Raw genomic sequence first — 186,773 nt, 5'->3', positions numbered from 1 at the left:
TGTTGAGATCTCCAAAACCCCAACAGGATAAGCCGAAAGGCCGGAAGCGTGGCTGTCCCTCAATCATCACCTGCATCTCAGTGATCCGTTCTCTCAGCGGACGCGGTCTCTTTCATGCCACCTCCTTCGTTGAAGCATCCTTGCGGCCAAGGCGTTTGCCACCTCGTGGTGGTATTCCGGCTTGAGCGCGAGCAGCTTCCTCGTCATCAGGGATTCGGTCAGGATGCGGGGTTGGTCGCAGCCGAGCTGCGCCAGCCGCTCCGTCGCGCCGTGCTCCGCCTCGTAGGCGGCAAGCACGGTTTGAACGCGCTGCCAGAAGAGCGTTTCCGGCAGGTTGTAGCAGTGGTCGAGAAGGTGGGAGATCTCACTCAAATTGTAGACGAACAGCGTGTCCATCACCAATTCGCGCAGCGAATCCAGGTTGTCCGTCCAATAGAACTGGTCGGGCTCCGCCTCCCGGTAGATCGGCTCGAGCGACAGGAAATCCGGCGCCTTTTCCGGCGCGCGCAGAAAGCCCGGCGAAAACTCGATGCTCTCGTGAAAATCGCGCAGGATCAGCCGGGCCGGCCAGCCATCGCGATGGACGAGCAGCATGTTCTGCCCGTGCGCTTCTACCGCAAGCCCATGGTGCACCAGCAGGTGCCAGACAGGCAGGACCGCGACTTCAATCAGGCGGTTGATCCAGGGCATCAAGCCGAAGCGCTGGATCCAGTCGTCGGCGAAGGCACGCCCGTCCGCTTCGACCATCATCAGCGCGTTGAAGGGAATGACGGCCTCGCCGGAGCCAAGCGTCGCTTCCGCGTTCTCGCGCCAGATGGCTGCGACCTGTCCGGCCAAAGGGCCGTCGCTGTCGGCTATGATGCCGGCATATTCCTGCAGGACGGTGAGCGGATAGCGGTCGCGAAAGGCCGGATCTCCGGCAACCATCTCGGCGATCCAGCGCGAGATCACCGGCGCCGTGCAGACCGAATGCGGCTCAAGGGTACGGCGCGACGAGGTGTTGACGATGTTGAGCGGCAGCTTGACGCTCGCGGCCAACGGTCGGTCCCGGTTCAACAGGGATCGGACCGACTGCGTCGCCGTGTATCGGTCCCCCGCCGGGCCGAGGCAAAGGGCTTCGCCCGCGGCGATCCAGCCAGAAAGCTGTCTCTCACGGAGTTCGCGCCATTGCCAGGGATGCAGCGGTACGAGACCGAACGCATCAGGCGAAACACCGCGCTCTTGCCGCTTCGCCCGGAGTTCGGACCAGGTTTCCTCCCCCAGTTCCGCTTCCCAGAAGGCATCCTCGTCACCGGGGATCGCGCAGCGAAGATGCTTGCGCGCCACCAGAAGCCAGACGAGCTGGAACGCTCCTCCCATTTCGGGCCCATAGGCTGCATGGTCGGCGACGGAAAAGCCGGTACGCGCCTTGTAGCAGGGATGATAGGGATGGCCCTCCTCAAGCGCTCCCTCCAACTCCGCAAATGACAAAGCGCGGCGCAGCCGCGCCGGTACCTGACGCTCGTTCCAGGCGCTGAAGGCGATCGTCTGCGTGAGTTCGTTGAGCAGCTTTCCGCGCGTCGGTCCGCTGCCCGGCAGGACGGATACCAGCTGCGCCAGCGGCGGCACGACCCAGCCGTCCGCATCATCGCGCATCTCTACCGATCCGGCAGCCAGCCGGAGCCGGCCAAAGGGGCCGATGGCGCCGTGGCAGCGGAACTGCCGGCCGCCGATCGACCAGTGGAAGGTGGTGACATCCCCGTCCGTGTGCTCGCTGGCCTCAACGATACCTTCGAACAGCAGCGCGGCAACGAGCTGGCGAAGCACCCGCTCGTCCGGGCGGCCCTTGAGATCAAGAGGCAATGGCATGGTCGGTCCTCGGCGCAGTCAGAACAGCCGGCGCCCTCAGCGGGTTCGGCACGGGGCGATAAAGGGACGGCGCGTTGCTGGATTGCAGTTCGTCGACGTCGTAGAGACGCGTCGTCAGGTTGGCCTTGGAGACGATCGTCGGCAGGTCGAGCACGTGACGGGCAAAGTCACGCCCGGCGCCACTCATTCGGCTGGCATAGCGCTCGAGATGCCCGCGCAGTTCGCGCAGGAGCAGGCTCTCATCGCAGAGCCCGTCATGGCCCATGCGGCTTATCACCGAGAAGACCTGATTGACGATCAGGTAATAGGCGAAGCGATCCCGAATCTCGCTGTCGGCAAAATAGAGGGACGCGATCGTTTGCGTCTCGGGCACATGGCCGGCAATCAGGCTGCGGTACCGCTCCGAGAGATAGAAGCCCTGATTGTCCCGATAGTAGCTGACGGACGGATAGCCGGTGCCGACGTCCAGCAGGCTGTTTTGCTGGTGGGCTTCGAGCGCTATACCATAATCGTCATAGAGGCGGATCAGCGGCTCGACGGCGCAATCGAGATACCGGCGAAACCAGAGGTGCGTCGCATCGAGCAGGCTCTCGCCCGTACGGGCGGCGACCGTCCGAACCAGCCGTTCGAGGCGCGAAACCTGCCCCGGTAGCGGATCGGCCGTCAGGGCCGCGACGGTGACGACGCCCCGCCCACCGCCGTCCGCAAATGGGTTCTCCCGCAGGATGACTTCAAAGCCGCTCTCGCTGCGTCCGGGCAGCTCGAGCGTGATATAGGCGGGGTCTTGAATGATGCGGAAGTTTCGCGAGCGTTCGGCAAAACCGATCCGGTCAATCAGCTTCGCCATTGCGACACCCGCTTCGAGCTCCTGACGACGATTGAGACGCACAGAGTTGGTGATGCGCACGGGCAGGGAAAATTTAAGCATCCAGCCGGCATCGGCGCCGTAAACCGTGCGCACCGACGAGGTCGCGGTAAAGGCCGGGCCGGCGGGGCCGAGATGCCGCAGCCGCCCCTCCCCCAGCATGCCGCGGATATCGGGATCAAGCAGCAGGGCTTCAGCCTGAAGCGGATGCATCGGCAACAGATACTCGTCGTCTCCGAGCGCGATGCCGTTAGCATCCGACCCGACGAGGGACCGCACGATCTCGGGCGCTGCAACCGCGCGCGCGCAATCGTGCCTGATATCGCCGCGTTTTGCCGCGAAGTAGTGCAGTTTGAACTGGCCGCGCAGTTCCGGCGCGTAGCTCTCCTGCTGCCAATAGGTCATGCCCTGGCGGCTCTTCGGCGTCGGGTGCTGCCAATGGCCAAAGACGAGCGACTGCTCCGCTTCGATGAAATGACCGCCGTCCGCCGGCTCCGGCGCGGCCCTGTCGATATAGAGTGCCGTTTGCTGGTAACTTTCGAGCACGCGCATCAAGAGTTCGAGCTCGAAGCCGCGCAAAACGTCGGCCTTGGCCTCGTCGACCTGGCGGTAGCATTCGTGCACCAGGATATGGAGCGCCGAAATCAGTTCGATATGGCGCCAGGTGGCGTCGGACACGCCCCTGCCCCAGACCCTGCCGAAATGGTGTGGGCCGCAGAGCGACGGCGATGTCACCTCGGCGCGCAGGATCATCTGCTGCCTGGGCAGAGACCATTCCACGCAGTCGACGGCGCCGCCTGCGGCGCGATGCATGGCCCGGATGCCCGGATTGACTTCGCGCAGGTAGCAGTTTGCGAAGCTTTGAAAGGTGGCGATTTCTGCTATTTGCCTAGACGATTGCATCCTGATCCTCGGCACGCGACACGCATAGCCGCGCAATTGCGTTGGGCGCTTTCGACCAACACATTGAATTTTCTTGTCGGAACTAGCTTGCGAGCGGTTCGCTTAGCCGGCGGGCTGCCAGGCAAGCGGATCGGGCTCTTCCCGGAACGCGAAGCGCAGAAGATGGCTTTCGATCACCGATTTCGTGTCCGCAAGGTTGGCGTCATCGGGTGAGCGGGCGCGGATGCTCAAGCCTTCTGATGTGGCATGGAGGTAGCCGGTGCCGCAGGAAAACCTGAGCTCGGCGCGCGGGCCCTCCTGTTCGACGTCGACCTTGTGGGCGAAATGCTTGCAGAGCTGCGTCAGGTATTTCTGGCCGTCTTCCGTCGCAAAATGGGTGGTGGCTTCTTGCATCTGGAACTCCCGTTTCGGCTTTCGCTTGCGTGGGCGGCGCTTGGGTGGCCGCCTCCGCTTGTTGAGGCAACGGCCACCTGGAGGCGGCGGCCGTTGCGGTCGCGGACGCCCTAGAAAGTCGCCTTGGCGGTCAGGATGAAGGAACGGCCCGGCTCGTAGAGTGGCGTCACCGTTCCGAACTCCTGACCGTAGGTCGCCCGATCCGAATAGGTTTCGTCGAAAATGTTCTTCAGTTCGGCGCGCAGCGACAGGTTCGGCCGCTCCGGCGGCACGTATTCGACAAAGGCGTTGAAGACTTGGTAGCCCTCGAAGGGCTTGCTGCCGTCGGCAACGTCGTCGTAGTCGAGCGCAATTTCCGCGTCGGCCCCGAAAGTGACGCCCCAGTCCGTCAGCGTGTGGACCGCTTGCAGCGTGATGATCTGGCCGGCCGGCGCGGCCAGATAGGTGCCGAGATCAGAATCGGCAGGCTTGCCGTCGATCTCCACGTCGATATTGGCGTATTTCACCTTGAAAAAACCATCGCCCCAGCTGTAGCCGGCGCCGATCTCGAAGCCGCGCGAGCGGACGTCATGCGCTTCGATCCCGCGCGTGACCGCATAACGCGGCGTGCGCGCGTCATCGATATCGGTTTGGAAGACGCTGCCATCGACGGTGAAGTCGTTGTAGTTCGCCTCCAGGCCCAGGATATAGTTGTCCGCCGTCACCGGCTTCGGACCGCTGCCATAGTTCCAGTTGGGATTCATGATGAAGTTTTCGGCGAGCGGAATGCCTGCCCAGACGTGCGAATAGCCCGCCTTGGCGGTCAGCAGGTCCTCGATGAGGTCGTACTCGCCCGAGACGTTGCCGCTGAGGCCCGAATTGTTCCACTCTTCTCCCGTCGTCCCGGTAAACTGCTGCGTGTCGCCGCGCGCACCGAAGGAGAGGCGCGTTCTCTCCCAGGGCTCGAGCCGGGCCTGGGCATAGATGCCGACATTGCGCGCCTTCTCGGTGCTGGCATCGAACATGTCGTCGAGGTCAGCCTTGTCGTCATAAAAGTCAACGCCGGCAATGACGTTACCCATGTCGAACGAGAACTTGTTCTCGAACTTGCCGTTGAAGCTGCTCGTGGTGCCGGTGGCGGGATAGGGCGGAATGTTGAGGCGCGGCGGCAGGATGATCGGAATTTCGACCTCCGTCCTGGAGTAGGCGAGCATCAGCGTTGGATCCCACCAGCCCTCCGGCGTGCTGTCGGTATAGGTAAACACCGTGTTCTGCCGGTCGAGCATGTAGTCGCGCACGCGCGGCTCCCATGGTGGGCGTCCGTCGATAAAGCCGATATTAGCGCGAAACGGACGCGGCGCGTCGTCGCGAATGCGGTCGTGGCTGATCTCGAAACGGTCGCCGCTGTCGAACTCGTAGGCAAGCTTGCCAAGCCCGCTCAACACGTCTGTCGAGGTGCCTTCCACGTCCTGCCCATTGCCGGCGGTGAAATCGTTGCCGTTGCCGAAATTGAAGTAGCCGAGGAACTCGAGCCCGTCGCGCATGCCGTATGCGGAGATCCCGGTCGTCACCGTGTCGCTGTTGAAATTGTAGCTCGACGTGACAAAGCCGCCGAAGCCGTCGCCATCGAGCAGATCGCGCGCGTCGATCGTCTCGTAAGCGATCGCGCCGGCAAGCGCCCCGGGACCGGCATCGGCCGGCGCAACGCCGGCATCGACGTTGACGGCCTTCAGCAGGCCGGGGTCAATGAGGTTGGTGCCGTTGTGGTGGAAGACCTTGTTGTTCTGTCGGCCGCCATCCATCGTGACAGCGAGGCTGGTTTCCTCGATGCCGTGGACGTAGACCTTCTGCGACATCGGCAACGAGCTGCCGACCGAAATGCCGGGCTCGCCGGAAAACACGTCGGCAATGTTGGCGGGGTTCTTGCGCTTCAGGTCTTCCGACGAGATGACGATCTCGCCGGCGCCGAGCGGCCCGGCACCGAAGGCCGAAATCGGATCGAGGACCGTTGCTCCGTCCGCAGCGACAGCAGCGCTGCCACCCGCCGACACGGCCGAGCCGACCAGCGCGGTGCCGCCCGATATCCTGTAGGAAATGCCGGTGCCCGACAAAAGCCGGGCAAGCGCCTGGTCCGCCGTCATCGTTCCGCTGACCGTCGCCGAGCGAAGCCCCTGCGAGGTGGAAGCCGCCAGGGTCACCTGCAGGCCGGACTGCCGCCCGAAGGCGTTGAGCGCGGTGGAAAGCGGCTGCGACGGGATGTCGAAGCTGCGGGCGTTGCTGACGCGCGACGTGGTCTGCTGGGCGGAGGCCGTGGAAACGGGCATCAGCGCGAGCGAGGAAAACGCGGCGATCGCCGTCGTCGTCAGCAGGCGCCGTCTTTCACGGCGACGTCCCGTATCGAATTTCAGATGTCCCTTGCGGCATTTCGGCGAACGCATTTTACCCCCGTCTCGGCATTCCACGCGGCCTTGCGGGCGCGCGTTTCCAACCAAAGACGACCGGCCCCGGATTTTTTTTCACCGGCGCGCGATTTTTTCCTGATTTTTTTACTCCAATTAAAACCGCGTCAGGATGCGGCCATAGGGGGTCACCTCGCGTACCTTGCCGCCGAAAGGCTGCACCAGCGCCTGGAGCGCCCGATCCGGATCCTTCAGATCGTAGACGCCGGTTACACGCCGCCCTGCCAGATCCGGCTGCGGAATGGAAATCCAGGCAGAATGGTAGCGCTGCAGCCGCTCGGCGGCAGCGGCGACCGTGACATCATTGACGAACATCCTGCCGCTTCGCCAGGCGCCGATATCATCCGCCGCGATCGCGCTTCGCAAGACTGCGCCGGTCGCATGGCTCACCGTCGCCATTTCTCCCGGGGCCAGTTCGAAATTCTGCTTGTGCGCGTTTGCACTATAGGAGACGGCCACCGTGCCGTGCGCCAGCTCGACGGTCGTCTCCGTGCTCGCCAGCTGCACATCAAACGCAGTCCCCAGCACGGACACCTCGACGCCACCCGCCTCAACGACAAAGGGACGCGAGGGATCGCGGGCGACGTTGAAATAGGCTTCGCCCTTCAGCAGCCTGACATGGCGGGTGCCGGCGCTGATGTCGGTGGCGATGGCGCTGCCGCCGCCCATTTCGATGATCGTCCCGTCCGCAAGCGTAATCGTCCTGTTTTGCGCCGTCTCGGTCACGTGATCGGCCTGCCACCACACGAGAAGCGACGGCAGGGAGACGAAGAGGACGAGGCAGGCAGCAAGCGCCAGCGCCACGCCGGCGACCAAGCCGCCCGTTCCCATCCGGCGACGTTGGCGGACCGGTGGCTCGACGAAAACGGACGGCCTTGCCCCACGCCATAGATGCTCGTGCACCGGCGGCACCTCACCGAGCAGCTGCCAGGTCCGCAACGCCGTCTGCCAGGCTTGGCCATGCAATTCCGACTGGCCCAGCCAGGCGCGGAACCGGGCTTGCGTGTCGCGACAGTTCGGGCGCGCCTTCAACTCGAGGAACCAATCCATGGCCTCTTCGAGCAGCGCCTCCGATATGTGGTTGTCCTTGGTCAAAGCCCTGCCTGCCGCTTGGATGTTCGACGCCCTAGCACTTTGTTTCTGTAGCCCCCAACCCCGTCAAGCGGCGTCACCGGGAAGCGGGACGCTTCCGTGGTACTTTCGCTCTGTCATAAAGACGACCAGCACCCGATTTTTTTTCACACGGGGACCCCTGAAATTCTAGGAGGCCCCACCCGCAAGCGTTGTCGCAACCCGCATCATGGCGGCGCGCACGTGGCGGTGCGCCGTCGCGACGGAGATGTCGAGATGGGCGGCGATCTCTTCGAGGGTGTAGCCGCCGAAACGGTGCATCTCGAGCGCGACCCGCACTTCCTCGGGAAGGTCTTCGAGAATGCCGGAGATGCGTCTGATTTCGTCGCTGACGAGAATGATGTCCTCGGGCGTCGGCACCTCGATCGGCATCGACCAGAACGGCGGCTCGCTCTGCTCTTCCCGCGCTTCGATCTTGCGGCGCTTCAAGAGGTCGAGGGACAGGTTGCGGACGATCTTGTAGAGATACGCGAGCGAAAGCCCGGACGGTCCGGCAGAAGGCGGATTGCCGGTGTTTGCCGGCGCAAATCGAATGAAGGCCTCCTGCACGATATCTTCGGCCGTTTCCCGCGATCCGACGATCCGCGTGGCATAGGCGACCAGGGCAGTACGGTTGGCGAAATAGACCTGATGGCGCGTATCGATGTCGACCACTGTGTCTGATCCGATCATATAATTTCGATTTGGCGCGGCGTGCGCACCCCTGCCGAGAGGCGATCTATGGCCAAGGGACCAATCGAGCGCCGTGTCTCTTAGCACGCAGAAATAAACTTGTCTGTAATACTCATGTTAAAATTTCAAGGCTGGCGAATGCGGGGTGTGAGCGGGCGCGCGGGGGCCGCCGGAACGCAGTTCCCGGACCAGATCGATCAGGGCACGCAATTTCGCCGGTACGTGCCGGCGGCCAGGAAAATAGAGACATAGCCCATCGTAGGGCGGCGTCCACTCTTCCAGCACCGGAACCAGACGCCCGGCCTCGACGTCGTCGCGGACGTGATGATCGGAGAGATAGGCCAGTCCCACCCCGCCGAGAGCCGCCTGAAGCATGAGTTCGCTGTCGTCGAGGATGAGCGGTCCCGGCGCATCGATTTCGACGCTTTCCCCGCGCCGGGAAAACTCCCAGTGATAGATCCTGCCGCTTGCCATGCGCGCCCGGATGCAGGCGTGCTGCCTCAGATCGCCCGGCAGCAGCGGCACCGCTCTTTCGCGAAAATAGTCCGGCGAACCCACGACGATCATGCTCGACTGAGGCACGACCGGAACGGCGACCATATCCGGAGGAACCGCCTCGGCGAGACGAAACCCGGCGTCGAAACCGAGCGCTACGATATCCACCAGCGCATTGTCGGTCGCAACCTCCAGCGCCATCTCTGGATATCGCCTCAGATACTCGATCAGTAGCGGCCGCAAAACCATCTTCGCCGCTCCCGGGGAGGTGTTGAGCCGCAGCATGCCGCTCGGTCGTGCCTGAGACTCCGTCGCCCGCTCGACGGCGCCGTCGATGGCGGCAAGAGCCGGCAGGATCTCGGCAACGAAAGCCTCGCCTGCCGTCGTCAGCGCCACCGATCGCGTCGTGCGGTTGAACAGGCGCACATTGAGGCGCGCCTCCAGCGCCAGGACCGCATGGCTCAACGACGAGGACGAACCCCGAGTTCCCGGGCAGCGGCCCGAAAGCCGCCGAGCCGCGCGATTGCCGCCACCGCCTCCAGTTCGGACAGGCTCGCCTTCATTGCGCTATTTTCCTCATCAGAGTGTCTGTGATTGATGATCTTATCCTGACGATCGTTCCGATGCATATCCTTTTCATCGCAACAGGAAATCGGACGATGAAGATCATTGAGCAGATATATGTCGATGGCGCTTTCGTTGCGCCTCACGGCGACGAGCGCTTCGCGCTTTTCAATCCCGCCACGGAGGAAAAGATCGGCGAGGTCCGGCTGGGCGACAATCGGGATGCGCACGCGGCCATTGCTGCCGCGAAACGGGCCTTCCCGGCCATGCGGCAAACGACACCGGCCGAACGCATCGCCATGCTGCAAACGCTGGCGAAGGCTGTCGCCGCCAACGCCGATGCGCTTCGTGCGGCCATGACCATCGAATACGGCGCGCCGCAGTCGTTCCTCGCATTCTCCGTGCCGCACGCCGCGAACGTGTTCGACGTCGCGGCAAGGACCGTGGCCGACTACGCCTTTACCCGTCGTATCGGCAATGCGGAGGTGGTGATGGAACCCGTGGGCGTGGCCGCGGCAATCACACCCTGGAACAGCAACATCGGCTTCATCTGCACCAAACTCGCCACGGCGATCGCGGCCGGCACGACCATCGTGATCAAGCCGTCGGAGATGAGCGCTATCCAGACCCAGGTGCTGCTCGAAGTCTTGCACGAAGCGCGACTGCCCGATGGCGTCCTCAATGTCGTCAACGGCTACGGCCACGTGGTCGGCGCGGAACTCAGCCGGCATCCCGACATCGCCAAGATCACCTTCACTGGCTCCACCACGACCGGTCGGGAGATCCTGCGCAATGCAGCGGAAAGCTTCAAGCGCGTGACGCTCGAACTGGGCGGAAAAGGGCCGCAGATCCTGCTCGATGACGCGGACCTCGACCGGGCGATCCCGCATGTTCTGGCATCGGCCTTCCGCAACAGCGGGCAGGCCTGCATCGCCGGAACCCGGCTTCTTGTTCCGAAGCGAAGACATACGGAGGTGATATCGCGCCTTGCGCACGCCGTTTCCGCGCTGCGACCCGGACCTTCGAGCGATCCGGCCTCCGACATCGGCCCGATGGTGAGCGCCCGGCAGTGGGAGCGTGTCCAGGCCTATATCCGCCTGGGGCAGGAAGAGGGTGCGACGCTTCTTGTCGGCGGCGAAGGCCGGCCGGAAGGGCTGCAACGGGGATGGTTCGTCCGCCCGACCGTCTTTTCCGGTGTGACCAACGACATGCGGATTGCGCGCGAGGAAGTCTTCGGCCCCGTGCTCAGCGTTCTTTCCTACGAAACGGAAGCGGAAGCGATCGCGATTGCCAACGACACGGAATACGGATTGCAGTCCTACGTTCTTGGCACCGACGCCGAACGTATGCGCAGCATCGCCCGACAATTGGAGGCGGGGCGCGTGGTGATCAACGAAACCCCGGCCGACGCTCAAGCGCCCTTCGGCGGGTTCAAGCAATCCGGCATCGGCCGCGAATTCGGTCCCTTCGGCCTCGACGCCTTCCTCGAACCGAAGGCGATCATCGGGTGATGCCTCGCCCGGACGGCTCGACCCGACGGGTCGTCCGGGCGAGGGTCAACCCCACGCTCGGCAAGGCCAAAAAGATCGCGGCGGCCCCCTTTCGAAGGCCGCCGCGTTTCTCGTCACGGTCGGATGAGCCCGGGCGTTATGCCGGCAGTTGCTCTTCCTTGGTCTTGACCAGGCTCCAGACAACACCCGAAGCGATGATCGCGAAGGTGACACCGAGCGACAGGGCCGCGGGGAACTTCTCTAGCCCCAGGAGATCGGCGACGAAGATCTTCGAACCGATGAAGATCAGGACGACGGCCAGCGCCGGCTTCAGGTAGCGGAAGCGATGGATCATGGCAGCGAGCGCGAAGTAGAGGGCGCGCAGGCCGAGGATAGCGAAGATGTTCGAGGTGTAGACGATGAACGGGTCCGTGGTGATCGCGAAGATCGCGGGAACCGAGTCGACGGCGAAGATCACGTCGGCCACCTCGACCATGACCAGCGCCATGAAAAGGGGCGTGATGAACCAGGTCATCTTGCCGGTCTTCGGGTTGACGAGCTTCACGAAGAAGCGCTCGCCGTGATGTTCCTCGGTGACGTTGAAACGGCTGCGCATGAAGCGCACGAGCGCGTTGTCCGAAACGTTGGGCTCGGCCTCCTTCATCACCAGCATCTTGATGCCGGTAAAGACCAGGAACGCAGCGAAAATATAGAGAACCCAGGAGAATTCGGCGACGAGCGTCGCGCCGACGCCGATCATGATCGCGCGCAGCACGATAACGCCAAGGATACCCCAGAAGAGCACGCGGTGCTGGTAGATGCGCGGGACGGCGAAGAAGGAGAAGATGAGGGCGATGACGAAGACGTTGTCGAGCGCCAGGGTCTTTTCGACGACGAAGCCGGTCATATAGGCAAGGCCGGACTCGGCACCGAGATACCACCAGACGAAGCCGCCGAAGCTCAGGCCGAGGGCGATATAGAAGGCGGAAAGCTTGACGCTTTCGGCAACGTTGATCTCCTTGTTCTCCTTATGGAGAATACCAAGGTCGAACGACAGGATAGCGATCACGAGGGCGAAAAAGCTCGCCCACAGCCACAGTGGCGTTCCCAGCCACACTACAGACATGAAGGAAAAGTCCACAGACGGGTCCCCAATCGGCACATGTTGTCGGAATAAGGTCCGACATCGCAAGAGTGCCGAAGCTCTCGCCAGAGGGGCCCGGACCAGCGGGTTAGGCGGCAGATAGGAGCTCGGTTTTCCGGTATCAAGGGAGGCCCATGATTTTTTTCAAGAACTCGGCCGCGCTTGCTGGCAGCCGAGCCCTGGTGGTCAAAATCGATCCCGGCAAACTCTGAGGTTGAACCGTGACGGTAGAGAATCCGACTGAAGTACCCGCGTTCGCCTGGCGCGGCGCATTTGAAAACAAGGAACTGAATACCCTGCACGCCGAATGCTTCGAGCACGCCTTGACCGATGACGACTGGTGGAGCCAGGTCAACCGCTTCAGCCTCGGCTGGGTCACCATGCGGATCTCGGGCGCACTGACAGGCTTCGTTAATGTCGCCTGGGACGGTGGCGTGCATGCTTTCCTGCTCGATACGATGGTGACGCTACCGTTGAGGCGTAAGGGTTACGCCACGCTGCTCGTCGAAGAGGCCGTAACGCACGCCAAGGCCTCGGGCTGCGAATGGCTGCATGTAGACTTCGACCCGCATCTGCGCGAATTCTACGTCGACCGGTGCGGTTTCGTGCCGACGGATGCCGGTCTCATCCAACTTCGATAAAAAAATTCTCCAGCGTCTGGCCTTTGAGCATGGTCGTCCTCGCAGCCAAGTCGATGTGGTGGCTTGATAAACTTCCTATATAAGCGAACACGACGTTCGAGGTTTCCGCCAAGACAAGGACAGATTTGATGACCGAAAAATCCCCCGCTGACAATTTCCCCGCCGGCTATGACGTTCCCAAGGTCTGGACCTGGGACAAGGGCAATGGCGGCGCGTTTGCCAGCATTAACCGTCCGACCGCCGGCGCGACGCGCGATCAGGATCTGCCCGTCGGCAAGCATCCGTTGCAGCTTTACTCGCTGGCGACGCCGAACGGCGTGAAAGTCACGATCATGCTCGAAGAGCTGCTGGCGGCCGGCCATAAGGACGCCGAATACGATGCCTGGCCGATCCGGATCGGAGACGGCGACCAGTTCGGTTCTGGCTTCGTCGACGTCAACCCGAACTCCAAGATCCCGGCGCTGATGGACCATGCGCCCAAGGGCGGCGGCGCGCCGGTGCGCGTGTTCGAATCGGCCTCGATCCTCACCTATCTCGCCGAGAAATTCGGCGCCTTCCTGCCGAGCGAGCTTCGCGCCCGCACAGAGACCTTGAACTGGCTGTTCTGGCAGATGGGCTCGGCACCGTTCCTCGGCGGCGGCTTCGGCCATTTCTATGCCTATGCGCCGATGAAGATCAAATACGCCATCGACCGCTACGCGATGGAGGTGAAGCGCCAGCTCGACGTGCTCGATCGCCATCTCGCGGAGAACCGCTTCCTCGCCGGCTCGGAATACACCATTGCCGACATGGCCACCTGGCCCTGGTATGGCAATCTGGCGCTCGGGCAGGTATATGGCGATGCCGGTACTTTCCTCGAGGTTCAGAGCTACGAGCACGTCCAGCGCTGGACGGCCGAGATCGCCGCCCGGCCGGCCGTCAAGCGTGGCCGCATGGTCAACCGCTTGAGCGGCAACCCGTCCGAACAATTGCATGAGCGTCACGACGCTTCCGACTTCGATACGAAGACTGAGGACAAGATCGTCGAGAAGCAGACCGCCTAAGGAGAATAGAATGGCCAAGCTGGCTGATATGACGAAACACCGGGGTTTTCCCTACGCCATGCCGGGCACGGGCATCCAGTTCGTCATCCGTCGGGCCAACCCCAAGGGAGCAACGCCGATCAAGGCGTTGCCCCGCCATGCCCGGCCCGGCTCCGGGGCGCACCGCATCGATGCGGCCTTCCTCCACGCCCTCTGGCATCATTTCGGCGCGGAACCATTCGAGCGCGGCAATCTCGATGCCGCCCGGCTGAACCTCCTGTTCGGACGCGAGGTGCTGCCGGTCGACAAGGATTTCGATCCCGTGTCCTACGAAGCATTGCTCGTCATCAACGAGAAGGTTGCCCGGCAAAGCTTCCCGGAATCGTTCGTCGACGTATTCGAGGTGTGATGTCGGCGGCGGCTGGCCGCTCCAACTGTTTGAGGTGGCGCACCGCCTGCCGGTGCGCCACCTCACTTTTTTACATCACGCGCGGAGTGCGCCCGTCATCCGCAACACATCCTCAAGCGGGACAAGCCCCTTCATCGCACCGCTGCCGGTAACGGGCTCGCCATCCTCGATCGCCACTGCGAAGCGGAAGGCCGGATCGGCCTCGATGCGCTGGCGCAGCGCGTGGATGCGCGGATAGTTGCGCGCATAGTCCTTCGGATCGATCGCCTCGTGGAAATCGACCCAGCGGGCCACGCCGGCAAAGACCGCATCGGCAAGCGTCGGCCGGTCGCCGATGAGGTAATTGCTGTCGCCCATCATCGCTTCCAACTGCTTGTGACGCTTGGCGACGAACTCGCGGCCGAAGGCGCGCAAGGTTTCGCGGTATTCCTCCGTGGCGTCTTCGGATTCCAGCGCCACCCACATCGAGAAGAACGCGCCGGTGAAGCCGGTGTTGAGGAAGGCGATGAACTGGTGCATGCGGTCCGCCTCGAAAGTGCCCGGGGCGAAGCTGATGCGACGCTCCTGATCGCGCCCCTCCAGCCATAAGGCGATCGCCATGGTCTCGGTCAGCACGTCGCCCTTGTCGGTCACGAGAGCGGGCGTTTCGACCCGACCGTTGAAGCGCTCATAGGCGTCGGTGCGCATTTCCCCGAGCATGTCGACGCGGGTGAGGCGATAGGGCTGGCCGAGCCATTCGAAGGCGGTGACCAGGCCGGCGGAACTTCCGAGTGGAAAGCCTGAGGTGAAGATCGGTTCAGAGACACTGTGCATGATGTCGTTTCTCCATTGTTGATGTCATGGATATATCGACGTGGACGGCGCCTCTGTAGTCGGCCTAAATTGGACTTATCGTCTGCATATGTGGACGATCGAGATTGAAGGATCTCGGCGAACGATGCCTGATTTTCGCCGAACGCCATTGGGGCGTTCGGCAATGTGCGAGATCGGCCCCTGGCAGGGCCTTGCCGCTAGGCGGAGCGAGCCGGAGACGGATAGAGGCCGCCATCGTCGGCATCGACGGTGATCGACAAGGTTACATGCCGCGGCCGCGTCAGCGCGAACAGCACTGCCTCGGCGATGTCCCGGTTCGTCGCCGCCTCGCCCTTCCGTCGACTGCCGGCCGCCTCCCATGCGCCATCAAGCGGCGAGATGTCCTCAATGTATGGCGGGTGGGCGACGATCGAACGGGTGGGCGTACCGGCAAGCTTCTGGCGCAGGCCATCGGCCAGGGCGGCCTGTGCCCGCTTGGCAGCATAAAAGGGCACGGACACGGTCTGGAGTGCGGCATTAGGCAGGCCGCTGATCGAGCCGATCGTGACGATATCCGGGCGGGGCGAGTGAGCGAGCAAAGGCAGCAGCCCCTGGGTGAACAGGAAGGTCCCGGTAACCGCCGCGTTGACGACGCCGAGCACCGCGTCATCAGGATGATCCTCGTCACTGTCCTCGAGCCACATGGCGCCGTTGTTCACGAGGATATCGATGCGTCCGTTCTCGGACTTGATGCCCTCGACTGCCGCAGCCACGCTTTTCGCATCCGCAAGATCGAGCGCGACGGTTTGTACCCGTCGCCCGAGATTGAGGGCAATCGGTTTGGCCACGTCCTTGAGAGCGCTCTGGCTGCGCCCGCACAACACGAGATCGCACCCCGCTTCTGCCAGGGCATAGGCCAGGGACGCTCCGAGGCCGCGACCAGCGCCCGTAACCACCGCAACAGTTTCATTCAGTTGTATCATCCGCATCCCCTAAAGCGCGAAGAGAAGGCCGACGCGCGTGTCGAAGCCGCACAATTAGGTATCAGCGGTTGAATTTCCAACGGGAAAGCGCCGGATGCGACGACCCGGCGCACATGCCTTCGACGCGCGTTCCGCCGGGCAAAGGCAAGTGCGGGAAGATTTCAGGGTGGAGAAACGGGGGCGCCGACCTATCTCGCAGAGCAGGTGGTGAAGGAAACGGCCCCTCCGGCTTCAAAACGAAAGGACGCGTCATGGCCAAGAACACGATCTGCCTCTGGTACGACAAGGAGGCCGAGACCGCCGCTCGCTTCTACGCCGAGATCTTTCCCGATAGCCGGGTCAGCGCCGTGCATCGCGCGCCCGGCGACTTTCCGTCCGGCAAGGCGGGAGACGTGCTGACGGTGGAGTTTACGGTCGCCGGAATTCCCTGCCTCGGCCTCAACGGCGGGCCGATGTTCAAGCACAACGAGGCCTTTTCGTTCCAGATCGCCACCGACGACCAGGAGGAGACCGACCGCTACTGGAACGCCATTGTCGGCAATGGCGGACAGGAGAGTGCCTGCGGCTGGTGCAAGGACAAGTGGGGCATTTCCTGGCAGATCACGCCAAGGGTCCTGACCGATGCCCTGGCGGCCGGCGGTGCCGAAGCAAAGCGCGCCTTCGAGGCGATGATGACCATGGGCAAGATCGACGTCGCTGCGATCGAGGCGGCGCGGCGCGGCTGAAGCCTCCGCTCCGACGGAACTTTCCGGCCCGACACGGCTTACCCAATGGTGTGCGGGCAGTGTCAACCGGACGCGACAGGGATGGTGAACATGGCGGTTTTTCCGGTTTCCCGCCATGGCCAACGCAATGGCAGTCGAGCGCCCCACCTGTCCGGTTCGCCTCACGCTGTCGGCGACGCATCGCCGGCAGCACGATCGGGACAGACTTGCCGAACCTTTCCAAGTGCCCGGCTACGCGGGATCAGGCACTCAGGATATCGCGAAGCGCCTCGCCGACCCCAGTCGCCGACTGCGGGTTCTGGCCGGTGATCAGCCTGCCATCGACAACCACCTTCGATGTCCAGTCCGCGGCCGGATGGTGCGTCGCACCGCGCTCGACAAGCGTGCTTGCGAGCAGGAACGGGACCGTCTTGTCGAGGCCGACGGCGCGCTCTTCGGAATCGGTGAAGGCGCTGACGTTGCGGCCAGCAACCAGATAGCGGCCGTCGGAAAGCTTGACGTTTACGAGGGCTGCCGGTCCGTGGCAGACCGCCGCGACAGCACCGCCGGCCTCGAACACCGAACGCGTCACCCGGTCGACGGCGCGGCTTTGTGGCAGGTCCCACATGGCGCCATGACCGCCGGCGAAGAAAATGGCCGCGTAGCGGTCGGGATCGATATCATCGAGCCGAACCGTCGTGCGGATTGCGGCACGGAACCCTTCGTCGTTCCAGTAGCGGACATTGGTCCCGTCATTGAGGTCGAGCCCGTCGACCGGCGGCTCGCCGCCCTTGATCGAAGCAAACTCGACGGCAATGCCGGCCGCCTCGAGCACGGCAAGCGGGTGGGTGACCTCTCCAAGATAGAAGCCGGTGGGTTGGCCGCCCTCCCCCTTGATGCCATGGCTGGTGAGCACAAAGAGCACAGGCTTTTTCGGAACGGATGTCGTCTCTGGCATCATTTTCTCCTGGTTGAAGCGAGCCTGACATTGCGGCTCTCAATTGATGCTGCTTATTTATTGCTTCCATCTGCGGCGATAAATGCGCCGCGCAGGAAATGATCTGGTCTTCAGAGGCAAAAATGCGTCGCTTCGATCACCTCGCCGATGTCGAGGCTTTCATCACCGTCATGGACAAGGGGTCGATGACCGCAGGAGCCGTCGCGCTGGCCACGACGCCTTCCGTGCTGAGCCGCGCCATCACCAGGCTCGAGACGAAACTCGGCACGCAGCTGGTGCGGCGGACGACGCGGCGCATCAGCCTCACCGACGCCGGGCGGGTCTACCTCGATCAGGTGCGGGCGGCCTTCGAGACAATCGATCAGGCCGAACGCGCCATTCAAGGCGACGGCGTTGTTGCCGGACGCGTTCGGCTCAGTGCGCCCACGACCTATGGCCATTTCCAGCTGCCGGAAAAGCTGACCCGCTTCGCGACGAGGCATCCATCCGTCACCGTCGAGCTGTCGATTGCCAACCGCAATGTCGATCTGGTCGCCGAGGGCTACGACCTTGCCATACGCCTCGGCCAGCTCCCCGACAGCGGCATGATCGGCAGAAGGCTCGAAGACGCGCCGTTGAGGCTGGTCGCCTCGCCCGATTACGTCGCGCGGCGTGGCATGCCGCGTTCTGTCGACGAGCTCGCAGCACATACCTGCCTGCCCTTCATCATGCCGAGCAGCGGGCGTCCGGCCCCATGGCTGTTGCGCGTCGCCGGAGCCGACCTCGACTGGATACCCCATGGCCCGATCCAGGTGGAGGACGACGTGCTCGGCACCGTCTCGTTGACGGAGGCAGGCCTCGGGATCTGCCAAACCTATGATTTCATCGCGCGCGACCGCCTGGCGCGCGGCAGCCTGGTCGAGCTTCTGCCGGAATTCGGTGGCCGGTCGCGCCCCTTCTCCCTCATTTATCCGCCGCACAGAAACCTACCGGCTGCGACCCGAGCATTGATCGACTGCCTCGTGGAGCAGGCCTGAGGGAAGCGCTCGTCAGTTCGCGCCGTGGCCGTGGTGCCACCGCGCGCAATCAGCGGATCCGCAGTATGACAATCAGCAGCGATTTTGCGCCCTATCTGCTTCGCTGGTCGCTTATGCCCGATGGTGGGCCGATCGTAGAAGCACGTGTCGCGGCGGCCCGGCGCCTGCTCGAGCAGGGGCAGGACGCCCCCAAGCAGGTCGCCGCCCGCTGCGGCTTTGCCGATGCCGATACGCTCCGGCGCGCCTTCATGCGACATGTCGGCGTCACGCCGGCCGAATATCGCAAGCGCTTTGCCAGCCCGGCTCTGTCCGCGGATTGAGCCGGGCTGGCGCTATTCCCTACTCCGCCGCCTGCATCCTGCCCTCGGGCTTGCCCAGATAGGGCAGCACGAAAAGGTAAATGCCGGTCGGTAGCAGCACCGCCAACGGCGGCAGGGGCAGGTAGTAGACCCATTCGGGGAGCGTCATTACTGGCATGCCGGCAAAGATGGCGGCAACGGCCAGGGAGAAGAGCAGCGACGTCCAGCGATGGATTTTCCGGATCAGGGCGGTCATTCTGGCACCTTGGGTTTGAGCAACGGTCGTGAAGGCTGCGATCAGTCGAGTTTCGCGACGACGTCTTCCAGCTGGGTGAAGAAGCGTGGCCATCCGACCGTCGCGCCCTGGAAATAGGCCTTTTGGTCGGCTCTGAAGCCGCGCTGTTCCATGCGCAGGCTCGTGCCGCCCCTGGCGGGCGCGAGCGTCCAGGTGACGACACTGGTCAAGTCCTTGGTGTCCCAGCGATAGGCGAGCGAGCGGTTCGCCTCGATCGTCTGAACCTCGCAATCGACCTGGCCCCAATCGGCGGAAAGGGTAAAGCGACGGCCGACTTCGGGAATGAAATCGTTGCGCATCAGCCATTCGGCAATCAGATGCGGCTGCGTCAGCGCGCGCCAGATCTTCTCCGGCGGATGGGGAAAGTCGCGTTCGACGACGACAGAGCGGGTGGTTTCCGTTGTTTCGATCATTTGTCCATTCTCTTCAGGAGATCATCGAGATCGTCGAAGCGGTCCTGCCAGAAGCCGGCCATCTCCGTCGTCCAGTCAACCAGCGTCGCGAGCGCTTCGCGCCGGGCGCTGTAATAGGTGTAGCGGCCCTCATGCCGGTCGTGCACGAGCCCTGCAGCCTTCAGGATCTTGAGATGCTTGGACACGACCGGCTGCGAAACCCCGGCATCGGCCAACAAGCCGACGACCGTGGTATCCCCCTGGCGGCAAAGGTGTTCGAAGAGCCCACGGCGTGTGGGATCGGCGAGCGCCCGAAAAACCGCGTCCTGCAACTCAGTCATGTCTCATACCCGATTGGCTATGAGATGATATATAGCCAATCGGGTATGCGTTTGTCAAACGCTTATGTTTCGTCGGCCCCCATCCCTTTCAAGTGCCTTGCAGCCGCTGCCGTACCGCCCCTCCGGCACCGCGAAAGCTTGCGCTTGTTGGCGAAATGCAGCGCCCCTATAGAAGAGGCATGATCGGTCAATGTCCGCCAATGGCGGTGAGGTAGTCTGATGGTTTCGCATATCGTGCCGTTCCTCTCGAAAAGGCATACCGGCTGCTGAACCATGGCCCGACAGTCCTGGTTTCCGCCCGCCATGGCGGCGTTCAGGATGTGATGGCGGCAGCCTGGGCCTGCGCGCTCGATTACGATCCGCCCAAGCTGACGGTCGTGCTCGACAGCGCCACCCGTACCCGCAGCCTCGCGGAGGAAGCGGGCGTGTTCGTCATCCAGGTGCCGACCGCCGCCCAGGCGCTGCTGACCCATGCGGTGGGCACCACGAGCCTTCACGACGATCCCGACAAACTTCGCAACGCCGGCGTCAAACTGTTCGACATGCCGGACTATGATCTTCCGCTTGTTACCGGCTGCTCCGCCTGGCTCGCCTGCCGGCTGATCAGCGAGCCGTCGATCGAGAGCCGCTACGACCTGTTCATCGGCGAAGTCTTCGCGGCCTGGGCCGACGATCGCGTGTTTCGCGACGGGCATTGGATGTTCGAGGCGGCCGATCCGGCCTCGCGCAGCCTGCACTATGTGGCGGGCGGGCATTTCTACGCCATCGGCGATGCGATCGACGTGTCCTCCCGATAGGCCGAAAGCGCCCACCAACGGTGGCGCGTCCGGATGGCGACACTCGGTTCCCCCCATGGAGAAGACCCGGCCGCGCTCTTTCGCACGACCGGGCCCGCCCCGGGAGGCTACGCATCTTAAAAAAACCGGCCAAAAGCCTGGCGGTGAAGCGAAGGCCGTGACGTTGCCTCAGCTCTTTCCGGACAGGGCGATCACCCGGTCGAGTGCTGCAGCGAAGCCCTTGAGCGAGACAGCGAACGCCACGTCCTTTTGGCTGTCGCTGGCGAACGCGCCGATCTTCAATGCCGTGCCGCTACGAAGCAGCGCAACCGTCGCTTCGGTGAAGGTCAAAGGCACGATGCAGCCGAGCGGCAAGCAGGTGCGGAAGCGGGTCGGCTTACCGCCGGTCGCGTCGTCGACGCCAAGCGTCACGCCCTTGTCCAGATAAAGACCGAAGGGGAGCGCGAGGCTCCCCTCAAGCCCGGCTTCGGCCGCAGTGCGAAGCTCGATCGTCAGCACATGCTGACCGCTCTTGTGGAACTGGCGCTGCGAGAGGAGGCAATGTTTCTTTCCCTCGATCTCGGCGCAGGCGACGCTCCAGTCCTCGTAAGTCTCCGAAAGCTGGGAAGGCGCCGCGGGTTTGCCGGCGGCGTCTTCCCCATGAAGCGGCGTGATGGCGACGAAAGTCGCCATCAGCATTGTCGAGAGCCAGACGAACCTGCGCATCAGAAGCGCACATCGAGCTTGGCGTCGACCGCGTTCTGCGTCGTGCCGGAGCCGAACTGGCCGGTATAGGTGATGCCGAGGCTCGCATTGCCGGTCAGCGCGAAGTCGATGCCGGCTTCGATGATCGCCACATCCTCGGCGATCGGCGTACCGGCGACCGAGAAGGCGCTGCCCGTGCCGAACGCCATCGACGAGAACGGGGTCGTATCGCCGAAGGCATGCTGCCAGCCGAGCATGCCGCGCAGCTTCGCTTCGGTTGTGCCAAGGCTGAGCGGAGCCGAAGCGCGAAGACCGAGCGTCGTGAAGGTCGTATCCGTCGTGTTGCTCCGGGTCGACAGAGCCGCCGCACCACCGCGCTCGGTGAAGCCGTCGGTGTGCAGGCTGACATAGGCGAGGTTGGCGAACGGCTCGAGCGCGACACTCGGCAGGTCGATGCGGTAGCCGACTTCACCGAAGGCCTGGAAGGTGCCTGCGTCATAATCGGCCTTCAACTGATCGCTGAAGCCCGGGAAGGCGACATTGCGCGACGTGTTGATCGAATGCCAGGTATAGGCAAGGCCCGAGCGCAGTGCGACGTCGCCCCACCGGCTGCCGCTATAGACACCAAGGTGGTAATTGTCGCTGTTGCCACTCGCCGAGCGGCTGTCGACGTCGAAGTTGGTCCGGCTGTAGCCGGCCATGATACCGACGAGCGCATTGTCGGAGACCGCCGCGTCGAAACCGGTAACGAAACCGCCGGTCGACTGATCGAGCGCACCGGCGTTGCCGTTGCCGTCCGTGTTGGTCCAGGACCCGAACACCTGTCCCCAGCCGACCATTGCCGGCGGCGCGACGGGTACAGCGTTGACGGCGGCAACAGCACCCGTCGTGATCTTGTCCTCTGGACCGTAAGCGAGAACCGGAACGTTTGCCGCACCCACGTCGCCAAACGCATCGCGAATGCGGTTGTTGGCGGCGTTGCGCAAGAGACTGCTGTCGTTGATCAGCGCCGTCTGCGCCGAAGCGTGGACCTCGCCGGACAACAGGTCGAAGGCGCGGCGTGCTGCATCTCCATCCTGAAGGATCAGGGCGTTGTAGAGCCCGAGCGAGGGACCGCTCTGGGCGAGCGTGTTGAGGGCAAGCGCCGTCTGTCGCTGGTTGCCGGTGTTCGCCTCACCTTCAAAGACACCGGGTTCGGGCTCACCCGGCTTCGGCTCGCCGGGCTTGGGCTCTTCGCCCGGCTTGGGTTCTTCTCCCGGCTTCGTGCCGCCGTTCTTGACCTTGATCTTGAGATCGACCTGCTTTTCCTGCTGGTCGAGCGACACTTCGAGGAAGGCGGACTTGGAGATCGCCTCGGCGAACTTTCCTTCGATTGCCCGGTCGGCGGTCAGGATCGTATAGGTCTGGCCGGTCTTGTAGCTGGTGTTGGCATCGAGCGCCGTCACCTGCACATTGGTGCCGCTGCCGATCTTCGCGATACCGGTGTTGTCGTTGGTGCCGATGCTCTTGACAACGATGCGGTCGGAGCGGCCGTCACCGGCGATGTCGGCCTCGTAGATCGAACCGGTCGCCATATCCAGCCGACCCATGATCGTCAGCGTGCCAGTGGAATTGTTGCCGGGTGAAATGATCGCCTTCTTGTCGATATAGGTGTTGCCCACCGTGCCCGAGCCGCCAAGCCGGCCGAAGGCCGAACTGCTCCTCGATTCACCCCAGACGTTCACTTCACCGGTATAGAAACGGTCGCCCTCGATGCGTCCCGTCGCACCGTCGACGATCAGCGAGCCATTGGTGACCTCGAAGTTGGTCTCACTATAGTCCAAGGGGCCATTATCCGAGTCATTGTCGATCGTGTCGACGTTGCCCTTCACCACCAGCTTGCCGCCGGAAACGTTCACCTTGCCATAGAACTTCGACAGGTCACCGGTAAGGATGGTCTCGCCGGAGAAATTCGAGATCATGCCCTTGCCGACCATGACATTGCCGAACTCGTAGCCGGTGTTCGTATGGTTGAAGTTGACGTAGCCCCGGCGCGGCCCAAAATCGATCTTCGAGGACGAGTTGACCGTGCCGGCGCCCTGCGCCTGCCGTGCAACGGGTTCGGCGATATTGTTCAGATCGACGGCACCGCCGATCGTCAGATTGCCCATGCCCTCATTGTTGATACCGCCGACGCCCGAAAGCACGATGTCGCCACCAACCGAAAGCTTGGCGCCGTTGGCGACCGAAAGATTGGCGCGACCAGCCTCGCCGATCGTCAGCTTGTCGGCCACCTTGAGTTCGCTGCCGGCGCCGTCGATAACGGCCTGGATGGTGTCGGTGCTCTCGTCCTCACGCAGGATCGCGGTGTTGGTGGAAACGACAGCGCCCTTCTCGACGGTAAAGCTGTCGCCGATCGTGAATTCACCGGTGTTGACCCAGCGCGTATTGTCGCCGGTGACGAGCACCGTGCCGTTTTCGAAGTAGGTCTTGTTGGTGTTGACGAGGCCGCCGTCCTCGATCCGAACTGTAGCGGTGTTGAGCGTCAGTGCACCGTAAGCGACCCCCAGGAACTCGGTGTTTAGCATGGAACCCGCGCCGCGCACCACGAGCGTTCCGTCGCCCTCCTGCAGGGCACCGACATAGGTCTCCTTAGCCGAAACCTTGCCGCCGTTCTCGACGATCAGCGTGCCCTTGCCGCCATAGATACCGCCTTCGAAGCCGCCAACAAAGAGCATGCGGTCGCCGTTGGGATTGGCATCGACGATGTCCCAGGTCGAGCCCGGCCCGGAGACGACGACCGTGCCGACGCTGCCGCGACTGTCTGCGATGTAACCATCGGTACTCTCAACCTTGGCACCATTGTTGATCGTCAGTGTCGCGCCGCCCGGCCCGCCGCGGATAACGAGATTGCCGTTGATCGTATGGTCGCTGGACCACGTTGTGTCGTTTGGAACCAGCAAGCCGGCCGCCTTTGCCGGCGACGGCACGAGTGGCACGGCGGCCAGAGCCAGCGAGAGCAGGCCGGCGCGACCGAGCGCCGTCGAACTCAGAAGGTTGATCCTCAAAACGTCCGCCTTCGCACAGGTATTCAATGTCTGCCCCTTTTCCTTTTCATTCGTGGGCGCACAAATCCCAGGCGAACGGATTCGCCGGGAAAGCACGGGTCATGGGGCGGCTATAGCAAGCCCGCAAAAAGCGAGAATTCGGCTTTCTGCAAACGGCAGATTGCGGCGTCGAAGGGCTGTGGCTTTCTGCAAACGGCTTGTTTTCGGCGACGAACGGCGGTCGACAACCATATGGACTTGAAGGATAAAACCTCGCATGGTGCGAGGACATGAGACGGTTTTGCCTGACGAGGCTGGATATGCCGCAAGCGTTCGGCGGGCGACGCTCTTCCTCGGGCTCCTCTACCAGTTCATGCAGTTCGTCATCAGCAGTACGCTCTGGGCTTTCCTTGGATATGACCCGATTGCGATCGCGCCGATCACCCTGATCCTGATGCTGAACGGGACACTCATGTCCTATGCGATGGCAGTGGCACTCTTTCGCTTCCGGGGCAGGTCCATCCTCTTCAAGCTTCTGCTCGGCTCCGCCCTGGCGCTCGTCGCCGCAGCGATCAATGCCAGCGTCGATCTCCTCAGTCACGGCCTGATCGAGCATGGCGATCCGGGCCCAATCAACTGGACCAATGTCGGCTACACCCTCATCTATTGCATGGCGCTGTTTCACGGATGGGCGTTTCTCTACATCGCCCTTCTCGCCAATTACGAACTGCGCGAGCGGGAACGCCGGCTTGCCGTGACACGGGAGGAAGCGCTGACGGCGCAGATGCGGGCGCTGCGCTACCAGGTCAATCCGCACTTCCTGTTCAACACCTTGAACTCGATTGCCGGGCTGATCGAAGAGGGCGCATCGACGACCGCCCGCCGCATGGTGCTCTCGCTCTCCTCCTTCCTGCGCACGACACTCGAGCTGGATCCGATGCAGGACGTTTGCCTTGCCGACGAGCTGGCCTTGCAGCTCGGCTATCTCAACATCGAGGGCGAACGCTTCTCCGACCGCATGCGGGTCAAGCTCGACATTGCACCGGGCCTGGAGCAGGCGCTGGTCCCGAGCCTCATCCTTCAGCCATTGATCGAAAATGCGATCAAGCACGGCGTGGGCGGTTCGATCGGCGTGGTCGAGATCGTGATCCGGGCGGCAAGGCAAGGCGAGACGCTGGAGCTTTCCGTAGAAAACGACATGGCGAACGAGCCGCCGCGCCCGGCGAACAAACCTGCCGGGACCGGCACCGGACTGAGGAATGTCGCCGACCGCATCAAGGCCCGGTTCCCCGAGGTCGGAGCCTTCATATCCGGCCTCGTGGCACCGCACCGTTTTCGGGCAGCGATCACCATGCCGCTGCGGCTGGTCTGATCGCCGCTCTCCGGCCAACGACGGCCGGCAAAGGTCGAAAGTCCGGGCCTTTCTGCAAACCGCTCGATTTGGCCGACGAACGGCAATCGACATCGGCGGCCGGTTGAAGGATAAAAATGGCCATGAAACCTGAGGACGACGCAAGATCGGTGGACGAGAGCGCTTACATCGCCAGCGTGCGGCGCGCGACGCTCTGGCTCGGTTTTCTCTACTGGTTCGTGGAATTCCTCATCAGCAGCATTCTTTGGGCGATCCTCGGGATCGACCCGATCATGTCCGCGCCAGGCAAGCTCCTGTTGATGTCCTGCGGCATGGTCTTTTCCTATGGCATCGCCGCTGCGATGTTCGGCGTCCGCCATCAACACATCGCGCTGAAGATCGTCGTCGGCTTTACGACCGCTCTGATGGCTGCGATCGCCAATACCGGCGTCGACTTTCTTCTCTATCTTTTTATCGTGCGTCCCGACCCGATCACGCCCGATTGGACCAGCATCGGCTACACGCTGGTCTACAGCATGGCGACCTTCGTCGGCTGGTCCTTCTTCTTCGTGGCATTGCTCTACAGCTTCGAACTGCGCGAGCGCGAGCGACGCCTGGCGATCACGCGCGAGGAGGCACTCGCCGCGCAAATGCGGGCGCTGCGCTACCAGGTCAATCCGCATTTCCTGTTCAACACACTGAACTCCATCACCGGCCTGATCGAGGAGGGGCAGCCCCTTGCCGCGACGCGCATGGTGATGTCGCTGTCCAACTTTCTGCGCACGACGCTGGAGCTTGACCCGCTGCACGACGTGCGGCTTGCCGACGAACTCGCGCTCCAGGCCGGTTACCTGCATATCGAGGGCGAGCGCTATTGCGACCGCATGAGGCTCCGAATGGACATCGACACCGGTCTCGAGGAGGCCTTGGTGCCAAGCCTCATCCTGCAGCCGCTGATCTCGTCACGCCCGGTCGTTTCAGAGCTGCAATCACAATGCCGCTGAGGCTTGCATGAATGAAATCCAGACTGTTCCGCTTTCAATCCTCGTCATCGACGACGAGCCGCTGGCGCGGCGGCGCCTGCTGCGCCTGCTCGGCGCCATGCCCGCGGTCGAGGTGGTGGGAACGGCCGGCAACGTGCAGCAAGCCTGCTCCATGGTTGCCGAGCTTTCGCCGGACGCGATCCTGCTCGACATCCAGATGCCGGGCGGCACCGGCTTCGATGTCCTGGAACGGCTGGGCGACCACGCACCCGCAGTCGTTTTCGTGACCGCCTTCGACCACTATGCGCTGCGCGCCTTCGAAGCCGCCGCGGTCGACTATGTCACCAAGCCGATCGAATCCAGCCGCCTGCGCACCGCGATCGAGCGAGCCCGCCTCGCAATCGCCGCACGCACGAGCGCCGAGCGGGTGCTCGAACTCAACGAAACCGTGACGGCGCTGCGCCAGGCGCTGCGCAAGCACGAAACCCAGACCGGCGACCTTTGGATCAAGGCCCGGGGAGAATTCGTGCGGATCGCGCTCGACCGGGTCGTGCGCTTTCAGGCGGAACGCGACTATGTCCGCATTCACGTCGAGGGCCGGTCCTATCTGCACCACGAAAGCCTCGCCTCGCTCGAGCGTCGCCTCGATCCCGCAGAATTCCTCAGGCTGCATCGCAGCTCGATCGTGCGCCGGGACTGTATCGTGGGGCTGAAGCAGGCCCCCTTCGCCGCGCTCATCGCCCTTCTCTCCGACGGCAGCGAGATCCGCGTCGGCCGAACCTACGCCCGACACATCCGCCCGACGACCGGCGAACGCAGCCAGCCGGACTAGCCGCCGCCCACTATCGCAGGACCGCGCGCAGCCGCGGGGCGGCGAAGTCGACGAAGGCCCGGAGCTTCATCGGCACCAGCCCCTGCGGAAGATAGACGAGCTGGACCGGCAGCGCCGGGTGCTCAAAGTCTTCCAGCAGCGGTACGAGCAGGCCGTCCGCCACTTGGCCCGCCACCTGATAGGAAAGCACCCGCGTCAATCCAAGACCGGATATCGCCGCGTCGACGGCGGATTCCGCCGTATTGACGATAAGCCGCGACCGGATCGGCGCGGCCAGCTCGCGCCCGCCGTCGAGGAAACGCCAGACATGGGCGGCCGTAACGTTTTCGAAGGTGATGCAATCGTGATCGGCAAGTTCGCTCGGGTGCCGGAGCACGCCATGCCGCGCGACATAATCGGGGCTTGCATAGACCACCCGGCGCACCGTGCCGATCTTCGTCGCCACGAGATTGCTGTCGGGCAGGTTGCCGATCCTCAGCGCCACGTCGATGTGATCGTCGACGAGATTGGCGAACCGGTCGCCCAAGGCGAGCCGCATATCGACCTCGGGATGGGCCTTGAGGAAATCGACCACGACGGGAAGCACATGCAGGCGTCCGAAGACGATGGGCGCAGAGACCGTCAGATCGCCCTTGATCGTGCTGTATTCGCCGGCTGCCACCCGTTCCGCCTCTTCGACGCGGGCAAGGATCTCCTTGGCAGCCTCGACATAGACGCGGCCGGCCTCGGTCAGCTGGATCCTGCGGTTGGTCCTGGTGATGAGTTGCGCGCCCAGATGCGTTTCAAGCTCGGAAACCTTCCGGCTGATCGTGGCCAGCGGCACCTTGAGGTGCCGGGAGGCGGCCGACAGGCTGCCGTTTTCGATGACGGCGATCAGAACTCCCATGGCGTCGAGACGGTCCACTTTTATCCTTCCATAATTCGGAAATCAGACTATCGAAATCGCATTCTACTGCCGAAAATTGGAAAGTCATAGGTTGATCTCGAAGGCGGTTCATTCCGAACCGCCGGAGGGCCGTGACGGTTCTCAAGCTCTTCGAGGACATCTCCCATGAAACTCTACCGCCATCCGCTCTCCGGCCACTCGCACAGGGCGCAGCTTTTCCTGTCGCTGCTCGGCGTGCCGCACGAGCTGATCGACGTCGACCTCAAGGCGCGGGCACACAAGGCGCCGGAATTCCTCGCGCTCAATCCCTTCGGTCAGGTTCCGGTGCTCGACGACGAAGGCACGGTCATCGCCGACAGCAACGCCATCCTCGTTTACCTCGCCAAGAAGCTCGGCCGCATCGACTGGCTGCCGGAAGATCCGGCCGCGGCGGCGAAAGTGCAGAAATGGCTCTCGGTTGCCGCCGGTGACATCGCCTTCGGTCCGGCAGCCGCGCGTCTCGTCACGGTCTTCGGCGCCAATCTGGATGCAGAAGGGGCGATCTCCAGGGCCCACCGGGTGCTTGCACAGATCGATGCGGAGCTTGCCGGCCACGACTTCCTCGTGGGCGCAAGGCCGACCATCGCCGACGTCGCCCTCTACAGCTACGTGTCGGCAGCACCGGAAGGCAATGTCGACCTTTCCGACTACGCCCATGTTCGTGCCTGGCTTTCGCGCATCGAGCGCCTGCCCGGCTTCGTCGGCTTTGAGAAGACCGCCGTCGGCCTCGCCGCCTGATCCAAGCTCCCCGGGGCGGCAGCGCTGCCCCGGCCCCCTTCCAACCGGGACACCCGACCATGCCGGACAACGCACAGCAGAAAAAGCCGGATTCGCCGTGGCACGAAGGCGAACTCGCCATCCAGCGCAGCCTCGGCGTCGCCGAGCGCATGGATGCGACCGGGCGCAATTTCGTGCGCAGCTTCATGCCGGAGCAGCACCAGCAATTCTTCCCGATGCTGCCCTTCGCCATGTTCGGGGCCGTCGACGCGAGCGGCGATGTCTGGGCCACGATGCGCGCGGCAGCCCCCGGCTTCATGCAGGCGCCGGACGCCTGGAATCTCGATATACGGTTGCCGCGTGACAGGGATGATCCGGCCGATGCCGGCATGGAGGACGCGCACTCCATCGGCATGCTCGGCATCCAGCTCGAAACCCGGCGCAGGAACCGGTTGAACGGCGCGATCCGGCGCGATGCCGACGACGGCTTCACGCTCCGCGTCCGGCAGAGCTTCGGCAACTGCCCGCAATATATCCAGCTTCGCCAGTTCGCCTTCGTTCGCGACCCGCACCAGCCGGCCTCGGTGCGCCCGGTGCATGGTCGCGTGCTCGACGCCCGCGCCCGGGCCATCATCGCCAAGGCCGACACCTTCTTCGTCGCGTCCTACGTCGATCGCGACAGCGGCGAGCGCCAGGTCGACGTCTCGCATCGCGGCGGCAAGGCGGGTTTCGTACAGATCGGCGAGGACGGCGTGCTGACGATTCCGGACTTCTCCGGAAACCTGTTCTTCAACACGCTCGGCAATTTCATGGTCAACCCGCGCGCAGGACTGCTATTCGTCGATTTTACGACCGGCGACATGCTGCAGATGACCGGCAGCGCCGAGGTGATCCTGTCTTCTCCAGAGGTCGCGGCATTTCAGGGCGCCGAACGCCTGTGGCGCTTCCGGCCGGAGAAGGTCATTTATCGCGAGGACGGCCTGCCGCTTCGTTGGGCCTTCGAGGAGGGCGGCTGGTCTCCCAGCCTCAATTCCACCGGCGACTGGGATCAGGCGAAGGTCCGGCTTGACGCCGCGGCCCTTGCCGATGCGTGGCGCCCGTTCCGGATTGCCCGCGTTGAGGACGAGAGCACGACGATCCGCTCGCTCTACCTCGCGCCGGACGATGGCGTCGGGCTCATGGCCCACCAGGCCGGCCAGCACCTGCCGATCCGCATCAACGTCGGAGACGGCGAAAGACCGCTCGTCAGGAGCTATACGCTGTCCTCGGCACCGACGGATGGTCTCTACCGCATCAGCGTCAAGAAGGACGGCGTGGCTTCCCGGCACTTGCACGGACTGAAGCCTGGAGACCGGATCGAGGCGCGGGCGCCTGCCGGCAGCTTCACGATCGATGGAACCGAGCGGCGGCCCGCCGTGCTGATCGGCGCCGGCGTCGGCATCACGCCGATCCTTGCCATGCTCAAGCACATTGTCGCCGAAAGCCGCCGCAAGCGGCGCACGCGCCCGACCTGGGTCTTTCAGGCGGCCCGCTCGCCGGAGGAGCGCGCCTTCGATCGGGAGATCGCCGACCTGGTCGCGGAAGGCGAGGGCAATATTCGTCTGGTGCGGGCGCTGAGCCAGCCGGCAACGGCCATCGAAAACCAGGACTATGACATTGCCGGTCGCATCGACCTCACCCATCTCAAGGCCACCCTGCCCTTCGACGACTACGATTTCTATCTCTGCGGCCCGGCCGCCTTCACCCAGTCGCTCTATGACGGCTTGCGGGCGCTCAACATCGCCGATGCCCGCATCCATGCGGAGGCCTTCGGGCTGTCGTCGCTGACCCGGAGGCCGGACGGCGGTTCTGCCCCGGTGATGGTACCGGCGGCGAACGCCCCGGTTCACGTCGTCTTTGCCAAGTCGAGCAAGGAGGCGCGCTGGCAGCCGGGCGAAGGCACGCTGCTTGATCTGGCGGAGGCGCGTGGCCTGAACCCGGAATACGGCTGCCGCAACGGCAGTTGCGGCACCTGTCGAACGCCGGTGCTGGAGGGCAGGGTGACCTACCCCTCGCAGCCCTCCTTCCCGGTCGGCGAAGGCGAAGCGCTGATCTGTTGCGCCGTGCCGGCGGAGAGCGAAACGGGCAAACTGCATCTTTCGCTCTGAGCCCTGGTTCGGCTATGGATGATGCACCACATCATCAGGCAGTCGACCTCGGCCGAGCGGGATGCGCCATGAACGACCAACAGCTACGCGATATCGTGCTCTGGCTTTCAGAACAGGGCCTGAAGGGACTGGACGAGCCGGAGCTGTTTGCCGGCTTCTGCGAGCAATGTCGGGCAGCCGGTCTCGACCTTGCCCGCGCGCTCGGATTGATCGACACGTTGCATCCCGAATTCGAGGGGCGCGCGTTCCAGTGGAACGACGAAAGCGAGATCACGCCGGAGGTCATCCAATACGGCTCGACGACCACGGGCGAGGCGCTGCTGAACTGGCAGAATTCGATCTTCTACCACATGCTTTGCGACCGAACCGCGGAGCGCCGCATCCGGCTTTCCTCCGACGAGGGCACCACCTACAACATATTGGACAAGCTGAAAGCCGAAGGCCACACCGACTGCGTCAGCATGATCCACCACTTCACCGACCAGGGCCGCGTCGGCGAGATGGACTGTTTCTATTCCTATTGGACGACGCGGAACGACGGTGGCTTCAGCGAGGATGACATCGCAGCACTCCGTATCCTGCTGCCAACGCTTGCGCTAGCGGTGAAGGCAGGCTCATGCGTGCGGATCATCAGCACGCTTGCGGACGTCTATCTCGGCGCCGATGCCGGCCAGCGCGTCGTCAAGGGCAGCATTGCCCGCGGTTCGGCCGAACGCATCGAAACGGTCATGTGGTTTTCCGACCTGCGCGGCTATACGCGCATCTCCGACACCGCAGCACCCGACGAGATCATCCCGCTTCTCAACGATTATTCAGGAACCGTGATCACCGCCATTCACGACCATGGCGGCAGCGTGCTGAAGCTGATCGGCGACGGTGTTCTGGCGATCTTCAATGCCGACGATCCGGGGACCGCCTGCGCCAATGCAATCGGCGCCGAACGGCAGCTGCGCCGCATGCTTGCGGAACTCGACACCCGCCGGCAGGCCGAAGGCAAGCCGACCACCGAGGTCTATCTCGGGCTCCATATCGGCGAAGTTTTCTATGGCAATATCGGCAGCCAGACCCGCCTCGATTTCACCGTGGTCGGCCCGGCGGTCAATGAGGTGAGCCGCATTTCCTCGATGTGCCGTTCCGTCGAGAGGCACATGATCATGTCGTCTGATTTCGTCGAAGCCTGCCCGCCGGATGAACGGGTCCACGCAGTCTCGCTCGGCCGCTTTGCGCTGCGCGGCATCGCGAGGGCCAAGGAGCTGTTTACCTGGGATCCGGAATTGCCGATGGCCTGAGACGCAGCGGCTACTGGCTCATCGCGCCTGCAGAAAGACGCGAGAGGTGGCGATGCTGCAGCTCGATCTGCACCTCGTCCTGAAAAACCAGAACCTGATGGCGCACTTCGTCTTCCGAACATCCGCAGGCAAAGAGCTCATCCGCTAGAGCGCGGCAGCGGCGGCGCCAGAATTGCAGCGCTTCGGCACCGTGCAGATCTTCAAGCTCGGCGGCAGCACTGCGAATGGCATGCAATCTCCTGACCACCGGAAACGGAACAATGGTGTTGGTTTCCGTGGCTTCCACTGATTGATTGCTTGCCATCGTCTCGTTTGCCCCCTGGACTTCGTGCGTTGACGCGAACGCACAAAGACGCCCTACGCGTAGTGATATCGAGCAATGGCTCCGCTTCCGGTGTCCCCAACCGAAGGCGATTTGCTCTGCTGATTCCATTTCTACGAAGCCTATGGTTAACGTTTCCTTCCCACCGGTGCCGAAGTGAACCGATTGCGTCTCGCAGGTGCACGAGACATCGGTCGCGTCACGTGGCCGACACGCTTTCACGCTTTTCTGGGTTGGTTTCGATCCAAAAACATGACATTAAAAATCATCTTTCTATCAGCGCCCATGGCGCCCCCGCCCCCAGTGAGTGCACGTGCATGCTGAAGCGTTTCTTCGCGTTCTACCGCCCCTATCGCGGCCTGTTCATTCTCGACTTTTCCTGCGCCGTACTATCAGGCCTGCTTGAACTCGGCTTCCCGATTGCGGTGAAGCTGTTCGTCGATCAGCTCTTGCCGAGCCAGGAATGGACACTGATCCTGCTGTCCTCCGTGGGGCTGCTGATCGTCTACCTGCTCAACACCGGCCTGATGGCAACCGTCACCTATTGGGGCCACATGCTCGGCATCAATATCGAGACGGACATGCGGCGCATGGCCTTCGATCATCTGCAGAAGCTCTCTTTCTCGTTCTTCGACAACCAGAAGACCGGCCATCTCGTCGGCCGCCTCACCAAGGATCTGGAAGAAATCGGCGAGGTCGCGCATCACGGTCCGGAGGATCTGTTCATTGCCGTCATGACCTTCATCGGTGCGCTGATCCTGATGCTGATGGTGCATTGGCAGCTGGCGCTGATTACCGCCGCCGTCGTGCCACTGACCGCCTGGGTAACCAGCCGCTACGGCGGGCGCATGACCCGGAATTTTCGCAATCTCTACGGCCGGATCGGAGACTTCAACGCCCGTATCGAGGAGAATGTCGGTGGCATGCGCGTGGTCCAGGCCTTCGCCAACGAGGCCCATGAGCGCAGCCTGTTCGAGACCGACAACCAGAACTATCGCCGCACCAAGCTTGAGGCCTACCGTATCATGGCGGCCAGCACGTCGCTGAGCTACATGAGCATGCGGCTGACGCAGCTGATCGTGATGATTACCGGCTGCTACTTCGTGTTGACGGGCGAGCTGACCAATGGCGGCTTCGTCAGCTTCCTGCTTCTGGTCGGCGTCTTCTTCCGGCCGGTCGAGAAGATTAATTCGGTGATCGAGACCTATCCGAAGGGCATCGCCGGCTTCAAGCGCTTCCTCGAACTGATGGAGACCGAGCCCGATATCGAGGATCGTCCCGGTGCGACCGACGTCGCTGATCTCAAGGGCGACATCACCTACAGCAACGTCTCCTTCGGCTACAGCGCCGAAAAGCCGATCATCCAGAATATCGACCTCACGATCCGCGCCGGCGAGACGATCGCCTTCGTCGGCCCGTCGGGCGCCGGCAAGACGACGATCTGCTCGCTTCTGCCGCGCTTCTACGAAGTGATGGAAGGCGCAATCACTGTCGACGGCACAGATATCCGCGACATCACCTTGTCGTCGCTGCGCGGCCAGATCGGCATCGTGCAGCAGGATGTCTTCCTCTTTGCCGGCACCATTCGCGACAACATCGCCTATGGCCGGCTCGGAGCAAACGAAGCCGACATCCTGGAGGCGGCGCGGCGCGCCCGGCTCGACGGCATGATCGCGGCCCTGCCCGACGGCATGGACACGGTGATCGGCGAACGCGGCGTCAAGCTTTCCGGCGGACAGAAACAGCGACTGGCGATCGCCCGCATGTTCCTGAAAAACCCGGCGATCCTCATTCTCGACGAGGCCACCTCGGCGCTCGACACGGAAACCGAGAGAGCAATCCAGCAGTCTCTTACCGAGCTTTCCAAGGGGCGCACGACGCTGATCATCGCGCACCGGCTGGCAACGATCCGCGATGCCGACCGCATCGTCGTGGTCGACGGTAGCGGCATTCGCGAACAGGGACCGCATGCAACGCTGCTGGCCGCCAAGGGCGCCTACAGCCGCCTCTATCACGCCCAGGCAGGCGCCGGCTGAGGAGAGCTGTCGGCGCGGCATTGCAAGTGCCGGGAGGGGACGGTACGAACGAAGGCAGACACCGCCCTGCCCTTCGTCGGACCGATTCTTCAGCGCCATGACCACTTCCGAACTTTCCGCTCTCGAACGCGCCCTAAAAGCCCTGCCCCAACACTATCCCGGTCCCGGCGGCGTCGCCGGTGTGGTCCGGGATGGTCAGGTGATCCTCAGCCACAGCTGGGGCTATGCCGACCTGACCGCCCGCAGGCCGATGACGGCGACAACCCGCGTACCGATCTGCTCGATCACCAAGCAGATGACCTGCGCCGTGCTTCTGGACGCCGTCGGCGAACCGGCAAAGCTCGACCGCGCGCTCGACACCTACCTGCCTCTGCTCGAAGGCAAGCGCCCGACCGTGGCCCATCTCTGTCACAACCAGTCGGGGCTGCGCGACTACTGGGCGCTGACCGTGCTGCAAGGCGCCAGGCACGACGGCGTCTTCCGCCGCGAGGACGCACGGTCCCTGCTCTCCTCCGCGCGGTCGACCCATTTCGAGCCGGGCACGCGTTACTCCTATTCGAACGGTAATTTCCGCATTCTCGCCGACCTCATCGAAGCGCATACCGGGCGCTCGATGGCCGAGCTCTATCAGCGTTCCGTGTTCGGCCCGGCCGACATGCAGACCGCTGCCCTCACCGCCGATACGAGCCTGCCCCCCGACGGTATCGTCGGCTACGAGGGCAATGAGACGGCTGGCTATTTCGAGGCGGTCAACAACATCTACTGGGCGGGCGATGCCGGTGTTTCCGCTTCGCTCGACGATATGCTCGCCTGGGAATGCTTCATCGACCGGACGCGGAATGACGAAAACAGTCTCTATCGCCGCCTGTCCTTACCGCAGACCTATGCCGATGGCCGCCCGGCCCATTATGGGTTCGGCCTTGCGCATGAAAAGATCGGCGACGTCGCCATCACCGGCCATGGCGGCGCGCTGCGCGGCTTCCGCAGCCGCAGGCTCTACGCGCCCGCTGAGCGCCTTTCGGTCGTGGTGATGTTCAACCATGAAGCCGACGCCCATGCGGCGGCGACCGCATTGATGAAGGTCGCCCTTGGCCACAGCGATGCCGAGCCCGCGACAGGCACCTGGGATGCCGACGGCACCGGCAGCTATCTGGATCCGGAAACGGGCCTCGCACTCGTTACCAGGCCCGCCGGCAAATCCCGCGTCGCGCTGAACTTCGCCACGGGTGCCGAAACGCTTGCGGTCGGTCCGGATGGCAGCGCGCAGTCAGCGGCCGTTACCCTTCGCGTGGAAGGCGCCTCGCTACACATGGAGCGCCCGCGTGAGAACCTGACGGTTCACGCCGCGCGCATCTCCGGCGCCGCAAAGCCTGATATCGCCGGCCGCTACCATGCGGCAGAACTCGATGCCGATCTCGACATCGTCTCCACCAACGGCGTCTTCTATGGTGGTTTCGACGGATCGCTTGGCAGAGGCGCCATGCACGCCCTGCGGCCGCTCGCCGAAGATGTCTGGCTGCTGCGCTGCAAACGCTCGATGGACGCGCCGGCACCGGGAGACTGGACCGTAGTCGTTTCGCGTGACGCAGAAGGCAAGGTGACGGGGCTGACGATCGGCTGCTGGCTCGCCCGGCGGATCGACTATAGCAAGATCGGCTGATGTCGAGATCGCGTCGCCGGCGATGCTCGCAGGCGGGACCATGCGGCACAAGATGACCATAACCGGAAGACCAGAACGTGAAACAGAAGCGACCGACAGCCGCCCGAGATACCGGCCGCCGCCCCGCGGCCGATACGGGAAAACGCGTGACGGTCGCCCGCGCCCTTTCCAAGCTTGGTTACTGCTCGCGCACGCAGGCCGAGAAACTGGTGCTTGAAGGCCGCGTCAGCATCAACGGGCGCAAGGCAACTGACCTCACCGCATGGGTCGATGTCGACAAGGACCGTCTCGCCGTCGACGGTAAGGCCGTGATTGCCGAAAAGAAGGCCTACCTGATGCTGAACAAGCCGCGCGGGCTGGTGACGACCAGGCATGACCCGGAGGGCCGGCCGACGGTCTTCGACTGCCTGAAGAACATCGACTCCACCCATCTGTCGCCGGTCGGACGCCTCGACAAGGCGAGCGAGGGCCTTCTGCTGTTCACCAACGACACGGTGCTTGCGCAGCGGCTGCTCGATCCGGAAACCCATGTCGGCAAGGTCTATCACGTGCAACTGACCGGGCAGATCGACGACGCGCAGCTTGCGCAAATGGTCGCCGGCATCGACGAAGGCGGCGAGATGTTGCGGGCCGCCAGGGCCGAACGCCTAAGGGTGGGCGGCCGCAACATGTGGATCGAGGTGGAACTCGAAGAGGGTCGAAACCGCGAGATTCGCCGCATGCTCGATGCGCTCGGCTTCGAAGTGCTGCGGCTGCTGCGGGTTTCGATCGGGACGATCGCTCTCGGTGATTTGCCGAAGGGTGCTGCGCGTAACCTCACCGCCGACGAAATCGCCGATCTGAAGCGGCGCACCGGCCTCTAGGCCCTTCCCGCGGCGCGCAGCCAATCGCGCGATGGGTGGAAATCCACCCACGCGAGCACCGCCATGTTTCCGAATCCACCCAAAGCCGATCCAGGCTCCTGACAAATGCGTCGGATCGTGCGGACAGCCCGTTGTCTGTGCTAAGATTGCGTCCGCAAATGGGGGCATCCAGCACCGGCGTGGGAGGAAACCTTGCCGGCTGGCCATATTTCATCCGGGAGGAAGAAGATGAAAACCCTCAACGCATTGCTCGGCGCCGTTGCCGCCCTTTCCATTTTTGCCGTTTCCGCCAACGCACAGACCTACCCCGAACGTTCGATCACCATGGTCGTGCCCTTCTCCGCCGGTGGACCGACGGACACGGTTGCGCGCCTGGTTGCTGAATCCATGTCGAAGGACCTCGGCCAGCAGATCATCGTCGAGAACGTCGGCGGCGCCGGCGGTACGCTTGGCGCCGGTCGCGTCGCCCAGGCCGATCCGGACGGCTACACCGTGCTGCTCCATCACATCGGCATGGCAACCAGCGCGACGCTCTACCGCAAACTCGCCTATGACACGCTGAACGCCTTCGAATATGTCGGCCTCGTCACCGAAGTGCCGATGACCATCGTCGCGCGCAAGGACCTCGAGCCGACCGACCTCAAGGGTCTCGTCGAATATGTGAAGGCGAACAAGGACACGGTCACCGTCGCCAATGCCGGCATCGGCGCCGCCTCGCACCTCTGCGGCATGATGTTCATGAGCGCCATCGAAACGCCGCTGACCACCGTTCCCTACAAGGGCACCGGTCCGGCGATGACCGATCTCCTCGGCGGTCAGGTCGACATCATGTGCGACCAGACGACCAACACCACCAAGCAGATTCAGGGCGGCACGATCAAGGCGTACGCCGTCACCTCGCCCGAACGCCTGAAGGTCTTCCCGGACTTGCCGACGACCACCGAAGGTGGTCTGCCGAACCTGCAGGTTGGCATCTGGCACGGCGTCTACGCGCCGAAGGGTACGCCGGCTGAAGTGACCGAACGCCTGTCGAAGTCGCTGCAGGTGGCGCTCAAGGATCCGAACGTGGTTGCCCGCTTCGGCGAACTGGGCACCGAGCCGTCTTCGGACAGCGACGCCACCCCCGCCGCGCTGAAGACCAAGCTCGAAGGCGAGATCGCCCGCTGGAAGCCGGTGATCGAAGCGGCCGGCCAGTACGCCGACTAATCCACCGCTCATCGCGCCGCGCTCTCGAGTCATCTCGGGGCGCGGCGGTTCTGACATGGGCATGTTCCCGACGGTGTCCGGACAGGCGCCGTCAACAGCGGTTGACAGCTGTCAACGCGACGTTGCCCAATGTGCGAACCCGGCGCGAGCCGGCAATGCCAATGCGGGAGGCCGTCGACGCCTCGGCCCGGCTACCCCGCGAAAACAAATGGGGACACGATGAAATCACTCTCCTTCGATAGCACCAATGCGCTCTGCGGCGGGATCCTGACCGCGGTCGGCCTGTTCTTCGCCTGGCAGGCCTTCAACCTAGAGCTCGGCACGGCCTTCCGCATGGGGCCTGGCTATTTCCCCCTCGTGCTCGCGATCATCCTGACGCTCCTCGGCATCGTGATCCTCGTACAGTCCACCCGCGTCCAGGGGGAGCCGATCGGCGCGATTGCGCTGCGTGGCATGCTCTTCATTTTGCCGGCGCCGGTTTTCTTCGGCCTCACGGTCCGCGGCCTCGGCTTCGTCCCGGCACTGTTCTTCACGGCACTCATCGCCTGCTTTGCCTCCGGCCGCATGACGCCGCTCATGGCTTTGGCGCTCTCCGCAGCGCTGACGGCCTTCTCCGTCGCCGTGTTCAGCTATGGTCTCGGCCTGCCCTTCCAGCGCTTCGGCCCCTGGGTCCAATTCTAGGAGACGCGCAATGGATCTTTTCAACAATCTCGCGCTCGGCTTTGTAACCGCCGGTTCCCCCGCCAACCTGCTCTTCTGCCTCATCGGAGTGCTTCTCGGCACCCTGATCGGTGTCCTTCCGGGCATCGGCGCAACCGCGACCATCGCCATGCTGCTGCCGATCACCTTCCAGCTCGAGCCGGTCTCCTCGCTGATCATGCTCGCCGGCATCTATTACGGCGCGCAGTATGGCGGCTCGACCACGGCGATCCTGATCAACATGCCGGGCGAATCGTCGTCAGCCGTCACCGCGATCGACGGATACCAGATGGCCCGCAAGGGTCGGGCCGGCGCCGCCCTGGCGATCGCTGCCCTCGGCTCATTCTTTGCCGGCACCGTCTCGACCTTCCTCGTCGCGGTCTTCGCGCCGCCCTTGACCGAAATCGCCCTGAAGTTCGGCGCTGCCGAGTACTTCTCGTTGATGATCGTCGGCCTCGTCTCCTCGATCGCACTCGCGCACGGGTCGATCGTCAAGGCGCTGGCCATGGTCGCCCTCGGCCTCCTGCTCGGCCTCGTCGGCACGGATATCTATTCCGGCACGCCGCGCTTTACCCTCGGCATCCGGGAATATGCCGACGGCCTGAACTTCGTAGCGCTCGCCGTCGGTGTCTTCGGCATCGCCGAGATCTTGCGCAACCTTGAAAACGAACGCACCCGCGAGGTGCTGATGGCCAAAGTCACCGACCTGATGCCGACCAGGGACGACTTCAAGCGCATGTTCGCGCCGGTCGTGCGCGGCACCATCATCGGTTCGGCGCTCGGCATTCTGCCCGGTGGCGGCGCAATCCTTGCGGCCTTCGCTTCCTACACCGTGGAGAAACGAGTCTCGGACCACCCCGAAGAGTTCGGCCACGGTGCGATTGCCGGCGTCGCCGGTCCGGAAAGCGCCAACAATGCGGGCGCGCAGACCTCGTTCATTCCGCTGCTCACCCTTGGCATTCCCGCCAACCCGGTGATGGCGCTGATGATCGGCGCGATGATCATCCAGGGCATCGTGCCTGGTCCGAACGTCGCAAGCGAACAGCCCGCCCTCTTCTGGGGCATCATCGCGTCGATGTGGATCGGCAATCTGATGCTCGTGGTCCTGAATCTGCCGTTGATCGGGCTCTGGGTGAAGCTGCTCAAGATCCCCTATTACGTGCTCTTCCCGATCATCATGGCGTTCTGCTCGATCGGGGTCTACAGCGTCAACTCCAATGTCTACGACCTCTATGCCGTCGCCTTCTTCGGCCTCGTCGGCTACCTGCTGTTGAAGCTGCGCTGCGAACCCGCTCCGCTGCTGCTCGGCTTCGTGCTCGGACCGCTGCTCGAAGAAAACCTCCGCCGCGCCATGATCCTGTCGCGCGGAGACCCGACGACATTCGTCACTCGACCGATCAGCGCCATCCTGCTTCTGATCGCAGCCCTGGTGCTCGTCGTCGTGTTCCTGCCGAGTGTGAAGGCCAAGCGCCACGAGGTTTTTGTCGAGGAGGATTGATCCCTGCCCGCCAATTTCGCAACAATAACAATATAATTCAATAGGTTAATCGCCGCGCCCCAATCGGAGGCGCGGCGTTCTTCTGGCTGCGGCATTCTGCCCCTGCGCGGTTTGCCACATTGAGCTTTATCAAGCCGGTCGCCAATCTCTGCCCCATCGAAACAGGAACGAGCCGGGGCGATGACACGTCGCGAGAAGATCAGATGGAACAATGCCGTGCGCATGCTTTGCGCCGCGGCGCTGTTCCTGCTTGGTTTTGCCCATCTCGGCCCTGCCCTGGCCACTCGCCTGCCGGCGGCCGAACTGGCGCTCTATGCCCTGCCCGACGGGTCCCTGCCCGATTTTTGCCAGACCGGTTTGGGTGAAGACGGCAAAGACCAGCCCGGCCATAAACATGTTTGCAGCGCCTGTCGGTTCTTCTGGGCGCTGCTGACGCCGCCGGACGGTTCTCTCAGCGAGCGCCTGGAGGCAAACCGCACACCTGCGATCCGGGTTGCGGCAGTTCGACCGGTGCCACAAGTTCACGCACCCAATGCCCGTCCGCGAGGCCCGCCACAGGTCGTCATCCGGCTTTGACCTCCGTTGACAGCTGTCAACATCCTCCTTCGACGCCCGTCGGCATCGGGGCATCACGCCTCCTTGCGTCGGTCATGCGGACGTTTTTCATGCCAGAAACCCTGATCACCACTGCCGCGCCAGCGGCTCCCCCTCGCGCGTCCTCGATAAGGCCGCCTCGCCCGGCCTCGCGTAGTCGTGTCGTCGGCGAAAACCTGACCCTGCTCTATGAGGGCGGACGCAACCGCGCGCTCTACCGTGTCGTTGACGGCTGCGTCGTGCTTTCGCAACTTCTCAACGACGGTCGCCGCCAGATCACCGACGTGCTCGGACCGGGCCGGCTCTTCGGCTTCACTATCGACGGCCGCAACATCGCCACCGCCGAAACGCTGAGTATCGCGCGCATCGAGCCTCTGGGTGACGCGGATCTCAACGCCACCAATCCGGCCGTCGCCAGCGAGTTGAAGACGACGCTTCACCGCATGCAGATCCATGCCACGCTGCTTGGTCGCAAGACCGCCAGCGAGAAAGTCGCCAGTGCGCTGGTGGAACTATCGCGCCTGTTCAATCGGACCGGCCGTAACGGCGCCCCTGCCCGGTTGAGCTTTCATCTCCATCTCACCCGCGCCGACCTTGCGGATTGGCTTGGCCTTACCGTCGAAACGGTCAGCCGCCGTCTCAACCGTTTCAAGCGCGAGGGCCTGATCGACTTCAGCCACCCGAAGACAATGCGTGTCCTCGATCCCGAACGCCTCGAAACGACCGCCGGCTTCACCCGACAACAGACCGGCGAGACGACACGCCCTTGAATAAAACCCGCGCCGCCTGTCCCCCCAATGCGGCCACCCACGCAAAGGAAAAACCATGATTGCGAGACTTGTCTACCACGTGCCGGTGTTCGGCTGGATGCTCAAGGAGGCCGTGCAAGGTTCACAGACGGCCAAGGTGCTGTTTCTGATCAACTGCGCGCTGCTCTGGCTGCTCGCCATCGTCGCCTTCGGCTACCCGGCGATCATCATTCCGGCATTGACGCTGGTGCCGGTGATCTTCGTTCTGTTGATCGTGATCACGATGGGCTGACGCCTATACGGTCCGGCGGCAAGCTTTCCGCGCTGCCGCCGGTTCAAAGCACGCCCCAGCCGCGGTAACGCCCGCGGCCGGTCATCTCGCGGATGCCAAGCTCTCGAACGAGGTTCAGCGCGCCGCGCGGCGTCACCCCGACATGCTTGGCGACCAAAGCTGCCGATACGATCGGCCGCGACAGAACCAGGTCGATCAAGGCCGGCAGACTGCTGTTGGAACGACGATCGCGAATGCGCATGTCCATCTGGGTCTTCGCAAGCGACAGACGGTCGAGTTCCTTGAGACCGAGATCCGCCGTCACCGTCATCGCCTCCAGAAAGGCGCTCCAACGGGTCAGTGCGTCCTGGGACCTCCGTCGCTCATAGCGGATGGTCTTTAGCCCGGTGTTGAACGACAGCAGGTGCGAGGTGACCTTGCCTCTGGAGCGCAGGTAAGCGCCGACCAACAATGACCCCAGCCAATGCTGACGGCGCAGAGGCTCCCTCCGCTCCCAGGCATCGAAGAGCAAGGCGGCTCCAAGACAGGGCGGCAGCTGATCAGCCGCTGCCACCATCTGGCGCCATTCGTCAAGACGCACTTCCTCATCCCACTCTTCGTCGAAGAGCAGGCCGAGCTGTCCCATCGGCTCGCGGGCTGTCGCTAACGCCGTCCGTTCTGCGACTTCCAGCGTGTCCTGGTCATGCGCATCGAGCAGGCGCTGCGAGCGAGCGATGGCGGCGTCGATGGCCGCGAATTCGGCCGCCATCGGATTGCTGTCGCCGTCGTCCTCCGGCTCGCCCCGCTCCGGCTCACGATCGACACCCGCCGCCTGCCGTGTTTCGGCCGGCGCAAGTGAAGGGATATCGAGCTCCGGGGCTGGGCTCTGTTCGCCGCTGAGTGTTGCAAGCCCCTGGGCAGAAAGGGCCCAACCAGGCTCGCCGAGCCAGATGCGGCGGCGGACTTTCAGGACCGAATGGGCGATGGTCAACTCGTGGGTCGGCGCTCGGGCGTCCATGTGCGCATCGTGCAGCACAAGATCCTCGACATGAACGAGTTGGCCCGCCACCCAAAGTGCTGCCGTCGCATCGAAGAAATGCCCGCGCTCGCGGTACCCGTCTTCGACGACATGACGGTTCGTGCGCTCATCGAGCCGCGCCAAGGCGTCTTCCGCCGAAATCATCAGCGGGATCAGCGTTGGATGGTAGGGATCGGGAGACTGGTATCGCATTTTGAAAATAGACGGTTCCTGCGGATGTGGAACGTAACATGAGAATCACTTCCCCCACAGGCAGGAGACGCTTTCTCCACCGCTTGAAGACCAGCAAGCTGCGCCGCCTGATTTCGCAAACGACGACGGGGCGAATATTTCTATTCAAACAGGACTTGCATGTGTCTCGGCGCACGCCAATGTGTTGACAGCTGTCAACCGTGTTGATGTCTCGTCTATCAACGCCAAACCCGGTCAGTGAGTTGAGTACCATACTCGCTGTTTCCCCCAGCCATACCGTGTTCGCAATCACGCGGCAGTGAGATCCAACTATGCTTGGTGCTTTGTCGCTTTAGTTTACCCTTTCGCGACCCAGCTTTTTGGGGGGAGGGCGCTCGGCTTTAAACCAGCAACCTGTTGACAGCTGGCAACAGCCCGCGAGTTCGCCACCTGAACGGATTCTGCCGCTAGAACGGGCTCTAACAAGGGAGGACGCTCAATCATTCGGCTCGAGATCGAGAAATTCGAAGTCTTGTACGCTGAGTCCGCGCAACGGAACTGAACCGCCCCTTCCTTTCCAAAAGAAGGAGAAACAGCAATGTTTTCTGATGGGTGGCGAGGGTCTGAAAACAATCTCAGACGTAAGAATAACGTAGAGATGTCAACGAATCCCTGCACTTACAGTGTCCCGCATTTCAACGTCACAGACAAGCCAAAGCGTATCCGCGAGAGGCGACGCTCATGCCCCCTGTCGCTGTTCATCCGCTCATGGCAACCACTCCAGCCTGGGCTCGCAAGCGCGCCGACAGCATCGCCGACACGGTGAATGTCTGGTTTCTCGCGCGGCGCGTCAGGTCCCGCAGATAGCCCCCGGCCGAATGAATGTGGTCGGATCGTTCAAGAAGGCAGGCAAGTACCGTTGCCGTCGTTTCGGGACCAAGCACCGTGCACGCCTCGTCGTAGGCCTCCGGGCTGACGCCGAGCATCTTCCTGACAACGGTTGCGGCTATGAACATGTCCCGCCAGTTACCAATTCGCCCCGCTGGTCCATAGTCACGGATCTGCGGGCAGGCTTTCAGCACCACCGGCAGCGCGCCGATATGATCGTGAAGGCGAGAAAGGCCGGGCGACTTTGCACTGCCTGCAACGGTATCATCATCCGCAGTGCATGACGTCTTGGTGCCAGCCAGATCCGAAAATGCCGCTTCAGGTCTTTCACAAGCGTTTTCAGATTCAGATTGATAATCGGATTCTGAACTCTGTATGTGCCGCTCATACTGGCGTTCATTGGCAGCCGTATTCTGCGTTTTCAGCAAGTTTTCCAGGTAATTAGTCAGATTGTCGCGGAGTGCCGACAAAACGGCGAGGGCGCGCTCCACTTCGGTGATCAGCGGCTTGCGCGACAGTGCCGTGTAGACCGCCTGGCACTGCGTTTCCGCTTCTTCCGCTTGGAGGACATCGGACTGGCGCAGGAGCTCGACGAGCTTGACGACGTCGCGCCGGCAAAGGCTCAGACGTTCGCGCATCACCTGCAGGTAGCGACGATCCGCTTCCAGCCGTGCCGCTTCCGCTGCGAACTCGGACGCCCGTGCAAGCATCGGTGCGAGATCGAAGCCAAAGGCCTGGCCGATCGCGCCCTTGCGGTCACGTCGGGCGTAACGCTTGCCATTGGGACTGTCGCGCCTGAGGATGAGCCCAGCCTCGACAAGCGCCGTCAGATGCCGCCTCAGCGTCGTCTCGGCCATGCCGTGCGTACGGAGCGAAAGCTGCGCATTCGACGGAAACACGACGAGGCCGGCGGCCGGGTCGAGTTCGCTCTTTGGGTAAAAGGACAGCAGTGCGTTCAGCACCGCAAGCGAACGGTCGGAAACCCCAAGGCTTGTCTTGGCGGCACACACCGTTCGAAACAATTTCCACTTGTCGACGCTCCCGTCGTCGACGGCCGGAGCGCTGGAAAGTTGGTATGCCAACATCCCAAGCGTCATCGACCGCCGCCCGAAGGGCGTCGTGACAATCCCACGATCCATTCTTCTTCACCTTTTCCAAGGCAAAAGAAATCCGTTCGCCGAAACGACGTTGAAAACTCTTGACACCGATTCGCGGAAATGGGATTCTCTAGTTGCTACACGAGAGAAGGGTTTCCGCAGCGCTAGTCGTTCGGAAGCCTTTTTCTTTTGCTCAGTTAGTCTCCTGTTTCCTCTTGATATTCGAGGTACAGAGATTTGAGCCTCTGCCTCACGAAATCTGCAAAGCCTGGTGCCGTCTTGCTGTTGAAGGCAAGCGTCGTCTCGACGTCCGTTTCACGGATACGCACCGGGGTTGTGTTGTCTGGCGCCAGCCATGGGATAGGCCGGGCACGCGCCCTGGAGGCGCTTAAGAAAGTGCACAAGGCGTCGAAACGCTGATCGCTGCCGGCCTTCTGGAATTCTCGGCTTTGCGTGAAGGCGGCTGCGGCCTCCGGCTTGCCATCTTGTGCGAGAAGCTCAGCGAGTTCAAACCAACGGCGCCGTCCGATCGATGGTGCCGGTCCGATGGCCTCGACCAGCGCAATCGGTAGCCGGCGAACAACAGAAATCATCTTCGACAGGGCGGCTTTGTCGACACCCAGCGCCGACATGATGATCTCACGCGAAAACCCGCGATCCTCAAGGCGGCTGCCAAAGAGCGAGCGCTCGATGAAGGAGAGGTCGGAACGGGTGTTGTTTTCCTGTCCCTGCGAGACGACCAATTGCTCGTCATTGAGATTGCGAACGACCGCACGAACACTGCTACCGATGTCGCGGGCAGCAGCCAGGCGGCGATGGCCGTAGGCGACCTGGTATCGCCCCTCGATGGTTGGATGCGGCCGGACCAGGATGGGCACCTGTTGTCCGTGCTCTCGCATCTGTTCAGCGAGGCTCAGTTGCGCGTCGGCCGCAATCCCGAGGCGATCGACGATGAAGGATGCGTCGATGAGCGCCGGATCGAGTTCGACGACCGCTTGCCCTTCGGCAAGTTGCCGCTCGAGCTCCTGGGCGCGTTCGACCTTCTGCGTGATGTTCGACAGCGACCGGGTGATGCCACCGACAGCAGTCGGGGGGCGGGCACCGGCCATCAGCCCGGCGATCGGGCGGTCGTTGCCCGGTGCGCCGTTGGCATCGTCGACGCGTTCCTCCGATATCCCGATCAGGTTCTTACGGGCCATGGATTACTTCCTCCCCCAGACCTTGCGGACCAGGTCCTCGATCTCGCCATTGACGAGGTTGAGAGAGTCCATTGCGCGGTCGTAGGTGCCGCGGACAAACTGCGAGCGCTCGACTTCATAAAGCGTTTGCTTCGTTACGCCGGCGTCGGAGATAGCTGTCGACTTCACCATGGCGTTCTGCAGCATGCGATTGCCGAAAATGGCGCGCATGAAACCGGTCATCTGGCTTTGAGGGCCGTCGTTCGGCTCAAACCGTGTTCCGAGATAGCGCATCCAGTCATAGCTGGTGCGGCCACCGGCTTTTTCGACGACGCTCATCAACTCACTCGTCATCGACAGGAACTGCGACATCGACATGACGTCGAGCATCTGCGGATGCACGGTGATCAGGACGGACGTTGCGGCACAGAGCGCCGACATGGTGAGGAAGCCGAGCTGCGGGGGGCAATCGATGACGACGATGTCGTAGAAGCTCTCGATATCGGCGAGCACATCGCCGATGCGGGCGAAGAAAAGGGTTTCTGCAGCCCCGCCCGTCATCATCGCCTTCGGCGTTTCGTGCTCGAATTCCATGAGTTCGAGATTGCCGGGAATGAGATGCAGATTGGCGGTGTAGGTCGACCGCACGATATCGGCGATCGACCGCGGGGCGTCATAGCGGATCGCGCCGTAAAGCGTCTCGCCTTCTCCGACATCCAACTCCGGTTGATGGCCGAAGAGGGCGGAAAGCGAAGCCTGCGGATCGAGATCGATCGCGAGCGTGCGGTAGCCGCGAAGTGCCAGATATTGGGCGAGGTGGGCTGAGGTCGTCGTCTTAGCCGACCCGCCCTTGAAGTTCATCACAGACAGGACCTGCAGCTTTTCATCGCCGCGCCGGTGCGGGACATATTTGCCCGACTTGCCGCCATCGTCGAGAACGCGGCGAATGCGTTCGATGTCGGAAACGGCATACATGCGCCGACCGTTTGACAAGGGCGCTGGGCCGTGGCCCTCTGAGGCCACCTGCCTCAGATAGCCTTCGCCGATTCCGATGAAGGCTGCCGCTTCGGCAGGGCTGAAGAGACGCATCTGCTTTTGCGCTTGCGGGGGAAAGATTTTCTTTTGGTGCTGCTGCAGCTGATGGGCAAGTTCCAAAGCGTCGGCAGCCAGAAGCGTCGGCAGATGCTCCTGTGCGTCCTGGCTTTGAATTTTTTGCTGCAACATTGATATCCCCGAAAACTGCGCAAAAATCGTCATATCCGGACAATATGCGCAGATGCACTATGCTCCGATTCGGCGCGGTTTTACAAATGCATAGCGTTTTGGCGGAGGTGCTGCCCTTGCGGTGGAAAGCGAGCTTGTGAAGCGGTCGAGTTGTCCGCGGACAACTTCCCTTCGGGCACGTTCGCGCATCTCCAATTAGATCATAGATTTAATAGACTATTGACAGCAGGTCTGATTGTGTCAGGATTGTGTTAAGTTGGCGATTGGATGCATGGAGCTTCCTGATGTTCTATCTCGGTGGAATGACCCTTGGCTATCTTGAGCCGCCCCCGCCTTTGCCGAAGGCGATGAAGGCAAAGCGGCAGGCGGAAGTGGATGTCGCCTCGACGACGCTCGACAAGGCGGCGTGCGAAGAGTCCGATCGTAATCAGGAATGGGCGCGCGCGTTCCTGACGCCGTGGCACCTCCTTTACTGAGGAGTGAGGCGTGGCGCCGAACTGCGCCGCCCAAGCGTTGACAGCTGTCAACGGCGAGAGCCGTTTCAGCCGCCGTGGAAAAGCGCAAATCGGCGAGGGAAGGGCTGTTTCGCGGCGGCGAATTGATTAAGTTCGCTGTCATGGACACCAAGCAAGATCGATCCGTTTCAAGTGACCCGCCTGGCGATGCGGCCGACAATCAGGGGCAGGTGCTATCGCTGCACCAGCGCATCCTCGGTGACGTCGAAGGGCGCATTCTTTCCGGGGAGTGGCCACCCGGACACCGCATCCCGTTCGAGCACGAACTGACCGAGCAATACGACTGCTCGCGCATGACGGTGAACAAGGCCCTGACCGAACTCGTCAAACGCGGGCTGATCGAGCGGCGGCGCAAGTCGGGAAGCTACGTTACCTTTCCGCAGGTCCAGTCCGCCGTCATGGAGATCCACGACGTTAAACTCGAAGTCCAGTCGCTGGGGCTCGATTACAGCTTCCGCGTGGATGAGCGAAAAGTGCGCAAGGTCGAAGGCTGGGATCGTGAACGCCTGGATCTCCCGAGCTCGGGCAAGCTGCTGGATGTAACGTGCCGGCATTTTGCCGGCTCGCGTCCCTTTTGCTTCGAGGAGCGGTTGATCAGCCTTTCTGCGGTTCCGGAGGCCGAAGAGGAAACATTCGAGACCGCGGCGCCCGGTTCGTGGCTGCTCGGCAAGGTACCGTGGAGCACGGCCGAACACCGCATTCGTGCCGTGGCGGCCAGCAAATCGGCAGCGCAGGCGCTCGATATCGCCACCGGCACAGCCTGCCTCGTCATCGAGCGGCGGACCTGGAGCGGACGGGCGCCGGTCACGCATGTGCGGCTCACCTATCCCGGCGACCGCCACGAACTCGTTGCGCAGTTCGCGCCCAGCCCCATCGGCTAGTCGAAGGATCGGTTGTCCGCGGGCAACCGATGAAGCAGGCCCTCGATCGGCGGTTCCGCGCCGATTATCCTGCGGCGAGGCGCAGCTTCGGTGCCGGTTCGTTGCCGGAAAAAGCGAAGACCTCGATGGGTTCACCGATGCCCCTGACCGGGTAGGCGCCGAGATGCTCCATGCTCGAGGCGCAGCCGGCCAGCTCGACGAAGGCGCGCGACAACAGCACCGGGCGTTTGGTTTCCTTGGTCAGGCTCTCAAGCCTTGAGGCGATGTTGACGGCGGGGCCGATGACGGTGAAGTCGAGCCGGCGGCGCGAGCCGATATTGCCATACATCACGTCGCCGACATGCACGCCGATGCCGTAGCCGAGCGGCTCGCGACCTTTCGAGAGGTTGTCCTGGTTCAGGACGGCGATGGCTGCCTCCGCCTCCCGGATCGCCTGGAGCAGATTCTCCGCGGCGTCGGGGTTGCTTAGCGGAAAGATTGCCAGCAGCCCGTCACCCATGAATTTGAGGATCTCGCCGCCATGGCGCTCGATCGGTTCCGACATGGCGTCGAAATAGGCGTTCAGCAGTTCGATCACGTCGTCGCGCGGCCAGAGATCGGAAAGCTTTGTGAAATTGCGCAGGTCGCAGATCAGGATGGCGGCACCGACGGTGACGCCGCTGCCCCGTGTGGTGGCGCCGGCAAGGATCTGTTCGCTCGCGTGCGGGCCGACATAGGTTTCGAGCAGCGTTCGGACGAAACGGTTCTTCAGCCTGATTTCACTAACCAGCGCCAGCGCCGGCACGATCTTCGCGAGAAAGGCCAGATGTTCGTCTTCGAAGCCGCCCTTCCGGTCGCTGGCAAAGGTGACGATGTGGCGTTTGCCGAGCGTGTGCTCAAGCGGCCAGGCGATGTATTCGGTCAGGCCCTCGGCCCTGAGGTCAACATAGAGCGAGCTCTGTTCCTGCTCTTCCGTCAAGTCCTCGAGGTTGGTTCGAACCTCGGTGCCACCGTTATTGATCACGTAGAGCGGGCTGTTGAGGTAGAGAGCGGTGTTCTGGGTGCCATAGTCGTAGAGATCGATTTCGCCCTCGGCCAGCCCCTTGCGCCACAGGATGCGAGCGCCGAGCCATTGCGGATGGTTGATGCGGAAGTGCAACGTGGCGCGCGCAACCGGAATACCGGCGCCCTGCAGCCGTTCGCCCAACTCGACAAGGATATTGTCGATGAAGCGCTCGTTGCGCGTTTCGATGATCAGCCAGTCGAGCACGCCTTGGCGTCGAGCCGGAAAGCTGCCATCCTCGGGTGAAGGCGAGGGGGCCTCAGATGGGGTCTGCATTGCTGTTCTCCATGGCGCTCAAGCGGGTGAAGCCGCGTAAGCCGAACGATGTATCGCAGCAAATGTGGAGCATCGGCACCGCCTTGATAAGGGGCAACCTGAAAAGCTTTTGAGAAATCTGGGGCGGCATGCCGCCGCTTCTGTCAGACGATCGGGCGTGCCGGCGCGGCCGCAGGCCGGCTTCCGTCGATCAGCGGCAAGTGCAGGCGCACCCGCGTGCCACGCCATGGACCGGTGAGAATGTCGATACGGCCGCCGTGGAGCCGGGCGATCTCACGCGCGAGATTGAGCCCCAGCCCGGCGCCGGTGGAGCGCGGACGCAAGCGATAGAAAGGTTCGAAGACGCGATCGCGCTCCTCTACCGGAATGCCGGGGCCTTCGTCGTGGATTTCGAGCCCGCCGGCGGCATCGACCAGAACGGTGATCGTGCCGGCACCGCCGCCATGTTCGATGGCGTTGCGCAGAAGGTTGGCGACAGCCTGCTCGATCTGCCGCGGCCGCGCGCTGACCAGGGCGCCCGGCGCTTCGGCTTCGAATGCCAGCTCGTAGCCGGCTTCGAACGCAAGCGGTGCGAAGTCCGCTGCCATGACCCTCCCGAGAGAAACGAGGTCGACCACCTCGAGCGGGCCGCCGGCATGTTCGAGGACTTGCCGGTCGAGAAGCTGCTGGGCGAGATGCGACAGGCGCTCGATATCGAGCCTCAGGCGGGTGGTTTCGGGGTCTTCCTGCAGAAGCTCGGCGCGGGTCCGCAGGATCGCGATCGGGGTGCGCAATTCATGGGCCGCATCGGTCAGGAAGCGGTTGCGCTGGTCGTATCCCTCTCCCAGTCGCGCCAGGGCCCGGTTGAAGGCCCGCACCAAAGGGGCGATTTCGGTCGGCACTTCCTCGGTTTCGAGCTGCACGGCGCGGTTGTCGATGTCGATGCGCCCTGCCTGGTCGGCGGTCGAGACGAGGCTCGCGAGCGAACGGCGCACGACGGCCGGCGTCGTCAGCAGAGTGGAGACGCCCATGACCAAGACGATCGGCAAAAGGAAGCAGAGCACAACAAGCACGAGCGTCGGCATGACCTCCATCCAGGCCGTCCTGCCGTCGAGGTCGCGCGCCATATCGACATTGATGCTGATCTGCACGTCCAACGGCTCATTGTCGCGGCGGGAGGAAACGGTCGCGGCGAGGATCTGGACCCGGCCGGCTTCGGTCTCGACATTGTGGAGGACAGCGTCCGGAAGCGTGCCGCCTTCTTCGAAAAGCAATTTCGCCCCCTCCACCCGTTGCAGCAGGTCGCCGCCGGCTTCTTCATAGGGGGCAGGGACGTTTCCGTAGCGCACGACCTGGCCGGCGGCGTCGCGGACGATGTACCAGAGATTGGGATAGGACTGGCGAAGCTCGCGCAGGTCCTCGGTCTCGTGCACGGCCAGCACGCCGTTCGCGTCGCGACCGACGGCGCGGTCGAGCACATCCAAGGCGGCTTCGTTGTCGACGAGCAACCGTGGCTGGGCGATGAACACGCCCAGGAAAAGCAGGCCGATGAAGACGAACAACGTGGCCGCCTGCAGGAGGATCAGCCGACGGACGAGGACCCATTGCAGCGAGCGCGGACGAACCTTGATCATGTCGTCGCGCGCAGGAGATAGCCGAGATTGCGGATCGCCCGGATTTCGACGCCGGCGCCGACGTCGTCTAGCTTGCGGCGCAGGCGCGAAAGATGGGAGTCGAGCGCGTTGGATTCGATCTCGTCTTCCATGGCGTAGACCGATTCTTCCAGCGTCGCCCTGAGCACGGTTCGGCCGGGCCGCCGCATCAGCGCTTCGAGCGCAAGCCGTTCCCGGCGCAGGAGGTCGAGAGGCTTGTCGTCGACGGCGGCCTCCCGGTGGCGGAAGTCGTAGATGAGCCGCCCGACCTTGGTCTGCTCCGATTTGAGCGTGACCGGACGGCGCGCAAGCGCGCGCAGCCGCGCCATCAGTTCCTCGACGGCAAAAGGCTTGGAAAGATAATCGTCGGCACCGGCATCGAGCCCGCTGACCCGGTCGTTGATCGATCCCAATGCCGTCAGCATCAGGATCGGCGCCTCGACGCCAAGGCTTCTGAGCTTCGGGATAAGATCCAGCCCCTCGCCATCCGGCACCCGGCGGTCAAGCACGACCACGTCATAGGGCCAGAGTTCGGCAACGGCCTCGGCGTCGGCGAGCGTCGAGACATGATCGACGATCACCTGGCGCCGCGCCAGGGCAGCCTTGAGGGCCGAGGCCATCTCCGGCTCGTCTTCCAGCAGCAAGATGCGCATGCCACTTTCCCTTCTGTGCCCGCATCTATGCGGGTCGCTGATCCGTCACGTCGACTGCCCGAGGCGTCACTCGCATTCCAGCTTCGGCTGGCGGAAGTTGGTGATGTACCAGCGGCCGTGCTGCATCCGGGCGTAGAAGCTATAGAAGCACTCCTGTTCCTCGACATAGCCCGGCGTCGAATACTCCTCGTAGCGCATTCCGCGCCGGGTGTCCCTGATTTCGCCGCTGGATGTGCCGGAGACGACATTCGTTGAGATCTTGCGCCATTGATAGGCGCGCTCGTTCCAGCCGAGATCGAGAACATTGGTGGGCGGACCATAGTCGATGATGACGGATTCGACCGGCTGGCCGATATAGGTCTTCATCGTATCGGATGCACAGCCGGCCAGCAGGGCGGCGGTGGCGGCGAAGCAGGCGAGGGTGCAAAACCCCTTAATGGAGAGCATGACGGATCCCGGTTTTCCTGCAGCGCCAGTCGTCCACGGGACGCGCGAAGCCAGCAGTTGTCGTTGACGTGCCGCCCGTCCGGAACGACTGCGATCCGGAGCGATGCGACGGCTGACCGGGAGCTAAAGGGCCAAGATTACAGGGGCATTGCAGGGCCGGCGCAAAGCTGGCGAAAGCTGCGCCGACGAAGCCGGTGGCGGGGGCAACGGATGTCGTTACTGCCGAAGAAGCGCTGCATACTTCCTAGGCAGCGCGGTCTGTGTCACGTGTTTGCGCTACCTTGGGATCAGCCGCGTAAACCAGGCCCGGCTTGACGATCCACTCGCCCGTGCGAAGTGCCAGTACATCAAAGCCGCCGCTCACCAGGCGCGGTGCCACGCCGACGAAACGATAGACAAGGCCCTCTCCGTCGCGCACGGATTCCCGTATCGGACAACTGCCCAGAGAGCCGATAACGTCGCCCTCGAACGCGACATCCACCAGCATGAAATATTCCGTCGGCAGACGGCGGCTGGCTCTGGAGGAGAGTTTGAACCCGTTTGTGAATTTCATAGTCTTGCTCGTCTGTGACGCCTTCGGAACCGGACATGCCGGTACTGGCAAGCGTCTGCGCTGTTCTGTTGCTTTCGCGTCCGAAGCCGGGTGGGTTGCCGCCAACGCAAATCCGGCCGATCACAGGAAAGGTGAATGCTGCGGCACCGGGTGTTGCGGCGCGGCACGTCTCAAGCCATCCAAAAGCGGCACCAGCATGGCAGCATGCCTGAGGCAAAACGACCTACAGGCACATTGCCGCCCGCTGCTTCTATCGCGCGGATCGGCATAGGATTTCGCCTGGGAAGATGGGATGGGAAGATCAGAAAAGCATAAGGGGAGGGAGTGCAGTGCGCTTGGATGATTGCGCGCGACGCTAGCAGAGCATCGCGGTTTGAGCTGGACGCAACTCGCCGCCAAACAGCGGGCTGAGGGTCGGTTCGGAGAGCAGGAACCCTTGCACGTGCGTTGCCCCGGCGCCTTGCGCGGCCTCAAATTGTGCATAAGTTTCAACACCTTCGACCACAACGACGGGAGCGACGCAGGACGCCAGACCCACCATGTGCAGAAGGAACCGCTCCGCGTCGGGACGTCCGAGCCGCAGGAAGAAGCCGTCGATCTTCACGATGTCGACGGGCAGGGACAAAAGTGCCTCCGGCGTCGAAAATCCCGTTCCGAAGTCATCGACGGCGACCCGATATCCAAGCTCTCGTACGCTTCGAACGAAACACCCGGCCGTCGGGAGCGCTGAGATCGGCAGGCTTTCGGCGAGTTCGAGCACGAGGCGCGATGCCAGCCCCCGATGGGTCGACAGCAGATCCAGGAGCAGCGTCCGGTTACGTTCATCGCAGATGCTTTCGACCGAGATGTTGCAGCCGAGGTCGCCGGTTGGATGATGCGCCAACCAGTCGAAGGCGAGCGTGAGCATGTGCCTGTCCAGCGCAGCAATGCGGCCGGCCGCCTCCAGATAGCGTATGAACTCGCTGGCGGTCATGACCTCGCCGTCGGGTCGGATGATCCTTCCCAGACACTCCGAATAGAGCACGGTGCCGACATCGGCGACGGCATTGACGTGTTGAAGTGAAAACCCGACGCGCCCTTCTTTTGCTGCGTGGTCGAAGATTTCCACAACACGGTCAAACATTTAAACTCCATTGGCTTGGACGCGGGTCCGGATGCAGCCACCGGCTCACCAAGTGAGCCGGTGGCCAGTTCCTCGTTATTGGGCGGTCTCCGGCTCCGGTTCGACAACAACCACCGTCTGCGGCGGCAGCGTGCCGCGGATTTCGTCGATCTTGCCAACGGCGGGGCCGACCCCGAGAATCCCCTTGGCTTCGTCGACCATGTCGTCGGTTACCACGCCATCCTTGGTGAAGCCCGCTAGCGCCTGGCGCAGCGCTTCGTCGCTCAGCGCAGGATCGGCTGGGATGGCGTCGACGCCATTTTCCGCCTCGAACTGCGCATAGGCGATTGCGTAAGCGGAAACGGCCGCCATCTTCGGATCGTTTGAATTGAGATAGGCGTGGTAGTTGCGGTTGAGCGAGTTGAACCCTCGCTTAGACCCGGGCGCCACAACGGGATCGACTACCGGATCGACCACCGGGTCCGATGCAACCACGACCGATTTGGCGGGTTTCTCGGCTTTTGCCGATTTGGCTGCCTTGGTCGCCTTGGTCTTGCTGCCGGAGGTCCCGGATTTGTGCTGCGATTTTCCACTGGACTTGCCAGTGCTCGTTTCCTTGCTTCCGCGGGAAGTGTCGGATTTGCTGTGGCCGGAACCGCCACCGTGGCTCCCGCCATTGCCACCACCGTTGCCCCCGCCGTTACCGCCGCCGCCACCATTGCCACCACCGCCGCCATTGCCGCCTTTGGCGTAGGCGGAATCGATCAGGCTCAGGGAACCGGCAGCCATTGGCGCGACTGCCAGCGTCAGCGCCATGATGCTCCGGGCGATCAGCTTCGTCACAGGCATAGAAATCTCCTCATTTCCAACTGGTCGTTCTCATTTGCTTACGGATCGAGACACGACGTTCGATGTGAAGACGATATCTGCGCCTCTGAGACGGCGCCATCGGCCCCCGACCATTGCCTTTTCGCCTAGGACCTAGGTCCTATTCCGCAGCATCAAAGGTCCGAACAGTTCGGTCGCGATGGCTGCGCCATTGACCCTGTCATGAGAGTGGTTAGGTTGGCGCGGCCTTGCTACAATCGTCGCGCCGCACGAGCCGGCGGCCCGATCCGAGAGACCTGGTGCGCGTCCAACAGCTTATCACCCGCTGGAATTCTCAATCTCTAGCCACCCAGTTCCTGCTGATCGGAGGAGCGGTCGCCGCTTGTGCGATGGTTCTGGTCGGCGCCTTCGTATCGAACAGGATCGAAGACGCAGTCACCCGGAATTCCGCCGCAACGACGGCGCTTTACGTCGACAGCGTGATCGCGCCGTTGCTGCCCGATATGCAGACGAATGAAGTGCTCGACGAAACGGTTGCCCGTGCGCTGGACGAGACCCTTGGCCAGGGCGCGCTCGGCGAACGCCTCCTCTCGTTCCGCCTTTGGCGTGCCGATGGCACGCTTCTCTATTCGAGTGACCAGGCGGCCGTCGGCACCAAGGTGGAGCCAAGCGAGGAACTTCAGACGGCATTTTCAGGCAAAATGGTCGCCCGCTTCGACCAGGCCGGGGATGGGACGGCGGACAGGGCTACGGCCGAGCCGGCGCTTGCCATCTACAATCCGGTGCTCCAACCCTGGTCCGGCCAGGTGGTGGCCGTGTCGGAATTTCACGAGGTGGCCAATGATTTCGAACAAAGCCTCAATCAGGCGCGTGCACACACCTGGTTGGCGGTCGCAGCCTTCACGCTTGCCTTCTTCGTCGTGCTGTCGGCGATCGTGCTTCGGGGCAGCAAGACGATCGAGAGCCAGCGGCATGCGCTCGCCCAGCGCGTCGACGAGCTTTCGGCATCGCTGGCGCAGAACGAAACGTTGCGCGGCCGGCTGCAGCGCGCGTCGCAGCGCGCCACCGCATTGAACGAAAGCTATCTGAGGCGCATCGGCGCGGACCTGCATGATGGCCCCGCCCAACTCGTCGCCTATGCTTCGCTAAGACTGGGCAGCGAGACCTTGAAGCGCGACGCGACGCCGGCGGCCACCCGTGCGCGCGAGATCGGCGCGATCAAGGCGAGCCTCGACGAGGCGATGCAGGAGATCCGCACAATCTGCGGCGGCCTGGTCCTGCCGCAGATCGAGACGGCCGGACTGGCAGAGATCCTGCAGCGTTGCGTGAAGGCCCATCAGCAGCGCACAGGGGCGGCGGTCGAGCTCGCCCTGGCCGATCCGCCGGACCGTCTGTCGCAGGCGGCAAAGATCTGCATCTACCGCTTCGTGCAGGAAACCCTCAACAACGGCTACCGGCATGCCGGCGGCGTGAGGCAGCAGGTATCGCAACGAACAGTCGGCGACCGTGTCACCATCGAGGTCGCCGACGGCGGACCCGGATTTGATCCGGACAAAGTTCCGCCCACAAGTCTTGGTCTTGCCGGCCTGCGCGAACGGATCGAAAGTCTCGGCGGAACGTTTGAGCTCATCATCGAGCCGACCGGCACCACCGTTCGCATGACGACAAGCGTCAAGGAGATCTGACAATCATGACGTCAAGGATACGCGTTGCCGTGGTCGACGACCACCCTCTGTTTCGCGAAGGCGTGACCCGGAGCCTGTCGGAGATCGAGGGGTTTGAGATCGTCGCCGAGGGCAGTTCGAAGGACGACGCGACCGGGATCGCGCAAAGCCTCGGACCGGATGTGATGCTCATGGATATCTCCATGCCGGGCGGCGGGCTGGAGGCGATACCGGCGATCCTGGAGGTCGCTCCGTCGCAGAAGATCATCATGCTCACGGTTTCCGAAGACGGAGATGACGTGACCACGGCGCTCGACCGGGGTGCCACCGGCTATGTGCTGAAGGGCGTCGGCGCCTCGGCGCTCGCCGAGGTCATTCGCACTGTCGCTTCGGGCGAGCGTTACGTGGCGCCGACCCTGTCGGCCAAGCTTTTGTCGACGAAGGGCCCGGCTCAGCCTGGAAAATCCGGTCTGGTCGCAACCCTGACGCCCCGCGAGAAAGAGGTTCTGCACCTGGTAGCGGCCGGCATGAGCAACAAGCATGTTGCCATCGAGCTGGACCTGCAGGAAAAGACCGTGAAGCATCACATGACGCAGATCATGACGAAGCTCGGGGTCGCCAACCGCACCGAAGCGGCAATGGTTCTGCGCGACGCGCGCGAGCTTTAGTCTCTGAGACCGACCGATACCGTCGCACCGCCGACGCTGATCGGCGGCGCGTGCTAATGCGCCAGGGTCTCCATGCGCTGCTTGTCGGCTGATGTCGCGCGCCGGTTGATGATCGTCCGTCCGCGGGCATCCTTCATGATGTAGCGCCCCTTCCTGACTTGCTCGGTTATGCCGCCCTTGTGACGGATACCGGTTTCGCCATCGTCGGTGGCGTCTTCATTTGCACGGGAGGCCTTGGAGTTTCCGCCGGAACGGTTTTCGTTGGAATTCCCGTTTCCATTGCCGTTGCCACCGCCATTGCCGTTATTGCCGCCGCCGTTCCCGTTCCCTCCGCCATTACCACCACTATTTCCACCGCCGTTGCCGCCGCCACTATTGCCGTTCTTGGCGAGGGCGACCGTCTCGGTCATCGACAGGCCTGCACGGGTCAGATCGAGCTTGTAGGGAAGGGTCGTCACCAACAGGACCGCGGGCCAGAAGAATGCAGCAAGAAAAATCCGGCGATTGGGCATTTCAGTCCTCTGGCGATGTCGCGGCACAGGGTGGGCACGCTCCGGCGGATACCGGCAAGCTCGACTTTGCTCATGGCCGGCATGGCCAGTCAACGCGCGTCTGCGCTGGTTACGCTTTCCCAGACCTTTCCCCGGCGACGGCCGGACAATCGTCGGATTCCCTTAGGACCAAAGTCGGGTTCCATGCGTCGTCGTTTGGCGGCTGTGGCCTGCGCTCTTGCCGAGCAGCGACCGTGGCGTGACGGGTAGTCAGGCGATGGCGCGATTGAAATTGTCATGCACGCCGTTGCATCGTTTCATTTGGCCATATTCTCGACACCGAGATCGTTGACGTCTCCGGCAGGCTGGGACCACCCGGCGCTCATCGAGCGCCCGCTCCTGCGCCTCTTCGGAGGCCCGGGGGCGGGCGTTTTGCGCCTTTTGAAAGATCAACACTTGTCACACGACAAATCGACCGGGCACGTCAAGAAACGCATCGTGCTGCATTTTCCGGGCTTCGAGCCGCTGGATGCCGTCAAGCATCAGGCGCGCTACAAGCGATCGGCGGTCAAGACGGCGAGACTTCAGGATTTCGATGTTCAGGTTGGGCAGGTGGAGAGCGAGGGACCCGGCCGCTATTTCGACGTGGATAGCCAGGGCGCCTACTGGCAGACGGCCAGCCGCGTCTACATCTTCGATCACGACGAGATCGTCCGACGCCTGAATGGCCGGGGCACGCTGCATCGAATGGTCGCGGGCTACCTGAGCGCCCTGCGCGTCGTCTGGGAAGGCGGCGCATTCGGCTACTTCCGGCATGCCTGGCGGTTCGGCCTGTTCTTTCTCTTTCCGTTCCTGCTGGTGGCAATTGGCGTCGCGGGGAGCGTGTTGATCGGCACCGCCCCCTACTGGCTTGCGCTTGAATCATCGCTTCTCGTCCTGAGCGCGATCGTCGCCTACCTGGTCTTTTTCAAGCTGTTTCTCCCCTGGTCGGAGCGGTGGCATACCCTGCATCTCTTTTCCGACTGGGAGCTGGCGGTTGCCGTTGCACGTCTGGAAAAACCATATTTAAAGCAATGGGTTGAAGACAGCCTGGCATCCGTGCGGGCCGCGCTCAACGAACCGGCCGACGAGTACGTCATCAGCTCTCACAGCATGGGCTCCAGCATCGCCACCCAGGTGATCGGCGCCCTGGTGGAGCGGGAGCCAGGCCTCTTTGCCGGAAAACGCATCGTCTTCGTCACGCTCGGCGGCGCGATCCTGCAATGTGCGCTGCTGCGCTCAGCCGAAGTGTTGCGCGCGCGCGTCGGCGCCATCGCCCGGGTGAAGGATATCTTCTGGTTCGACGTCCAGTGCCTGACCGACGCGATCAATTTCTACAGATGCCAGGTGGTGGCGCTTGCCGGACACGGCGATGCGCCTCAGCCGCCCATCGTTTACATCCGGCTCAAGCATATGCTGTCACCGGAGCGCTATGGCCGGATCAAGCGCGACTTCCTGCGTGTGCACCGCCAATACGTGCTCGATGCCGACGTTCGCGCGCCCTTCGATTTTACGATGATGACGGCCGGGCCGCTCCCGGCCGCCTCATTCGCCAACGCGGCCTGAAGGCAAACAGTCCTGTCGGGGCAGGGCTGTTGCTTGCCGCTCACGTACTCAGCACCGAGAGACCGCTCTCCCGGTCGAACAGGTGCAAGCCGTTTGGCTCGATTGTGAAGGATACCGCTTCCCCCGGCCTGGGGCAGCCGCTGGCCTTGACCAGTGCGCCAATTTCCTTGCCGGCAAACAGAAAGGTCACGAGCGCGTCGTTACCATGAAACTCGACCAGGTCGGCGATGCCCTCGACACGATTGAGCCCGCTTTCCGCCGGCGCCAGGTCGGCGGGACGTATGCCCAGCACCAGCGTCTGGCCATGGCGAAGCGTGAACCTGTCGTCCGAGATCGCGAAGCTGCCGCCCGCACTGCGCAACAGCCAGCTGCCTTCGGTCTTTTCGGCCGTCACGTCGATGAAATTCATGTTGGGTGTGCCGATAAAGCCGGCGACGAAGAGCGTGCGCGGGCGTTCGTATATCTCGGCGGGCGTTCCGACCTGCTCGATCGCGCCACCCTTCATCAGGACGATCCGGTCGGCAAGTGTCATCGCCTCCAACTGGTCGTGGGTCACATAGATCGTCGTGGTCTTCAGCTTCTGGTGCAGCCGGGCGATCTCGACCCGCATGTGATTGCGCAGCTTCGCGTCGAGATTGGAGAGCGGCTCGTCAAAGAGGAAGACCCGCGGCGTCTTGATCATCGCGCGGGCGATAGCGACGCGCTGCTGCTGCCCGCCGGACAGCTCGGTCGGCTTGCGGGCGAGATAGGGCTCGAGGCCGAGCGTTCCCGAAACAGCGCGAATCCGCGTATCGATCTCCGCCTTCGGCACCTTCATGCGCTTCAGTCCGAAAGCGATGTTGTCGTAGATCGTCATGTGTGGGTAGAGCGCATAGTTCTGGAAGACCATGGCGACGCCGCGGTCGCGAGGCGGCAGGTCGTTGACCGCCCGCCCGCCGATCGAGACGATGCCGCCGGAGATATCCTCGAGGCCGGCAATCATGCGCAGCAGCGTGGACTTGCCGCAGCCGGATGGGCCGAGAAACACGATGAATTCATGATCGGCGACATCGAGGTTGAAATCCTTGATGACATCAACGGCGCCGTATTGCTTGTCGACGTTGGAGCAGACGATGTTCGCCATGGCTCAATCCTTCCCACTGTCCATGCGGATCTGAAGTTTGATATCAGTCGGTCGGGCGGATGCGGCCCGCTCGAATGCCCTGATGCTGTCTTTGAAGCGGAAGGTTTCAGTGATCAGCGGCTTCAGATCGACCTTGCCGGACGCGATCAATTGCAGGGCGCGGTCGAAGATGTTGGCGTAACGAAACACCGTTTCGATCCGGACTTCCTTGGAGATGGCACCCGGAACGTCGAACTGTACCGGTTCGACCGGCAGGCCCACCAGAACCACGGCACCGCCCGGGCGGACCAGATCGAAAATCCCGGAAAAGGCCTTGGCGCTGCCGCTCGCCTCGAAGACGAGATCGGCGCCCCAGCCGCCGGATTCCGCGGCGATGACATCGGCAAAAGGCCGCTCGGCGATGTTGACCGGGATGATGCCCGGATATTGCGCCGCGATCGCCAGCTTCTCCGCGCTGAAATCGGAGATGAAGACACGGCTGCAGCCACCGGCAAGGGCTGCGAGCGCCACCATGATGCCGATCGGCCCGCAGCCGATCACCGCGGCGACATCGCCCGGTGCAATCCGCGCGCGGGCGGCTGCCTGCATGCCGATGGCGAACGGTTCGACCATCGCGCCTTCGGCAAAGGAGATGTTGTCGGGAAGCTTGTAGGTGAAGGCGGCGGGATGGACTGCGAAGGGAGCGAGCACGCCATGAACCGGCGGCGTTGCCCAGAACCGCACCTTGGGATCGACATTGTAGATGCCGAGCTTGGAAGCCCGGGAGGTCAGTTCTGGAACACCCGGCTCCATGCAGACCCGGTCGCCGACGTCGAGCGTTTCGACATTGCTTCCGACCGCGACGACGGTGCCGGCCGCCTCATGACCGAGCACCATCGGTTCGCGCACCACATAGGGGCCGATGGCGCCGTGGGTGTAGTAGTGCACGTCGCTGCCGCAGACGCCGACCGTGTCGATGGCGATCTTGACATCATCGGGACCAAGTTCCAGCGGGAGATCGATCTCCCGGATTGCGAGCTTGCCTTTTTGCTCGAGGACCAACGCTTGCATGAAGGATTTCCTTGTTTTTCCAGTCTTGGGATTCATTGGGTCTTGCGCTTGAAGGCGCTGTTGAGCATGCCACTTAGAACCCCGATGAAGAGCAGCGGCGGGATGGAGAGCAGCACGACGGAGGCGTTGAGGATGCCCCAGGGCACGTCGCGACCGAGTTGCGTCAGCTCCGAGGCGACGATCGGCAACGTCTTGGCGTCGGACGTCGTCAGCATCAGCGCAATCAGGAATTCGTTCCAGACGAGCACGAAGGCAAAGGCGACAGCTCCGATCAGCGACCGAAGGGCAATCGGCAGCGCGATAAGGAAGAAGATCGCATAAGGACCGTAGCCATCGACGCGGGCAGCCTCCTCGACTTCCTTCGGCACCCGCGCAAAGGCCGGGACGCTCAGCCAGATGATGGTCGCGAGCGTCAGCAGCGAATAGGTGACGATCATCGACAGGCGGGTGTCATAGAGGCCGAAATCGAGCCAGATCACCATCAGCGGAATGGCGATTGCGACCGGCGGCAGGAAGCGCAGCGACAGAACGAAGAACTGAATGTCGCGGGACCAGCGGTTGGGATAGCGCGCGATCGCATAGGCGGCGGGCAGGCCGAGGGTGGCACCGATCAGCACCGCAGCGCCCGATATCAGCAGCGAATTGACCAGGCCGGCAAAGACGCTTTCGCGGCCGAGCACATAGGCGAAGTTGTCGAGCGTCGGCTCGAAGAAGAAGAGCGGGGTCGGTGTCACGATGTCGACCCGGTTCTTGAAGGCATTGAGCGTGGTCCAGAACATTGGAAACACGGCAGAGAAGGCGGCGGCGACAAGGATGAGCCGGCCAATGAAGCGGCCAAGGGCGTGGGCGGTCATCACTGAACCCTCTTCCAGATGAAGGTGAAGGCGATCGAGGTGGCGATCATCATCAGAACCGCCATGCTGGAGGCGTAGGAAATCCGGCCGGACTCGATGAAGCCTTGCGAGAAGGCGTACATGTCGAGCGTTTCGGTCGCGATGCCGGGGCCGCCGCGGGTCATCACGTAGATCAGGTCGAAGGCGCGCAGCGACTCGATCATCTTGACGAAGGCAAGCGAGATCAGCGGCGCCTTCAGCATCGGCAGCGCGATGAAGGCATAGATCTCCCATGTGCGGGCATGGTCCAGCCGTGCCGCTTCGAATGGCTGGGGCGGCAGCGTTTCCAGGAGCTTCAAGACGATGACGGCGAAGAACAGGCCCCATTGCCAGACATCGACCAATGCGACTGTCGCAAGTGCAGTCGCCGGATTGGACAGGAGATCGAGTGGCTGACCGGTGATTGCCTTGTAGGGATAGGTGGCGATGCCATAGAGCGGATGGAAGGCGAACTTCCAGACGAAGGCGGCCGAAACGCGTGGCAGGATCACCGGTACCAGAAACAGGAGCGCCAGCAGGTTGCGCGTGCGCGGCGAGACGCATTCGAACAGCAGGATGCCAAGGCCGACGGCGATGGCGAGCGTTATACCGACGGTCACGGCTTCCCAGGTCAGGGAGACGCCGATCGCATTGATGAAGCGGCGGTCCGAGAAAAGGTCGATATAGTTGGCGAAACCGACGAAGCTGCCGTCCGGACGGCTGAGTTCCCGGTTTTGGAACGATATGTAGATCGCATAGGCCGTCGGCACGAGGGCGAGAACGGCAAGGATGCCCATGGCCGGGGTGAGGAACACCGCCGGCAGGCTGTTTTTCTGCTTCATGTGATCAGTCCTACGGCTGGGCTTTGAACGCCCCCGATGGTGCGGGCCACCGGCGGCTTTGCCGGCCGATGGCCCTTGGGAGGAACCGGCTTACTGGCTGCGGGCAACCAGGTCTTTGGCGAAGCCGTCGAGTTCGTCGAGGCCTTCCTTGATGTCGGTGCGCGTTCCGGTGATCAGCTCCTCGAGGATGATGCCCCAGCGGTCGCCAAGATCAGGCCATTGCGGGTTCTGCCAGAAGTTGACGGCGGTGACCTTGCCGGTATCAGCAAGCGCCTGGCCGAGATCGGGGCCGTAGAGCTCGGCGAATTTCGGGCTGGTCATGATGCTGGTGCGATTGAGTTCGCTGAACTGTCCGGCTTCGAGCCGCCGGGCCTCGTTTTCCTTCGAGGTCGCCCAAGCTACGAACAGACCGGCGCAGGCCTTGGAGGCCTCATCCTTGTTGGCCTTCATGCCGATTGCCAGACCATGGCCGTAGCCGCCGCCCGTCAACGGTGCCGGAGGCGGCAGGTAGCCGACCTTGCCGGCCACCTTCGAGGACTTCGGATCGATCGCCATGCCGACGAGCGGGGTGGATTCGATCAGCATCGCCACCTGGCCGGAGGTAAAAGCACCAACCGCCTCGTCCCAGCCGCCGGTCTGGCTGCCCGGTGCCGAGTACTTGAAGAGTTCGAGATAGGTCTCGGTCGCCTTGACCGCCTGTTCGCCGTCAAAGACCGGCGTCTTGCCGTCGAACCAGTTGCCGCCGAAGCCCTTGAAGAAGGGCATCCAGCGCCAGACATTGGCGCCCGAGCCGCGCTGGCCGCGAAGGGCTGTGCCGTAGATACCCTGGTCGGGCTGATTGAGCTTCTTCACTGCGGCAACATATTCGTCGAGCGTCTTCGGCGGCGTAATGCCGGCCGCCTCGAGCAAGTCCTTGCGGTAGACCATGAGGTCCCCGCCGCCAGTGACCGGCGCAAACCAGACCTTGCCGTCATAGGTCGCGACCTTCTGGCGGCCCGGATCGAAATCGGCGTAGTCGTAGTCATCAGGATAATAGTCCATCAGCGGCGCGACCCAGCCGGCCGACGCAAATAGCGCCACATTTGCCTCGTCGATGTAATAGACGTTGTACTTGCCGATGGTCGAGGCGTCCGCCTTGGTCTTGGCGCGGCGGTCGTTTTCGTTGAGATAGTCGATCTCGAAGGATGCGCCGCCCGAGAGCTTCTCGAATTCGGACTTGTAGTCTTCGAGCAGCGTCAGGCCGTCGCGCGGCTGGGCGAGCACCTTGATCGTGCCGGAGCATTCGGCAGCGACCGCAACAGTCGTCAGGCCGGTGGAAAGAAGGCATGCGAAGGCGATGCTCGAAACGAGCGTTTTGGCTTTTTTCATTGTGAAAAGACCTCCCCAGGTCTGCGATGCGCGCCGGATACTCCTCAGATCCAGTGCGTTTTCCTCATAGCGAACCGTTTCGCTGGGTTCGATGATAGGCCTTACGCTTTGCCGAACTAGCGTGCGCGATGCGGCGATTCTGTACTTTCTTGCAGAAAATTGCCAGATGCCAGCCGTTTGCAGCGCAGCAAACGCAAGGATTCATCGCCTGGGTGGGTGAAACGCGCCTAAGAACGGGAAGTACGACGCTGGCCTGTCAGCCGCCTGTAGGCCGAAGGCGTCATCTTGTGCTGGCGCAGGAAGGTGCGATTGAAATTGGAGATGTTGAGGTAGCCGACCTCGAAGCAGATGTCGGTGATCGGGACGTCGGTTTCGGCAAGCAGCTTGCACGCCTGCCAGATGCGCAGCTTGTTGACGTGGTCGGTAAAGGTGTTGCCGGTATTCTTCTTGAAGAAACGGGAAAAGGCCGTTTCGCTCATGCCGGCCTGCCGGGCAAGATCGGCAAGATGAATGTCGGTGGCGATGTTCTCGTAGATGAAGGCCAGAGCGCCGCGCAGCACGTCAAGCGATTGTTGGTCGAGTTCTGGCGCGAATTCCGGCGAGGAGAGCAACTCGTATTCTTCGGTGTTGACCAGCAGATCGAGCAGCTGGATGAACAGCGAGAAGCGCGAGAGCCCTTTCAGGCTGCCCATACGTTCGATCAGATCGGCGCCCTTGGCGCGGGCTTCGCCATGAAACACCAGGCCGCGCTCGGCGCGGGCGAAGAAGGCCTCAAGCTCGGCAAATTCCGGTAGGGCGTCGGTGATCTCGCGCATGCGATCCGGGTGGAACTGCATGACGATGTCACGGCCTTCGATAATCTCATCGGGTTCGGTAACCGTTACCCAGTCATGCGGCAGGTTGCTGCCGATGACGGTGAGATAACCCGGACCGAACTGGCCGATATGATCACCGACGAAGGCAAGGCCCGAGGCCTTGCGGATGAGATGGATTTCGATCTCCGGATGGAAGTTCCAGACGTTCCGTTCCCAGGGATAGTTGTCGAGACGCCATAGGAACGTCTCGTTGACGCCGGTGACGATGTGCTCGAAGGTCGGCGGGTTGGTTGCCAGCGAAGCGGGCTTTGCCGGCGCGCGTTTTGGGCCCCGCGCCGTACTCATCGCCTGACCCTCCTTCGCGTCGTGTCGATCGGTCGTCTCCTTTGGAGAAGGAGCGGCTGGCTATTGCACCCAAGCCGCCCCGTTTTCCGGACTATGTCAGGCGCGTTCGGCCCAGATCTTGGCGAGCTCGACCAGCGTCTTTACGCTGCGCTCCATGTCCTGGCGGCTGACCCATTCGAGCGGCGAATGGAAGGCGTGGCCGCCGGCGAAGAGGTTGGCCGAAGGCAGACCCATGAAGGAGAGCCGCGAACCGTCGGTGCCGCCGCGGATGCTGCCGCGCACCGGCTGCATGCCGGCCCGGCGGATCGCCTCGATGGCGTTTTCGACGATCTCCGGATGGCGGTCGAGGATGGCCTTCATGTTGCGGTACTGCTGCTTGACCTCGAAACTGTAGGTGGAGCCCGGATAGGCCTTCATCACGTCCTTGACGATGCCTTCGAGCATGGCTTCCTTCGAGGCAAGGCCCGCCTCGTCGAAGTCGCGCACGATGAGGCCGAGCTGCGCCCTGTCCATCGAGCCGGTCACGCCGGTCGGATGCACGAAGCCGTCGCGGCCCTCGGTGCCCTCGGGCGAAACCTCCCGCGGCAGCCGGCTAATGATGTTGCCGGCGATCTTGATGGCGTTCTCCATCTTGTCCTTGGCAAAGCCCGGGTGGATGGCGACGCCATGAATGACGATCTCGACGCCATCGGCGGAAAAGGTCTCGTCCTCGATATGGCCGGCGGTTTCGCCATCGACCGTATAGCAGAATTGGGCCCCAAGCTTCTTCAAGTCGACCTTGTCGACGCCGCGGCCGATCTCTTCGTCGGTGGTGAAGAGCAGCTTGATCGTGCCGTGCTTGATTTCGGGATTGTCGACGAGAACTTGAGCGGCCGCGACGATCTCGGCAAGCCCGGCCTTGTCGTCGGCGCCGAGCAGAGTCGTGCCGTCGGTCGTGACGATGTCATTGCCGATCTGGTCGTTGAGAACCGGGTGGTCGGCGACGCGGATCACCTGCTGCGGATCTCCCGTGAGCCGGATATCGCCGCCCTGGTAGTTGCTGACGATCTGCGGCTTGACGTTCGTGCCGGTGAAATCCGGCGCCGTGTCCATGTGCGAGCACCAGCAGATGACCGGCACCGGCTTGTCCACGTTCGAAGGAATGGTGGCATAGACGTAGCCGTTTTCATCGAGATGGGCGTCGGCAAGGCCAATCGTCAGCAGTTCCTCGACGAGCACGCGACCGAGGTTCTTCTGCTTTTCCGTCGACGGCTGCGTCTTCGACTTGGCGTCGGACTGGGTGTCGATGACGACATAACGAAGGAAGCGGTCGAGAACGGTATCGGTCATGGCGGGAATCCAATGCTGGTGGGCGTCAGACCGCTATACCCCCAGACAGAGACGAGGGAAAGTCGTGACCGCCCAACGCATGCGGTTGGTGGTGGCCCGACTGGCTCCTCCGGTCGCGGCGCAGACGATGCCGATCAGTAGATTTTTCCAGCCGTCGTCTCGGTCTCGCCTCTGGTACCCTTGAACTCCGCTGCCAGCTTCGACGTGGCGCCGACCAGCAGGCCGACATCGTTGCCGACCGCCACAAAGGTCGCGCCGAGTTCTAGGTAGCGGCGGGCAAGGGCCTGATCGGAGGTCAGGATACCGGCCGCCTTGCCGTGCGACTGGATGCGAAGGAGCGCCGCCTCGACTGCTTGCTGTACCTCCGGCGCACCGGGCTTGCCGAGAAAGCCCATGTCTGCGGCAAGATCGGCGGGGCCGATGAAGACACCGTCGACGCCGTCGGTGGTCGTGATCTCGTCGAGGGCGGCAAGGCCGGCGCGGCTTTCGATCTGCACGAGCAGGCAGACCTCGTCATTGGCGGTCTGCAGATAGTCGGGAATACGGTTGAAGGCCGATGCCCGGGCAAGGGCGGCACCGACTCCACGCACGCCATGGGGCGGATAACGCACGGCGCCCACCAGGGCGCGGGCCTGTTCGTCGCTTTCAACCATCGGCACCAGCAGCGTCTGCGCGCCGATGTCGAGGATCTGCTTGATCATCCAGGTCTCGCCGATCGGCGGCCGGACGATGGCGTGGCTTGGCGATGCGGCGAGTGCCTGGAGCTGTGCTGCCAGAAGCGGCACGTCGTTCGGCGCATGCTCGGCGTCAAGCAGCAGCCAGTCGAACCCGGCGCCGCCGCAGATCTCGGCCGTATAGGGATTGGCGAGCGCCAGCCAGAGGCCGATCTGCGGGCGCTTGTCAGTGAGGGCCTGTTTGAACGGATTGCGCGGAGCGGGCATGGTCGGTCCTATTCGAAGAAGCAGCTGACGGTGCCGGACGGGCCGAAGTCGGCGACGATGGTGTCGCCATGGCGCGCCTCGACCGGGCGGATGAAGGAGCCGGCAAGCACGATCTGGCCGGCCTCGATACGGTCGCCGTAGAGCGCCAGGCGATTGGCGAGCCAGGCGATTCCGCGGGCCGGGTGGTTGAGCACGCCGGCGCCCAGTCCTGTCTCTTCGACCTCGGCATTGCGCGAGACGATCGCGCCCATCCAGCGCATGTCGATCGCATCGGGCCGCATCTGTCTTCCGCCAAGCACGATGCCGGCATTGGCGGCGTTGTCGGAGATGGTATCGACGATCGTGCGCGCCTTCTTCGTTTCCGGATCGACGCGCAGGATCCGCGTATCGAGGATTTCGAGCGCCGGCGTCACGTAATCGGTGGCGTTCAACACGTCGAAGACGGTGACATTGGGGCCGGAAAGCGGCGCCTTCATCACGAAGGCGATCTCGGCCTCGATGCGCGGCTGAATGAAACGATTGCCCGGAATGCGCGCGCCGTCCTCAAACAGCATGTCATCGAAGAGCACGCCGGAATCGGGGATGTCGATGTTGAGCGCATATTGCATCGCCTTCGAGGTCAAGCCGATCTTCCAGCCGATCACCCGGCGTCCGGCGGCGATCTTCCGTTTCACCCAGGCGGCCTGCACCGCATAGGCGTCGTCCATGGTCATTTCAGGGTGTTGCAGCGACAGGAGACCGGTCTGGACGCGCTCGCGTTCGGCGGTGTCGAGCGCGGCGGCCGCGGCTTCGGTCTGGGATTTATCAAGCATGGCTCAGGCTTCGTCGGCAACTGGGTTGATGAGCGTGCCGATGCCTTGGGCCTCGACCTCGACGATGTCGCCAGGCTTCAGCCAGATTGGCGGATCGAAACGGGCACCGGCGCCAGTCGGCGTGCCGGTGACGATGACGTCGCCGGGCACCAGCGTCGTGAAGGTAGAGACGTAATTGATGATCTTGCGGAAGGAGAAGATCATCCGGCTGGTGCGGTCTTGCTGGCGAACCTCGCCGTTCACGCGGGTTTCCAGCTTGATGTCGGCAAGCTGGGCCTCGTCGGTGAATGGCACCAGCCAAGGACCGATCGAGCCGGTGCGGTCGAAGTTCTTGCCCTGGGTGACGTTGAACTTGGCATGGCGCACCCAGTCGCGGATCGTGCCTTCGTTTGAGAGCGAAAGCGAGGCGACGTGGTCGAGCGCCGTCGCCTCGGGGATACGACGACCGCCCTTGCCGATGACGATGACGATCTCGCCTTCATAATCGAGTTGTGCGCTTTCCGGCGGGCGGATCAGCGGCTGCCCGTGTCCGGTGAAGGAGCGCGGGAAACGGATGAACAGCGACGGGTTGGAGGGTGCCACCTGCCCGTCCTTGTATTCCTCATTGCGGTCCGGAAAATTGACGCCGACGCAAATGATCTTTTCCGGTGCCGGTATAGGGATCTCGTAGCGGATATCGTCGAGCGAAATGTCCGCCGGCAGTCCGGCCGCTTCGTCGGCAAGCCGGGTAAGGGCACCGGCTTCGATCACCGCGCGCAGCGTCGGAAAGGTCGATCCATATCGTGTGCTAAGGTCGATCAATCCATTGCCGGAAACGAGGCCGTAGCCCCGCCTGTTTCCGGCCGAAAAGGTGACGAAACGGGGAGGTGTCATCGGGAAGCCTTCGTTTTTTCGTGTTGTCCGTCGAGCGCGGCGGCGACCTCGACAATGACCTCGAACGCCGTCTCGGCATCCTCTTGCGTCATGTCGAACTGGCCCGCCTGGAAACGGATCGCCACGCGACCATCGACGCGCGTCTGGGTCAGGTAGATGCGGCCATCATCGTTGATCGCGTTGACCAAAGCGATGGTGTGGGCGTCCGGATCCCCTTCGCTCAGATGGCGGAACGAAAACAGTGACAGCATCGGTGCGGTCACGATCTCGAATTCCCGGTGCTCGGCCAGCCGCTCCGCCAGTTGCCGGGACCAGCGCACGTGGTTGCGGACCATCGTCTGCAGGCCTTCGAGACCATGGAAGCGCAGCAGGAACCAAAGTTTCAGAGCCCGGAAACGCCGGCCGAGCGGGATCGTCCATTCGGAATAGTTGATGATACCGTCGCGCCCGTGCGTCTTCAGATATTCCGGCTGGATCGCCAACGTCTTCACCAGATCATCGGGACTGCGGATGAAATGCGCCGAGCAGTCGAACTGCGCACCCAGCCACTTGTGCGGATTGAAGACGACGGAGTCAGCGTTTTCGACGCCGGCCCAGAGTTCGCGAAACTCCTCGCAGATCATCGCGGCACCGGCCCAGGCGGCATCGACATGGACATAGAGACCGTGCGCATGGGCGACCCGTATAACCTCGGCGATGTCGTCGCAGGCACCCGTGCTTGTCCCTCCGGTGCAGGCGATCACGCCCGCCGGCACGAGGCCTGCTGCCTTGTCGCGGAGGATCGCCGCTTCGAGCGCCTGGCAGTCCATCGCCCGCCGCGGCCCGTTCGCCGGGATGCGCACGAGGTTCTCCTCGCCGATCCCCGAGACCCAGATCGCCCGGTCGATCGAGGTGTGAACCTGATCGGAGGAATAGATGCGAAGCTGCTGCTGGCTGGCGAGGCCCTTCCTGTTGCCGTTCCACCCGAGCGCCTTCTCGCGCATGACAAGCACGGCCGAGAGTGTCGCCGAGGACGCCGAATCCTGGATCACACCAGAGAATCCTTCGGGCAGTCCGATCGCCTGGCGCAGCCAGTCGATCACCTTGGTTTCGAGCTCTGTCGCCGCCGGCGAGGTCTGCCAGAGCATGCACTGCGCCGCCATGGCGGTAACGAGATACTCGGCGACGACGGAGACGGGTGCCGCGTTGGCGGGGAAATAGGCGAAGAAACGCGGATGCTGCCAATGGGTCATGCCCGGCAGGATGATCTTCTCGAAATCCTCGAAGATCGCCTGCATGTCCTCGCCGGCCCGTGGCGGCTGCGCCGGGATCTGGGCGGCAATCGCCCCCGGTGCCGTCTGCGCCCGCACGGGGCGGTCACGCAGCGAGGCGCGATAGTCCGCACCCCATTTCGCCGCCTTCAGCGACCATTCGGTGAAACTCTTCTCGTCCATTTTCTACTCCCGTTCGATCCCAGGCCCTTAGCCGATCCACTCGCCAAACGTCACGGCGCGACGATCGGTTGGGCTTTCAGGATCGAGTCCCTCGCCTCGGCACCGGCAAAGGCGCTGCCTTCCTCGAACCAGGATTTCGGTGCCGGCGCGCCCCAGAGCGTCTGGCGCTGCGGGTCCTTCAGGTCCCACTTGATCGGTTCCAGATCCGGATCGACTGTCTGGTAGTCGGAGCAGTAGATCTCGATGCGGTGTCCATCAGGGTCGCGGACATAGAGGAAGAAGGCGTTGGAAATGCCGTGGCGGCCGGGGCCGCGTTCGATATTGGCGAGCCAACCGGAGGTCGACATCAGGTCGAGCAGGTCGATGATGTTGAGCGGCGTCGGCACCCAGAAGGCGGTGTGGTGCAGGCGCGGGCCGCGGCCGTTGGTAAAGGCGATGTCGTGCACGCCGCCCTTGCGATGGGTCCAGGCGGCCCAGAGACGTCCCGTCTCCTCGTCGGCCGTGTATTCCGTTACCCGGAAGCCGATCTCGTTGTAGAAGGCGACCGCTTCGTCGACATTGGGCGAGAAGCAGTTGAAGTGGTCGATGCGCAGCGGTTTGACGCCGCGGTAGAGCGCGTATTTCTGGTGGATTGGCGGCAGGCGGTCCATCTTCGAATAGAATTCGAGCGGGATGCCCTGCGGGTCACGGGTGCGAAAGGTGCGTGACTGGTAGGGGCGTTCGATCCACTCGACAGGCAATTCTTTCGCTTTGAAGAAATGCGCGGCCTTTTCGAGATCCTCGTCGCCAAAGACCTTGAAGCCGAGGTCGCGAGCCTCAGCGCTCGCCGCCTTCTTCAGAATGATGCAGTGGTGGCCGCGTTCCTCCATGGCCCTCAGATAGATCGTGTCCGCCGTCTCGTCGGTGACCTGCAGGCCCAGCACGTCGACATAGAAGGCGCGCGATTTGGCAAGATCGGTGACGGCGAGCTCCACATGGCTCAGCCGCACGATGTTGAAGGGCGGGTAGAGGTTCGGTTTCGGCAAGGGCATTGATGTCTCCTCCAGATTTTTTTGCCAGCGCGCTCAGCCGCCGAGCTTGGCGATCGCATGCGCCGAGCTGGCAAAGGCGATGTTCTTGGTTTCCATGTAAAAATCGAACGACCAGTCGCCGCCGTCGCGGCCAATGCCCGAGCTCTTGACGCCGCCGAACGGCGTCGGCAGGTGGCGCACATTCTCCGAGTTCACCCAGATCATCCCGGCCTCCAGATGATCGGTGAAGCGGAACGCGCGGGTGACGTCGGAGGTCCAGAGATAGCCGGTCAGGCCGTATTGCGTGTCGTTGGCAAGCGCCAGCGCCTCCGCCTCGTCCTTGAACGGGATCGCCGTCAGCACCGGCCCGAAGATTTCTTCCTGGGCAATGCGCATGCCGTTATTGGCGCCGGTAAAGAGCGTCGGGGTCACATAGCAGCCACCGCCCGGACCGTCGAATTTCTCGCCGCCGGCAGCAATGGTTGCACCCTCCTCGCGGCCGATTCGGATATAGTCGAGCACCTTCTTCTCATGCACGGGGTGAATGAGCGGGCCGACGACGGTCTCGGGGTCAAGCGGATGACCGACCTTGATGCGCTTGGCCTTCTCGGCGACGAGCGCGGTGAACCGGTCATAGATGCTGTCTTCGACCAAAAGGCGCGAGGACGAGGTGCAGCGTTCGCCGTTCAGCGAATAGATCATGAAGACGGCGGCGTCGGCCGCGCGTTCGAGATCGGCATCGGCAAAGACGATCACCGGGTTCTTGCCGCCGAGTTCGAAATGGACGCGCTTCAGTGTCTCGGCACCCTGCTTCATGATCATCGAGCCGGTGCGGCTTTCACCGACGAAGCCGATCGCCTTGATATCGGGGTGCTCGGTCAGCGCCCGGCCGGCGTCTTCGCCGAAACCGTTGACCAGGTTCCAGACACCTTTCGGCAGCCCGGCCTCCTCGGCGATCTCCACCAGCAGCCGTGCGGTCAGCGGCGAGAACTCCGCCGGCTTGTGGACGACCGTGCAGCCGGCGGCGAGCGCCGGGGCGATCTTCCAGGTCGACAGCATGAAGGGCGTGTTCCAGGGCGTGATGATGCCGACTGGGCCGATCGGCACGCGCGTCGTCATGTTGATCTGGTTGCCGCCGCGCAGCATCTTGCCGTCGCGTGCCTCCGGCGCCCGGTCGGCAAAGAAGCGGAAGTTTTCCGCACCGCGCAGCGCCGCCTTGGCCATGAACTTCAGCGATTGTCCGGTATCCACGCACTCGACGAAGGCGATCTCCTCGGAGCGCGCGACGATCGCATCGGCAATTTTATGCAGCAGCTTCTTGCGCGCATCGCCGGGCATGGACGCCCATTCGGCGAAGGTTGCTTTCGCGGCCTTGGCGGCGCGGTCGATGTCTGCAGCCCTGCCGCGCGCGATCTTTGCCAGCGGTTTCAGGTCGATGGGCGAGATGGTCTCGAAAGTCTCGCCATCAAGCGAGGGAAGGGCTTCACCGTTGATGTGGTTGAGCACGCCTTCGCGTCTGAAGCGGGCAAGATAGCGTTCCGCCTTGGCGAGGTTTTCGGCGAGCTTGGACATGATGGTCTCCGATGCTGGCGCAGACTTCGCCGCGCACTGCTGTGTTTTTGTGGGAGGGCCGCGCTCAGCCGTTGGAGGCGCGCAGCCTGGGGTGAATGGCGTTCTTCTTCCAGCTCAGCTCCGGATCGATCTCGCGGATCTCCAGGCTGAGGGCGAAATGCGGCGTCGAGAAGAGCGTCGAGAGTTCTTCGCTGACGGCCTTGAAAATCGCGTCGCCGGTCGCCTTCTTCTCCGCTTCCGTGCGGCCGCGGCCGATGCGGAAGGACAGGTCGATGAAGCCGTTTTCCGGCAGGAGGTCGGCGATCGCATAGTCGCGGCTCTGGATCGTGCGCACCCTGATGGCGCCAAGCTCGAAGAGGCCGGTGCCGAGGATGGTCGCGTGCACCGTGCGGCACAGCTTGGCAAAGTCGACGCGAGTGTCGAGGTTACCGGAATATTCGATTGTCAGATGCGGCATCTTTCCTCCCGATGCGCTCTCATATATTTAACACGTTAACGAAATTGCCGACAGTGTCAAGCAGCCCGTTTCCCGCAGCTGCGCCTGCCGATTGCAGAACGAAAGAAAATGTCCGATAGAACGCCTATGAGCCGCGAAAAGCCTCCCACCGACCTGGGCCACGACGCCCTTTTGCCGCACAACACGCGCCGTTCGCTGCCGATCGCGCTTCTGCGCGCACGCGAAGCCGTCATGGCGCATTTTCGACCGATGCTGGCGCGTCACGATATTACCGAGCAACAATGGCGGGTGATCCGCATTCTCGCCGAAGCCGGCCGGGTCGATGCGTCCGAGATGGCCGACAAGGCCTTCATCCTGGCGCCAAGCCTGACGCGCATCATCCGCTCGCTCGAGGAGCGCGGCCTGATCACCAAGCATAAGGACGCCGACGACGGCCGGCGCGTTCTGCTCGAGATCGCGCCCGAGGGCATGCGGGTGATCGCCGACGTCAGCCCGGAAAGCCGCGCGATCTACGAGGAGCTCGAAGCTCGCTACGGCCACGAGCGCGTCGAAGTCCTGCTCGATATGCTGGACGAACTCGCCAGTCTCAACGACTGAGTGCTTCGACGGCGCCTTGATCATCGAACCCCCAGTTCTTCCGCAAGCGCCAGCGTCTCGTCGGCATAACGCAGGACGCGGTCGCGCGCCGCGGGCAACTCCGGCCGCGAGGCAAACCAGCCGATATAGGTGAGGCTGCGAAGCACGAGGAACAGCGGCAGGCAGGAAAACGCTTCGTCCGGCAGGGCGCGGCGGCTTCGATAGCCTGAGATCAGCACAGCCTCGATCGTCTCATATGCCGGCTCGCGCCGGTTTTTCAGGAGTGCGGTCGCGATGTCGAAGAGGCGAAAGCCGTAGCCGGCATCGTCGAAATCGATGACGGTCACGCCGTTCTCGGCAACGAGCACGTTCTCCCGAACGAGATCGGCATGGATCAGCCCAAAATCCTGCGCCGGAGTCGGCATCGTTGCCAGGCGCTGCCGGAGACCATGGCGCAACGCCAAAAGCGCTCTTACCTGCGCCGAAGACAAGCCGTCGCAGTCCCAGAACCGTCCCCAGAGCGGCCGCTCGCCGAGCAGTCCTTCCGCATCCCAGGCGGGGCGCCAGAATCCCTCCGGCGACGTCCAGCGGTCGGCGAGATTGTGCATCTCGGCCATGGTGGCGCCGAGTGCCGAGAAGATCGCGCCGAGCTTTTCGGGTGTGTGGGACAGCGGCTTTCCGCTTTCGCCGAGCGTCTGTCCGTCCATCCAGCCGATGATATCGGCGTGCTGCGCGGCAAACGCTTCATCTTCCGGCAGGGCAACAAGCAGGCATCCGTCCGCCGTTGCGATCGGCCGCGGCACCGCGAGACCGCCATCGCCGAGTGCTGCCATCCATTGCAACTCCGAGCGAAGGGCCGCTTCGCCGTGATAGCCGGCGCGGTGCAGCCGCAGCGCCGCCGACCGACCATCGGCGAGGCATACGCGAAACACCGCGTTTTCCCGATACTTCAACAGTTCCGGCCGTTGGTCGGCGACGCCCCAATGGGCGAGCGCCTGACGGGCGCGCGCGTCGAGCGCGGCGCGAAATTGCGGAGGCAGGTCGGCGATCATCGTCGGCTCACAGACCCGAAAGCACGTCGTCGAGCATCGACAGCATGAGGTCGGCATTGTCGCGGGTGAACGGCATCGGCGGCCTGATCTTCGTCGTGCATTGGTGGATGCCAAGCTTGCCCATCAGCACGCCCCGCTCTCGCATGCCGTTGATCACCTTTGTCGCGAGATCGCTCGCCGGTGTTTTCTCGCTGCGATCGGTGACGAGTTCCGCACCGAAGAACAGGCCACTGCCCCTGATGTCGCCGATCACGTCATGTTTGTCCGCAAGCCGCGCGAGACCCGCCTTGGCATAGGCGCCCACGGTGGCGGCGTTCTCGATGAGCTTCTCACTTTCGATCACATCGAGCACCGCCATGGCGGCAGCGCAGGATACGGGGTTGCCGCCGAAGGTGTTGAAGTAACGAAACGCCTTGCGGAAGGCATTGAGTGTTTCGCTTCCCGCGACCACGCCGCCGATCGGGTGACCGTTGCCCATGGGCTTTCCAAGCGTGACGATATCCGCAAGGATGCCGGCTTTCTGGTGCCCCCACATGTGCCCGCCGGTGCGACCGAAGCCCGGTTGGACCTCATCGGCAATCACAAGGCCGCCCGCCTTTCGGACGGCGGCGACGGCGCCGTCGAGAAAGCCGGATGGCAATTCCGGAAAGCCTTCGTTGGCGAAGAAGGGGTCGATGATCAGCGCCGAGAAGCCGTGCGGGCTCTGCTCAAGCGAGGCGATCGCTTCTTCGACCTTGGCGGTGAAGGCCGCAGCGAATGCGTCACCCGGCTCGCCGCCGAGCGGTCGGTAGCTGTCGGGTGCTGGCACGTGGCGCACGTGGCCGCCGAAGCCGCCGACCGGCGGCATTCGGGTCGAAAGCTGCGACACGGCCGCGGTGTTGCCGTGATAGGTGTGGTCGGTGGCAATCACCCCGGTTTTGCCGGTCACGGCTTGAGCCATGCGCAGCGCCACGTCATTCGCCTCGCTGCCGGTGCAGGTGAGGATCGCCGCGTCGAGGCTCTTGTCGAAGGTCGCGGTCAGCCGCTCGACATAGTCGAGAATGCCTTCGTGCAGATAGCGGGTGTGGGTGTTGAGGGTTGAGGCCTGCCGGGCGATCGCCTCGGTCACCCGCGGATGGCAATGGCCGACATGCGGCACGTTGTTGTAGCAGTCGAGATAGCGGCGGCCATCGGCGTCGAAGAGCCAGACGCCTTCGCCGCGCACCAGATGGACCGGCTCCTCGTAGAACAGCGACATGTTGCGCCCGAGCAGCCGCTCGCGGCGCGCGATCAGATCCGCGTTGCCTGTCATGGTTTATCCCCGTGCGGCGGTGAGGCCGGCGTCCAGCGCCGTCAGAATACGGGCGACATCGCCGGCGGTGATGACGAGTGGCGGCGAGAGGATGACATTGGCGCCCGAGGTTCGCACCATGACGCCGGCGTCATAGGTCACGTCCTGGACCTTCTGCACCACATCCTTCGCCGCAGCGGTCTTCTTCTCGCGGTCCGAGACCAGTTCGAGCGCGCACATCAGACCCTTGCCACGCACGTCGCCGATCAGTTCGTGCCGCTCCTTCAGCGCTTCGAGACCGGCGATGAGTTCCTCGCCGCGGGCACCGGCATTCGCCGCCACGTTCTGCTTGCGCGTCTCCTTCAGCGTTGCGAGTGCTGCCGCAGCACCGACCGGATGGCCGGAGTAGGTGTAACCATGGCCGATCGATCCGGCAGCCGTCTTGTTGCTTTCGAAAGCCTCGGCCACCTTGTCGGCGATCATCACTGCGCCGAAGGGATAGTAGCCATTGGTGATCGCCTTCGCGGTCGACATGAAGTCTGGCTTCACGCCCCAGAGACGTGAGCCGGTCCAGGCGCCGGTGCGGCCGAAGGCGGTGATCACCTCGTCGGCAATCAGCAGAATGCCGTGGCGGTCGCAGATCTCGCGCATCAGCGGCATGAAGGTCTCGTGCGGCACGATCACGCCGCCGGCGCCAAGCACCGGCTCCATGATCAGCGCCGCGATGGTGTCGGCGCCCTGAAAGGCGATCTCGTCCTCGAAGAGTCGCGCGATCGACTTGGCGATGACAGCGCCGTCGGTCGTGTCGAACGGGTTGCGATAGGTATAGGGCGCCGGCAGATGATAGACGCCGGGCAGCAGCGGCTCGTAGTTGCGACGGAAATTGGCATTGCCGTTGACCGAGGCGCCGCCGAAATGGGTGCCGTGATAGCCCTTCTTCAAGGCGACGAACTTGGTGCGCTCCGGCTGGCCGTTGAGCTTGTGGTATTGGCGGGCGAGACGCAGGCAGGTCTCGACCGAATCCGAGCCCCCCGAGGTGAAGAACGAGCGCGTCAGCCCGTCCTCGCGGAACCATTCAGCGAGCTCGTAGGACAGCTCGATCAGCGGCGAATTGGTGGTGCCGCGAAAGGTCGAATAATAGGGCAGGTCGTCGAGCTGGCGGCGGATCGCCTCCTTCACCGGTTCACAGGAATAGCCGAGATTGACGTTCCAGAGACCGCCGACCGCGTCGAGCACCTTCTTGCCGTGAATGTCGACGATCTCGACGCTCTCGCCGGCATTGATGATGCGCGGCGGCGTCGCCTGCATCTCGGCCGGATGCGCCATCGGATGCCAGAGGTGGCGGGCGTTGTTCTCGATGAGGAAGTTGGTTTCGCGCATGCTCATGCTCCTGTCAGTTCGAGGCCGAGCATCTGAAGCGCTCTGGCATAGCTTTCTGCGGGGCGGGTGACGTCAAAATGGACGTGAGGCAGGCCGACGGCCCGCGCACCCTCGATGTTCTTCAACTGGTCATCCACGAAGACGCAGGCTTCGCGCGACAAACTGAGCTGGCTCAGCACCAGTTCGTAAGCGCGCGGATCGGGCTTCAGGATGTTGGTGTAGGTGGCGTCGACGATAATCTCGAAGAGCTCGATCAGCGGGAAACGCTCGCGGAACGCGACGCCATAGAAGAGGTCGAGTTCGTTGGAGAGGATGGCGAGCCGGACACCGGCCCTGTGAGCGGCAAGGATCGCGTCGCGTGCCTCGGGCCTGAGCACCAGCTCCGGTTCGGCCCCGCGCGCCCGCTGCACGAAGGTCTTCATGTCGCTCCAGTCTTCGTCGAGCAACTGTCCGACCTCGCGCGTGCGTGTCGTCCAGTAGTCCCGTTCGGTGATCTCGCGCCGCTGCATGGCGGCCCAGAGCGGGTCGGTCGCCGGATCGAAGGGGCCGCGCCACGTGAGCGTGCCCGGCGCAAGACCAAGTGCGCGCTCGGTGACATCGTGGGTCTCGAATAGCGTTCGGGTGACGACGCCGCCGAAGTCGAGGATCAATGCCTTGTCGGTCATGTTCTTCGTCATGGCCGACCCTCGGGCACGATGCCGCGCGACACCCAGTCGTCGAAGATCGCAAGTGCTGCTTTCGAGAATTCCGGGGCGTTGATGTGGCTGTCGACCTCATGCAGCGCGACGCCTGAAGGGATGAACCGGCGCATCTCGTCGATGAAGGCGCCGAGGGCTTCCGGCTCATGCAGCGGCTCCTCCGGTTGGTCCCATTCCTGGATGCCCCGAAGCGGCAGGATGAAGGCGACTTCGGCGCCGGTGCCGGCCAGTTTGCCGCCGATGACGCGAGCGATCTCGCGCCGCCCTTGGACTGACGTGGTGACCGAGCCGAGCAGCCGGTTGTGGGCGTGATAGGGGCGGTCGGCGAAGGCTTGCGGAACGGGCTGCCAGGCGGGCAGGTCGACCATGTCGACGGCGCCGGGCGCGACGATCTGGGGGATGCCGGCTCGCCCGGCATTTTCAAGCCGGTCCGGCCCTGAGGTGACGACCGTTCCGTGATGGTGGTTGCTGACCTCCTGGATGCAGAAGTCGAAGACGGCCGTGAAACCCTTCTCGGCCGCGATCGCCTCGAAAGCGCGCCCGCCCATGCCGGTCGAATGGAAGACGGCGACGTCGTAGCCGCGGCGCTCGAGTTCGGGTTTCAGGTATTTCATGTATTTGAGGCAGCTCGATCCCAGCGAGGTCATGCCGATCAGCGGCCGCGATCTATCCGGCTTTGTACCGAACCGCGCAGCACCGACGACCGCGCCGCAGGCCTGGGAGAGCACCGAGCGGCAGATGCCGTTGAGACCATAGAGCCCGCCAGCCCAGAGGATCATCATCAGATCAGGCGCGATGCGCTCGGGCGGCAAGAGGTGCGAATAGGCAATCGTCGAGACGATGAATTTCGGCACGCCGAGTGGTAGCGCCGCGGCGACGTCCAGCGCCAGGTCGGTGCCCATCGAGCCGCCGAGAATGATTACGCCATCGGCCTGGCCGGCCTCGTAGAGCGAACGGGTAAGGGCGGCGGCACCTGTTGCCATCAGCGCCATGGCGCTGTGTTCGTCGCCGCTGGATGCGATGGCCGCGATCGAGACGCCGGCCGCTTCGGCAATGTCGTGGCGCGAGTACTCAGGCTGATAGGGCGGGTCGCCGAGAATGCTGACATCCATCATCACAGGCAGTCCGCCGGCTTCGCGGATGACGGACGCCATGAACTGGAGTTCGTCGCATTTGGTGTCTCCCGTACCCACGACCAGGATATTGGGGAGACGGTTCATTGCATTCATCAGCCGGCCCTCCTTGCCAGCGGATCGGCAGCAACCTGCTCCAACCCGAAAAGTCTTTCGGAAATGCGTCTTGCCGCAGCCATAGCGGCGCGCCCCATCTGTTCCACCGTCTCCTTGTCGGCACGCGTTGCAGGTGCGGCGATAGCGATGGCGCCGACCGGCGTTGTGCCGGGCGCACGGATCGGGGCGGCGACGCTGACGACGCCGGTCTCAAGCCCGTGATGGCAGATCGAGTAGCCACGCCGGAGCGTCTCGCCGAGCGTCTGGCGGAGTGCGGCCGGATCCGTCAGCGTGTGGTCGGTGAAGGCCTGGAGCGGTGCCGACAGGGCCGCGTCGATCTCCTTCTGCGGGCAGAAGGAGAGAAAGCCGAGCCCGGATGCAGTCGCGTGGAAGGGCAGGATGCTGCCGACGTCGACGATGACACGATGCGCCCGCTGCGAGTCTTCCACATGAATGGTCGAGAGGCGGCCGGCGGCGTATTCGGAGAGGTGGACGGTCTCGCCCGCAAGGCTTGCGAGTTCCCGCGCAAAAGGGGTCGCCACGCTCAGATAGGGAAAGCGCGCCTCGCGGATACGGGCGAGCCGCACCGGTGCACCGCCGAGGCGATAACGGCGCGTTTCCACGTCCTGCTCGACGAAGCCGTGTTTTTCCAGTTCGACGAGGAAGCGCCTGGCCGTCGCCTTGTCGAGCCCGCAGTGGCGGGCGATGTCGCTCAACCCCGCCTCTTTCTCAAGGCGCGAGATCGCGTCGAGCAAAGTCAGGGCCTTACCGATGGTGCTCATACATTCCTCCGTTGTCGAGCGCCCCGTCAGTCCTCTCGCCTGTTCCCTCCTAAGGAGCGGTAGACCCGCTCTCCCGGTCGTTCTGGGTCGAGATACTTAACATGCGAAATAACTTGACAGGGCTAGATGCAATTTGCAAGTCTATATTTGAAGCTAGGGTTCAAATAATGAACCGAAAGACTTGCGCGGCAAAGACAAAAAGCAAGCCCCGCGCCTCAAGTCCGCTTCAGGGAGCAGCCGCCGGAGAGAAGGACCGGAGGCGAAAAGGCGTTCGCGCCAGCAAGGGGAGCCAAGACCATGACCAATTCGCCTGCGCCCGTGACCGGGGCGAACCAATTGCGCAAGAACGCCCTCGGCGTCGGCGCCGTCACCTTTCTCGTCGTTTCCGCCGCTGCACCGCTAACCGCGGTTGCCGGCGGCGTTCCATTGTCGATGATGCTCGGAAACGGTGCGGGCATTCCCGGCACCTTCCTGATCGTCACGGCGATCTTGCTTCTGTTCTCGGTCGGCTATGTCGCCATGGCGAGGCATATCCGCAATGCCGGCGCCTTCTATGCCTATACGGCACAGGGCCTCGGCGGGCTGATGGGCGGTGCCGCGGCGATGATCGCGATCCTTGCCTATAACGCGATGCAGATCGGCGTCTTCGGCCTCTTCGGCGCGGCAACGGCGGGGCTTTTCGCCGGCTTGGGGATCGATCTGCCCTGGTGGGTCTGGACCTTTATCGGCATCGCTGCAGTCGGCATTCTCGGCTATCGCCGCGTCGATCTCTCCGCCAAGGTGCTGACTGTCCTCGTCATCCTTGAATATCTGGTCGTGCTCGTCATCGACGTCGCGATCCTCGCCAAGGGCGGCGACGGTGGATTGACGACGGTTTCGTTCACGCCCTCGGCGATCCTCTCCGGTTCGCCGTCGATCGGCATTCTCTTCTGCTTCGCCGCCTTCATCGGTTTCGAAGCGACGACGATCTACAGCGAGGAAGCCCGCGATCCGGAGAAGACCGTGCCGCGTGCGACCTATATCTCGGTGCTGATCATCGGCATCTTCTACATGTTCACCTCGTGGCTGATGGTGAACGCCGCCGGCGCGGACAAGCTGGTGCCCGAACTGCAGGGCCTTGCCGATCCGACCACTTTTCTCTTCGGCCTCGCCGAACGCTATGCCGGCGGCTGGCTGCCGCCGTTGATGAACGTGCTCTTCGTCACGAGCCTCTTTGCCGGCGTGCTGGCGTTCCACAACGGTGTCGCCCGCTATCTCTACGTCGCCGGCCGCGAGCGCCTGCTGCCCGCCTCGATCGGCGTCACACATCCTGTCTACCACAGCCCGCATGTCGGTTCGCTGATCCAGACGGTTATTGCCGTGCTAATCGTCGCGCTCTTTGCGGCAACGGGCCAGGACCCGGTGCTGGCGCTGTTCTCCTGGCTGACCAACGTCGGCACGCTTGCGGTCATGACGCTGATGGCCTTTACCGCCTTTGCGATCGTCGCCTTCTTCAACCGCAATCCTGGGCTTGAAACGAACCCGCTGGTCACCAAGGTCATTCCCGTCGTCACCGGTCTGATCCTCGTTGCCGTCATCATCGCGATCGCGGCCAATTTCGGCGATCTCGCCGGCGCTACCGGCATGCTCGCGGTGTTCTTGCCGGGGCTCGTCGTGATCTTTGGGGTCATCGGGCTGTTCCTGGCGGCCTCGCTGAAATCGGGCAATCCGATTGAGTTCGCCCGCCTGGGTGCCGGCCAGGAGATCTGATCTCTCGGGAATATCGCTTTTGGGGATGGCGGCCCGCCGCCATCCCTGCAAACCAAACGGGACAGGACACGATGCAGGACAAGATCGATCAATTGCGCAACCTGCCCGTTGCGGCCCAAAAACTGTTCATCGGGGGGCGTTGGCAGGAGAGCCTCTCCGGTCAAAGCCTCGATGTCGTCTCGCCGATCGACGGCAGGCATCTGACGACGATCGCCGACGCGGCAGCCGGTGATGTCGATGCCGCGGTCCAGGCCGCCCGCGCCGCTTTCGAGAAGGGAAGCTGGTCGAAGGCTGCCCCGGCCCAGCGCAAAAAGGTTCTCACGCGCATTGCCGAGATCATCGAGGCGCAGGCACTCGAGCTGGCCGTTCTCGGCGTACGCGACAATGGCACGGAAATCTCTATGGCGCTGAAGGCCGAACCCGGCAGTGCCGCCGGCACCTTCCGCTACTATGCTGAGGCGCTCGACAAGGTCTATGGCGAGATCGCTCCGACGGCCGACAATATTCTCGGTCTCGTGCACCGCGAACCGATTGGCGTGGTCGCCGCGATCGTTCCCTGGAATTTTCCGCTGATGATCGGCGCCTGGAAGATCGCGCCGGCGCTTGCCGCCGGCAATTCCGTGGTGCTGAAACCGGCCGAGGGCGCCTCGCTCAGCCTGCTCAGGCTCGCTGAGATCTGCGCCGAGGCCGGTCTGCCAGAGGGTGTCTTGAATGTCGTCACTGGTCGCGGCGCGACCACGGGCGAGGCGATCGGCCTTCATGGCGATATCGATGTTCTCGCCTTTACCGGATCCGGCGGCGTCGGTCGTCGGCTGCTCGAATATTCCGCGCGCTCGAACCTGAAGCGCGTCTATCTCGAACTCGGCGGCAAGTCGCCGAACGTCGTCTTTGCCGACGCACCCGACCTCGACCAGGCCGCGCGCATTTCCGCCTATGGCATCTTCCGCAACTCCGGCCAGGTCTGCGTTGCCGGTTCGCGGCTGCTTGTCGAGCGCTCCATTCACGAAGCCTTCGCCGAGAAGGTGGCAGCGATCGCAGGATCCGTGAAGGTCGGCGACCCGCTGCGTCTTGCGACCGAGGCCGGTGCGATTTCGAGCGAGGTTCAACTCAAGAAGAACCTCGATTTCGTCAGAGAGGCCGAGGCTGAAGGTGCAAGGCTGCGCTCCGGCGGCAAGCGCATCCTCGAAGAAACCGGTGGCTCCTACATGCAGCCGACTGTCTTCGACGTTCAGCCGGATATGAAGCTGGCGAAGGAGGAGGTCTTCGGCCCCGTGCTTGCGGTCATACCGTTTGATGACGAGGTCGACGCACTCCGGATCGCCAACGCGACCGACTACGGTCTGGCGTCGGCCGTCTGGACTGCGAACCTGTCACGCGCGCACCGCATGGTGCGCGGCATCGGCGCCGGCGTGGTGCACGTCAATACCTATGGCGGCGCCGACAACACAGTGCCGCTCGGTGGCGTCAGGCAGTCCGGCAATGGTCACGACAAGTCGCTGCACGCGCTCGACAAATACATCGATCTGAAGACCGCCTGGATTCAGCTCTGACCCCCGGGACGACAAACCGTATCGGCGTTGGGCCGGGTAAGAAGGCTATTCCATCGTCGCCCGCAAGGCCCGGATGATCTCTTCGGCAAACATGGCGGCGGCCAGGCCGTGGCCGCGTCTTTCCCGCTGCACCAGCGAAAGCACGTTCTTTGCAAAAGTCCGGTCACGGATCTGCAGGTATGTCAGGACGCCGTTTCGCTGTTCCTCGGTAATGTCGAACTTGCTGAGGAAAGCGATGCCGTCGCCGGCCGCGGCCAGGAACTTCATCGCCTCGATGGAATTGGTGAGATAGCTCGGCTCGACTGTCAGCCCGGCCTCAGCGAAGGCGTCGGCGACGATGCCATGGATCTGCATCGACTTGTCGGCAAAGATCAGCGGGTAGGGCTGGCAATAGGCCAGCGGCAATGATTCCATGCCGGCGAGCGGGTGTTCAGGAGCAACGACCGCGCCGAGGCGGGTGTCCATCTTCCAGAGTGTCTCGATCTGCGGCGTCGGCGGGAGACTGAAGGCAAAGCCGAGGTCGGCCTCGCCACCGGCCACCGCCTGAACGATCTCGCGGGCGAACATTACCCGGATCGTGATCTTGAGGCGTGGATGGCGTGCGCCGAAGATCGCAGCCACCTTCGGCACGATGCCGCCGGCAAGGCCGTTCATTGTGGCGATGATCACCTCGCCGCTCTGCAGCGCCTTGATATCGCGAATTTCGGCTTCGACCTGGCTGTATTCCTTCATGGTCCGGCGCACATGCGCGACGAGGATTTCGCCGGCCGGCGTCAGCCTGAGGCCGCGCGGCAGCCGCTCGAACAGCGGCTCGCCGATATCCTCCTCAAGCTGCAACACATGCTTGTTGATGGCCGAGGCAGCGACGTTCAGCCGTTCGCTCGCCCCGCGGATCGAGCCTGAGCGCGCCACCTCGTCGATATAGCGCAGCACGCGTGAATGCAGCATGGTCTTCCCCAATTTAATCGTTCTCGAAAAGCGAACGGTACGAGCAGAAAATACTGCTTTTCGGAAGCGGTGCAATGACTTCTTATGGTTGGCGAGGGGCGCGCTGCCGGCACTGCACCCGCTGAATATGGCGGGTTATGGGCAGGCGCCGACGACTATGAAAGTGGAGGACTATTCGTGAACCAGACTGAAGCCGCGCATTACGAAAAGGTGCGCGCCATCTTCGATATCCTGAACGGCGAGCGGGAGGCGGATCTTCTTTTGAAGAACCTGAACATCCTCGATGTTCATGGAGAGACCGTCTACCAGGGGTCCATTCTCGTCTACGACAAGCGCATCGTTGCGCTCAACCCCGACGAGACCGTCTTGAAGGTCAAGCAAGTCTTCGACGGCAAGGGCCTCTATGCGATCCCCGGCCTGATCGACGCGCATATCCATTTCGAATCCCAGCTCGCGCACCCGACGGCGCTCGCCGAGGCGATGGTTCCCTGCGGCACGACGACGATCTATGCCGAGTGCCTGGATCTGCTCAGCGCCGCGGGCAAGGAAGGCATCGAAGCGGCCGAGAGCCTTTTCCGGGACTACGAGCAGCTGCCCTACCGGCTCTATGCCTTCGCACCGGGCAAGAAGACGGCGGCATCGGTGACGGAAGCCGTGCTCAAGATGGAACCGGTGATCGGCCTCGGGGAGTTCGAGCACTTCACCTACAGTTCCGGCAACGACGACGATTTCCGCAAGGCGGCCTGGGTCCGCGCCAAGGGCGGCTTTATGAACGGCCACTGGGGCGTCACGGCGCTCTCCGACATGATCCTCAACTATCTGCCGGCGATCGGCGTCTCCAACAATCACGACGTCTGGAACGAGAAGGATATCGAGAAGAGCATTCGCTACGGCTTCCCGACGCACATCAAGTTCGGGGTCGGCAGCAGCGAGGTGATCAAGGTGCTGTTGCGCGCGATCGTCGACCGCAAATGGCCGACCGACAATTTCATGCTCTGCACCGACAACATCTCGATCGAGCGACTGCTCACCATGGGCCACATGGACTGGATCATTTCGCTCTCAGCCGAAATGGGCATCAACCCGATCCACGCGATCAAGATGGCGACCTACAACACCGCGCGTTCTTTCCACATGGAAGACAAGATCGGTTCGCTGACGCCCGGCCGGTTCGCCGATATCGTCTTGACCGACAGCCTGTCGAAGATCAATCCGCTCTACGTGTTCAAGGATGGCGAACTGGTCGCAAAAGACCGCAAGCTGCTGAAGAATGCCGACATCGACTATTCCGGCATGTGCAAGGACGGCGTTTCCGGCCTCGCCGATCTCTCGCCGGAGCAACTGGACATCGTGCCCCTGGAAGTGTCGGAAGACGGCACGCAGGCCAAGGTCTATTTGTTCGATGTCTACGGCCGCGGCCACGCCAAATTCTACCAGGAAATCTGGGTTCCGCTGAAGGATGGCAAGGTCGTTGCCGAGCATGAGGGCAAGAAGATGAGCCGGCTGTCGGTCGTCCAGCGCTATGCCGACGGCAAACGCCATGTGGTGAACGGGCTTTTCAAGGGCGTTCATGTCGATCGTGGCGCAGTGGCGACCTTTTGGCCGGCGCCGAAGCCCTATTTCGTCGTCGTCGGTCAGGACAGCGCCGAGATGTGCCATTGCCTCAAGCGGGTCGATACCCATGCCGGCGCCTGCATCGTCACCGACGACAGGGTGGAAAAGGCCGTCATGCCGCTGGAGATCTACGGGGTCATGGCGAACATGAGCGTCGAGCAACTGACGGCCAGTGCCGCTGCGATCGATGCGGCGCTCGAAGCTCTTGGCAACCGCAACGAAGGCGAACCGGTGGTCAACAAGCTGCTCAGCCTGTTCATCTCGTTGCACCGGTTCCGCTTCATGGCCTAGAGCCATTCAGAAAAAGGAGACGGGCGTTTCGGCGTCCGTCTGCCTGGAAAGTGGCGTGCTTCCGCGACAATGGGCGGACATGCCGAAAGATTTAAAAGCGCATCGCTGAGGGGGCGATGGGCCGGCGGGGTAAGGAGCTCCGCCTCGTTTCGAGGGAGGAAACAATGGCACATAATGCGGCGGAAGCCGAAATCGTCGATACCGGCAGCCTGACGCGGCGCTGGATCATGTATGTCGTCGGCATCTATGTGCTGACCTTCGGTGTCAGCCTGGCGATCCGGGCCGGCATCGGCATTTCACCCCAGAGCAGCCTGACGCGGACCATGACGCTGGTCTATCCGCCCTTCAGCCAGGGCACCTACAACTTCATGCTCGAACTGATCATGCTGTTCCTGACCTATCTGGTCCTGCCCAAGGACTTCAAGCTCAAGAACTTCGCCTCGCTGATCCCGGCTTTCGTGCTGGCGGTTTTCCTGGACTTCAACCTGGGGATCACCGAGTTCATCAAGCTCGAGGCCTATCCGCTGCGGGTGGCGCTGCTGGTCTTTGCCGATGCGGCGCTCGCCTTCGGCCTGTTCCTGATGATCCGCGCCAATCTGGTGCTGATGCCGATCGACATGTTCGTCAACACCATCTTCAAGCGCACCGGCTGGAAGTGGGGCAACATCAAGACCGGCTTCGACTGCACGCTGCTGGTTCTGTCGGCCTGTATCGGTCTGCTCTTCCTCGCAGAGGTCAAGTTCATCCGCGAAGGCACGATCCTGAACGCCATTCTCGTCGGGCAGTACATCAAGCTCTACTTCTTCCTGTTCAGGAAGTTCCAGGGCAAGGCGACACCTTCGCCGAAGGGCCTGGAAGCGGCCGCGGAATAGCATCCCGCGCAAAGATGCGAGAAGGGGCGCCCAACCGGCGCCCCTTCATCATGTGTCGTGATCTCTGCTTACGGGCGAACAGGCTTATCCGAAAGCGAGTTCGAGGTTCTGCCGGTCCCGTGCCACCACCTGGCACTTGGTTTCGAAACCGTCGCCGGCGACCACCAGAACGAGTTCCGGTGGTATGCCGGCGGAATTCGAAACCGTAACCGCCGCGCCATCGGCGCCCAGCGACCGGATCGTGCAGTCGATCCGTGAATGCCTGTCGTCGAAGAGAATGGTTCCGGCCTTCAGCACGCGCTGGCGCGGACCGAGCGGATAGCCGGCTTCGAGACTGCTCCATTCGACGCAGCGGTTTCGTCCGCCGGCCTTGGCGAGATACATCGCCGCATCCGCCTGGGCGAGCAAGGTGGCGTTATCCCTGCTATTGGCCGAAAGGGCGGCGGTGCCGAAGCTCGCAGTCACCGCGAGCTGGCCGAATTCACCGTGGATCGTCTGAGCGGCGATCGCTGCCCGCAGTTTTTCCGCCGCCGTCAGCGCGCCTGTCGCGTCGACATGCGGCAGCATGACGGCAAATTCCTCTCCGCCGAGCCGCCCAAAGAGGTCGCTTGCTCGCAGATTGGACTGGCAGATGGAGGCAACGGCCTTCAAGACCTCGTCTCCCGCCGCATGCCCGTGTGTGTCGTTGACCCGCTTGAAATGGTCCACATCGAGGACGATGCAAGACAGGTCATGCTGGTGCCGCACCGCGAGCGAGATCAGCTTGTCCGCTTCCTCGCGGAAGGCGCGCCGCGTCAGCGTCCCGGTCAGTCCATCCGTCGCGGCCGAGCGGAGCAGATCGATCCGGTCCATCGCCACGCCCGCCAGCTCCATCAGGATCGCAAGATCCGTCTCAGTGAACTGACGTGGCGCGCGGTCGATCGCGCACACGGTCCCAACTGTATGCCCGTCCCACGTCTTCAGCGGGACGCCTGCGTAGAACCGGACATGTTCGGGGCCTGCCACGGCAGGGTGCTGCGAAAAGCGTGCATCCTTCGTGGCGTCGTGGACGACGAGAGGCTCCTCGGAGGCGACGACATATCGGCAGAAGGTCTCTTTACGCGGGACCTCGTCGGCCGAAAGGCCGGAGCAGGCCTTGTACCATTGGCGATGTGCATCGACCAAGGAGACGATGCCGATCTCTATGGAGAAGACCTGTTTGATCAGCCGTACGACCCGTTCAAGGCCTTCATCCCTTGGCGTGTCGAGGATATCGAGATGTCCAAGGGCGGCCAAGCGATCGAATTCCCTGCCTTTCGCGTCCGTCGTCGGACGTCCGGCTGGCCCAGCAACCACCATTCCGTTTTCCTTTCTCATTCCACGCCCGGCAATAGACGCGTTTTAGGGAAAAAACAAAAGGCGCTGAACAGCAACTGGATGTGGATTGCGCCGGCTCTGTGGCGAAAGATGCTGTGTTTGTACCGAACCAGCGACGCTGCGTCCGTGCTTAACCGCCGAAACTTCCGAGCTGCGTCGGCACGTGTACATAGTTGCGGTCGAAGTAGAGCAGCGCATTACCATCGCTGCGCGAGCGGATGCCGACGACCCGGCCGATGAGGATATGGTGCGTTCCCAAGAGCCGCGCCTCGGCCAGTTCGCAGTCGAGCGAAACGATCGCATCCTTGACGGCGAAGCTGCCCGATTGCATCTCGACCCAGTCGGTGGCGGCATAGCGCGCGGCCATGTCCTGCGTCGCGCCGGCGAAATGGCCGGCGAGATCCCGATGGTCGTGGCTGAGCACGTTGACGCAAAAGCGCCTGTTGTCGATGAACAGCCCGCATTGGGTGGAGTTCCGGTTCATGCAGACAAGCAGCGTCGGCGGCTCGTCGGTTACCGAGCACATGGCGGTGGCCGTGAACCCGCCGCGTCCGGCGGGTCCGTTGGTGGTGATGACGTTGACCGGCGCGCAGACCCGCGCCATCGCATTGCGAAACTCGGTCTTTGAAACGAGCGGTTCCATGGCAGGCCTCACTCGGCTGCGCTGCGAAGGGTGGCGTTGTCGTCGAGCGGCGGCAGCCAGGTATTGCCGGTCCAGCCGTTCTCGTCGTAGTCGGCCATGCACTGATCGACGAGCGCCTCCATCTCCTTCAGGCGCCCACCGCGCTCGGCGCCCTTCAACACCTGCAGCCGCACCTCTTCGGGTGCACCGGCATAGTTGAGTTCGTAAAGCGCGTGCCGCCCGCCAAACTCGGTGCCGGTCGCGTCCCAGAGCAGCTTCATGATCTTGATGCGCTCGATATGGCCCATGTCGTTGGAGCCGCGCACATATTGCGCCAGGTAACGATCGATCTCGGGATTGCCGAAATCGCGCGCCGAGGAGGGCAGGTAGATCAGGCCGGAGGCGACGACCCTGCGGATCGTCTCGACGACGCGCGGATAGGCCTCCGACATGAAGGTGCGGTAGGAAAGCGCAGCTTCGAGATTGGGCAGCACCGCGCCGTCGGCCCAGGGAATGGGGTTATGCGCCATGGCGTTGGAGAAGCTCCAGAACATGTGTCGAAGGGCAATGACCTCGCCGAGCGCCGCCTGGTTGCCGCGGAAGGCGTCGCCGCCGGTCGCCCTCAAAGCCTTGGCAAGCAGGCCGGCGAGGAAGTCGAGTTTCACCGCGAAGCGGGTGCAGCCCTGGAAGCAGTAGCCGTGCATGAAGCCGGAGGCCGGGTGGAAGGAGAGGATCTTGGCGGCGTCGCGCAGCACGAGAACATCCTCCCAGGGCACGAAGACATTGTCGAGCACCAGGATCGCGTCGTTCTCGTCGAAGCGCGACGACAGCGGATAGTCGAAGGGATGGCCGACCGTGTTGGCCGTCTGCTCGTAGGAGACCCGGCAGAACATCTTGATGCCCGGCGCGTTCATCGGAACGATGAACATGACGGAGAGCGAGGGATCCTCGGTCACCGTCGCCGAGCTCTGTGCGAGGAAATTGTAGTGCGTCAGCGCAGAGGAGGTTGCCACCACCTTGGCGCCGGAGACGTAGATGCCGGCATCCGTTTCCTTGGTGATGTGGACGAACACGTCCTTCACCGCATCCGCCGGCTTGTGGCGATCGATCGGCGGATTGACGATCGCATGGTTCATGAAGAGGGCGGCTTCCTGGGCGCGTCTGTGCCAGGCGAGCGCATTGTCCTTGAACGGCCCGTACCAGTTGGCATTGGCGCCCAGCGTGTTCATCAGCGCCGCCTTGTAGTCGGCGGTGCGGCCCATCCAGCCATAGGACATGCGTGCCCACTCGGCGATCGCGCCTTGCTGTGCCGCAAGATCGGAGGAGGAGCGGGCGACGCGGAAGTATTTGTGGGTGTAGCCGCCCGAGCCCGTGTCGGTCGGTGACGTCAGGATATCCTTCTTCGCCGGGTTGTGCAGCGCGTCATAGAGCCTTGCGAGCGACCGGGCGGAATTGCGCATGGCCGGATGGCTGGTGACGTCGTGGACGCGCTCGCCATTGATATAGACTTCGCGGCCGTCGCGCAGGCTTTCCAGATATTCGGCGCCGGTGAAGGGCCGCGCCCTGTCGGCGCGGAAATCCTCTGCTCTCATTTTCTCCTCCTTGAGTTTCGTCAAGGCTAGGCGTTGAAATCGTCAGCGGCCATGGACAGAATGGCAAAATGACTTGGACTTTTCCGGGTGGAGCATGAGCAGCAGCATTCCAAGTTTCTTCGTCTATGGCGAACCGGAGCAGAAGGTCGAGCCCGGGTTCTTCCATGTCGAGACGGTGATGGCGCGGCGGAACCTGCATCAGGGCCAGATCAAGGCGCACAAGCACGACCAGATGGGGCAGATCACCTACTGGCTGAGCGGCGGGGGAACTTACTTCATCGACGACAAGCCTTTGGACTTTTCCGCACCCGCCATCAGCTTCGTGCCGAGCGGCATCGTGCACGGGTTTTCGGTCGATCCAGAGACGAGCGACGCGATCGTCGTCTCGATTGCCGATGGTGCGCTGCTCTCCATCCGCGAGCAAACGACGCTGGCGCTATATACGCCCATTATGATCCGTGGCGACGGTGAAGACCGGCATTGGCGCCGTCTTGCGGAACTGCTCGATATCGTCGCTGATGAGTACGCCGGCGGTGCCACGGGCACGCAGCGGATGCTGGCATCTCTGGTCGCCGCCGTGCTGACCCAGATCGCTCGCCTGGCAGCCGCAGCACCGCCCACCGCCCAGCCGACACAGGCGATGCTGGCCACGGAACTGCGCCGGCTCATCGATCTGCGTTTCCGCGAGAACTGGAGCGTCGGGCACTACACCGATGCGCTCGCCACGACGCCGCACCTGCTTGCCAAGGCGAGCAGGGATGCCTTCGGCATGCAGGTGAAGGAACTGATCAACGAGCGGCGATTGCTTGAGGCCAAGCGCCTGCTGCTCTTTACGGTCCGGCCACTCGAAGACATTGCCTATGAGATCGGCTTTGCCGACGCCGCCTATTTCTCGCGCTTCTTCCGCCTGAGGGTCGGCGAAGCCCCGAGCGACTGGCGCCGTGCGCGGTTGAACTCGCCTGGAGCCGGCTAAGTCACCGGCTCCGAGAGGTATCGCCAAGTCCGTCGGTTATCGGCCATAGGCCCGCATAACCTCCATCAGAGGCTCATGCTGGATCGCCCGGATCTTGAAGCGATCATGGGCTGTGCCGCCGGAATCTTCGGCCGCGATCATCGCGTTCACCACTGCTTCTTCGACACTGTCGACGGTCGCGAGATAGACGGGGTCAAGCAGCTCGTCGTTGACGATTTCCAGCGACAGTCGCGGCGGCGCCTTGTGGGCCATCGGCTGGGTGTTGGCGGTGGAGAAGGCGAGGAAGATGTCGCCGGAATTGTTGCCGCCGGGCGTGCCGTTGCGGCCGATGCCGATCGCCGCCCGTCGCGCCAGGCGCTTGAGTTGATGCGGTGCCATCGGCAGGTCGGTCGCGATCACGACGATGATCGAGCCGCGCTCCTGCATCTGGCTTTGCGGCGTGCCGTCGCGCATGTGTTCGCCGACCGGAACGCCGCGGATCGTCAGCCAGTCGCGTTGCCCGTGATTGGCCTGGACCAGCGTGCCGATCGTGTAGTCGCGGCCGCCGAATTCAACGACGCGCGAGGCGGTGCCGGTGCCACCCTTGAAGCCATAGGCGATCATGCCGGTGCCGCCACCACAATTGCCTTCCTGGACCGGGCCGGACGCGGCAGCGTCGAGTGCGGCGTGCACATCGGCTTCCGTGATCGGCTGGCCGTTGATGTCATTCAAAACGCCGTCATAGGTTTCGGCGACCACCGGCATCAGCCAGAGGAAATCATCGGTGTCGTAGGTCGTCCTGTAGCGCTCCAGCATCCATTGGATGGTGGCGTGGTGGGTCATGCCGACCGCATGGGTGTTGGTGATCATCACGGGTCCGAGGAAGAAGCCGCCATCCTCGATCCAGTGGGTGCCGGTCATTTCGCCGTTGCCGTTGAAGCGGTGCACCCCGGCATAAACCGGGACCGGTGTTTCCGATCCGGCATGCGGCAGGATGGCGGTGACGCCGGTGCGCACCGGGCGCTTTCGGCCGGGTCGCGGCGTTTGCTCCTCGATAGTGCGGAAGCCGACGGCAATGCCTTCGACATCCGTGATGGCGTTGAAGCGGCCGGTGCGGCCGGCAAAGGGCAGGCCGATATCGCGGGCGCGGGCGCTGGAGGGCGTAAAGGTTTTTTCGTTCATGATCATTTCTGCCGGGAGCGAAGGTAAAGGCCGAGCGAGGCGACGACGAAGGAGAAGGTCAGCATCATCACGGCGATGGCGTTGATCTCCGGTTTGATGCCGCGCCGAAGCATGGAGAAGATGAACATCGGCAGCGTCGTGACATCGACGCCGGCGATGAAATAGGTGATGACGAGATCGTCCATCGAGATGATGAAGGCGAGCAGCGCGCCGCCGACGATCGCCGGGAAAAGCTGCGGCAGCACCACCCGACGAAAGGTCATCCATTCGTTGGCGCCGAGGTCGGCCGACGCGTGTTCCAACGTGCGATCCATGCCGGCAAGGCGGGCCGAGACGACGATGAAGACGTAGGAGATCAGGAAGGTGCACTGGCCGATGATGATCGTCGTCAGGCCCAGCCGGATGCCGGAATTGACGAAGAAGATCAGGAGCGCGATGCCGAGCACGATATCCGGCATCAGCATCGGCATGAACATCACCACCCGGTAGAAGCGCTGGCCGACAAATTCGAAGCGGTAGAGCGCAATCGCGATCGCCGTGCCGAAGACGGTTGCAATGGCCGTTGTCGAGGCGGCGATGACCAGGCTGTTCCACACCGCCTGCAGCAGCTGCCCCGTCGATTCGATGTAGAGCGCGCTCTCGGAGACCTTGGTCTTGAAGCCGAGAACCTGAGCGTACCATTCGGTGGTGAACCCGGTCCAGGTCATCATGTTCACCGGATTGGCGTTGAACGAATAGACGGCGATGACCACGAGCGGGATGTAGATGAAGGCGAAGAACAAGCCGGTGTAGGCAAGCAGGCCACCGGTAAAAAGGGATCGAGCGATCTTCACGGGCGCCTCACCGTGCCAGTGCGGCGGCAGCGCCGCGCCGTCCGGAAAGGATGACATGGGCGATCATCATGATCAGCATGACGCTCATCACCATCATCGCCAGTGCTGCACCGAAGGGCCAGTTGCGGGCGGCGAGGAACTGCTGCTCGATGAGGTTGCCGAACATCATCACCTTGGCGCCACCAAGCACCGCCGGCACGACGAAGTTGCCGAGCGCCGGGATGAAGACGATGACGGCGCCGCCGGCAATGCCGGGTGCGGTTAAGGGCAGGATGATGCGCAAGAAGGTGCGCACGGGGCCGGCGCCGAGATCGAGCGAGGCGCGCACCAGCGTCCAGTCGAGTTTCTCGACGCTGGCATAGACGGGCATGAACATGAAGGGAATGAACACATAGGTCATGCCGAGGATGATCGCGCCCTTGGTGTAGATCAGGTCGAGCGGCCGTTCGATCAGCCCCGTGGATAGAAGCACTTCGTTGACGAGGCCGGTCTGGCGCAGGATCAGCACCCAGACGAACAGCCGCACGATCAGACTGGTGAAGAAGGGCAGTGTGATCAGGAACAGGCAGAAGTTCTTCCAGCGGTCGGAAAGCCGGGCGATGCAGAAGGCCGCGGGGTAGCAGACGAGGAGGGTCGCGAGTACCGTAAGGGCGGCGATCTCGATCGAGCGCAGGAAGATCGCGATGTAGATCGGATCGAACTCCTCGAACATCGGATCGGCGAAGCCGAGAATGCGGCCGAAATTATGCGGGTAGAAGGTCCATTCCACCCCGCCATAAAGGCCGGGTGCGAGAAAGCTGGTCACGATCATGATCGCGAGCGGCCCGAGGAAGAAGACGGCGAGAAAGGCCGAGACGGGCCCGAGCAGGAGTGCAAGCTGGAAGCGGCGGCGACTGGCGATCGTCATCTTAGGCACCTGCGCTTTCGCCAATCAGGTGCACGGCGGCTGGATCATAGGCAAGTCGCGCCTTGCGGGTCTGCTCGACCGCGCCGACGAGGCTGCGGCGGTTGGCCGGAATCTCGGCGACGACCTTGCGGCCCTCGGCGGTGCGACCGAACAGCTCGAAGGTGGAGCCGACGAAGACGATCTGGTCGAGATCGACGTCGATCGTCGGGAAGGGAGCGTTGTCCTCGACGAGGAAGAACTGTTCCGGACGGATCAGCGCCGTTGCCTCTGTCGAAATCGTCCGCTCGCAGGGCCGGTGGCGGATCGCCATGCCGTCAGCCGTCATCAGCCGGTCGCCGTCGACCCTGCCTTCGAACAGATTGCTGGCGCCGATGAACGTTGCAACGAACGTGTTGACCGGATGGTCGTAGATGGCGCGCGGCGTATCAAGCTGCTGGATGCGCCCGCCTGATAGCACGGCAACGCGATCCGACATCGTTAGCGCTTCCTGCTGGTCATGGGTGACGAAGATGAAGGAGATGCCAAGCTCGTTCTGCAGCGTCTTGAGCTCGATTTGCATGGCCTGGCGCAGGTTCTTGTCGAGCGCCGACAGCGGTTCGTCGAGCAAAAGCAGCTTCGGACGAGCAATGATGGCGCGGGCGAGCGCTACCCGCTGCTGCTGGCCGCCGGAGAGCTGGCGCGGCTTGCGTGCTTCCATGCCTTCGAGCCCGACCATCTTCAGGGCGGACGCGACCTTTTCCCGGCGCTGCGGCTTGGCAACGCCCGCCACCTCCAGCGAGTAGGCGACGTTTTCGCCGACGGTCATATGTGGAAACAGCGCGTAGTTCTGGAAGACGGTGTTGACCGGGCGACGATAGGGCGGCCGGTCGGTCATGTCCTCGCCGTCGATCAGGATCGAGCCGCCGTCGAGTTCGACGAAGCCGCTGATCGCCTGCAGCAGTGTGGTCTTGCCGCAACCGGAGGGACCGAGCAAGGTCAGGAATTCGTTGCGGCGGACATCGAGATCTATACGGTCGAGAGCGGTCACGGTGCCGCCTTCCGGAGTGGTAAAGGCCTTGCTCGCCTCCACCAGCCGGACGATGGAATTCTGCATACTTCTGTTCCCCAAAATGTTATGCAAATAACGCTTGTGCGTTTTCGATATATGGATACCATTTGCCTATCGGAGTCAACGGCCATGAGAAGCCGTGATCCGGAAGCGGCCGGTCAAGGTCGTGTCAGGCCGTCCGGCCAGAACCATCAGAGGAGAATTTCGATGACGATGACAAACGGGACGACCCGCGGGGGCAGGAGAGCCTTCGCGACCCGTGCACGCACAGTGGCACTGTCCCTTGCGACGCTGACAGCCCTTTTCGGCACGGCGCAAGCGGCCGAGCTCAACATCTACAACTGGGGCGAATACATCAATCCGGCTGTCCTCAAGAAGTTCGAGGAGGAGACCCAGATCAAGGTCAACCTCTCGACCTATTCCTCCAATGAGGAGATGCTGGCGAAGATCCAGGGTGGCGCCACGGGCTACGACATCGTCTTCCCGTCGGTGCACATGCAGGACATCATGGCCAAGCTCGACCTGCTCGAAAAGACCGACATCAACACCTATGAGGGCTTCAAGAATATCGACCCGACGTTCCTTCGCGCCAAAAGCGACCCGAAGGGCGAATATTGCCTGCCCTATGCCTTCGGTACGGTCGGTATCCTTTATAACCGCACGCTGCTTGGCAAGGACGTGACCGGCTGGCGCGACCTGATCGAAACCGTGAAGGCCAAAGGCCTGAAATTCACGCTGCTTGACGACATGCGCGAGGTGCTGTCGGTCGGCCTCATCCTCAATGGCCACAAGGTCAATTCCACCGACCCTGCCGAATTGCAGCAGGCGGCCGATACGATCATCGCCATGAAGCCGGATGTCGCCGCCTTCACCTATGACACCCGCCCGATGGTCGCGGCCGGCGATGTGGCGGCCGGTCATTTCTTCGTCGGCTCGATGGTCGACGTCTTCGGTAATCCGAAGGATCTCGGCTACGTGATCCCGGAGGAAGGCGCGACGATGTATCAGGAGGATATCTGCGTTCTGAAGACCGCGCCGAACAAGGAGAACGCCGTAAAGTTCATGCAGTTCTACACGCGTCCCGAAGTGGCGGCGCTCAACATCGAGCAGCAGACGAACGGCACGGCCAACGTGCCTGCGCGGCAATTGACCCCCGAGCAGATCAAGAATAGCAAGGAAATCAACCCGCCGCCGGAAACCATGCAGAAGCTGCAGATCTTCGAAGATCTCGGCCCCGGCGTGCGCCAGCTCGATCGGGTCTGGACGAAGGTGAAGACGGCGCAATAAACAGGCGATGCGACGGAGCGGGATATGCGGCGCTAGCTTGCCGGAACCCCGCTCCGATCATGCAAGGGGAGGGGACGTGGCGCAGCGAATCCTGAAGCTGGTGCGCAGCGACGAGCTCAGACGCTCGAAATCTGATAAGCTCATCGCCAACTACATCGAGCGTAATCTGGCCGACATTCCCTTCGAGACGGCGCGTTCGATCGCGACCCGGCTTGAAGTTTCGCCGATGACGGTCGGGCGTTATCTTCGGCGCATGGGCTTCGACGGTCTCGACGAGCTGAAACTGGAGCTTCGGCGCGACGGCTCCAACAATCCTGCCTGGCAGGTGAAGGGATCGGTTGGCCGTCTGCGCGACGACAACCGCGAAGGCAAGCTGCTTGCCGGCCTGATCCAGCAGCAGATCGACAATCTCGGCATGATCTATGAGTTGACGACCGCGCCGGAATGGCAGCAGGCGATCGACGCTCTGATTGCTGCCAGCGAGGTCTATGTCGCTGCCTACCAGAACGTACGCGGTATCGCGCAGTATTTCGCGAGCCAGCTATCCTATACCCGGTCGCGGGTGCAGTTCGTCGATGGCCTCAACGGCACCTATGCCGAGCTGCTCGACGGTTCCGTCGAGGGACGCGTGCTGTTCCTGCACGACGTACGCCGCTTCGCCGCCAAGGCGCGGCCCTTGGCGGAGGAGGCGCGTCGGGCCGGCGTCAAGGTCATCCTCTTCACCGACGAGTTCTGCCCCTGGGCGCCGGAGGTCTCCGACATCTGCCTCGTCGTGCCCGGGTCCCATGGTCCGCTCTGGGATGGAGCAGCAACGACCGTCGCGGTCATGGACCTGCTTCTGAGCAACATCATCGTCGTCCTCGGCGACGAGGTCGGCGAGCGCGTCGCCCAGCTTACTCGGCTACAGAACGTCTTCGGCGACTTCGAGGATTGAAATCGAAGTCCGAAAGCTCAGGGCGCCGACGTCTGCGGGATGTAATCCAGCCCGATGTCGATGGAGGCCGGCCGGCCGTCGAGAAGCAGTTCGCTGATGCGCGGCGCCGTCCTGGCGATGACCTTGCCGGCCTTGATCACGCAGAGCCGGTTCGGTTTCAGCCGCAGCGCTTCGCTGACATCGGCCGCCTGCATCAGGACGAGGTCGGCCTTACAGCCGACGTCGAGGCCGTAGCCTTCAAGGCCCATGGTTTTCGCTGCATTCACGGTGATGGCGTCGAAGATCTTGCGCTTGTCCTCGATCCCGCCCATCTGCGTCACGTGGATGGCCATGTGAGCCACTTCCAGCATGTCGCCCGAACCCATCGAGTACCAGGGATCCATGACGCAGTCGTGCCCGAAGGAAACGTTGAGGCCGGCCGCCATCAACTCACGAACCCGCGTCATGCCGCGGCGCTTTGGATAGGTGTCGTGGCGTCCCTGCAGCATGATGTTGATCAGTGGATTGGGGATCACGTTGATCTCCGCCTCCGCCATCAGCGGGATCAGCTTGGAGACATAGTAGTTGTCCATCGAATGCATCGAGGTCAGGTGCGAACCCGCGACGCGTCCCTGAAGCCCGAAGCGGACCGTTTGAGCCGCCAGCGTCTCGATGTGGCGCGACATCGGATCGTCGGTCTCGTCGCAATGCATGTCGACCGGCAGGCCGCGGTCTGCGGCGATCCGGCAGAGTGCTTCCACCGAGCGCGCGCCATCTTCCATCGTGCGCTCGAAATGCGGGATGCCGCCGACGATGCCGATGCCCATATCGAGTGCGCGGTTCAGTGAAGCCTCGCCGTCGGCCGCGCGAAAATAGCCGTCCTGCGGGAAGGCGACGAGCTGCAGGTCGATATAGGGCGCGACCTTCTCCTTTACCTCCAGCAGTGCCTCGGCCGTCACCAGCCGTGGATCGGAGGTGTCGACGTGGCTGCGGATGGCAAGAAGGCCCTGGCTGACGGCGAGGTCGCAATAGCGCAGCGCCCGCGCGACCAGCGCCTCCTTGGTCAACATCGGGCGCAGCTCGCCCCAGAGCGCGATGCCTTCCAGCAGCGTGCCGGAGACGTTCATGCGCGGCAGTCCGAGCGACAGCGTCGCGTCCATGTGGAAATGCGGGTCGCAGAAAGGCGGGCTGAGCAGGCGGCCGGTGGCGTCGATTTCTTCGCCCGCTGTCGCGGCAAGAGCCATCTCGATCGCTGCGATCTTGCCGCCCTTGACGCCGACATCGACGCCAAGCCGTCCGTCCGGAAGATTGGCATTGCGGATGATCAGGTCGAACATGCTGGTTTCTCCGGTGGCGGTAACGGCGCGGGCCTTGAGCGAGGCTTAGGAGCCGAAGCTCTTTCGATAAGCCGCCGGCGACGTGCCGAATCGACGAACGAAGGAACGACGGAAGGCGATATCGTCATGGAAGCCGATATCGGTCGCAATCTTTTTGAGCGGGATGCTTGTGTCTTCGGCCAATCTGCGCCCCGCCTCAAGCCGCATGCTCTCAACATAGTCAGCCGGCGTCATGCCCACCTCCTGCTTGAATTGCCTGGAGAAGTTTCGCTCGCTCATGCCGGTGCGCCTGGCGATCGCCCCGACACCGAGATCGGCAGAGAGGTTGTCGGCAATGTAGTCCTGCGCCGCGCGAATAGGGGTCTTCTGCGCAAGCTGGCCGGCAAGGAGCGTGCTGAACTGGGTCTGGCCGCCGGGTCGCTTGAGGAAGACAACAAGTTCACGCGCGACTTTCAAGGCGATGTGCAGGCCGAGATCCTTTTCGACGATGGCAAGTGCGAGGTCGATGCCGGCTGTCACGCCCGCCGAGGTCCAGACATTGCCGTCCTTGGTAAAGATGCGGTTGGGCTCGAGCTTCACCTCCGGAAAGCGCTTGCCGAATTCCGCCGCTTGCGACCAATGCGTCGTCGCCCGCCTGCCGTTCAACAGGCCCGCTTCGCCGAGCACGAAGGCGCCGGAGCATACCGATCCGAAGCGACTGGCACGGGCGGATGCGTCCTTCACCCAAGTCAGAAGCGATATCGGAAGCGGTCGTTCGTGAATGAGCGGGTCCCCGGCAACCAGCAGGGTATCGATGTCGGCAATGCCGTCATCCATCGCACGGTCGGGAAGGAGGGTCAGCCCGGAAGACCCACGCACCGGGGCGGTGGAGGCGCTGACGACCTCCACCGAATAATGGTCGGTGCCACTCTGACGGTTGGCCTCCGCGAACACGTCCGAAGGGCCGATAACGTCGAGGAGCTGGACGCCCTGCATTGCGACGATCGCGACTTTGTGAACGGCCATTAGCGAACCTCGAACAATCTGCCGGTGAGGATGATGCTGATCGTCCGATAGAAGACAACCGCAATCGCGCCAGCCAGAAACAGAAAGAACAGTCCAGCCAGCCCGGTGAGGACGGTGCTCTCGGCAGACGCAGCATACCGGAAGAAGGCGATCGAGAGCGCAGCAAGCGGAAAGCTGATCGCCCACCAGCCGACGCTGAAGGGGACATGGGAGCGGAATACCATCGGCGACAGGACGAGCATCAGAAACAGCGCGAAGTAGAACAGGACCGTGGCGAAGAGATCGACCGAACCCGTGACATTGGTATAGGCGAGGAAGCCGACGGCAAAGGGGGCGACCAGAACCATGAGAGACGGCCGAGCCAGCGCCGGAAGTGGATCTTCATGGCGCAACCGCGAGAAGATCAGCGCAATGAAGACTGCGGCGATGACGCTGCCGACCGAGAAGGCAAGCATGTTGACCTCATGTGCCCAGGCGAACGGCATGGCGTGGCCGGTAACGGCGATATCCAGAGTGGCGACACCGGGGATGAGCAGCGGCGGCAGCGTCGTATCGCGCGACTGTTGCCGGCCGAGGAAGCCCCTGGCGACGACATAAGCGAGGGCGAAGGTCAGCGCCGACGCAGCCGTCCAGACGACTTCTGACAGCAGCGGGCTATAGCGGTTCAGAAAAGCTGACTGCAGAAGCAGGCCGATTGCGACCGTTGCGAAGAAGTTGCTTTGAACCGGATGGGCGAATTCGGCGGCGACCGTGGCCGGATGGCGGTGCCACTTGAAAGCGTAGCCGAGCGCAAGGCTTAGAAAGATCGAAGTCCCGAGCCAGCCGACATATTCGCCGGGAAGGGCCGGCAGACCGATCGTCCTGGTGGCTTCGCGCCAGGCGAGGCTCAGGCCGGTTATGCCCATTACCGAGGCGAACAGGTTGATCGGAAGCTGCGAGATCGACCTGCGGGTCAACGGCGTGCTGTTCGAGAGGTCCATGGATTGAACGGTCATTGGATTATTCCTGTCCGAAAGAGTGCTGACAGGATTAAAACACGCCACGCCGTTGTCTTGAATGATCCAGATAGTACGATTCCGGACTCGCTGCGTATGTTTCCGGCCAAGGACCGATCAGTCGCGCCGTCATATGGATTGCGGACGGCGAAGCCGGTCACACGGCTCCGTAGCTGCGCCAGAGAACGTAAAGGCTGACGGAAAAGATGATCGCACGGAAAATCTTGGTCAGCGTATCGCGCTGGGTCGAAAGCTGCGTCGAAACGATCGTGCCGATCACGCCACCCGCGACGCCACCCAGGATGAAGTAGCCGGCGATGCGCCAATCCACCAATCCAGAGGCGGCATAGTTGATCGCGGTCGTCAGGCCGAAGGTGCCGACAGCAAGCAGCGACGTGCCAACAGCGTTGATGAGCGGCATGCCGGTCGCAAGCAGCAGTCCGGGAACGATGAGGAAACCGCCGCCGATGCCGAAGAAGCCGGAACAGGTGCCGGTCAGAAGCGCTGTCAAGCCGGTCTTGCCGTGTGTGCCGAGCGAAAGCGACTGCGGTGTCGCCGCCGTGTCGCACCTGACCTTCCGCATGGCGAAGCTGACGAACATCATCACGAGGCCGAAGAGGAACAGCAATCGCTGGCCATCGATCAGCTTGCCGAGGCTGGAGCCGAAAAAGGCGCCAAGCGAACCCGCGACCGTGAAGATCAGCGCGCAGCGCCACCAGAGATGACCGCGGAGCGCGTGGCTTATCAGGTTGAGATAGGCATTGGCGGAAACCGCAAGCGCTCCGGTGCCGAGCGCGGTGTGCACGTCGCGGATGCCGACGACATAGATCAGGAGCGGCGTCGCCAGGATCGAGCCGCCACCGCCGATCAGGCCGAGCGTGAAGCCGGTGAGCGAACCGGAGCCGATCGCAAGCAGCATCTGCTGGAAGGGGTCCGCCACGATGCCGCTACCCCCAGACCGAACCGGGCAGCGCGTCGAGCGGTATCTTCAGGTAGCGTCGGCCGTTGTCCTCGGCGACAGGGAGCTCGCCGCCACGCACGTTCACCTGCAGCGCGTACAGGATGAGCTTCGGCATCGGCAGGGTGCGGTCGCGCGCCTCGCGCAGGCCGACGAAATCGGCCTCGGACTTGCCGGCAACGTGCGGGTTCGTGGCCTTCTGTTCGGCGACCGTGCTTTCCCAGCGCGCCTCGCGGCCGCCGGGGCAATAGTCGTGGCCGGTGAAGAGCCGTGTCTCGTCCGGCAGCGCCAGAATGGCCTGGATCGAGCGCCAGAGGTCGGCAGCGCTTCCGCCCGGAAAGTCGGCGCGGGCCGAGCCGCTGTCGGGCATGAACAGCGTGTCGTGAATGAAGGCGGCGTCGCCGATCACGTAAGAGATCGAGGCGAGCGTATGTCCCGGCGAATGCATGACGTGGGCCTTGAGCTCACCGATCTGAAACGTCTCGCCGTCGGCAAACAGCCGGTCCCATTGCGAACCGTCGCAGGCGAAGTCCGGCCAGTTGTAGATCTCCTTCCAGATCCGCTGCACGCCCTTCACATGTTCGCCGATCGCCGTCGGCGCGCCGGTCTTCGCTTTGAGGTAGCGCGCCGCGGAGAAATGGTCGGCGTGCGGGTGGGTGTCGAGGATCCACTCGACCGTCAAACCCTTGGCGGCGATATGGTCGAGGATCGCATCGGCATTCCGCGTCGCGGTCGAGCCGGACTTTTCATCGAAGTCCAGCACCGGATCGATGATCGCGCATTTGCCCGTCGCCGGGTCGGCGACGACATATTGGATGCTGCCGGTGCGGGGATCGTAGAAGCCGGTCACATCGGGCTTATGCATAGGCGAGGGCCTCTTCAGCCGCGGCGCACGGGAAGAAGATCGCGCGGGCGGGGTCAAAATCGTAATCGGCTTCGAAACTCGGCGCGTCGGCGGCGAGCTGCGTGACGCAATCGAGAATGTACTTCACCTTGTCTTCCGAAAGCAGCACGCTGAAGTTCAGCCGGGTGAAGCCCGGCTTCTCGATTTCCTCGCCGGCAAGGATCGCCTGGCGGATCTGTTCGGAGTGCTCGGCATCGATCGACAGCAGCCGATGAACGTAAGGTCCGGCGCAGGCGCAGCCGCCGCGCGCCTGGATGCCGAAGCGGTCGCTCAGCATGCGGGTGACGAGCTGCTGGTGGACATAGCCGCCCTTGCCGTTCCTGATGCGGAACGAAAAGATCGGCAGCCGGTCCGGTTCTTGCAAGCCGAGCAGTTCCAGTTGCGGAATGGCCCTCCAGGCGGCAAACGCCTGCTCCGCCAGTTCGCGGTTGCGCCGCTCCATGCTCTCAAGCCCGATCGCGTGTTTGACGATGAAGGCAAGGGCTGCACGGATGTCACCGACGACGTTCGGCGTTCCGGCCTCTTCGCGGGCCTCGATGTTGGCGCTGTAGTCGTGTGTATCCGGCGAAACGAACTTCACCGTGCCGCCGCCCGGCCAGGTCGGCTTGTCGGTCGTGACACTGTCGCGGCGAACGATCAGGATGCCGGAAGCACCCGGGCCACCGATGAACTTGTGCGGCGAGACGACGATGGCGTCGATCTCGGCACCGGAAACGGGAGACATGGCGATTGGAACATAGGGGCCGGCGCCGGCATAGTCCCAGATCATCTTCGCACCGGCAGCCTTGACCATGCGGGTGATCGCGGCCACGTCGCTGGTGATGCCGGTGATGTTCGAGCCGGCCGAGAGGGTACAGACTGTCAGGTCGGACGAGCCAACGCTCAGCGCTTTGCGAAGTTCCGTGAGGTCCGGTCCACCCGCCGGGCATTCGGCGATCTCAACGATCTCAGCGCCGCTTTCGCGCCAGGGCAGGATGTTGGAGTGGTGCTCGTAGGGGCCGATGATGACGCGGACGGTTTGGCCGGCAGCAACCGCGTCGCTAACGCCGACGAGCTTGACCAGACGGTTGATGCCGGAGGTCGCACCGGAGCCGGTGAAGATCACGGCATGGTCGGCCGTGGCGCCGCAGAATTCCCCGATCAGCGCTCGCGCTTCCCGCCGCATCCGGGTCATGAAGCCCCCGCAATAGGAGGCTTCGGTGTGGCTGTTGGCGTAGTAAGGCAGGACCTCTTCGAGCACGAAATCTTCGATCACGCGCAGCGCGCGGCCGGAGGCGACGTAGTCGGCATAAACCAGTGCCTTCGTGCCGTAGGGACCGGCGATCCGCGCCTTCGCTCCGACCAGATCGTCGCGTAGCTCGGCGACGAGACCCGGCCGGTTGAGGGACTGGCGGAACCGGGCGAGCGGCGAGAGCGCCTCGCAGGGTTGGTGGACGGCGGGCACGATCATCGCGCTTACTCCTCGGAGCGGACATTGACAGCAATTGTAATCCCGTCCAGGGTCGAAAACCTCACCTATCTTCTGCGGTTTCATCGAGGAATTGTGTCAAATGATCGAATCGTCGTTCAAAATCGATGCTTTCGATCTGAACATTCTTACCGCATTGCAAAAAGATTCGTCGCTGTCGCAGCGGGATCTGGCCGAAAAGGTCGGCCTGTCGCAAAACGCCTGCTGGCGACGCCTCCAGCGCCTGCAGGCAATCGGCGTGATCCGGGGCTCGCATGCAGACATTGATCTCGACGCTTTGGGGCTGGATCTCACCGTGTTCGTGATGATCCGCACCCGCCATCACTCCAAGGAATGGAGCGACGGTTTTCGGCAGCATGTCGAGCGGTTGCCGGAGGTGATCGATTTCTATCGCATCGGCGGGGATTGGGATTATCTGATCAAGGTGGTGACCCGCGGCATGCGCGGCTATGACACCTTCTACCAGAAGCTCATCACCAATTTCGACCTCGCCACGGTCACCGGCTTCTTCTCGATGGAGGCGATCATCAACGGTCGCCCCGTGGATCTGAGCCGGTTGAGGTGAGGCGCCGTCTCCCGGCACCTCATCATTCTGTCGTTACATGACGCCGAAGCGTTCGAAGGCCTCGACGGTGCTCATGCCGGCCTCGATCGCCAGCCGCACCTTGTTTTCAGTCTCGGCCTTTTCCAGCGCCAGCGCGATCGCCTCGCGCTCCGCCAACTTCGGGATGACGAGCACGCCGTCGCGGTCGCCGAAGAGGATGTCGCCCGGCCGGATGCGGATGCCGCCGATCTCGATCGGGATGCCGTAGTCGACGACCTTGCCGCGTGGGCCCTGGTCCTGGGCGTAGGAGCCGTAGCAGAAGGTCGGGAAATCGAGCGCGAGAATGCCGGCGCTGTCGCGGCAATAGCCGTCGCAGATCGCACCGGCCGCCTTGAGTTTCATTGCTCGCGTCGACATCAGTTCGCCCCAGACCGCATAGCGCGGCGACGAGCCGGAACAGACGTAGATCTCGTTTTCCTTCAGGCTGTCGAGTGCATGGAACATCAGGCCGAAAGGCTTGGCGCTGAATTCCGAATGGCCGCCGGCCTCAGCGGTCGCGAAAAAATCCGCCTCCAGCACGGGCATCGCTCGGCCCACAGCGACCATGTCGTCGCGCAGCGCCTTGATCTGCGGCGGCAGGAACTGGTGCTGCAGGCCCATCGTGTCGAGAATGTCGCCGACCACGGCCGTGAACAGCCGGCTGCGCATGGCGGTAAAGAGTTCGGTATCGTCTTCAAAATGTTTCATGTCTTCCCTCAAGCCTTGTGCGCCATGGCCGTTGCAATGCCCTGCATGACGCCTCTGATTTCTGCGAGACCCTTCAAGCGCCCGATCAGCGAATAGCCGGGGTTGATCCGCTCCTTGCCGATATCGTCCGCGAGCAGATGGCCGTGATCGGGCCGAAGCGGGATCTGCCAGTCGGTGCGACCCTCGCGGACGCGGCGCTCCTGCTCCTGCATCAACGCCAATATCACCGCGGGCATGTCGCTCGATCCGCCAAGATGGTCGGCCTCGTAGAAGGATCCGTCTTCTTCGCGCTGGACGTTGCGCAGATGGGCGAAATGGATGCGCGGGCCGAATTCGCGCACCATGGCCGGCAAATCGTTGTCGGCGCGTGTGCCGTAAGAGCCGGTGCAGAAGGTGATGCCGTTGGCCGGACTGTCGACGGCGGCGAGAACGCGCCGGACGTCGGCCGGCGTCGAAACGATCCGCGGCAGGCCATAGAGAGAGAAGGCTGGGTCATCCGGATGGATGCAGAGCCGGATACCGACTTCTTCTGCGACCGGCACGATCTCCCTGAGGAAGCGCGCGAGGTTCTCATGCAAGATGTCGGCGGTGACGCCATCATATTCCGAGAGGGCTGCGAGGAAGCTCGCCCGGTTGAACTGGCGCTCGGTGGCCGGAAGACCGGCGATCAGATTGCGTTCGATCCGGTCGATTTTCGCCTGGTCCATCTCGTCGAAACGCTGGCGGGCGGCGGCGATCTGCTGCGTTGAGTAGCTGTCCTCCACATGCGGACGCTGCAGGACGAAGAGGTCGTAGGCGGCAAAATCGACAGCATCGAAGCGCAGCGCAAAGCCGCCATTGGCCAAAGGCTGCATCAGTTCCGTGCGCGTCCAGTCGACCACCGGCATGAAGTTGTAGCAGACGATGCTGATGCCCGAACGTGCCAGGGCGCGAAGCGTATCCTTGTACCAGCCGATATAGCGATCGCTATCTGGCGTCGCGAGCTTGATCGAATTGTGCACCGGAATGCTCTCGACGACGCTCCAGCGCAGGCCGGCCGCCTCGATCAGCGCCTTCTGCTTAAGGATTGCCTCATCGGACCACGGCGAGCCATCGTAAATGTGATGCAGCGCCGAGACGATCCCTGTGGCGCCCGCCTGCCGGATGTGGCTGAGCGGCACCGGATCGTTGGGCCCGTACCAGCGAAAGCACTCTTCCATCAGTCTCATGCAGAACTCCTACCCGCTTCCGTGGCTATTGTTGGACCACGCCCGGCAATAATGTCCCATTGGTCCAACAATTCAAGTCTGAAAGCGGAGATTTCGCGTGAAAATCACCGATTAAGCTGAGGCCTTCAAATTTTCGCTTGACGGAAACTGCAATCTGGACCAACAAATAAGGCATCGCAGGGAGGAGAGCCGGTGAGCAGTTCGGTAAGGGAAGAGGTGTTGTCGGGCGTCGAGGCCGTGGAGCCGGGCAAGACCTCGGCCGTCGATCGGCTGGTCGAGCAGATCCGCGACATGATTTCCGAGCGTGGCCTTGGTGTCGGTGACGCGTTGCCGACCGAGCGTGATCTCGGCGAACAGTTCCAGGCCGGCCGCAACACCGTGCGCGAGGCGCTGCAGGTGCTGCGCGCCTATGGCATGGTCGAGACCCGGCCGAAGGTGGGCGCCGTGATCAGCGGTGGCCACGGCGAGGCGATCCGCCGGCTCTTTGCCTTTCACAACGGTATCTCACCGGACTCGTTTCATGACCTGCAGGGCTTCCGCCGCATCATCGAGACCGGTGTCGGCGAACACATCATCCTGACGGCCAGCGACGCCGATTTCGACCGGCTCGATGCGATCAATTCCAGGATCCTTGAGGCCGAGAGCGTCGAGGCAGCCGCACAGTGCGACTATGAGTTCCATTCGGCGATCGTCGAACTCTCGGGCAACCGCACGACGCTTGCCGCCTATCACATGCTGCGTTCGGTGATCGAGGAGGTCATGCGGCTCGGCAAGGCCGAACGTCCGGTGCACGCGGCGACCTTCGAAGCGCATGCCGAGATCATCCGGGCGCTGAGGGCGCGCGACCGCATCGCCTATGTCTACCTGATGAGCCGTCATCTGGAGTTCGGCATCCGCTTCGTCGATGCCGTGCCGGGCAGCTCGCAGCCACGATAAACATTTGGAGATTGGGTCCGAACCGCGCTTCACGCGGTGCGGGCAGCCATTTGCCGGATTTTCGCCCGTTGGTCCGGCGGCACGAACAGGGCACTTGGGAGGAGAACCAATATGAGCAACATGAAACGTCTGGCGCTTGCCGCACTTCTTGCCACCGTCAGCTTTGCGCCGGGCGCGGCCTTTGCTGGCGGCAAGGCGATCGCTGGCATCGTCTTCCAGCAGGACCAGTATTTCCGCGGCATCCAGATCGGCATGGAGAAGGCTGCGGAAGCCGCCGGCGACGAGCTTCTCGCCGGCAACAGCGACAGCAAGCTGGAGAAGGAAGCGCAGCTCATCGACACCTACATCGCTCGCGGCGTGAACTCGATCGTCGTGGCGCCGCTTTCGGCCGATGCCTCGGTGCCGGCGCTGAAGAAGGCGCGTGATGCCGGGATCACGGTCGTCACCTACGGCACTTCGGCCAATGGCGACGTCGCCCAGGCGACGGTGACGAGCTCGGACCGCGATATCGGCATCGGCACAGGCAACGCCGCAGCCGACTTCCTGAAGACCCTCGGCAATGGTGGCAAGGTCAAGATCGGCACGCTCGCCTTCAAGGCACTGCTGCCTGAACAGTCGAACGCCCGCGTCGACGGGTTCTTAAGCGTCGTCAAGGACCAGGTCGATATCGTCGCCCAGCAGGATGCCTGGCTTGCCGAAAAGGCGCTCGCGGTCGCAAGCGACATGCTGACGGCCAATCCCGATATCCAGGTGATCTACGCTGCCAACGAGGGCGGCACGATCGGTGCGGTCCAGGCCGTGAAAAAGGCAGGCCTCGAAGGCAAGGTCTTCGTCTTCGGCACCGACGGGTCCGAGCAGCTCGCCAACATGTTGTTGAATTCGGACAACGTACTGCAGGCAACGACGGCGCAGCAGCCGCTCGAGGTCGGCAAGCAGGCGATCGAAGCGGCACAGAACCTGCTCGACGGCAAGAAGATCGAGACCAAGGTCAACGTGCCGGTGCTGCCTCTGACGCGCGCCGATACGCAGGCGGTCGCGGCCTACAAGGAAGGCCTGAAGGCGCTGAAGTGATTGGGTTTTGACGTCAGCCGAGCGGCGGGACATCGCGCCCGCCACTCCCTCGTCTTGCACAGCAGGAAATCCGCATGAGCTATCCGCAACCGAGTTCAGCTGCGTTGCAAGGGGTGCAGGGACGGCTGGACTTTCGGGCCGTGACCAAGCGTTACGGCCCGACTGTCGCCCTCTCCGAATTCACCCACAGCTTCGCCCCCGGCCAGGTGCATGCCCTGATGGGCAAGAACGGCTCGGGCAAATCAACGCTCGTCAAGCTGCTTGCCGGCGTCACCGAGCCGACATCGGGCACGATCAGTGTCAATGGCGAGGATCGCCATTTCACCTCGCCGCATGATGCCTTTGCCGCCGGCATCGTCACCGTGCACCAGGAGCTCTCGCTGGTGCCGGAGCTTTCTGTCGGCGAGAACATTTTTCTCGGCCGGCTGCCGCATCGGCGTCGCGCCGGTTTCAGCGTCGTCGACTGGGCGGGCCTGCACAAGCGCGCCGGCGAATTGCTTGCCGACATGGGGCTTGCGATCGATTCCCGCCAGCCGGTTTCGGCGCTGAGCGTCGGCCAGCAGCAGGTGGTGGAAATCGTCAAGGCGATGTCCTTCAACCCGTCGATCCTACTCTTGGACGAACCGACCTCGGCGCTGGCGTCGCGCGAGGTCAAGCAGCTCTTCGCACTGATCGAACGGCTGCGCGCCCGCGGCGTGACGATGATCTACATCACCCATCGGATGAGCGAGCTTTTCGAGATTGCCGATACCTGCACGGTGATCCGCGACGGCCATTACATCGGCGCGGTCGAGATGAAGGCGACGACGCCTTCGGCGATCGTCGGCATGATGTTCGGCGATGCCGCCCGCGCAACGCGGCCGCCGCGGCGCACGCTCGATCGCACCCGGCCGGTGCTCGAGGTGCGGGATCTCAGCCGCTCCGGGCATTTTCAGAATGTTTCTTTCGATCTCTATCCGGGCGAAATCCTCGGAATCGCCGGCCTGCTCGGCGCCGGGCGCACCGAACTGATGAGGGCGATCTTCGGCGCCGACCGGATCGACAGCGGTTCAGTGACGTTCAACGGTCGCGATATGACCGGTGCCAGCCCGCGCGACATGCGCAAGGCGGGACTCGGCTACACGCCGGAAAACCGCAAGGAGGTCGGCCTCGTGCAGTCGCTTTCGACCGCCGACAATCTCTGCATGGCGAGCCTCGGCCCGATCTCCAACAGGGGCTTCGTTTCGCGCCGGCGCGAACAGCCGTACGTGCGCCGCCAGATCGCCGATCTGCACATCAAGTGCGGCGATCCGGAATTGCCCGTGTCGTCGCTGTCGGGCGGCAACCAGCAGAAGGTGGTGATCGGCAAATGGCTGAACCGGCAGCCGTCGGTGATGTTCTTCGATGAGCCGAGCCGCGGCGTCGACGTCCAGGCCAAGCGCCAGATCTTCGACATCATCTGGCAACAGGCCGCCGACGGCCTTGCCAGCCTCTTCGTCTCGACCGAGCTCGAGGAGGTGCTGGAAGTCGCCGACCGCATCCTCGTCATGCATCACGGCGCCGTCGTCGCCGAAGTGGATCCGACGAAAACCGACCTGACCGAACTTTACGGCCTGTGCATGGAAGGGGCCAAGCAATGACACTCGTGAGCCAGACCACGGAAACAGGCGGACAGAACACGCCGCTCAAGTTTCTGAAAACCTACCCGATGGAGATCATTCTCGCCGCATTGGTGATTTTCCTGATCTTCGTCGCACCGGGGTTCGCCTCCACCAGCAACGTCTTGAACGTGCTGCGCACGGTGTCGATGCTCGGCATCATCGCCTTCGGCATGACGGCGGTTATCATCAGCGGGGAGATCGATCTCTCGGTCGGCGCCGGTGCCGCGCTCGCCGGCTGCATCGTTGCCTGGTTCGCCGACCGTTTCACCGACACGTTCGGCGACTGGGGCGCGGTCACCGTCGGTTTTGCGGTGGCACTTCTGCTCGGCTTCTCGCTCGGCTATCTCACCGGCCGTTTCCGGCAGTGGTTCAACGTGCCGACCTTCATCACCACCCTGGCGCTTTTCGCGGCACTTCGCGGTGTCGCCAATTTGATCACCGGCGGCTTCCCGATGTCGTCCTTCCCGCTCGGTTTCGATTTCCTCGGCGGCGGTTATCTCTTCGGCATTCCGTTCCCGGTCTATATCTTTGCGCTGACCTTCGCGGCCATGCACTTCCTGATGAAGTACACAAGCTTCGGCCGTGAGGTTTACGCGGTCGGCGGCAACATGGAGGCGGCACGTCTCTCCGGCATCGACATCTGGAAGGTGAAGGCGCTGACATTGGGCCTGACCGGCGCGCTGACCGCCGTCTCCGGCACGCTGATCGCCTCGCAGATCGGGGCCGGCACCGGGACGACGGCGACCGGCATGGAACTCGACGTGATCGCGGCCGTCATCATCGGCGGTACCTCGCTCTTTGGCGGCAAGGGCCGCATCTGGGGCACGCTGATCGGGGTGCTCTTCCTTGGCTGCATCTCCAACGGCATGACGCTGATGAATGTCAGCGAATATTGGCAATACGTCGTGCGCGGCGGGATCATCCTCGGCGCCGTGCTCCTGAACCAGGTTCTGGAACGGGTGCGCTGAGACCGGCGCGGGGTGTCCGCATCCCGCTCCCCCTTATGACCAACGATCACGCTTATGATCTCGGGTCGACGCCGGCCCGGATCATCGCGATCCATCGCGGAGACAATCATGACTGAATTCAAGGGAAAGATCGCGCTGGTCACCGGCACGTCCGGGATCGGGCTTGCCTCGGCGATCCGGCTCGCCTCGTCAGGCGCCACCGTGCTTGCCTGTGGCAACGACGTCGCCACCAACGAGATCTTCGACCGCATAGCCAAAGAGCGCGACTTGCCGATGTCGACCCGACTGACGGACGTTGCCGTGGAAGCAGAGGTCGAAGCGGCCGTGCGCGAGGCGGTGCTGCGCCACGGCGGCCTCGACATCATCGTCAATGCCGCCGCCGTTCACCCCTATGGCACCGTGCTCGACACCAGCGCCGAGACCTTTGCGCGCTGCCTGTCGGTCAATGTCGGCTCGATATATCTCACCGGCCGCTTCGGCATTCCGGAAATGATGAAGCGCGGCGGCGGCGCGATCGTCAACATCTCCTCGGTGCAGGGTCATGCCTGCCAGCAGAACGTCGCCGCCTATGTCGCTTCCAAGGGCGCGATCCATGCGCTGACCCGCGCCATGGCGCTCGATCATGCGGCGGCGAAGGTCCGGGTCAATTCGGTCAGCCCAGGCTCGGTGCGCACGCCGCTGCTATCGCTTGCAGCCCGCACCTATGGCGGCGAGGGCGTCAGCGAGGCGGAAGCCTTTGCCCGCTTCGGCGCTGCACACCCGATCGGCCGCATCGGCGAGCCGGAGGAGGTGGCCGAGCTGGTCGCTTATCTCGCCTCGGATCGCGCCGCCTTCGTCACCGGCTCGGACTTCCGCATCGACGGCGGCCTCACCGCCGGCATCGGCGTCAAATAATCGGATAGGAAACGACAAGATGAAAATCGGCCTTGGGCTCTACCGGGAGCAACTCACCCCGGATAACTTTCAGTTTGCCTTGCAGGCGGGCGCGACCCACGTCGTCGCGCATCTCACCAACTATTTCGCCGGCAAGGATCCGAAGATCGACAGTGGCGACCAGGGCGGCTGGGGTGATTGCTCCGGTGACCGGCTCTGGACTTACGAAGAGCTGTCGGCGCTGGTGAAGGACGTGCGGGCCGGTGGGCTGGAAGTGGCGGCGATCGAGAACTTCTCGCCGCGCTTCTGGCATGACGTGTTGCTCGACGGGCCAGAGCGGGCGCAGCAGATCGAGGGGCTGAAGCAGCTCATTCGCGATGCCGGTCGCGCCGGCATTCCCTGCATCGGCTACAATTTCTCGCTTGCCGGCGTCTATGGCTGGACCCGCGGCCCCTATGCCCGCGGCGGTGCGGAATCCGTCGGCTTCGGCGTCGAAAACAGCATCGCGCCAAGCCCGGATGCGCCGATCCCAGACGGCATGGTCTGGAACATGCGCTATCGTCGTGGCGTCGCCGGCGCTGCCTCCGTTTCCGTCAGCTCGGCGGAGCTCTGGGACCGCCTCAGCCGCTTCCTGAAGGAGGTCGTGCCGGTCGCCGAGGAGGCGGGCGTGGTGCTCGGCGCTCACCCGGACGATCCGCCGGCCGAGGAACTGCGTGGCACCGCGCGGCTCGTCAACCGTCCGGAGAAGTACGACCGGCTGATGGCGATCGTCGACTCGCCCTCGAACGGGCTCGAACTCTGCCTCGGCTCGCTGCAGGAAATGCCGGGAGGGGATATCTACGAGCACGTTCGTCGTTTCGCCCGCTCCGGCCGCATCGGCTACATCCACTTCCGCAACGTACGCGGAAAGATGCCGCGTTATGTCGAGACCTTCGTCGACGAGGGCGATATCGACATGGCCGAAATCATCCGCATCCTGCGCGACGAAAACTACCAGGGTGTAATGATCCCCGACCATACGCCGGCCATGACCTGCGGCGCCTCCTGGCATGCGGGCAAGGCCTTTGCGCTCGGCTACATGAAGGCGCTTGTGCAGAACGCCGAGGCGCTCGGGCCTGCGCGTTCGATCCCGACAAGCATCGCAGCGGAATAGGAGGCGGAGATGGCCCGTGAGCTCGTCTGTGTCGCGCCCGTCGGCGACCGCTGCGGCGAGGGCGCCGTCTGGTCGGCGGAAGAGGCGGCGCTCTACTGGACCGACATCAACCGCTTTCTGATCCACCGCTATGACGAGGCGACGTGCGCGGTCAGGACGTGGCTCTTCGACGAGCCGGTGGTGGCGATCTCGCTGACCCGTGAAGATGGGCGTCTGCTCATCGCTCTCGGCTCGAAGCTCATATGGTGGTGGCCCGAAACCGACCGGCGGCAGGATCACGGCTTCGTCCTGCCCGGTTCGCCGCGTGTTCGGCTGAATGACGGTCGCGCCGATCCCCTCGGAAACTTCTGGGTCGGCTCGATGAAGAACAACGTCCTTCCGGATGGCCAGCTCGGCGATGTCGCGCCCGGGGAGGGCATCCTCTGCCGGATCGCGCCCGATGGCAACGTCACCGAATGGCGGCATGGCCTCGGCATTTCCAACACGCTCTGCTGGAGCCCGGATCGAAGCACCTTCTACTTCGGCGATACGCTGGCAAACGAGATTTACGCCTTCGACTATCATGCCGTGGACGGCTCGATTTCCGGCGAACGACCCTTCTTCACCGGTTTCGATCGCGGCGCGCCCGACGGCTCGGCGATCGACAGCGAGGGGTTTCTCTGGAACTGCCGTTATGGCGGTGGCTGCATCGCCCGTGTTGCGCCGGATGGCAGCCTTGCCGAGACGATCGATTTGCCGGTCACCAACATCACCACCTGCACTTTCGGTGGCGCCGACCTGAAGACGCTTTACATCACCACGGCCGGGGCGGGGCCAGCCGAGCGTCTCGCCGGCAGCCTCTATGCCATGCGCGTCGCGGTCGCTGGCATGCCGGAAAACCGGTTCGGGGCGGCTACAAAGTGAGCGCGGAGACCACACGGCGCGCGCTCGCCTGGGCGCATGGCTGCCTCTCGGTGCAGTCGCTCGGCGGCATGCTCGGCCCGGTGCTGTTCCTGCTTCCGGACGGGCGGCAAGTCAGCCCCTTGCAAGTTGCGCCTTGGGGCAACGATCCCGAGCGCGAGACGCTGCCGGAAATCCTGAAGGAATTGCGTGGCGAGTGGCCGTGCGTGCCTTTCGGCAGCGACGCCAGCCGCACGCTTCCTGCAGGCTGGTCCGTAGACGGTGAGAGTTTCGACGGCGCCGGCGTGCCGCATGGCCATAGCTCCAATGTCCATTGGGCGTGGGGTGCCTGCGACGACCACCAGATAGCGATGGAATGCCATTATCCGGAGAACCATCCGATCCGACTGTTGCGGCGGCAGATCGTGCCGGATCCAAATGCGCCCTCCATCGACATCACCCTGGAAATCGAGGCCCGGCGTCCGTGCCGCCTGCCGATCGGCCTGCATCCGACGTTCCGGCTGCCGAGCCGCCCCGGTTCGGTCACGATCGAACCCGGCGCCCATGATCGCGTCTGGAGTTTTCCCGCCGATGTCGAGCCGGGCGCGGCTCTGTTCTCGCCCGATCGGCAATGGTTATCGCTCGGCAAGGTCGAGACGCGCAAAGGTGTCATGCTCGATGCGTCGCAGGTGCCGCTTGTCGAGGAGACCGAGGACCTGCTGCAGCTCTCGGGCATCGACGGCAGCCTGGCGCTTCACTATCGCGACGAGGGTTTTCGCGCGCGGCTCACTTGGCAGAACGAGCATTTCCCAAGCTTGCTGCTTTGGTACAGCAACCGCGGTCGCAAGGCCTACCCCTGGAATGGGCGGCACGTGGCGCTCGGCGTCGAGCCGATCGCATCCGCCTTCGATCTCGGACCGGCGGTCTCCACGGGCGACAGCCCCATCGCGGGATCCGGCGTTGCAACGGCGATTGCCTTCGAACCCGATCAGACCTTCACCACCCGCTATCGGCTTTCCGTCGAAGCCGCTCCGATCGGCTGAACGGTCGCTCGCTGAGACATATCCAACTGAAAGGCCAAGAGAATGAAATTGTTGCGTCTCACCGTCGACGGCTCTGCCGTGCCCTGCATCCTCGACGGCGAGGGCAAGGCGCGGGAGGTGTCTTCGCTCGTCCAGGACTTCACGGCGGAGACTTTGCCTGGTGTCCTGGCAGTGCTCTCCGGCGCCGATTTCGCGGCGCTCCCTGTGATGCCGGTGGTCGATGCGGACATCCTGCCGCCTGTCGCAAGGCCCGGTACGATCTGGTGCGTCGGCCTCAACTACTCCGACCATGCGGAAGAGGCGGGACTGCCAGTGCCGTCCGAACCGATCCTCTTCAACAAGGCGGCCGGCACCTATTGCGGCCCGAACGCACCGCTTCTCTACTCCGAGAAAATGTCGAAGCTGGACTGGGAGGTCGAGCTCGGCATCGTCATCGGCAAGCGGGCGCTCAACGTATCGCGCGCCGAGGCTATGGACCATGTCCTCGGCTACACGATCGTCAACGATGTCTCCGAACGTGCCTGGCAGATGGAGCGCGGCGGGCAGTGGGTGAAGGGCAAGAGCTTCCCCAATTTCTGCCCGACGGGCCCCTGGCTTGTGACGAAAGACGAGGTTCCGGACCCGCAGGCCCTGTCGATGTGGCTCGACGTCAACGCCGAGCGCATGCAGGCGGGTACGACCGCGCGCATGATCTTCGACGTCGCGACCATCGTCTCCTACATGAGCGACTTCTGCGTGCTGGAGCCCGGCGATCTCATCTGCACCGGCACGCCCCCCGGCGTCGGCATGGGCAAGAAGCCGCCGCGCTATCTTGGGCCCGGTGACGTGGTCGAACTCGGTATCGATGGACTCGGCCGCCAGCGTCAGGTCGTTCAATCCCTCTAGACATGCAGAAGGGTCTCACCATGAAGGAAAAGACGGGACGTTTGGCCGGGCGCATTGCCGTGGTCACGGCTGCCGGCCAAGGCATCGGCCGCGCGGTCGCCGAACGACTGATGGCTGAAGGCGCCGAGGTCCACGCCAGCGACATCAATGTCGAGCTGCTCGCCACGCTCGAAGGGGCTACAACGACGCGGCTTGATGCGACGGATCATGTGGCGGTCGGTGCCTATTTCGACGCCTTCGCCCGGGTCGATATCCTCGTGCACGCGGTCGGCTACGTGCATCAGGGCACGATCGAGGAATGCTCGCCCGCCGATTGGCGGCGCTCGGTGAACATTACGCTCGACAGCGCCTACAACGTCATTGCCGGCGCAATCCCGAAGATGAAGGCCAATGGCGGCAGCATCATCACCATCGGATCGGTTGCCTCCTCGATCAAGGGTTTCCCGCGGCGTGCCGCCTATGGCGCCGCCAAGGGTGGCGTCATAGGCCTGACCAAGGCGGTGGCAGCTGACTACGTTTCTCAGGGCATTCGCTGCAATTCGGTCTGCCCCGGCACTGTCGCATCGCCCTCCCTGGAAGAGCGCATCGGCGAACTTGGCGAAAAGCTTGGAAGCCGGGATGAGGCCTACCGATCCTTCATCAGCCGCCAGCCGGCCGGCCGGTTCGGCACGGTCGAAGAAGTCGCCGCCATCTGCGCCTTCCTCGCCTCCGACGAGGCGGCCTTCATTACCGGCCAGGCAATCAACATAGACGGCGGCATCACGATCTGAGACGCCGCATTCTCGCAGGGCCGTGAAATGCAAAACACCTCCGGATGCGCTCCGGAGGTGTTGGTTTTCGTAGGCCTGTTGGCGTCAGCGTGACGCCGTTCAGGATGGGTTGTCGCTTACGCCGACAGCGCCTTGAACTCGGCAAGGATGGCGTCGCCCATCTCGGTGGTGCCGACCTTCTTCGCCCCTTCGGCCATGATGTCGCCGGTGCGGATGCCCTGGTCGAGCACGGTGGCGATCGCCTTCTCCAGATTGTCGGCTTCCGTCACCAGGTTGAAGGAATAGCGCAGGCACATGGCGAAGGAGGCGATCATCGCGATCGGGTTGGCGATGCCCTGGCCGGCAATGTCGGGTGCCGAGCCATGCACCGGCTCATAGAGCGCCTTGCGCTTGCCGCTGACCGCATCCGGTGCGCCGAGCGAGGCGGACGGCAGCATGCCGAGCGAACCGGTGAGCATCGCCGCCACGTCCGACAGCATGTCGCCGAACAGGTTGTCGGTGACGATGACGTCGAACTGCTTGGGCTGGCGCACCAGCTGCATGCCGCCGGCGTCCGCCAGCATGTGCTCGAGCTGGACGTCGGAGTATTTCGCCTTGTGCGTCTCGGTCACCACCTGGTTCCACAACACGCCCGACTTCATGACGTTGCGCTTTTCCATCGAGCAGACGCGGTTGTTGCGGGTGCGGGCCAGCTCGAAGGCGACGCCGGCGATGCGCTCGATCTCGTAGGTGTCATAGACCTGGGTGTCGATGCCACGCTTCTGGCCGTTGCCGAGATCGACGATCTCCTTCGGTTCGCCGAAATAGACGCCACCGGTCAATTCGCGCACGATCAGGATGTCGAGGCCTTCGACCAGTTCGGGCTTCAGCGACGAGGCGGCGGAAAGCGCCGGGTAGCAGATCGCCGGGCGCAGGTTGGCGAAGAGCTCGAGATCCTTGCGCAGGCGCAGCAGACCGGCTTCCGGGCGAACCTCGTAGGGCACCGCATCCCACTTCGGACCGCCGACGGCGCCGAACAACACCGCATCGGCGGCAAGCGCCTTTGCCATGTCCTCTTCCGAGATCGCCTGACCGTGAGCGTCATAGGCCGAACCGCCGACCAGGCCCTCGTCCGTCACGAAGCCGGCACCAAGCTCGGCATTCATGTAGGCGATGATTTTGCGGACTTCCGCCATGGCTTCCGGGCCGATGCCGTCGCCGGGGAGGATGAAAAGTTTGCGGGCCATTGTCGGCACTCCTGTGGTTTTCAGTCGGTGTAAAGCGGCACGGCCGCGTTGATAATGTTGCGGACTAGACCGCCGCCTTCGCGCCTTCGATCTGTCCGATGCGCTCTCGCAGCGTGTTGGCGACAGCCTGCGAAGCCGGAGCGAGGGCGATTTCAAGATTGGCGTTGCCGCCGTCTACCTCGATCGCGAGTTTCGAGACGCTGACGCCGAGCCGGCGAACGATGTCGAGCAGGCGGGAAACGATGTTTTCGAGATCGCCGCTTTCGATGGTGTAACGCATGGTGTTGCTCATCATGCGACCTTTGGCCATGGGCGCTGCTGAGGGCGCATTGTCTCGAAGGCACGCGCGAGGCGCAGCACGCCGATGTCGTCGAACTGCTGGCCGATGATCTGCAGGCCGATCGGCAGGCCGCCCGAGGTGTAGCCGCAGTTGAGCGAGATTGCCGGCTGGCCGCCCATGTTGACGGCGACTGTGAAGGCGATGTGTTCGAACGGCTTCTGCGGGTCGTTGACCGGCGAGGCCCATTCGGCCGGATAGGAGGCCGTCGGGGCCGTCGGCGACAGGATGAAATCATAGCCGGAAAGTGCCGCATGCAGCGCGTTGCGCATGGCGTCGATCTGGGCGAAGCCGGTATAGACCTCGCGGCCGGAGAAATTCTCGGCCGTTTTGATCCAGTCGAAGATATAGGGCAGGATCTGCGCCTGTTTTTCCGGCGAAAGGCGCGACACGTCTTCCCAGCCGCGCGCCCGCCAGAAGCGGTCGAGACCGTCGATCATTTCGCGCGTCAGGAAGGGGCCGATCGGCTCGATGATCGCGCCGGCATCGGCAAAGAGCTGTGCCGCCTTCTTGACCGCCTGTTCCGTTTCTTGCGTGACCGACTGGCCGAAGCCGGCGTCGAGCCAGAGGCCGATCTTCAGACCCTTCAGATCACGATCAAGATCGAGCCAGGGAATGTCGGCATAGGGCAGGGACATGGTGTCCCGGGCGTCTGGCTGCGACAGCACCGACATGTAGAGTGCCGTGTCGACGACCGTCCGGGTCATCGGGCCGGCAACGCGGCCGATAAAGGGCGGGTTGATCGGCACGCGGCCGGCCGAAGGCTTGAGCCCGACAATGCCGCACCAGCCGGCCGGCAGCCGGACCGAGCCGCCGATATCCGTGCCGATGTGAAGCGGACCATAACCGGCGGCCGAAGCAGCACCCGCACCGGCGCTCGAGCCGCCCGGATTGGCTGAGAGGTCCCAGGGGTTGCGGGCCAGCTTGTGGAAGCTGGAAAGGCCGGAAGACAGCATGCCGTAGTCCGGCATGGTGGTCTTGGCGAGAAGGATGCCGCCCGCCTCGCGGGTGCGGGCTGCCGGCGGCGCGTCGGCGGCTGCAGGCGTCAGCGACACGGCAGCACAGCCGAGCGGCACGGCGGTGCCCTTGGTTGCGATGTTTTCCTTGATCGTCACCGGCACGCCGTCGATTGCGCCCAGAGGTTCACCCTTTGCCCAGCGCTCTTCCGATGCCTTGGCGGCCTTGCGCGCCTCGGCCGGGTCATAGGCCCAAAGCGCGTTCAGCTTTGGCTCGGAAGCGTCGATGCGGGCAATCACCGCTTCGGTGACCTCGACGGGGGAAAGCTTCTTCGAGCGGTAGGCGTCGACGAGATCGACGGCGGAGAGATCGGCGAGTTCGGACATGGGGCACTTCCTAGGCAAAATGGCAGCGGGCGGACCAGGCCGGCGTCACCGGCTTGGCCTCAGGCGTTCGGGTCAGACAGATCTCCTGCCTGCGGGGACAGACGGCAGCATAGGCGCAGCCGGCTGCGGTCGTTGCGGTATGGACGGGCGTTTGCGGCGGCCCAGCGGAACGCACCCGCTTGCGCCGTCCGGAAAACGGTTTCGGCACGGCAGCGACCAGCGCCTGAGTATAGGGATGGCGCGGGTTGTCGAAGACCTCGGCCGTCGGTCCTTCCTCGACGATGCGGCCGAGATGCATGACGGCAACCCGGTCGGTGATGGCGCGCACGACGCCGAGATCGTGGCTGATGAACAGATAGGAAAGGCCGAGCCTTTCCTGCAGGTCCATCATCAGGTTCAAAACCTGCGCCTGGATCGAGACGTCGAGTGCAGACACTGGCTCGTCAGCGACGATCAGGGCCGGCCGGGTGATCAGCGCGCGGGCGATGGCGATGCGCTGGCGCTGGCCGCCGGAGAATTCGTGCGGATACTTGTCGGCCGACGCCAAGGGTAGGCCGACGGCCTCCAGCACCTCGGCGATGCGCCGGTTGCGCTCCGTGGTGCCCGTTCCACGCTCCAGTGAAACGATCGGCTCGGAGATGATCGTCCGAACCGTGTGGCGCGGATCGAGCGAGCCGTAGGGATCCTGGAAGATCGCCTGAAACCCCTTGCGCGCCTCTCGCAGTCCGGCGCGATCGAGCGCGTAGATATCCTTGCCGGCGATCGACACCTGGCCCGATTGCGGCCGCTCCAGCCCCATCACGGCGCGGGCCAGGGTCGACTTGCCGGAGCCGCTTTCGCCGACGATGCCGAGGCTCTGGCCGGCGGCGAGTGCGACGCTGACACCATGGAGCACGCGCAGGCGGCTCTGTTTCGAGAAGATCGACGGGCGCGGCAGGTCGTATTCGCGCACCAGATCGGTGGTCTTGAGGATCACCTCGCTCATGGTGCCACCATCCTTTCGCGCGGATGAAAGCAGGCGGCGCGATGCTGCACATTTCCATCGGTATTGATCAGGTCGAGTGCCGGGATCGCCTGACGGCAGTCGGCCTCGGCGAAGGAACAGCGGTCCGCAAAGGAGCAGTGGGATGGACGGCCAAAGGGATCCGGAACGATACCGGGGATGGCATTCAGCCGCGGGCGCCCACCGCCTTGATGGCGGGAGTCAAGGGCTGCGCCATGCGGCGACGCGGCGAAAAGGCCGCGGGCATAGGGATGCGCCATGCGCGCAAAGACATCGTCCGTGCGCCCGGTTTCGATGATGCGGCCGGCATACATGACCGCGATGCGGTCGGTCATCTCGGAGACGACGCCGAGATCGTGGGTGATCAGCATCAGCGCTGTGCCGGTGTCTTCGATCAGCTCGTCGAGCAGATCAAGGATCTGCGCCTGCACCGTAACGTCGAGCGCCGTCGTGGGCTCGTCTGCAATCAGCAGATCCGGTTCGCAGGCGATCGCCATGGCGATCATCACGCGCTGGCGCTGGCCGCCGGAGAGCTGGTGCGGGTAGAGATCGAGGTCGAAGCGCGGCGCCGGCAGGCCGACGCGGTCGAGCAGCGCACGCGCTTTCTTCTCCGCATCGGCCTTCGTTTCGCCGAGATGCAGCCGCCGTCCCTCGGCGATCTGCGCGCCGATCGATTTGACCGGATTGAGCGCCGTCATCGGCTCCTGGAAGATCATCGCCATGCGCCGGCCGCGATAGCCGCAATAGTCGGCTTCGTCCAAGCCCGCGAGATTGCGGCCGTCGAAGGAAAGTTCGCCGCGCACCCGCATGCGCTGCGGAAGCAGGCCCATGACGGCAAGGGCTGTCATCGACTTGCCGCTGCCGGACTCACCGACGATCCCAAGCCGTTCGCCGCGGTTGAGTTCGAGATCGATGTCGCAGACGATATCGACCGTGCTTTTGCCCGCGGTGAGTTCGACCGACATGCCGGCCATGTGAAGCAAGGGTTTGGTCATCGTTGCCGCCTCACGCGCGGGTCGAGAATGTCGCGCAGGCCATCGCCGAGCAGGTTGAGGCCGAGCACGGCGAAGGTGATCGCCAGGCCCGGGAAGATCGCGAGCCAGGGCGCCTGATAGATGAAGGTCTGGGCGTCGTTCAGCATCTTGCCCCAGCTCGGCATCGGCGGCTGCGTGCCGAGGCCGACATAGGAAAGGCCGGCTTCGGCAACGATCGCCAAGGCGAACTGGATCGTCACCTGAACGAGCAGCACGTGGTTGATGTTGGGCAGGATGTGCAGAAACGTGATCGCGACGTCGCCGCGGCCAGCGCAGCGCGCGGCCTGCACATATTCGCGTTTCCAGAGGCCCATCGAGGCACCGCGGGTGACGCGGGCAAAGACGGGTATGTTGAAGATGCCGATCGCGATCATCGCGTTGGTAGCGCCCGGACCGAAGATCGCGGTGATGATGACGGCGGTCAGAAGCGCCGGGAAGGCGAAGGCGAGGTCGCTCATGCGCATGACGAGACCATCGACAAAGCCGCCGCGAGCAGCCGCCCAAGCGCCAAGCGGCACGCCGATGCCGGCACCGACGAGAACCGCGACGATCGAGACGCTGATCGAGTTGCGGGCGCCGACCATGATCATCGACAGGATGTCGCGGCCGAAGTTGTCGGTGCCGAACCAATGGGCAAGGCTCGGTCCCTGCAGCTTGTCGCGGAAATTCATCGCCGTCGGCGAATAGGGCGTCCAGACATAGGAGACGAGCGCCATCGCCACGAGGATGACGGTGACGGTGGCCCCGATCGTCAGATTTCGGCTGCCGATAAGCTTGGAGATGAGGCTGGGTTGCGCGGCGGTTGCAGGAGCGGACATCAGTGGCCTCCCCTCGACAGGCGCGGATCCAGATAGCCGTAGACCAGATCGACGAGGAAATTGATGGTGATGACGGAGGCGGCAAGCAGGGTCACCAGCGTCTGCACCGTCACGAGATCGCGCTGCGCGATCGCCTGGAAGACGAGGCGGCCGATACCCGGCAGGTTGAAGACATTTTCGATGATGATCGTGCCGGCAAGCAGGAAGGAAAATTGCAGGCCGATAATGGTGACGACCGGAATGAGCGCATTGGGCACCGCATGCTTCCAGAGAGCGCCCGAACGGCTAAGCCCCTTGGCGCGCGCGGTGCGGATGAAATCCTCGCCGAGCGTCTCGATGACGGCCGAGCGCGTGACGCGTCCGAGAATGGCCGCAAGTGGCAGCCCGAGTGCGAGCGCCGGCAGGATGAGAGAATGCAGGCCGTTCCAGATGCCGCCTTCCCAGCCGGCAAAGCCGGAGGCCGGGAACCAGGCGAGCTTCAGCGCGAAGAGCAAGATGAAGAGAAGCGCCAGCCAGAAGTTCGGGATGGCGACGCCCACCTGGGCGATGCCCATGACGACGGTGTCGCCGGCCTTGCCGCGGTTGGCGGCGGCATAGACGCCGATGGCGATGGCGACGGCGACCGAGATTGCCATGGAGAGCAGCGCCAGCGGCAGCGTCACCAGGATGCGCGGGCCAAGCAGCTCCCGGATCGGCACCGAATAGGTGAGGCTCATGCCGAAATCGCCGACCACGAAGCCGCCGATCCAGTGGAGGTAGCGGATCCAGATCGGCTGATCGAGGCCGAGCTGCCGGTGCAGCGCCGCGATCGCATCTGCGTCGGCATTCATGCCGAGCATCAGCACGGCGGGGTCGCCGGGCAGCACCTGCATCAGCAGAAAGACGATGACTGAGGCGACCAGCGTCGTCAGCAAGAGCGACACGAGGCGACCGCCAATGAAGGAAATCACATCAACCTCCCGGAAAGAGCGAGCGTTGACCGGCGCCGGGTGCGTCAATCAACGGCAGATCTGCGTCCGCCCCAACGAGGGGCAGATGCTGGAGCGGGGTGCGGATTTCCGTCCGCATCCCGCTCAATGAAAGTCGATCAGTTTTCCCAATAGGTCTGGGTCTGGTCGTCGGCCGGCACCGGCATGTTCTTCCAGAGACCCTTCACCTTCTTGTTCCAGACGCCGATCTTCGGCAGCGCGTAGAGGAAGACGTTCGGTTCGTCCGCTGCGAGCTTGCGCTGGAGCTGGCCGATCAGGTCCATCTGCTCGGCCTCGGTCGCAGCCAGCGTGTAGGACTTGTAGAGCGCCTTGTATTCCGGGTTCTGGTAGTTGAAGTAGTACTTGTCGCGCGCATAGATATCGAGGTCGCGGGCTTCCGCATGGGCGATGATCGTTGCGTCGAAGTTCGAGTTCTTGAAGACCTGATCCAGCCATTGTGCGAACTCGATCGGAACGAGGTTCACCTTGATGCCGACTTCGCTGAGCATGGCCGCGATGATCTCGCCGCCGCGGCGGGCATAGGCCGGCGGCGGCAGCATGATGGTGATTTCGAGGTTCTGAACGCCCGCTTCCTGTAGCAGTTGCTGCGCCTTGCCGGGGTCATAGGGGTAGGTCTCGTTCAGATCGACATAACCGGGTTCGACCGGCGAATAATGCGAGCCGATGGTCGTGCCGAAGCCCGAGTAAGTGCCTTCGACCAGCGCCTTGCGGTCGATCGCATGGGCAAGCGCCTGCCGCACGCGCACGTCGTCGAAGGGCTTCTTCGCATTGTTGAGCGCAAGCACCACCTTGCCCGAGGTGCTGCCGACCTCGACCTGCAGGTTCGGGTCGCTCTGGAACTGGCTGACCAGTTCTGCGGCCTGGAACATCGGGAAGGCATCGACGTTGCCGGCAAGAACGGCGGCCGCTGCAGCCGACGGGTCACTGATGAACTTGAAGGTCACTTCGCTGAGCTTGGCCGGTTCGCCCCAATAGTCGGCGTTCTTTTCCAGCACCACCTTGTCGCCCTTCGCCCATTCCTTGAACTTGAACGGGCCGGTACCGACCGGCTTGGTCTTGTTGTCGGCGGCCGACGACGGCGCGATCATGACCGCGTCGCCCCAGGCCATGTTGAAGAGGAAGTTGGAGGCCGGGCGCTTCAGCGTCACGACCGCGGTTGCCGGATCCGGGCATTCGGTCTTTTCGATCGGCTCGAACAGGCCCTTCTGCGCATTGGTGGAATCGGCCGAGACGGCGCGCTCATAGGAGAATTTCACCACCGAGCAGTCGAAAGCCGTGCCGTCATGGAACTTGACGCCCTGGCGGAGCTTGAAGCTGTAGGTCTTCTGGTCGTCGGAGATCGTCCAGCTCTCGGCGAGCAGCGGCTTCACCGTGCCGTCTTCCACCACCCGGACGAGACCTTCGAAAAGGTTGCCGTAGGTGATGTAGCGGATGGGTGCGGCGGCGCCCGCGGTCGGGTCGAGGCCCGGCGGCTCGAGCACCTGGCCGACGGTGATCGTATCCTTGGCCATCGCCGGCGTCAGCGACGCGGCGATGAAGCACGAGGCAAGCGCCAGTTTCGTCAAATTCATCATGGTTCCCCCGCTTTGCGGTTTCGTTGTTTATGGTCCCGGAAATCAGGTCGAAATAATCAGATCGAGCGTCCGCCGTCGACGTCGAGCGCCACGCCGGTGATCATCGACGCCTGCGGCGAGGCGACGAAGAAGGCGGCCTCCGCAAGGTCTTCCGGCTTCAGCAGGCGTCCGAGCGGAATGGAATCGCGGAACTTCTTGCGGATTTCGTCGGAGTCCTCGCCCATGAAGGTGGTCAGCAGCGGCGTTTCGCCGGCAACCGGGTTGAGCGCGACAACGCGGATGTTGAAGGGCGCGAGTTCGATCGCGAGCGCCTTGGTGGCAGAAACGACCCAGCCCTTGGTCGCGTTGTACCAGGCAAGGTTCGGACGCGGCCGGTTGGCGCCGGTCGAAGCGATGTTGACGATAACGCCCGCCTTGTTTTCCTTCATGTGCGCCAGCAGCGCCCGCGTCATCAGGTAGACGCCGCGCACATTGACGCCGAGGATACGGTCGAATTCGTCGGGCTCGACCAGCTCTGCATTCTGCGGCTTGTGGCCGATGCCGGCATTGTTGATCAGGATATCGACGTGCCCGAACTGCTTGAGACCCGCCGCAACGGCCGCGTTAACGTCGGCTTCCTTGGCGATATCGGCAACCACGGCGATGGCATTGCTGCCGAGTTGCTTGGTGACGCGCTCTGCACCCGCAGCATCGCGATCGACGACGATGACCTTGGCGCCGCCTTCGACGAAGCGCTTGGCAATGCCTTCGCCGAAACCGGAGCCTGCGCCGGTGATGAGAGCGACTTTACCTTCCAGTGACACTTTGTTGTTCCTCCCAAGGAGACTTAGATCATGGGTTGGAGCGCGATGCGGGTGGAACGCCGCCTGCGGTTTTGCGCGCTCTAGCCGTGGTAGACAGAGATGGTTTTCATGCTGGCAAAGCCGTAGAGGGCCTCAAAACCCTTCTCGCGGCCATGGCCCGATTTCTTGACGCCGCCGAAGGGCAGCTCGACGCCGCCGCCGGCGCCGTAATTGTTGATGAAGACCTGGCCGGCGTGCACGGCGCGCGCCATGCGCAACTGCCGGCCGCCGTCATTGGTCCAGACGCCGCAGACGAGGCCATAGTCGGTGCCGTTGGCAAGTCGAATGGCTTCCTCCTCGCCGTCGAAGGGCATGATCACCTGAACCGGGCCGAAGATCTCTTCCTGCACCGTGCGGTGTTGGTGCGGCACGTCGCGCAGCAACGTCGGCGCGACATAGGCGCCCTCGGCCGGCGCGTCGGCGACGATCTCGCCCTGCGCTGCGACCTTCAGGCCATCCTTGGCGGCGTCGGCAAGGAAGCCCTCGACGATCGCCTTCTGCCGCTGCGAGACGACCGGGCCGACCGAGAGATCGCTGCCAGCAGGACCGACCTTCAAGGCGCGGTACCGTTCGCTCATCCGCGCGACCACTTCTTCATAGACGGCACGCTCAACCAGAATGCGCGACGAGGCCGAACAGGTCTGACCGGCATTCTGGATGCCGGCATTGACGAGGAAGGGGACCGCGCGGTCGAGATCCGCATCGGCAAAGACGATCTGCGCCGACTTGCCGCCGAGTTCCAGCGTCACCGGCACGGCGTTCTTCGCCGCCGCCGCCTGCACCATCTCGCCGGTGCGGACCGAGCCGGTAAAGGAGATGTGGTTGACATCGGGGTGTTCCGAAAGCGCTGCGCCCGCCTCCGAGCCGAAGCCGGTGACGATGTTGAGCGCGCCCGAGGGCAAGCCCTCTTCTTCGGCGATGCGGGCGAACTCCAAGATGGTGAGGCAGGCCTCTTCGGCCGGCTTGACGACGGCGGCGTTGCCCATGGCAAGGGCCGCGCCGAGGCTGCGGCCGAGGATCTGCATCGGGTAGTTCCAGGGGATGATATGGCCCGTGACGCCATGTGGCTCGTAGACGGTCAGTACGGTGAAGCCGTTCTGATAGGGGATGGTGTCGCCATGAACCTTGTCGGCGGCGCCGCCATAGAATTCGAGATAGCGCGCAAGCGCCACGACATCGGCGCGCGCCTGGGTCAGCGGCTTGCCGACATCGCGTGCTTCGAGCTCCGTCAGAAGGTCGATGTTGCGCAGCACACCGGCCGAAATCCGGGTCAGCACCCGGCCGCGCTCGGTCGGCGTCAGGCGTCCCCACTCACCTGAGAGTGCCGCGCGTGCCGAACGCACGGCGAGATCGATATCGTCCCGAGTGCCCCGGGCGATGCGCGCAAATTCCAGGCCGTTGGAAGGATCCCTGACGGCGATGAACTCGCCGCCCGTTGCGTCCTGCCACTTGTTCGCGATGAAATTGCCGTAGGTCTTCACAGTCATGCCTCTTTGTCAGTCCCGCGCTCTTCAAGCAGCGCCTTCAATCTCATGGCCGTCGCGTTGATGTGGGCGCGGGCCAGTTTCTCGGATTCATCAAGGTTCCGTGCGGCGATCGCCTCGACGATCAGCCCGTGTTCGGCGACCGCAGTGCTCGCCCGCTCGCTCGAAAGCGAAAAGGCTGGGGCAAAAACCTGCGAGGTCATGCGCAGAAGCGGCCCGAGCGGCGCCAGCGACGCATTGCGCGAGGCCGCAACGATCGCCTCGTGAAAGACGACGTTGGACTGTGTGTAGGCGCCTGGATCCCAGTTTTCGACGGTCTTGCGCTGGCGCTCCACCTGCTTTGCCAGATCCTTGATCTCGGCATTTGTCGCCCGCTCGGCGGCGTTGCGGGCCGCCACGCCATCCATCGCCTCACGCACCGCGTAGGCATCCAGCAGTTTCGGCAGGTCGGCGGTTGCGACCCGGACACCGCTGCCCGGCTTGTTGACAACCAGCCCGTCGCGCTCGAGCACGCGCAGCGCCTCGCGCAGCGGCGTGCGGCTGATGCCGAACTCGGCGGCGATCTTTTCCTGGCGCAGCGTCGCGCCCGGCGCATAGACGCCGGCATAAATACGTTCGCGAAGGGCCTGGGCCACTTCGTCGAGCAAGCGTGACTGGCTTCGCCATTCAAAGGATTGGTTCATCGATCCCTCCCAAGATCGAGGCAAATTGTATCCAGGATACAGGCCGAGTCAATCCGGTGATGACACATAAGTCCCAGGGATTGTCAGCAAGTACTGGCGACGCCGTCGGCTTCGGCAGTCCCGACTTGCGCCGCCGCGTTGACGCGCCGCTCGCCGCGGCTTCTATTAGGAACTGCTATGGTGGGAGGCTGGCCGTGCAGATGCTTGATTGGATTGCGATTATCCTGTTCCTCGTGACCTGGGTGGGACTGGAGCCGATGATGGCGCTTGGTTGGCCGCGCCGGACAGACAGCCTGATGCTAGACATGGTGCGTGTCCGGCAGGCCTGGATGCGCGAGGTGCTGACGCGGGATACCAACTTCATCGGTGACGCCGCCATTCTCGGTCACACGATCAATTCGGCCTCGTTCTTCGGCTCGGCCAATCTCATCGTCATCGTCGCCATGAGCAGTGCGCTTTTCATCCAGCCGACGATTGGCCTTCAGTCGGGCATCATCGCAATGTTCGCGCCGATCGAGCCGTTGTGGCTGTTTCAATGCAAGGTGCTGCTCGTCATGGCGACCTTGCTGCGCGGGCTGTCCGAATTCATCTGGGCGGTGCGGCAGATCAACTATTGCCTCGCAGCGATCGGAGCGAGCCCTTCGCGCGAAGAAGCCCGCGACATCGCCGCATGGGCCCACGCCCTGTCGCTGATGATCAATCCGGCCCTTCGATCCTTCAGCCAGGGTGTCCGCTCCTATTACTTCACCGTTGCCGCCGCGCTCTGGTTCCTGGGGCCGATCGCCTTTATTATCGCCATCGTCGGCTCGGTCGCGCTTCTCGTCTGGAGACACAGCTGGTCGGATACGGCCAAGGGCGTGATGGAGGTGCGCAAGCTGCTCGACGAGAGCCATCCGACGGCGGCCGCGGTAGAACCCTCAACAGCCGTCCGTTCTCCGGCGGCAAACAGCTGAGGGTTTTTGGCGTGACCGGTTGGAATTGGCCGGCGAGGTAACCACCTAGTATCCGTAACGTTCTGGAGGCGGTCGCCCATGTCAGACAAACCGATCAAGATTCCCGGCCCCGATCATCCGATCACCATCGAGCAAAACCCGGCGCGGGTCGTCGTCACGCTTGGCGGGCGCGTCGTTGCCGACACCCGCAATGCGCTCGCCTTGCGCGAGGCGTCCTATCCGCCGGTGCAGTACATCCCGCGTGAGGATGTCGACATGTCTTTGCTTGAGCGCACGGATCACGCGTCCCACTGCCCCTATAAGGGGGATGCGTCCTACTACAGCATCCCATCCGGCGGCGAGCGATCGCGAAACGCAGTCTGGAGCTATGAGAACCCGCATGAGGCGGTCGCCGACATCCGGGATCGGTTGGCATTCTATCCGGACCGGGTGGATTCGATCGAAGAGCTTCGGCCCTAGGCGCGAAAGCCCGGCCCTCCGCGCGTCGCCGCATGACGGTTGCTGGAAGCGGCGGCGGTGCGACGCTACTTGCTCCGAACCTGAAACGTCTCGCGCACCGCTTTCAGGAACTCCGCCACTTTCGGCAGGTCGCCCAGTTGCTGGTGGTAGAGGTAGTAGAGGTGCGTAGGCGGCCCGAACCATTCGGGAAGAACCGGCACAAGTCTTCCTGCTGCGACGCCGTCAGCGGCGAGCGCGTCGCTGAGCATGCCGATGCCGAGACCTTCGGAGATCAGGCGCTCACCGATCGCCGGATCGTCGACGACGATCGATGGCGGGCGCTCGAGCGTAAAGTGCCTGTTGCCGTCTGACAGCACCCAATGGGCAAGCTCCCGTCGCATGCGTGTCCGGTGTGCCACCAGGGCGACGTGCATGAGGTCCTCGGGCGAAGACAGCGCCAATCCTGCGCAATAGGCGGGCGCGGCATAGAGGCGCTGCTCGATCGTTCCGATCTTGCGGTAGATCATCTCGCTGTCGACGGGTTCGCCCATCCTTAAGGCCACGTCGACGCCTTCGCCGATCAGATCGACATTTTGGTGGGTGGTCTGCACGTCGACCTGGACTTCTGGGCAGAGTTCCGCATAGCGCTTCAGGATCGGTGGCAGGAAGGTACGGGCAAAGGCGACTGACGTCGCGACCCTTAGGCGCCCGCGCGCCGTACCGTCGGCCGGTTGGAAGCCGGCGATGCCGCGGTCGATGAGCTCGACGGCGCCCCCGACCGATTCCAGCAGATGCTTTCCGGCCTCGGTCAAGGAGACCCGGCGGGTGGAGCGCAGCAGCAGGGCGACGCCAAGCGCTGCCTCAAGCTCGCCCAGGCGCCGGCTGACCGTGCTCGGTGGCAGGTGCAGGCGAAGCGCAGCTGAGGAAAAGCTCTCTGAGCGGGCGACCTCGAGGAAAATCCTGAGGCTGTTGAGATCGGCAGATTGGGGGGATTTCATGCGTTTCCGGAACAATTACTTCCACGATCGCAGGATAATCGACCGACGGTTGAATTGATAGCGTCTCGGCATCCAATCGAAGGAGCCGATCATGACCAATCGCAGACAAGCTTTGGGCCTTCTTGCCGCCGCGGCCCTGTTGCCGCTCGCACCGCGGATCGCCTTTTCCGCCGCGCCATTATCGACCGTCGCCAATGCCGGTTACTATCGCTTCCGCTTCGGAAAGTTCGAAGTCACCGCCTTGTCGGACGGCACCTTGGCGTTGCCGATGACAAAGATCTATCAGAACGAACCGGAAGGCGAGCTGCAGCGCAGGCTGGACGAAAACTTCCTCGGCAAGGAGCCGCATCTGTCGATCAACGCCTATCTCGTCAACGACGGCGAACGGCTGGTGCTGATCGATGCCGGGTCGGGGAGCCTGCTCGGCATTGCCGCCGGCAAGCTCTTGAGGCATCTCACGGCCTCCGGCTATCGCGCCGACCAGGTCGACGCGGTGATCCTGACCCATGTGCACGCCGACCACTCGGGCGGCCTCACCATCGACGGCAAAGCACAATTCCCGAATGCCGAGATCCATCTCGCCGAGCGCGAATACCGCTACTGGATCGAGCGGGAGGGCGTGACGGCGCTGACCGAGGCGCAGAAGACCGACTTTCAGCGAGCGCACGATGCCCTGGCCCCCTATATCGCCGCCGGAAAAGTGAAGCGTTTCGCCGACGACGCGGACGTCTTGCCGAACCTCGGATCGACCCTGCGCGCCGGGCACACGCCCGGGCATTCCGCGATCGTGCTGAAAGCGGATGACGGCCAGCGCCTCGTATTCTGGGGGGACGTCATTCACGGCGACTACATCCAGTTCGACACGCCTGACGTCTTCGTCAGCTTCGACGTCGACGGCACCGCGGCGGCAGCGACGCGTGCCGTGGCGCTGGCGGATGCGGCCGATGGGCGATACCTCGTCGCCGGTGCGCATCTGCCGTTCCCCGGTGTTGGCCATGTGGCGCGCGACGAGACGCTCTATCGCTTCGTCCCCTGGAACTACGTCGAGTAGCGGGTGGCAGCTTAGGCCTTGTCTACGAGATGACGTTGCGGACGAAGGTCACGACGCCGTCGCCGTCATTGATGTAGGCATAGGCCTGCGCCGAGCTGTAGACGGTGCACCAACCTCGCCATTCTCTCGGACTGAGTGGGTGCTTAGCCGTTGATCGCCTGGATCAAGCCGCAGTCGGGCACGACGGCGCTTCTGAAATACGACCTGCCGATGACTTCAGAGGCATTCTGCCTGCAACTGCTACAGCGAACCGGCGTGATGTTCACGCCGGGCAGCGCCATGGACATGGGAGGCTATCTCAGGATCGGCTACGCCAACAACGAAGGCATTCTACGCGGAGGCTTGAGGCGCGTCTCCGCGTTCCTGCGGGAGCACCAGGCGGCGGCCGCCTGAGGGGAGTTTCCGTCAGGGCGCGATATCCAGTTCCGGGTAATTGCGGAAGATGCCGTCTTCATTGAAGGCCAGCCGTCGCGATGAGGCGAGATAGGCGGCGATGTTCGGCCGGGCTTTCACCGAGGCGTGCAGTTTCATGAGATTGGGGTAGTCCTCCTCATAGTGCCGCATCGCTTTGGCAAAGGCATAGCGTAGCCCCTCGATCACCTGGAACAGCGAAAGGTCGACATAGGTGACGGCGTTCCCGACTGCATGGCCGCTGCCATCAGGGTTTTGCGCGAGAATCCGCTCGAAATAACCGAGAAACTTCGGGATGCGGTTGGTGACGAATTCGAATGCGCGGTCCTTCGCCTCCGCCTTCTGCTCCTCATAATATTTCGAAGTCGCGATCGGATGGTGCGTGTCATGCACTTCGGCGATTAAGTCGGTGACGGTGAGCTGCAGGCCATTGGCGAACCACTGCAGCGCCTCACCGTCAGGCGCAAGGCTGAGCTTGGGGCCGAGGTAGAAGAGGATGTTGGCGACATGCGAGATGATCTGGTTGCCATCTTTCAGAAAGGGCGGCGCAAATGGCACGTGCGCCTCGGTGGCGCTCTCCATCAGCTTCAGCATCTCCCCGGTGCCGCGGCCCGGCGCGCGCGTCACATCGACATAAGCGGCGCCGGCGTCCTCGAGTGCCAGTCGGACAAATTCACCGCGCCCCTGGATGCCGTCCCAGTAGTACAATTCATAGGTCATGATGCCTCGATCCCATTCTCGATACCCGGTTGATATAGGCGCCGCGGCAGCGGCGGCGAGGGGAGGCCCTGACTTCGGACGCCTGCTCTGTCGAACAGGGGCGATCACATGCTAAGGCGCTATGAACACGTGTGGTGGGGAGTAGTCCAGGTGAGCAAGCCGAACTATCGCGACATTGCTGAACTGGCAGGCGTCGGTACCGCGACAGTCGAGCGGGTCTTGAACGGCCGCGGTGGTGTTCGCCCGGACCTCGTCGAAAAAGTCGTCGTTGCGGCGCGCGCGCTGAATTATCCGCGAACCCTTCCCGAGACCCATCGCGGGCTTTTGCGCATCGATGTGCTGATGGTGCGGCCGGAGACGACCTTCTATCGCCGCCTGTCGCAGGCCTTTCAGCGGATCGCCGAGACGCTGGATCCGCTCGTCGTCGTGCATCGCAGCTTTACCGAGGAAATGAAGCCGGAGGAGATCGCCAGGCGCATCCTTTCAGCCGAGGTTAGCCGCGCCGGATTGATCCTGGCCGTGCCCAATCATCCGCTGATCAGCGCCGCTGTCGAAGCCGTGATCGTGCGCGGCGTGCCGGTGGTCCATGTCGTGACAAGGGCCTCGCACGACTTGGGCGAATTCGTCGGCATCGACAATCACGCGGCCGGACGAACGGCGGCACTCTTCATCGCGCGCATGGCGCGCAAGGCGGGGCCCGTCGTCGCGCTCTGCCACCCGATCTATCAGGTCCATCGCGACCGCCTCAGTGGCTTCTCGGACTATTTTGAGGGGCATCCGGGCGACCGCCGGTTCGAGTGGCTGGGTTTTACCCGCGACGAGGAGCACTATGGCGCCGAAGCGTTGCGATGGGCGCTCGACATGTATCCGGATATGGCCGGGCTCTATAATGCCGGCGGCGCGAATGCGGCCCTGATCGACGTGCTTCGCCGACATAAGCGTGGCACCGAAATCTTCTTCGTCGGCCATGAGCTGACCGGCTACACCCGCAAGGCGCTTAGCGACGGCATCATGGACGTCGTGCTCGACCAGGCGCCGGAGGCACAGGCCCGTCGCTCGCTTGACCTGATGCTGCGGCGGATCGGGCTTTCCGAGATGGAGCCGGACACCGCCCCCATTCGCTTCATTACCATCACAGCCGAAAGCCTTTGATCTGATTTGATCAAACAAGCTTTCGCCGTTCCGACCGCCTCCTGCTAGATTTTTATCAAGAAGGAGGCGCTCCGACAGACCCGGAAAGCAACCTCCTTCGAAGGATTTAGGGCGGAGCGCATGCGGTCCGCCGGGAGGAGAGCGCCATGGACGATCTGAAATATGGAACCCGCAACAAGCGCGGCGACTGGGCGCCGAACGAGCCGATCGAAACGGCGCCGCTGTTTGCCTTCCCGCCAAAACTGCTGGCGCTCGTCAAGTGGCTGCCGCATTACTTCTTTCCTTGGAATGCGATCTTCGCGGCGTCGGCCGTCGTCTATTGGGCCTGGGTGATCCCGCCGGTCGAGGCGATGCAGAGCTTGAGCGTCGGCTGGATCGCCTGGCTCTATGCGGTCAACGCGGTTTGCGTCTTCTTCTTCTACGGCGCTTTCGAGCTGCATCTCTATGTGCTGAAACGGCAGGAAAACCGGTTCAAGTACAACGGCAAGTTTCCGGCCGAGCAGAAGAGCAAAGCCTTCTGGTTCGAAAGCCAGAATCTCGACAACATCCTGCGCACGTTCCTCTCAGGCGTGACGATCTGGACCGCCGTCGAAGTCGCCATGCTCTGGGCCTACGCCAATGGCTATGCGCCGTGGCTGAGCTTCGCGGACAATCCCTGGACGCTCGCGCTCGTCGCATTGGTGGTGCCTGTTATCCACGAGTTCCATTTCTTCTGCATCCACCGGCTCATCCACACGCCGCTGCTCTACAAGTGGGTGCATTCGGTCCACCACAATTCGGTGAACCCGTCGCCCTGGTCGTCGCTGTCGATGCATCCGGTCGAGCACCTGCTCTACTTCGCCACCGCCTTCTATCACCTGATCCTGCCGTCCAACCCGATCCTGATGCTTTACCAGCTGCACTACGCGGGCTTCGGTGCCATTCCCGGCCATGTCGGCTTCGACAAGGTCGAGGTCGGTGAAGAGACGCTCGTCGATAGCCACGCCTATGCGCATTACCTGCACCACAAGTATTTCGAGGTGAATTACGGCGACGCCCTGATCCCGCTCGATCGCTGGTTCGGCACCTGGCACGACGGCTCCAAGGAGGGCGAGGCGCGGATGCAGGAGCGCTACCGCAAACGCAAGGAAAAACTCGCAGCCCGCAAGGCACGCAACACCATCGGGGAGGCAGCAGAATGAGCAACGTGATCACCTGGGTACCAGCCTGCAAGCTGGACGATATCGAACAGGAAGGGGCGATCCGCTTCGACCATGGCGGCCGAACCTACGCCGTCTACCGCGGTCCCGACGATAGCGTCTATTGCACCGCCGGGCTCTGCACCCACGAGGCCGTTCACCTCGCTGATGGCCTCGTCATGGACTACGAGGTGGAATGTCCCAAGCATTCCGGCGCCTTCGATTATCGCACCGGTGAAGCCATCAGGCTTCCGGCCTGCGAGAATCTCAAGACCTATCCCGCCGAAATCGTCGACGGCGAGGTTCGTGTGGCGCTCGGCTAAGGCCACCACGCAAGCATTGATCAGGCCCATCGGGCCTCCGGAATGCGATCGGGTGATCCGGCACCCTCGGGAGGAAATCATGAAATCCATGTACCTGGCGGCTGCGCTTGCCGCCTTGATGGGAAGTGCTGCCTCGGCGGAGACGATCGGCGTCTCGATGCAGAGCTTCGACAACAACTTCCAGACGCTGCTGCGTGAGGGCATCAATGCCCGCGCTGCCGAAGTCAACGGCGCCACCGTTCAGATCGAAGACGCACAGACCGACATCTCCAAGCAGCTCAACCAGGTGAACAATTTCATCGCGGGCGGCGTCGACGCGATCATCATGACGCTGACGGATACCTCGGCCGCCCCCGGCATCAGCGAAGCCGCTGAGAAGGCCGGTATTCCGCTCGTCTATCTCAATCTAGAGCCGGATAACCTCGGCAAGCTGCCGGAAAAGCAGGCCTATGTCGGCTCGAAAGAAACGGACTCCGGCAGATTGGGTGCGGAAGCTGCCTGTTCGCTGCTGAAGGAAAAGGGCAAGGCCAGTGATGCGCAGGTCTATATCCTGATGGGAGACCTTGCTCACCAGGCCTCGCGCGACCGCACCTCGGCGTTCAAGGAAACGCTCGCTGCCGGCGACTGCAAGGGTGCGACGATTGCCGACGAGCAGTCGGCCGCCTGGACGCGCACCAATGCGATGGATCTCACCACCAACTGGATCACCGCCGGACAGCCGATCGACGTGGTCTTTGCCAACAATGACGAAATGGCGATCGGCGCCATCCAGGCGCTGAAGGCCGCCGGTGTATCGATGGACGACGTGATCGTCGTTGGCATCGACGCGACCCAGGACGGGCTTGCCGCCATGGCCGCCGGCGACCTCGACGCAACCGTATTCCAGAACGCCAAGGGGCAATCGGCTAGCGCCGTCGACACGGCCGTCTCGCTGGTGCGCGGTGAAAGCGTCAAAAAGAACGTCTGGGTTCCCTTCGAGCTCGTTACGCCGAAAAACATGGCCGATTACGCGGCGCGCAACTGATCCTCCTCCTGCATGTTTCCTTAATCGTCGCCGATTGAAGCACAGAAACATGCAGGAATTCAGAGTTTTACAGCGACCTTTGCGCGTCTGAACGGATGCGCGGCGCTGTGGGCCGGCGCACTTCTCCTGCCTGCGCCGGCCACCTTTTTGAACGGGCTGACAAATCTTGCGTGCGGTTTTGCGACCGCCCCGCACGTCAACGCATGATCTACGGAGCAAGCCATGGATCGCATCGTCATAATCGGCGCCGGGGAATCCGGCACGCGCGCGGCCTTTGCCCTGCGTGAAACTGGCTTTGCCGGCAGCGTCACGCTCATCGGCACGGAACCGCATCTGCCCTATGAGCGGCCACCGTTGTCGAAGCCGCTCAATGGCGCCGTACAGATGAAGCCGATCTGCGGCGCTGAGGCGCTGGAGGCCGCCGGTATCGACTACCGGCAAGGTGTTTCTGCATCCCGACTGGATGCCGGTGACCGCTCCGTCACCTTGAGCGATGGCCGGACGCTCACCTATGACAAGCTGTTGCTCGCCACCGGCGCCCGTCCGAGGCGCCTCGCTTGCATAGGGGCCGAGCGCGCACTGGATTTCCGCACCTACGCCAATGCGGCGGCGATCTTCGCCCGTGCCGAAGCCGGCAGACACGTTGCGATCATCGGCGGTGGACTGATCGGCATGGAGCTTGCGGCGGTGCTGCGCGGCAAGGGCATCATGGTTAGCGTTATCGAAATGGCGCCGAAGCCGCTCGGTCGCGCGGTGCCGCCGCGTTTTGCCGCGAAGCTTCATGCCCGGCATCAGGATGAGGGCGTCACCTTCCATCTGGGGCAGGGGATCGCCGAAATCACCGGTGATGCGGTTGTTCTTTCCGACGGCACTCCGGTGCCGGCCGATATCGCCGTCGCCGCCATCGGTGTCCAGCCGGATACAGCACTCGCGGAGGCGGCGGGGCTTGCCGTCGGCAACGGTATCCTGACGGATGGCTATCTGCGCACCAGCGATCCGAACATCTATGCATCAGGCGATTGCGCCGCCGTGGCCCAGCCGGGTGGCGGGTATGTGCGCTTCGAAAGCTGGCGCAATGCACGCACCCAGGCCGAGGTCGCGGCCCTCAACATGGCCGGCGGCAAGGAGGCTTTTTCTGCCATCCCCTGGTTCTGGACCGATCAATACGATCTCGGCCTGCAGGTGGCGGGCCTGCCCCATCCGGACCATCAAAGCGTGACACGCCAGCTCGATGGTGGCGAACTCGAATTCTACCTCGATGGCGGGCGTCTCGTCGCCGCCGCTGGCCTCGGTTTCGGCAATGGTCTCGCCAAGGATATCAAGCTCTCGGAAATGCTGATTGCTGCCGGCGTCAGTCCCGATCCGGGAGCGCTCGCCGACGCCAGCGTGAACCTCAAGGCGCTGCTCAAAAGTGCCAGGGCCGCCTGATGCAGAAGCTGCTTGTCTTTCAATCGCTCTGGGCGATGGAGCGCCGGCATGCGGACGGCTTTGAGCACAGTCTCGAAGAGAACATCGCAATGATCGTCGAGGCCGGGTTCGACGGCATCAGCGCGCATTATACCAATCGGCGCGATGTCGAGCACCTCAATGCCGTGATCCGCGGAACGGGCTTGAAGATCGAGGGCGTCTGTTTTCCTCGAAGCGTCGAGGATTTGCGCCTGACGCTGGAACTGGCCTCGGAGTTTCCGGTGAGCCACATCGATCTGCAGGCCGATGTTCGCCCGCGCCGGGTCGAGGATTGCCTGCCGCTGCTTGACGGCTGGGCCAGGCTTGCTGAGGAAATGGATGTTCCCGTCTATATCGAAACCCACCGTCACCGGATCACCAACGACCTCCTCTTCACGCTCGACCTGCTCGACCGGCGGCCCGATCTGCCGCTCTTGGCCGACCTCTCGCACTATCTCGTTGGCCGGGAATTCGCCTTTCCGGTGGAAGACGAAAGCCACGCCCAGATCCAACGCATTCTGCGCAACGCCGGCGCCTTCCACGGCCGTATCGGCTCCTGCCAGCAGATCCAGATCGAGCTTTCCTTTCCCCACCATCTGCCCTGGGTCGCTCTCTTCCGCGAGTGGTGGGACTACGGCTTCCGGCACTGGCGCTCCCACGCTGCCAACGATGCCGAGCTGGTCATGACCTGCGAACTCGGCCCAAGGCCCTATGCCATCACCGACAGGGACGGTAACGATACGACTGATCGCTGGGCCGAGGCGCTTTTGCTTCGCGAGATGGCCTGCGAGATCTGGGCGGAAAGTGCCAATTCCCCGACGGGTGAAGCACGGGATCTGAGGACGCCTGAACTCGTCATTTAACGAAGGACGGCCGGAACGGCAGATTGTGCTCGAGGCCGAGCCAGGGCGGGTTTTCCGCATACATTTCCACGATCAGCGCCTTGATCAGCTCGATGTAACGGGAATTGTCGCCGACCCGATGGTTGAGGATGACGGGTGAGGTCGCCCGCTCGCCCTCGATCATGCGATAGTGCAGATCGGAGCGGACCTGACGCGCAGAGGACGGGACGATACAAAGTCCGGCATCCGAGGCGACGAGGCCAAGCGCACTCTGGATCTCACGCACCTCATGCACCTCGGCCGGGCGCACATCCTGCGCGTGGAGCAGGCTCAACACGTGATCGGCATAGCTCGGGCGCGGTTCCTTCGGGTAGACGATCAGTTTTTGCCCGGCAACCGCACTCAACGGAAGCGGAGATGTGTCATCGGCAAACGGCGTGCCCTGCGGTATCGCCAAGGCGAGGCGCTCTTCCCGCATGAGGATGCCGGCGACATTGGGATCGTTGTGATGCAGCCGCCCGAAGCCGACATCGATCCGGCCTTCCTTCAGCGCCGCGATCTGCTGCACCGACACCATCTCCAACAGCCGGATATCGAGTTCCGGCGCGTTCTGCCTGAGCTTGCGCACCAGCGTCGGCAGCCCGCCATAGAGCGTGGACGCGACGAAGCCGATCGACAGCACGCGGTTCTGGTTGAGACCGACGCGGCGGGTCGCCTCTACCATCTGTTCCACCCGGCCGAGCACTTGCAGCGATTGTTCGTAAAACAATCGCCCCGCTTCCGTCAGCCGCACCGGCCGGCTCTTGCGGATGATCAGCGGCACGCCCAGTTCTTCCTCAAGAAGCTGGATCTGCCGGCTCAAGGGCGGCTGGGCGATGTGCAGCTGCTCGGCAGCGCGGGTGAAGTTGCGCTCGCGGGCGACGGCGACGAAGTAGCGAAGCTGGCGCAGATCCAATGTTACAGCCCCCATTTTCCTACCGTTGCGGTATGTTGCAGTGCGGCAAGCGCATGAATGCGCGTAATCTTTGCCATACTATACCGTCAAGGTATCATAGGTAACCTATTTGGTGTTGGACGTCACCCGCTGCGTGGGCGCACATTCAGGTCATGAACACGACCCTTGCACCCATCGCCCCGACAGCAGCCCTCTTCCCCGTGATCGAACGGGTCGAGACCATGCTGGTCGACCTGCCGACCATCCGGCCGCACAAGCTGTCGGTCGCGACCATGACCGGCCAGACGCTGATGCTGGTGAAGGTCCATTGCAGCGACGGAACGGTCGGCATTGGCGAGGGTACGACGATCGGCGGGCTTGCCTATGGCGGCGAGAGCCCGGAAAGCATGAAGCTTGCGATCGATACCTATTTTGCGCCTGTCATGGTCGGTGAGGACGCGACCCACGTGAAGGCGCTGATGGCGCGCATCGGCAAGGCGATCAAGGAAAACCGTTTCGCCAAGAGCGCGGTGGAAACGGCGCTGCTCGACGCCCATGGAAAGCGCTTGGGTCTGCCGATCAGCGAACTGCTCGGCGGGGCACTGCGCAAGCGCCTGGCGGTCGCCTGGACGCTGGCGTCGGGTGACACGGCCAAGGATATCGCCGAGGCCGAGAAGATGCTCGAGCTACGCCGTCATCGGATCTTCAAGCTGAAGATCGGTGCCAGGCCGCTGAAGGACGATATCGCCCATGTGGCGGCGATCAAGAAGGCGCTCGGCGAGCGCGGCGCGGTGCGCGTCGACGTCAACATGGCCTGGAGCGAATTTGAGGCCGCCTACGGCATGGCAGCGCTCGCCGATGCCGGATGTGAACTGGTCGAGCAGCCGGTGGCTTCGACCGCAGCGCTCGGTCGCCTCGTCCGCCGTTTCCCGCTGGCGCTGATGGCCGACGAGTCCCTCACCGGACCCGAGAGCGCCTTCGAGATCGCCAAGACCAAGGGGGCCGACGTCTTCGCGGTCAAGATCGAACAGAGCGGAGGTCTGTTCAATGCGCAGCGCGTGGCGGTCATCGCCGATGCCGCGGGCATTGAACTCTATGGCGGCACGATGCTGGAAGGTGGTGTCGGCACAGTGGCGTCAGCCCACGTGTTTTCCACCTTCGCCAAGCTGCAATGGGGCACGGAGCTCTTCGGTCCGCTGCTTTTGACCGAGGAAATTCTGGCGACGCCGCTCGACTACAGCGACTTCGAGCTGACGGTGCCGGATGCTCCAGGGCTCGGGATCGAACTCGATGAAGATCGGCTGAAATTCTTCGCGCGCGACGGGCTGCGCAAGACGATCAGCGTTGCGAAGTAAGGACTGAGCCATGCTGTTTCACGTCAGAATGGATGTTCGCATTCCCCACGATCTGCCTGCCGAGCAGGCGGCGGAGATCCTCGCCCGGGAAAAGGCCTATTCGCAACAGCTGCAGCAGAGCGGCAAGTGGCGGCATATCTGGCGGATCGCCGGGCAGTACGCGAACTACAGCGTCTTCGACGTGAAGGACAATGCCGAGCTGCACGAGATCCTCTCGGGGCTGCCGCTGTTCAAGTTCATGCAGATCGAGGTCACGCCGCTGCTTCGGCACCCATCCTCGATCCGCGAGGACGATAGCTGAGAATTTGTGCGTGCCGCGGCCGGGAGGTTTGGCAAGCGGCTTGAGCTTCAAGACAATCCAAGTGGAGGAATTGATATGAACGTGAAGATTTTCGACAAGCCGGAGACTCAAGCTTTCCTGAAGGTTCTCAGCGGCCTCGACAAGGACGGCGGCAACCCGCGTGTCAAAGAGATCGTGCACCGGCTGATGTCTGACCTGTTCAAGGCGATCGACGATCTCGACATCACCCCGGACGAATACTGGACCGGTATTGCCTGGCTGAACGAGATCGGCGCTGCCGGCCAGGCCGGCCTGATCTCGCCCGGCCTCGGCCTCGATCACTTCCTCGATGAACGTCTCGACGCGATCGACGAAGCGCTCGGCATCGAGAATCAGACGCCGCGCACCATCGAAGGTCCGCTCTATGTCGCCGGCGCACCGGCCTCGGAAGGCTTCGCCCGTCTCGACGATGGCCGCGACACCAATGGCCAGACGCTGATCATGCACGGCACCGTCTATGATGCCGACGGCCAGCCGCTGAAGGGCGCGACGGTCGAAGTCTGGCACTGTGACACCCGCGGTTTCTATTCGCACTTCGACCCGACCGGCCTGCAGGCGCCGTTCAACATGCGCCGCACGATCGTCACCGACGCCAAGGGCTGTTACAAGTTTCAAAGCATCGTGCCGCACGGCTACGGCGTGCCTCCGGGAAGCCCGACAGAGCAGCTGCTTTCCGCCCTTGGCCGTCACGGCCAGCGCCCGGCCCACATCCATTTCTTCATCAGCGCCGATGGGCACCGCAAGCTGACGACCCAGATCAACATCGCCGGCGACCCGCTGGTCAACGACGACTTCGCCTATGCGACGAGGGATGGCTTGGTGCCTGACGTCACCGAGCGGACCGACGAGGCGAGCATCAAGGCGAACAACCTCTCCGGCCCCTTCGCCGAGATCGAATTCGACATCCATCTCACCTCACTGGTGAACGGCGTCGACAACCAGATCAACGAGCAGCGTAAGCGCGCCGCCGCCTGATCACCTCTGCGGCGGCCGACTGAGCCGCCGCCCCCTGACATCAGACATTGTTGCAATCGCTAGAGCCGAGCACGGATCAGCCGTTTGCGGGAGAAGAACCATGTCCGCCGTTATCGACAAAGCCCAAGCCCTCGACGACCTGCTCGCCACCGCGGTCGAGGACGATCATGAGGCCGGCACGTTCCGCTGCCGCCGCGACATCTTCACCAACGAAAACCTCTTCGAGCTGGAGATGAAGCACATCTTCGAGAGCAACTGGGTCTATCTCGCCCACGAGAGCCAGATCCCCGAGAACAACGACTATTACACCACCTATATCGGCCGGCAGCCGGTTGTCGTCACCCGTGACAAGACGGGCGAACTGCACGCCGTCATCAATGCCTGTGCCCATCGCGGCGCCATGCTCTGCCGGCGCAAGCACGGCAACAAGGGCAGCTTCACCTGTCCCTTCCACGGCTGGACCTTCTCCAACACCGGCAAGCTCCTGAAGGTGAAGGACGAGAAGACGACGCAGTATCCGCCGCAGTTTGCCAAAGACGGTTCGCACGACCTGAAGCGCGTTGCCCGTTTCGAGAGCTATCGCGGCTTCCTGTTCGGCAGCCTCAATCCTGATGTCACCTCGCTCGAGGACTATCTCGGCGAAACGAAAGTCATCATCGACCAGATCGTCGACCAGGCGCCTGACGGTCTCGAGGTACTGCGCGGCAATTCCTCCTATATCTACGACGGAAACTGGAAGCTGCAGATGGAGAACGGCTGCGACGGCTATCACGTCAGCTCCGTTCACTGGAACTATGCCGCCACTATGGGCCGGCGCAACGAGGAGGGCACAAAGGCGGTCGATGCCTCGAGCTGGAGCCGCTCGATTGCCGGCGTCTACGGTTTCGACAACGGCCACATCCTGCTCTGGACCAACACCATGAACCCGGAGGTCCGGCCGATCTACAGCCACCGCGAGGAGATCAAGGCGCGCGTCGGCGAGGTGCAGGCGGATTTCATCGTCAACCAGACCCGCAATCTCTGCCTCTATCCGAACGTCTTCCTGATGGACCAGTTCAGCACGCAGATCCGCGTCACCCGTCCGATCAGCGTCGACAAGACCGAGATCAGCATCTTCTGCTTCGCGCCGAAGGGTGAAAATGCGGCCGATCGCACGCTGCGCATCCGCCAATACGAAGATTTCTTCAATGTCTCCGGCATGGGCACGGCCGACGATCTCGAGGAGTTCCGCGCCTGCCAGCAGGGTTACGCCGGCATCACCGCGCTCTGGAACGATCTCTCTCGCGGTGCGCCGCTCTGGATCGACGGTCCGGATGAGAACGCCAGGCGCATGGGCATCGCACCGCTGCTCTCGGGCGAGCGCAGCGAAGACGAAGGCCTCTTTGTCCGCCAGCACGAATATTGGGCGAAGGTGATGCGCACAGCACTTGCCTCCGAAAAGCAGGGAGCGGTCGCATGACGATCTCCTATGACACCGCCTGCGCCTTCCTCTATCGCGAAGCGCGCCTGCTCGACGACCGGCAATGGGACGAATGGCTGACCTGCTATGCGCCGGACGTCAGCTACTGGATGCCGGCCTGGGACGACGACGATCAGTTGACCGAAGATCCGCAGTCGCAGATCTCGCTGATCTATTACCCGAGCCGCGATGGCCTGGAAGATCGCGTCTTTCGCATCAAGACCGAACGCTCTGGAGCGTCCACGCCGGAGCCGCGCACAAGCCACAACGTCACCAATGTCGAGCTTGTGGCCGATCGCGGCGAGGAGGCGGACTTCCGCTACAACTTCCACACGCTCAACCACCGCTACAAGGTCACCGACCACTTCTTCGGGACCATGTTCGTCACGCTCCGCAAGAGCGGCAGTGAACTGCTGATCTCACGGAAGAAGATCGTGTTGAAGAACGACTACATCCGCCAGGTCATCGACGTCTACCACATCTGACGGCCGTCGCCTGACAGGAATGGGAGGAACAACCATGGCCAGCTACAGGATCGCTTTGAATTTCGAGGACGGCGTCACCCGCTTCGTCGAATGCAGGGACGATGAGAAGGTGCTCGACGCCGCCTTCCGCAACAAGATCAACCTGCCGATGGACTGTTCGGACGGGGTTTGCGGCACCTGCAAGTGCCGCGCCGAAAGCGGCGCCTACGACCTCGGCGACGACTTCATCGACGATGCGCTGACAGCGGACGAGGCGGCAAGCGGACTGGTGCTGACCTGCCAGATGAAGCCGTCGAGCGACTGCGTCATCGCGGTGCCGACGACAGCAGCGGCCTGTAAGACCGGACAGCAGAAGTTTACGGCGAGTGTGGCAAGCGTCGTCCCGCACAACGATGCGGCGATCGTGCTCGAACTGGATATCGAGGGCGCTGCAGCGCCGGCCTTTCTGCCGGGGCAGTACGTCAACATCGACGTGCCCGGCAGCGGCCAGAGCCGTTCCTATTCCTTCTCCTCGGCATCGGGCGAGACGCGCGTCGGCTTCCTGATCAAGAAGATCCCGGGCGGGCTGATGAGCACGTGGCTGGAACACGCCGAAGTCGGCACGAAACTGGAATTGACCGGGCCGCTCGGCAGTTTCTATCTGCGCGAGGTTCAGCGCCCCCTGCTCTTCCTCGCCGGTGGCACCGGTCTTGCGCCGTTCCTGTCGATGCTTGAGGTTCTGGCCCGCACCAACCCGGAGCAGAAAGTGCATCTGATCTACGGCGTCACCCGCGACCTCGATCTGGTGCTTGTCGACGAGATCGAAGCCTATACCAAGCGGCTTGCCAACTTCACCTTTGACACGGTGGTGGCGGATGTCGCCTCCAGCCATCCGCGCAAGGGCTGGGTGACCCAGCACATGCCCGAGGACGTGCTGAACGGCGGCGATGTCGACGTTTATCTCTGCGGCCCGCCGCCTATGGTGGACGCAGTGCGCAAGCATCTCGACGACACCGGCGTAAGGCCCAACAGTTTCCACTATGAGAAGTTCACGCCCAATGCGGTGGCGAAGGAGGCAGCATGACCTCCGCTCGTTTCGAAGGACGGTTTGCCGGCAAGGCAATCGTCGTCACCGGTGCCGCGCAAGGGATCGGCCGCGCCGTGGCGCTGCGTGCCGTGGCTGAAGGCGGCAAGGTTCTCTTTGTCGACCGTGCCGATTTCGTGTCCGAGGTGGCGGCGGAGGCCGGCAGTGAATGGGCGGCTGCCTTCGTAGCCGATCTTGAAACGCACGAGGGGGCAGCCGCAGCAATGCACTTTGCCGCGGAAAAATTCGGCGGCATCGACATCCTGATCAACAATGTCGGCGGCGCCATCCGCATGCGTCCCTTTGCCGAATTCGAACCGGTGCAGATCGATGCAGAGATCCGCCGCTCGCTGATGCCGACTCTCTACTGTTGCCATGCGGTGCTGCCGCATCTCTTTGCCCGCGGTGGCGGCACCATCGTCAACGTGTCGTCCAATGCCACGCGCGGCATTCACCGCGTGCCCTATTCGGCGGCCAAGGGCGGCGTCAATGCCATCACCCAGTCGCTGGCGATGGAGCTTGCCGACCGCAACATCCGCGTCGTTGCCACAGCGCCGGGCGGAACCGAGGCGCCGCCGCGCCGCATCCCGCGCAATGCCGAAGGCGACAATGAGGCCGAGAAGGCCTGGATGGGCGACGTCGTCGCCCAGGTGAAGCAGTCGAGCTTCATGAAACGCTACGGCAGCATCGAAGAGCAAGCGGCGCCGATCCTGTTCCTGGCCTCCGACGAGGCCTCCTACATCACCGGCAGTGTTCTGCCGGTCGCCGGCGGCGATCTCGGCTGACGGACCTTTTTCAACGCGCTAACACCTGGGGAGGAGATGATGCGCACGATCGATGTGAATGAAGCAATTGACGGGAGCCCGCTTGGGAGCTTCCAGTGGATGGTGGTAGTGCTCTCGGCGCTGCTGTTGATCGTCGACGGTTACGACGTCTTCGTCGCCGGCACGGTGCTGCCGACGCTGATTGCCGAATGGGGCCTGAGCAAGCCGCAGGCCGGCGCGCTGCAGGCCTGGGCGCTGTTCGGCATGATGTTCGGGGCGCTGATCTTCGGCCCGCTCGCCGACCGGATCGGCCGCAAGAAGGGAATCGCCATCAGCTTCCTGCTGTTTACGCTCTCAACCCTTTTGACCGGCTTTGCCAATTCGCCGGAGCAATTCAAGATCTTCCGGTTCTTCGCCGGTCTCGGCTGCGGCGGCTTGATGCCGAATGCGGTGGCGCTGATGAACGAATATGCGCCGAAGCGTCTGCGCGGCACGCTGGTGGCGCTGATGTTCTCCGGCTATTCCGTCGGCGGCATGGTCGCTGCCGGCCTCGGTATCGGCCTCATCCCGTCCTATGGCTGGAAGCCGATGTTCTTCATCGCCGCCGTGCCGCTGCTCCTCTTGCCAGTGATCCTCTGGAAGCTGCCGGAATCGCTCGGCTTCCTTATCCGCCAGGGCAAGCAGGAAGAGGCCAAACGCATCTATGCCAAGATCGATCCGAACGCGCGTCTCGGTACCACCGACAGGCTGGTCTTCTCCGAGAGGAAGGGGGCCCCGGCATCGGTGCTGGAACTCTTCCGCCATCAGCGGACCCTGCGCACCGTGATGCTCTGGGTCGCATTCTTCTGCTGCCTACTGCTCGTCTATCTCTTGTCGTCCTGGCTGCCGAAGGTGCTGCAGGAAGCTGGCTATGCCGAGAAGGCGAGCCTGCTCAGCCTGTTCTCGCTGAATTTCGGCGGCATGGTCGGCGCCATTGCCGGCGGTTGGCTCGGTGACCGCTTCGGCCTGCCCAAGGTGGTGGTCGGTTTCTTCGTTGCCGCCGCCTTCTCGATCGCGCTGATCGGCTTCAATCCGCCGACGGGTGTCCTGTTTCTGATGGTCTTTGTTGCCGGCGCCACCACGATCGGCACGCAGATCCTGCTCTATGCCAGCGTGGCGCAGCTCTACAACCTGTCGGTTCGCTCCACCGGTTTGGGCTGGGCCTCCGGTGTCGGTCGCATCGGCGCGATCGTCGGCCCGACGCTCGGCGGCGTGCTCCTGGCGCAGGAGCTTCCGCTGCAGCAGAACTTCGCGATCTTCGCCGTACCGGCGGCGATCTCGGCTGTCGCCATGCTGGTCTTCGCGGTCAGCAACGCCCGCCGCGTGGAGATCGCGCGACTGGCGGCGGCATAGATCGAGGCGAGGCGGCCGGGCCGCGAAGGGATCGGTTGCCACCCTTGAGCGCGCGCTGTCGATATCTACCTATTGCAGCGCGCGTACCACCCGAGGCGCGATGTTGCGCCAAGAACGACAAAGCCGCCATTGCTGGCGGCTTTCCCGATTGGAGTTCCTGTTTCATGGCCTATCTCGACTTGTCCAGCCATCGCCTTCACTACCGCATCGAAGGCGACCAGAGCGGCAACGCGCCCTGGCTGCTCTTCTGCAATTCGCTCGGCACCGACCTCTCCATGTGGGATGCGCAGATCGCCGATCTGTCGCCCCATTTCCGCGTGCTGCGCTACGATCGCCGCGGTCATGGCCAGTCCTCGGCGCCGCCGCCGCCCTATGCGCTCTCCGACCTCGGCCAGGATGTGCTCGCGCTCATGGATGGCCTGGGGATCGAGCGGACACATTTCTGCGGCCTGTCGATCGGGGGCCTGACCGGACAATGGCTAGGTATCCATGCCGGCAAACGTTTCGACAAGATCGTGCTCTGTGCCACGGCGGCGCGGATCGGGACGCCCGAGAGCTGGGCCACCCGCATCGACAGCGTTCGGGCGGACGGTCTCGCAGGGCTCGCCGCGGCCACGGCAGAACGCTGGTTCACCCCGCAGTTTGCAGCCAGCCATGCAGAAGCCGTCGATCGCATTCTGGGCGCCTTCACCGCCACCTCGACGGACGGCTACATCGGTGGCTGCACCGCGCTCGCGGGCGCGGATCTGAGGGAGGAGATCGTAGCGATTGCCAACCCCGTGCTCGCCATCTCCGGCAACGGCGATCCGGTATGCCCGCCGGCGGACCTCGAATATATCGCCGCCCGGGTGCAGCGAGGCCGGCACCTGTCGCTGCCTGGTCGGCATATCGTCAATATCGAGTCGGCAAAGGCCTTCAATTCGGAGCTTCTCGACTTCCTTCGGCCATAGGTGCCGCGCAGATCCGTCACTTGATCGGAACGAGCGGCGACGGCTTCGCCGACGGTGCCAGTCGCAAGCTCAGACGTGGCTCCGAACAATCCTGAAAGCGGTCAATCATGAAGGCGGCGACCAACGTCCAGGCGGGCCGCGTCAGCCATCGAGCCAGGCGGCCAGACTGTCAAGCGTCTGCAGCCCGTACTCCACCGCGCCGAAGTCGATGACCGCTTGGCGGCGCTCGCGACTTGGGTGAAGCTGGCGCAGGGTCAGCACGGTCTTGCCGTCGGCCTGTTCATCGAAAGTAATCGTCATATAGAAGCGATCGGGGTCGTCGGGCTCAGCAGTGCCATAGTCCACTACGATCAATTCGTTGGGCACGATCTTCAGGAAGCGCATCAGACTGGGGAAGCGCTGCTGCCGACCATCAAACTCGCCCACCATGTCGAAGCGCCATACCCCGCCCTCACGGATGTCAGCCTCATGGTTCTCGATGCTGAAGCCAGCCGGGCCATACCATTGTGCCAGCGCTTGCGGGTCCATCCAGGCGGCGAAAACCTTTTGTCGCGGGTGCTTCAGCACCTTGACCAAAACGATTTCGCGGTCGGGCGACCAGGTCTCAAAAATCGGTTCCATTGCCGTTCCCTACGTCTTGTCCAGATAGGCTTCCAATCGGTCGAGCCGTTCGGCCCAACGTCGTCGCTCCGCTTCCATCCAGGTTGCCGCCTCTTCGAAGCGCCCCCGCTCCAACCGACACCAGCGGCTGCGGCCACGTTTCTCGCTTGCGATAAGTCCGCAATCTTCAAGCACCTTGAGGTGCTGGGCGAAGGAGGGCAGTGCCATGTCGAAGGGCTCGGCAAGGACACTCACGGGCATCTCCCCGTCCGCAAGCCGTGAAACAACGGCGCGGCGCGTCGGGTCGCTGAGTGCATGGAAGGCAAGGTCAAGCGGGGTCGAATGATAGGGCATGCGCCACACTAAAGCGGACCGCGCACGCGCGTCAATGATAATAAGGTACTTGCCTTTGTATTCGGGTGAAATTAATAAGGCATCTACCTTACTATTAGGAGAGACCAATGGCAGTTCGTGTCGATCTCAACATTTCCCTGGACGGTTTCGCGACAACCACAGATCAGACCCCGGACAATCCGTTTGGCGCTGATTGGCCGCGTCTGGTTGCCGCCTATGCTGCGACCCGAACGATGCGGGAGCGCGTGTTCAAGGACACGTCCGGAGCGGGCACCACGGGCGTCGATGAGCAATATGCGCAGTCATACTTCTCAAACATCGGTGCTGAGATTATGGGTGCCGCCATGTTTGGATTTCACGCTCACCCAAACGATCCCGACTGGCGCGGCTGGTGGGGGGAAGAACCTCCGTTTCGCGTCCCGGTCTTCGTGCTCACGCACATGCCGCGGCCTCCGATCGAGATGGCCGGAGGCACCACATTTCATTTTCTGAACACGTCCCTTGCCGATGCACTCCGGCAGGCGACGAGCGCTGCGGACGGTAAGGATGTCCGTATTGGCGGCGGACCCACGGTCGTGCGCGCCTATCTCAAGGCAGGCCTTGTCGATAGCTTGCATGTGGCGATCGCACCCATCCTGCTCGGGCGGGGTATCCGTCTTTGGGACGATCTGCGCGGGTTGGAGGCCGGCTACACCGTCAAGGCAGAAACGGCCGAGAGTGGGACTGTCCACCTCACGTTTCAGCGCTAGCAGCGGACCAGAGCGATGGCAGCTTCTCGTCTCCTCGGACGATGCCATCTCTCCGGGCAAGACCGAAATCGAACAGACCGAGCACAGGGCGACGCGTGTCATCGCCCTGCGGCCAGTATGACGATGCTATCGATTCGCCAGTGTTTTCTGCAGGGCCTCGCGGGTCAGCTTGCTGATCTCGGCATGAATATCGGCGCGCGGCCGTTCCGTCGTGCCGCAAATCGGATCGACCTCGCCGAAGGATTCAAGCAGTTCGGCAGCGCCGTCCTTGCATATCGGCAGGAAGCTGAAGTGGTCTGCTCCGGCGACCGTGGCATAGGAGCCCTTCGGCGTCAGCGCCGCCAGCGGCTCGGAAGCGACCGCAAGCGGGATCGTCTCCTTGCTGCCGAGATTGATGAAATGCATCGGGATCGCGATCGCCTTGAGGCTGTCTTCCACATAGGCCTGGGCGAGGCCGGGGTCGACGAGTACGGCGCCTTTGATCCGAGGATCCCGGTTCGACTGCTCGAAACGCGCCTTGTCGACGGTGCGAAGATCGAGCTTGTCGACGTCGACCGGCGTGTCGTCGACATAGCCCCTGCCGCCGACGAACCAGGCGCAATCCCACTTGCCGTAGCTGTCGCAGTAGCCGGCATAGGCCTCGAGGCTCGCTCTTGCCCCTGAAATCTCCATGGCGGTCGAGCCGCCGAGAGAGAATCCGAGGACGGCGATCCGCCCGGGGTCGATTGCAGCGCTCCATTGCGGATCCCGGGTGAACGTGTCGATCAATGCCGAGAGGTCGGCCGTCCTTTCCCAAAGCTTCGGCGTGTTGGCAGGCGTCGAGTCGCCGCTGGTGGTGCCGGGATGGTTGGGGCCGGCGACGATGAAGCCGGCCGCCGCGAGCTCGGCCGCAAGCCAGCTCATCGCCTCGACGCGGCCGCCCGAACCATGGGACAGAACCACCAGCGGATACCGGCCCTCGCGCAAGGGGGCGTTCTTCGATGCGGGCGATCCCTCGAAGATGCGATTGTCGCCGACAAGCACCGGCTCACCGCCGGCTTTGGCGGGATACCAGACGGTGACGGCGAGTTGGCGTTCCCGCTTCGGTGCGGCAACGTCGATCTCGCGGACGCCGACGTCATCGGCTTGCGCCGAGGCGGCCAGGCTCAGAAGGAAGGCAGCGGCGGGAATGAACTGGAGGAGGGGCATTGGGCATCTCGCTGTGTTGGAAAAGACGGCCGATCGTCACCGACGCCCCGCTTGTCCGCGTCCTCGATCGCGATTGAGGTCGTCCCGAATCGCGATCTGGGCAATGATCCGCCCATCGAAATGCCTGCTTGCCGCTCGCCTGCCTGCCGTTTGTCTGCCCGCCTTTGTCTGCCCGCCTTTGTCTGAAGGACATGCCTTGATCTTTCTGCCGCTCCCGTTCGTCGTCGCCTTGCTGCTTCTTATCCTGCTTGCGTTCATGCTGCATGGCGACGAGCCAGGGCGGCGCAACCGGCCGTTCCTCGCTCTGGTGGCGCTCTGTGCGCTCCAGTCGGTGATCGTCGGGCTGCGTTGGGGCTATGACGTCACTGCGTTGAAGTTTGCGCTGCCGGTGCTTGCGAGCGGTGTGCCGCCGCTGGTGCTTGCGAGTTTCCACAGCCTGATCCGCAGAGACGAGCGCAGTGCTGCTGCGGCGGGGTGGGTCCATGCGGCGCCGACGATCGGTATGTTCGCGCTCGTGCTGTTCGCGCCGCGCTACATCGATTTCGCCTTGATCGTCGAATATGTCGGATACGCGCTGGCGCTCCTGAACCTGGCGCGCGTCGGTACGGATGCGCTGGAGGAAGCGCGCTTCGAAGGTGCGGCCGCGGCGCACCGCGCCTTGCTCATTGCCGCGTTCTCGCTCTGCCTTTCGGCGCTCTTCGATCTTGCGATCCTTCTGGATTTCGAATGGACGAGGGGCGCGAATATCGGCCTCATCGTCAGTAACGCGAACTTGCTGGGCCTGCTCTTCATCGGGCTGACAGCCATGGTCGCGGACCGTGCGCGTGCGCTTCCGGCCGCCGGCGCGGTCACCGACGAGGATCCTGTTGCAAAGCCGCAGGACCGCGAAATCCTCGACAGGATCGATCAACTGCTCGTCAGTCAGAAACTGGCCCGCGACGAAAACCTCACCTTGTCACGTCTGGCGCGGCGCGCGGGCCTGCCCGCCCGGCAGATATCGACCGCCGTCAATCGGCTGGCGGGCAAGAACGTCTCGCAATACATCAACGATATCCGGATTGCTGAGGCCTGCCGGCTGTTGCGCGAAACCGACATGTCGGTGACCGCGGCCATGCTGGAATCCGGCTTTCAGACGAAATCGAATTTTAATCGCGAGTTTCGCCGCGTCACCGACTTGAGCCCCGTCGCCTGGCGCGAGCAGAACCGGACCGGAGCGCTTGCCGCCTGACTGATGCCATGGCGATGCCCGGCCGCGGTGCGGCCGGGCTGGTTGGAGGCAAGGTGTGCGGTGACGTACTTGCGACGGTTACTGCTGGTCTGCGGCATTGTCGCCGATCGTGATCGCAACATCCTTCGTCTTGCCGGTCCGCCATAGGCTCAGGTTCTTCGAGGTGCCGGGCGAGAGGTCGGCGACCATGCGCGACAGGTCACGCGGCGACTTCACCGGGTTGCCGCCAAGCGCGATGATGATGTCGCCGGCCTTGATGCCGGCCTTGGCCGCGGGCGTTCCGCCACTGACGCCGGCAACGAGCGCGCCCTCAGGCTGGGCAAGGCCGATGGCGTCGGCGATATCAGCCGTGACCGGCTGTATCTGCACGCCGATGAAGCCGTGCTGGATCGAACCATCCTTCATCAACTCAGTGACGACCTTTTGCGCCTGGTCCGAGGGGATGGCGAAGCCGACGCCGACGCTACCGCCGTTCGGCGAATAGATCGCCGTGTTGATGCCGACCACCTGGCCCTTTGCGTCGACCAGCGGTCCGCCGGAATTGCCGTGGTTGATCGGGGCGTCGATCTGGATGAAATCGTCATAGGGACCGCTGTGCAGGTCGCGGCCGCGCGCCGAGACGATCCCCGACGTGACCGTCGTGCCGATGCCGAACGGGTTGCCGATCGCCAGCACCTGGTCGCCAACCCGCAAGGTGTCGGAATCGCCCCAGGCAACTGTTGCGAGCGGCTTCGGCGCCGTGATTTTCAGGACTGCGAGGTCGTTCTTCGGGTCGGCGCCGACAAGCTTGGCCGGCACTTGCGTGCCGTCGTCGAGCGTCACCATGATGCTCGATGCCTTGTCGATGACGTGGTTGTTGGTGACGACGTAGCCGTCCGCGGTCACGATGAAACCGGAGCCGAGCGCTTCGGCCCGTTCACGCTGACGCTGCTCAGGCGCCTGGTCCGGCAAGGGGATGCCCTGATCGTGGAAGAATTGGCGGAATTGTTCGTCGAAGGGCGAATTTCCGCCCGGTTGCGACGGTTCGCTCGCACCGGCGTTGTCGGCCTTGATCACGGTCGTCACGGTGACGACCGCCGGCTTGTCTGCCGACACGACCGGCGCGAAGGATCCGCCGGATGTGGCCGGGACTGCAACGGCCGGACTGGCCGCCGCAGCGGCCACGTCATGGCCTGTGAAGGCTGCTACAGACAAGGGCGCAATGATGACGGCTGCGCCAAGGAGGGCGGCAGCTCGATACCTCGTGAGAATGTTTGACATGATCCTGTTCCTTTCGCTGCCTGTTTGCCGGACGAACTTGGCCGGACGCAGCCCGAGGCAGGTCGGGTCTGCGGGCACCGTCGGCCGGCATTGGATTAAGGGGCGGTCTGGTTACCGAAGGACCAGGCCCTTGAGCAGGCCCGGCCCCATCGGTTACGGCTCACCCGAAGACGGGTGAGCCTCAACGTGTCGGTCAAGCCATTCGGGCGATGTCGCGGTCGAGATGGCGAACGTCACCCTGGAGCCGGGCGTAGGACTGGGCCGGCAGCATGCCGTGATGGGCGGCGGCGGTCTTGACGGCGTCGGCGCGCACAGCACCGTCTTCGCGTTCAAGCTTCCGGTAGTTTGCTGCCGTCAGCTTGCCCTGTTCGTGGTCGGCGTTGATGCGGTGGTTGTCGACCCGGAGTTCATGCAGGACGTGATCGAGCCGCGTCGATGCAATGTGGGTCGGTGTCCGGTAGACCGGCATGGCCGGGGTTGCCATGTCGTCCTGGGCGAAAATGCCCTGGTAGTAATCGCCGGTATAGGCACCCTTGTCGTTGTCGCGGCCGAAATCGTGGTGATCGGCAGCAAAGGCGGCGCCGCTTAAGAGAACGAGGGCGACGGTTGCGATGGTGGTGGTCTTGAAGGGCGAGCGCATGACTGCATCTCCTGAATTGAAGGAAGCGCCGCGCGCTTCCGTTCGAGGCTGTCTCCTATTGTCGCGTCACGGCCGAAGCGGTCGCCGGCAATATTCAGCCTCGAAAATGAAGGTATTACTTCCGTGCGCCGCCGTCATGTTAATAACGCGTAATATTTCGGTAAACATCTCCGGAAATCCGCTTCATTAACATTATTTAATAAAGGCCAATTCGCTCCAGATTGACGGATATTCTTTCCCCAGGCGCGTATTGTGGCCCTTTTGCGGCCGCCCGCCCGCGCCTTTTCTAGTCAATCGAGCTTAGGGCTGAGGGCGCGGAGGAGGAGCTACGATCCGGCATAGTGGGCGCGCGGCCGGATCAGATCGCCGCTGACGACCTGTTCCATTGCGTGCGCGAGCCAGCCGACGGTGCGTGCAAGGGCGAATATCACCATCGGCGCGTCATCGGGTAGATCATAGGCAGCAGCGAGCGCCGCCAGAGAGAAGTCGAGATTGGCCGGTTCTCCGAGCAGTTCCTCGCCGGCCTCGGCCAGCGCGGCATAGAGCGGCGGCACGTCGAAGCTCGACATGATGGCCTTCGCGCGCGGGTCGCCGTCCGGATAGAGCCGGTGGCCGAAAGCCCGGACCACGCCGTCCGAAGACAGCATGGTACGGATCGCCTCGCGCACCCCGCCCACGGCCGCCTGTTCGGCAAGCCGCGTGACGCTCAGCCAGGCGCCGCCGTGCCTGGGGCCGGTGAGGGTGGCAAGCCCCGAAAGTGTGGCGGCGGAAAGTGCGGCGCCGGACGACGCGGTGACCCGTGCTGCAAAGGCGGAAACGTTGAGCTCGTGTTCCGCCGTCAGCACCAGGCATCGGCGGATCGGCTCCGCCGCCTCCGGCCGCTCCCAGCCGTGCGCCAGGCGCTCGTGCAGCGGCACATTTTCCCGCGACGGCGCAAGTCCGGCGGCAACGGTCGCCAGCACCTCGGCGGCCTCGGCCTTCAGGATGGCGGGCCTGCGTCCGAGCGCCGGCAGGTCGGCTTCGATGCGCCCGGCGAGAAGCGTAAAGGTCGTTGCTAGCCGCGATTGGCTGCTGCCGGGATCGCGCGCTGGAACAACAACCGCCGCCGGTGTCAGCCAGAGCAGGGCGGCGACCTCCTCCAGGGTCGCTGTGGTGGCAAGTTCGATCGCGTTGCTGCCGCGGTAGGAGAGCTGCCCTCCGGCGATGCTGGAGATCGTCGTTGGCAGTACCGGCTCGCCCCAGCGGATCGTCTCGGCCGCCACGACCGCCGCCTGCCGCCTGCCGGCGTGGCGCTCGGCCAGCCGGTGCACGTCGTCGGCCTGGTAGAGGCTGCGGCGCGGGTCGGCGGGGTCGGGCTTGGCGCGAATGCGGCCGCGGCTGACATTGGCATAGAGCGTCTGCCGTTTGCTGCCGAGCTTGGCGAGCGCCTCTTCGGCTGTGATCCAGAGTGTATTCATGTTGATCAATAGCATCAAGATTGACGTCAATAGGTCTAGGTCGGATCATCCTCGGCGTAAAGGAGAAACTTGATGATGAAGAACGGACTTGAAGACGTCGTCGCCGCCGAAACGCAGCTCTCCCATGTTGACGGCGAGGCGGGTCAATTGATCATCCGCGGCGTCTCGCTCGATCACCTGGCCGGCCACGCAAGCTATGAGGATGTCGTGGCGCTGTTGTTCGAGGGGCTGCTGGGGCCGATGCCGGACCGGGTTGAACTCGCGAAGCGGCTGGGTGAGAAGCGAGCGGAAGTGTTCGCCCATGTTGGCGCCATCGACGATGCGTTGCTGGAACTGCCGCCGGTCGACATCATGCGCGCGCTCATCGCCCGGCTCCCGGATGGGGAGGACCTCGATACGGCCCTACGTCTGCTCGCCGCGCCGGCCGTCTTCCTGCCGGCGGCGTTGCGCATGAAGAGCGGTGAAGCTCCGGTCGCGCCGACGCCGGCGCTGTCGCACGCCGCCGATATCCTGGCGATGCTCTGTGCCAAGGTGCCGAGCAGACAAGAAGTGGCGGCGCTCGACGCCTATCTGGTGACGATCTCGGACCACGGCCTCAACGCCTCGACCTTCGCCTCACGCGTGGTCGCCTCCACCAAGGCCGGTCTCACCTCTTCGGTGCTTGCCGCCATCGGGGCGCTCAAGGGGCCGCTCCATGGCGGCGCGCCTGGTCCGGTGCTCGACATGCTGGACGCGATTGGAACGCCTGAGAATGCGGAGGCCTGGCTTTCCGACGCGCTCGACCACGGCGAACGGCTGATGGGCTTTGGCCACCGTGTCTATCGTGTCCGCGACCCCCGCGCCGATGCGCTGAAGGGCGCGCTGAAACGACTGATCGCTGCGCATCCGGCCAACCGCGATCGCATTCGACTGGCAGAAGAGGTCGAACAATCGGCGCTCGCCGTCCTGAAGGTGCGCAAGCCCGACCGCCCGCTCGACGTCAACGTCGAGTTCTACACGGCGCTGCTGCTCGATGCGCTGCGCTTCCCGCGCGACGCCTTCACCGGCGTGTTCGCGATCGGTCGCACCGTCGGCTGGATCGCCCATGCCCGCGAGCAGGCGCTGGAAGGCCGCCTTATCCGGCCGCGTTCGCTCTATGTCGGGCCGCTGCCGCAACAGGCCGCGTGAGTGTTCTATGCTGAGGCGGAGACCATCCGCGCATTTCGCAGGTGTTGTTGAAAGAACGCCTTCAGGTCGCGGAAGTCATCGAAACCAAGGACGGTCGCAAAACGGGCGACCGTCGTCGGCGAGACGGCGCAGACTGACCTCCCCCCCCCACATCGGCGCGCCGCTTCGCGCCCAGAACCAAGGAGTTTACCAATGGGATACAAGCCGTCTCCCCGTCCTGTCTTTGATCGTCCTAGCCACATCCCCTATGCCGGCGTCACGCGGCATCTCTGGGGCGAGGAAAATGCCGGTCTCGTTGACGGCTGGATCTACGCCTCGACGGAAAGCATTCACCAGATCGTCTTCATGCAGCCCGGCGGCTGCTTCAAGCATACGATGGCCTCCCGCGATCTTCGGGGCGTACGAGGTTCTCTACGTGCTGAGCGGTACACTTGGCCTTGCCAACCCCGAGACGGGTGAATTCTGCATCGCGAAGGAAGGCGAGGCGCTGTTCTTCCGCAAGGAAACTTGGCACCACGGTTTCAACCTTGGCAACGAGCAGGTCCGCGTGCTGGAATTCTTCGCGCCGCCGCCGGCCAAGGGCACGTCAGGCCCCTATGCGCGCACCAAGCCCTATATCGAGATCGAGCAATCGCGCTATGGCCAGAGCGGGTCCATCGGTCGCTGGCCGATGGACGCCGACGCCCAGCGGAAGGCCAGGACAATCCATTCGATGCGCGATGCCGATCTGCTCTTAAGCCTCGATCGGCAAACGCAGGGCGCCTATACCGGCCTCTATTGCGCGACCGATCAGCTCACCGTCGGCAAGACGACGCTGCTTTCGGGAAAACGCACCGGCATGGAGCGCCACAAGGGTGACGAATGCCTCTACTTGGTGTCGGGTATCTTGAACATCCATGTGCCCGATGCCGAAAGCCAGGTCTGGTTCGAGCTCAACCCGCGCGACGGCTTCCGGCGGGTTTCGATCACCAATATTTCAACATGACGGGCGACAAGGTGGAGTTCGTCTTCGGTGTCGCCCCGGAGTACTAGTCTCAAACAAAAACATACGGCAGTACCCGCTGGATGCTGCCGTATCTGAAAACAGGAAGTCGGCCGAGAGGAACGTTGCTTCCCAAATAAGTTGGCGGCCCTTAGGCCGCCTTCTTTGCGTCGAAGGGGATCTCGATATCGACGGCGAGCGTTGAGACCTGGGGGCCGCGTTCCATCGTTACGCGGACCTTGTCGTCGTCGATCTGCATGTGTTTGGAGATCGCCTGGAGGATTTCGTCGCGCAGTTTGGTGACGAGATCGCTATCGCCGGCGGATGCGCGCTCATGGGCGAGCAGCACCTGCAGCCGTTCGCGGGCGGCCGGCGCTGACTGTGTGCGGGAGAAGAAACGGAAAAGGTTCATGCCGCTTTCCTTCCGAAGATCTTGCCGAGGAAGCTGCGCTTCTCGCCGGGGATGTTGATCGGCAGGGCCTCGCCCTTCAGTCGGCGAGCCGCCTCGAAATAGGCGAGCGCCGGGGCCGAGCGGGTGTCGGCCAGCGTGACCGGCGAACCGACGTTGGACGCGCGCAGCACGTCGGCGCTTTCCGGAATGATGCCCATCAGCGGGATCGACAGGATTTCGAGCACGTCGTCGACCTTCAGCATGTCGCCGCGCTCGGCGCGTACCGGGTCGTAGCGGGTAAGCAGCAGGTGCTTTTCCATGCGCTCGCCGTTTTCCGCCTTGAGCGTCTTGGAATCGAGCAGGCCGATGATGCGATCGGAATCGCGCACCGACGAGACTTCCGGATTGGTCACGACGATCGCGATGTCGGCGTGGCGCATGGCCAACGTGGCGCCACGCTCGATACCGGCGGGGCTGTCGCAGATGACCCAGTCGAAGGCGCTCTGAAGGGCGGCGATGACCTTCTCGACACCTTCCGGCGTCAGGTTGTCCTTGTCGCGGGTCTGGGAGGCCGGCAGCAGATAGAGCGTTTCCAAGCGCTTGTCGCGGATCAGCGCCTGCGACAGCTTGGCCTCGCCCTGGATCACGTTGACCAGGTCATAGACGACGCGGCGTTCCGCGCCCATGACGAGGTCGAGATTGCGCAGACCGACGTCAAAGTCCACGACGACGACTTTCTCGCCGTTCTGAGCGAGTGCGGCGCCCAGTGCGGCGCTGGACGTCGTCTTGCCGACGCCGCCCTTGCCCGATGTAACTACGACTACCTTGCCCATTCGTCTCTCCAAGTATCTAAGAATTCGCCTTCGCCTACGTCCTCGTGACCCCGGCCGGATCGACCTGAATCACCAGATGCGGATGGCAAGCATCCACACCTTTCCTTGCCTCGGCCTAACCGAGCGTTCCGGCCTTCAGCTGTTCGCCGTCGAGCCAGATCTGCACGGACTTGCCACGCAGATTCTGCTCCATGTCGTCGGCCGTCTTGTAGAAGCCGTCGATCGCAATCAATTCCGCTTCGAGCTTGCGGCAGAAGATCCGCGCCGAAGCATTGCCCGTGGTGCCGGCCATCGCCCGGCCGCGCAGCGCGCCGTAAATGTGGATCGAGCCGCCGGCGACGACTTCGGCGCCCGAGGCGACCGAGCCGATGATCGTCACGTCCCCTTCGGGGAAGAACAGCGACTGGCCGGAGCGCACCGGCTGGGTGACGACGATCGACGGCGTCGCCTTGGTGGCAAGCGGTTCTGCCGTGATCACGGTTTCCGCGGCTGCTTCCGCTTCCGGCGTCTCGCTCTTTTCGGCCTGTTCCGCCATCTTGGCTTCGTAGTCCGCCGCCGGGCGACCGTCGGTCATCGCGGGAGGAAGGTCAGCGCCGAGCAGAGACTGGCGCGCGCCTTCGATGCCCATGATGCGCACATTGCGCTTGCCGAGCTGGTCGACGAGTTCGCGCAGTTGCGACCGGTCGATATCAAGGCCGTCGACATCAAGCACGACCGGGCGTCGCAGGAAGAAACCGGCGGAGCGGGAGGCGAGATGGTCGAGGCGGGTGAGCCAATCCTCGAGCGGAAGCTCGGGGGTCAGCGCTAGCGCAAGGAAGGATCGCCCCTTGAGGCGGATCGGCCGGGATTCGGTTAACACATCATTCATCTTGGTAAATTTTCCGTTGCTTCGGTGTATCGATCAAATGGTTAACAAATGGTTAATTCGGCAATGCGAAGGTTAATGAGGCGGCGCTGAGGACCGGTCGCCGGCCGCTGGAAAACAAGGAAAATCGGGTGGCAGAAAAAGCCGCTCTTTTGCCCATCGTCGCCTTGGCTTCGGCCGATCAGACCCTGCGCCCGGCGCCGAGCGACGCAGAAAGCCTCGATACGGCAAGGGCGATTCGTCCGGGCTCATGAGGGGAGTTGACATTGGAACGCTAAAATAAGAACATAACAAGAACAAAGCGGAGGTTCCCATGAGTCGGATGGAGACCATGACCCACACGGAAGAAGTGATCGAACGCGCCATGGCCGCCGTTGCGGCCGCCCGAAAGAAGCGGGAACGCGAGGCCGAATGGCGCAAGCGCACCTTCGGCCGCATCGACATGGCGCCGCCGTTGCCGCGGCTGAAGCGTGGCGGTGTCCAGCTTTCGCTTCGGCTCGACGGTTCCGCACGCTGACGAAGGAGCGGGCCGCTCAAGGCCCGGCAGCTGGATGACGGGCGAAGCGAGTCGAAGCTTCGAGAGGAATGAACATGAGGCATCGTCGAAGCATCGACCTGATGCCGCGCGAAGACGCCACCGTTGACGGGGCGACCTTGGAACTCTTGCCGGAATGGTACGTGCTCGTGGCGCAATGCGGGAAATGTCGACACCAGGGGCGGATCGATCGCCGGCTTGTTGCAAACAGGCGCGGATGGGGCGTCTCTCTCAATTCCATCGGCCCGGCGCTGAAATGCGTACGCTGCGGCAACAGGGAAGGGAACAAACTGCTTCTTGGCCGGTTGCCCCGTGACTGATGGGCGGTGCGGGCAGAAAGCGTGGCGGGGCAGATGGGTTTGCCTTGAGAGCGCACGAAGGCGTCTCAGTCACATAGAGGGTGATTCTCTGCTATTTGTACTATAGAATTGATAATGGTCGGTGCCTCTTTGAATTGTATGGCGTTGATGTCGATCATACATTGATTGTTAATGAAATTTATCAAGCGTGATGCGCTGAAATTAGCGTGGATTCGGAACAAATTATTATTCTTTTCGTTGATGTGGTGATCAAACGAAAGGATTAGATCATGAAGAAGCTTATAATCGCCGCGGCTGTTGTTTCTTTGATGGCAGGATCCGCATTTGCTGAGGATGCCAACCAGAAAGCCGGCACGGCCGCAGGCATCGTTGGCGGCGCAACCGCGGGTGCCGTCGTCGGCGGGCCGATCGGTGCCGGTGTGGGTGCCGTGGTGGGTGGCGCGCTCGGCGGAGCGCTGACGCCGCCGCCGCCGGAAGTCATCACCTATGTCGAACAGCAGCCCGCACCGCCTTCGGTCGTCGTGCAGGAGCAGGTCGTGATCGGTAAACCCATCCCGCAAGCCGTCGTCCTGACGCCCGTACCCGATAATCCGCGCTACGCCTATGCGGTCGTAAATGACCACCGCGTGATCGTCGAGCCGCAGTCGAGAACGGTGGTCCAAGTCATCAACTGACCGTAGGCGGTCTTCATACTGTAGTCTCTCAGGGAGGGGTGGCGTTCCGCGCCGCCCCTTCCTTTTGCCCAGCTATCGATAAGGCGAGGCATCAAATGCCCTTGAGCGCTCAGCGGGATCGGTCGTGTCGATTGGTTCAACCTGATAAACTGCTGGCCGGATTTCATCGGCGGGGAGCACGTCATGGGAGCTGTCGCGCATGAAGACTGGCCGATCGAGATGTGGCGCCCGGGGGTTGAGACCCGCATGCTCATCTCCGCGCTCAATGGCGCTTCCGGATTGTGCCTGTTCGAACAATGGATCGCGCCCGGGGCCGGCGCGCCCACCCATAGCCATCCCGTCGAAGAGGTGCTGACGGTGGTGGCGGGGCAGGCGGAAATGTGGATCGACGACGAACGTTTCATCCTCACCAGCAATCAATCGCTGATCGTGCCGAAATTGCGTCGGCACGGGTTTGCAAATGTCGGCGGCGAAACGCTCCACATTCGCGCTGTGCTCGCATCCGCAGCCTTCGAGGCAAGCTTTGACGATGCAGCGGAAGCGACCAGGCGCTGGGCAGCCGCGCCGGTGCAGGGATAGGTCGGCACCTCCCATAAGCCACCACCCGAACTTCGGGCAAAGCCGTCGTGTCCGGCAGCGACCGGCTATCGAGGCTCGTGGCCTTCTTTCCCGAAAAGCTCGCACGCGTGTTTCTCACGCCGAGGGACGCACGGCGCCGAGGATGAAAATATACGCGCGAAACAACTAATATAAATCTCGAATTATATTGCCAGTATTTCGAGTATTTATTCGGTATTGCTTTACGAGTTTATATAAATACAGTCCGCATAGGAGTGTCGATATTTCCGTGGCAAAGTATTCTTGAAAATTGTTTGAAGGGGAGTGATCGCATGGCGAGGATCGTAGGTTCCTATGGGAACGACGTTTTGAAGGGTACCGCGGAAAGCGACCGCATCTGGGGGCTTTTCGGCGCCGACACGATCGACGGCGGCGCTGGCGATGATTTCGTCAGCGGCGGCGGCGGGCGCGATACCCTGATAAGCTCGAGCGGCTACGATCGGCTCGACGGCGGTGCCGACGACGACCAGATCGTACTGAACGGGACCGGCGGTGCGGTCACCGGAGGGGCCGGCTATGATGGTCTCGTGGTCGATTTCTCACAAACCTCCGAGCGCATGGTGTTCAACGGCGGGTCCGGCCACGGTTATGTCGGAGATCCTGCGCTCGCCGGGCGCCACGTCTTCTTCCACGATATCGAGTGGTTGCGGGTGCTTGCCGGCAGCGGCGACGACCGGATCGCCGGCACCGCCTCAGGCGACAACATCTCGACGGGCGCCGGCAACGATGTCGTCTACGCCGGTGGCGGAAACGATCTCATAACCAACAGCGGCGGTCACGATCGTCTCAATGGCGGCGCCGGCAACGACCGCTTCGTTCTCATCGGTACCGGCAGCACCGTCTCCGGCGGCAGCGGCACCGATACGCTGGCTATCGATCTCGTCGCCGCCAAAGCCCCCGTCGTCTTCAACCTGCAAAACGGCCACGGCATCATCGGTCATCAGACATCGGGCGAGCGCCATATCTTCGTCACCTATGACGGCATCGAAAAGATCGAAGTGACGACGGGAAGCGGCAACGACCGGATCCTGGGGAGTACGCTTTCCGATGTCATCCAGACCGGCGGCGGCAACGACTTCGTCGACGCGGGTGTCGGCGACGATACGATCATCGACGGGCTCGGCGCCAATCGCCTGTTTGGCGGTGACGGCCGCGATCAGATCACCTCGACGCTGTATTCGGCAGAAATCGACGGTGGGGCGGGCCAGGACTGGTTATGGATCAAGGAAACGCAGCGCACGAGCGACCTGACGGTCGACTTCTCCGCCGGAGGGGCCTCGACCGGCACCGTCATTAGCGGCATCGAGGAGGCGAGCCTCATGCTCGGCAGCGGCAACGATCGGGTGATCGCCGGCGATCTGACCTATCTCGTGGTCGAGGCCGGCGCTGGAAACGATCACCTCGAGGGCGGCGCCGGAGGGGATGCGCTCTATGGCGAAGACGGCAATGATTACATTCACGGGGGTGCCGGAAACGACTCGATCGTCACGGGCGCCGGTGACGATGTGGCCTATGGCGGCGACGGAATGGACACGCTAGCCAATACCGGCGGCAGCGACGTGCTCGATGGCGGCGCCGGAGACGACTGGCTGCAGGACACCTTCCCCGGCGGTGGCAGCCTCGGTGTTGCGTCGATCCTGCGCGGCGGCGCGGGCAACGACACGATCAATGCCCGCTACGTCGGCGAGGTCGATGGCGGTGAAGGCCGGGACCTCCTGAACCTCAACTATGGCGGCCTGCCGGAGGCGATGGACTTCGACGCGGCACGGGGTGTCACCCATACCGGCCTGACGTTCACCGGTATCGAATATTTCAACGTTTCGAGCGGGGGCTACGACGACGTACTGCGCGGCGGCGACGACAACGACACTTTTTACGCCTCGAGCGGCAACGATATCCTCGAGGGGCGCGGCGGGGATGACAAGCTGACGGGCGCGTCGGAAAACGACCAGCTCTTCGGCGGCGACGGGGCGGATTTCCTCGATGGAGGGTCCGAGAACGACCTATTGAGCGGCGGTAACGGCAGTGATGTGCTGACGGGTGGCCGCGGCGCGGACACCTTTTACTGGTCGTCGGAAACCTCCGGCGAGGTGGGCCTCGATCGCATTCTCGATTTCGATGGCCGGCAGGGTGACCGCATCGCCTTTTCCGACGAGGCCCAGGACACAACGGGTATTCACAGCTATGCGGATTTCCTTGCCGCAGCGCGCGACACGGCCGATGGCGTGTTCGTCTCCTTCAATGGCTCGGAAACCGAAGGCATTCTGATCGAGGATAGCTCGCTCTCGGTTCTCTCCGAAAGCGATCTCGTCTTCGGCTGAGGCCTCGTTCGTCAGGCCTCCGGAGCTGCGCCTTCGTCTTGGCGCGCGGCATTGATCGTCTCCGTGGTCAGGTGCCCATCGATGAGATGAAGGCGCCGGTCCATGCGCGCGGCCATATCCAGGTCATGAGTGACCGCGACCACGGTCTTGCCCTCTTCGCGCACCAGCGTTTCCAGGATCCTGAAGACCTGCTCGGAGCTCGTGCTGTCGAGACTGCCGGTCGGTTCGTCGGCGAGGATCAGCGGCGGGTCGTTGGCGAGTGCACGGGCGACCGCCACGCGCTGGCGCTGGCCGCCCGAGAGCTGATCGGGCCGCTTGTCGAGGTGATCGGCAAGCCCGAGTGCCGCAAGCAGCTCGCTTGCCTTCCCACGCATCTCGCTCCGGCCGAGGCGGCCGAGCTTGCGCATGGGAATTTCGACGTTCTCGCGGGCGGTAAATTCGGGCAACAGGAAGTGGAACTGGAAGACGAATCCGATATTGGCGAGCCGCGTGGCTGCCCGTTCGTTCTCGTCCATTCGCTCCGTGTCGCGACCGCGGATCATAAGCGTGCCACCCGTCGGCCGGTCGAGCAGGCCGAGCAGATAGAGGAGCGACGACTTGCCGGAACCGGAGGGGCCGGTGACAGCGACGAATTCCCGCTCGCCGATGGTGAGCGATATGTCCTTCACCAGCGTGACAGGTACGGTCTCCCTGAGGATCCGCGTCAAATCCTTGGTTTCGATCAGCGTGCTCATGTCGCGCCCCGGATGATATCGACGGGATTTGCCCGGGCCGCGCGCCGCGCCGGCAGGTAGCCGGCAACCGCTGCCGATCCGAGCGCGAAAGCGGCGGCGATCAGATAGTGCAACATGCTCCAGGCGATCGGTAGCCGGGTCATCTCCTGGCCGGTGGCGGCGAGCTCGAAGCGGACGAGCGAAAGGCCATAGATCATTGCCAAGCCGAACGCCCAGCCGACAAGCGTGCCGACTGTCGCGATCGCCACGCCTTCGAGCACGAAGAGGATGCGCATGTCGGTCTCGGTGAAGCCGAGCGATTTCATGATGGCGATGTCGCGCGCCTTCTCGTGCGTGATCGTCGAGATGATGTTGAAGATACCGAAGCCGGCGACCAGCATGATCGCAGCGACGACCGTGTACATGATGACGTTGCGCACGACGAGCGCCTCGAGGATCGACTCGTTGGCCTCCTGCCAGGCGATCGCCTTGTAGCCGAGTTCCGCCTCGATACGCCGGGCGACGGTCGGGGCGGCGTTCGGATCGTCGAGCTTGATGTTGATCACGTTGATCGCGTTGGGCCGGGCTGAGAGGATTTGGGCGTTTTTCTGCAGCACATAGGCCTCGCCCTCGTCGCGCGCCGTCGTGCCGGTGTGGAAGAGGCCGACGATCTTGAAGCGGCGGCTGAGCCCTTCCGAAGAGACGGCGGTGATCGTGTCGCCGATCTTGGCACCGAGCCGGGAGGCCATGGTATCGCCGATCACCACATTGTTGCCGCCGGCGGCAAGGGCGGCGAAGCTGCCCGCCCTGAAATCTCCGATGATCGGCGAGACCCGCGGCTCCGCCTGCGGATCGATGCCGATGACGGCGGCGCCGACCTCCTGACCGGAATAGCGAAGGACGCCCTGCGCCCTGAGGGTGGCTGCAAAGCGGCCGGGGATCCAGCCGTCGAGCCAGGAGAGCGCTGCCGTTGGGTTGATGATGCCGCGGCGGTCGTCGCGTGGCCTGAGGCCGGAAATGGCCGCGGCACTAAACAGGTCTTCCGCCGGCTGGCGGCGCGCCGTGCGTTGCTCGTCGGTCACCTGCACATGGGGCATCGTGTCGACGAGCTGGCGAACGAAGTCGTCCTGGCCGCCCTGCATCAGCGCTGCCATGGCGATGGAGAAGCCGACGCCGACCGCCACGCCCAGCATCGCGACGATCGTCTGTCGGCCTCGGCCGGTGATGTGCGTCAGTGCGATGTCGAGGATGAGGCGCATGGCGGGCTCATTTCTCCGGCGAAGGGGTGGCCTTCACCCGCGTGCCATCGGCAAGACCGGTCGGGAAGGGCGAGACGACGCGCGCGTCGTCTTTGAGGCCGGAGAGGACTTCGACGCCGTCGGCGCCGCGGATGCCCGTTTTCAGTTCTCGGATCCGTGCGCGATTGCCGTCGATCACGGCGGCCTTCGCTCCTTCCAGCGCCACGGTCGGGATGATCAAGGCGCCATTGGCGACCCGCACGATGATGTTGACGTCGGTCGACATGCCGATCCGAAGCGGCGTGTCGTCGGGCAGCCGAAAGCGCACGCGATAGGTCTTCGTTACCGGATCACCCTTGGGCGTGATGCTGTCGACCGTCGCTTCCAGCTTGCGGTCGGGGAAGGCATCCGATCGGAGCAGCGCCTTCTGGCCGACTTCGACGCGCGGGATATCCTCTTCGTTGACGTCGGCGGTGACGATCAGCGGTTTCGGCTCTCCGACCCAGAAGAGCACCGTGCCGAGATCCGCGACCTCGCCGATCTCGCCGTCCTGCCTGAGTACCTGGCCGGCGCTCGGTGCGCGCAGCACATAGGTCGCGAGCCGCGCCTGGCGGCCGGCGACGAGCGCTTCGAGCTGGCCGAGTTCGCTGCGCGCCCGGTCGACTTCCTGTTCGCTGATCGTGCTGCGTTCGGCGAGCGCCAGCTTGCGCCGATATTCCTCCTGCGCCAGCGTCAGCCGCGCCTGTAGTTCGCCAAGCGCCGCCCGTGCCTCGGTGTCGTCGAGGCGGGCGAGCACGTCACCCTTGGCGACACGCTGTCCCTCGCAATTGCACTGCTCGACGATGCGCTCGGCGACCGTCGGGGTGACTTTCGCCCAGGTGCGCGGCTCCACCACGCCATCCGCATAGATGATCTCCGCCGCATCGCCGCGTTTCGGCGAAATGACGGAGACGGGAACCGGGCGAAGAAAATACCAGGCGCTTGCCGCACCGACGGCAACGACAACGGCCGCTCCGATTGCATAACGAGTGAGCCGCACGAGACGCTCCTTGAACGCTTCCAATCCGTTCTGTATAAATAGACCGACGGTCGGTTTGTTTCAAGGCTGCCGATTTCCTCGACCTTCAGGAGCGTCGTGGACCGCGCCGCAAACCCGTGCTAAGCCGCCGTCCTGGGAGCGCTCATGGTCAGAACGAAGAAATCGCCGGAAGTCCGATCGAACGAGTTGATCGATTGCGCCGAGCGCTTGTTCTTTCTGCACGGCTATGAGAATACGACGGTCAACGACGTCATCCGCGAGGCCAATCTATCCAAGGGCGCCTTCTACCACTATTTCGTCTCGAAGGAGGCCTTGCTGGAGGCGGTCGCGACCCGCCTGGCTGAGCGGAACCTGAAGGAATTGCAGCCGCTTTTCGAAGATCCGTCGCTCGATGCAGTCGGCCAGCTGAATGCGCTTTTCGCCGGCTCGCGGCGGCTGAAGCTCGACATGGCGCCGCAGCTGAAGAACAGCTTCAACGCCCTCTTCAAGCCCGAAAATGTCGCGCTCTATCATCGTATCGACGAGGCGCTGATGGCCGTCAGCCTGCCGCTGGTCGCCGAAATGCTGCGGCGTGGGCACGCGGACGGAACGCTCGATGCGCCCGATCCGGAAGCTTCCGCCCTGATGTTGCTGCAACTGCGGCTGAGTGTCGCCAAAGTGATGCACAAGGCCTTGCAGCGACAGGAGGCCGGCGACCTCGACGGCGCGGCTGCGATGCTCGACGGCTGGATGCGAACCTACGGCACCGCCATCGAGCGCTTTCTGAAGCTCCCGGATGGAACGATCGAAGTGACCGAACCGGGTTTCTCCCGCGCTTTCCTTGAAGCATAGCCGACGGTTCGGTTGCCGGCTCGCGCGTCATTGCCTGCCGCGGCGGCAGGGATCAAAGCGCTCCGTCGATCGCGCCGCTGTTGCGCTCGCCTGTGTTCGTCGGAGACGGAAAGAGCTGGGAGCCAAAGGCGCCCTGGCTGCTGATCTCGGGGAAGCTGACGTCTGCGATTTCGAAATCGGGCATGAGCGCAAGCATCGGCAAGATCCGTTCGAAAACCGCGCCGCCCAGCGGTGCTGCATTCCAGCCGGAGGTGCGGAAGCCATAGGTCTCCTTCAGACCCTTGGGCTCGTCGAGCAAAGTGAGAAGCAGATAGCGCGGATTGTCGACGGGAACGACGCCCATGAAGGATGTGATGTTCAGCTCCTTCGAGTAGCGCCCGCTGACCACCTTTTCGGCGGTGCCGGTCTTGCCACCGATGAAATAGCCTTTGACCTCCGCCTTCTTTGCCGAGCCGGTCTTGGCGTTGAGCCGCAGCAGATAGCGCAGCGCCTCGCCGGTCTCCGGCTTGATCAGATTGCGCGCGATGATGCGTTCGTCGAGCGCCGCACCCTTGATCAGGGTTGGCCTTATAAGGCGCCCACCGTTGACGAGCGCCGCCACCGCGATGCTTGCCTGCAGCGGCGTCACGGCGATGCCGTGGCCGTAGGAGGCGGTCGCCGTGTCGATCTCGCCCCAGCGTCGCGGCAATTGGGGGTGGGCGCTTTCGGGCAGTTCCGTCGTCAGCCGCGACATCTGCCCGAAGCGCGTCAGGAATGCCCGCAGGTTCTCCGGGCCGACGGATATCGCCATTTTCGCCATCGAGATGTTTGACGAATAGATGAAGGCCTCCGGCACCGTCAGTGGTCGATGCTGGCCGCGGTAGTCGTTGATGCGGAAGCGGCCGAAGGCGAGCGGCTTGCTGGCGTCGATGACGGAGCGGAGCGTGAACTGGCCGGAATCGAGCGCCATGGCCGTCGTCAGTGCCTTGAAGGTCGAGCCCATCTCGAAGGTGGCGGCGGCGATGCGGTTGATACGGTCGGGCTTCAGCGCGTCCACCGGCAGGTTCGGGTCGAAATCCGGGTAAGAAACGAGCGCCAGGATCTCGCCATTGGTGACGTCGAGCACCAGGCCGGCGCCGGCCTTGGCGCTGAACTTGGCGATCGCCTTGCGCAACTCGACCTCGAGCGCATGCTGGATGCGGATATCGAGCGTCGTGCTCACCGGCTCGAGGTTGCGATGGGAGAGATCCATGCCGCTCTGACGCAGCACCTCCAGCCCCTGGCCTTCGATCCAGCGCTCGATGCCGGCGATGCCAATATTGTCGATATCGACCGCGCCGAGCACGTGGGCGGCAAGCGTGCCGTTGGGATAGAAGCGCTGTTTCTCGCGCTGGAAGCCGATCGCTGGAAGGCCGGCGTTCCAGACGGCCTGCTCTTCGGCCGGCGTCACCTGCCGCTTGATCCAGGCAAACGCCGCACCGCTCTTCAGCCGACGATAGAGGTCGCGCCCGTCGAGATCAGGGAAAATCTCGGTCAGCTTCTCGACTGCTTCGTCCACATCGACGATCAGTCGAGGCTCGGCGTAGAGCCCGGAACTCGGCACGTCGATCGCCAGCAGATTGCCGTTGCGGTCAAGGATCGAGGGACGGCCGAGCGACGGCGGCGGCGGTATGTAGCCGGTGCGCTCGTAGTCGGCGGCGCCGAGCTGGACGAGACGCGCGAGCATGAGGCCGAAGACGAGCGCGAAGGCGCCGATGACGAGGAGAAGGCGGCCGCGGGGATCCGGCCTGAGCTGAGCCTTGCGTGCCATCTCAATAAAGTCCGTTGCTGTTGGTAAGAAGCTTCGCCCGCTGTTCGGGCGTAAGGTCCGCATCGGCCGTGGCCGATGTGCTCGCCGTCTCGAAGCCGTCGATGACCGGGCAGCCGCCGGCGCAAGGGGCAGTGCCCGGCTTGAAGGATTCGAGAATGGCACCCGGCGTGCCCGCCGGGACCGCTTGGCCGCTCTTCCGGTCGATCGCCTCGACCATCATGCCTGTTGGCGCGTGGAAATCGGCCGCGGCCCGCCCCGCAAGAGCCACCTTCATGAAATCGATGAAAATGGGTGCGGCGAGGCCGCCGCCGGTTTCGCCGTAGCCCATGGGCTTCGGCGTGTCGTAGCCGAGGAAGACACCGGTGACGATATCGGGCGTGTAGCCGACGAACCAGACGTCTTTCTCGTCATTGGTGGTGCCGGTCTTTCCGGCGATCGGTACGCCGAGCGAGCCGACATTTCGAGCGGTGCCACGTTCGACAACGCCGCGCAGCATCGAAGTGACCTGATAGGCGGTCATCGGATCGAGCACGTAGTCGCGGTCGTCCACGGGCATGGGCTCTTCCTGGCCGGTCCAGTCGGAGGCGTTGCAAGCGTCGCACTTGCGCTGGTCGTGGCGAAAGATCGTGCGGCCGTAACGATCCTGGACGCGATCGACCATCGAAGGCGTGACGGCCTTGCCGCCATTGGCGATGACCGCATAGGCCGAGACCAGCCTGAGCAGCGTCGTTTCGCCGGCGCCGAGCGACATCGGCAGGTAAGGCTTCAGCTCGTCATAGATGCCGAAGCGCTTGCCGTAGTCGGCGACCAGATCCATGCCGAGATGGCGGGCAAGGCGCACGGTCATCAGGTTGCGGCTGTTTTCGAGCCCGACGCGCAGCGTCGATGGACCGCTGAAGCGACCGTCGTAGTTCTTCGGTTTCCACACTCGCCCGGCGCCATCGGCAAGGGCGATCGGCGCATCCATCACCAACGTCGTCGGCGCATAGCCGTTGTCGAGGGCCGCGGCATAGACGAAGGGCTTGAACGACGAGCCCGGCTGGCGATAGGCCTGGGTTGCGCGGTTGAATTCCGACTGGGCATAGGAAAAACCACCGGCGACCGCCAGCACCCGGCCGGTGTTCGGGTCCATGGAAACGAGCGCGCCCTGCACGAGCGGCGGCTGCCGGAGCAAGTAGCCGTCGCCCGCCTTTTCCACATAGACGACGTCGCCGGGCGCCAGAGCCCCGTCGGGTCCCGCGGCGCAGCCCCGCTTTGCCTTGGCCGAGCGGCAGAGCGCCCAGGCCATGCCCGCCCGGCCAAGGCGGATCGTCTCGTTGGTGCCAAGAGCACCGCTTCGTGCCGCGACCGTCGGCCTTAGCCCGATCTCTGCTCCATCCTTGTCGGTCGCCAGCACCACGCCGAGCCGCCATTCCAGCACGTCGGCGAGCGGCTGGAGCCTGGCAAGCGCCGGCACCCAGTTTCCGGTCGAAGGGAGCCTGGCGACGGGGCCGCGGTAGCCCTTTGCCTGGTCATAGGCGACGAGGCCTTTGCGCAACGCCGTCATGGCGGCGGCCTGCAATCGCGGATCGAGCGTCGTGCGCACGGAAAAGCCGGCCGTATAAAGGGCGGCCTCGCCGTATCGGGCGTTGAGCTGGCGGCGGACGTCCTCGGTGAAATAGTCGGAACTGGCGACCGCGGGCGATTGTTGGCGTTGCCTGACGCCGAGTGAGGAAGCGGATGCCTTGGCGGCGGCAGCGGTGTCTATGACGCCGTTCTGCCGCATCTGGTCGATCACCCAGTTGCGGCGGCCGGTTGCCCGCTCCGCCTGGCGGTCCGGGTCGTAATTGTTGGGCGCCTTCGGCAGGGCTGCGAGGAAGGCTGCCTCCGCGACCGAGAGCTCGCTGACCGGCTTGTCGAAATAGGTGAGCGCTGCCTGCGCCACGCCATAGGCACCGCGCCCGAGATAGATGTCGTTGAGATAGAGTTCGAGGATGCGGTCCTTGGAATAGGTCTGGTCGATCCGCAGCGAAAGGATCGCCTCGCGCAGCTTGCGCTCGACAGTCCGGTCCGACGTCAGCAGGAAATTCTTGGCGATCTGCTGCGTGATCGTCGAGCCGCCGATCATGCGGCGACCGGAGCCGTAGTTGGCGAGATTGGCGAGCAGCGCCGTGCCGATGCTCGCAACATCGATGCCGGGATGGGTGTAGAAGTTCTTGTCCTCGGCGGAGAGGAACGCCTGGCGCACGCGTGCGGGGATGGTGGCGATGGGCAGGAACAGCCGGCGTTCCCGCGCGAGTTCCGCGACCATCGTGCCGTCGGCGGCATAGAGGCGGCTGGTCACCGCCGGCTCCCAGTTGGCGAGCGTGCGGTGATCGGGCAGGTGTCGCGTCAGGGCTGCGACGAGCGCGGCGGCGGCCAGCGCGACGACGACAGTAAGATTGAGGCATGTGCCGAGCAGATTTACGAGGAGCTTCATAACGGGCAGAGCGGACCTTCATGGCAGCAGGCAGCGTCGCCGACACGGGTGTTCGTGGGGCGGGCAGCGCATGCGGAGCGGAGTATCGGGGTGCGCCTACGTCCGCGGACGTTGGCTCGGTGACGGTGCCTGCGGCCGCTAGGGCCAGATGAAACGGCGCATGGATCAGGTCTCCGAAAGCGGTGCGGCTGACCGCGCGTTTCCTGAGTTGGCGGCTTCCGGGCAACGGCACGCACCGCCGATAAAGTTCACCGTAAAGGGATTGTGCTTACGCAACAAACCACGTTTATTTGCGAGACCCATTAGGTGAGTTAGGGCATTCATGGTCAGGCCATATCTTCCGCTCAATGCGCTACGCGCTTTCGAAGCCTCGGCGCGGCATCTGAGCTTTACGCGCGCGGCAATCGAGCTCTGCGTTACGCAAGCTGCGGTCAGCCATCAGGTCAAGCTTCTCGAAAACCGCCTGAACGTGACCCTGTTCAAGCGGCTGCCGCGCGGACTGATGATCACGGCGGAGGGCGAGGCGTTGCTGCCGGTTCTGCGCGATAGCTTCGACCGGATGGCGGACATGCTCGACCGCTTCGAGGCGGGGCATATTCGCGAAGTGCTGATGATCGGCGCCGTCGGCACGTTTGCGGTCGGTTGGCTGCTGCCGCGGCTCGCGGATTTCCAGGCGAAGTATCCCTTTGTCGACGTTCGCCTCTCCACCAACAACAACCGCGTCGATATGGCGGCCGAGGGGCTGGATTTCGCTATACGCTTCGGCGGCGGCTCGTGGCACAATATCGAGGCGACGCGGCTCTTCGAGGCGCCGCTATCCGTGCTTTGCATCCCCGAGATCGCCGAGCGGCTGAAGACGCCGGCCGATCTGCTCGACGAAACGCTGCTCCGGTCCTATCGGGCCGACGAGTGGGTGACCTGGTTCGATGCAGCCGGCATCGCCTATCCGGCGCCCCTGCTCAAGGGCATCGTCTTCGATAGTTCGCTGGCGATGATGGAGGCAGCGGCCCAGGGGATTGGCGTGGCGCTGGCGCCGCCGCTGATGTTCTCGCGGCTGCTGTCGAACGGCACGATGCGCCAGCCCTTCGACGTTCATACCTCGATGGGAAGCTACTGGCTGACGCGGCTGAAATCGCGTCCCGTCACGCCGGCGATGACCGCCTTCCACGATTGGCTCGCTGCGGCGGCCGAGCAGGAGGCAGCGGCCTTGCCGGCCACGCCCGACGTTATCGCAGGCTGAACGTCCGCCACAGTGCAGTTCAACGCAAGCTGCGCCTCAACCGGGTCCCGCGGCGGTGCGTCTTTATGGCCTAATAATTCTAATGTCTGCCACCAATTCTAATGATGGCCACGACGCACGGCTTTTATCCGTTCACTCGGACGATTTTGCCGTCGAGCACTCGTACACCGTGCGCCCGCTTTGGGCATCGACGCCGGCGAGGCTCACCTCATAGCCCCAGAGATGGCGGATATGGCGCATCGTCGCGTCGCGGCTGCCCTCGTCGAGCAGGATACCGTGCTTGACATTGTGCTGCAGCCGCAATTGCCGGTCACCGAGCAGATCGACGTCCATCACCTGGATGTCCGGCTGGTTGGCAGCAACGTCGTAGCTGTTGGCGAGCGCCGAACGGACCGCGGAATAGCCGCGCTCGTTGTGGATCGAGGCAACCTCGACGAAACGATCCGACGAGCGATCGGAGAGCTGGAACAGCCGGAACTTGCGCATCACCGCCGGGCTCAGATACTGCAGGATGAAGGACTCGTCGCGATGGTTCGCCCAGGCGTCACGCAGCGTTTCCATCCAGTCGCCGTTGCCGGCGAAAGACGGGAACCAGTCGCGGTCTTCCTCCGTCGGTTCGGTGGCAATCCGCTGGATATCCTGCATCATCGCAAAGCCGAGCGCGTAGGGGTTGATGCCCGGGTAGCGCCGGTCGTTGAAATCCGGCTGGAACACGACGTTGGAATGGCTCTGCAACAGTTCCAGCATGTGACCTTCGCCAATCCTGCCCTGGTCGTAGAGGCGGTTGATGATGGTGTAATGCACGAAGGTGGCGCAGCCCTCATTCATGACCTTCGTCTGGCGCTGCGGTGAAAAATATTGCGCGATGACACGCACGATCCTGAGCAGCTCGCGCTGCCAGGGCTCCAGGATCAGGCTGTGTTTTTCGAGGAAATAGAGCAGGTTTTCCTCCGGCAGGTTGAGCACCTTCTTGCGCTCCGAAGCGTCGCGCTCGGCCTCGGCCGGATCACGGCTCTCGGCGACCTGCGGCAGGGTCCGCCAGAGGTCGCTATAGGTCTGCTCCTCATATTCCAGCCGCTCGCGCGCCCTTTCGCGCACCTTTTCAGAGGAGAGGCGTGGCGGGCGGCGGTAGCGGAAGACGCCCTGGTCCATCAGCGCATGGGCGGAATCGAGAATGGCTTCAACGGCGGCAGTGCCGTGCCGCTCCTCGCATTTGGTCACGTATTTCTTGGCGAAATCCATATAGCTCAGGATCGCGCCGGCATCGGTCCACTGGCGAAAGAGATAGTTGTTCTTGAAGAAGTGGTTATGGCCGAAAGCGGCATGCGCGGTCACCAGCGCCTGCATCGCCATGGTGTTTTCTTCCATGAGATAGGTGATGCAGGGATTGGAATTGATCACCAGCTCATAGGCAAGACCGCGGTGGCCCTTACGGTAGTGATGCTCCTCATAGGCAAAGCGCTTGCCGAAGGACCAGTGCTGGTACATGAGCGGCATGCCGACCGAGGAATAGGCGTCGAGCATCTGTTCGGAGGTGATGATCTCCAGCTGGTTCGGGTAGACGCTGAGGCCCATTTCTTCGAGCGCGACCTGCTCGATCGCGTCGTAAGCACGCGACAGCGTCGCAAAATTCCAGTCGGACCCCTGGAACAGGAGACCTGAGGTCGTGCGTCGTGCCATCCGGTCTCCCCCTCACTTCCGGGTGCGTGCGGCCGGCTGCCGGGCAAAAAGCCTGCGGAAGACCGGGTAGATGTCGGCGGGCTTGGCGATCCGGGTCATCTGGAAATTCGACTTCTCGCCGTCCACCGTGCGATAGGCGCGCCAGAGCGCGGTGCCGTTGTCTGTCGAGCCGAAGATTTCCGTCTCGCGCTCGTCGATGATCTCGACATAGGCATAGTACTGGCAGAGCTTCGTGAGTTTTTCCCGCAGCAGTGCCGCACAATGTTCGCTGTCGCCGATGATGTTGTCGCCGTCGGAGGCCTGGGCCGCATAGATGTTCCAGATCTGCGAGGGGTAGCGGTCCTCGACGATCCTGATCATCTCTTCGAGCGCGGTCGATACGATCGTGCCGCCGCTCTGGGTGCTGTAGAAGAAGGTCTCCTCGTCGACTTCGCGCGCCTCGTCCGTATGGCGGATGAAGACGATGTCGATGCGTTCGTAGCGCCGTTTCAAAAACAGGTGCAGAAGCACGAAGAAGCGTTTGGCGAGGTCCTTCTCGCGCTCGCCCATCGAGGCCGAGACGTCCATCAGGCAGAACATCACGGCGTTGGCGTTCGGCAGCGGCTGCTGCTCAAAGCGGTTGAAGCGGATGTCGACCGGATCGACGTAAGGGATGCGCCGCCGCTTCTTCTCGATCCTTTCCAGCTCGACCCGCAGTTCCTTGAGCCTCTGTCGGCTCTTCGCCGTCGGCTCCGGTTCCACTTCCAGTTGCGCGATCTCGTCGGTGACCGCGGTCAATTCCTTCTCCTTCGGCCGGTGCAGCGCCAGGCGCCGGCCAAAACTGTTGCGCATCGTGCGCCCGACATTGATGTTCGTCGGCGTTCCCGCCGTGGCGAAGCCGGCGCGGCGGGGCTTGAAGGTGACCGTTTCCTTGAGGCTGAGCTTGACCATGTCGGGGAGCTCCAGATCCTCGAAAAAGAGGTCCAGTACTTCCTCGCGCGACAGGATGAACTGGAAATCATCGTCGCTTTCGCCGGTTCCGGGCTTGCCCTTGCCGCCGCCGCCACCGCCGCCCGCTTCCGGTTTCGGCAGGCGGTCGCCTGCCGAAAACTCCTTGTTGCCGGGAAGCACGTAGTTGCGTTCGCCGGAGCCGCGGGACGGCTGGAACGTGGGCTCGCTGGCACCATCAGTCGGCATCGGCACGCCATGCGCGGCGTCGACGTCGATGATCCTGTCCGACTTGACCTGATCCTTGATGACCCGCTTGAGCTCTTCGCGGGCCCGCTTCAGAAAGCGTTGTCGATTGCCGAGGCTCTTATCCTTCGGATTGAGCCGCCGGTCGATGAAATTCGGCATATACCAATCCCCTGCTTCGGCATCGTCAGCCCGCCTTGTTGACCCGCATATACCAATCGACCAGCCGCCGGACCTGACGCTCCGTATAGCCGCGTTCCGTCATGCGTTGGACGAACTCGGCGTGTTGCTTCTCGGATGCGCTGTCCTTCTTCGAGCCGAAGCTGATGACCGGAAGCAGGTCTTCGACCTGGCCGAACATGCGCTTCTCGATCACGTCGCGAAGCTTTTCGTAGCTCGTCCAGGAGGGGTTGCGCCCATGGTTCTTGGCGCGGGCGCGCAGGGTGAACTTGACGACCTCGTTGCGGAAGTCCTTGGGATTGGCGATGCCGGCCGGCTTTTCGATCTGCGACAGTTCGCTGTCGAGGATCTCCCGGTTGAGGATTTGTCCGGTATCCGGGTCCTTGAAGTCCTGATCTTCGAGCCAGGCGTCGGCATAGGCGATGTAACGGTCGAACAGGTTCTGGCCGTATTCGCTGTAGGATTCGAGATAGGCCTTCTGGATTTCGTGGCCGATGAATTCGGCATAGCGCGATGCCAGCTCGGACTTGATGAAGTCGAGGTAGCTCGCTTCCGTCTCCTTCGGGAACTGTTCGCGGCGGATCGCCTGTTCCAGAATGTACATGAGGTGCACGGGATCGGCCGCGACCTCCTTGGTGTCGTAGTTGAAGGTTTCCGACAGAACCTTGAAGGCAAAGCGGGTGCTGATGCCGGTCATACCCTCGTCGACGCCGGCGGCGTCGCGATATTCCTGAACGGACTTCGCCTTGGGATCGGTGTCCTTCAGGTTCTCGCCGTCATAGACCCGCATCTTGGTGTAGAGCGGCGAATTCTCGTGACGGGCAAGGCGGGTGGAGACGGTGAAGCGGCTGAGGCTTTCCAGCACTTCCGGCGCGCAGGGGCTCTTGGTCAGTTCGCTTTCGCGCAGCAGCTTCTCGTAGATCTGCCGCTCTTCGGTGACGCGCAGGCAGTAAGGCACCTTTACCACGAGGATGCGGTCGAGGAAGGCCTCGTTGTTCTTGTTGTTCTTGAACTGCAGCCATTCGGACTCGTTCGAGTGCGCAACTACGATGCCCTGATAGGGGAAGCCTCCGAAGCTTTCGGTGCCGTTGTAGTTGCCTTCCTGGGTTGCGGTCAAAAGCGGATGCAGCACCTTGATCGGCGCCTTGAACATCTCGACGAATTCGAGCAAGCCTTGCGTCGTGCGGTTGAGGCCGCCGCTATAGGAATAGGCATCGGGATCGGCCTGGCTGTAGTTTTCGAGCTGGCGGATGTCGACCTTGCCGACCAGCGAGGAAACGTCCTGATTGTTCTCGTCTCCGGGCTCGGTCTTGGCGATAGCCACCTGGCGCAGCCGCGACGGCATCAGCTTGACGACGCTGAATTTGGAGATGTCGCCATCGACTTCGTCGAGGCGCTTCGTAGCCCAGGGTGAGATCAGGCCAGTCAGACGGCGTCGGCCGATGCCGTATTTGTCTTCGAGCAGGTCGGCCATGCGGTCGGGATGGAAGAGGCCAAGCGGTGATTCAAAGACGGGACTGACCTTGCCGCCGACCGCCAGCGTGTAGATCGGCTGAAGTTCCATCAGTTTTTTCAGGCGCTCGGCGAGCGACGACTTTCCGCCGCCGACCGGGCCGAGCAGGTAGAGGATCTGCTTGCGCTCCTCCAGCCCCTGCGCGGCATAGCGGAAGTAGCCGACGATGCGCTCGATCGTATCTTCCATGCCGTAGAAGTCGGCGAAGGATGGATAGATCTTGACGGTCCGGTTTGAGAAGATGCGGCCGAGACGTTCGTCCGCGCTGGTATCGATGAGGGTTGGATTACCTATGGCTGTAACCATCCGCTCCTGTGCGGTGGCATACATACTTTTGTCGTCGCGACATGCCAGAAGGTATTCCTGAAGACTGATTTCTTCTTGCGCTGCACTTGTATAGATCTCCGAGAAGAGATCAAAGACGTCGCATTCGCTCTTTTGCATCATGCTCTCCCGCGGCCGCTGGCTGAGACGGGGATCGCTGCTTATCGGCTCGCTCATTCGAATAAACGGCGTCCCATGCGCAATGTTCCTTCAGAGTACTCGCTTTCTCGTGATTCTCGAAGGGGTTGTTTCAATGAATGAAAAATCGTGACTGTGGCATCACGAAAACCTGATCGAAGCGGTGGTCATAAGGCGTTGAGCGCCGGCGTGCGCGATTGGCGCCGCATGCGCCCAGGCGTTTTCTGTGCGAGCGCCACGTTCGGTTGCGTCAGCCGCCGCCGGGTCCGCCGAGGTGGTGGAAAAGAAGGGCCAGAACCGCGTCGCGCATGGTCGCTGTCTCGACATGGCCGATGCCCGGCGCTGCAACCAAAGATAAGTTGTCTTCGACGGCGGCCGGCCGATAGGCCCTGCGTCTCGCCTTAGGTGCGTTCCACCGCTTGAGGCGGCGTCAGGGATTCATCGAGCCCCACGCCGATCAGTTGGGGTCGGGAGGCGACGAGCTCGGCGCCTCGATAGCGCCGCCGCACAGCGGCGCCTGAGCCAGGGAACGAGCCTTTAGGCCAGCCAGGCTGGCAGGCGCGCCGGAACGCGGCCGGTGAGCGCTGCCTCGACGCAGTCGGCGAGGTTGCTGAAGCGCACGGCGCGGCCGGAAAGACCGGGACCGTAATGGGCGTATTTCCCGGAATTGGTCATCAGCGCCCGGGTCTTGGTCGGAAAGACCGGTTCGGAGATCGAGCACCAGCAAAGATCCGGCAGGACCTGGATGCCGCTCTCCTCAAGGCGGGCAAGCAGACCTTCGTCCCGCGCTGCGGCTATCGCGTCTCGCCCGGCGGTGACGATCACGGCGACGTTGCTATCGCGCTTGCGGCCGTCGAAGGCTGTGGCCAGCGCGCGGCATTCCTCGAGCGACGCATGCGGGCTGCCGATGGCGACAAGCTCGACCTCCGCCGGACCGTCGTTCAGGAGCGACCAGGCCGCGGCCATGTCGGCGCGCGTGATCGTCGTGTGGTCGGCATCCTTGGCGGCGGCACCTTCCGCTTCCGGGGTCACGCCCTCCACATGCAGCATCGGGGATGCGGACGTGGTGCCGAAGGCGGCGCAAAGCGCCTTGAGGTCGTCGCGCGAGGGCTTTGCCGATGCAAGACCGCGCAAAAGCGGGATGCGGTCGGGTGCTGCCTTGCCGGCGAGATAACCGATCAGCGGCCAGAAGGCATCGTCGATATCCTCAGGCAGTTCCACGTCGATGACGCGCGTCGCCTTGCGCGGCGCGTCGAGATAGACGCCCGAGAGCGGTGCACGACCGGTGAGCGCAATGCAGAGATCGAGAAAGTCCGGGTGTTTGGCCGTGCGCGCGCCGAGCACCGTATTGGCGAATATGACGGCGTTCGATTCCGCCCAGGCGATGGCTTCGCCGGATTTCGGCGCGCTGTCGAGCAGATAGGGCGAGCAGGTGAAGGTCGGGCGGCAGCCCATGCGCACATAGGCGTCGGCAAGCCTTGCTGCCGGATCGCCGAAGCTCTCCGGCACGCCCTGCGCCTGCCAGTTGGCACGGTCGACCGAGATCGCATTCATCGTCGTCGGCACGCGAACCTTGGCCCCCATGTCCGCCATCTTCTCGGCGAAGGTGAGGTTTGCCGGGCTCGCATAGATGCAGCCGTCGATATGGCCCTGGACCACGTCGATGAGCTTTTCCGCACCCTGCTGCGCCGCCATCGCCGCGATGATGCGCATCGCCTGTTGCACGGCGATGCCGTCACGACCGTCGAGCATGGCGCGATCGTCGTCGGTGAGATCAAGCGCCGTCATTGCCGGCGGAGCGACCGGAATTGTCAGGCCATCGGCTTCGATTGCCGTATCGCTGATGCGCGCGGTCTTTGCCTGCGCCAGCGCCTTGAAGGCGTCGCGCGAAAGCCGAAGCACCGGCAGGGATTTTCCGAACATTTCGGCCGCGATCAGCGCGCCGAGCGTCAGCACGTCTTCCGCTTCCGAGAAGACCAGGGCCGCCGGCGCACGGCCGGTCAGCGCCATGTCGAGCAGCACGCCCGAACCGGTGCAGGAGCCGCGGCTCGACGGCATCATCAGGATGCCGTCGGTCAGACAGAGGCCGTGCAGCGGATGGTGCACGTCGATCACCCGACCCGTTGCCGGATCGACCCCGCCCCAGAAGCTCAGCGCCTCCTCCGTGTCGATGATGGGGCCATCGGCGGAGCCGGAAAGAATGCTGCGGGCGGAGATCGATTGGTTCATTTTACGACAAATCCATGAGCAAAGGGGTCGCGGTCATCGATGAAGATCGTGTTGATGCCGGTCATGCGGGCCCAGCCGGCAATCGACGGGATGATGGCGTCGCGGTCGGCGACCTTGGTCGCTGCCTCGACACGGCCCTTGAACAGCGAACCGATGATCGATTCATGCACGAACTCGTCACCGACCTTGAGCTTGCCCTTGGCGGCAAGCTGGGCCATGCGCGCCGACGTGCCGGTGCCGCAGGGCGAGCGGTCGATCGCCTTTTCGCCGTAAAAGACGGCGTTGCGCGCATGCGCTTCTGCCTGTGTTGGCTTGCCGGTCCACTGGATGTGGCTGAGGCCCTTGATTTCCGGGTGCTCCGGATGCACGAACTCGTATTTGGCGTTGAGCGCCGCGCGGAGCTTCGGGCTCCAGCCGACAAGTTCGCCGGCCGTATGGTCGGCCATGTCGCGAAAATTCTTCTGCGGTTCGACGATGGCGTAGAAGTTGCCGCCATAGGCGACGTCGACGACGATCTCGCCAAGACCCTCGACTTCAGCCGTCAGCCCCTCGGCGTAGAGGAAGCCCGGAACGTTGGTGAGGCGCACTTCTTCGACGAAGCGGCCTTCCTGGCGATAGGTGATGTCGACCTTGCCGGCCGGCGCGTCGATTGAAAGCTTGCCCGGTTCACGCGGCGTGATCAGGCCGTTTTCGATCGCCATGGTGATGGTGCCGATCGTGCCATGGCCGCACATTGGCAGGCAGCCCGACGTTTCGATGAAGAGCACGGCGACATCGCAGTCGGCCCGGGTCGGCGGATAGAGGATCGAGCCCGACATCATGTCGTGGCCGCGCGGCTCGAACATCAGGCCAGTGCGGATCCAGTCGAACTCGCGCAGGAAATGGGCCCGCTTCTCCAGCATGTTAGCGCCTTCGAGTCGTGGCCCGCCGCCGGAAACGAGGCGGACCGGATTGCCGCAGGTGTGGCCGTCGATGCAGGAGAAGGTGTGGTTGGCCATGGTCTAAACTCTGTCAGAAACGTTGGGGCGAGAAGGAGCTGATATCGATCGCCGGCCGCCGGCCGGTGAGCAGGTCGGCCACGAGCCGTGCGGTGCCGGCCGATTGCGTGAGACCGAGATGGCCGTGGCCGAAGGCGTAGACGACGCGGCCGGTGGCGCGGGCGCGGCCGATCGCCGGAAGGCTGTCGGGCAGCGATGGGCGGAAGCCCATCCATTGCACGCCGCCCTCGCTCTTGAAGCCCGGCAGGAAGGCTTGCGCCTTCTTCAGCATGGCTTCCGAGCGGCGGAAGTTCGGCGGCAGCTTCAGCCCGCCGAGTTCGACGGCGCCGCCGACGCGGATACCGGTCGAAAGCCTGGTGACGACGAAGCCGTGTCCGCCGAAGGTTACCTGGGTGCGCAGATCGAAGGCATCCTGCGGCAGCGTGGTGTTGTAGCCGCGCTCGGTTTCGAGCGGGATACGCTCGCCGAGCGTACGGGCGACCTGGTGCGAGAACGCGCCGGCTGAAAGCACGACCTGTTCTGCCCGCCGCGTCTTGCCGTCGGCCGTCAGTTCGACGCCACCTTCGATCGACTTCAGTGCCGTAACTTCGGCACGCTCGATCACACCTCCCTTGGCGCGGAAATGGTCTGCCAGCGCCAGCGTGTAGAGCTTGGGATCGGCGATGGAATACCAGCCGGGGGTAAAGGTGCCATGGGTGAAGCGCGATGCGAGACCAGGCTGGATCTCGGCCATCTCGGCCGCGCCCATGTGTCGGAACTCGATGCCGTGTTCGGCTCGCGCGGTCCAGCCGGGAAGAGAGGCCTTCAGCTCGGCTTCGCTTTCATAGACCTGCAGATTGCCTTCCTTGCGCAGCATCGGCAGGGTGCCGGTTTCGGCGAGGAAAGGCTCGAGCTCAGCCTTGGAGAGGTCCATCATCGCCGTCTGGGCGGTCGTCGAATGGGCCACGCGGCTTGCCGAGCAGGCGCGCCAGAAGCGGAACATCCACGGCGCGATCTGTGCCGCATAGGCCGGTGGCACGCTCAAGGGCCCAAGCGGGTCGAGCAGCCACTTCGGCGCCTTCTTCAGGATGCCGGGTGACGCGAGCGGCAGGATGTCGGTGAAGGCGAAGGCCCCGGCATTGCCCGCCGAGGCACCTGCTGCCGGGCCTTCCCGGTCGAGCACGGTGACGGAAAGTCCCCGTACCTGGGCGGCGATCGCCGCAGAAAGGCCGACAACGCCGGCGCCGATGACGATGACGTCAGGCTGAACTGCATCCTTCATGATCGGCTCAGTGCGTCGCTGCGAGGAACTTTTGGAGTTCCGGATCCTTCGGCGCGCCGAAGAGCGCTTCCGGTGCGGCGATTTCCGCCATCACGCCCTTGTGGAAGAAGGCGACGCGGTCGGAAACTTCGCGGGCAAACTTCATTTCATGGGTGACGCAAATCATCGTCATGCCCTCGGAGGCCAGCATGCGCAGCGTGTCGAGCACTTCGCCGACGAGCTGCGGATCGAGCGCCGAGGTCACTTCGTCAAACAGCATGTATTCCGGCGACATTGCGAGTGCGCGGGCGATCGCCATGCGCTGCTGCTGGCCGCCCGACATGCGGGTTGGATAGACGCCGAGCTTCTCGCCGAGGCCGACGTGCGTGAGCTGCTTGACGGCGTTCTCCTCGGCCTTTTCCTTGGAGAGGCCGAGCACCTTGCGCGGCGCCAGCATGACGTTTTCAAGCACGGTCAGGTGCGGGAAAGCATTGAACTGCTGGAAGACGATGCCGAGCTTGCTGCGCAGCTTGTTGAGGTTTGTTGATTTCGCGTGGACCTCGGTGCCGTCGACGAGGATGCGGCCGGCATCGATCGGCTCGAGACCGTTGATGCAGGTCAGCAGGGTCGACTTGCCGGAACCGGAGCCGCCAATGATGGTCAGCACCTCGCCCTTGTTGACGGTGAGGTCGATGCCTTTGAGAACCTCCAGCGAGCCGAAGGATTTGCGAACGTTCTGGATCTCAATCATTGGACCACCGTTTTTCAAGGTAACCGCCGAGCCGGGCGATCGGGAAGCTGATAAGGAAGTAGATGGCGCCGCAGATCAGAAGGATCAGCAGCGGTTCCTGCAGGCGGGTGACGAGCACCTGCGAGGCGCGCAAGAGTTCGATCAG

General features: G+C 63.3%; 175 protein-coding genes and 3 pseudogenes (1 of these 178 cut by a window edge). 76 read left to right on the top strand and 102 right to left on the bottom strand.

Features of this window, described 5'->3' with window-relative positions; genetic code table 11:
• Positions 1–93: 93 nt before the first annotated feature.
• The 7 genes and pseudogenes from IB272_RS19635 to IB272_RS19605 form a co-directional block, all read right to left on the bottom strand.
• Complete coding sequence (locus tag IB272_RS19635) at positions 94–1,848, bottom strand: IucA/IucC family protein (protein WP_192372220.1); 1,755 nt, start codon at positions 1,846–1,848, stop codon at positions 94–96.
• Positions 1,832–3,616, bottom strand: a complete 1,785-nt coding sequence (locus IB272_RS19630; RefSeq protein ID WP_192444688.1) for an IucA/IucC family protein — start codon at positions 3,614–3,616, stop codon at positions 1,832–1,834. The genes IB272_RS19635 and IB272_RS19630 overlap by 17 nt, the downstream gene beginning before the upstream one ends.
• Positions 3,617–3,718: 102 nt before the next feature.
• Entirely contained in the window at positions 3,719–4,009 is a 291-nt protein-coding gene (locus IB272_RS19625; RefSeq protein ID WP_034787636.1) for a DUF2218 domain-containing protein, read from the bottom strand.
• Positions 4,010–4,119: 110 nt separating this feature from the next.
• Positions 4,120–6,426 (bottom strand): TonB-dependent receptor, encoded by a 2,307-nt coding sequence (locus IB272_RS19620; RefSeq protein ID WP_192444685.1) that lies wholly within the window; start codon positions 6,424–6,426, stop codon positions 4,120–4,122.
• A gap of 117 nt (positions 6,427–6,543) precedes the next feature.
• Positions 6,544–7,542, bottom strand: a complete 999-nt coding sequence (locus IB272_RS19615) for a FecR family protein (RefSeq protein WP_051659105.1) — start codon at positions 7,540–7,542, stop codon at positions 6,544–6,546.
• A gap of 165 nt (positions 7,543–7,707) precedes the next feature.
• Positions 7,708–8,250 carry a sigma-70 family RNA polymerase sigma factor gene (locus IB272_RS19610; RefSeq protein ID WP_034787638.1) on the bottom strand — a complete coding sequence of 181 codons (543 nt, stop codon included), beginning with the start codon at positions 8,248–8,250 and terminating at the stop codon, positions 7,708–7,710.
• 117 nt (positions 8,251–8,367) lie between these two features.
• Positions 8,368–9,308, bottom strand: a pseudogene (locus tag IB272_RS19605) (LysR family transcriptional regulator).
• Positions 9,309–9,404: 96 nt separating this feature from the next.
• Between IB272_RS19605 and IB272_RS19600 the strand changes: the two are divergent.
• The gene (locus tag IB272_RS19600) at positions 9,405–10,820 is read left to right on the top strand and encodes an aldehyde dehydrogenase family protein (protein WP_060517859.1); all 1,416 of its coding nucleotides are present in this window, start codon (positions 9,405–9,407) and stop codon (positions 10,818–10,820) included.
• A 136-nt stretch (positions 10,821–10,956) separates the two neighbouring features.
• Here IB272_RS19600 and IB272_RS19595 read toward each other — a convergent pair whose 3' ends face one another.
• Entirely contained in the window at positions 10,957–11,940 is a 984-nt protein-coding gene (locus IB272_RS19595; RefSeq protein WP_034787640.1) for a TerC family protein, read from the bottom strand.
• A gap of 224 nt (positions 11,941–12,164) precedes the next feature.
• On the opposite strand from IB272_RS19595, the gene IB272_RS19590 reads away from it, so the two are divergent.
• The 3 genes from IB272_RS19590 to IB272_RS19580 all read left to right on the top strand — a co-directional run bounded on the left by IB272_RS19590 (position 12,165) and on the right by IB272_RS19580 (position 14,015).
• Entirely contained in the window at positions 12,165–12,584 is a 420-nt protein-coding gene (locus tag IB272_RS19590) for a GNAT family N-acetyltransferase (protein ID WP_034787642.1), read from the top strand.
• Positions 12,585–12,712: 128 nt separating this feature from the next.
• Positions 12,713–13,627, top strand: a complete 915-nt coding sequence (gene yghU, locus IB272_RS19585; protein ID WP_034787644.1) for a glutathione-dependent disulfide-bond oxidoreductase — start codon at positions 12,713–12,715, stop codon at positions 13,625–13,627.
• A 10-nt stretch (positions 13,628–13,637) separates the two neighbouring features.
• Positions 13,638–14,015: a hypothetical protein gene (locus IB272_RS19580; protein ID WP_034787648.1), complete on the top strand. Its 378-nt coding sequence runs from the start codon at positions 13,638–13,640 to the stop codon at positions 14,013–14,015.
• A 75-nt stretch (positions 14,016–14,090) separates the two neighbouring features.
• On the opposite strand, the gene IB272_RS19575 is transcribed toward IB272_RS19580, so the two are convergent.
• Positions 14,091–14,828, bottom strand: a complete 738-nt coding sequence (locus IB272_RS19575; protein ID WP_060517739.1) for a glutathione S-transferase family protein — start codon at positions 14,826–14,828, stop codon at positions 14,091–14,093.
• A gap of 197 nt (positions 14,829–15,025) precedes the next feature.
• Positions 15,026–15,790: an SDR family NAD(P)-dependent oxidoreductase gene (locus IB272_RS19570; protein ID WP_192444683.1), complete on the bottom strand. Its 765-nt coding sequence runs from the start codon at positions 15,788–15,790 to the stop codon at positions 15,026–15,028.
• Positions 15,791–16,041: 251 nt separating this feature from the next.
• On the opposite strand from IB272_RS19570, the gene IB272_RS19565 reads away from it, so the two are divergent.
• Positions 16,042–16,515, top strand: a complete 474-nt coding sequence (locus IB272_RS19565; protein WP_060517743.1) for a VOC family protein — start codon at positions 16,042–16,044, stop codon at positions 16,513–16,515.
• Positions 16,516–16,756: 241 nt separating this feature from the next.
• Here the strand turns inward: IB272_RS19565 and IB272_RS19560 are convergent, their stop codons facing one another.
• Positions 16,757–17,452 (bottom strand): type 1 glutamine amidotransferase domain-containing protein, encoded by a 696-nt coding sequence (locus tag IB272_RS19560; protein WP_060517861.1) that lies wholly within the window; start codon positions 17,450–17,452, stop codon positions 16,757–16,759.
• Between the two features lie 122 nt (positions 17,453–17,574).
• Between IB272_RS19560 and IB272_RS19555 the strand changes: the two genes are divergently transcribed.
• Positions 17,575–18,468, top strand: a complete 894-nt coding sequence (locus tag IB272_RS19555; protein ID WP_034787658.1) for a LysR family transcriptional regulator — start codon at positions 17,575–17,577, stop codon at positions 18,466–18,468.
• 140 nt (positions 18,469–18,608) lie between these two features.
• A pseudogene (locus IB272_RS19550) lies at positions 18,609–18,788 on the top strand (helix-turn-helix domain-containing protein); the annotation flags it as partial.
• A gap of 19 nt (positions 18,789–18,807) precedes the next feature.
• On the opposite strand, the gene IB272_RS19545 reads toward IB272_RS19550, so the two are convergent.
• Genes IB272_RS19545 through IB272_RS19535 form a run of 3 tightly spaced genes read right to left on the bottom strand, consistent with a single transcriptional unit; the run spans position 18,808 to position 19,795 of the window.
• On the bottom strand, positions 18,808–19,023 hold the full coding sequence (locus tag IB272_RS19545; protein ID WP_034787664.1) for a hypothetical protein: 216 nt from the start codon (positions 19,021–19,023) through the stop codon (positions 18,808–18,810).
• 41 nt (positions 19,024–19,064) lie between these two features.
• Positions 19,065–19,475: an SRPBCC domain-containing protein gene (locus IB272_RS19540; protein WP_060517747.1), complete on the bottom strand. Its 411-nt coding sequence runs from the start codon at positions 19,473–19,475 to the stop codon at positions 19,065–19,067.
• Positions 19,472–19,795: a metalloregulator ArsR/SmtB family transcription factor gene (locus IB272_RS19535; protein ID WP_192444681.1), complete on the bottom strand. Its 324-nt coding sequence runs from the start codon at positions 19,793–19,795 to the stop codon at positions 19,472–19,474. The genes IB272_RS19540 and IB272_RS19535 overlap by 4 nt, the downstream gene beginning before the upstream one ends.
• A gap of 263 nt (positions 19,796–20,058) precedes the next feature.
• Between IB272_RS19535 and IB272_RS19530 the strand changes: the two genes are divergently transcribed.
• The gene (locus tag IB272_RS19530) at positions 20,059–20,592 is read left to right on the top strand and encodes a flavin reductase family protein (protein ID WP_210339476.1); all 534 of its coding nucleotides are present in this window, start codon (positions 20,059–20,061) and stop codon (positions 20,590–20,592) included.
• 168 nt (positions 20,593–20,760) lie between these two features.
• Here IB272_RS19530 and IB272_RS19525 read toward each other — a convergent pair whose 3' ends face one another.
• Positions 20,761–21,297 (bottom strand): invasion associated locus B family protein, encoded by a 537-nt coding sequence (locus IB272_RS19525; protein WP_034787678.1) that lies wholly within the window; start codon positions 21,295–21,297, stop codon positions 20,761–20,763.
• The gene (locus IB272_RS19520; RefSeq protein ID WP_192444677.1) at positions 21,297–24,323 is read right to left on the bottom strand and encodes an autotransporter domain-containing protein; all 3,027 of its coding nucleotides are present in this window, start codon (positions 24,321–24,323) and stop codon (positions 21,297–21,299) included. The genes IB272_RS19525 and IB272_RS19520 overlap by 1 nt, the downstream gene beginning before the upstream one ends.
• Positions 24,324–24,579: 256 nt before the next feature.
• Between IB272_RS19520 and IB272_RS19515 the strand changes: the two genes are divergently transcribed.
• From IB272_RS19515 to IB272_RS19505, 3 genes are all read left to right on the top strand, one after another.
• Positions 24,580–25,674 (top strand): histidine kinase, encoded by a 1,095-nt coding sequence (locus IB272_RS19515; RefSeq protein WP_060604440.1) that lies wholly within the window; start codon positions 24,580–24,582, stop codon positions 25,672–25,674.
• A gap of 122 nt (positions 25,675–25,796) precedes the next feature.
• Positions 25,797–26,657: a histidine kinase gene (locus IB272_RS19510; protein WP_246810378.1), complete on the top strand. Its 861-nt coding sequence runs from the start codon at positions 25,797–25,799 to the stop codon at positions 26,655–26,657.
• Positions 26,658–26,664: 7 nt separating this feature from the next.
• The gene (locus tag IB272_RS19505) at positions 26,665–27,468 is read left to right on the top strand and encodes a LytTR family DNA-binding domain-containing protein (protein ID WP_034787682.1); all 804 of its coding nucleotides are present in this window, start codon (positions 26,665–26,667) and stop codon (positions 27,466–27,468) included.
• Positions 27,469–27,478: 10 nt separating this feature from the next.
• Here IB272_RS19505 and IB272_RS19500 read toward each other — a convergent pair whose 3' ends face one another.
• The gene (locus IB272_RS19500) at positions 27,479–28,372 is read right to left on the bottom strand and encodes a LysR family transcriptional regulator (protein WP_127890042.1); all 894 of its coding nucleotides are present in this window, start codon (positions 28,370–28,372) and stop codon (positions 27,479–27,481) included.
• Positions 28,373–28,519: 147 nt separating this feature from the next.
• Here IB272_RS19500 and IB272_RS19495 point away from each other — a divergent pair, with 147 nt between their 5' ends.
• From IB272_RS19495 to IB272_RS19485, 3 genes are all read left to right on the top strand, one after another.
• Positions 28,520–29,131, top strand: coding sequence for a glutathione S-transferase (locus tag IB272_RS19495; protein ID WP_060529297.1), 612 nt, complete (start codon positions 28,520–28,522; stop codon positions 29,129–29,131).
• A gap of 59 nt (positions 29,132–29,190) precedes the next feature.
• A complete protein-coding gene (locus tag IB272_RS19490) occupies positions 29,191–31,257 on the top strand; it encodes a pyridoxamine 5'-phosphate oxidase family protein (protein WP_110818752.1) in 2,067 nt (688 codons plus the stop codon).
• A gap of 68 nt (positions 31,258–31,325) precedes the next feature.
• Positions 31,326–32,546: an adenylate/guanylate cyclase domain-containing protein gene (locus IB272_RS19485; RefSeq protein WP_112984996.1), complete on the top strand. Its 1,221-nt coding sequence runs from the start codon at positions 31,326–31,328 to the stop codon at positions 32,544–32,546.
• A 10-nt stretch (positions 32,547–32,556) separates the two neighbouring features.
• Here IB272_RS19485 and IB272_RS19480 read toward each other — a convergent pair whose 3' ends face one another.
• Positions 32,557–32,850: a DUF6074 family protein gene (locus tag IB272_RS19480; protein WP_034787698.1), complete on the bottom strand. Its 294-nt coding sequence runs from the start codon at positions 32,848–32,850 to the stop codon at positions 32,557–32,559.
• Between the two features lie 335 nt (positions 32,851–33,185).
• On the opposite strand from IB272_RS19480, the gene IB272_RS19475 reads away from it, so the two are divergent.
• From IB272_RS19475 to IB272_RS19435, 9 genes are all read left to right on the top strand, one after another.
• On the top strand, positions 33,186–34,904 hold the full coding sequence (locus tag IB272_RS19475; RefSeq protein WP_060517758.1) for an ABC transporter ATP-binding protein: 1,719 nt from the start codon (positions 33,186–33,188) through the stop codon (positions 34,902–34,904).
• 97 nt (positions 34,905–35,001) lie between these two features.
• Entirely contained in the window at positions 35,002–36,564 is a 1,563-nt protein-coding gene (locus IB272_RS19470; RefSeq protein WP_192444675.1) for a D-aminopeptidase, read from the top strand.
• Positions 36,565–36,641: 77 nt separating this feature from the next.
• A complete protein-coding gene (locus IB272_RS19465) occupies positions 36,642–37,427 on the top strand; it encodes a pseudouridine synthase (RefSeq protein WP_192444673.1) in 786 nt (261 codons plus the stop codon).
• A gap of 228 nt (positions 37,428–37,655) precedes the next feature.
• On the top strand, positions 37,656–38,633 hold the full coding sequence (locus tag IB272_RS19460; RefSeq protein ID WP_060517764.1) for a tripartite tricarboxylate transporter substrate-binding protein: 978 nt from the start codon (positions 37,656–37,658) through the stop codon (positions 38,631–38,633).
• A gap of 219 nt (positions 38,634–38,852) precedes the next feature.
• Positions 38,853–39,314, top strand: a complete 462-nt coding sequence (locus tag IB272_RS19455) for a tripartite tricarboxylate transporter TctB family protein (RefSeq protein WP_034787711.1) — start codon at positions 38,853–38,855, stop codon at positions 39,312–39,314.
• 10 nt (positions 39,315–39,324) lie between these two features.
• Positions 39,325–40,830, top strand: a complete 1,506-nt coding sequence (locus tag IB272_RS19450) for a tripartite tricarboxylate transporter permease (protein ID WP_060517766.1) — start codon at positions 39,325–39,327, stop codon at positions 40,828–40,830.
• Between the two features lie 180 nt (positions 40,831–41,010).
• Positions 41,011–41,406 carry a hypothetical protein gene (locus tag IB272_RS19445; protein ID WP_034787727.1) on the top strand — a complete coding sequence of 132 codons (396 nt, stop codon included), beginning with the start codon at positions 41,011–41,013 and terminating at the stop codon, positions 41,404–41,406.
• An 89-nt stretch (positions 41,407–41,495) separates the two neighbouring features.
• Complete coding sequence (locus IB272_RS19440) at positions 41,496–42,194, top strand: helix-turn-helix domain-containing protein (RefSeq protein ID WP_060517768.1); 699 nt, start codon at positions 41,496–41,498, stop codon at positions 42,192–42,194.
• A 55-nt stretch (positions 42,195–42,249) separates the two neighbouring features.
• Positions 42,250–42,465, top strand: a complete 216-nt coding sequence (locus IB272_RS19435) for a hypothetical protein (RefSeq protein WP_034787730.1) — start codon at positions 42,250–42,252, stop codon at positions 42,463–42,465.
• Between the two features lie 43 nt (positions 42,466–42,508).
• Here the strand turns inward: IB272_RS19435 and IB272_RS19430 are convergent, their stop codons facing one another.
• The 4 genes from IB272_RS19430 to repA form a co-directional block, all read right to left on the bottom strand.
• On the bottom strand, positions 42,509–43,675 hold the full coding sequence (locus IB272_RS19430; RefSeq protein ID WP_060517771.1) for an RHE_PE00001 family protein: 1,167 nt from the start codon (positions 43,673–43,675) through the stop codon (positions 42,509–42,511).
• Positions 43,676–44,412: 737 nt separating this feature from the next.
• Positions 44,413–45,681: a plasmid replication protein RepC gene (repC, locus tag IB272_RS19425; RefSeq protein ID WP_192444671.1), complete on the bottom strand. Its 1,269-nt coding sequence runs from the start codon at positions 45,679–45,681 to the stop codon at positions 44,413–44,415.
• A 155-nt stretch (positions 45,682–45,836) separates the two neighbouring features.
• A complete protein-coding gene (gene repB, locus IB272_RS19420) occupies positions 45,837–46,838 on the bottom strand; it encodes a plasmid partitioning protein RepB (RefSeq protein WP_034787738.1) in 1,002 nt (333 codons plus the stop codon).
• Positions 46,839–46,841: 3 nt separating this feature from the next.
• Positions 46,842–48,041 carry a plasmid partitioning protein RepA gene (repA, locus tag IB272_RS19415; protein ID WP_089043038.1) on the bottom strand — a complete coding sequence of 400 codons (1,200 nt, stop codon included), beginning with the start codon at positions 48,039–48,041 and terminating at the stop codon, positions 46,842–46,844.
• A 284-nt stretch (positions 48,042–48,325) separates the two neighbouring features.
• Between repA and IB272_RS19410 the strand changes: the two genes are divergently transcribed.
• Both IB272_RS19410 and hutC read left to right on the top strand, forming a co-directional pair.
• A complete protein-coding gene (locus tag IB272_RS19410; RefSeq protein ID WP_087510694.1) occupies positions 48,326–48,517 on the top strand; it encodes a hypothetical protein in 192 nt (63 codons plus the stop codon).
• A 140-nt stretch (positions 48,518–48,657) separates the two neighbouring features.
• Entirely contained in the window at positions 48,658–49,437 is a 780-nt protein-coding gene (gene hutC / locus IB272_RS19405) for a histidine utilization repressor (protein WP_192444690.1), read from the top strand.
• A gap of 64 nt (positions 49,438–49,501) precedes the next feature.
• On the opposite strand, the gene IB272_RS19400 is transcribed toward hutC, so the two are convergent.
• The 7 genes from IB272_RS19400 to IB272_RS19370 form a co-directional block, all read right to left on the bottom strand.
• A complete protein-coding gene (locus tag IB272_RS19400) occupies positions 49,502–50,755 on the bottom strand; it encodes an adenylate/guanylate cyclase domain-containing protein (protein ID WP_089042934.1) in 1,254 nt (417 codons plus the stop codon).
• A 143-nt stretch (positions 50,756–50,898) separates the two neighbouring features.
• Positions 50,899–52,368, bottom strand: coding sequence for a HAMP domain-containing sensor histidine kinase (locus tag IB272_RS19395; RefSeq protein ID WP_090296593.1), 1,470 nt, complete (start codon positions 52,366–52,368; stop codon positions 50,899–50,901).
• The gene (locus IB272_RS19390) at positions 52,365–53,039 is read right to left on the bottom strand and encodes a response regulator transcription factor (protein ID WP_034787757.1); all 675 of its coding nucleotides are present in this window, start codon (positions 53,037–53,039) and stop codon (positions 52,365–52,367) included. Before IB272_RS19390 ends, IB272_RS19395 begins: the two co-directional genes overlap by 4 nt.
• A 66-nt stretch (positions 53,040–53,105) precedes the next feature.
• Entirely contained in the window at positions 53,106–53,486 is a 381-nt protein-coding gene (locus IB272_RS19385; RefSeq protein WP_060517777.1) for a hypothetical protein, read from the bottom strand.
• 244 nt (positions 53,487–53,730) lie between these two features.
• Positions 53,731–54,039 carry a hypothetical protein gene (locus tag IB272_RS19380; protein ID WP_051659110.1) on the bottom strand — a complete coding sequence of 103 codons (309 nt, stop codon included), beginning with the start codon at positions 54,037–54,039 and terminating at the stop codon, positions 53,731–53,733.
• Positions 54,040–54,394: 355 nt separating this feature from the next.
• On the bottom strand, positions 54,395–55,147 hold the full coding sequence (locus IB272_RS19375; RefSeq protein ID WP_234852728.1) for an EAL domain-containing protein: 753 nt from the start codon (positions 55,145–55,147) through the stop codon (positions 54,395–54,397).
• A gap of 90 nt (positions 55,148–55,237) precedes the next feature.
• A complete protein-coding gene (locus IB272_RS19370; protein WP_176960302.1) occupies positions 55,238–55,990 on the bottom strand; it encodes a hypothetical protein in 753 nt (250 codons plus the stop codon).
• A 278-nt stretch (positions 55,991–56,268) separates the two neighbouring features.
• Here IB272_RS19370 and IB272_RS19365 point away from each other — a divergent pair, with 278 nt between their 5' ends.
• Complete coding sequence (locus IB272_RS19365; RefSeq protein ID WP_034787765.1) at positions 56,269–57,654, top strand: sensor histidine kinase; 1,386 nt, start codon at positions 56,269–56,271, stop codon at positions 57,652–57,654.
• 5 nt (positions 57,655–57,659) lie between these two features.
• Positions 57,660–58,301 (top strand): response regulator transcription factor, encoded by a 642-nt coding sequence (locus tag IB272_RS19360; RefSeq protein WP_034787767.1) that lies wholly within the window; start codon positions 57,660–57,662, stop codon positions 58,299–58,301.
• Positions 58,302–58,354: 53 nt separating this feature from the next.
• Here the strand turns inward: IB272_RS19360 and IB272_RS19355 are convergent, their stop codons facing one another.
• On the bottom strand, positions 58,355–58,813 hold the full coding sequence (locus IB272_RS19355) for a hypothetical protein (protein WP_034787769.1): 459 nt from the start codon (positions 58,811–58,813) through the stop codon (positions 58,355–58,357).
• Positions 58,814–59,248: 435 nt separating this feature from the next.
• Here IB272_RS19355 and IB272_RS19350 point away from each other — a divergent pair, with 435 nt between their 5' ends.
• Positions 59,249–60,397: a hypothetical protein gene (locus IB272_RS19350; RefSeq protein ID WP_060643644.1), complete on the top strand. Its 1,149-nt coding sequence runs from the start codon at positions 59,249–59,251 to the stop codon at positions 60,395–60,397.
• Between the two features lie 40 nt (positions 60,398–60,437).
• Here IB272_RS19350 and ugpC read toward each other — a convergent pair whose 3' ends face one another.
• The 14 genes from ugpC to IB272_RS19280 all read right to left on the bottom strand — a co-directional run bounded on the left by ugpC (position 60,438) and on the right by IB272_RS19280 (position 75,239).
• Entirely contained in the window at positions 60,438–61,520 is a 1,083-nt protein-coding gene (ugpC, locus tag IB272_RS19345; protein WP_060643622.1) for a sn-glycerol-3-phosphate ABC transporter ATP-binding protein UgpC, read from the bottom strand.
• A 3-nt stretch (positions 61,521–61,523) separates the two neighbouring features.
• Positions 61,524–62,570 carry an NAD(P)-dependent alcohol dehydrogenase gene (locus tag IB272_RS19340; RefSeq protein WP_192444669.1) on the bottom strand — a complete coding sequence of 349 codons (1,047 nt, stop codon included), beginning with the start codon at positions 62,568–62,570 and terminating at the stop codon, positions 61,524–61,526.
• A 32-nt stretch (positions 62,571–62,602) separates the two neighbouring features.
• Entirely contained in the window at positions 62,603–63,424 is an 822-nt protein-coding gene (locus tag IB272_RS19335) for a carbohydrate ABC transporter permease (protein ID WP_192444667.1), read from the bottom strand.
• Positions 63,424–64,284: a sugar ABC transporter permease gene (locus tag IB272_RS19330; RefSeq protein WP_060529313.1), complete on the bottom strand. Its 861-nt coding sequence runs from the start codon at positions 64,282–64,284 to the stop codon at positions 63,424–63,426. Before IB272_RS19330 ends, IB272_RS19335 begins: the two co-directional genes overlap by 1 nt.
• Positions 64,285–64,374: 90 nt before the next feature.
• Positions 64,375–65,652, bottom strand: a complete 1,278-nt coding sequence (locus IB272_RS19325) for a sugar ABC transporter substrate-binding protein (RefSeq protein ID WP_082566294.1) — start codon at positions 65,650–65,652, stop codon at positions 64,375–64,377.
• 227 nt (positions 65,653–65,879) lie between these two features.
• Positions 65,880–66,812, bottom strand: coding sequence for an AraC family transcriptional regulator (locus tag IB272_RS19320; protein ID WP_082584564.1), 933 nt, complete (start codon positions 66,810–66,812; stop codon positions 65,880–65,882).
• 96 nt (positions 66,813–66,908) lie between these two features.
• On the bottom strand, positions 66,909–68,141 hold the full coding sequence (gene pepT, locus IB272_RS19315; protein WP_060517793.1) for a peptidase T: 1,233 nt from the start codon (positions 68,139–68,141) through the stop codon (positions 66,909–66,911).
• Positions 68,142–68,275: 134 nt separating this feature from the next.
• On the bottom strand, positions 68,276–69,082 hold the full coding sequence (gene hpaI, locus IB272_RS19310; RefSeq protein ID WP_113135789.1) for a 4-hydroxy-2-oxoheptanedioate aldolase: 807 nt from the start codon (positions 69,080–69,082) through the stop codon (positions 68,276–68,278).
• A gap of 8 nt (positions 69,083–69,090) precedes the next feature.
• Positions 69,091–69,894, bottom strand: a complete 804-nt coding sequence (gene hpaH / locus IB272_RS19305) for a 2-oxo-hept-4-ene-1,7-dioate hydratase (RefSeq protein ID WP_060529316.1) — start codon at positions 69,892–69,894, stop codon at positions 69,091–69,093.
• Between the two features lie 3 nt (positions 69,895–69,897).
• Positions 69,898–70,767, bottom strand: a complete 870-nt coding sequence (locus IB272_RS19300) for a fumarylacetoacetate hydrolase family protein (protein ID WP_112771536.1) — start codon at positions 70,765–70,767, stop codon at positions 69,898–69,900.
• Complete coding sequence (locus IB272_RS19295) at positions 70,764–72,200, bottom strand: pyridoxal-dependent decarboxylase (RefSeq protein WP_192444665.1); 1,437 nt, start codon at positions 72,198–72,200, stop codon at positions 70,764–70,766. The genes IB272_RS19300 and IB272_RS19295 overlap by 4 nt, the downstream gene beginning before the upstream one ends.
• A 50-nt stretch (positions 72,201–72,250) precedes the next feature.
• Positions 72,251–73,231, bottom strand: coding sequence for a 3,4-dihydroxyphenylacetate 2,3-dioxygenase (hpaD, locus tag IB272_RS19290; RefSeq protein ID WP_034787793.1), 981 nt, complete (start codon positions 73,229–73,231; stop codon positions 72,251–72,253).
• A 33-nt stretch (positions 73,232–73,264) separates the two neighbouring features.
• Positions 73,265–74,782 (bottom strand): 5-carboxymethyl-2-hydroxymuconate semialdehyde dehydrogenase, encoded by a 1,518-nt coding sequence (hpaE, locus tag IB272_RS19285; RefSeq protein WP_112975285.1) that lies wholly within the window; start codon positions 74,780–74,782, stop codon positions 73,265–73,267.
• 64 nt (positions 74,783–74,846) lie between these two features.
• Positions 74,847–75,239, bottom strand: a complete 393-nt coding sequence (locus IB272_RS19280; protein WP_034787798.1) for a 5-carboxymethyl-2-hydroxymuconate Delta-isomerase — start codon at positions 75,237–75,239, stop codon at positions 74,847–74,849.
• A gap of 126 nt (positions 75,240–75,365) precedes the next feature.
• Between IB272_RS19280 and hpaR the strand changes: the two genes are divergently transcribed.
• Positions 75,366–75,836, top strand: a complete 471-nt coding sequence (gene hpaR, locus IB272_RS19275; RefSeq protein ID WP_090296574.1) for a homoprotocatechuate degradation operon regulator HpaR — start codon at positions 75,366–75,368, stop codon at positions 75,834–75,836.
• Positions 75,837–75,856: 20 nt separating this feature from the next.
• Here the strand turns inward: hpaR and IB272_RS19270 are convergent, their stop codons facing one another.
• The 6 genes from IB272_RS19270 to IB272_RS19245 are packed head-to-tail and all read right to left on the bottom strand — an operon-like array spanning position 75,857 to position 82,226.
• A complete protein-coding gene (locus tag IB272_RS19270) occupies positions 75,857–76,867 on the bottom strand; it encodes a phosphotransferase (RefSeq protein ID WP_113079965.1) in 1,011 nt (336 codons plus the stop codon).
• A 7-nt stretch (positions 76,868–76,874) separates the two neighbouring features.
• Positions 76,875–78,158: an aspartate aminotransferase family protein gene (locus IB272_RS19265; protein ID WP_113079964.1), complete on the bottom strand. Its 1,284-nt coding sequence runs from the start codon at positions 78,156–78,158 to the stop codon at positions 76,875–76,877.
• 3 nt (positions 78,159–78,161) lie between these two features.
• Positions 78,162–79,517, bottom strand: a complete 1,356-nt coding sequence (locus IB272_RS19260) for an aspartate aminotransferase family protein (protein WP_113079976.1) — start codon at positions 79,515–79,517, stop codon at positions 78,162–78,164.
• Between the two features lie 2 nt (positions 79,518–79,519).
• A complete protein-coding gene (locus IB272_RS19255) occupies positions 79,520–80,182 on the bottom strand; it encodes an HAD-IA family hydrolase (protein ID WP_113079975.1) in 663 nt (220 codons plus the stop codon).
• A gap of 8 nt (positions 80,183–80,190) precedes the next feature.
• On the bottom strand, positions 80,191–81,444 hold the full coding sequence (locus IB272_RS19250; RefSeq protein WP_113079963.1) for a Tm-1-like ATP-binding domain-containing protein: 1,254 nt from the start codon (positions 81,442–81,444) through the stop codon (positions 80,191–80,193).
• Positions 81,444–82,226: an IclR family transcriptional regulator gene (locus IB272_RS19245; protein WP_034787810.1), complete on the bottom strand. Its 783-nt coding sequence runs from the start codon at positions 82,224–82,226 to the stop codon at positions 81,444–81,446. Before IB272_RS19245 ends, IB272_RS19250 begins: the two co-directional genes overlap by 1 nt.
• A 297-nt stretch (positions 82,227–82,523) precedes the next feature.
• Here IB272_RS19245 and IB272_RS19240 point away from each other — a divergent pair, with 297 nt between their 5' ends.
• Positions 82,524–83,975: an APC family permease gene (locus IB272_RS19240; RefSeq protein ID WP_060582288.1), complete on the top strand. Its 1,452-nt coding sequence runs from the start codon at positions 82,524–82,526 to the stop codon at positions 83,973–83,975.
• A 71-nt stretch (positions 83,976–84,046) separates the two neighbouring features.
• Complete coding sequence (locus IB272_RS19235; protein ID WP_192444663.1) at positions 84,047–85,525, top strand: aldehyde dehydrogenase; 1,479 nt, start codon at positions 84,047–84,049, stop codon at positions 85,523–85,525.
• 45 nt (positions 85,526–85,570) lie between these two features.
• On the opposite strand, the gene IB272_RS19230 is transcribed toward IB272_RS19235, so the two are convergent.
• The gene (locus tag IB272_RS19230) at positions 85,571–86,473 is read right to left on the bottom strand and encodes a LysR family transcriptional regulator (RefSeq protein WP_060582286.1); all 903 of its coding nucleotides are present in this window, start codon (positions 86,471–86,473) and stop codon (positions 85,571–85,573) included.
• A gap of 177 nt (positions 86,474–86,650) precedes the next feature.
• On the opposite strand from IB272_RS19230, the gene IB272_RS35595 reads away from it, so the two are divergent.
• Together IB272_RS35595 and IB272_RS19220 are read left to right on the top strand one after the other, a co-directional pair.
• Positions 86,651–88,378, top strand: a complete 1,728-nt coding sequence (locus tag IB272_RS35595; protein ID WP_210333188.1) for an amidohydrolase family protein — start codon at positions 86,651–86,653, stop codon at positions 88,376–88,378.
• Positions 88,379–88,542: 164 nt separating this feature from the next.
• Positions 88,543–89,250, top strand: coding sequence for a DUF6198 family protein (locus tag IB272_RS19220; RefSeq protein WP_034787819.1), 708 nt, complete (start codon positions 88,543–88,545; stop codon positions 89,248–89,250).
• An 84-nt stretch (positions 89,251–89,334) separates the two neighbouring features.
• Here the strand turns inward: IB272_RS19220 and IB272_RS19215 are convergent, their stop codons facing one another.
• The 3 genes from IB272_RS19215 to IB272_RS19205 all read right to left on the bottom strand — a co-directional run bounded on the left by IB272_RS19215 (position 89,335) and on the right by IB272_RS19205 (position 92,820).
• Positions 89,335–90,588 (bottom strand): sensor domain-containing diguanylate cyclase, encoded by a 1,254-nt coding sequence (locus IB272_RS19215; protein WP_090426072.1) that lies wholly within the window; start codon positions 90,586–90,588, stop codon positions 89,335–89,337.
• 148 nt (positions 90,589–90,736) lie between these two features.
• The gene (locus IB272_RS19210) at positions 90,737–91,249 is read right to left on the bottom strand and encodes a flavin reductase (protein WP_034787824.1); all 513 of its coding nucleotides are present in this window, start codon (positions 91,247–91,249) and stop codon (positions 90,737–90,739) included.
• Positions 91,250–91,257: 8 nt separating this feature from the next.
• Positions 91,258–92,820: a 4-hydroxyphenylacetate 3-hydroxylase N-terminal domain-containing protein gene (locus tag IB272_RS19205; protein ID WP_112975305.1), complete on the bottom strand. Its 1,563-nt coding sequence runs from the start codon at positions 92,818–92,820 to the stop codon at positions 91,258–91,260.
• 94 nt (positions 92,821–92,914) lie between these two features.
• On the opposite strand from IB272_RS19205, the gene IB272_RS19200 reads away from it, so the two are divergent.
• On the top strand, positions 92,915–93,793 hold the full coding sequence (locus IB272_RS19200; protein WP_112975291.1) for a helix-turn-helix domain-containing protein: 879 nt from the start codon (positions 92,915–92,917) through the stop codon (positions 93,791–93,793).
• Positions 93,794–93,829: 36 nt separating this feature from the next.
• Here IB272_RS19200 and IB272_RS19195 read toward each other — a convergent pair whose 3' ends face one another.
• The 4 genes from IB272_RS19195 to IB272_RS19180 are packed head-to-tail and all read right to left on the bottom strand — an operon-like array spanning position 93,830 to position 97,787.
• The gene (locus tag IB272_RS19195) at positions 93,830–94,954 is read right to left on the bottom strand and encodes a P1 family peptidase (protein WP_090426069.1); all 1,125 of its coding nucleotides are present in this window, start codon (positions 94,952–94,954) and stop codon (positions 93,830–93,832) included.
• A gap of 2 nt (positions 94,955–94,956) precedes the next feature.
• Positions 94,957–95,844, bottom strand: coding sequence for an ABC transporter permease (locus tag IB272_RS19190; RefSeq protein ID WP_210333189.1), 888 nt, complete (start codon positions 95,842–95,844; stop codon positions 94,957–94,959).
• Positions 95,795–96,694: an ABC transporter permease gene (locus tag IB272_RS19185; RefSeq protein ID WP_060604371.1), complete on the bottom strand. Its 900-nt coding sequence runs from the start codon at positions 96,692–96,694 to the stop codon at positions 95,795–95,797. The genes IB272_RS19190 and IB272_RS19185 overlap by 50 nt, the downstream gene beginning before the upstream one ends.
• Before the next feature lies 1 nt (position 96,695).
• On the bottom strand, positions 96,696–97,787 hold the full coding sequence (locus tag IB272_RS19180; RefSeq protein ID WP_090426066.1) for an ABC transporter ATP-binding protein: 1,092 nt from the start codon (positions 97,785–97,787) through the stop codon (positions 96,696–96,698).
• 162 nt (positions 97,788–97,949) lie between these two features.
• Between IB272_RS19180 and IB272_RS19175 the strand changes: the two genes are divergently transcribed.
• Positions 97,950–99,029, top strand: a complete 1,080-nt coding sequence (locus IB272_RS19175) for a spermidine/putrescine ABC transporter substrate-binding protein (RefSeq protein WP_234852724.1) — start codon at positions 97,950–97,952, stop codon at positions 99,027–99,029.
• 76 nt (positions 99,030–99,105) lie between these two features.
• The gene (locus IB272_RS19170) at positions 99,106–99,963 is read left to right on the top strand and encodes a MurR/RpiR family transcriptional regulator (protein WP_034787843.1); all 858 of its coding nucleotides are present in this window, start codon (positions 99,106–99,108) and stop codon (positions 99,961–99,963) included.
• Between the two features lie 17 nt (positions 99,964–99,980).
• On the opposite strand, the gene IB272_RS19165 is transcribed toward IB272_RS19170, so the two are convergent.
• The 6 genes from IB272_RS19165 to IB272_RS19140 form a co-directional block, all read right to left on the bottom strand.
• Positions 99,981–101,279, bottom strand: a complete 1,299-nt coding sequence (locus tag IB272_RS19165; protein WP_060604365.1) for an amidohydrolase family protein — start codon at positions 101,277–101,279, stop codon at positions 99,981–99,983.
• Positions 101,280–101,324: 45 nt separating this feature from the next.
• Entirely contained in the window at positions 101,325–102,284 is a 960-nt protein-coding gene (locus IB272_RS19160) for a GlxA family transcriptional regulator (protein ID WP_034787850.1), read from the bottom strand.
• Positions 102,284–103,279: an SLAC1 anion channel family protein gene (locus IB272_RS19155; protein ID WP_034787853.1), complete on the bottom strand. Its 996-nt coding sequence runs from the start codon at positions 103,277–103,279 to the stop codon at positions 102,284–102,286. The genes IB272_RS19160 and IB272_RS19155 overlap by 1 nt, the downstream gene beginning before the upstream one ends.
• Positions 103,280–103,436: 157 nt before the next feature.
• A complete protein-coding gene (locus IB272_RS19150) occupies positions 103,437–104,198 on the bottom strand; it encodes a sulfite exporter TauE/SafE family protein (protein ID WP_034787855.1) in 762 nt (253 codons plus the stop codon).
• A gap of 28 nt (positions 104,199–104,226) precedes the next feature.
• Positions 104,227–105,102 carry an MBL fold metallo-hydrolase gene (locus IB272_RS19145; protein WP_060517836.1) on the bottom strand — a complete coding sequence of 292 codons (876 nt, stop codon included), beginning with the start codon at positions 105,100–105,102 and terminating at the stop codon, positions 104,227–104,229.
• Entirely contained in the window at positions 105,095–106,591 is a 1,497-nt protein-coding gene (locus IB272_RS19140) for an aminotransferase class V-fold PLP-dependent enzyme (protein ID WP_082566296.1), read from the bottom strand. The genes IB272_RS19145 and IB272_RS19140 overlap by 8 nt, the downstream gene beginning before the upstream one ends.
• A gap of 100 nt (positions 106,592–106,691) precedes the next feature.
• On the opposite strand from IB272_RS19140, the gene IB272_RS19135 reads away from it, so the two are divergent.
• A complete protein-coding gene (locus IB272_RS19135; protein ID WP_060529326.1) occupies positions 106,692–107,174 on the top strand; it encodes an Lrp/AsnC family transcriptional regulator in 483 nt (160 codons plus the stop codon).
• Positions 107,175–107,207: 33 nt separating this feature from the next.
• Here the strand turns inward: IB272_RS19135 and IB272_RS19130 are convergent, their stop codons facing one another.
• Positions 107,208–107,900 (bottom strand): RraA family protein, encoded by a 693-nt coding sequence (locus tag IB272_RS19130; protein WP_089042912.1) that lies wholly within the window; start codon positions 107,898–107,900, stop codon positions 107,208–107,210.
• Between the two features lie 8 nt (positions 107,901–107,908).
• Positions 107,909–109,099 (bottom strand): mannonate dehydratase, encoded by a 1,191-nt coding sequence (uxuA, locus tag IB272_RS19125; protein ID WP_089042911.1) that lies wholly within the window; start codon positions 109,097–109,099, stop codon positions 107,909–107,911.
• 201 nt (positions 109,100–109,300) lie between these two features.
• Between uxuA and IB272_RS19120 the strand changes: the two genes are divergently transcribed.
• From IB272_RS19120 to IB272_RS19075, 10 genes are all read left to right on the top strand, one after another.
• Complete coding sequence (locus tag IB272_RS19120; RefSeq protein ID WP_051659113.1) at positions 109,301–110,044, top strand: FadR/GntR family transcriptional regulator; 744 nt, start codon at positions 109,301–109,303, stop codon at positions 110,042–110,044.
• A gap of 111 nt (positions 110,045–110,155) precedes the next feature.
• Entirely contained in the window at positions 110,156–111,115 is a 960-nt protein-coding gene (locus IB272_RS19115; RefSeq protein WP_192444661.1) for a substrate-binding domain-containing protein, read from the top strand.
• 74 nt (positions 111,116–111,189) lie between these two features.
• Entirely contained in the window at positions 111,190–112,734 is a 1,545-nt protein-coding gene (locus IB272_RS19110; RefSeq protein ID WP_089042910.1) for a sugar ABC transporter ATP-binding protein, read from the top strand.
• On the top strand, positions 112,731–113,723 hold the full coding sequence (locus IB272_RS19105) for an ABC transporter permease (RefSeq protein WP_034787896.1): 993 nt from the start codon (positions 112,731–112,733) through the stop codon (positions 113,721–113,723). Before IB272_RS19110 ends, IB272_RS19105 begins: the two co-directional genes overlap by 4 nt.
• A gap of 108 nt (positions 113,724–113,831) precedes the next feature.
• A complete protein-coding gene (locus IB272_RS19100) occupies positions 113,832–114,617 on the top strand; it encodes an SDR family oxidoreductase (RefSeq protein ID WP_034787900.1) in 786 nt (261 codons plus the stop codon).
• 19 nt (positions 114,618–114,636) lie between these two features.
• Positions 114,637–115,749 carry a mannonate dehydratase gene (locus tag IB272_RS19095; RefSeq protein ID WP_060582279.1) on the top strand — a complete coding sequence of 371 codons (1,113 nt, stop codon included), beginning with the start codon at positions 114,637–114,639 and terminating at the stop codon, positions 115,747–115,749.
• 9 nt (positions 115,750–115,758) lie between these two features.
• Positions 115,759–116,652, top strand: coding sequence for an SMP-30/gluconolactonase/LRE family protein (locus tag IB272_RS19090; RefSeq protein WP_192444659.1), 894 nt, complete (start codon positions 115,759–115,761; stop codon positions 116,650–116,652).
• Positions 116,649–117,671 carry a hypothetical protein gene (locus tag IB272_RS19085; RefSeq protein WP_060604350.1) on the top strand — a complete coding sequence of 341 codons (1,023 nt, stop codon included), beginning with the start codon at positions 116,649–116,651 and terminating at the stop codon, positions 117,669–117,671. The genes IB272_RS19090 and IB272_RS19085 overlap by 4 nt, the downstream gene beginning before the upstream one ends.
• Before the next feature lie 42 nt (positions 117,672–117,713).
• Positions 117,714–118,556: a fumarylacetoacetate hydrolase family protein gene (locus IB272_RS19080; protein ID WP_060604348.1), complete on the top strand. Its 843-nt coding sequence runs from the start codon at positions 117,714–117,716 to the stop codon at positions 118,554–118,556.
• A 20-nt stretch (positions 118,557–118,576) separates the two neighbouring features.
• Positions 118,577–119,326: an SDR family oxidoreductase gene (locus IB272_RS19075; protein ID WP_089043034.1), complete on the top strand. Its 750-nt coding sequence runs from the start codon at positions 118,577–118,579 to the stop codon at positions 119,324–119,326.
• A 116-nt stretch (positions 119,327–119,442) separates the two neighbouring features.
• Here IB272_RS19075 and leuB read toward each other — a convergent pair whose 3' ends face one another.
• The 11 genes from leuB to IB272_RS19020 all read right to left on the bottom strand — a co-directional run bounded on the left by leuB (position 119,443) and on the right by IB272_RS19020 (position 130,659).
• Complete coding sequence (gene leuB, locus IB272_RS19070) at positions 119,443–120,552, bottom strand: 3-isopropylmalate dehydrogenase (RefSeq protein WP_089042909.1); 1,110 nt, start codon at positions 120,550–120,552, stop codon at positions 119,443–119,445.
• Positions 120,553–120,616: 64 nt separating this feature from the next.
• On the bottom strand, positions 120,617–120,862 hold the full coding sequence (locus tag IB272_RS19065) for a hypothetical protein (protein ID WP_060539375.1): 246 nt from the start codon (positions 120,860–120,862) through the stop codon (positions 120,617–120,619).
• Entirely contained in the window at positions 120,844–122,232 is a 1,389-nt protein-coding gene (locus IB272_RS19060) for an amidase (protein WP_060584598.1), read from the bottom strand. The genes IB272_RS19065 and IB272_RS19060 overlap by 19 nt, the downstream gene beginning before the upstream one ends.
• A gap of 10 nt (positions 122,233–122,242) precedes the next feature.
• Positions 122,243–123,217 (bottom strand): oligopeptide/dipeptide ABC transporter ATP-binding protein, encoded by a 975-nt coding sequence (locus tag IB272_RS19055; RefSeq protein WP_082566572.1) that lies wholly within the window; start codon positions 123,215–123,217, stop codon positions 122,243–122,245.
• Entirely contained in the window at positions 123,214–124,230 is a 1,017-nt protein-coding gene (locus IB272_RS19050) for an ABC transporter ATP-binding protein (RefSeq protein ID WP_060521843.1), read from the bottom strand. Before IB272_RS19050 ends, IB272_RS19055 begins: the two co-directional genes overlap by 4 nt.
• A complete protein-coding gene (locus tag IB272_RS19045) occupies positions 124,227–125,087 on the bottom strand; it encodes an ABC transporter permease (protein WP_060521844.1) in 861 nt (286 codons plus the stop codon). The genes IB272_RS19050 and IB272_RS19045 overlap by 4 nt, the downstream gene beginning before the upstream one ends.
• On the bottom strand, positions 125,087–126,037 hold the full coding sequence (locus IB272_RS19040; protein WP_034801757.1) for an ABC transporter permease: 951 nt from the start codon (positions 126,035–126,037) through the stop codon (positions 125,087–125,089). Before IB272_RS19040 ends, IB272_RS19045 begins: the two co-directional genes overlap by 1 nt.
• A gap of 137 nt (positions 126,038–126,174) precedes the next feature.
• Positions 126,175–127,650, bottom strand: a complete 1,476-nt coding sequence (locus IB272_RS19035; protein ID WP_090296512.1) for an ABC transporter substrate-binding protein — start codon at positions 127,648–127,650, stop codon at positions 126,175–126,177.
• 56 nt (positions 127,651–127,706) lie between these two features.
• Positions 127,707–128,453 (bottom strand): glucose 1-dehydrogenase, encoded by a 747-nt coding sequence (locus tag IB272_RS19030; RefSeq protein WP_060521846.1) that lies wholly within the window; start codon positions 128,451–128,453, stop codon positions 127,707–127,709.
• Between the two features lie 80 nt (positions 128,454–128,533).
• Positions 128,534–129,979, bottom strand: a complete 1,446-nt coding sequence (locus IB272_RS19025; protein WP_112977094.1) for an aldehyde dehydrogenase family protein — start codon at positions 129,977–129,979, stop codon at positions 128,534–128,536.
• Positions 129,976–130,659, bottom strand: a complete 684-nt coding sequence (locus tag IB272_RS19020) for a GntR family transcriptional regulator (RefSeq protein ID WP_034801749.1) — start codon at positions 130,657–130,659, stop codon at positions 129,976–129,978. Before IB272_RS19020 ends, IB272_RS19025 begins: the two co-directional genes overlap by 4 nt.
• A gap of 194 nt (positions 130,660–130,853) precedes the next feature.
• Here IB272_RS19020 and IB272_RS19015 point away from each other — a divergent pair, with 194 nt between their 5' ends.
• Positions 130,854–131,612 (top strand): DUF599 family protein, encoded by a 759-nt coding sequence (locus IB272_RS19015; RefSeq protein WP_089042904.1) that lies wholly within the window; start codon positions 130,854–130,856, stop codon positions 131,610–131,612.
• Positions 131,613–131,690: 78 nt separating this feature from the next.
• Positions 131,691–132,071, top strand: a complete 381-nt coding sequence (locus tag IB272_RS19010; RefSeq protein ID WP_034801745.1) for a DUF427 domain-containing protein — start codon at positions 131,691–131,693, stop codon at positions 132,069–132,071.
• 65 nt (positions 132,072–132,136) lie between these two features.
• On the opposite strand, the gene IB272_RS19005 is transcribed toward IB272_RS19010, so the two are convergent.
• A complete protein-coding gene (locus IB272_RS19005) occupies positions 132,137–133,048 on the bottom strand; it encodes a LysR family transcriptional regulator (RefSeq protein WP_060584594.1) in 912 nt (303 codons plus the stop codon).
• A gap of 91 nt (positions 133,049–133,139) precedes the next feature.
• Between IB272_RS19005 and IB272_RS19000 the strand changes: the two genes are divergently transcribed.
• Both IB272_RS19000 and IB272_RS18995 read left to right on the top strand, forming a co-directional pair.
• Entirely contained in the window at positions 133,140–134,099 is a 960-nt protein-coding gene (locus IB272_RS19000) for an MBL fold metallo-hydrolase (protein ID WP_192444657.1), read from the top strand.
• A 150-nt stretch (positions 134,100–134,249) separates the two neighbouring features.
• Positions 134,250–134,492, top strand: a complete 243-nt coding sequence (locus IB272_RS18995) for a hypothetical protein (RefSeq protein ID WP_060521852.1) — start codon at positions 134,250–134,252, stop codon at positions 134,490–134,492.
• 12 nt (positions 134,493–134,504) lie between these two features.
• On the opposite strand, the gene IB272_RS18990 is transcribed toward IB272_RS18995, so the two are convergent.
• A complete protein-coding gene (locus tag IB272_RS18990; protein WP_060521853.1) occupies positions 134,505–135,230 on the bottom strand; it encodes a glutathione S-transferase in 726 nt (241 codons plus the stop codon).
• A 150-nt stretch (positions 135,231–135,380) separates the two neighbouring features.
• Between IB272_RS18990 and IB272_RS18985 the strand changes: the two genes are divergently transcribed.
• The 6 genes from IB272_RS18985 (at position 135,381) to IB272_RS18960 (ending at position 141,216) form a co-directional block, all read left to right on the top strand.
• Positions 135,381–136,382 carry a LacI family DNA-binding transcriptional regulator gene (locus tag IB272_RS18985; RefSeq protein ID WP_192444655.1) on the top strand — a complete coding sequence of 334 codons (1,002 nt, stop codon included), beginning with the start codon at positions 135,381–135,383 and terminating at the stop codon, positions 136,380–136,382.
• Between the two features lie 146 nt (positions 136,383–136,528).
• The gene (locus tag IB272_RS18980) at positions 136,529–137,563 is read left to right on the top strand and encodes a sterol desaturase family protein (RefSeq protein ID WP_060584590.1); all 1,035 of its coding nucleotides are present in this window, start codon (positions 136,529–136,531) and stop codon (positions 137,561–137,563) included.
• 8 nt (positions 137,564–137,571) lie between these two features.
• Positions 137,572–137,883 (top strand): MocE family 2Fe-2S type ferredoxin, encoded by a 312-nt coding sequence (locus IB272_RS18975; protein ID WP_034801776.1) that lies wholly within the window; start codon positions 137,572–137,574, stop codon positions 137,881–137,883.
• Between the two features lie 79 nt (positions 137,884–137,962).
• A complete protein-coding gene (locus tag IB272_RS18970; protein ID WP_060529331.1) occupies positions 137,963–138,907 on the top strand; it encodes a substrate-binding domain-containing protein in 945 nt (314 codons plus the stop codon).
• A 222-nt stretch (positions 138,908–139,129) separates the two neighbouring features.
• Positions 139,130–140,335, top strand: a complete 1,206-nt coding sequence (locus tag IB272_RS18965) for an FAD-dependent oxidoreductase (protein ID WP_034801729.1) — start codon at positions 139,130–139,132, stop codon at positions 140,333–140,335.
• A complete protein-coding gene (locus IB272_RS18960; protein ID WP_192444654.1) occupies positions 140,335–141,216 on the top strand; it encodes a sugar phosphate isomerase/epimerase in 882 nt (293 codons plus the stop codon). Before IB272_RS18965 ends, IB272_RS18960 begins: the two co-directional genes overlap by 1 nt.
• Here IB272_RS18960 and IB272_RS18955 read toward each other — a convergent pair.
• Positions 141,209–142,150 (bottom strand): LysR family transcriptional regulator, encoded by a 942-nt coding sequence (locus IB272_RS18955; protein ID WP_034801727.1) that lies wholly within the window; start codon positions 142,148–142,150, stop codon positions 141,209–141,211. The two genes, IB272_RS18960 and IB272_RS18955, sit on opposite strands and share 8 nt — an antisense overlap.
• A 152-nt stretch (positions 142,151–142,302) precedes the next feature.
• On the opposite strand from IB272_RS18955, the gene IB272_RS18950 reads away from it, so the two are divergent.
• The 9 genes from IB272_RS18950 to pcaD all read left to right on the top strand — a co-directional run bounded on the left by IB272_RS18950 (position 142,303) and on the right by pcaD (position 150,912).
• The gene (locus tag IB272_RS18950) at positions 142,303–143,484 is read left to right on the top strand and encodes a muconate/chloromuconate family cycloisomerase (protein ID WP_060584588.1); all 1,182 of its coding nucleotides are present in this window, start codon (positions 142,303–142,305) and stop codon (positions 143,482–143,484) included.
• A 10-nt stretch (positions 143,485–143,494) separates the two neighbouring features.
• Entirely contained in the window at positions 143,495–143,785 is a 291-nt protein-coding gene (catC, locus tag IB272_RS18945; RefSeq protein WP_034801725.1) for a muconolactone Delta-isomerase, read from the top strand.
• Between the two features lie 75 nt (positions 143,786–143,860).
• Positions 143,861–144,799 carry a catechol 1,2-dioxygenase gene (gene catA, locus IB272_RS18940; RefSeq protein WP_034801723.1) on the top strand — a complete coding sequence of 313 codons (939 nt, stop codon included), beginning with the start codon at positions 143,861–143,863 and terminating at the stop codon, positions 144,797–144,799.
• A gap of 100 nt (positions 144,800–144,899) precedes the next feature.
• Positions 144,900–146,258, top strand: coding sequence for a Rieske 2Fe-2S domain-containing protein (locus IB272_RS18935; protein ID WP_134886315.1), 1,359 nt, complete (start codon positions 144,900–144,902; stop codon positions 146,256–146,258).
• Entirely contained in the window at positions 146,255–146,743 is a 489-nt protein-coding gene (benB, locus tag IB272_RS18930) for a benzoate 1,2-dioxygenase small subunit (RefSeq protein ID WP_034801721.1), read from the top strand. Before IB272_RS18935 ends, benB begins: the two co-directional genes overlap by 4 nt.
• 34 nt (positions 146,744–146,777) lie before the next feature.
• Complete coding sequence (gene benC / locus IB272_RS18925; protein WP_034801720.1) at positions 146,778–147,806, top strand: benzoate 1,2-dioxygenase electron transfer component BenC; 1,029 nt, start codon at positions 146,778–146,780, stop codon at positions 147,804–147,806.
• A complete protein-coding gene (gene benD, locus IB272_RS18920) occupies positions 147,803–148,591 on the top strand; it encodes a benzoate diol dehydrogenase BenD (protein ID WP_034801719.1) in 789 nt (262 codons plus the stop codon). Before benC ends, benD begins: the two co-directional genes overlap by 4 nt.
• Positions 148,592–148,627: 36 nt before the next feature.
• Positions 148,628–149,962 carry an MFS transporter gene (locus tag IB272_RS18915; protein ID WP_210339469.1) on the top strand — a complete coding sequence of 445 codons (1,335 nt, stop codon included), beginning with the start codon at positions 148,628–148,630 and terminating at the stop codon, positions 149,960–149,962.
• A 164-nt stretch (positions 149,963–150,126) separates the two neighbouring features.
• Complete coding sequence (gene pcaD / locus IB272_RS18910) at positions 150,127–150,912, top strand: 3-oxoadipate enol-lactonase (RefSeq protein ID WP_134886316.1); 786 nt, start codon at positions 150,127–150,129, stop codon at positions 150,910–150,912.
• 141 nt (positions 150,913–151,053) lie between these two features.
• On the opposite strand, the gene IB272_RS18905 is transcribed toward pcaD, so the two are convergent.
• A complete protein-coding gene (locus IB272_RS18905) occupies positions 151,054–151,533 on the bottom strand; it encodes an SRPBCC family protein (protein ID WP_034801716.1) in 480 nt (159 codons plus the stop codon).
• Positions 151,534–151,542: 9 nt separating this feature from the next.
• Positions 151,543–151,866, bottom strand: coding sequence for a metalloregulator ArsR/SmtB family transcription factor (locus IB272_RS18900; RefSeq protein WP_060521861.1), 324 nt, complete (start codon positions 151,864–151,866; stop codon positions 151,543–151,545).
• A 107-nt stretch (positions 151,867–151,973) separates the two neighbouring features.
• On the opposite strand from IB272_RS18900, the gene IB272_RS18895 reads away from it, so the two are divergent.
• Positions 151,974–152,615: a dihydrofolate reductase family protein gene (locus IB272_RS18895; RefSeq protein ID WP_060644430.1), complete on the top strand. Its 642-nt coding sequence runs from the start codon at positions 151,974–151,976 to the stop codon at positions 152,613–152,615.
• A gap of 126 nt (positions 152,616–152,741) precedes the next feature.
• Here IB272_RS18895 and IB272_RS18890 read toward each other — a convergent pair whose 3' ends face one another.
• Positions 152,742–153,803: an alpha/beta fold hydrolase gene (locus tag IB272_RS18890; RefSeq protein WP_034801709.1), complete on the bottom strand. Its 1,062-nt coding sequence runs from the start codon at positions 153,801–153,803 to the stop codon at positions 152,742–152,744.
• Positions 153,804–153,999: 196 nt separating this feature from the next.
• On the opposite strand from IB272_RS18890, the gene IB272_RS18885 reads away from it, so the two are divergent.
• A complete protein-coding gene (locus IB272_RS18885; protein ID WP_034801707.1) occupies positions 154,000–155,031 on the top strand; it encodes an AraC family transcriptional regulator in 1,032 nt (343 codons plus the stop codon).
• A 96-nt stretch (positions 155,032–155,127) separates the two neighbouring features.
• Here the strand turns inward: IB272_RS18885 and IB272_RS18880 are convergent.
• The 3 genes and pseudogenes from IB272_RS18880 to IB272_RS18870 all read right to left on the bottom strand — a co-directional run.
• Positions 155,128–156,291, bottom strand: a pseudogene (locus IB272_RS18880) (Do family serine endopeptidase); the annotation flags it as partial.
• Positions 156,292–156,484: 193 nt separating this feature from the next.
• Positions 156,485–156,931: a hypothetical protein gene (locus IB272_RS18875; RefSeq protein WP_090425993.1), complete on the bottom strand. Its 447-nt coding sequence runs from the start codon at positions 156,929–156,931 to the stop codon at positions 156,485–156,487.
• A gap of 326 nt (positions 156,932–157,257) precedes the next feature.
• Positions 157,258–158,388, bottom strand: coding sequence for a citrate synthase (locus IB272_RS18870; RefSeq protein ID WP_060584600.1), 1,131 nt, complete (start codon positions 158,386–158,388; stop codon positions 157,258–157,260).
• Between the two features lie 75 nt (positions 158,389–158,463).
• Here IB272_RS18870 and IB272_RS18865 point away from each other — a divergent pair, with 75 nt between their 5' ends.
• Both IB272_RS18865 and IB272_RS18860 read left to right on the top strand, forming a co-directional pair.
• Positions 158,464–159,555, top strand: coding sequence for a citrate synthase/methylcitrate synthase (locus IB272_RS18865; protein WP_034801767.1), 1,092 nt, complete (start codon positions 158,464–158,466; stop codon positions 159,553–159,555).
• The gene (locus IB272_RS18860) at positions 159,473–160,540 is read left to right on the top strand and encodes a cupin domain-containing protein (protein ID WP_348646794.1); all 1,068 of its coding nucleotides are present in this window, start codon (positions 159,473–159,475) and stop codon (positions 160,538–160,540) included. The genes IB272_RS18865 and IB272_RS18860 overlap by 83 nt, the downstream gene beginning before the upstream one ends.
• A gap of 148 nt (positions 160,541–160,688) precedes the next feature.
• On the opposite strand, the gene minE is transcribed toward IB272_RS18860, so the two are convergent.
• The 3 genes from minE to minC all read right to left on the bottom strand — a co-directional run bounded on the left by minE (position 160,689) and on the right by minC (position 162,629).
• Positions 160,689–160,949 (bottom strand): cell division topological specificity factor MinE, encoded by a 261-nt coding sequence (gene minE, locus IB272_RS18855; RefSeq protein WP_034798387.1) that lies wholly within the window; start codon positions 160,947–160,949, stop codon positions 160,689–160,691.
• Positions 160,946–161,761, bottom strand: a complete 816-nt coding sequence (gene minD / locus IB272_RS18850) for a septum site-determining protein MinD (protein WP_034798389.1) — start codon at positions 161,759–161,761, stop codon at positions 160,946–160,948. Before minD ends, minE begins: the two co-directional genes overlap by 4 nt.
• A gap of 115 nt (positions 161,762–161,876) precedes the next feature.
• A complete protein-coding gene (minC, locus tag IB272_RS18845; RefSeq protein ID WP_034798390.1) occupies positions 161,877–162,629 on the bottom strand; it encodes a septum site-determining protein MinC in 753 nt (250 codons plus the stop codon).
• A gap of 328 nt (positions 162,630–162,957) precedes the next feature.
• On the opposite strand from minC, the gene IB272_RS18840 reads away from it, so the two are divergent.
• The 4 genes from IB272_RS18840 (at position 162,958) to IB272_RS18825 (ending at position 167,094) form a co-directional block, all read left to right on the top strand.
• Positions 162,958–163,143, top strand: a complete 186-nt coding sequence (locus IB272_RS18840) for a hypothetical protein (protein ID WP_034798488.1) — start codon at positions 162,958–162,960, stop codon at positions 163,141–163,143.
• Positions 163,144–163,750: 607 nt separating this feature from the next.
• On the top strand, positions 163,751–164,155 hold the full coding sequence (locus IB272_RS18835; protein ID WP_060584803.1) for a DUF1236 domain-containing protein: 405 nt from the start codon (positions 163,751–163,753) through the stop codon (positions 164,153–164,155).
• A gap of 183 nt (positions 164,156–164,338) precedes the next feature.
• Positions 164,339–164,734, top strand: coding sequence for a cupin domain-containing protein (locus tag IB272_RS18830; RefSeq protein WP_034798394.1), 396 nt, complete (start codon positions 164,339–164,341; stop codon positions 164,732–164,734).
• A gap of 311 nt (positions 164,735–165,045) precedes the next feature.
• Entirely contained in the window at positions 165,046–167,094 is a 2,049-nt protein-coding gene (locus IB272_RS18825; RefSeq protein WP_192444649.1) for a calcium-binding protein, read from the top strand.
• 11 nt (positions 167,095–167,105) lie between these two features.
• Here the strand turns inward: IB272_RS18825 and IB272_RS18820 are convergent, their stop codons facing one another.
• The 3 genes from IB272_RS18820 to IB272_RS18810 are packed head-to-tail and all read right to left on the bottom strand — an operon-like array spanning position 167,106 to position 170,084.
• Positions 167,106–167,828 (bottom strand): ABC transporter ATP-binding protein, encoded by a 723-nt coding sequence (locus IB272_RS18820; RefSeq protein ID WP_060521876.1) that lies wholly within the window; start codon positions 167,826–167,828, stop codon positions 167,106–167,108.
• A complete protein-coding gene (locus tag IB272_RS18815) occupies positions 167,825–169,066 on the bottom strand; it encodes an ABC transporter permease (protein WP_034798398.1) in 1,242 nt (413 codons plus the stop codon). The genes IB272_RS18820 and IB272_RS18815 overlap by 4 nt, the downstream gene beginning before the upstream one ends.
• 7 nt (positions 169,067–169,073) lie before the next feature.
• Entirely contained in the window at positions 169,074–170,084 is a 1,011-nt protein-coding gene (locus IB272_RS18810) for an efflux RND transporter periplasmic adaptor subunit (RefSeq protein ID WP_034798492.1), read from the bottom strand.
• Between the two features lie 144 nt (positions 170,085–170,228).
• Between IB272_RS18810 and IB272_RS18805 the strand changes: the two genes are divergently transcribed.
• Positions 170,229–170,915, top strand: coding sequence for a TetR/AcrR family transcriptional regulator (locus IB272_RS18805; RefSeq protein ID WP_034798399.1), 687 nt, complete (start codon positions 170,229–170,231; stop codon positions 170,913–170,915).
• A 52-nt stretch (positions 170,916–170,967) separates the two neighbouring features.
• On the opposite strand, the gene IB272_RS18800 is transcribed toward IB272_RS18805, so the two are convergent.
• Positions 170,968–172,704, bottom strand: coding sequence for a penicillin-binding protein 2 (locus IB272_RS18800; RefSeq protein WP_192444647.1), 1,737 nt, complete (start codon positions 172,702–172,704; stop codon positions 170,968–170,970).
• Between the two features lies 1 nt (position 172,705).
• On the bottom strand, positions 172,706–175,162 hold the full coding sequence (locus tag IB272_RS18795) for a penicillin-binding protein 1A (RefSeq protein ID WP_192444646.1): 2,457 nt from the start codon (positions 175,160–175,162) through the stop codon (positions 172,706–172,708).
• Positions 175,163–175,484: 322 nt separating this feature from the next.
• Between IB272_RS18795 and IB272_RS18790 the strand changes: the two genes are divergently transcribed.
• Positions 175,485–176,402: a LysR family transcriptional regulator gene (locus tag IB272_RS18790; RefSeq protein WP_051659435.1), complete on the top strand. Its 918-nt coding sequence runs from the start codon at positions 175,485–175,487 to the stop codon at positions 176,400–176,402.
• A gap of 132 nt (positions 176,403–176,534) precedes the next feature.
• Here IB272_RS18790 and IB272_RS18785 read toward each other — a convergent pair whose 3' ends face one another.
• The 8 genes from IB272_RS18785 to IB272_RS18750 all read right to left on the bottom strand — a co-directional run.
• Complete coding sequence (locus tag IB272_RS18785; RefSeq protein ID WP_034798401.1) at positions 176,535–178,082, bottom strand: SpoVR family protein; 1,548 nt, start codon at positions 178,080–178,082, stop codon at positions 176,535–176,537.
• A 12-nt stretch (positions 178,083–178,094) separates the two neighbouring features.
• Complete coding sequence (locus IB272_RS18780; protein WP_060584813.1) at positions 178,095–179,417, bottom strand: YeaH/YhbH family protein; 1,323 nt, start codon at positions 179,415–179,417, stop codon at positions 178,095–178,097.
• 25 nt (positions 179,418–179,442) lie between these two features.
• Positions 179,443–181,392 (bottom strand): PrkA family serine protein kinase, encoded by a 1,950-nt coding sequence (locus tag IB272_RS18775; protein ID WP_034798403.1) that lies wholly within the window; start codon positions 181,390–181,392, stop codon positions 179,443–179,445.
• 555 nt (positions 181,393–181,947) lie between these two features.
• On the bottom strand, positions 181,948–183,639 hold the full coding sequence (locus tag IB272_RS18770; protein ID WP_192444644.1) for an aconitase X: 1,692 nt from the start codon (positions 183,637–183,639) through the stop codon (positions 181,948–181,950).
• A complete protein-coding gene (locus IB272_RS18765) occupies positions 183,636–184,637 on the bottom strand; it encodes a 4-hydroxyproline epimerase (protein ID WP_060521880.1) in 1,002 nt (333 codons plus the stop codon). The genes IB272_RS18770 and IB272_RS18765 overlap by 4 nt, the downstream gene beginning before the upstream one ends.
• 13 nt (positions 184,638–184,650) lie before the next feature.
• Positions 184,651–185,898 (bottom strand): FAD-binding oxidoreductase, encoded by a 1,248-nt coding sequence (locus IB272_RS18760; protein WP_192444642.1) that lies wholly within the window; start codon positions 185,896–185,898, stop codon positions 184,651–184,653.
• A 7-nt stretch (positions 185,899–185,905) separates the two neighbouring features.
• Positions 185,906–186,628: an amino acid ABC transporter ATP-binding protein gene (locus IB272_RS18755; RefSeq protein WP_034798411.1), complete on the bottom strand. Its 723-nt coding sequence runs from the start codon at positions 186,626–186,628 to the stop codon at positions 185,906–185,908.
• Positions 186,621–186,773, bottom strand: the 3' portion of a protein-coding gene (locus IB272_RS18750) for an amino acid ABC transporter permease (RefSeq protein WP_060521882.1). The gene runs 498 nt beyond the window's last position; the window shows 153 of its 651 coding nt (coding positions 499–651); its start codon lies beyond the right edge, outside the window — the gene reads right to left on this strand; its stop codon occupies positions 186,621–186,623. The genes IB272_RS18755 and IB272_RS18750 overlap by 8 nt, the downstream gene beginning before the upstream one ends.

This window comes from Ensifer sp. ENS08 (genome assembly GCF_014852195.1).
GTDB lineage: Bacteria > Pseudomonadota > Alphaproteobacteria > Rhizobiales > Rhizobiaceae > Ensifer > Ensifer adhaerens.
This window is presented reverse-complemented; position numbering and strand designations above follow the sequence as displayed.

Bases quoted from the DNA above. Each gene is read 5' to 3' on its own strand.
- IB272_RS19210 (WP_034787824.1), bottom strand. From the start codon at position 91,249: ATGGAACCGCTCGTTTCAAAGACCGAGTTTCGCAATGCGATGGCGCGG.
- IB272_RS19475 (WP_060517758.1), top strand. From the start codon at position 33,186: ATGCTGAAGCGTTTCTTCGCGTTCTACCGCCCCTATCGCGGCCTGTTC.
- pcaD (WP_134886316.1), top strand. From the start codon at position 150,127: ATGGCCTATCTCGACTTGTCCAGCCATCGCCTTCACTACCGCATCGAA.
- IB272_RS19185 (WP_060604371.1), bottom strand. From the start codon at position 96,694: ATGACGATCGCCAGTCGCCGCCGCTTCCAGCTTGCACTCCTGCTCGGG.
- IB272_RS19445 (WP_034787727.1), top strand. From the start codon at position 41,011: ATGACACGTCGCGAGAAGATCAGATGGAACAATGCCGTGCGCATGCTT.
- IB272_RS19065 (WP_060539375.1), bottom strand. From the start codon at position 120,862: ATGGCCAAAGGTCGCATGATGAGCAACACCATGCGTTACACCATCGAA.
- IB272_RS19270 (WP_113079965.1), bottom strand. From the start codon at position 76,867: ATGATCGCCGACCTGCCTCCGCAATTTCGCGCCGCGCTCGACGCGCGC.
- IB272_RS18970 (WP_060529331.1), top strand. From the start codon at position 137,963: ATGAAATCCATGTACCTGGCGGCTGCGCTTGCCGCCTTGATGGGAAGT.
- IB272_RS19020 (WP_034801749.1), bottom strand. From the start codon at position 130,659: ATGAACCAATCCTTTGAATGGCGAAGCCAGTCACGCTTGCTCGACGAA.
- IB272_RS18905 (WP_034801716.1), bottom strand. From the start codon at position 151,533: ATGGAACCGATTTTTGAGACCTGGTCGCCCGACCGCGAAATCGTTTTG.
- IB272_RS19610 (WP_034787638.1), bottom strand. From the start codon at position 8,250: ATGATCGGATCAGACACAGTGGTCGACATCGATACGCGCCATCAGGTC.
- IB272_RS19135 (WP_060529326.1), top strand. From the start codon at position 106,692: ATGATCGAATCGTCGTTCAAAATCGATGCTTTCGATCTGAACATTCTT.
- IB272_RS19140 (WP_082566296.1), bottom strand. From the start codon at position 106,591: ATGATCGTGCCCGCCGTCCACCAACCCTGCGAGGCGCTCTCGCCGCTC.
- IB272_RS18790 (WP_051659435.1), top strand. From the start codon at position 175,485: ATGGTCAGGCCATATCTTCCGCTCAATGCGCTACGCGCTTTCGAAGCC.
- IB272_RS19455 (WP_034787711.1), top strand. From the start codon at position 38,853: ATGAAATCACTCTCCTTCGATAGCACCAATGCGCTCTGCGGCGGGATC.
- IB272_RS18780 (WP_060584813.1), bottom strand. From the start codon at position 179,417: ATGCCGAATTTCATCGACCGGCGGCTCAATCCGAAGGATAAGAGCCTC.
- IB272_RS19360 (WP_034787767.1), top strand. From the start codon at position 57,660: ATGACGTCAAGGATACGCGTTGCCGTGGTCGACGACCACCCTCTGTTT.
- uxuA (WP_089042911.1), bottom strand. From the start codon at position 109,099: ATGGAAGAGTGCTTTCGCTGGTACGGGCCCAACGATCCGGTGCCGCTC.
- catA (WP_034801723.1), top strand. From the start codon at position 143,861: ATGAACGTGAAGATTTTCGACAAGCCGGAGACTCAAGCTTTCCTGAAG.
- minE (WP_034798387.1), bottom strand. From the start codon at position 160,949: ATGAACCTTTTCCGTTTCTTCTCCCGCACACAGTCAGCGCCGGCCGCC.
- IB272_RS19035 (WP_090296512.1), bottom strand. From the start codon at position 127,650: ATGATGAATTTGACGAAACTGGCGCTTGCCTCGTGCTTCATCGCCGCG.
- IB272_RS18890 (WP_034801709.1), bottom strand. From the start codon at position 153,803: ATGCCCCTCCTCCAGTTCATTCCCGCCGCTGCCTTCCTTCTGAGCCTG.
- IB272_RS18765 (WP_060521880.1), bottom strand. From the start codon at position 184,637: ATGGCCAACCACACCTTCTCCTGCATCGACGGCCACACCTGCGGCAAT.
- IB272_RS18915 (WP_210339469.1), top strand. From the start codon at position 148,628: ATGATGCGCACGATCGATGTGAATGAAGCAATTGACGGGAGCCCGCTT.
- IB272_RS19130 (WP_089042912.1), bottom strand. From the start codon at position 107,900: ATGAAACATTTTGAAGACGATACCGAACTCTTTACCGCCATGCGCAGC.
- IB272_RS19505 (WP_034787682.1), top strand. From the start codon at position 26,665: ATGAATGAAATCCAGACTGTTCCGCTTTCAATCCTCGTCATCGACGAC.
- IB272_RS18815 (WP_034798398.1), bottom strand. From the start codon at position 169,066: ATGCGCCTCATCCTCGACATCGCACTGACGCACATCACCGGCCGAGGC.
- IB272_RS19395 (WP_090296593.1), bottom strand. From the start codon at position 52,368: ATGATCAAGGTTCGTCCGCGCTCGCTGCAATGGGTCCTCGTCCGTCGG.
- IB272_RS19535 (WP_192444681.1), bottom strand. From the start codon at position 19,795: ATGACTGAGTTGCAGGACGCGGTTTTTCGGGCGCTCGCCGATCCCACA.
- IB272_RS19390 (WP_034787757.1), bottom strand. From the start codon at position 53,039: ATGCGCATCTTGCTGCTGGAAGACGAGCCGGAGATGGCCTCGGCCCTC.
- ugpC (WP_060643622.1), bottom strand. From the start codon at position 61,520: ATGGCGAACATCGTCTGCTCCAACGTCGACAAGCAATACGGCGCCGTT.
- IB272_RS19540 (WP_060517747.1), bottom strand. From the start codon at position 19,475: ATGATCGAAACAACGGAAACCACCCGCTCTGTCGTCGTCGAACGCGAC.
- IB272_RS19240 (WP_060582288.1), top strand. From the start codon at position 82,524: ATGACCAATTCGCCTGCGCCCGTGACCGGGGCGAACCAATTGCGCAAG.
- IB272_RS19050 (WP_060521843.1), bottom strand. From the start codon at position 124,230: ATGACCAAACCCTTGCTTCACATGGCCGGCATGTCGGTCGAACTCACC.
- IB272_RS18950 (WP_060584588.1), top strand. From the start codon at position 142,303: ATGAACACGACCCTTGCACCCATCGCCCCGACAGCAGCCCTCTTCCCC.
- IB272_RS19025 (WP_112977094.1), bottom strand. From the start codon at position 129,979: ATGACTGTGAAGACCTACGGCAATTTCATCGCGAACAAGTGGCAGGAC.
- IB272_RS19525 (WP_034787678.1), bottom strand. From the start codon at position 21,297: ATGCGCAGGTTCGTCTGGCTCTCGACAATGCTGATGGCGACTTTCGTC.
- IB272_RS19560 (WP_060517861.1), bottom strand. From the start codon at position 17,452: ATGCCAGAGACGACATCCGTTCCGAAAAAGCCTGTGCTCTTTGTGCTC.
- IB272_RS19410 (WP_087510694.1), top strand. From the start codon at position 48,326: ATGTTCTATCTCGGTGGAATGACCCTTGGCTATCTTGAGCCGCCCCCG.
- IB272_RS19320 (WP_082584564.1), bottom strand. From the start codon at position 66,812: ATGAGTACGGCGCGGGGCCCAAAACGCGCGCCGGCAAAGCCCGCTTCG.
- IB272_RS19150 (WP_034787855.1), bottom strand. From the start codon at position 104,198: ATGCTGCTTGCGATCGGCTCCGGTTCGCTCACCGGCTTCACGCTCGGC.
- IB272_RS19205 (WP_112975305.1), bottom strand. From the start codon at position 92,820: ATGAGAGCAGAGGATTTCCGCGCCGACAGGGCGCGGCCCTTCACCGGC.
- IB272_RS19300 (WP_112771536.1), bottom strand. From the start codon at position 70,767: ATGACACCTCCCCGTTTCGTCACCTTTTCGGCCGGAAACAGGCGGGGC.
- IB272_RS18870 (WP_060584600.1), bottom strand. From the start codon at position 158,388: ATGAATACACTCTGGATCACAGCCGAAGAGGCGCTCGCCAAGCTCGGC.
- catC (WP_034801725.1), top strand. From the start codon at position 143,495: ATGCTGTTTCACGTCAGAATGGATGTTCGCATTCCCCACGATCTGCCT.
- IB272_RS19385 (WP_060517777.1), bottom strand. From the start codon at position 53,486: ATGCTCTCCATTAAGGGGTTTTGCACCCTCGCCTGCTTCGCCGCCACC.
- benC (WP_034801720.1), top strand. From the start codon at position 146,778: ATGGCCAGCTACAGGATCGCTTTGAATTTCGAGGACGGCGTCACCCGC.
- IB272_RS19220 (WP_034787819.1), top strand. From the start codon at position 88,543: ATGGCACATAATGCGGCGGAAGCCGAAATCGTCGATACCGGCAGCCTG.
- IB272_RS18895 (WP_060644430.1), top strand. From the start codon at position 151,974: ATGGCAGTTCGTGTCGATCTCAACATTTCCCTGGACGGTTTCGCGACA.
- IB272_RS19045 (WP_060521844.1), bottom strand. From the start codon at position 125,087: ATGTCCGCTCCTGCAACCGCCGCGCAACCCAGCCTCATCTCCAAGCTT.
- IB272_RS19580 (WP_034787648.1), top strand. From the start codon at position 13,638: ATGGCCAAGCTGGCTGATATGACGAAACACCGGGGTTTTCCCTACGCC.
- IB272_RS19335 (WP_192444667.1), bottom strand. From the start codon at position 63,424: ATGACCGCCCACGCCCTTGGCCGCTTCATTGGCCGGCTCATCCTTGTC.
- IB272_RS18825 (WP_192444649.1), top strand. From the start codon at position 165,046: ATGGCGAGGATCGTAGGTTCCTATGGGAACGACGTTTTGAAGGGTACC.
- IB272_RS19510 (WP_246810378.1), top strand. From the start codon at position 25,797: ATGAAACCTGAGGACGACGCAAGATCGGTGGACGAGAGCGCTTACATC.
- IB272_RS19295 (WP_192444665.1), bottom strand. From the start codon at position 72,200: ATGGACGAGAAGAGTTTCACCGAATGGTCGCTGAAGGCGGCGAAATGG.
- benB (WP_034801721.1), top strand. From the start codon at position 146,255: ATGACGATCTCCTATGACACCGCCTGCGCCTTCCTCTATCGCGAAGCG.
- IB272_RS19255 (WP_113079975.1), bottom strand. From the start codon at position 80,182: ATGACCGACAAGGCATTGATCCTCGACTTCGGCGGCGTCGTCACCCGA.
- IB272_RS18795 (WP_192444646.1), bottom strand. From the start codon at position 175,162: ATGAAGCTCCTCGTAAATCTGCTCGGCACATGCCTCAATCTTACTGTC.
- IB272_RS18980 (WP_060584590.1), top strand. From the start codon at position 136,529: ATGGACGATCTGAAATATGGAACCCGCAACAAGCGCGGCGACTGGGCG.
- IB272_RS19450 (WP_060517766.1), top strand. From the start codon at position 39,325: ATGGATCTTTTCAACAATCTCGCGCTCGGCTTTGTAACCGCCGGTTCC.
- IB272_RS19195 (WP_090426069.1), bottom strand. From the start codon at position 94,954: ATGAACGAAAAAACCTTTACGCCCTCCAGCGCCCGCGCCCGCGATATC.
- yghU (WP_034787644.1), top strand. From the start codon at position 12,713: ATGACCGAAAAATCCCCCGCTGACAATTTCCCCGCCGGCTATGACGTT.
- IB272_RS19625 (WP_034787636.1), bottom strand. From the start codon at position 4,009: ATGCAAGAAGCCACCACCCATTTTGCGACGGAAGACGGCCAGAAATAC.
- hpaH (WP_060529316.1), bottom strand. From the start codon at position 69,894: ATGCTTGATAAATCCCAGACCGAAGCCGCGGCCGCCGCGCTCGACACC.
- IB272_RS18805 (WP_034798399.1), top strand. From the start codon at position 170,229: ATGGTCAGAACGAAGAAATCGCCGGAAGTCCGATCGAACGAGTTGATC.
- IB272_RS19095 (WP_060582279.1), top strand. From the start codon at position 114,637: ATGAAAATCGGCCTTGGGCTCTACCGGGAGCAACTCACCCCGGATAAC.
- IB272_RS19630 (WP_192444688.1), bottom strand. From the start codon at position 3,616: ATGCAATCGTCTAGGCAAATAGCAGAAATCGCCACCTTTCAAAGCTTC.
- IB272_RS19160 (WP_034787850.1), bottom strand. From the start codon at position 102,284: ATGGCCGTTCACAAAGTCGCGATCGTCGCAATGCAGGGCGTCCAGCTC.
- IB272_RS18990 (WP_060521853.1), bottom strand. From the start codon at position 135,230: ATGACCTATGAATTGTACTACTGGGACGGCATCCAGGGGCGCGGTGAA.
- hpaE (WP_112975285.1), bottom strand. From the start codon at position 74,782: ATGTCCAAGCTCGCCGAAAACCTCGCCAAGGCGGAACGCTATCTTGCC.
- IB272_RS18760 (WP_192444642.1), bottom strand. From the start codon at position 185,898: ATGAAGGATGCAGTTCAGCCTGACGTCATCGTCATCGGCGCCGGCGTT.
- IB272_RS19355 (WP_034787769.1), bottom strand. From the start codon at position 58,813: ATGCCCAATCGCCGGATTTTTCTTGCTGCATTCTTCTGGCCCGCGGTC.
- IB272_RS19565 (WP_060517743.1), top strand. From the start codon at position 16,042: ATGGCCAAGAACACGATCTGCCTCTGGTACGACAAGGAGGCCGAGACC.
- IB272_RS19190 (WP_210333189.1), bottom strand. From the start codon at position 95,844: ATGTCATCCTTTCCGGACGGCGCGGCGCTGCCGCCGCACTGGCACGGT.
- minD (WP_034798389.1), bottom strand. From the start codon at position 161,761: ATGGGCAAGGTAGTCGTAGTTACATCGGGCAAGGGCGGCGTCGGCAAG.
- IB272_RS19165 (WP_060604365.1), bottom strand. From the start codon at position 101,279: ATGTTCGACCTGATCATCCGCAATGCCAATCTTCCGGACGGACGGCTT.
- IB272_RS18820 (WP_060521876.1), bottom strand. From the start codon at position 167,828: ATGAGCACGCTGATCGAAACCAAGGATTTGACGCGGATCCTCAGGGAG.
- IB272_RS19495 (WP_060529297.1), top strand. From the start codon at position 28,520: ATGAAACTCTACCGCCATCCGCTCTCCGGCCACTCGCACAGGGCGCAG.
- IB272_RS19380 (WP_051659110.1), bottom strand. From the start codon at position 54,039: ATGAAATTCACAAACGGGTTCAAACTCTCCTCCAGAGCCAGCCGCCGT.
- IB272_RS18800 (WP_192444647.1), bottom strand. From the start codon at position 172,704: ATGGCACGCAAGGCTCAGCTCAGGCCGGATCCCCGCGGCCGCCTTCTC.
- IB272_RS19515 (WP_060604440.1), top strand. From the start codon at position 24,580: ATGGTGCGAGGACATGAGACGGTTTTGCCTGACGAGGCTGGATATGCC.
- IB272_RS19075 (WP_089043034.1), top strand. From the start codon at position 118,577: ATGAAGGAAAAGACGGGACGTTTGGCCGGGCGCATTGCCGTGGTCACG.
- IB272_RS19245 (WP_034787810.1), bottom strand. From the start codon at position 82,226: ATGAGCACCATCGGTAAGGCCCTGACTTTGCTCGACGCGATCTCGCGC.
- IB272_RS19635 (WP_192372220.1), bottom strand. From the start codon at position 1,848: ATGCCATTGCCTCTTGATCTCAAGGGCCGCCCGGACGAGCGGGTGCTT.
- IB272_RS19260 (WP_113079976.1), bottom strand. From the start codon at position 79,517: ATGCGCGAAACCAACTTCCTCATCGAGAACAACGCCCGCCACCTCTGG.
- IB272_RS18860 (WP_348646794.1), top strand. From the start codon at position 159,473: ATGCCCGCGAGCAGGCGCTGGAAGGCCGCCTTATCCGGCCGCGTTCGC.
- IB272_RS19400 (WP_089042934.1), bottom strand. From the start codon at position 50,755: ATGCAGACCCCATCTGAGGCCCCCTCGCCTTCACCCGAGGATGGCAGC.
- IB272_RS19440 (WP_060517768.1), top strand. From the start codon at position 41,496: ATGCCAGAAACCCTGATCACCACTGCCGCGCCAGCGGCTCCCCCTCGC.
- leuB (WP_089042909.1), bottom strand. From the start codon at position 120,552: ATGGCCCGCAAACTTTTCATCCTCCCCGGCGACGGCATCGGCCCGGAA.
- IB272_RS19330 (WP_060529313.1), bottom strand. From the start codon at position 64,284: ATGAAGCAGAAAAACAGCCTGCCGGCGGTGTTCCTCACCCCGGCCATG.
- IB272_RS19100 (WP_034787900.1), top strand. From the start codon at position 113,832: ATGACTGAATTCAAGGGAAAGATCGCGCTGGTCACCGGCACGTCCGGG.
- IB272_RS19180 (WP_090426066.1), bottom strand. From the start codon at position 97,787: ATGCAGAATTCCATCGTCCGGCTGGTGGAGGCGAGCAAGGCCTTTACC.
- IB272_RS19545 (WP_034787664.1), bottom strand. From the start codon at position 19,023: ATGACCGCCCTGATCCGGAAAATCCATCGCTGGACGTCGCTGCTCTTC.
- IB272_RS18835 (WP_060584803.1), top strand. From the start codon at position 163,751: ATGAAGAAGCTTATAATCGCCGCGGCTGTTGTTTCTTTGATGGCAGGA.
- IB272_RS19460 (WP_060517764.1), top strand. From the start codon at position 37,656: ATGAAAACCCTCAACGCATTGCTCGGCGCCGTTGCCGCCCTTTCCATT.
- hpaI (WP_113135789.1), bottom strand. From the start codon at position 69,082: ATGCCCGCTCCGCGCAATCCGTTCAAACAGGCCCTCACTGACAAGCGC.
- IB272_RS19430 (WP_060517771.1), bottom strand. From the start codon at position 43,675: ATGCGATACCAGTCTCCCGATCCCTACCATCCAACGCTGATCCCGCTG.
- IB272_RS19435 (WP_034787730.1), top strand. From the start codon at position 42,250: ATGATTGCGAGACTTGTCTACCACGTGCCGGTGTTCGGCTGGATGCTC.
- IB272_RS19155 (WP_034787853.1), bottom strand. From the start codon at position 103,279: ATGACCGTTCAATCCATGGACCTCTCGAACAGCACGCCGTTGACCCGC.
- IB272_RS18965 (WP_034801729.1), top strand. From the start codon at position 139,130: ATGGATCGCATCGTCATAATCGGCGCCGGGGAATCCGGCACGCGCGCG.
- IB272_RS19200 (WP_112975291.1), top strand. From the start codon at position 92,915: ATGAGCAGCAGCATTCCAAGTTTCTTCGTCTATGGCGAACCGGAGCAG.
- IB272_RS19370 (WP_176960302.1), bottom strand. From the start codon at position 55,990: ATGCCTGTGACGAAGCTGATCGCCCGGAGCATCATGGCGCTGACGCTG.
- IB272_RS19600 (WP_060517859.1), top strand. From the start codon at position 9,405: ATGAAGATCATTGAGCAGATATATGTCGATGGCGCTTTCGTTGCGCCT.
- IB272_RS18830 (WP_034798394.1), top strand. From the start codon at position 164,339: ATGGGAGCTGTCGCGCATGAAGACTGGCCGATCGAGATGTGGCGCCCG.
- IB272_RS19110 (WP_089042910.1), top strand. From the start codon at position 111,190: ATGAGCTATCCGCAACCGAGTTCAGCTGCGTTGCAAGGGGTGCAGGGA.
- IB272_RS19080 (WP_060604348.1), top strand. From the start codon at position 117,714: ATGAAATTGTTGCGTCTCACCGTCGACGGCTCTGCCGTGCCCTGCATC.
- IB272_RS18785 (WP_034798401.1), bottom strand. From the start codon at position 178,082: ATGGCACGACGCACGACCTCAGGTCTCCTGTTCCAGGGGTCCGACTGG.
- IB272_RS19340 (WP_192444669.1), bottom strand. From the start codon at position 62,570: ATGCAAGCGTTGGTCCTCGAGCAAAAAGGCAAGCTCGCAATCCGGGAG.
- IB272_RS19575 (WP_060517739.1), bottom strand. From the start codon at position 14,828: ATGCACAGTGTCTCTGAACCGATCTTCACCTCAGGCTTTCCACTCGGA.
- IB272_RS19000 (WP_192444657.1), top strand. From the start codon at position 133,140: ATGACCAATCGCAGACAAGCTTTGGGCCTTCTTGCCGCCGCGGCCCTG.
- IB272_RS19555 (WP_034787658.1), top strand. From the start codon at position 17,575: ATGCGTCGCTTCGATCACCTCGCCGATGTCGAGGCTTTCATCACCGTC.
- IB272_RS18960 (WP_192444654.1), top strand. From the start codon at position 140,335: ATGCAGAAGCTGCTTGTCTTTCAATCGCTCTGGGCGATGGAGCGCCGG.
- IB272_RS19090 (WP_192444659.1), top strand. From the start codon at position 115,759: ATGGCCCGTGAGCTCGTCTGTGTCGCGCCCGTCGGCGACCGCTGCGGC.
- IB272_RS18770 (WP_192444644.1), bottom strand. From the start codon at position 183,639: ATGAACCAATCGATCTCCGCCCGCAGCATTCTTTCCGGCTCCGCCGAT.
- IB272_RS19235 (WP_192444663.1), top strand. From the start codon at position 84,047: ATGCAGGACAAGATCGATCAATTGCGCAACCTGCCCGTTGCGGCCCAA.
- IB272_RS19470 (WP_192444675.1), top strand. From the start codon at position 35,002: ATGACCACTTCCGAACTTTCCGCTCTCGAACGCGCCCTAAAAGCCCTG.
- IB272_RS19485 (WP_112984996.1), top strand. From the start codon at position 31,326: ATGAACGACCAACAGCTACGCGATATCGTGCTCTGGCTTTCAGAACAG.
- IB272_RS19115 (WP_192444661.1), top strand. From the start codon at position 110,156: ATGAGCAACATGAAACGTCTGGCGCTTGCCGCACTTCTTGCCACCGTC.
- IB272_RS19490 (WP_110818752.1), top strand. From the start codon at position 29,191: ATGCCGGACAACGCACAGCAGAAAAAGCCGGATTCGCCGTGGCACGAA.
- IB272_RS19480 (WP_034787698.1), bottom strand. From the start codon at position 32,850: ATGGCAAGCAATCAATCAGTGGAAGCCACGGAAACCAACACCATTGTT.
- IB272_RS19005 (WP_060584594.1), bottom strand. From the start codon at position 133,048: ATGAAATCCCCCCAATCTGCCGATCTCAACAGCCTCAGGATTTTCCTC.
- IB272_RS19145 (WP_060517836.1), bottom strand. From the start codon at position 105,102: ATGCATAAGCCCGATGTGACCGGCTTCTACGATCCCCGCACCGGCAGC.
- hpaR (WP_090296574.1), top strand. From the start codon at position 75,366: ATGAGCCGCGAAAAGCCTCCCACCGACCTGGGCCACGACGCCCTTTTG.
- IB272_RS19230 (WP_060582286.1), bottom strand. From the start codon at position 86,473: ATGCTGCATTCACGCGTGCTGCGCTATATCGACGAGGTGGCGCGCTCA.
- IB272_RS19250 (WP_113079963.1), bottom strand. From the start codon at position 81,444: ATGAATGCAATGAACCGTCTCCCCAATATCCTGGTCGTGGGTACGGGA.
- IB272_RS18775 (WP_034798403.1), bottom strand. From the start codon at position 181,392: ATGCAAAAGAGCGAATGCGACGTCTTTGATCTCTTCTCGGAGATCTAT.
- benD (WP_034801719.1), top strand. From the start codon at position 147,803: ATGACCTCCGCTCGTTTCGAAGGACGGTTTGCCGGCAAGGCAATCGTC.
- IB272_RS18875 (WP_090425993.1), bottom strand. From the start codon at position 156,931: ATGCGCTCGCCCTTCAAGACCACCACCATCGCAACCGTCGCCCTCGTT.
- IB272_RS18935 (WP_134886315.1), top strand. From the start codon at position 144,900: ATGTCCGCCGTTATCGACAAAGCCCAAGCCCTCGACGACCTGCTCGCC.
- IB272_RS19175 (WP_234852724.1), top strand. From the start codon at position 97,950: ATGACGATGACAAACGGGACGACCCGCGGGGGCAGGAGAGCCTTCGCG.
- IB272_RS18865 (WP_034801767.1), top strand. From the start codon at position 158,464: ATGAAGAACGGACTTGAAGACGTCGTCGCCGCCGAAACGCAGCTCTCC.
- IB272_RS19215 (WP_090426072.1), bottom strand. From the start codon at position 90,588: ATGGTGGTTGCTGGGCCAGCCGGACGTCCGACGACGGACGCGAAAGGC.
- IB272_RS18755 (WP_034798411.1), bottom strand. From the start codon at position 186,628: ATGATTGAGATCCAGAACGTTCGCAAATCCTTCGGCTCGCTGGAGGTT.
- IB272_RS19280 (WP_034787798.1), bottom strand. From the start codon at position 75,239: ATGCCGCATCTGACAATCGAATATTCCGGTAACCTCGACACTCGCGTC.
- IB272_RS19010 (WP_034801745.1), top strand. From the start codon at position 131,691: ATGTCAGACAAACCGATCAAGATTCCCGGCCCCGATCATCCGATCACC.
- IB272_RS18900 (WP_060521861.1), bottom strand. From the start codon at position 151,866: ATGCCCTATCATTCGACCCCGCTTGACCTTGCCTTCCATGCACTCAGC.
- IB272_RS19620 (WP_192444685.1), bottom strand. From the start codon at position 6,426: ATGCGTTCGCCGAAATGCCGCAAGGGACATCTGAAATTCGATACGGGA.
- hpaD (WP_034787793.1), bottom strand. From the start codon at position 73,231: ATGCCCTTGCCGAAACCGAACCTCTACCCGCCCTTCAACATCGTGCGG.
- pepT (WP_060517793.1), bottom strand. From the start codon at position 68,141: ATGACCGATACCGTTCTCGACCGCTTCCTTCGTTATGTCGTCATCGAC.
- repA (WP_089043038.1), bottom strand. From the start codon at position 48,041: ATGTTGCAGCAAAAAATTCAAAGCCAGGACGCACAGGAGCATCTGCCG.
- IB272_RS19055 (WP_082566572.1), bottom strand. From the start codon at position 123,217: ATGAGCGAGGTGATCCTCAAGACCACCGATCTGGTGCGCGAATACGAC.
- repB (WP_034787738.1), bottom strand. From the start codon at position 46,838: ATGGCCCGTAAGAACCTGATCGGGATATCGGAGGAACGCGTCGACGAT.
- IB272_RS18840 (WP_034798488.1), top strand. From the start codon at position 162,958: ATGACCCACACGGAAGAAGTGATCGAACGCGCCATGGCCGCCGTTGCG.
- IB272_RS19265 (WP_113079964.1), bottom strand. From the start codon at position 78,158: ATGACAGGCAACGCGGATCTGATCGCGCGCCGCGAGCGGCTGCTCGGG.
- minC (WP_034798390.1), bottom strand. From the start codon at position 162,629: ATGAATGATGTGTTAACCGAATCCCGGCCGATCCGCCTCAAGGGGCGA.
- IB272_RS19060 (WP_060584598.1), bottom strand. From the start codon at position 122,232: ATGTCCGAACTCGCCGATCTCTCCGCCGTCGATCTCGTCGACGCCTAC.
- IB272_RS19105 (WP_034787896.1), top strand. From the start codon at position 112,731: ATGACACTCGTGAGCCAGACCACGGAAACAGGCGGACAGAACACGCCG.
- IB272_RS19570 (WP_192444683.1), bottom strand. From the start codon at position 15,790: ATGATACAACTGAATGAAACTGTTGCGGTGGTTACGGGCGCTGGTCGC.
- hutC (WP_192444690.1), top strand. From the start codon at position 48,658: ATGGACACCAAGCAAGATCGATCCGTTTCAAGTGACCCGCCTGGCGAT.
- IB272_RS19325 (WP_082566294.1), bottom strand. From the start codon at position 65,652: ATGAAAAAAGCCAAAACGCTCGTTTCGAGCATCGCCTTCGCATGCCTT.
- repC (WP_192444671.1), bottom strand. From the start codon at position 45,681: ATGGATCGTGGGATTGTCACGACGCCCTTCGGGCGGCGGTCGATGACG.